This is a genomic window from Vibrio sp. PSi01 (assembly GCF_054960695.1).
In genome coordinates, this window is the sequence record NZ_JBHNYN010000007.1 from 1 (window position 1) to 209,061 (window position 209,061).

Genomic DNA, 209,061 nt, shown 5'->3' on the forward strand with positions numbered 1-209,061 from the left:
TTATCGCAGGCTTAATTATTTGTAACGCTTGGTAAAAGTAACTCTATGCTTCGGAACGAAGCTAGTTATCGCTCCACACCGCCATCTCATTACCACTCGGTTCTTTAAAATGGAAACGTCGTCCGCCAGGAAAGCTAAAAATCTCTCGGTTTATATGCCCACCAGCATCAATCACATCACGCTCGGTTTGCTCAAGATCTTGGCTATAAAAAACCATCAGCGCCGCGCCACTTTCAGCATCAGAAGCTAACTCTGCCAAATAGAACCCTCCCATCAAACCTTTACCTTCAAAAGCAGAATATTCAGGACCGTAATCTTCAAACTTCCAACCAAACACTTGGCTAAAAAATACCTTTGTTGCTGTGATGTCTCGTGCAGCAAATTCGATGTAGTTAATAGAACCATGTTCCATAGCGGATTCCTTGTGCTTTATGCCGTTGCCTTATTGATAATAAAGCGAGCCTTGGAGACCTAATCTTAGACCATCACATCAAGTCACATTACCTTTTTCGAACCACTGGATAATCAGAGCCATGAAGTTCTTGTACGAAGCCAGAACCATCACCGCTGTGCGTAATCCAAACTTTCTCTTTAGCTCGCGTCATTGCCACGTAAAACAGGCGACGCTCTTCAGCGTAAGGGAAAACATCGGACGATTCAGTCAATGCTCCATCAATGTGTAGCTGCTTCTTTTTAGCCGGGAACTGTCCTTCATCAACACAAAGGATAATCACGAAGTCGGCTTCTTTACCTTTACTCGCATGGCAGGTCATAAAATTGATATCAATCGAAGTGTAGATTTTTTTCCAATCTTCTAACAATTCAGGCTTGTGGTAATGATTACGACCAAGCAACAAGACAGATTTTTTGGTTTTACCTTTCGATTGTCGATTCAATTGATCGAGGATCTTCTCCACTTCTTTACTTGGCGCACTATAGACCGCCTTCTGCTTTTGTTGCTTAAAGCTGTTCAGCTCTTTCGGCAACTGAATCGGGTTTTCTTGTACAAAGCGATTGGCAACCGCACCTAACTGATTATTAAAGCGATAAGTTGTATCTAGATGATGAGTAGTCGAGCTCTCAAAACGATCCTTAAAGCCCGTAGTTAGATCAACATCTGCACCTGCAAACTGGTAGATAGACTGCCAGTCATCACCAACTGCAAAGATAGAAGCTTGGTGTTGAGCCTTCGACTGATTACAAAGCGCTTCAACCAGAGCAAGACGATCAGGTGAGATATCTTGGTATTCATCGATCATGATGAACTTCCAAGGCGAGACAAACTTGCCCTTCTCCACGTATTGAGTCGCACGACTAATCATGGTCGAGAAGTCGATATGATTCTCTTCTTTTAGCGCTTTCTGCCATGCGATGACACACGGCCAGCACAATGAAAGTTCACTGTTTAAGCGCGTGTAATCCCGATGATCGATTAACTGTTGCTGGACTTCTTTCTTCGATAAGCCCGACGCGTTTAACTGCTCAAGTTGTTTTTCGAGCCAACCGATTAACTTAAGGTTCGATACATGACTACCAAGTTCATCATCTCCGGTCAAATACGCGATTGGCCATTTAGACAGGTGTTTTTGCCAACGCTTGAAGTTGGTCGGCGTCATCCAGTGCTTCTTCAACCAATCAATGCACCATGCTTGGCGTTGATTATTGTCTAGCGCGAGAGGAGAAATAACAACGCGTTCGGTTTCTACTTGATTCAGTATCTTCAAACCTAATTGATGGAAAGTGCTGACTTGAACTTTTTCAGCTGATAAGCCAATTTTGCTATCGAGACGCTGTTTCATTTCGTCAGCCGCTTCTCGACCAAATGCAAGCAATAGAATCTCTTCAGCTTGAGCCTGATGGCTTTGCAATAAATAAGCAACACGAGCCGTCAGAACGCTAGTTTTACCTGACCCTGCACCAGCAAGAATGAGGTTATGGTCGTCGTTCATCAAAACCGCGTATTGCTGAGACAAATTCAACGGTGATGACTCACATTGTGCAAACAGCACTTCCCAGTTCTTCCTTTCAGTTTCTAGCCACTGTTGATTTCGTTCAGCTTGTTTAATCTCGGTTTCTAACAACCATGGCTGCATACGAGCAAATCGGTTTGGCATACGCTGAGCCGCTTCTTCTAGCGTCATCGTCATATTTTCTAAACTTGAATTGACCATTTCAACCCAAGTATTGACCTTGGAATGCGGCAAGAAAGCAGGAAGTTGCTCCAAACGAGTTAATTCAGCTTCCCATTGAGGGACGTGTTCCGCGAGTTGTTCACATTGAGTGTCATGCCATTTTTGATAAGCGGCAACGGAGGCTCGAGCAAACTGACGACACTGATCCCAAGGTAGCCCTTGCACTAACCAGCTGCGCTGTTTGCCATCTTGTTGGTTAGCAAAAAACTGCAACGATCCCCAAAACAAGCCGCGCTTTATCGCGATCTTGCCACTCCAAATAGTAAACGGGATACGTTCTTCACTACCCACTGAAGACAACAGTAGGCGTGGACCATCAAGTTCGACCTGATGATACTCATTTTGAATAAAAAACTGTGCAGTCTTGTTAGCGCTTAGCTGCATTGGAGCGTGCTCTTAATTGGGAATATTGAATTTATATCATGATGCAATCAGAATTAATAATATCTCATATCTTATCGACGCTTTCATGACCATCTAGGGACAATTATGGATAAGTATCAAATTCTTGTGCTTGATTTCTGTTAGGATTATGGTTTTAGTGTGTCAAGTGAGCGACTGTGGACTTTTCTGCCAAATTACGCCTCTATTGGGCGAATAAAACCATAAATTACAGCGTATTAATTCTCATCACCCTACTCGGTGTTGTGGTGCCTGCTTGGTATTATGGACAAAACACACTCATCACCCCACTTATTTTAGGCGTCATTGCTGCTGCTCTAGCGGAAAGTGATGACAGCTTTACTGGTCGATTGAAAGCACTCACATTGACCTTTATCTGTTTCGCTGTTGCAGCCTTCTCTATTGAGATTCTTTTCGATACACCTTGGCTGTTCGCGATAGGGCTTTTCGTTTCAACCTTCTCTTTCATCATACTCGGAGCGATTGGCCCTAAATACGCCAGCATCGCGTTTGGCTCGCTGTTGGTCGCTATCTACACCATGCTTGGCGCTCACGAAAGTACCAACCTATGGTTTCAGCCTTTGCTGCTATTAACAGGGGCAGCTTGGTACTACTTCATGTCAATGATTTGGCAAATTGTCTGGCCAATGCAACCCGTGCAACAGAACCTTGCTACCGTATTTGATCAAATTGGCACCTATATGGGATCAAAGGCGGAGCTATTCTATCCTGTGTCTGACCTTATCCCACAGCCACACCGTATAATTGAAGCTAAGTTGAATGCCAGCACCGTTAATGCACTAAACATGTGCAAAGCAACGTTGCTTAACCGTTCCAAGCGAGGGCACATTGATGGCCCAAGTGACCGGTTCCTAAACACCTATTTCATCGCGCAAGATATTCATGAACGTGTCAGTTCAAGCCACTATCGCTATCAAGAGCTAGCTAAACATTTCGAACGTTCTGATGTTCTGTTTCGCTTCAAATACCTGCTCGAAGCTCAAGCTGCGGCCTGTAAAGAAGTTGCGGCGTCATTAAAAGTTGGTGCTGAATATCAACATGGCGACAAATCTGTACTGGCACTTGATGAATTGATGTCTTCACTGAATCATTTACAGCAACAGAACAAGCCAGAATGGAAGCCACTGTTAAACCAATTGAATTATCTATTCAACAACCTAGCTACCGTTGAAAAACAGCTATCGAATATCAGTAATCCAGATGCCGAAAAACTAGAAGAAGGTGTGTTAGACGATACGAACCCACATACTTTGACAGCAATGTGGCAAAAGATCAGAGCCAATCTGCATACCGACTCCATGCTATTTCGCCACGCAATCCGCATGGCTATTACGCTCACACTCGGTTACGGAATCATCCAAGGTTTTAATATTGAACGTGGTTATTGGATTCTACTCACGACGCTGTTCGTTTGTCAGCCAAACTACAGCGCAACTCGACAAAAACTGACCGCCCGTGTCATTGGCACGGTAGCAGGTTTACTCATTGGGGTTCCGTTACTGACTTTCTTCCCTTCCCAAGAGAGCCAATTGGTTTTCATTGTCATTAGTGGCGTGATGTTCTTTGCATTCCGCATTAATAACTATGGCTTCGCAACGGGCTTCATTACCTTATTGGTATTATTCTGTTTTAATCAACTTGGAGAAGGCTTCGCCGTTGTACTTCCAAGATTAGCTGACACCTTTATAGGTTGTGCTCTCGCCGTACTCGCTGTGATCTACGTATTACCAGACTGGCAATCAAAGCGATTACATAAAGTCATGGCAGACGCCCTCGCTTCAAATAAAAACTACCTGGCTCAAATCATTGGTCAGTACCGTGTAGGTAAAAAAGACACGCTAAATTACCGTATTGCACGTCGCAGCGCACACAATAACGATGCGAACCTAACAGTGGCCATCAGCAGCATGTTGGTTGAGCCCGGCAAATATCGCACCTCAGAAGATGAGAGCTTTCGATTCCTTACGCTCAATCATGCTTTACTAAGCTATATTTCAGCACTCGGTGCCCATCGGACTCGTATCGATGACGAAGCCACACACAAACTGGTATTGGACGCACACCGTGTCATACATGAGCATCTCAACGCTCTCAATGATCAGCTCTATTCTCATCAAGAACAGTGTGAAGTGAAAAATTCTTACGACCCTGAGCTTGATCAGCGTTTAAGTGAATGGCGAGAAGAAGATGAAAGCTCTGTCAGAATGGTCTTACAACAGCTTCATTTGATTTATCGAATGCTTCCAGAACTCCATACCTTAGCGACCAAATTTGCGGTAAAAGTTAAGATTGATAAGTCGCTCGACACAGGCGCGTCTTGAGAAATAAACAAAATACTGTAAAAACAAAAAGATAGCCAAGATCGAGCAATTATTAACCACCCTTTTATTTGTACATTGTTCTATCAATAGCAAAAACTCACTCTACCCATACCGATAAGGAGGCAAGACAAACTATTACGCGACCTTATGCAATAAGGGCTGAGGAGATTTTTACATTGTGGGAATTTTCTGACATTGATTGACCAAGCCATAACTTTGCCTAACATTTCTCGGACAAAAAATGACCAAAGCAATTTATAGTTGTCTTAGTTTTGGGAACTATCAAACTTCATTTAATATTCACTTAATCTTGTTTGATTTTCCGAATCAGTAGGCTATGCTCTATAGAGCATATGGATTTGAACAAAGGTCACACTATGAATACACAACAATTTGAAGCGTTTAAGGAGCAAATACAGCTTCTCAATCCTCAACAACTTAAAGCGCTTCAAGGCGAGATCGACGGAAGTCTTGAGCTGGATAAGCCATCTCTTCTGACTGATGAAGAGCTAAACGCGCTAAATGACCTGTTCAATTAGTAGACACCCGTCACTATTTTAGCTCAAGTTCATCGTTTCATAGTAAGTTTTATCAAATCATCATTGCGCTCAATATATCGTCCACCTAGACTTAGTCCGTATGTCAATTAAAGGTTCTGCTATGTCGATATCGGGAATTCAATCTGGTTATGCCATCATTCAGCAGTCAACCAATATGGCTGAAGAAGCAGCGCTCGAACTCAACCAAGCCTCTCAACACACATCCAACCCCGACGACCAAATCCAAGGTAGCGACTTGAGCTTTAATCAAGTAGAACCTGACCAATCCATTTCTTTTAAAGAGAAAGAAGCTGATCCCATTACCTCGTCAAACGATGCAATCTTAAAACTGACACAAAGTGCAAATTACAACCGTGTGGGAGCCAGCGTGATTGACCGTCAAAATGAAGCCATCGGTAGTCTTCTCGACATCCATATTTAGAATAACGTCTCAAAGGCCATTTTTTGAGCCATCATTAGCTCCTTTTTGTCATCACAACCACACAAACTGTAACTCATTATATCAGATGCTTGTTTCTGGCTTATTACTCGGTAGAATCAGCGCAAATCAATTTTGCTGCGCAAACTTTACTTCATACTATTTATGCCAAAACTAAATCTGCATCGCCGTGACTATGTTTCTATTTTAGGGGGCGACATCTCCGCAGACGAATTAGAAAAAAAGCTTCAACCTCATTTTGAAAAGCCAGTGAATAAACTGACTCCGAGCCCGTACCTGACAGAAAAGAATCTAACGCGCCGTTGGGCTGCTCTCAATAATTCAGAATCACAACAAGAGCTACTCGACCCGCATACGCAAAGTCAATTCCAAGCCTACGAAAAAAACATCGAGCACTTTATTGGAACAGTGAAAATCCCTGTTGGTATATCTGGTCCACTAAGAGTCAATGGCTTATTCGCTGAGGGTGACTACCTGGTACCGCTAGCAACAACTGAAGCTGCACTTGTTGCATCTTATAACCGTGGCTCAAAGCTGATTACCGCTTGTGGTGGCGCAAGTGCAATGTTGTTAAACGAAGGCGTCACTCGTACCCCAGGCTTTGCATTCCAAGGGTTAGTTGAAGCCGGGCAGTTTGTGGCTTGGGCCGTGACACAATATGACCAATTTAAAACCTTGGCGGAATCGACAACCTCACACGGCAAACTTACCGACATCAATATCAACATCGAGGGTAACCATGTTTACTTGGTGTTTGAATTTCTAACTGGAGATGCCTCTGGTCAAAATATGGTGACTATCGCGACCAATGCCGTATTTGAGTACATCATAGAAAATACGCCAGTTAAGCCTGATCATGCCTTTCTCGATGGCAATTTATCAGGCGACAAGAAAGCCAATACACAAACCTTACGAAGCGTTCGTGGCAAAAAAGTCACCGCTGAGGTGAATATATCCCCAGAATTGGTTGCTAAGTACCTACATACCACGCCACAGAAGATGGTTCAGTTTGGCCAGATGACCACTGTCGGCGGTGCTTTGAGCGGCACTATCGGCATTAATGCCCATTATGCCAATGCACTAGCTGCTCTCTACATTGCTTGTGGCCAAGACGCAGCGTGTGTTGCTGAATCAGCAATAGGCATGACTCGTATGGAAATCAACAAAGAAGGCGGTTTGTACGCGAGCGTAACACTGCCTAATTTAATGTTAGGAACAGTGGGCGGCGGTACTTGCCTGCCAAGTCAAAAGGCGTGTCTCGATTTACTTGGTCTTCACGGCAATGGTAAATCACAAGCCCTCGCTGAGGTATGTGCTGCACTGTGTCTGGCGGGTGAGCTATCGATTGTCGGTGCGTTTTGCGCTGGCCACTTTTCACGAGCTCACCATAAATTAGCTCGTTAATAACCTTTATCTAATTTGGCTTGTGTGATTGTGTGGATTAAGCAAAATCACAAGCCATTCTTAATGCGTGAGTCACAAATGGATTATTTACACTTATCTAGAGTGAGCCTTAAGCACCTCACTGCGCTTCATATTATGCTAAATACCCACAGCGTCACGCAAACCTCAGAGCAACTCTGTGTAAGCCCTTCGAGTGTAAGCAAAACCTTATCTCAACTACGCGACATTCTAAATGACGAACTGTTTTACCGAGATGGCACCAAACTGATCCCGACACCATTTGCATTGCAGATAGCTCCGACTGTTCACGCGATCCTTTCAAGTATGAATGGATTGCTTCATCAAAAAAGTTTTTCACCTCAAAAATACCAAGGTAGCTTTTCGCTGTCGATGCGTGAAAGTACCTTTGAAGTTTTCGCCTCTAAGATCAGCAAAATCACCACCGAACTCGCCCCCAAGGCTAAGCTCAATATCTACTCCAAGCAACAACTCGGCTTCGATGCTCTGCTTAGTGGCAAGGTAAACTTGATCTTGTTACCTCATGATATTTCCCAGCCCCCAACAGATAACAAAGAACTGGTTTGGGAAACAATTCTTCCAGACGAAATGGTATGTTTAATGGGCGCACACCACCCTCTCGCTCAGCGGGACCTGACCGTTGAAGGTTATTTAGATTATAAGCATATTGGGATCTTAGATAATGAACTCTCCAAGCCTTACTTTGAGCAAAACCTGGTTCAATGCCATAAACCACGAGAGATGGCGATATCGGTAGCAGATTTTGGTGCTGCGGCTGTGCTGTGCCATCACACACCTTTCTTGTTCACTTGTTCTAAGCAGTGGGCTGAACAAGCTAAACAAGCTCAAGGTTTAGTGAGCAAGCCCTTGCCTTTTGATTACGGTAAGGTGGCGTATAGCTTGGTATGGAACAAACCCAACATGAATGACCAAGCGATCAAATGGTTGTGTGACTTGTTCTTAGAAGCCTAGGTATTAACTGGAAGCAACTCTAACAAGCTAACTCCTTTTGTGAAAGCGGGCTTCAAAAGAATTAGGTATATACCCCAGGGGTTTGTATCGGCCTTTGAACTATGGTGTAGAGCTTATCGTGAAAGCTCTGCATCTGTTGTTCGGTGCATGTCGGCCAATCTAACGCTTCGCCAATCACGCCATGATGTTGAAACGCATTCAGTCGAATTCCAACATCACTAGGCAGCACCTTCAAGTAACATCCCACCTGTTCAATTTCATCTTCGAGATCGCTTTTATTTGGGATATGCAACAACCTAACTTCATGCAGTTTGCCTTTCTCAGCAAGGTAGTTAATGGCTTTGAATACTCGATGGTTGCCTCTTCCGACAAGCCATTGATGCGTTTCCGATTGCCATGATTTTAAGTCAATCATCGCACCATCAAGGTATGGTAATACTCTTTCCCAACCTTGTATTGGTAACGAACCATTACTATCAATAAAGCACGTAAGGTGTGCTAATTGCTGATCACTTTTAATTGCTTGGAACAGCTCGATAATAAACGGCAGTTGCATCGTCGCCTCACCGCCAGAGACAGTGATACCGCTCAGAAAGAATGCGTTATGTTTAACGAGAGTAAGAATCTCAGAGACCGTCATTGTGGTAATTTTCGGACTCGACTTATGAGCGCAGATATCGATGCACTGATCGCAATTTGTACAGGCTGCCAGGTCCCACACAACTTTACCTTTAGTCAAAAATAGTGCGCCACTTGGGCAGCCACTAACGCAGCCTCCACAATGGTTGCAATGATTGATGGTGTGTGGATTATGACAAGTAATACAATCAAAATTACAACCTTGCAGAAACAGCACCAAGCGATTTCCCGGTCCGTCAACACAAGAAAAGGTCAGCACACGGCTGACCTTCGCTTGTTTTTCTGTCTTATTATTTTTAACCCTAGCCATTTGAGTCATTAGATCAGAAACTTTTATTATTCATAGTATTAATACGATACTTAAGCTCACTGTCATACGTACGCTTAAGTATTAAGCGTACGTCGGTGACATCTCTAAACTCGCTACTCGTGGTTTGCGCTCAAGAATGCCCGTGTTTTTAGCCGCTTCAGCACCTAAGAATGTGGTATTGGTACGTGAACCTTGCTCATCATATTTTGCAATATCAGATAGCTTGACCATATAACCTGTCACGCGAACCAGATCATTTGACGCGACGTTAGCCGTAAACTCACGGTAACCCGCTTGAATCGCCCCTTTGCACAAATTGAACATCGCTTCAGGATTAGATTTCACTGTTTCGTCGATGGTAAGAATGTCACTGATACCCGAGGTGTAGAACTTATGGTGACCCGCGGTAGCGCGAACGTAAGAGACTGGGTCAGGTTCGGTGCCATAAGGAATACGCACACCCGGAGTCACATCTTCATCTAAACTAATACCGCCTTGAGCATGCAGCAAAGCTTTACCCTCAAGCCCATACTTCACTTCAGAGCTTTCAACGATCTCAGCCAGCTTTTCAGAAATGCGGTGACCAAGTTGATTAGCTTGTTCATCGTGACCATAGCGCCCTGCTTTACCTTCTTTTTCCAACAGAATGTTTACCGCTTCAGCCATGCCATAAATGCCAAACATTGGCGCAAATCGGTCTTCTTCAATAAGGCCTTCTTTGGCCAGGAAGCCTTTAAAAAAGTGAGACTCTTCATGCAAGAAGCGGCTACGTGCGTTCATCAGTTCAACCATTTTGCCACTGTAATTCGGCAATACTTGTCGTAAGAAATCAGCACTATCCTCAGACTTCAACGCCACTTGCTTAAGGTTCACACGCACCAAGGTGTTTGAACCACCCGCTAGAGGCAAAGAGTTATAGCAGCTCACAATACCAAAACGCTTGTCGCCGTAAGCCTCGGCATGCGCTGGATAGTTTGCGATATGTGGTTTACCGCACTCGCAGATATTGCTTGCCGCATGACGAAGTAGATCGTCAGGGGTCACAGCAGGGTCGTACATAAAGGTTAGGTTTGGTGCGATCTGCTTCAGTTCAGCATCTACGCGCAAAATCGTACGGCACACAACGTTGTCTGTTGGACCGATATTAACGTGCATGAACGCATCAGGAAGCGTGCGATCCAACATGATCCAGAACAGCTTAAGTTTTTGATATACCTGTTCATCGGTTAGGTCACCAACAAAAGGCATCAATACATCATCCAGCTGTCCTAGGTAGACCGGAATCGACGTCACAGATGGAACGTGATGGTAGATAATGGTAAGCATGTTCAACGCTTCATCAAAATTGGTTGCCGCGCTAAGCTCTAAATACTCTGAGCCTTGATGTAAGTATTTAGAATAGTCTGGAAGTACATAGCGCGGCTTAAATGGAGCGTGGCCTTCAAACATGTCACATAGCACACCTTGTTGTAAGGCTTCCTCTACTTCGTTGCTTACCGGCATATACGGCAGGCTGGCTTCGGCTTCTAAAGCAAGATAGCTCGACTTCTGTTTTGGAGACAGGTTGGCATCTGAAATGATATTGCTAAAGCGTTGTTGTTGATCTGAAAGTGGTGAAGAAGTAGATGACGCAGATTGGTGGCTCATGATGAAACCCTTAAACTTATTATGGGCTTATTTTATATCTCACAGCCGCATTTCCACTAATGAAATGTAGTCAACGATACATTTCCAAAATGGAAACTACCAGTTTATTACTTGTCGGAAACTAACTTATCTATGATCAAAATGGGAAAGAGGAAATCAGTATTGCCGTTGGTAGTGGTAGTGGTAGTGAAGATATTAAAAAGCACTCACTAGCTCGCCTGTTTGGAACACAAACGACTAAAAATAGAAAACCCACATCACTGACCTTAAGTCGTTAATGTGGGTTTAGTGTTTGAAGGAGTACTCTGAATGCTAGCTCAAGATGTATTCTCTATTACAGATGAGGAAGTGCTTGTTTTCGTCCAACACCCATCAATACTTTCAAAGTACCTTGTGGCGTATCAATCGAGAACGGTGTTGATACTTCGACAACTGAAAAACCGGCTGCACTTAATACGTTTTCAGAGCGCTGTTGGCTAACGCCATAATCATCACTGTCATTGTCTAAGTACCAATCCCAGTGTACAAACGTGCCATCGTTTTCAAGCAACGTGTAAATAAGACTGACTGTGTCTTGTAAGTTAGGGATAAAACCACACACCGAAGAAGCTACCACTACGTCAAACTGGTTTCTGAATGCTGGATGCTGCGCTGCAAGTCCCCGCGATAAAAGATCAACAACAGGTTCAACGTTGGGTAACTCTTTCTTATCTAACTCTTCAATCATCCCTTCGGAGATATCAAGTGCGATGATCTCTTTTGCTAAAGGAGATATTTTCTGGCTGAGTAGTCCTGTACCACAACCAAAATCAAGGACACGGGTTCCGTTCAAATTAACGAGCTGTGTTAACTGGTCAAATACGGACTGTGCGAATACTGCGGTCGCGGGATCTTTATCCCAATCAACGGCGTATTCGTCCCATTGTTTCGCCATCATGGCCTCCATCTTTACTTCTTGTAGGTTCGGAACTTCTCCAGAGTAAACCAAATTAGTCAATTCGTCATAGAGTTATCATGCAAAGATGGACTATTTCTAAGATAGTCAGCACAATATTCAGATAATATGCACCGACACCCGCTCAATATGGAAATGAAATGAACCTTTCTCAAGTCCAAGCCTTTTGTTCTGTTGCTGATTTAGGGTCAGTATCTGAAGCAGCGCGACAGCTTGAATGCAACCGAACCAAACTCAGTATGTCGATTAAAGCCTTGGAAAAAGAGTTAGATGTCGAACTGTTCGTGCGCAGCGGAAACCACGTTGAACTCTCTGAAGCAGGTAAAGCCATCTACAAAGACTGCGAAGGCATGTTAGTAACGGCTGCGCGTATTAAACAAACCTGCCTGCATGTCTCGGGCGAATTCAACGCAGAGATTTGGATTGCACGAGATGATTCCCTACCCGATGAGATGTGGCAGGACTTATCTCATACCTTAAACAACAAGTACCCGTCGACTTCATTCAACTTCGTTCTCGCGTCGAGCGGCGACTTAGCTAACCTCGTTGAAACCCAACAAGTCGACTTCGCATTTGGTGTCGATTACGAACGTGTTGACGATCCAAGGATTATCTACAATCCACTCGGTAAAATTCGAATGATGTCTGTGTGTAAGAAAGGGCATGATCTGAGTGCGATGCGACGTGTTTCTGATGAAGTATTGAGAAATTCAATGCAAGCGACCATGGTTTACCTTAACGAAAAGGATAATCCTGAGCTTGAGCCATTCTCTCGCCGTTACATCGGCTTCTCTAGCTTTGACTTTATGCTAGATACAATCTTACGAGAAGAAGCTTGGGGCGTAATGCCTGAACCATTAATTCGTCATTTATTGCGCGAGCAGGAATTAGCGGTGATCAAGCACACTTACGGCTTGACGCAAGAGGATTACTGCATGTTTACAGCAGCAGGGATGGCTGAACATCCAGGAATGAATTGGTTAGCCGACCAGCTCAGCGACTACTTGTTTGATTTCTAACGGTTAATATCTAAACAGGTGATTTCCAAATCGATGCAAAACGATCATAGACTTCCTAGATTAGAAAACCATCACATGGTCTACCAAGTAGCGACCGTCTTCTTCTACCAGCACCATTTCAGCCACAAATTCGCCTCTAGCAATCGTGTATGCTTGCTTCCAAACAAAGGCAATTGAATCGGAACGTCTAAACAGCGCGACAGGCTCACGCTCAGCAAAAAAGCCATTGCTATGTTGATAATGATGGCACACCTTTTCTAAGTAATCTGGCGTAACAATATCTTTCATTCGCTGAGTAAAGTCCCTGCAATGCAGATCATGGTCAATTTTGGTTGAACCTTCCATCAGATTATCCATGATCGGGTTAGCAATCACCCACAACTCGTTATCACTGATATCGTCAAACTTCATATGCACCTACTCCTTGGTAATAGCAGTTCAAATTCACACATCTATAAAATGCACAACAACAGATATATTTAACTAATGATAAACCATCCTATTTCGCTTGCACACTTTACTCCAAAAACAGTCATCGTCAATTTTAGTGACACCTAAAAATAAAACTAAATATATGAATATTATAGATTTATTTATTAAAACTAAATAATGCATATAACCATCATCAGATAAAGTTTGTAAAGCCAACTCAATGTTAGAACAATGAAGTTATCAAAAACATCTGGAAAATATTATGTGTGACAGGAAAAGCCAAAACGAAAACGGAGTACTCTTGTTCTCAGCCCTTTTAGCATCAGGCTTCGCCACCGGTGGACTGGTATTAGGCCTTCTCGTCGGCTCTCTAGTCATAGTATTTGACGGTGTCTATTCTCTCATTAGCTTACTGTTAACTTTATTGTCACTAGCTGCCTCAAAATACATTAATCGCCCTTCAGACACAGAGTTCCCGTTTGGTCGAGCGATCATCGAACCGATTGTTATCGCAATTAAAGCCATTGTTATTCTGCTTGTGGTTGGTTACTCATTGTATTCAGCGATCGGTGCTTTGATGACAGGTGGTCGTGAAGTCGATGCTTCTATCGCGACTCTGTTTGGTATTTTCAACGTATTGGGTTGTGGTTACGCTTGGTGGTACATCGCCAATAAAAGTAAGCGTATTTCTTCTGGTCTGATTCAAGCTGAATCTAAGCAGTGGCAAATGGATACACTGTTGAGTGTAGCGGTAACGGCAGGTTTCGTGGCGGCTTGGTTAATTACTTTTTCTCCGCTAGCAGAGTACGCAGTATATGCTGATCCAACGATGATGTTGCTGATGTCTTTCTACTTCATCAAAGTACCTTTCGATATGCTAAGAGAAGCAATGCGTGAACTGCTTATGATGTCGGCAACCAAAGATATTTGTGACACGGTAGATAAAAACGTTATCGCTGTAGACAAAGATGCAGAGCAAGATTTAGAGCTAATCGGTGTAACAAAGGTTGGGCCGGAGCTAAGAATTAACGTTGATATCCATACCAACAACCAACAAGCCATTGCGGTCGATGATATAGAACGTACGCGCCGCCAACTTAAGCGACGCTTATCTAAAATGCCTTATGAGCTGCAACTGAACCTCAATGTCGCGAGCTAAGCTTTCACCTAGCAAATGACGCTGGGACATAAGCGCAAATTAAGACTGAGATTGAACCTTTTTAGAAGCCGACGCCTTTGCCGTCGGTTTTTCTCTTGTTACCCACCAGCAAGCTAAAGAGCCAATCGTTACCATACATACGCCCTGCCAAAACGTCATAGTCAATGACAAGCCCAAAATCACCGAGGAAAGTAGCGTCGCGAAGATTGGCGTAAAGTACGACATGGTTGCCAAAAACACCATGTTGCCACCAAGAATCGCCGTGTTCCAAAGTGCATAGCCTGCGCCCATACAAGCGCCAGCTAATGCTAAATCAATTGCAGCACTGGTTGTCATTACCATACCGGTTTCATCACTCAGTGCGTATTTAATCCACAGAGTGACCGCCGTAGCGATAAAGAACAGCACAATCGCATTCTGCCCTTTCGCAACGCGCTGGGTGTAATTACAATAAACAGCCCAAATAATCGCACCAAAGAACGCCATTGAATAAGTTTTTGGGTTGGTCGCAATGTTGGCTGCAATTTGGTCGACAGAAAGACCTTGATCACCACTGATGCTCCAAGCCACCCCAAAAAATGCCAAGAAGATACTTGGATAAACCAACCAGTTAATCTTCTTATCGCTCAGTAGCACCGCAAATAACACCGTCAGTGCTGGCCATAAATAGTTGATAACGGCCATTTCTATTGCCTGATGTCGACTGTTCGCCATTCCCAAAGCAAGAGCCAAGAAAATCTCATAGCAAACAAACAGCGCGCCACCGATCAGTAGGTAAGACTTAGAGAAGCGTGACAGTTTTGGTAACCCCATCACACACACTAACAACAGCGCACTCACAGTGTAAAGACTGGCTGCACCACCAACTGGACCAAGCTGTTCTGACACACTACGAGACAGAGCAATCAAGCAGCTCCACAATAAAATGGCGATAATACCGTAGCAGCTATAACGATGAGATTTCAGCACGCCTCTTCCTTTATCTGTTTGTGGTCATCACTCTGTAAGCTAAACCAAGTTTAAAATATTTGGCCGAGTACATTTTCGTACTCGGCCATCGGTTATTAATTTGCGAAAACTTAAGCGACTTCCGAATATTGAGCAATTTACGAAATAAACTATTTGTTATTGCGTATTCGTTGGTGCTAGTTGTTATTGCCTAAGCCAATAAAAGCGCTTGTAAGTCAGCCAGTGACTTAACTTGATAATGAGGGTTAATACCCGCAGGTATTGCCTTTTCTTGGCTGTTTAACCAACAAGTCTCGATACCAAAATCTAGCCCACCTAGAATATCTGAATGCGGGTTATCTCCAACCATCAACACTCTTTGCTTGGATGGAAATCCCACCAGCTTATGTGCATATTCAAAAATCTGGGCGTCCGGTTTGGCTACCCCAACCTCTTCAGAAATAATCACGTGATCAAAGTAATCTGTCATTCCGGTGCGCTCTAAACGGATTGACTGCAGCTCTGTAAAACCGTTAGTAATGATGCCCATATTCACTTTGCCTTTTAAAGACTCCATCAACTCTTGTGCACCCGGTAATAATGAACAGATGTCTGCCATCGCTGTTAAAAATGCACTGTTTAAAGCAGCCGTTGTTGTCTCTAGTTTCTCGGCCCAGCTTTCGAAGCGGGTGTGTTTCAGTTGGTCTGCGGTAATACGACCATCTTGGTAATCAACCCAAAGTGGTAAATTAACCTTTTGGTAAGCCGAATAATCTTGCTCGCTGAAATCCACCCCAAAACGAGAAAACATCAGCTTCATTCCTTGATAAGCATCAAAATGGAACAAGGTTTCATCTGCATCAAAGAATATCCAATCGTACTTCATTATCTGTCCTATTATTCGCGCTATCTAGCCGTGTTATTTTTGTTCTTTCTTAGCCTCAAAGGCTAAGTGTTCATTCTACTACCATTTTTGTGAGCCTGAATATAGTTCTAAGAATTTATAGAAAACAAGCAACAAGTCATGATGTATCGCAAATTTTGCCACATATTAAACCAATACCATACAATAAATACACTCAAATACCCGGAGGTATTATGAAGCACTTCTTACCGTCATCTATCATGCTTACTCCTTTTCTTGTTAAATACTATGATAAAGAGCCAGAAGAAAATGAAATTTCAGAAGCAGAACCTACACACAGTCTAACCCAGCCTGAACTTGAAATAATCCTTTCTAACGAAGATGAACCAAGACGATAATGTGTATTTTTCGCCACATTATTCATCAATATCCCTGCATATCTACCAAAATTCAGCTTTTCGATGTTGATAATAAACACACAATAAAACCATAAAACCATAAAACCATAAAAACGATTGCTATATGAGCCCTATCACACCACATAATTACAAAGTGGTAGTTCGGGCTCAAACTTATCTCAGATCAAAAGACTCCCTTCTGATTACCGACAACATAAAAGAAACCAAAAATCATAATTAACGGAGTTTTCCAATGTCTAGTGCATTCTACATCCCTACAATCAACTTCATGGGCACAGGCTGTTTGAAAGATGCTGCTGATAGCATTCAGTCTCAAGGCTTTAAAAAAGGGCTTATTGTTACCGATAAAATCCTGAACCAAATTGGTGTGGTAAAGCAGGTCCAAGATCTTCTTAACCAACGTGGTGTTGAAGCTGTTGTCTTCGATGGCACTCAACCAAACCCTACCATCACCAACGTTAATGATGGCCTTGAACTGCTTACAGACAATGATTGTGATTTTGTTGTGTCTCTTGGTGGTGGCTCTCCGCATGACTGCGCAAAAGGTATCGCACTGGTTGCTTCTAACGGTGGCAAGATTGCTGATTACGAAGGCGTTGATCAGTCTGAAAAGCCAATGATGCCGTTGATTGCGATTAATACCACGGCAGGAACAGCGTCTGAGATGACCCGCTTTTGCATCATTACCGATGAAGCTCGTCACATTAAAATGGCTATCGTTGATAAACACACAACACCGCTTATCTCCGTAAACGATCCTGAGTTGATGCTTGCTAAACCTGCATCATTAACTGCTGCAACCGGTATGGATGCGTTAACACACGCAATCGAAGCTTACGTTTCTATCGCAGCAACACCAATTACAGATGCAGTAGCAATTAAAGCGATTGAACTTGTACAAGCACACCTGAGAACAGCCGTAGCACATGGCGACGATATTGAAGCTCGTGAACAAATGGCTTATGCGCAATTCATGGCAGGTATGGCTTTCAACAATGCTTCTCTTGGTTATGTTCACGCGATGGCGCACCAACTAGGTGGTTTCTACGACCTTCCACACGGCGTATGCAACGCTATCTTGCTTCCACACGTTCAACGCTACAACGCGCAGGTTTGCCCTGAGCGTCTACGTGACGTTGCAAAAGCAATGGGTGTGAATATTGAAGGCATGACACCAGAGCAAGGTGCAGAAGCAGCGATCAACGCGATTGTTCAACTAGCAAACGACGTAAATATCCCAACAGGTATCGCAAAACTAGGTGCGAAGCTTGAAGACATCCCTACACTTTCTGACAACGCACTGAAAGATGCTTGTGGTTTCACTAATCCTAAACAAGCAACCCACGAAGAGATTTCAGCAATCTTCGAAGCGGCAATGTAATCTAGATACTAAGACATTTTGACCTTGCTCGGTCAAATATTGTTCTAGAAACAGATCAATGTAAACACAAACGGACTCACCTTCTGAGTCCGTTTTCATTTGTCGGCCTCTACCTCAAAAGTCACGATAAACCACTAAAAAGTCGCATTGTTGTAATCGCTTGGTTATAGTTAAACTATTGATATATAGAATAACAAACAGGTTCCATTGAGTCGTTGGATAGTTAGCACCTCATTATTAGCTTCACTCATGTCCTACTCTGTTAAAGCGGAGGAACAGAATGAGTGTCACAGCCAGCCATTAGAAGACGCTCCTTTAGAAAAAGCCTACCACTTCCTAAACAGTAAATTTTGTCAACCCGCCCTGTGGTTCGATAGCTTCTTTGTTGATGACCGTATTACAGAAGATGCTAGAGCTGGCACGTCCGTCCGTTGGTACAACGATTTCATCTACTCTGAAGGTGGTGACGTGGGCTACTCAACAAAACTCAATGCGCGTTTACATCTTCCTTTTGTCAGTAAGCGGTTGAAGTTGATCTATGAATCAGTCAGCGATGAAGAGTTCTTTGATTTCTTCCCTAACGACTCAGAAGAATTAGAAAGTGCATTAGGTTTACGCTACGATGCCTATGCCAAGGGTTACAGTAGTTTCAATATCAAAGCAACACTGCGCCCACGAATCGAAGCTCGCTATCGTTTTACCTACCCTTTGACTACAGATGCCGTAGTTAGGCTGACTCAACGTGTTTATCAAGATAAGCAAGAGACAGGAGAGATCACCGATATCGATTTTGATCTTTCACTAAGTGATGATTTCTTAGCTAGATGGTCGAACTTTGCGGGTTATAACGATGATTTAAAAGGATGGGAATATGGTACGGGCTTGACGTTATACCACTACCTTTCTCAAGATCAAGCTCTCCAATATAGCGCGACTATCAAGGCAACCAACGAACCTTACAACCACTATGAATATTCACAAGTGTCGGTGACTTATCGGCAAAACGTTTGGAAAGAGTGGTTATTCTATGAACTAACCCCTCGCTACCAATGGGAAAGAGAGCCTTATGATAAGCACATTGAAGAAGCCAATTTCACACTTAGGTTAGAGGTTCTATTCAACAACGTTTAGAACTTGGTTTTCTTTTTAAGCAACGAACCAGAGATAAAAAAAGCACATCATGCGATGTGCTTTTTCAGTTCAATCAAGATGATACTGTAATCTTAACCTTTGTAGTTTCTTACTCGCGCCGCTTCTGCTTCACGCTTGTCGACAACCGTTTTACCAATTGGCGCCAAAGAGATAACCGCTAACTTAAGGTGCTGAATCGCAAACGGAATACCGATAATAGTAATGAAACACGCCACGGCTGACATGATGTGACCTATTGCTAACCAGATACCTGCAAATAAGAACCAAATAATATTACCTATCACACCTAGCGGACTAGTACCGATATCCATTTCATTGGTTAGTTCATCACGCGAAATCGCTTCCTGACCGAATGGGAAGAATGAGAAGTTGCCCATAACAAAACACGCTCGCCCCCATGGGATACCAACAATAGTGAGAAATGCGAGCAGTCCGAAGAACCACCAAGCTAACCCCATAAATACGCCACCGAACAGAAACCAAATAATGTTTCCTATTGTTTTCATTCTGTATTCTCCAAATTTTTGAACGTTATTTGTTTTATATGCCGAGTAAGGCAGTGCTTGTTCTATTAGGTTCATTATTGTTGAACCTTTATGAACCGCTTATGAATCACTTACATTTTATGTGATTGATACACACCACGGTTCTCTAAATCCACATAGGGCTCAACCCATTTATTTGATACCATGCACTTAGATTTTTAGTACCACGAAGCTAGACAGCTACAAATACTACTACTGTAACTACAACTAATTGAAGGCCGAATTTATGAACAACCCTGAGCAACCTAAAAAGAAAATGAAGAACTGGGTGCCAATTGTCTTCTTCGGGCTTCTCAGCACGGTTCCAGTGTTCATGTTCTTGGTCGACGTGTACATCAACCAGTATATGTAACAGAGCTGGACATCCTAGCTATATAAATGGATACAAGAACTCTTTCCTGTATCCATTTCAGTTCCAATTAGATCAGTTCTTCTTCAGTCAGCTCTTCTGTAGTCAACTCAACTCTTCCGTGATCAAATCAGCTCTTCGCTAATAAAATCTAGAATGTCTATCAGCTCATGATCAGGCAAATTTAGTAAGTTATCCCCTACATACCATTCAATCTTACATTGGTTTGGCAACTCACTGATCGCTGGGCTTCCTATCCAAATCTTGTGTTTCTTCGCTATGTTATCTCTCACAATAATGCCGTCTTCGTAGTTCACAGGTAAATAAAGGTGAAGCATATTGACCTGCGGTTGCTGCGGATTAACGGTGAACTGAGGGTAATCTTGTAATATTTGATAAACCTGTTTGGTGCGTTCATACAGAGCTGGCATCAGTTCTAATCGCTCATCAAACTGCATCGCAGCAGATACCACATAAGGCGTTCGGTGATACACGTTACCACCTTGGCGCTTCATCCACGCCGATGCCTTCGCTACAAAAGCTTTATCGCCTAACAGTAGCGAACCACCAAGGCCATTGAGACCTTTATACAGCGAGACATAGGCGCTATCGAACCCCTTAGCAATCTCGCGGTATGGCTTTTGGTAATACGCGCCACACTCCCACAAGCGGGCACCATCCATATGAAGGTGAATCGATTGCTCTTTGCAGTACTGTTTAATCGCCTCAAGCTCTTCCCATTCGGGTAACTGCCCACCAATTTCTCGCATCGGCAGTTCATATAATGCGGCTGCGATTTCATCAGGCCATGCCTTTAAGTCATCGACATTCCAAGTGCGGAATACGTTACCGACAGGAAGAACACTAAAACGATTTTGAAGCTGATACCCTTGGCGTTCATGGCGCATAATATGACTCGATTCATGCATCGCCACTACTGGGTTTCTTCTCTCTTGGCACGCAATTTCTAGTGCAGTCGGTTGATTCATGGTGCCCGTAATAACAAACACAGCCGCTTCATAACCGAGCAGATCTGCCACTTTCTTTTCAAAACTCTCAATAAACTCGCCATCACCGTAGCTATCGTGAGTAACATTATTTGTTTCACACCAGTGAGCCATCTGAGCGAATGTTTGTGCCGGAGTTGGTTCTAAGTGACCAGAAAGCAAAAAATCACATTGTTGACGCAGATCTGTACTCATACTCTTTCCTTTATTCGTTATCATTGTATGAAAAGTTGTCGAATGGTTTCGTTCTAACGTTAAGGTGACATAAAGTAAAAATGTTAGCTTTTATTATTAACGAATATTTAGTTTTACAAGCTCATATCCTTTCGAAGTATTGAATTGTATAAACAATACAGTGCCTTAAAACAAGGTAAACTATACGAAATGAGATAATGAAAAAACAATCACTATTAGCTAATTCGTTGTTCTTCAAGCATTCTTCTATTATTGTATATCTATAATCCCAATAGGTATTATTCGTTTATATACAAAGAGGGCTATATGTCGAAAAATCGAGTTTTAGTGCTATTCGCACACCCTTCTCAACATCGTTCTGAAGCAAACAAACCGTTATTTGAGCAAGCAAAACGCGTTGACGGTGTCACGTGCGTCGACCTCTATGCCGAATATCCAACGTTCAAGATCAGCATCGATCGTGAGCAAAAACGCCTATTGGACCATGACATCATCATTTTTCAGTTCCCCTTATATTGGTACTCCACACCGGCAATTCTCAAAGAGTGGCAAGATCTCGTTCTAGAGTATGGCTTCGCCTATGGAACCGATGGCAACGAGTTACAAGGTAAGAGCTTACTGTGTTGCATCACTGCTGGCGGTAAAAAGGATGCTTACCAAAGTGATGGCTACAACCACTTCACTATTCGAGAACTGCTTCACCCAATTGAACAAACCGCGTCTTTATGTGGGATGAACTATCTTGCGCCTTTTGCGCTTTTTGGATCTCGTACCGCTTTAGAAGAAAACCGTATTCAACAACATGTCGATAGCTACAGAACTCTTTTACAGGCCTTGGTTGCAGGTGATATCAACATCAAAAGAGCCAACAAGGCAGAAAAGTTGAACCATATTGTGGAAGAATTGATGGCAGAGGTTAAATAATGACGGGATACTTTCTACAAGCATTTATCTATTTAATTGCAGCCGTGATTGCGGTCCCTATTGCCAAAAGACTTGGACTTGGATCAGTTCTCGGCTACTTAATCGCTGGCGTTGTGATTGGTCCCATCATTGGATTGGTTGGCGAAGAGACAACAACCATCCAGCACTTTGCCGAGTTCGGTGTAGTGATGATGCTGTTCTTAGTCGGGCTTGAACTTGAACCTAAGATGCTATGGGCGATGAGAAACCGATTGATGGGGCTTGGTGGCCTTCAAGTTGGTGGTACGACCGCTATCGTGATGGGAATTGCACAGTTCTTTGGTCAACCTTGGACGATTGCTTTAACTATCGGTTTGATCTTTGCGCTTTCATCGACAGCCATTGTTCTACAAACGTTCAATGAGAAAGGCCTGTCTAAAACGGAAGGCGGTAAAAACGCTTTCTCGGTACTTTTGTTCCAAGATATTGCCGTTATCCCAATGCTGGCGTTCATCCCTTTGTTGGCTCTTCCTGAATTGGTTGCTTTGGCAGAAAGTGCCGCCCAAACCGCTGCACACCATGATGAACTCAGTTTAGTTGCAGGTTTGCCAAGTTGGGCATACGGACTTGTTATTACGGCTTCAATTGCGATTGTGGTCGTCGGTGGACATTATCTAAGTCGGCCACTGTTTCGTTTTGTTGCGAGCTCTGGCTTACGCGAGATCTTCACTGCAACTGCACTGATGTTGGTGATTGGTATTGCCGCGCTAATGAGCCTTGTTGGTTTGTCGCCTGCCCTAGGTACTTTCTTAGCAGGTGTGGTACTTGCCAACAGTGAGTTCAGGCACGAACTGGAATCTAACATCGACCCGTTTAAAGGGTTATTGCTTGGATTGTTCTTTATCACGGTAGGCGCAGGTATCAACTTTGGCGTTCTATTTAACGATTTCGCACTCATCATTGGCTTAACTCTTGGCGTGATGGCGCTGAAAGCCTTGGTGTTGTTTACACTGGCTTTAATCTTCAGAATCAAAAACAGCGACCGCTGGCTATTTACATTGAGCTTGGCTCAAGCGGGGGAATTTGGTTTTGTACTACTCAGCTTCTCAGCACAGAACCATGTATTACCTGCGGATATTGTTCAAACACTATCACTGGTTGTTGCCCTCTCTATGTTCTTAACTCCTGGTCTGTTCATTCTGTTTGATAAAGTCATTCTGCCCCGTTACGAGCAAAAATCGAACGATCGAGAAGAAGACAAAATAGAAGAGAAAGGTACCGTTATCATTGCAGGCATCGGCCGATTTGGTCAGATAGTAAACCGCTTGTTGGTATCAAATGACGTCAATACCGTAGTATTGGATCATCAAGCAAACCAAGTGGACTTATTACGCTCCATCAATATTAAATCTTACTTTGGTGATGCTACTCGTCACGACTTGTTGCATACCGCGGGTATCGAAGAAGCCGCGATGCTTGTTGTTGCTATCGATAATCAAGATTCTAGCGTCGAATTAGTGAAGTACGTAAAACACACGTATCCAAAAGTTAAAATCTTGGCGCGTGCATTTGACCGTGGTCATAGCTATCGCTTAAGAGAAGCCGGCGCCGATTTTGTGGAATCAGAAACGTACCATTCAGCACTTGAGATGGGCGCACAAGCCTTGCGTTCTCTTGGGCATCATCCATTTTTTGTTGAACAGCAAAAATCAACGTATCAACGTGTCGAAAGTCGTAAATCTGAAAAGCTTTATCAAGCTTGGTCTGAAGCCGAAGAAAATCCACGCTACGACAATAACTACCGACAGATCTTCATTCACCTGGAAGAAGCGATGAAAGAAGACATGAAAAAAGACCGTTCAGACAAGCATTCTCGCTCCGAACGTGGCTGGACACCACCGCCAAAAGGTTATGCAGACGGCTTTGAGGAAGAGGAGTCCTAAGCAAGTTCTAGCTAACCATTCTCTATACCAATTCAGAAAGCGGCTCTCATGCCGCTTTTTCTTTGCCCATACCTTTACCTACAGCTCGAACAGGGCACCGGCTAACTAGGTAGAGCGTGCTAAACTCGGCGATCTTTAGGATTTATGTGATCTACCCATTATTTTTAATTTCTCATCGCTCTGTAAAAATGAATTCAATTTTTACATTGTTGAAACATTCCTCGACATATAAACCATACAAGTCGAATGGCTGTACTTGGTTACGCACTCGGTACATACGGCGCTTACATCTGTGGCCTAATCATGCAGGCTGCTGCATTGGGTTAACAACTCATTGCTGTAAAAAATGGGCAACTGAACCTTGATCATATCGCCCATTTTCTTGAGTTCCGAGATGTAAAAAAGGCGACAGTAAAAACTGTCGCCTTTCTAATATCTTGTTACTCAGCTAAAGCTTATTCCCAATCAAGAATTACTTTACCTGACATACCAGAGCGCATCATGTCGAAGCCTTTCTGGAAGTCGTCCACTTTGTAGTGGTGAGTAATGATTGGTGTTAGATCTAGGCCTGACTGGATTAGTGACGCCATCTTGTACCAAGTTTCGAACATTTCACGACCGTAGATACCTTTGATAACCAAGCCTTTAAAGATTACTTGGTTCCAGTCTACTGCCATGTCTGATGGTGGAATACCTAGTAGAGAGATCTTACCGCCATGGTTCATGTTAGTCAGCATACTGTTGAACGCAGATGGGTTACCAGACATTTCTAGGCCTACATCGAAGCCTTCAGTCATGCCAAGATCAGCCATTACGTCTTCAAGCTTCTCTTCCATCACGTTTACTGCGCGAGTTACACCCATTTTTTTAGCGAGATCTAGGCGGTATTCGTTTACATCAGTGATAACAACGTGACGAGCACCAACGTGCTTAGCAACAGCTGCAGCCATGATACCGATTGGGCCAGCACCCGTAATTAGCACATCTTCGCCTACTAGGTCGAAAGAAAGCGCTGTGTGAACTGCATTACCAAACGGGTCGAAGATTGATGCTAGGTCGTCAGAGATTCCTGCAGGGATCTTAAATGCGTTGAACGCAGGGATCACAAGGAACTCAGAGAACGCACCTGTGCGGTTTACACCAACACCTGTTGTGTTACGACAAAGGTGAGTACGGCCACCACGACAGTTACGACAGTGACCACATGTGATGTGACCTTCGCCAGATACACGGTCGCCGATTTCAAAACCACGAACTTCTTGGCCAATACCAACAACTTCACCCACGTATTCGTGACCTACTACCATAGGTACTGGGATTGTATTTTGTGACCACTCATCCCAGTTATAGATATGTACATCAGTACCACAAATTGCAGTTTTCTTAATGCGGATAAGAAGATCATTATGACCCATTTCAGGTTTTTCAACCTCGGTCATCCAGATGCCTTCTTCAGGCTTAAGCTTAGAAAGTGCTTTAATTTTCATAATGTTATCCAGTTCATCTCGCCTAACTGTAAGGCGAGAATCAAAAATCTATATGTTCTATTGGGTGTTGCTCTATCTAATTAAAGGATGCTCGTGGCACCCCTTTAAAATTAGATGATACCCATGTCTTTACCAACTTGGATGAACGCATCGATTGCGCGGTCTAGTTGCTCACGAGAGTGTGCAGCAGACATTTGCGTACGGATACGAGCTTGACCTTTTGGTACGACAGGAAAAGAGAAACCGACAACGTAGATGCCTTTCTCTAGAGCGCGCTCTGCGAATTCAGCCGCTACTTTTGCATCACCAAGCATGATTGGGATGATAGCGTGGTCAGCACCACCCATTGTGAAACCAGCGTCTTCCATGCGAGTACGGAAGTGAGCAGAATTTTCCCATAGTTGAGTACGCAGGTCGCCAGACTCCGCTAGAAGATCTAGAACGCGGATAGACGCAGATACGATTGCAGGTGCAACAGAGTTAGAGAATAGGTATGGACGAGAACGCTGACGTAGCCAGTCGATCACTTCTTTCTTACCAGAAGTGTAACCGCCTGAAGCGCCACCCATTGCTTTACCAAGCGTACCTGTGATGATGTCGATACGGTCAACAACGTTGTGGAACTCGTGAGTACCTGCGCCGTTTTCGCCCATGAAGCCAACTGCGTGAGAGTCATCAACCATCACTAGTGCGCCATACTTGTCAGCAAGGTCACAGATAGCAGGAAGGTTAGCGACTACGCCGTCCATTGAGAACACACCGTCAGTTACGATAAGCGTGTGACGAGCGCCCGCTTCTTTAGCTGCGATAAGTTGTTGCTCTAGCTCTTCCATGTTGTTGTTCGAGTAACGGAAGCGCATTGCTTTACATAGACGAACACCATCAATGATAGATGCGTGGTTTAGAGCATCAGAAATGATTGCGTCTTCTTTGCCTAGGATCGTTTCGAATAGGCCAGCGTTTGCATCAAAACAAGATGTGTAAAGGATAGTGTCTTCTTTACCAAGAAACGTAGATAGCTTTTGCTCTAGTTCTTTGTGAGAGTCTTGAGTACCACAGATGAAACGAACAGAAGCCATACCAAAACCGTGTTGATCCATACCGTCTTTAGCAGCTTCGATAAGGTCAGGGTGGTTAGCAAGGCCTAAGTAGTTGTTTGCACAGAAGTTTAGTACTTCTTCACCAGTCGAGATAGAAACCGCTGCTTTTTGAGCAGAAGTAATAATGCGCTCAGACTTGTAAAGACCTTCTTCTTTAACTTCTTCGATTTGAGTTTGAATCTGTTGGTAAAATGCAGAAGACATTGTCTATTCCTTCCTAATTATTATTCAGCAGCATCGCGCGCCGCATTATGTAGGGGATGTAAACGATTTCAATTCGATCATTTACACTGTAAAACTTATACCCCTATTCTAGTTGAACATCCCCTTCTCGATTATCCCTTTAATTGGAAAAACATTAATGAATCTCAGGCACGAATAATAGTTCATCCTAGTGACACAGGGCACATAAACGCCTCAATGTTGTTCTTTTTAACGCAAGCTCTCCATCAATTACCTTCTAATTTCGCTTTCATATCGAATATCAATTTTTCATCTCAGAACGATATAGTGATGATTCTCCGCTTACCTCAGAATGTATAGCCTCTGTGACGCTATACAGATGAGATCGAAACACATGAAACGATCAGGCCGATCAGACTACGTAATTAATGCAATTAATGAAATTGATTCACAAATAACAAGTAATCACTCACAATTGCCATAACGCTCACGCTGAAACTTGTTTAATTGGATACTTATGATCAACCCAAAACTGATTGCCCTACTCCCAGATCTCGCATCCTTCATTTTGGTGGTAAACGAAGGAAGTTTTACCGCTGCTGCAAAACAGCTGGGCGTGACGCCTTCAGCACTCAGTAAGTTGATTACTCGCTTGGAAAAGGCCTTATCAGTAAAGCTGTTTGAACGAACAACTCGTACCCTAATCATCACTCAAGCTGGGCAACTGGTTTACGATCAAAGTGTCGTTATGATAAATGCCGCCCAACAGGCTGTTGAACTGTCGACGTCCGATCATACAGATCCTGCAGGCTCAATAACGGTAGCAGCGCCGGAAGCCTTCTTGAATTCGGTATTACAACCCTTTGTCGTTCCTTTCTTAAATCAATATCCTGAGATTCAACTTAAGTTAAGAGCCGCTGATGGCGACATCGATATCTTACGTCAAGGTATCGACATCGCGTTTCGTCTTACCGATAAACCCGACGAGAGCCTGGTTTTGAAGGAGTTAGGGAAAACTAACCTCGTACTGTGTGCGAGCCCTGACTACCTTGAAGCGAAAGGAACTCCTTACCACCCGACAGAGCTTTCAGAGCACGATTGTTTGTATCTTGCCGAAACAGACAAAGACCACATTTGGGACTTTCTTAAAGATGATGAATTTCACACAGTACCCGTCAGTGGGCGTTACGCTGTAAACCACTCACAGATGCGACTTAAAGGCGTTAAAGAAGGACTTGGTGTAGGTATTTTCCATGATTTTGTAATCCAAGATGCGCTGACTGAAGGTTCTGTTGTGCAAGTGCTAGAAGATTGGACCATCAAGAGTAACTACCATGGCGCAATCGCGATGCAGTTTGCTCAAACCAAATACATGCCTGCTCGATTGCGTGTGTTCATCGATTACGCAATGGAACACTTGAGCGATAAGCTGGCCGGAGAAATAAACTAATGCTGAAAGGAATACACCACGCCGCCATTATTTGCTCAGACTACGAAGTCTCTAAACGCTTTTATACGGAAGTTTTAAAGCTTGAAGTGATTGCAGAGAATTATCGTGAAGCGCGCCAGTCGTACAAGCTTGACTTAGCTCTGCCTAATGGCGCTCAAATAGAATTATTCAGCTTCCCCGACGCACCTGAAAGACCAAGCTTTCCAGAAGCTCAAGGACTGAGACATTTGGCTTTTTGTGTTGATGACGTTCAACATGCCAAAAGCTATTTGGAAGAACAAGGCATTGAAGTCGAACCGATTCGAGTTGATGAGTTTACGGGGAGATCATTTACGTTTTTCGCAGACCCAGACGGCCTGCCGCTAGAGCTTTATCAAATCTAGAGCTGTATCAAGTCTAAAGTCTTCCTCACAAAGGAATCACCCATCTGATTAATAAAACGGACTTTCTCAAGTCGAGAAAGTCCGTTTACGTCTCAATTAACTCAATGCCGTCTTGAATTTCTCAACTCGCGAAACCAACAACCAATCCAGTAGCATTGCCGTCACAATGGTGGCACCTGCGAGTGGAAACAGTACTGAAATAACCACCACGGTCGCTAAGCCCACTTTCCAAAGTCCAACATCGCCAAACTTCGGTGGTGTTCCAAGCTTGCTTTGTCCTGAAGGCCTGCGCATCCACCACATTACTCCACCAGTCACTGACACCAAAATGAATGCCAGACAGAACAACGCGTTTAGAAGCTTGTTGATGATACTGATATCACCTTGGTGCAGAGAAATACCCACGGCTAAGGTTTTGGCGAATAAATTGTAATCTTGCCACGTCACCTCTCCTAGGATGCGCCCTGAATATTGGTCGAGGTGAGTCGTGCGATCTTGGGTTGGATCGATAATGTCACCGCCCATGGTATTCGCAGCCACGGTGTAAACACCCGTTTCTGAGCGCGGGAGATTGACTTTATATTGCGTAAAACCAAGAGATTGAGCTTTTGCTATCACATCATCAATCGAGAAATTACTCGCAGATAATACATGCTGAGAATGATCCTCACCCATCTTAGAATGATCATGAGCTTCAGACGCTTCTTCTACTTGGTGGACGTGTTCTGCTGGCTTATCTTGAGACAAAGGCAGTGGCGTTTGCTCTAGGTTCCAAGGCATTTCCTCCTCAGACCCGTGATTTAAAGAAGCATGCGTTTCGTTAGACAGAGGAATGTCGTCCCACATTTGAGCAGGAAAAGTACTCCATGCTTGCACTAGCTTACCGCCCCAAAAACCTGTCCATGACAATCCCGAAAGAATAAATAACAGAAGAATGAATGACAGTGTTCCACCGATGTTCGCATGCAGATCACGCATTAAAATACGCGTTCCTGAACCAAATCGAAGCTTAAGAAAACCAGCGCGGCTAGCGTTATCTCGAGGAAGCCATAAGTAAATGCCACTGATGAGTAACAGAATAGACAAGCTTATTGCGACTTCAATTAGGTAATCACCCCAATCACCAATCAACAAAGTGCCGTGAATGTCATTCGCCAGTTGGTACAGGCTATCGCTGCGCGGGATTTCTCCTACCACTTCACCAGTGTATTGATTCACCGTGGCGAAAACGGAAGTGCCATCTTCAAGCGATACAGAAAAGCGGTTAGCTAGCTCAGGCGATTTGCTAGGCACCAATTGTGTCACTGAGCCTTGAGGGTATTGAACTTGTACTGAGGCTAGCTGTTCAGACACCTTGATCGGATCGCCCGATGCAACAATCTCAATTGCATCGTGATGAAATGCGAGTTCGATTTCATCATCAAACAGCATCACCAAGCCTGTAATACTTAGCATTAACATAAACGGGATAACGAATAACCCAGCATAGAAGTGCCAGCGCCAAGTGAGGAAGTAGAGAGTTTTATTGCGGTCTTTCGTTTTTTCACTGCTTGTAGACTGCGAAGTCGCTTGTGCTTTCGCAGAGCTTTGAGATTCATTTCTCAACATTATTATTTCCTTTGACACATGCAAACATACCTTCTGAAAAATCAGAAAGTAATCTGAGCATGTTTAACTTTACTTAATACTTTATTTTTTAATTATTTTAGTGGGTTAGGTTTAAGAAATATCAAAGGGAGGGCCGCGCGGGGCTTGCCTCGTATAGCGTTCGCTTAGAGCCAAAAAAGCGTAGCTGTCAGAGACAATAGAACTCAGTCGAGTTGTCAGTAGTGTAGTTGGAAGTTCATCTTGGTGAAACGTGGAAAAATGGCTAAACGGACACGGTTTACCTTTATGTGTGTTTGGTTCACCTTCTTCAATTTGAACCAGTTCAAAGCCATTAACCGTACATAACGACGCCCATACTCCCGCACTATTACCATGAGCATTGATAACAGGCATTAATGTTACCAATGCCCAGCTTAGTGCTGTTGCAAGTAACATAGAGAAGTTGAACGAGGTTCGGCGCATCATTCCAAATTTTTATAAATTTCCCTTATTATGAGGCACTTGGAATATAGGTACACGTAAAGATTAACATCAGGTTAAAAAATTGAAGCTAACGCACACTCTTTTTCGTTATAAACCGGTTACAGCATCAGAGCTAAGAAAGTATTGCGTATTTCTTTGCAGTAAGCCTTCGGGAAAATAGGCAATAAAAAACGCCGCCTTACTTCGTCCTCTCAAGAAGGAGGTGTAAGTCGGCGCTATATACGTTACTTGTTTTAGTCTTGGTTTGTTTAACCGAAGATCTTGCTCCAAATACTCGGATTACGCTTCTCGTGATACTCTTCACGAAGGCCGTCAATAGTACGAAGTTCTTGCTGTGCAGATTCAAAGTCACCTTGGTCTAGCTTCTGCTCAATGCTATCAATTGATACACTAATTTTTTTGAAGCCTTCCATGAAGTGTTCTTCTTTTTCAATTGGGTAAACACCCGTTTTCAGCTCAGCAACTAACGTGTCGATACGTACTATAGGCTTTTGCATCTCTTCGATGCTTTGAGCTTCAGCCGCTTGTTTGAATGCAAGCTTCATTTCTTGCATATTTTTCTTAAGATCGACATTAGCAAATGCGTTGCCAGACAATAACGCAGCAGCGATTAAGCCAGATAAAAGGATTGAGCGAGTTTTCATTGTTTCTCCAGATGAAGCGATGTCTTTGAAGATAGCGCCATCGTTGTTGAGGCACTTCGACTTTATTATTTTCGGCTAGTGTATACAAAAATCCATCGAGCACAAAAATTGATTGTGTCGAAATGCAAACTAGCTAGCTAATTACTGACAAGTACCAGGCAAACCATCATTCAAATACCGAAAACTCGGCAATCGATTGACGACCACGCAATGCCAAAAAAGCTAAGAATTGCAGTGGTGAATGGGTAATAACCTTGCTCGAATCCACGCCCACCTCATCAAGTAGTGAAGACACGAGATCCAACCCGCCCACATCTATGCAGAAATGCGCATCGCTACCTGTCGTAATAAACGCACCTTTCGCTTTAGCAATTCTTGCGATCTCGTAACAACGATCAACACTGCCAACGCGACTATTGCCTTTAAGCGTGGTGTTATTAATTTCGATTGCGACATTATGTTCCGCCGCACATTGAATCACAGCTTCAAAATCGAAATCAAAATTTGGGTTTCCTAAATGACCAAGTGCATCAATTCGGCCGCCTTTAATCACATTCAACAATGCTTCTGTATGGGTAGTGACATCCGAGGGGCGAAATACTGGCTCATGAAAACTCGCGATCACCCAATCCAAGTTCTTATCCACACTCGGATGAATATCGATTTCACCCTGTGTGTTCATGATGTTTGACTCGACACCTCGAATAATAGCGACATCTTCAATAAAACGAGGGAGCACACGCTGGTTGCTGAAAAACCAATAGTGTGGCGCGCCTGGCATTGACTCTGAATGATCGGTAGTACAAAACATGGTTAATCCGTTTTGCTTTGCCGATTTTGCGTTTTCGATCAGCGTGCTGTATGCATGACCACTGGCGTATGTGTGGGTGTGAGTATCTACTTTGAGTTCCATGAATCAATGCCCTTTTAGCTCGGTCTTTAAACGTTTCTCAGAAAAAACACTCCTGTACCTTCTTCTGAAAATAAGTGCCTCGTGGCAACAATTTGACCAGTTTATCAGTTGAAAGTGACAATTAGCATCTAAACATCAAGGTTTATTATCACTTCATTTACGCGTCACCATAAAGCTTCGTTAGTAAAGCCTTGTTTAACGATTAGATTTATCCATCCCGCATCGAAAAAACGCAGAACCTTGGCTCAAGAACCTGTTTGATTTCGCAAATTACACCAATTTTTTGCAACCTACCCAAGTTCGTCAATACTTAAACCAGTTAACAAACCGGAGTGTTAGATGAAACGCAGACGATACCCGCTGAGTATCCACATCACGAGCCTTTTCTTAATTTTGACGACGCTGGTCGGTACCGTTTTGATATCGATAAGCTATCGCCATTCTCAAGATTTGTTATTGGGTACCGTTCGCGAAGTAAGTAACGAACATCGCGATAAGCTGGAATCGATATTTAAACAAGCCATTGCGCCTGTTGTTACCACTTTAAATGTGATGGCGGTAAGCCCGTTTGTGGATCATCAAAACGCTTCAATTGAAAAAGAGTCTTGGTTGGCGTCAGTCGATATTATCTTCAAACAGAATAACAATTTAATGGCTTTGTTTTATGGCTCTGATGATGGTGAATTCAGAATTTTTCGCCCTTTGACGTCTATTAAACAAAGAGCTGAAAACAATGCGCCATCCAAGGCTACCATGATGGTCAGCACAACCAATCTAGACGGCGAAAACGTGATTAATTTTCTAGATGGTGCACACCAAGTGATCAGCACAGTACAAGCTGAGAGCAAATTTAACCCCACGACTCGACCTTGGTTTCGCAACGCAAAGCCCGATGGTTCAATACAACTTTCTGAACCCTATCAGTTCTATTTCCTTCAAACCCATGGTATTACACTCTCTAGACGTTCTGCAGACGGCAAGCATGTGGTTGGTGCCGATTTCACGCTAAAATCTCTCTCTTCTCAAATCAGTAAGCTGGCCTACTCTCCGCAAACACGATTAGCTCTATTCGACCAACACTTTAACCTTCTTGGCGAGCATCAACTTGATCTATCAATACCTAACCTAGCCCCTCCAACCAATCAGGAAGCAAAACTAGGTGGTCACCCTGTAGGAAAACTATCGGGTAGCGAACAAGATCCAAGCTTTTTTAGTATACCTAAACGTGAGCAGATGGCAGCTCTGAAAGCATCCGTATTAGGGCCCCTTATCTCAGATGAAGAGAAGTTTAATCTCAACCTAAAAAACGTGGAGTACAATTTAAATACTTGGGCATTAACGTTAACACCTGTCGAACTCACTCAACATGTCACACTATATTTGGCAGAAGCGACACCACACAATGATCTACTGGCTGACCTCATCTCTATGCGTGATAAGCAAGTGGCTGTTGCAATTGGTATGTTGTTTATCTGTTTCGGCATCGTATGGTTTGTGGCGAATCGCTTATCTCAACCACTCAATACACTCATGCAACTCACAGACAACATTGCGCGATTTGACTTCAGACGAACCCACTATCCAAAAAGCATGATTCAAGAGGTAGCAAACCTTACACACTCTATTGAACTCATGGAGCACACTCTTCATGACTTGATCACCCTACTTCGAGATACAGCGGGTAATCAGGAATTTTCGATACTCGCTAAGAACATTGCTCATCAAAGCTATTTAATTACCAAAGCTGAAACCATCGTGCTTTTCACTCAATCAGAAGAAAAAGATGTGTTTGATACGGCTGCTAATCTCGCCATTATTCCTTTTAAAGCGGACATCAATGACTTCATCAAGCATACCCCTTGGTTACTATGCCAACTTAAAGCAGGCGAAACCATCCATCTAAACCGCGAAGACAACGTTCTTAATTATTATCAAGACTCGATCTTCAATTCAGAGCTGTATCTGTTTCCACTATTGAACCGCGAAAAACTGTTGGTCGGCATTGTTGCCATTGGTTATGAAAGACCGATCACTAAGATGCAGGCCGACAAGCATGCCTTTTTAAGAGAACTGCTCAGCTTTGCTGAAATAGCTAAAGACAATATCGACCAAATGCAACAACAAAAAAACATGCTCAATGCTTTCATCGAGCTGATTGCATCGGCAATTGATACCAAATCACCTTACACCGGTGGCCATTGCCAAAGAGTCCCAGAACTCACTAAATGGCTAACCCAAGCCACGATTGATGATGACCGTTATTACCCGCAATTTTCATTAGATAGTAAGCAGTGGGAAGAGTTGATGCTCGCTGCATGGCTTCACGATTGCGGTAAAGTCACCACGCCGGAATATGTGGTAGACAAAGCAACAAAACTCGAGACGATTTATGACCGAATCCACGAAGTTCGCATGCGTTTTGAGCTGTTAAAACAACAAGCGGAAACCGACTATTGGAAAGCCATAGCTAACGGGGCGCTTCAAGAAGATCAACTTAAAGTACTCGAACAAAACTTGTCAGAATTAGATGAAGAATTTGCCTTCGTTGCTGATTGCAACCTGGGCAGTGAATCAATGACGGAAGAGCAGCTTGCACGCTTAGATCAAATAGCAAAACGTACATGGAAGCGCACATTAGACGATCAATTAGGGTTATCTTGGTCTGAAAAAGAGAGATTTAACACTCAACAGAACATCACAGAACCAAACGAGAAGCCATCAAATAGCAAAGAGCCTATTTTACCTGTGATGGAGCCGTTACTTGCTGATAAGCCAGAACATAAAATACAGTGGGATAATGGCTTTAACCCTGCAGATATGTGGCAAGAAGAGTTCGTTCTTAAACCTGGAGAAGTAAAATATAATCAAGGTGAACTGCATAATTTGAAAGTACGTCGTGGCACCTTAAACGACGAAGAACGTTTCATGATCAACGACCATATCATTCAGACTTTCACCATGCTCAATAAGCTCCCTTATCCGTCTTATCTCAAAAACATTCCAGACATCGCGAGCGGACACCACGAGCGTATCGATGGTAAGGGATACCCAAGAGGCCTAAGCGAGGATCAATTGCCTTTACCGTCTCGAGCCATGGCGATTGCCGATGTGTTTGAAGCTCTAACCTCAAGCGACCGTCCGTACAAAAAAGGCAAACACTTAGACGAATCGCTCAATATCATGACCGACATGGCCACCAGCGGCCATATCGATCCAAAACTGTATTTGCTATTTTTGGAGAACAAAATCTACGACAAATACGCAGAGCGATTTCTTGAAGCTAACCAACAGTCCGAGATTGATCAGAAGAAGCACATAGATCGAGTAAAAGAGTACATACGCTCGTTGTTCTAGGTATTTTCCAATAGTCATGGATTCTTAACGTTTAACTTTTAACGACAGAACCTAACGCCTCAGAGTTCAAAGCATTCACTGTCGTTATTGGGAGTTGCTTGGTTTTGACTTTATATTGCCTTTTAGCCAGTAATGTATTGGTAATGCTTGCCACGACAATCAGATTAATACCAAGGATCTGCTGGGTAGAGAAGACGTCATCGAAGAACAAGCCCTGCCATAACGCACTGAATAGCATATTAGTAAAAATTAAAGGCGCGAGTTGAGAGCCGCTTTCTGCAAGTTTATAGGCTTTAGAGCGGAAGATTTGCGTATTAATGGTAAACAACGCGAGTCCAAATGCTCCAAGTCCAATCCAACCTAAACCATCAATAGACAGTAAAACTGTTAAGGCGCCATCAGCTTCAAGGACGTCAGGCATAACAGAAATGGAAGTGAATAAAACCATTGGTAACACGAGTATGGCTGCGACTAGAAACGTCCATGCATTTAGCTCTGCTGGCGTAAGGCTCGTCTTAGAGGCTCGATACAAACTCACTTGCGAACCCGAGTTAAACATTCCCGCTAACAATCCTAGCAACAGTGCAGGCCTAAAGAAATCCGAGCCGAATTCAAACTGCGACCAATCCCCTGCCATCATCACTACACCAACAAAAGTGATCGCTAGGCAAACCACCGTGGTTGTATGAACTTTTGTGCCAAATATTAATTTTTCTAACAAAGGAATAAACAAAGGGCCGGTGCTGAATAATACAATCCCCTCAATAAGGGTCAGGGTTTGTAGTGACGTTAGAAAGCACCACTGACAGGCCACCATGAAAATCGCCCGCATCACTAAAGGCTTCCACATCTTTCGTGTCGGTTTGCTAATTTTATAAAAGATCAAAAAAAGAAATAGAAAAAGGCTGGGTAATAAGAAACGCACAAAACTCAGCAACGAAGTGGGCATGGTTTCAGATAGGTACTTAGCCACTAAACCGCTTATAGACAAACTGAATGTCGACAACAACATAAAAGTCGTCGCCTTGGTAATATCAGACATAATTATCACCTCCTATGGCACCTATTTTAGAAGCGTGACGTGATGAAAAATAGCGAGTAATATTAACCATAACTGTAAGGAAAACTTACCTATGAAAAAGCTCGTTCCGCTTAAATCCGTTTATGCTTTTATTGCTGTGGCTGAAACTGGCAGTATGACCGAAGCCGCACGTGTTTTGTATGTCAGTCACTCTGCGGTAAGCCAAGCCATAAAGTCACTAGAACAACTGGTTAATAAGCCTCTATTTCAACGGGTAGGTCGTCGTGTCGTTCTTAATGCCGCGGGTAAGCGGTATTACCGAAAAGTCGCTCCTGCATTGGAGCAAGTCATAGACGCGACAGAAGAACTGGCCAAAACGCCTAACGATCACCGCATTACACTCAATATGGTGAATTCACTGGCGATGCATTGGTGGATTCCTCGAGTCCCCGACTTCCAAGCCTTTGCTCCTTCTCTTGATATCCGTATTTCCACGTTAACCGGCCCTTTTGATATCGAGCAGGAAGGGGTAGATATTGCCCTTGTCCATGGCAAACCTAACGAATGGGATCGCTATTACAGCGAGAAATTAGGCGATGATGATCTGGTATTGGTGTGTAGCCCTACCTTGTTGAAAAACCAAACGGGACTGAGCGTTGAGCAACTCGTGAAACAGAACCCAACCATTGGCGCATTTAACCCTAGGCGAAAGCACGACTGGCAAGTGTGGTGTGATCATTATCAAATCCCAATGCCCGCATTTCATAGCAACCTAACATTTGATATATCCATTCAAGCCGTGCAAGCTGCGATTCGTTCTCTTGGAGTGTTGGTTACCCATCGCTTGTTTGTGAAAGATGACATCAGCCACGGCATGTTAGTGGAACTGGGTAAACCCGTTGCTAACCCGCACCAAGATTTCTACTTTGTTTGCCCAAAAAACAAATTAAAACAAGAAAGTGTGCTAAAACTGAGATCATGGTTAAGGCATGAATTCACACACTCAGAGACAACATTGAGCGATGATACTCAAGGACAAGACCAAACTATCAATCCATGCAGCGAGTAGAAGCTCAACAAGCGGACAAGAGAGGCTATTATGATTATTACCACCACACAATCAGTCGAAGGCAAGCGCATTGTCGATTACAAAGGGGTTATCGCAGGAGAAGCTATTCTAGGCGTTAACGTTTTCAAAGATATGTTTTCAGGCATCCGTGACTTTGTTGGTGGGCGTTCTGGCACTTATGAAAAAGAGCTAGAGAAAGCACGTAACTACGCCTTCAAAGAGCTAGAACAAAAAGCCATTGAAGCGGGCGCAAACGCAGTTGTAGGCGTAGATATCGATTACGAAGTGTTGGGAACAGGCAATGGCATGCTAATGGTATCGGCGAGCGGTACAGCGGTTGTCGTTGCATAGTCAACCCATGCCACTGATAAGCCAAGAAAACGAGATACTAAGCTACTAAGCTACTAAGCTACTAAGCTACTAAGCTACTAAGAAAACAGTATCTGGCTGATGAACTAGTCAACAATTCTCCCTTCCTGTCGAACAGGAAGGGAAATCAACGACCAATAGTTATAGGTTAAATGAGTCGTGGCCACCGTAAATCAACTTGCACTGCTCTTTTGATCAGTAATCAAACCATCAAATGAAGCAATTCGGGCAAGGAACTCTTTCTTATTTTGAGGAAGAATAGAGCTTGCCATTGGTAAGTTCGCCTTCATCGCGTTGACCGCTCGACCACGTACCAAAACTTCAAAATGCAAGTGAGGACCGGTTATACGACCTGTTGCGCCAGATAGCGCAATTTTCTGGCCTCGTTTCACTTGTTGGCCTTTCTTAACTAAGAAACGGCTCAAGTGTAAGTAACGAGTTTTGTAAACACTGTTGTGCTCAATCACCAAGTATTTTCCTGCATATGGGTGATTGCGAATCGCTACAACCCGACCATCACCCGTTGAATAGACTGGCGCACCAACTGGTGTCGCAAAGTCAGTGCCATTATGAGGCGATATACGCCCTGTCACAGGATGCTTTCGGTATGGGTTAAATGATGAAGTAATCCGACGGAACTGACGAGCGACCGGATATCTATCGAAGGCTTGCTCTAAGCTGTTACCCGCTCTGTCGTAAAAGCGACCATCTGGAGCTAAAAAAGCCGCTACTTCTCGGTTTCTCAAGTTAATAGAGATACCTTGAACTTCCGTTTTGCCTGTTAAGTGATTATCGGTGTACTGCTCTTTAACCAACACATTAAAGCTATCACCTGCTCTTAGCTCCCTTGCGAAGTTGATTTTGTCTCTCAAAGTTCTGGTTATATTAGCTATCTGGGCCGTTGTTAACCCCGCTTTATATGCTGACGTCGAAAAACTGCCATGAACGGTGCCTGCATAGAGCTTTTCCTTCCATTCTCCAGGCACTTCATGGAATTGGTAGTCAAAGCTTCCATCATTATTTTTAGTAAAGACAGCCTGTTCTACGAGACTTTCATGGAAAATTAACTCAACGAGCTGTTTAGAGTCACCATCCAGAAGCAACTCTAGATGATCACCAGGTTTTATTGTGTCCAATTTCAAAGACTCAAGATCTGCTTCCATCACCTTTTGAACCGTTCCATAAGGCAGTTTCCATGACGAAAATATGTTGCTTAGCGTGTCGCCGACTTTCACAAAATAATGGACTTTAACGAGAGAGTTGGAACCCGATTGCGAATGCACCTTGGCCACATCACTCGATTGAGAATCTTGATAAGGTGTTATTTTGATAGAGACTTCTTGTACTGGTTCTGAATGAAAAGAGAGCAAAGTAGCAAGAGAAAATGCGCTGATCGCAATAATGATCAGGCCGGAGCGGAGAAACTTCATAAAATATTTAACGGTTTATAACGATGAACTCATTCAAATGTTATAACATAACAATTTAGTTTATTGAACAAGTGAAATGTAAGAAACCGTTCTGTAAATCCAATAAAAAGATGATGGGCTAATAAAGCCCATCGCCTTTCAAATATTACTCTTCGAAAAGAGCCTCAAATCGTTCTAAACCTCTTAGCATCTCAAAATCAGGCTCTTCAGCTAGTAGCTCTCTCATAGAACCACTTGTTTCAATCGAACGCTCTAAATCATCGATAGCTTGACCTTCTGCACCTAATCTAGCGTAAGCACAAGCGCGTTGGTACAGGGCATGAGCATTTTGATCATCTACCTCAAGTACGCGGTTGCACAGACTCATCGCCCAATGGTATTCCCGCATGTCCATTGCAGCATCCGCTTTGTGTGTCAACGCTTCCAAGTCACCCGGACGAACCTTCAAAATTTCATCATAAGTTTCAATTTTTTGTTCAGCAGTCTGGGCATTTTGCGCTCTCAGCCATAAATTGTGAATCTCATTGATGATCTCAATCTCTCGGTTGTTCTCCGATATGATTCTGGTCTTACGCTTAAGGTCCCTTTCAAGAAGGTTAAATTTCTTTTCATAATCTTGAGCAATCGAATTCAGCCGCTGGTCGGCCATTTCTTTGGTGGTATGTTTGAGCTCTTTAAGTGATTGCCACCCCACCAACGCAATGAGTGAAGCAACACCTGCTATAATGTAGAAGAAATACGTCACGGTGACATTCGCATAGTTGAGCGACTTGTCGGCAACAGACAGTTCACGATCGGTCATCTGTATAGTTAGGCGTCTCTCAAGATCTTGTTGTTCCATTCGCAACTGCTTCAACTCATCTAGGATGTAGCGCTCCATCAGTGGTCGGTCTACATACTCTTTGTCTGAGTATTTAACTTCCTCGCTTGCAAGGCTCATGGTTGTTACCAGTGAGAACACTGCAATCAATAGAATTCGAAGCATTTATACTTTCCTTATATGTCTTATCTTTGTGTCACTGTATCTCGTTATGGCAATACAAGCTAGGGAGTCAGATGATTTGCTGTCTCGGCATTGGAATTAACACTCTAAAACATCATTGATAATTATAAAACACTTGAAGCAACATCATTAATTTCTAACTAATAAAAATGCCCAGTATTACTGTTCTATATAATTAATTCGTGATGCAAATATACCGATGATTGATTTATAGCATCCCGTGGAATCTTATATTTATAATAATTAAACCGAGGTTAATTTGAGTAATACGCGATACGATTTAATGAGCCGTGTACTGCACTGAGTCATGGCTTTCGTCATCATCTATGCAACAACCGCAGGGTATGTGATGCACTATGTCACTAGCCATCCAGAACTGTTTTCTTTTCTGTCTGTGCTTAATATGTCATTGGCAACCATTGCAACACCGTTGCTCATTGCACGTTATATTTGGAGCCATTTTCGCTCATCACCGGAGATGCCACTCTCAATCCCAAAGCGACAACAGTGCGTTGCCAAACTGACTCACTCATTGATGTATCTAGTGATGTTCATGGTTTTTAGTTCCGGTTATTTGATGCTGAAAGAGCCTTATTCTCTATTCTGGTTAACGAACGTCAATAATCTAATTACCGAACCTTCAATCAACCACTTCTTTTTCTATTTACATAGTGCCAGTTGCATTACCTTAGCCTGTCTAATTGTTTTGCATATTAGCGCCGCACTTAAACATCACTTTGTCTCTAAAAACTATGTATTAAGAATGATGCTTTAACCAACTCCACGTTACTAACACAAGAAAAATCTGAGTACAAAAAAAAGCCATAGCAAATCGCTATGGCTTTCTTCTTTCGATTTGATTACTTAGTTTGAGTATCAATCATCACTTGCCAGTATTCGCATTTGGCCAAGAATTCTTTTAAGTAAAGCTCTGGGTTAGCAAGCTTCTCGCCGCCTTTCACATCAGCGCCAGTCACTCGCCAAAAGCCACGAGTCACGAGATTTCTGTGGTAAATAAAGTCGTTAAGTTCGTTTGTTTTTAACGGAAGCTGTTCACCAAAGGTTTGTTCGTACAAGCTCAACGTAGCAGCTTGCTCACTTGGTTTCTCTCTTAGAAAGGTATCCAAATCCAGTGACTGCTGTGCTTCTTTCGGTAACGCTTTAGCCAATTTAGAGATAACACTGAACAGAGCCAACTCAACTTTTTGAGACGCTAATAACGATGCACCTAAAAGCGCATGTTCATTGGAAATGTGTTGCTCTGTTGATGAAACGGTTGCTGTTGTCACTGTGTTAACCTCAAATAATCATAACGGGTGTTACTGAACTGGATAGAGTCTTTTAATTAAGCTGAATCTTATTCTTGTCATTAAGAAGAATCTTGCAGCTAAGCAGAATCTTTTAGTAGAACGCGATCAGCATCAATAATAGTGAAGCCTGATGCGTCTTCATTCTTTTCGACTTGTACTAAACCTTTAAAACCAATTTGCGACAATTTCTTCGCAAGCTGATCTGGTGCAGTTTCGAACACAACGTTCATAAAAGGTAAAGACTCCGCGTCAACAAAGCCATGCTCGTTAAACAACTCCATTGCATGAGATAAATAGTCTGAGTCGGTTAATTCAATAATTTCTACAACTTCTTCCAACAACATTTTCGATTCCATATTCGCCAGAAAGTGACTGACACAAGCAACATTCGTCTTGCTCGCATACATCCCGATGCCCAAAGACACCCCTTTAGTAGTAGGGAAATTATAACATATTAATAGTCGTAAAATATGTTTTATTTCCCCTAAGCTATTGGGGATATTAGAAAACTATAGAAACTAGTTAAGTATAGGTGAGGCAAATCTATCCTATTAAAGTGGTGATCAGACGTCGAGCTTTCAAGCGACTGTAGCTTAAGAGTCGTTCGTTGCTACGATTGATTCCTTCAATAAACCGGCATAAACACCATTTTGTATCACCAGCTGCTGGTGATTACCTTGCTCAACGACTTGACCCTTATCTAATACTAGAATCGTGTCAGAGTGACGAACGGTGCTCAGGCGGTGGGCAATCGCAATCACGGTTTTTTCCTTGAAAAGACGCTGCATCGCTTTTTGGATAAAGTCTTCAGTAATAGAATCTACCGAGCTGGTTGCTTCATCAAGCATCATCAGTTGTCCACCTTGGGCAACTGCTCTAGCAAACGAAATCAGTTGCGTTTGACCAACAGAAAGGTTGGAGCCATTCTTTTCCAAATGGAAGTCATAACCTTGAGGGAGTTGTTCAATAAACTTATCGGCATAAACATAGCGCGCAGCCTGTTCAACATCAGTTCTAGATAGGTGCGCTTTTCCCAGTGCAATATTGAATTGGATTGATTCTTCAAACAGGTGCACATCTTGCATCATCATTGAGAACAAATGAGCGGAGTCTTCGCTTGAGATCTGTGACAGCTCAATGCCATTCAACAAAATACTGCCTTGATAGTCTTGATAGGTTTTAGAGATCAAACGCAGAATCGTTGACTTCCCAGAGCCCGTCGAACCCACCAGCGCGATTTGGTGCCCTTTCTGCAACACAAAAGAGACATTCTTTAACACGTATGGAGAGTCGTCTTTGTAACGGAAACTCACGTTCTTAAACTCAAGACTCACAAACTGTTCGAGCTGTTTTTCAACCTTGTTAGATGGCAGCAGGTTGCGCCCTTCCTCTTCTGTCGGCTCAACAAACAACTCTTCAATATGGTCAAAAGCGGCAAATGAACTCTGAATCGAAGCTATTTGGGAGGTAAAGTCTCGAATAGGTACAAACACTTTCTCTAAGGTGTTGATGAAAGCAATCAGCACACCTAAAGTCAGAGCCCCTTCAATAACTTGCTCTGAGCCATACCAGATCATGATTGCGATAGTGACTGAAGTAATACCAGAAATAAACGAGAACAAAATTGCATCGTATTTATTAATCTTTTTCTGCGCTCTCAAGAATTCATCGGTATAGCCTTGATAGCGCTTTTCGACTTGCTCTTCCGCTCGGTACATCTGAACGGTTTTCATGCCAAACAAAACTTCTTGTAGAAAGCCAATACCGCGAGCCAATGTAGAACGGGTAACTTTATACAATGCACGAAGTCGATTTCTCACATACACCGTTAAGTACATCACTGGCGGCATGATAACCAAAACTATCAATGTTAACTGCCAATCAATGAAAAACATCATCACCAACAAAGCAATGGTGTTGATACTATCTTTCACTAAACCGACAACTGATTGAACAAAAGTCTCGCCGATGGTTTCCAAGTCACTGGTTAACCTTGAAAGCGTGACACCAATCGGAGTGTTATCAAAATAGCTGCGTGGGAGTTTAAGCACGCGAGCAAACAATACTGAGCGCATGTCAGTTATCGTGTATTGCCCCGTTTTACGCAGGTTATATGAATAAGTGGTATCCACTACATAGCTAGCAACCAGCACAACAACGAGATAGAAGACATACTCAAGCAATCCATCCATATCCCCATGACTCAGTTGTACATCGATCACTTGAATGATCAGCCACGGGAACAACAAACTCGTGATGACAGAGAGAGGAAGCATTGCGATACCCAGAATCGCAGAGCCTTTGTATTTCTTAGCAAACTTAAAAAAGTGCTTGAGGTACTTGAGATCAACACCTTTTAACATGCTGCTGCCTCCGTTTCATTCTGCTGTAGTTGCCATGTATCGTAATAGTAATCGCACGTTTTCAATAACGTGGCGTGGTCGCCCTTCGCGATCACTTTGCCTTCATTCAAGACGATGATTTCATCCATATATTCAAGGGCATTCACGCGGTGTGAAACCACAAGAACGGATTGATTTTCCAAACGCTTAAACAAGCCTTCTAAGATCCTACGTTCTGTTTCATAGTCGACAGCCGATAAAACGTTATCCATAATAATCAGGTCGGTTGGCTGCAATAAAGCACGAGCAATACTTAATCGCTGCTTCTGGCCACCAGACAACATGATCCCTTTTTCACCGACTAAGGTTTGATCGCCATGCTCAAAGCGAGTGACATCACTGGCTAACTGACTTAGCTCTAAAACCTCATTAACCTGACTCTTCGCTAATTCAGTATCTGAACTACCAAAACGAATATTGTCTTCAACAGTTGCGGAGAACAAATAAGGGTCTTGAGTCACAGTTTTCACGTAACGACGTAAGTCACTGCGTGAGAAGCTAGTGATATCTCTTTCGCCAAGGAAAATAGAACCTTGTGGTACATCCAAGTGGTGGTTCAAGCAGTTCACTAAGGTTGTTTTACCCGCTCCGATTCCGCCTAGCACACCTACTTTCTTACCTGCAGGAATGTCAAAGCTGATGTCATCGAGAATCAGACGTTCTTCACCTGAATAGCTGAAGTTGAGGTTGCGAATAGAGAACGTTTTTCCCTTCAGCGATTCAACGTCTAACTCAGTAAGCTTACCTTCATCAAGCTCTGGAACTTTGGCATTAAGAATGGTTTGTGCACTTTGAATGCCCACCATGCCACGTTGATAAATGGTCGCGATTCTGCCTAATTGCATCAATGGCATTGCCAACAAAACGGAGTAAGTCAGAAAGGCGGTAATCTCACCAAGGGTTAGCTCTTGTCTCATTAACATGTAGCCACCAAGCCCAAGAATGATGATTTTCATCAGGTCATTGGCGTAGTCGAGTACCGGCATAAAGAAGACTTGGATACGTGTAATTTTAAGGCGGCATTCAAGTAATAACTGATTAAGCTTTTCAGTTTCAGCTTTCACCCAAGGTGACATCTGCTGGCTCTTAATCAAGTCAATCCCAGATAGGTAACTCATTAGCTGAGCAGACAGGTTTTGCAGACGTTTCATGTGCTCTAAATGCAGTGCTTTCATGCGTTTAAAACCCACACGGAAAATCACAAAAGCGATTGAGATAGGAATAATCGAATAAAGCGTTAATTCTGGCGATATGCGCCACATGTAAAGAGGTGTCAGCGACAACGCCAACAGCGCATTAAAGAACTGGAGGAAACCCACACCAAACAACAAGCGTATGCCACCAAGATCATTATTGATAATGGATATTAGCCGACCAGAAGCAAAACGCTCATGAAAACTATTCGGTAAACGATTTAACTTTTTGAGCAATGTACTTTTAAGTGCAGCCTCTGTAATTCGCCCTGGATTAAGCGCGTAAATACGAGACAGAATACGTACTACTACCATAGCGACCGACATGCCAACTACCATCCACACATAACTTTGAAGTTGTTGATGGCCACTGGGAGAAGCATCATCAATCAAATCTATGGCGAGTTGAATATAGCGAGGGATCTCAACTTGCAACCAGTTGACGAGAAAAATGAATACAATCGCCAAAAAGTAAGAGGTGCGATTCATGCGCAGGTAATGGGCAATAAACTGTCTTTTATTCATAGTATTCTTTGTTTAGGGCAGGCTCACAGCGAGATTTAGCGATTTAACCGAGCAGTTTAGCTAAATAGGGTCATCGCTGAGGTAAAGGTACATCAAAAACACATAGTTGACAATATCAACCATATTTAATAATTAGTTTTCGCTATTACATTTTAGCATCGCTAGAAACAAGTTTGCCGCCAAAAGTGGCGGCAAGTAAAAAGCTTAACAGGCTTGTATTGATAAAGGCTAAAGCATCTCTTTGGCAATCAAATGCAGCAAAAAGGTTTCACGTTCAATACTCATACCCTTTTTAGGGCTCTCGGCCATGGTCTTCTCGTTGTGAGCGATCGCTTCATGGATATTCATCCAAACCGGTTTCATCCCGTTTTTCACTTCATAATCTTCGTAAGCCGTTTCACCAAGCTCACTATCGATCTTGCATGAGTAGCAGTAAGAAATCATGTGCACTATGTCCGCATCATCTTTGTACCAAGGACGAAATTCTTCAAAAATGCCGAACGGCTTGATGCTATGGATATTCTTAGCGCCAGTCTCTTCTTCCAATTCACGAACCATACCAGCAATGACATCTTCACCTTCGTCCAAGCCACCACCAGGGATGGTGTAGTCGTGATAACGCTCTGTATAAAGCATCAGAATGTCTTCGCCATCTAACACAATGGCACGGGCAGCGTTGCGCTTATAGACCGTTTTATTGTCTAGATGATCGATATCAGGATGGATGGTTGTTTTTAGGTGTCTCATGATTCTGACTGCTTTACTGAATTTGGCGGCATCATATCATAATCATCAATAGATTCGAGGCTCACATCCCCACACAAGTACACCTGCTTTCTCCATGTTGCCTTGGTGAGTTCATGGCTCTCGATTCGCAATAACCAGCGCACACCACTAACCAGCCGAAAGTAGCTCAATAGTCACTTCACTCAAGTTAGCTTGATCAAGCACTCAAAAAGTTATTAAACATAAAGAAATATCAACCTATTTCAATATCTTGACCAAATTAGGACAACCTTTTCTGAAATCTAAAATATACTCATTTCATAGAGCTTCTAAACTGGTTCTGTAGAACTTAACGTATTCACTTTTAGATTTATCACGTAGGAGATGAGCATGAAGAAAATTGGTTTGATGGCTGTATTTGCCGTTGTATTGGGCGGTTGTGCGAACGATTATGCAGAATATAGCGAAGGCCAACGTGTATCAGTGGCTAACCCTGCTGCGGTTTACTGTGTTCAACAGAATGGTGAGTTAGATACTGTTACTGAAAACGATCAACGTACAACTTACTGTGTATTCGAAGACGGTGAACGCATTGAGCAGTGGGAATACTACCGCAACCACCACGAGCAAGATTCAGAAACCCAAAGTTAATCACTGTAATACAACACATGAGCCTTTTGGCCAATGTGACGGGCGGTGATTACGTTCGCGTGATTAAAAAATCGCAGAAGAAGGCACAAAGCTTCGAGCTTACTGTCTGATTGCCTTTGCGAGTTTAAAGGCCGTTATTGGCATCACGAGAAAGAAATAATCACCTATCGCCACCAGCGATGTGTGAGATCCGATTCCGGATCTAAATAACGGTTCAATAAAGTCAGGTTAGTATCTAGCAGTGCTAGATATTCCCTGATTTTTTTTATGTCAGTATCGACAGGAGTTTGCTGGATACAGCGCTCCAATATTGGGAGTAAACTGTCCACAATTTCAAAGTGAGATGAACGCCCAACGAGTTCCTTTGCGGCTATCAGTGCTTCCAAGGACAACCTTTCAGGCTCACGCCTTACGGACTCCAAGTCTCTCTCAAATGCGCCCGCAGAGACACCTTCAAGATAGACTCGGTAGGTCGTCAGTACATCCATCAATAGAAACAATTGCCCTTGAGTACTTTGATGAGGATATGGCACCGCAACATGAGCCTCTAGCTGACGATCAATTTGCAGCTCTACCCCAAGTGCAGAACACTTCTCGACTAGAACCTTAAGCAAACCTTGCTCGTCCATCAACATCTGGATGTCAAAAATACGTTGCAAGTGATAGTCATTAGAAATGAATGTTACCCGTACACTCTGCCCACGAGTAAACAATCCACTGTCAATCATTTCTGAAGCTAGGTTTTGAATATTCTCTACTGTATTTGTCGAAAGCTGTTCTAGTAAAACTGCACTCAGCATAAACGGAACTTCACATTGACTTTCCAGATTTCGAAAATACGCGTGCATTGCATCAGCTTCGGAGATTGTCTGGCCCTTTGTCACTCCACCACAAAATGCAACCGCAGTTTGCTGATTCGACTCTTCTACCAAAAGCTCAGCAAGATATTCAACCAGAGCATCAACTCGACTGATTCCTTCATCAGTCAATTTATTCTCATTAAGTCGCTTACCCAGCACAATAAGGAGGTAATTAACGCTCATTTTATGTTCAAGTCTCGTTTTTATGATTAGATGGAGTGAATTATGTATACAATACTTATTAACAAAAGTATTTTGAAATCCTTATGGGTAGTTCGCAATCATGCTCACGATTGCAAGCATCATCATAAGTGCGCAAGAGTTAACGTGCAGCTATAAAACAAAATAGCACGATCTTGGGTTTCATCGCTCTACGCTTGTTAACACGAGCTTCAATAAAAGAGACGTTTCAAGCAAAGAACCAGTTTAATCGAAAAACTGTTTCACCCAGAGAACACGTTCACTGAAAAAAGTGAAACGAACAAAATACAAATTTTACACAGAGTTCGTTCATCGAACCGTCTTCACAGGAAGTTACTATGCTGTCTATTTTTGACATTTACAAAATCGGGGTCGGGCCTTCCAGCTCCCACACCAATGGACCAATGATCGCTGGGTTCAATTTTACCCAAAAGATTGAACCTGTACTTGGTCAAGTTACCCGTATTCAAATTGACCTATACGGCTCACTATCACTAACAGGCATCGGTCACCATACCGATCGTGCAACCCTGTTAGGTTTACTTGGTAATCGCCCTGACACCATCAAAATAACCAGCGCTAATTTAGCTATGCGTAAAGCAATTGAAGATAAATCTTTGATGGTTAGCGGTAGCCACGAAATTCATTTCGATGCAGAAAGCGATTTACTCTTCCACAAAACCAATCTTCCACTTCATGAAAATGGCATGACTATCTCTGCGTTTGACGCAAGCGGCAGTCTTCTGGAGATGGAAACATACTACTCCATTGGTGGTGGTTTCATTGCGACCGCTGATGAACTGCAACACGGAAAGCAAGAGTCGAAAACACAAGTAGAGTTCCCTTTTTCTTCTGCCGATCAGCTTCTTGAATTGTCTGACCAGAATGGACTTAGCCTCGGTGGCCTAGTCCTGAGAAATGAAATTTCTTTCCAAGGTATGGATGTGATTGATCAGAAGGCGGACCAAATTTGGAAAGTGATGTCACTGTGCATGCAACGTGGTTTTGATACAGAAGGGATACTTGATGGCGGTTTGGAAGTGACGCGCCGAGCCCCTGCTCTTTTGAAAAAGCTTGAGGCGAATGCTTCGATTGAAAACGATCCAATGGAGATCATGGATTGGATCAACCTTTTTGCGTTTGCTGTGAGTGAAGAGAATGCAGCGGGTGGGCAAGTTGTGACATCCCCTACCAATGGCGCAGCTGGGGTAATCCCAGCAGTATTGATGTATTACCACCGCTTCATTAAAGAGCTAGACACTAAACAACTCAAAGATTTCTTGGCAGTATCTGGCGCAATTGGCATCTTGTACAAAACCAATGCTTCAATTTCTGGAGCTGAAGTCGGTTGTCAAGGCGAAGTCGGCGTATCTTCATCAATGGCGGCTGCAGGTTTGACAGCTTTACGCGGCGGCAGTAACGAACAGATCTGTATTGCGGCAGAAATCGCGATGGAGCACTCACTGGGCATGACATGTGACCCTATCGGCGGGCTTGTTCAAGTACCGTGTATTGAACGTAATGCTATGGGTGCAATGAAAGCCATCAACGCTTCACGTATGGCATTGAAACGCACTAGCAAGTGTCTCATCTCGTTAGACAAGGTCATCGCAACCATGTACCAAACAGGTAAAGACATGAACAAGAAATACCGTGAGACATCTTTAGGCGGCTTAGCGGTGATCCACATGGCGCCACCTTGTGAATAGTTAATTTACGGTGAGCGATAGAATAGGGTGAATAGTGGATGTAATAAACTGTTTAATACACTACAACGATTCGTCTAGATAACCTCTCACCCAGGCCGTATTATTATATAACTTAGTTATCAATACCCCGACAAAGCCAGCCGACAAGCTGGCTTTTTTAATGGCTAGAGCCCAACGGCGAATTGAAATGGATAAGTACCTAACAACCGTTACAAGACAGTCAACGTTAATTTTCCCTTTAATAGCTGGTTATTTAACCACGAACACAAATGGCTAAACTTCACGCAACCATGCATCCACTAGCAAAATCTAATATTGCACATTTCATTCATGAAAAATATCAATGGTCTCATGAGAAAAGATATATCGAGTAAAGTTCTGTTTGGGATGCACGTTTCATTTTATGTATCGCTACTAATGATATTATAATTGGGTAATTACACTACATATAAACACAAATGTGAGAATAAAATAATGTGGAATAGATTAAACAAATCAATGATGTTCTGCCAGATGATGTTTGGACTTTCGTTCTATGGCGTCATGGTGATCTTGACTCGTTTCTTCCTTGAAGATCTTAACTACAATGAAGCCGACACCATGATGGTTGTAGGTGCTTTCTCTGCAATTGGTCCACTATTTGCGATTGCAGGTGGCTTTATTGCTGATAAGTTTTTAGGCGCATACCGATCTTTAACCATTGCCTTTCTTGGATTCGCAAGTGGTTATGCTCTACTGGTACTCGGTGCTGCAGCGACTAATGTGCCGATGGCATTATGTGGTATTGCTTTAGCGAGTTATGCGCGTGGTTTGATGTCCCCTTCTTACCCAAGTCTTTACAAACGCACGTTCAAAACTCAAGAAGATTTCGAAAACTGCTACCCAATCAACTACTCAGTCAACAATATAGGTGCTCTGTTAGGTCAATATCTGTTCCCAATGCTAGTTCTTATTGTTGGTTTCAACGGTGGCTTCCTTCTTTCAGCTATTCTAGCGGGTGCCGCGCTTCTGATGATGATCTTTGTTCGCAAAGGCCTTGTTGAAGCCAGTGCTGAAATCGATCAAACCCCTGTAAGCACTAAAAACTGGGCTGCGTTCCTTGGTCTCTCTGCCGCTATGATTGGCTTGGTATTCTTCATGTTCTCTAACATGGATATTGGCCAAAACATCGTCTACGCAATTGGCGGTGCAGCAATCATCTACTTTGTATCTTTGATGATGAAATCGAAGAAGTCAGATATGCTGAAAATGGGCACCATCTTAATCATCACATTCTTGACGACATGTTTCTTCGTATACTACGGACAAATGATGACTTCGATGACAATGGTAGCGATCAACACTATGCGTGGCGATCTATTCGGCTTCATCCCTGTTGCTCCAGAAGCTTCAATGGCAATGAACCCACTGTGGTGTATGGTTGCCGGCCCTATCATTACGGGCATCTTCTCTAAACTAGAAAAGAAAAACATTCACTTCTCTACTGCAACCAAAGTAGGTTTCTCTTTCGTTCTGACGGCAATCGCTTTTGGTATCTTAACAATGGCAGTAACGACCGTTGGTGACGATATTCTGATTCGCCCTGAAGTATTCCTAGCTATCCATTTCTTCCTAGCATTTGGTGAAGTTATTGTTGGTTCTATGGTTGTAGCCTTCATCCTGTCTGTTGCACCTAAGCACATCGAGAACTTCTCAGTAAGCTTGTTCTCTGTTGCAATTGCACTATCAGGTATTGTTGGTGCGGTATTCTCGACCTCTATCGCTCTAGAGAAAGGTCAACAAATCACGCAAGAGATCGTACAAACGGTTTACGGCGATTACTTCCAAATGCTAACTGTTTTAGCGGTAGTGATGGTGGGCATCGCAATGGCTGCATCGTTCATTATTCGTAAGATGCTAGAAGCCGCGAAAACGGCTGAAGAAACGATTGAACTAGAGCAAGCAAACAGCTAGTTCCGCTCGCTTCAACCCTCTCTAATACATCAAGCCCTTTAGTTTTCCTAAAGGGCTTTTTTGTTGAGATTGTTACTAATATAGACGAGAGCATTCAAGTCATGTGACATCTGTGTAAATAAAAGTAAATGATAACCATTAGTATTGAGTATGCTCTGATTCAGGATTATGATGTAGAAATCAAAATCTAAGAGAGCCTTATATGAGCAAGCCTAGCCCCATCACATTAACCGTTACTCAAACCTCAACAATTACACCGAATATGCAGCGTATAACGCTTAGTGGTGAGGGATTAAGTAAGTACCCAACAGAGTGTGCCGGTGGCTACATCAAGCTTTTGTTCTCGCCACTAGGCACGACTGACTTAAGCCAACTGAATGACGGTGAGCGCCCAACCATGCGCACTTACACCATTCGTCAATACAACCCTACAGAGAAGTTTATTGAGGTTGATTTCGTACGCCACATCACCACAGATCTGCAATGTGGCTTTGCTGCAAGATGGGCAATGAACGCAGAAGTAGGTGACACGGTTTCAGTGGCAGGCCCTGGATTAATTCAAGGGCTGAATCTAGAATCGGATTGGTTCTTCTTGGTAGCAGATATGACGTCGCTACCTGCGCTCTCTGCAAAAGTAAAAACGCTTCCGGAAACAGCAACTGGTCACGCTGTCATTCAAATCAATTCTGCAGCAGATAAGCAAGTACTTGAAACCCCTCGAGGCATCAATGTAACCTGGTTGATTGAAGATGAAACCTCAGAGTCACTTTCACAAACCGTGCGTAACACAGAATGGTTAGATGGTCAGGTTTCAGTATGGACAGCGTGTGAATTTGAAAGCATGCGCGAGCTAAGGCAGTACTTCCGCAACGAAAAAGAAGTCGCGAAAGAAAACATCTACATCAGCAGTTACTGGAAACGTGGCGTCACTGAAGATGGTCACAAAGTATTGAAGCAACAAGATGCTCAATCTTTAGCGGGTTGAGCCTGTTACTACATACACTTTTTGCTAGATAAATAGAAAACGCCCTTAGGAAATTCATATCGTTAAGGGCGTTTTAGTTTGAATCCGATGAAGATGAAGATCAAAGCCGAAGTGTAAAATTAAATACTCTCCCCCACTTCAATCTCATAACCGAGGTCCAACTTCGCTATCCATTCTTTATTACCTTGTAGACGCGCTACTACTTGCTCTGCAGCGACTTTACCAATCTGCTCCCTAGGTGTTACGACAGTCGCTAAACGAGGCGTCATCGCCACCGTAATGTCATGTCCGTGGAAACCTGCAATCGCCATCTGCTCGGGTACTTGAATACCACGTCTTACACACTCGTAAAAAGCACCAATCGCTAAGTCATCATTAGTACAAAAGATGCCATTCACTTGTGGGTGTTTCTCAAGTAGCTCACCAATCAGTTTTGCACCAAGAGTAAACGAGGAAGCGTCTTCCGTTTGCAGTGTTACAGGCGGTTTGTTGGCTTCCTGCATCGCATGTTCATAACCCGCCATTTTCAATCGAGTACGTTCATCCATACGTGCCGCTAAGTAAGCGATATTGGTACGCCCCCGGTCGAGCATGGTTTTGGTCATCGCTCGTGCCGCTTCGAAGTTATCAAAGCCAACCGCTTGTTCAATTCTTGGCGATACCGAATCCATAATCTCAATCACTGGAATAGAAACGGTTTGGAGCATCTTACGCGCTCTATCGGTGTGCACGTTTTCTGAAAGGATAATCGCATCAACGTTGTAAGAAAGCAGTGAAGCAATGCTCTGCTCTTCGAGTTCAGCGCTATAGCCATAGTGAGCAATCATGGTTTGGTAGCCTGCAGGTGCGGTAACTTGCTCAATACCACGAATAACCTCAGCAAAAACTTGGTTGGTTAACGAGGGAACTAGCACACCAATCGCATTGCTTTTAGCGTTGGAGAGAATATCTGGCGCACGATTAGGGATATAACCTAGCTCGTCTACTGCATAGCTGATCTTATCTCGCAGCGCTTCTGATACTTGAGAAGAGTCTCGCAGGCAGCGACTGACGGTCATTTTAGTGACACCAACGAGGTTGGCAACATCTTGTAATGTAGGACGTTTTTTCTTATTCGACATAATTAGTAATTATTATTTTTGAGTTATGTTACTGGTAACAGTGTATCCGACTGACGTGGAATTTGAAGCCTAATTTAGTAAAATATTGATACAGCCTCATAATTACAAACGCCCTCTTGTTGAGGGCGTTATTGATTGTTTAAACGTTCACTTTGACTTCAGTTCTTGGAGACTGACTCCAAGTGACATGGAATTTTTCAGCTTCATCTCTATCGACTCGCGAATAAGTATGAGAGCCAAAATAGTCACGTTGCGCTTGCAAAAGATTTGCAGGCAACACCTCACAACGTAATGAATCGAAGTAACTCAGAGCAGAGCAGATCCCCGGCATCGGCACACCGTACAGAGCTGAGTTCGCTACCGCGATGCGCCAAGCAAGCTCGCGCTCTTCCACTTGTTTGATGAAAGCCTCATCAAACAATAGATTCGCTAGCTCAGCATTTTGTTGGTAAGCCGATGTGATGCTTTGCAGGAAAGCGGCACGAATAATACAACCCGCTCGCCAAATCTTAGCAATTTGAGTGAAATCGAGATTCCATCCCTCTTTGTCTGACGCTGTTTTCAGTAAATCAAAACCTTGCGCATAAACAGACAGTTTGGCGCAATACAAAGCATTATGAAGTTCAGAGACAACCTCTGTTTTATCCAACTGACTCGCATCCGCAATATTACCTTTCAAGAGTTTGCTTCCCTGCACTCGTTGCGACTTTTGACCGCTCATTGCACGCGCATAAACCGCCTGTGCAATCGTTGGAGTCGGACACCCTTCTTGAAGGCTGTTAACTGCTGTCCACAATCCCGTGCCTTTCTGTCCCGCTTTATCAAGCACAACATCAACAAATGGCTTACCCGTTACAACATCTTCTTGTTGAAGGATGTCGGCACTAATCTCCATCAGATAGCTGTTCAGCACACCGTTGTTCCATTGCTCAAAGACTTGTCCAATCTCTTGAGCTGGCATATCAAGCACACCACGCATGAACTGGTACACTTCGCAAATAAGCTGCATATCGGCATATTCAATACCGTTGTGTACCATTTTTACATAGTGCCCAGTGCCAGAAGGACCAACATACGCCGCGCACGCTTCACCCGCTTTAAACTGAGCAACCGGTAGCCCATTAGCATCCACTTTTGCAGCAATCGCTTCCCACATCGGTTTCACATATTGCCAAGCCGATTGGTCGCCACTCGCCATTAGCGCAGGGCCAACACGAGCGCCTTCTTCACCACCAGAAACGGCGGTGCTAAAGAAACGAAGCTTGCCTTTGTAGTTCACTTCGCGTGCTTCGGTATCTGTCCAAAGGCTGTTACCCGTATCGATAACAATGTCGTCATTTTCTAGGCCAGCATCAAGCAAGCTATTCAAGACGATATCGACAGGGTTTCCAGCAGGAACCGACAACGCAATAACACGCGGTTTTGCTAAGCCCTGCAGCACATGTTCAAGGCTAGTGCCTTTTGTGAACCGCCCTTTACCTTCAAACGTCTCATTGAGTTGCTTAGCTTCCACACAAGCGCGATCAATGTTGTCGATGTTTAGATCGAAGCCCGCCACATTAAAGCCGTTATCCAATAGGTTGAGCGCAAGGCTTTTGCCCATCACTCCTAAACCAATCATCGCGATGTCATTTTTTATCTGAGTCATGGTTTAGCCTATCTGCTTAATTTGTTTGAGTGCACTTTCTACGACTTGCTCAACATCTTGCGATATATCGACAAATAACGCTTCATCTAGTTCAGGTTCAACCAAGGTTGCGAATTGGCTTTTCAACATTTCTTGACCATTAAAGTAATGGTTTTCACGAGCTTTATGGCGATTCCAAATCGTATCGAAACTGCCTTGAAGATACACAATCACTAAATCTTCATTGTTCTCTCGCAGAATTTCGCGGTATTGAGGTTTCAGTGCAGAGCATGCAATCACAGCACTCGGTTGTTCGATATATTGCTTATTCAGTGTTTCTAGCCATCCTTGACGATCTTCGTCTGTCAGTGGAATACCTTGACGCATCTTTTCTACATTGCTTTGGGGATGGAAGTCATCCCCATCAAAAAACTGAAGCGTTAATGCTTCTGCGATACGGCTACCAATCAGGCTCTTTCCGCATCCAGATACGCCCATCACGAGTATTTTTTTGCTTTTCATAAGGCAAGCCTTCCCTAGGCCCCAACCAAAACAGGGGCTGACAATCGAATCTAATAGTTAAACTTGTGTTGCCGTTGATAGGTTCCTGAACATTAAACTCGCTCAGGAACCTTCGCTGTTATTGCCACCAAAGCGCGAGCTGAGGGAAGATAATAACCAGTGCCAGAACCAATACTTGAAGTGCAATGAACGGCAGTAGTGAAGAGAAAATCTCACCTAAGCTGATGTCTTTTGGTGCTACTGATTTCAAGTAGAATGCCGCAGGACCAAACGGCGGTGACAAGAACGACACCTGCATGTTTAGACAGAACACAACGCCGAACCATACTGGGTCAAAACCAAGGCCAGTGATGATTGGAACGAAGATTGGCATAGTCAGTAGTGCCACACCTACCCAGTCAAGGAACATGCCTAGTACCAGCAAGATAGCCATCATGATTAGCAATGTTACTGTCGCGTTGCCGCCACTGAGTGCAAGGATGGTTTCTTCAACAAAATCAATACCACCCATCAGGTTGTAGATACCAACCAATGCACTTGCACCGATACCAATCCACATAATCATGCCGCAGGTACGCATGGTTGCGATGGCACTCTCTTTCAACATACTGAAGTTCAGTTCACCACGGATCAGCGCACTGATCATGATGCCGACTACACCCAATGCAGACGCTTCTGTTACTGAAGCGATGCCTGTGTAGATACTGCCCAAAACCGTTGCGACAGAAAGCAGTGGGAAGAACAGAGCTTTGAAGTAGCTTGGCTGATTGGCGATGTCTTCTTCTGTCTCATCATCGCTTGGAATTGGCGCAAGAGAAGGATTCAGCTTACAGCGAATCAATACATAACCGATGTAACAGCCCGCAAGGATAAACGCTGGTAAGAAAGACGCTTTAAACAGGTCGCCAATCGATACGCTGGCTGTCATACCGTAGATGATCAATACGATACTTGGCGGAAGCATAGTTCCAAGTGCGCCACCCGCACAGGTTGTACCGATAGCAAGCTTACGGTCGTAACCTAAACGAAGCATTTGTGGCAGTGCGAGAATACCCAGTAGTACCGTTTCACCACCTATAACGCCCGACATCGAAGCCAATAGAACCGCGACTAATAAGGTTTGTACTGCCACACCACCACGAACTTTACGACCGACAGATTTCATTGCATCAAACAGATCTCGTGCGATGCCCGAGCGGTCTAACAAAGCGGCCATCAATACGAACATTGGAACCGCGAGGAAAACATAACCAGAAGCAAAGCTGTAGGTACGGCTCGCAATCAAAGGTAAAGCATCAGGACCGAACCAACATAGAGTGAAGAAAATCGCGACAAAGCCTGTTACGAAGGCCAGCTGCATACCAGTCAGTAGCAAGCCAATCATCATAACCAACATGAGCAAACTGCCCCATGCGATACCAATAGAAGATAAATCAAACATCGTCATTCTTCCTTAGACCCATCAACTCTTGGATTAGGTGCAATACAAACTGGACAACAAGAACACACAAAACGACAAAGATCAGGCCTTTCAACAATGCAGGATAAGGCGCGTTTAACACTGAACCAGATGTCTCAAGACGGAATTCACCCCAAGGTGCAAACCACGCTTCTTCCGCAGTGAAGTAAGCGGCGTAAGCGAGCATGCCTGCAAAGGCCAAACCAACAATGTGGTGAACAAGATTAAGATATTTACGTGCTTGGTTAGACACTGAATCGTAGATAAGAACCACACGCACGTGTTTATTCGCAGCAAACGCGTAGATACCACCAATAATGAATAAAGAACCACCGATGAAAGAAGCTGTTTCATGTACCCATGTGGTCGGGGCATCGAATGCGTAACGCATCACAACTTCATAAAATGAAATCAATACAGTAAAGATAAAAAACCAGCTCACGAGATTACTGAACTTTATAACAAAACGATCGAGCGCATTTCTTGGTTGCTCGTCGTTTTCAGCTGGGGAATGGGGAGTTTTGTCTGTCATGGGGCAAATTTCCTGGGAAATAACGGGAGAGCAACGCCCTCCCCCTTCAATAAGCTAAGTTTAAATTACAGCAAGCCGTTTTCTTCTAGGAACGTAGTTACTGAAGTGTAAACTTTTTGTGCGTTGTCAGAACGCTCTGCAAATACTTTCCATTGGCCTTTTGCCATTTCACGGAACTTTTTACGCTCTTCTTGAGACCAGTCGTGGATAGTGATTTCTGGGTTCGCTTGAGCTTCTTTCAGCGCAGCTTGGTCAGCCATTTTCAGCTGAGTTGTCATGTCGTAAGAGAAGTCACGAACGGATGTTTGCAGAATCGTTTGTAGGTCAGCAGGCATCTTGTCCCATTTCTTCTGAGAAACAGAGATATCGATAAGCGGCAGTGAGTGAAAGCCCGGTTGAACTGGGTGTGTTGCAATGTCGTTCATACCCGCTTTTTGGTTGGTAGAGAATACCGTGTAGTCCGCGGCATCAATTACTCCTTTGCTCAGGCCAGTAAATACTTCAGAACCCGGCAGGTTTACTGGAGTCGCACCCGCGGCTGCAAACACTTGTTGTACTAGGCCTTCAGGTGCACGTAATTTAAGACCTTTAAGATCCGCGACACCATCAATTGGTTTTTTGGAGATGAAAGACTCAACACCCGTTGTAGATGCTCCGACGAACTGAACCCCGTAAGGCTTGTACAGTTCAGTCATTAGCTCGTTACCGCCGCCGTAGTTCATGTACTGAAGCAGTTGCGTTGTGTCCGACCATGCACCAACCATGTTACCAATTAGGCCGAATGCTGGATCTTTACCAGAGAAGTAACCTGTTGCTGTGATGTGACCATCTAGGATGCCCATTTTGATCGCGCCTAGCGTTTCTGTGTGCTTAACCACAGCGCCTACAGGCAGAAGATCGATATCAATACGTCCGTTAGACATCGTCTCTACGCGCTCAGCCCACTTCTGCTGAACTTTGAAGTTCAAGTCACCAGAAGGATCTGAAGATTGAATTTTAAGTTTAAAGTCTGCAGCCATTGCTGAAGTAGCAAATAGACCAGTGAGGGAGGCAGCAATCAGCGTTTTAGTCAGAGCTTTCATTTGGGTATCCTTATGAGTTTCACAGAGTCCGGTTTGTAATTATATGTTACCGGTAACGTTGGGGTGGATGTTACCGGTAACTTTACAGCCTTGTCTATGAGAAGGATCACATCTTTAACATTAGTAAAACGTTTGCTATCAATAAGAAAAATGCGACTGAAAAGTCACATTATAGGTTGGAGGTAGGATTTAATTTCTTTTTAAGTCAGTGAGATAACTAAACCTGCAATGATAAAAACGACGCCTACACCGCGTGTAACGTGCCACTTTTCCTTTAAAAAGTAGATCCCCATCACTACGCCGAAGATGATGCTTACTTGCCTAAGTGCCACAACCAAGCTGACGTTCTCAGTCATGGTCATCGCAAACAACACCAAACCATAAGTCGAAGCCATCATGATGCCGGCCACTGTGGCTTTCTTTCGCAGTATCCAAGCATTAGTAAACTCGATTCTTTGGTTGGTTACGAATAACCAAACACTCAGCGGAATCACAATCGCCCAAAACTGAATGCCTAGGTAGAAAATCGCAGTGTGTTTGTTAGTAACGGTAGGTGTGCTTAGAGGCTCTAATAATAGAAGCGCCTCTTTATCAATGATGGAATAGCCCGTGGTACCAATAGCGGCAATTAACGCCCACAACACGCCGAGGTTGAGATACGCTTTTAACCTAAGATCTGAAAACTGCTTAAGTGGTACAAACAAGCAGCCTAAGGTTATTAAAGTGAACCCAATCCATTGATTCGCCGACAATTCATAGCCGATCAACACCGTGCCTAAACCTACCATCAACACAGGCAGTGCTCGTGCCATTGGGTAAATCACACCGATATCAGCCTGTTTATAGGCCGCGCCTAACCCAATCAAATAGATGATTTGACAGATCCCACTCAAGAAAACCAGTTGCCAGAATGGAAGTGAGATATTTGATAGCCCTACACTGTGAACATACCAAATCAAATATGGCGTCAATATCGCTGCGGCGGCAAAGCCAGAGGCTAAGAAGAATGACGAACCCGATCCTTGATTAGATTTACCTAGAACGTTCCAACCCGCATGAAGCAAAGCCGAAATGATCACGATGACAATGGCAGAGAATTCCATTTCATTCCTAAATTATTGATGAATAAGCGCAACGGCTGACAACGGATGATAAAAAAGGCCTCCGAGTAAGAGACCTTTGATCGTTTCAATTAGGCGATCGTGCATAATTGCAGATATGCCAGCATTCTAACGTATAAACTAGCGCTCTAGCTGTGCTATCGACTCAATGCTGATCGCGTCATGACGCCAATATTCAATATCGCAGTCAATCAAATCACCGTCTTGGTTGTAGTTAACACGCTCAACCACCATCGCTGGAGACCCAGAAGTCGCACGCAGAGCTTGCGCGGTTTCGCCAAGCAAAGACGTTGTGCTCACTCGGTAACGGATCTTCTGATATACCACACCAAAGTGCTCACGGTAGATGTCAGTCAACGATTTAGACAAGTCATAATCCAGCAAGTTAGGGAACAACTCTGGTCGAATGTAGTTGGTCACATACACAACGGGCCTGTCTTCAAGATAACGAACTCTGTCTACTCGATAAACATCCGAAAAAGGTTGCAGCTCAAGAAGCCTAGTTGCTTCCTTGGTTGCTAACATGCCTTTCGCTGCCACTAATTCTGTTTTCGGCTTACGATTCTGCGACAAAGCCATATTAGTGAAGTTCAGTGTTTGTGTTGGGTCGTAACGCAGTGGAGCTGGCGATATAAACCAACCACGGCGGTCTTCTCGATAAATACGCCCCTCAGCTTCAAGTGAAGACAGCGCTTCACGTAACGTAACACGTGTGGTATCGAACGATTCAGCCAGTTTACGCTCAGCAGGCAGTTTCTGTCGCGGCGTTAACATCCCCGACTCTATCTGCTCTACGATGACATCTTTGATTTTTACGTACTGCACTTCATTTCCTTTTATTCTTGTTCTTGTCGTCAGCCACTCCTTGGCCAACTGCAATATAAAATGGTTTGCTAGCGTTTACGCCAAGCTTGGGTGCGCTTCTCGAATAACTTGTTGATTAGCATATGAATCAACTTCGCACTCGCTGCCGATATCATGATCATGACTGCCATAGCCGCTGCTGCACCGGTTTGTCCCGCATCGTCCATATTCAGAACTGAAACTGACGCAGGTATCGTATCGGTAGAATACAAGAATACTACCGCAGATGTTGTGGTAAGTGCATTAATAAACAGGTATGTCGCAATATCTAAAATCGCAGGCAGACAAACAGGCACCGTCACCTTAAAGAACAACTTGTATTGCGGTAGGTTAACTGAGGCCGCGGTTGCTTCAATCTCCTCAGGCAGCTGTTTTAATGCGGTTAATGCCGTCATGTGCCCCACCGTGTAATAGTGAACCACGGTGTTGATCACCAAGAACGCCATCGTGCCATACAAGAAGTTGAGTGGGTTGCTCAAGTCATTAAAGTAGAAGATGTACCCCAAACCTAACACCATACCCGGAACCGCCATCGGCACAACACTGAGCATCTGCATCGCCTGACGAACAGGACCGAACGCTCTGCCTTTCTCAATGCAGTACGCCCCTAAGAAAATCAACACGGTACCAATAATAGCAGTCCAAGCGCCAAGCGTTAAAGAGTTGAAGAATGGCGCCCAACCATAGGTACTCATTTCTGCGAAGTTATAGTTGTTTAGCGTCAGCGCTTTATTCCAAGGCCAGAAGGTGACCATAGATCCATAGATCGCCATGCCCAGCACGATAACCACGGCAGCAGAGATGATGGTGCAATAAAGGAAACATAAGCCATCACGTAGAGAGCTAGGTTCAGGTTGGTACGCAACAGAACGAGTATCAAACAAGCTCTTTTGTTTCTTTTGAACCCAGCGGTCAACGGTAAACGCAAGCAACGCAGGCAATAGCAGCAAGATACTGGTTACCGCTCCCATAGAGAAGTTCTGTTGACCAACCACCTGCTTAAAGATGTCAGTCGATAGAACGTTATAACTGCCACCAATCACCTTTGGCACACCAAAGTCACAAACCACCAGCGTAAATACAACGATCAGAGTGCTGATCAAACCATACTTTGCCGCGGGTAACGTCACCATAAAGAAGGTTTTGAACGATGAAGTATTGAGTGCACGTGCCGCCTCATACAGACGAGCATCAGAGGTTCTCAATGAAGTAGTTAAAATCATTAGGGCGTGTGGAAACGTCCAGAATATTAAGCCCAGCGAGATACCAATCAAGCCGTACACCGAGTTCCCCCCTAAGACTTCTTTAGCGATACCTTGGTTGCCAAATAAGAAGATCAAACTGATCGCAGGAAGCAACGACGGAGCTAGAATCGGCGCTGATCCCAACACCTGAAAAAGCCCCTTAAAAGGCATACATGAACGAGTCAATGCATAGGCATAACCAAACGCTAATAAACCCACAACAACCGTTACTAGCAGACCCAAAGTAAAAGTGTTCCCTACAGATTGCCAAAGGCTTTGAGAAGCAAAATACGTTGCGAAATTTTGTAATCCTACAAAATCACCGTCTGCGTTCTGAACACTCTTTTTCAACATTGCCCACAGTGGCATCAGAATAAATAGCGTCATGACCACAGACAAAAAAGCCAGAAGCCCGAATAGGATTACGTTGTCTTTACTTAACCGAGCAAGGAAAGGCGTTACTCGTCGTTGAATTAGCAGCTTAGATTGCATCATTTGAGTCGATTCCATGATTGTTACGCCGCCTCGTCTTTCATCACTTGCAGGCTTTCAGATGGGTAAGCTCTAAGGCCTTCTTCATCAAACGCTACGTAACGAATATCGCTGCGACGCAGTTTCAATCGATTAAACTCTTTAACTGATACATCAACGATGATCTCTTTCGCCGTTGAGTCATGTTGCAATTGACACTCAACACGATAAAACGCCCCTAAGAATTCGCTGGATACGATTCTCACGGGTAATGACTCACTAAAACGATCAACAAATTGGATTTGCTCTGGACGAACGGCAATATCAAAAACATCACCTAGATTTGGCGTGAGATTATCTAAGCGAGGTAATGGTAGCATTGACTCTGCAATGCGTATCTTGCCTTGAGCCGCAACAGAAGCTTGAATGAAGTTCATGCTGCCAACAAACTCAGCCACAAAACGACTGACAGGTTTTTGGTAGATCTCTTGTGGAGCTCCGACCTGCTCGATAACGCCATGATTCATCACGACAATACGGTCGGCCATCGTTAGGGCCTCATCTTGGTCGTGCGTCACCATAATAGTGGTGATACCCAGCTTACGTTGCAGTCGGCAGATCTCATCACGCAGGTGTGTTCTTACCTTCGCATCCAACGCAGAAAGCGGCTCATCAAGTAATAACAAACCTGGAGACAACGCCAATGCGCGAGCCAGAGCAACACGTTGCTGTTGTCCACCAGACAGTTGATTCGGATATTTTTGGCCAGACGTCGGTAAACCAATCGTTTCTAACCAAGACTCTACTGTTTCCAGAGCTTCTTTGGTCGACATCCCTTGATTCTTCAGACCAATCGCAATGTTTTCTTCCACTGTGAGATTGGGAAACAAAGCATAAGATTGAAACACGATACCAAAGTCACGCTTTTCTGGTGGCAAGAAGGTCGTATCATTACCGTTCTGCTCAATCGAGCCTGAGGTCGGTAGATCCAGTCCTGCAATCGCACGTAGTAGTGTCGTTTTACCGCAGCCAGACGGGCCAAGGAAACAGACGAACTCACCTTTATCTATCGATAGGGAGATGTCTTTTAACGCTGTAAATTGGCCAAATTGCTTTACAACGTTTTCAATATTCAAATAAGTTTGGTTGCTCATACTACAGCACTCTCTATATGGTATATACCAAATTTAAACTGAGAATATTGCAGTTGAGTGACAAATTTATAGTAGCTAAATGACAGTTATATTGCAGATATAATAAGCATTAAAGATTGCTATTTGTTCTGCATTAACAGTTCGTTCAACGTTAAAAGCCCTCAGTGACTTGCCCATAAACCACTGAGAGCCTCAATGCAAACTTCTAATTTAAACGCTAGATTAATCTATGATTCAACCTTGTCGGCTTTGCCCGCCGCACCTGCGAGTTTGGATAACTGTTTATCTAGCCACAATGGCGTGCTACCCGAATCTTCCGCGTTCTCTTTTCTTCGTACCGCATCACGCACCATCATGGCACCTACCCAGCGGAATGGCTCAGGTGGGAAATGCCCAAGCGGTCCTTTGGTTAACCCACAACACGTCCAAGCATTATCGGTTCCGAGTACCATTGCTGACAAAATCTTCCCGCCTATACGGGTTTGAGCAACACCATTACCTGAGTAACCGAGCCCATAATAAATGTTGTTTTGGCCTTTTAGGTTACCGAAAAATGGCAATCCGGTGACGGAACGATCTGAACCACCCGACCAGTTGTAATCGAATTCACTTTGCTCAAGTTTAGGGAACAATTTTTGGAAGGATTGATTGAGAATCGGCAGATAATTGGTGGTTTGGTTGAACATGCTTTCGACTTTATTCGCAAATGAGAATTTATTGCCGCCTTTGCCCAACATGAGTCGTCCATCTTGGGTGTCTCGGTAGTAATGAACAAAGATTCGAGAATCCACCACTGCAGCTCCTTTTTCGGGGCCAAACTGCTTGAGTTTTTCCGGGATTGGCTTGGTTACAACCATATCTGACGAGACAACCACAATACTGCGTTTGAACTCTTTGAAATGATCGAGCATCCACGCGTTGAGCGCCAAAATAACTTTATCGGCAAAGATAGATCCGCCCTTAGTTTGGATCCGAGCCAGAGAGCCATAATCGAGCGAAGTCATCTCTGTGTTTTCATGAATTTCGACACCTAGATCAATAGCCACTCGGCGTAAGCCTCGAGCCAATAAAGCGGGTTGCACACTGCCTGCAGCTTCTGAGTAATAACCCTCAATGTGGCGTTCAGATCCCGCTTTATCAGCCAAAGAATTATCGCACTTCTTCCAACTATTTATACCCTGCTTGATCAACTCATTAACGACAGGTTCCATTCCACCTTTTTGCGCATCATTGGTTGCCGTGTAGTAAGTTCCGCTGCGATATAGATGCGCGTCAATCTTGTGTTCGTTACAGAAGGCTTCGATCTCGTATATAACCTTTTCCGATTCCTTAACCAACCATTTCGCTTGTTCTTTTCCGTAGAGCTTTTTCAGCGTCGGATACTTAGTCGACCACGTCAACATGCAACCGCCGTTCGCTCCAGAAGCACCGCTACCACATAGGTCTTTTTCAATCACCACAACATGCTTTTCGGGTTGCTGTTGTTTGATTAAAATCGCCGTCCATAAACCCGTATAGCCACCGCCAACAATAGCGATATCACAGTTGACGTCTTTTTTCAGTGGCTTCGCGGATTCTAGCCCCGCGTTAATATTGCCAAACTCTTGTTCCAACGCTTGCTTGAACCAATATGAGTAGTGCTTTGTCATTTGTTGTACCTTACTTAAAATCTAAAGGCGTAAAACTAAAAAAGGAAGACCGAAGCCTTCCTTTACTGATTTCTAACTTCTAATGAACTCAATAGTTAATTAACTGAATAGGTCATCAGATTAAGATTTAGGCTCTGATTTAGCGTCAAACTTCTCAGACCATGTTTTCAATACGTCTGTACGCTCGCTGCCCATGCGTGCAAAGTCCATTTTTGCCATGTTCTTTTCTACGTTAGGGAAGTTTTCAATTGTTGCTGTCACATCTTGGTGACCAACAACTGGGTACATTTCGATGTAAAGCTCGTTTGCGGCTTTAGAGATAGACCAATCAACAACGCGCTGCGCCGCATCAGAAGCCTTAACAAGACCTACCGCTTCAGATTCCCAGCCGATACCTTCAGGCGTAATCACAGAAAGTGGCGCACCTTGAGTTTTCAGCTTAGCGCCACGGCTCGCCATAGAAATACCGATAGCCACTTCACCCATGCCCGCTTGAACACATGGCTTCGAACCTGAGTGCGTGTAGTGAGCAATATTTTGATCTAGCTTCTGCATGTAGTTCCAACCTTGGTCTTCACCCATGTTTTGTAGCCAAGCCGAAACCTGCATGTAACCCGTACCAGAAGAGGCTGGATTTGGCATAGCAATGTGGCCTTTGTAGATAGGTTTCGTTAGGTCATCCCAAGACTTAGGTGCCGGTAGGTTCAATTGCTTAGCAACTATTTCGTTAAAGCAAACTGCATTGAAGAATGCATCATTACCATACCAAGCTTGAGTAGATTGTGGGTCGTTAAGGTTTGCACGCAACGCTTCTACACCTTGAGGTGTGTAAGGCTTGAGAATGCCCTCTTCTTTAAGCAAAGCCATAGAAGAACCCGCAAGACCCCATACTACTTCTGCACGAGGGTTGTTTTTCTCAGCCAATAATTTCGCCGTCATGATCCCGGTAGAATCACGCACCCATTTGATGTTGATGTCTGGGTTTTCACTTTCAAATGCGTTTTTGTACTTCGCTAAAATGTCAGTTTCAAAAGCGGTGTAAACCGTCACTTCCTGTGCTGCATAAGCATTACCAGCTAATAGAGTAACTAATGCTGCAAGTGATCCTTTCATAAAACGGTTTTTCATCATTTTCTCCAGTCAGGCCCAACTCTAAAGTGAGCAGTTGCCAAAATTAAAAGTTATCGAGGTTTAAAGCTGCCTAGTTTTGGAAGCAACCAATGTTTAACGTTTCTTAAATTAGAAGCCTCATTAAGAGGCGCCTATATCCATAAATTCATTTAGGTTGTTAGTACACGCCCTTACATTGGTATGTACCAGATTGAGAGTATTAACCTAATCGACTTTTATGACGGTTAAATGAACAAAAAATGGCAATTTAAAGATCGGAAAATTTCTCAACACAAGTGACAAATTTGAATATTAAGCTTTTGTTAAAATAACGTTTGGGCTATTTACGACTGCTTAAATTGGTTGTTAAAGTAACCAGAAATACTGGTATAGTCCAAAATACAAATCACGAGAATTGAACATGAGAAACGAATACCTACTACTGACACCGGGTCCTCTATCTACTTCTGAAACCGTTCGCCAAGCGATGCTAAAAGACTGGTGTACTTGGGATGATGAATACAACAAAGACGTTGTTGAAGTGATTCGTAGCAAGCTTGTGACTTTGGCGACTAAGCAGGCGGGATATACAAGTGTATTAATGCAAGGCAGCGGCACTGCTTCAGTTGAAGCAACAATCGGTAGCGTTATCTCTAACAGCGGTAAGCTTCTTGTTGTCGATAACGGGGCGTATGGTGCTCGCATTGCTCAAATCGCAGAATATTTAAACATTCCATGCCATGTCGTTTCCCCAGGTGAAACATCACAGCCTGACTTGAACAAAATGGAAACGGCATTGGCCATGGATTCAGACATTACTCACGTGGCGATTGTGCACTGTGAGACCACCACAGGCATGCTGAATCCAATTGAAGAGATTGCCAAATTGGCAAAACAACACAACAAAACCGTCATTCTTGACGCGATGTCGAGCTTTGGCGGTATTCCTATGGATATTGCTGACTTGGGTATCGATTACATGATCAGCTCAGCAAACAAGTGTATTCAAGGTGTACCTGGATTCGGCTTTGTTATTGCCAAGCAGTCAGAACTGGAGAAGTGTAAAGGCCAAGCTCGCTCATTAAGCCTTGATTTGTTTGACCAATGGCACTGCATGGAAAGCAACCATGGTAAATGGCGCTTCACCTCTCCGACTCACACGGTACGTGCTTTCTACCAAGCCCTGCTTGAACTAGAACAGGAAGGCGGTATCGAAGCTCGTCACAATCGCTACCAAACCAACCAAACCACATTGGTTGCTGGCATGCGTTCTCTTGGCTTTGAACCTTTGCTAAATGATGACCTTCATTCGCCAATCATCACCTCTTTCTACTCTCCAACTCATAGCGATTACCAATTCAAGGAATTCTATGACCGTTTGAAAGAACAAGGTTTTGTGATTTATCCGGGCAAGGTTTCAAACGCAGACTGCTTCCGCATCGGTAACATCGGTGAAGTTTACCCGTCAGACATTGAAGCCCTCATTGGCGCAGTGAAAAACGCTATTTACTGGGACATCAAATAATGACGACGACCAATCAAGAGCCTGTTCTAAAGGCAACACACTTTCGAAGTGAAGGCGATGTGAACACCACGCCAGCGCGTGAAAAGTGGAATGAGTCGCTAAACGATGATGCGACTCAAGCGATGTTAAAGCGCGATTCTGACGTGTTTCTTCATCAAGCGATGTCAACGCCTTGCCTAGACACACTTGAAGCTGCAGAAGGCATCTACATACAAGATGCAACTGGCAAGAAGTACATGGACTTTCACGGTAACAATGTTCATCAATTGGGCTACGGCCACCCACACATCATTAATAAAGTGACTCAACAAATGGCGTCATTACCGTTTTCACCGCGTCGCTTCACCAATGAAACAGCCGTTCAGTGCGCTGAAAAACTCACGCAGATCTGTGGTGGTGAATTGAACCGTGTGTTGTTTGCTCCAGGTGGTACTTCAGTTATTGGTATGGCACTCAAACTGGCTCGACATGTCACCAACAACTTCAAAGTCGTTTCATTGTGGGACTCATTCCATGGTGCGTCACTCGATGCAATTTCAGTGGGTGGTGAAGCCTGTTTTCGTAAAGGTATGGGCCCGTTAATGGCTGGCGTAGAACGTATCCCACCAGCGGTCTCTTATCGTGGTGCTTTTTCGCTTCGCGGGCAAAACCCAGGCGATGCGAACGAGACCGCATGTGATGTGCACTACGCCGATTTCCTTGAGTATGTGATTGAAAAAGAAGGTGGCATTGGTGCCTTCATTGCCGAAGCAGTGCGTAACACCGATGTTCAAGTACCAAGCAAAGCTTACTGGAAGCGCATCCGTGAGATCTGCGATAAGCATAACGTCATGTTGATCATCGACGACATTCCAAACGGCATGGGTCGCAGTGGCGAATGGTTTACACACCAAGCTTTTGATATCGAACCTGACATTCTTTGTATCGGTAAAGGTTTTGGCGGCGGCTTGGTTCCAATTGCAGCCATGGTCACCAAAGATAAATACAACACGGCAGCGCAAGTCTCACTGGGTCATTACACCCATGAGAAAAGCCCTATTGGCTGCGCGGCAGCACTCGCAACCATGGAAGTAATTGAACAAGAAAACCTACTTGAAAAAGTACAAGCGGACAGCGAATTCGTACGTGAACAGCTGCTTCAAATGAAAGAGAAGTACCCAGTCATTGGTGACGTTCGCGGCATCGGCCTGCTCTGGGGGGTGGAATTGGTCACAGATCATATCACCAAAACCCGAGCGTTCGATGAAGCGGAAGCAGTACTTTACCAATGTCTAAACGATGGTCTGAGCTTCAAGGTGTCACAAGGTAACGTGATTCAATTGAGCCCACCATTGATCATCAGCCGCAGCGAACTAGAAGTCGCGATGTCTGTATTCGAAAAAGCGATAGCAAAAGTCTGCAAAGACTTTGAATACCTTTGAATCACCTTTTAAAGCACGTCTTGAAGCAATAATTTCAAGCAACCAATAACCTAAAGCAACCCGTAACCTCCCGACTGAACCTTTGAATTTTAAACAGGCGGGAAGTGACACACAATAGGACATTATTATGAACACTACATCACCTATCCAAGCGGTTATCTTTGACTGGGCTGGCACTATCGTTGATTTTGGATCGTTTGCTCCAACAAGCATCTTCGTTGAAGCATTCAGACAAGGTTTTGACTTTGATATAGACCTAGCAGAAGCGCGTGAACCTATGGGGATCGGCAAATGGGATCATATCCAAGCGGTCGGTCGAATTCCAGCTGTTGACGCTCGTTGGAATGCTCAGTTCGGACGCTCGATGACCAGTGAAGACGTTGATGCGATCTACGCGGCATTCATGCCTCTTCAGAAAGCAAAAGTAGCCGACCATGCCGAACCAATCTTGAATGCAATAGAGGTTGTGAATAACCTAAAGGAGAAGAACGTAAAAATCGGTTCTTGCTCAGGTTATCCGCGCGAAGTGATGGATGTTTTAATTCCTGCTGCTGCAGATTACGGTTACCAACCAGACAATGTAGTAGCAACGGATGACTTACCGCAAGGTGGCCGTCCGGCTCCATTCATGGCGCTTAAAAACGTCATTGATCTAGGTGTAACTAGCGTTGCTGCATGTGTGAAAGTAGACGACGCTGCACCGGGGATCGATGAAGGTCACAATGCAGGTATGTGGACAGTAGGCCTTGTACTATCAGGTAACGAGGCTGGATTGACGTACCAAGAATACTTAGACGCAGACGAAGCAACACTTGCATTGGCACGTGAAAAAGCGAGCTTGAAGCTAAACAAATCAAACCCTCACTACCTGATTGATACTATTACAGACTTACCTGGTGCAATTGCCGATATAGAGAAGCGTTTACTCGCCGGCGAACGCCCATAAAATTTATAAAACACGAGCAGTAAATACACACAAAAAGTAAAAATTAAACCTCGAGAACCGAACAATGGCACGAGGTTTCTTCATTTCCAACATTTGAGACAACATACTATTGACAAATAAAACAGTAAATAGCACTTTAAATATATAATTTTTAACAATTTCATTGACTACGATACGCAATCAGATTAACAATATAAGTACTAAGTAAAAAATAGATCCAGCTGGACCAACGCCTTGATTTACTTATTATAAGCAGTGTCATCAACTAATAAGTGATCGTTTTACTGGCAAGTTCAGATAACAATAATAGTTAATCCAAGGATAAGATTATGAAAAGACTGTCAAAAATCATGTGTGCTGTTGTTGCCGCTTCAGGCTTAGCTGCTGCTCCTTCAATTGCTGCAACCACTTATGTTGGTGCAAAAGTCGGCCTAGGCTGGTTAGACAGCGCGTGTGTAAGCGGTACTAAATGTGATGATGATGCAATTGGTGCTGGTATCTACTCTGGTTATAATTTCACAGAAAGACTTGGCATTGAGTTGAGTTCTGATTTCTTAGGTGATTACAAAACTAGCTTTTCGAAGAATGGCACTACATCATCGTTTAGCGATCCTTTGATCGCAATTTCCTTAACTCCAATGTACCGCCTACCGGTACAGCAAGAGTTTGACGTATTCTTCAAAGCGGGTCCTGCTTACATTTCTCACGGTGGTGAAGATGATGTTGTTTTCGCTGCTGGTATCGGCCTAGAGAAGCAGCTGTCTTCTAATTGGGCGGTGCGTGCTGAATACCAATACTTCGATGATTTCGACGACAACTATGTTCAAGATCTGAACTCAAACCTACTGTCTGTTGGTGTTAGCTACAATTTCGGTACAGGCAACACAACGGCATCAGCGGCTGCAGCAGCAGCTTCTGCCGTTGCTGTAACACAAGCACCATCTGAGCCAATCACAGAGCCTGCAGTTGTTGTGGAAGAGAAAACAACGGTAGTTGTTACTAAAGCGCAAACTGAAAGCTTCTCTCAAGGTATGTTTGAAACAAACAGCACTGAACTGTCTACCGACGGAAAAATTGCTCTAATGCCAATCGTTGAAGTACTTAAAGCTCACCCACAATCATCAGTTGATGTTGTTGGTCACACCGATTCAACAGGTTCAGCAGAATACAACATGATGATCTCTAAGAAACGTGCTGCTGCTGTAGCTGCATACATCGAAGAGCAAGGCATTGAATCAGACCGCATTTCAGCGTCTGGCCAAGGTGAAGATAATCCTATTGCATCAAACGATACTGCAGAAGGCCGCGCTCAAAACCGCCGTGTTGACGCAACTATCCCTGCTTTTGAATACCAGCAAGAAGTACAAGTAGAAGAAGTTATCGTAGAAGCTGCTGAGTAATAGCACTCTACCTTAATTGCAATAATAAGGGCAGAGTACTTGAAAGTGCTCTGCCCTTTTCTTTATCTGCCTTTGCCCATAAACCGTAAGCTGTAAGCCGTAAAAATCAGCCTCACGCCAAAACGGTACAATCAGAAGACTAGACGATTTCCCAACTGTGGGTCATTTCTACGCCCTCACCCAGCATTAGGCACACTGAACAGTACTTTTCTAACGAATCTGCACATACCTTAGCGACAAGCTCAGGAGTAAGATTATCACCAGACACTTCAAAATGAATATTAATTACGGTAAAGATTTTTGGTGCGGTTTCACGACGTGTCGTTGTTAGTTTTGCGTTACAACCTGTGATGTTCTGACCTGCAGATTTCAAACCATCAACCACATCAACAGAGCTACAACCACCTGCGGCCATTAATACCATTTCCATAGGGCTTGGCGCCGTAGCACCGCCACTTCCATCCATCACCACAGAGTGCCCTGATTGAGACTTACCCAAGAATTTAAAGTCTTCGACCCATTTAACTTCTGCTTGCATGTTGTTCCTTAGATGTACAAACGTCATCATTATCTAGTGTTTTATATCAATGCCTACACCCTACTACTGGCGGCATTTAGGAGCAAGATTTTCTCTATGGCATATTTTTTTGTAAATGATGTAATTTTTTCCATCCAAAACCTGTCTCTATACGTACATTCAAAATCGGATGAAAGAACGTCAAGATGAGGTATTTATGAATAAATTATCTAAAATATTGGTATCACTCGTGGTTGCCCTGCCACTGATTTCGCTATTTGTGAGCCAAGCTGGCACTGCCAATACAATGGATAAAACGGCCAATTCGGGAAAAAATGAAATAGCAACACTGGCCGGAGGTTGTTTTTGGTGTACAGAATCTGATCTAGAAAAACTACCAGGCGTAACTGACGTTATCTCTGGATATTCTGGTGGCGAATTAGAGAATCCAACCTACAAGCAAGTCTCATCCGGTAAGTCAGGGCACATCGAAGTGATTAATGTGACTTATAATCCTGATGTCGTTAGCTACGAGCAGGTACTTGACCAATTCTTCAGACACATAGACCCAACTGATGACAAAGGATCATTTGTCGATAGAGGTCCACAATATCGACCTGCTATTTTCTATCGTAGCCAAGAGCAAAAAGACGTAGCTCAGAATTTCATGATGGAAATCGACAAAGCTCAGATCTTTGGAGAGCCATTGAAAACCGAACTGATTAAATTTGAAAAATTTTGGCCAGCAGAAGATTATCACCAAGATTATTACAAGAAGAGCAAAGTTCGTTACAACTACTACCGCTATGCATCGGGTCGTGATCAGTATCTAGATAAGATCTTCGGTGAAGATAGAAAAGAAAACCCGAAAACTATCCGTCAGCTCATAGACAGCAAAAATACGACAACCAATACTAAGACCTACGTTAAGCCGTCTGATGCAGAGATTAAAGCAACGCTAACCTCACTGCAGTACGATGTGACACAGGATGATGCAACAGAGCGTCCGTTTGATAACAAATACTGGGATAACAAGCAGGAAGGTATTTATGTCGATATTGTAACGGGTGAGCCGCTATTCTCTTCAAAAGACAAATACAAGTCTGGTACAGGTTGGCCGAGCTTTACTCAACCAATCAGTGAAGCATATGTCGTAACCACCACTGACTACAAACTGCTTTACCCAAGAACAGAGGTTCGCAGTAAGTTTGGTGATTCTCACCTAGGACATGTATTTAAAGATGGTCCAAAGCCAACGGGTCTACGATACTGTATGAACTCAGCCGCCATGCGCTTTATCCCAGCGGACAAACTGGCAGACGAAGGCTACGAAGAATATGTAGAACTATTCGAGGGCTAATAGCTAATAGCTAATAGCTAATAAATAAAGCTAGATATTAAACATCAAAGCCAGCATATCGCTGGCTTTGTTTTAGTTACCGTAAAACCCACAAACTTAACCTGTTAACACCGTATCTTCTGGGTATTTCAACAAAGAAGGCTCTGGGCGAGCTAACATGTAGGCCAAAGTCAAAGGTCCAATCCGTCCAATCACCATCACTACAATCATAATGTATTTTCCCGGTTCAGAAAGATTAGCCGTTAACCCTGCCGTCAACCCAACCGTAGCAAAAGCAGAGATCACTTCGAACATCACTCGATCAAACGCCGCCTTTTCAGTCAGCATTAACAAAAACATCGCGGTCGTTAATAGCGCTCCGCTGACCACAATAATGGCCAAAGACTTTGTTACCACTTGCCAAGTTACCGTGCGTTTGAACATCACTACATGCTTTTTCTGACGCAGGAACGTCCACGTCGCGACAAATGCCACAGCAAAGGTCGAGACCTTAATCCCACCCCCTGTTGAGGTAGAGCCTGCACCTATCAACATCAGTACTATCATCACCAACAATGCGGGCTGAGTGTACTGAGACAAATCGACACTATTGAACCCAGCAGTACGTGCACTCGCAGACTGGAAAAACGCCGCTAACCACTGACCTTGGATAGACAAACCTTCCATCGTTGCAGGGTTACTTCTCTCCAGTAACCAAAACAACACAGTACCAACTAACAATAGGGTAGGAGTCGCCGTTAGCATTATCTTGGTATGCAAATGTAAATGCTTGAAACCCTTGCGCCAGTTACTAGATAAGTCACCAACGACCGTAAAACCTAAACCACCAAAAATAAATAGACCAGCCAGAGTGAAGATCACCAATGGATCGTCAACAAAGCTCATCATACTGTCTGAAAACAGAGCAAAACCAGCGTTATTGAATGCGGATATCGCATGGAAAAGTGCGTAAAAACTTCCCGTTGTCCAGCCCATTTCAGGAATCCAACGAAAACAGAGCAACACAAAACCAATAAACTCTGCAACCAATGCAAAAATGATGATCTTCTTCACCAATTTCCGAAGGTTTATCTTACGATCTTGCCCAAGCGCTTCTTTCGCTAACGCTTGTTGTTTCAAACTTAGCCGAACACCAAACATGTAGAGCAATACCGCAGACAGCGTCATCTGCCCCAACCCACCAACTTGCATCAAAAACATCAACAAGATCTTTCCAGATAGAGTGAAATGCTCACCAGTATCAACCACACCTAAACCTGTCACACTGATCGCTGACGTCGCTGTAAACAGTGCATCTGTAAAGCTGAGCCCTGTCACAGAGAAAACAGGTAACGTAAGTAGTATCGCCGAAGGAATAAGCACCGCGAGAAAGCTCGTCAGGATAACCTTAGGTTCAGAACCTTTCTTGCGCTTTTCATCTTGCTCTAAAGCGTAAAACAGCCCTCTTCGATTTAACGAATTCATAGACTCACCTTACGATAAGTTTTTGAGTTTATGAGCCAACAGCGTCTTAGGTCCCGCAATAATGACCACATCACCAATTTCCAAACTGATGTCTAACGATGGCGCTTTGGTTAAGTTCGGGCCACGCTTAAAGCCCAAGACTTGTACATCAGTTTCTTTACACAGACTTAAATCGCAAAGTCGTTTGCCTAAGAATTTATGACCGATTACGATTTCTGTCATCGCTAGTCCACTGCCCAGGTCGATAAACTCAAGCACGCGTTTGTCTAACATTTTTCGGGCAACACGTATTCCCATATCTCGCTCTGGCATAATGATATGATCGGCACCAATCTTAGAGAGAATCTTGCCGTGAAACTTATCATTGGCCTTAACCCAAACCGTTTTAGCCCCAGCTTCTTTGACGACCAGTGTCGCTAGAATACTAGAGTTAACATCCGCCCCGATAGAGACCATGACCATGTCATAGTCGTCCAATCTAAGCTCAACCACAGTCTCTTCATTGGCACAGTTAGCAACAATCCCCTGCGACACAAAAGCGGCCGCTTCTTTCACTTTCTCTTCATCAATATCAACAGCAAGAACTTGAGCTCCTGAATCTTGAAGCTCCTTACACACAGACAGACCAAAGCGCCCTAATCCAATAACTGCAAATTGTTTGTCACTCATTCACCGCTCCATTTAAAAAGCTACTTAACGTCGAAAACCGATGACTAAATTGTCTTCATACCGAAAAACGACTATATATGCATAGATAAATAAAAATGTCAGCTAATCGCTTGATTTATAAAGGTAGAGAACAAAAGTGATTTCTGCTAATTTCTAACCCATAATTTCTGCGGCAGTACACACAATGAATGAATTCGTAACCCAAGTTCAAACCTACATCAACCAGAGCCATAGTGATTGGGCAAATAGTGTTCTATTTATCACCATTGCGAGTTTTTTCGCTTGGGTAGCTTGGCGACTTATCCATAACCGTCTAGAACTACTGGTTCAGAAGACCCAATTTCATTGGGATGATCTATTACTTGAAGCACTAAAAGCACCTGTCAGCACGTTACTTTGGTGTTGGCCTGCAACTGTCTCTATCGGCTTAGTCCTTCAAGATCAATTTGGTAATGAGATCAACTGGTTAAAAACACTTAAGCATATATTGATTATATGTACATTTGTATGGTTTACATTACGGATGATCAGCAACTCTGAAGCGTATGTTTTAGAGCAAAAAAACAGAGATGAAACCACAGTTCAAGCTATCGCGAAGGTCGCTCGGCTGTTCTTCATGGTGATGGGTGGTCTAACTATCATGCAGGCGTTTGGGCTCAGCCTATCTGGTTTACTCACCTTTGGTGGTGTCGGTGGTTTAATTGTCGGTCTGGCTGCGAAAGATCTACTATCTAACTTCTTTGGCGGCATGATGATTTACTTCGACCGACCGTTTAAAGTCGGCGATTGGATACGCTCTCCCGACCGTCAAATTGAAGGAACCGTAGAACGCATTGGCTGGCGTATGACGATAATTCGCACTTTTGATAAGCGTCCTCTTTATGTTCCAAACTCAGTATTCAGCAGTATTGTAGTAGAGAACCCATCGAGAATGCTAAACCGCAGAATCAATGAGACCTTTGGACTTCGTTATCAAGATGCAGACAAACTCGCCCTCATTGTTGATGACGTAAAAACCATGCTTGAAAACCACAAAGATATCGATGCCAAGCAAACACTCATCGTCAACTTTGATAAATTTGGGCCATCAACGCTAAACTTCTTTATTTACACTTTTACAAAAACCATCAACTGGGTGAGGTACCACAAAGTTAAACAGGATGTGCTGTTACAGGTATTAGATATTATTCATAAGCACGATGCCGATATTGCATTCCCAACTCAGACACTTAAGATTGACCCTCAAGACATTGATCGCTCTCAAGACATTAGTCGCTCTCAAGATCTTAGTAATTCACACCCTGAGACTAATAGATAGCCAAGGTCGATAAAAAAGATGTGTAAGGCGTGATAACATGGTGGTAGTAGTCCTATATAACTCATTACCACTTTATGATTTTACCTGTCATCTTAGCTGGCGGCTCTGGTAGTCGCCTCTGGCCATTATCTCGCGAACTCTACCCCAAGCAATTTCTAAGTATTGCTGGTGAGCATTCAATGTTGCAACAAACACTGCAACGCTTACACGGTCTAGAAAAATTTGTTGTTGATACTAATTGTGATGCCCCTTTCATCATCTGCAATGAAGAACATCGTTTTATCGCTGCCGAACAAGTACGATCGGCAGAGCTTCAACACAGTGGTATTCTGTTGGAACCCGTTGGAAGAAACACGGCTCCCGCGATCGCATTAGCAGCCTTACAAGCTTTAGGTAATTCGACAGATAACAAAACAAATGATTCTGACCCGATCTTGTTAGTATTGGCTGCCGATCATCACATCGCTAAAACATTGGAGTTTCAACAAGCCGTGAGTCGTGGTGTCGAGTATGCCGAACAAGGCAAACTGGTCACATTCGGCATTACTCCTAGCTCCCCTGAGACAGGTTATGGTTATATCAAGCAGGGTCTGCCTATTTCCTCTATTAACCAGGCAAACAACAGCACTACAGCGACAGACAACAAAACTACAGAACAACCCGTCCATCATGCTTATACCATTGAGTGCTTTATTGAAAAACCAGATAAATCAACAGCAGAAAGTTACGTTAGCTCTGAGCAATACTTGTGGAACAGCGGCATGTTTATGTTCAAGGCGTCACGCTATCTTGAAGAACTAGCCGAACATCACCCAAGAATTTTAACAGCCTGCAAGCGAGCTCTTGCAAAGCAAAATACCGACCTCGACTTTATTCGTATCGATGCCGAAGCATTCAAACATAGCCCAAGCGATTCCATCGATTATGCGGTGATGGAAAAAACTTCACACGCTGCAGTGATCCCAATGGACGTCGGTTGGAATGATATCGGCTCATGGTCTGCTATTTGGGACGTAAGCGATAAAGATGAACATAACAACGTCATTGAAGGTGATGTGTTAACCGTCGACTCTCAGTACAACTACATTCATTCTGAGAATAAACTGGTGGCGACTGTGGGGGTTGATAACCTTATCATTGTAGAAACCAAAGACGCCATACTGGTTGCTGATAAGAACAAAGTCCAGGGTGTTAGATCGATAGTAAACCAACTCCACCAAGCTGGTCGAACAGAGCATCTTCAACACCGAGAGGTATTTAGGCCTTGGGGGAAATACGATGTTGTTGATTTAGGAAAGCGCGACAAAGTGAAGCGTATTACCGTGAAGCCTGGCCATAAGCTTTCGCTACAAATGCATCATCACAGAGCTGAGCATTGGGTGGTGGTGGCAGGTACTGCAAAAGTAACCAATAACGACAAAACGTATTTAATCGAAGAAGATCACTCCACTTACATCCCTTTAGGTCATATTCACAGCCTAGAGAATCCAGGGAGGCTCCCACTCGAGATGATTGAAGTACAAACAGGGAGTCACTTGAGTGAAGACGATATCATCCGATATCAAGACAGCTATGGACGAGAAGTTTTAGACGACCATCAATCTAAAAGCACCACGGAATAAAGTGACGACTGCATAATGAAACCAACATTAGATCTCAGTTGCTTTAAGAACAACGATATTCGTGGCATCATCGGATCTCAAATCAGTGAGCCGTTCGCCTATTTGCTCGGCAAGGCATTTGGCGAATACGCCCTATCCACGACACCTGAGACATCATTCGATGGCTTAGCTCAAGTGGTGATTGGTCGTGATAACCGAGAAACGTCCCCTTCATTACAAGAAGCCATGACCAAAGGCTTAATCGAGTCTGGGATAGCCGTCATAGACCTAGGTATGACTGGCACTGAAGAAGTCTACTTTGCGACTCGTCACCTAAAAGCGATTGGCGGAATACAAATCACAGCCAGCCATAACCCAATCAATTACAACGGAATGAAATTGGTAGGCGTAGGTGCCAGTCCGCTCAGTAAACATAGCGGTTTGAATGAGATAAAGCAGCGAATTCTCAATCTCGAGTCTAAGCTAGTTAACCTTTGCGATAACCCAACCGTGGCTCAGCACGCCGATGCTGAACATCTATCTACTTTACAACCTTATATCGACCACCTGCTTTCATATATAGCTCCTTCTAAACTGTTACCAATGAAAATTGTGGTGAACGCAGGAAACGGCGTTGCCGGGCATATAATAGATGCTTTAGAAGACCGCTTTACTGCACTCGATACCCCTATTACTTTTATCAAGGTTCAACATACACCTGATGGAAAATTCCCAAATGGCATTCCCAACCCATTGATTAAAGAAAATCAAACAGCGACTCGAAATGCAGTCTTAGAACATTCCGCAGATCTAGGAATTGCGTGGGATGGCGATTTCGACCGTTGTTTTTTCTTTGACGAAAAAGGCAATTACATTGAGGGTTATTATATTGTTGGTTTGTTAGCTGAAGCATTCTTAATGAAGGAGCGTAACGCAACCGTATTGCACGACATGCGTATGACATGGAACACGATTGAAGTCGCCAAGCAACTTGATGGAAACGCTATTGCAGTTAAAGCTGGACACGCACTGATAAAAGAAAAAATGCGGCAAACCAACGCTATTTATGGCGGAGAAATGAGTGCTCACCATTATTTCCGTGATTTTGGTTACTGTGATTCAGGAATGATACCTTGGCTATTAGTTATCGAACTGGTCTCGAAAACTCAACAGTCCCTTTATCAATTGACTAGTGTCAGTATTAGTAAATTCCCGTCATCTGGGGAGATAAATCGAAAAGTATCCAACCCAGATCTAGTCATAGCTTCGGTATTAGCATACTACCAAGACTGCGCCGTTTCGATCGATTACGTCGATGGTCTTAGTATGGATATGGGATCGTGGCGCTTCAATTTAAGACAATCGAATACAGAGCCATTAATACGTCTCAATGTAGAGACCAAGCAAAATCCAACTTTATTATCAGACAAAGTAAAAGAGCTACTGTCTTTTCTCGTATAAACGAGCTTAACCCCTAAACCTAGAGCCTAACCTAAGCGGTGTAACCCACATAAAAAGCCCTCATTAGTTTTCGCTAATGAGGGCTTTAAATGTCTAAGCTACCTTTCGGTGGCTATTCTATTTATTACGACGCGCTTCAACAGCGTCTGCTAGTTGACGAAGTACTGTTTCAGTATCTTCCCAGCCAATACAAGCATCGGTAATAGACTGACCGTATGTTGCCGCCTTGCCATCAACCAAATCTTGACGACCTTCAACTAGGTGAGACTCAATCATCACACCGAAAATTGCTTTGTCTCCGCCAGCAACCTGTGCACTTACATCGTCAGATACGTTCATTTGACGTTTGAACTGCTTAGAGCTGTTTGCGTGGCTAAAATCAATCATTACTTTTTGTGGTAGACCAGACGCCGCCAGTTCCGCTTTGATCTTACCTACATGCTCAGCACTGTAGTTTGGCTCTTTACCGCCACGCAGAATGATATGACAATCAGGGTTACCTGCCGTTTCAACGATAGCTGAATGACCATACTTAGTCACTGATAAAAAGTGGTGAGAAGCACCTGCCGAACGAATCGCATCTGTTGCGATCTTGATGTTGCCATCAGTACCATTCTTAAAACCAACTGGACAAGACAGACCAGAAGCTAGTTCACGGTGAACTTGAGATTCAGTCGTACGTGCGCCAATTGCGCCCCAGCTAATTAGATCAGCCACATATTGAGGCGTAATCATATCTAGGAATTCACTTGCCGTTGGCATGCCAAGATCGGTTAGATCAAGCAGTAGTTTACGCCCTAAACGAAGACCATCGTTTAGTTTGAATGTATCATCCATGTACGGGTCATTAATTAGCCCTTTCCAACCAACAGTTGTACGTGGTTTTTCAAAGTAAACACGCATTACGATTTCAAGCTTATCGCCTAGTTCATCACGCAGTACTTTCAAACGTTTACCGTATTCAAGTGCCGCTTCTGTGTCATGAATAGAACATGGGCCTACGATAACAAGTAAGCGATCATCGCTGTCTTCTAAAATATTGTGAATCGCTTTACGGCTTTCAAAGGTTGTAGAAGAAGCAATTTCTGTCGCTGGAAACTTTTCTAAAACAGCAACAGGTGGTAATAACTCTTTTACTTTGTTAATTCTTACATCATCAGTCTGGAACATTGCTTACTTCTTCCTTTTTTCTATCCTTGAGCTGAATGTACGTTGTCTCACGTAACTTTCTATCAGCACTAATCTTCTTGTTCCCTGTAACTTAACTAGTAAAAACTCTAGTTTCAATCACTAATTGAAAATAAACGCAATTTTTTTTGTGTTTTATATTTAAAACACCCTGTACAACATTATTTACACGCTATCGATTGCGTAATTTATAGGGAAGGAAGAGCATCTATTCTGCATGTATGTAATAGACCTGCATCGCTTGATAAGGAGCAGCCTAACGTCACCGAGAAAGCAGGAAAAGCGATGTATCATTCCAAAACTCAAAACCAGTATGATTTTATAGTGTCGGATCTCTAACTGTACTCAGGCAAAGACCCTCTTTTCCACGCATCGATAAAATCATTTTCTCTTAAAGGTTTGGATAGTAAAAATCCTTGTACTGCCTGACACCCTTTGCTTCGAACGTAATCCAGCTGACTTGCTGTTTCTATGCCCTCTGCAATGATATTGAGATCATAAATTTTGGCCATTTCGATGATCACTTCGATGAGCTGTTTATCTGTTGATTCAGAATCAATAGCGTTAACAAACATACGGTCGATCTTAAGCGTATCGATAGGGTAACTTATCAATTGACTAAAGGCCGTATAGCCAGTACCAAAATCGTCGAGAGAAACCTTTACTCCTAGCTCTTTCAATTCCTTAAGCCTCTCGATGTTCTGTTTATCTCCAGGTATAAAGCAGGTTTCAGTGATTTCCATTTCGACCATGTGGGCTGGAATTTCATAGCGCATTAGCATTCCAGAAAGTACATTGACAAAGTCGGAATTGGAAAGCTGCCAAGATGAGAAGTTAATCGCTAACGTACCATCGAAGTCCAGGTCTTGTATCCAAACTGATAGCCTCTGCAGAGCATTCTCTAAAACCCAATAATCAATATGTTTAATTAAGCCTGACGATTCTGCTATTGGTATAAAATCGGCTGGCCCATATGACCGTAAAGCCTCGTAGTTCGTTCGTATTAAAACTTCAGCACCTTTTATCTTGCCCTTTTCTATATCATAAACAGGCATATAGGTTAGATACATCTGATTAGTTCTAATCGCCTCTTTCAGATCTTCATTGATTTGAGCATGACGCTTTATCTCCCTATCCATCTCCTTTGAATAGAATTGATAATGATTTTTTCCCGCAATCTTTTTGCAACTATACATCGCTGAATCTGCATTGTTGACCAATTTGGTGACCGTTTTAGCATCATCAGGGTATACCGAAATACCCACACTAACACCAACATCAAATTGAATCCCATCCACTTCGAAGCCGCTCTCAAAGAGAGATAGAATTCGATCAGCAAACTCAGTAAGTATATTTAAGTCGTCCAACCCTCCCACGATGATGGCAAACTCATCACCTGATAACCTCGCAAACTCAACATCAGATATAGTTAGTGTTTCCCACTCAAAATCAACAAAGCTCTCGACGAGGCGCTCTGCAAACACGACGAGTAAGTGGTCCCCTATATGATGCCCATATTTGTCATTCACGTGTTTAAAGTTATCGATATCAAAGTAAATAACCGCGCCCTTTTTATCCGTTTTAGTGCAGTTATTCATTATGCGTGTGATATCTAGATTGAATTTTTTTCTATTTGGTAAGCCCGTCAGAGAATCTTTTTTTGCTAATCCATCGAGCTCAGTGATCAAGTTAATAAACTTATTAGTAAGGATGGAGACTTCGTCGTTACTTTTAGAACGTTCTATGTAGACCAAATCATCATAATTTACGGACTCTACTTGCTCACTAAGCCTCTCTACTGGCTTAATAACCTGTTTTACGATAAGCCATTTTAGTATTAAGAAAGTAACCACAGTGACTAACAATACAATAACGGCATAAAGAAGCTGAAAGGGTTTATACCACTCATTGAGTTGTTCTTGGGGGAGACAAATTTTAATAGACCATAAGTCATGCACTAATTGAAAACCAAATTCATAGTCTGGCTGGGTAATCTCTTTTATCTGTTCTGCGTTCGTCAGCGAATGCGAGGTAGAATTAGGTTTAAGTATTAGCTGGGCATATGGACCAACCTTACTTTTTACCGACTCTTGGAATTCGTCATAGTGTCCCGCTTTAGCGCGAATCACTGCTGTTAGTAACGTCTGGCCTTTAGAAAAAGTTGGGATAGTAAAACTTTGTTCGGGTGTAAATGTCTTTATGATAAAAAACTCAGGGCCTTCAACCCCGTCGTCTAGTTTGTAAGTAGAGGCGTTAACGCGAGCAACACCTTTCAAATCTAATGCTTGTTTAATCGTAGCAAGGTGGTCCGTCACAACCGTATCAGCAGAGTATTTTTTAAATGGATCTGACGTATTAAAGTATATAAGCTCTTCGCCATTAATATCCACCAGAGCAAAGCTTTCGATCGCACCGTGGTTGAGCTTCAACTGATTAATATACCTCGCTAACTCTTTCTCCATGTAATACTGAGTGGTGTCATCATATATTTCAAAAAGATACTTTTGAATATAGTAGCTCTCTAGACTCATTCTAATTGCGAAATCTAACTCTCTAAACGCTTCATTAAGGTCATGAGAGATATAACCAAGCTCGTTATGTAATTTTTCAGATAGCGACGAATTCAGATGCATTTTTTGACTGGTATACGAAAACACACCGGCGATGGAGAAGATAACCACCATAACGGGAAGCAAAATATAATTGATCTTTAGCGACAGTTTCATTTTCTGTCTTTTATTTTTGGTTATGAATAACAGTGAGTATTTGACTTCTCAGATCTGAAGCTTCTTTACTCAATGTTTTATAGGTAAACGATGAAGTGTTATCTAATGCCATTGGGAACAACTCTTCATCTTGCAGATACTCATCAGTTGCGAAATCCAATACGTGTCTATTCGAGCTTGCGAACCACATCTCCTCGGCATTTACTGCTGCTATCTCTGGTGAATTAATAAAGTTGAGAAACTCAATTGACGCCTTACTAACAGGCTTTTCTTTATGAACACTGAAGCATTCATGCCACATCAGAGTTCCTTCTTGAGGAATCGTGTAGGTCCAATCATCTTGCTCTGTATACGACGCAATTTGTTCTTTTTCTCCTGAGTAGATAACGGTAACTTCCATTTTAGAAGCAGATCTTTTATCTAGAGCATAGCCAGTACCGGCTCTCATTACTAATAGCTGATCACGGACCTTCATCAATAGTTTGTACGCTTGGGCTAGTTCAACTTCATTTTCGGTCATAGGATCAAACCCTAACGCCAATAATGCGATTGCTATGGTGTCCACATCATCATCGGGGATCACGACGGTCTGGGGATTCTGTAATGCGTAATCGAAAACATCCATCCAAGAGGTTATCCCTTCGGTAGCCTTTGAAGAGCGAAATGCGACCCCCATTGTACCGTTAGAATATGGAATACCGTACGACCCACATACTCCGCGAGATATATCGGTGAAATATGAATTATCTCCCTCCAGAACATTGGACAAATCCCCTAAAATACCTTCTCTGCCCAGCTCATCAATGGTTAGCCCATCAATGATAAACAAGTCGTAGGCTAGAGCTTTCCCAGAATACACCACAACATCTCGCAGCATTTCACTTTCAAAATAGACCTGAGATACGGTATGTCCATATTGCTTTTCGAACTTTTCTATCACGGTATCAGAGATATAGTCTTCCCAAGTGAAAATCTTGATCTCTTCAGCAAAACTCTGAACTGAAAAAAGAATAGAACAAGTTAAAGCAAAGCAAGTTAAAAAACGCATCAGATACCTATTACAACTTATTTCTATGGAGTCCAATTATGACGTTGACTCTAGTATTTATAATAATTACACGCGTAGTTTGCCTTCTTACATGATATGGATTCAAGATCTATATTAGATTTTGAACAAATAATTGACTTGCAATAGATTATGGTTAGGTAGAGAGTTGATAGGGTAATGTATGGGCTTGTTCAAAGGGGGGGAATAATATAATCATCCGCGTTACGTGCATAGTAGAAACGGTGATCAACACCAGATCCAATTCATTTTTAATGTGTTCTCTCCTGAATGCATATCTGCCAAGCTCCTGATAAGTTTCATTTGCTATAGGTCGTTTGTATTCGTTGAAAGAACGATTAAGGCATTTCCATTAATATGCATCTTCCCCCTTAAACCTTTCTTTTGTTTAAGAGCTTAGACGCAGCCATAATTATAGATCTTCAGGGAAGTGGTATTTTAGAGGCTTGACGACACTATCAAGCCCTTCAATTTTCAAAGCAAGGCACAGTTTTAATAAGTCGCCCAACTCGCCAGACGGGAAGCCTTTCTTATCAAACCAGAGCAAATATTCTTCAGGTAAGTCAATCAATGCGCGGCCAGCGTATTTGCCAAATGGCATTTGCATTCTAGCTAACTTAATCAGGTTCTCTTTCTCTAGCATTACGTGCTCTTTCTATGCGTCGTCGATATTCTGTAGAGTATCACCTAAACGTTCAATCCAGTAGTTGATCGCATCTTTGGCATCGTCCAAAGAGTCAATCATCGTCGAAAAATCTTTATTGCCTGCTTCACGGTCTATTGCTGCAAACAATGGTGTGCCATCTTGTGCATCGCTCACCAGGAGTTCAACACTCGCGCTTCCAACATTGGTGTGCTCACCCGTTGTCACCTTGGATATCGTAGACATAGCGAGGCCGAATGGCAAAACACTACTTGTCACAGCTAAGATAGGATTTGGGGTTTCAACGTTACTCAAGGCAATACTTAAACGTAGTGTTTTACCCGTAGGTTCACCAACAATCGCTTTATGAGGCGATATCTTAGCCTCCAAACAGCTCACCATATGATCAATGAGCTCTTCGATCTCTTCCGGATCTAGTGTCCCTTCTTCTGCAAGAACAAAAATTTGGTCGATCACCACAGAATCATAAGAGTTTAATTTGGATTTCAATCGTTGGGCGTCACGTAGTCCAATCCTTGCCCAAACTAAATCGACACCGCTATCAGGACCAGGCTGAAAGTCTTCGTAGGTGGTGAATTTGGTTTCGGTTATAATCGGACCGCCTGCACAACCAAACAAGAAAATGCTGGTTGCGACAAGCACAAGAAGTTTTAAAGGGTTCATAGCGCACTTAGGTTAAATTTAACACTCGACATAAGTATGCCATACCCTAAGAGAAAATATTGTAGAAAAAGGATTTAAAACTCAGAGCTAGATCTAAAATTAGTCTCGCTGAACAGTGTGGGCATACTCTACTATCACTTGATTACCTTCGATGTAAGCATTTTGAATCTCACCATCAACACTCATACGACTTTTCAGATAGACTACTTTAGGCCCTGAATTATTCGCTTCTTTCAACGAAGGGAACACATTTCTAGGTTCTAAATGAAGTAAGCGGCAGAAATGGCTAATGAAGGACATGGTTAGTGCCGTTTCCCCTCTTAGCACTCTTGAGAAATCAAGTTGGTTCATTCCTAGCTTCTTTGAAAACTCCATTTGCGTAATTCTCATGCGCGATTTTTGTGACATCCACGTTTGATATAACGCATCTCTATCTTGCTCAGTGAATTCCATTACCGGTTCCTTTATATAATTCATGTCAATCAATTGTCCGGTTTTTCATACATAACATGTCAGAGTTAGGTTAGTGGAAGCCAAAGGTTTGGTCTGATATAAGGAAAACCTTATGTAGTTCAGCGCAAAGCTGTCAAAGCAAATAATGATCCGCCAACAGAGCGACAAATAAGATCATTAGGTGATAAATGGAGAACTTAAAGGTCTTCATCGCCATATTGGGCTCATCACGATATTTAAGTACCCAAGCATGATAAACAAACCCACCGTTGAGCACCAATGAAGCGCTTAGATATATCCAACTACTCATGCCGACCAATACCGGCAATATACACACGATGCTAAGCAACAAGGTATAGAGAAAAATAGAAGTCTTGGTGTATTCGATTCCGTGAGTCACAGGCAGCATGGGGATATTCACTTTGGCATACTCATCACGACGATGAATCGCCAACGCCCAAAAGTGCGGAGGCGTCCAAATAAAGATGATCATCACCAACAACCAAGCATTTGAATGCAATTCATTAGTTACTGCCGTCCAACCTAATAAAGGGGGCATAGCGCCAGCGATTCCTGCTATCACGATGTTTTGCGGCGTTGCTCGTTTCAAGTACATGGTATAAATCACGGCATAACCCAATAAGCTTGCAAAGGTTAACCAAGCGGTCAGTTGATTGACCCACACCACTAACGTGGTAAAGCCAAGTAAGCCGATACCAGCAGCAAAGCTGAACACGTGCACACTGCTCAGTTCACCCGATGGCAAAGGACGTCGGTTTGTTCGAGTCATTTGCCCATCAATCTTTTTATCGATCAAGTGGTTGAATGCAGCTGCCGAACCTGCCATCAGCCCTATCCCAATCATTCCGAACAGAGTTTGTTGTAAGGGCAATCCATTGGGTACCGCTAAACACATCCCAACCAGTGCAGTAAGCAACATCAAAGCCACCACTTTTGGTTTGGTCAGCGTTAAATAGACTTTCCAAGTGGCTTTGTTTTTTGTAGCAATTTTGTTACTTAAAGCTGTGTCATTGTTGGTTGCTATCTTATGAGTTAAGGCTGCGTCTTGAGCCACCACTTCATACTGTGTTGACGTTCTACTGACCATGATTACCTCCTTGTAATACACTGTTCTTCACCAAGATCTCACTCGGTTTGCGTTGCCACACGACAAAATTGGTTACAACCATGCTGATGAGCAACATCGCTGCGACTAGGTTATGCAAAACCGCAACTAAAATTGGCAGATGAAACCATACATTACTGATCCCAAGGCCGATTTGAGTAAACAAGACTATTGCGACAATCACGCTCAGCTTTTGGTGAGGCGCTTGGCCAAATTTCCATAGCTGGAACACGATCATCAGCACCGTTAACGTCGCCACAATAGCCCCGAACCTGTGCATGACATGGATGGTAAGCCTCGCGGGATATTCCAACACACCAAACTCATAGTTATCGTGTCCATGTTGAGCAAAATCGAACGCATTTTTGAAGTCGAGGTAGCTCATCCAGTTACCTTCACAAATCGGCAATTGGGTACACACCAAAGCGGCATAGTTTGACGATGTCCAGCCACCTAGCAGTATCTGCCCGACTACAATGAGTAATCCGAATAGTGCCGAAATTTTAAGTGGTGAAGAATAGGCAACCTCTCCAAAACGGCTTTGGAATTGAGACAAACGACAGTAGAGCAAACACAACAGTGACAGCAACGTGAAGCCCCCCATCAAATGCGCCATAACCACAACGGGCATCAACTTGAGAGTCACCGTCCACATTCCAAGCAAAGCCTGAAATATCACGGTTGCAGAAATAAGTAACGGCAGACCAGCAGTTGTTATATTCTTTTTAATACACCAAGCAACAACGACAAAGATAAGCAGCCCTAATGTTCCTGCAAAGTAGCGATGGATCATCTCTATCCAAGCTTTGTCTGCTTCGAGAGCTCGTTCTGGAAATTGCAGATTCGCTTCAGTCACCGCCAATACATCAGAAGGCACCGTGATCTTTCCATAACAACCAGGCCAGTCGGGACAGCCAAGACCGGCATCAGACAAACGAGTGTAAGCACCGAGTACAATCACAGTCAAAGTTAGGAATATAGTCACTCTCATAATCAACATGAGTAACTTTGGAGCTCCTTTTTGCATTGCTTATCTCCCTATCTAGAATCATCAACGCCGACTAATTACTGGCCTTTACCCCACTCTCGACAACTTGAGTAATTTTCGTAAATCATGAATCATGCCTTTAGATTGGCTGACTAACTGCGAAGGATCAGAAACGCTTTTGTATTCCATAACCAATTGCCCGAGTGGGTCAATTATCACAATGGAAGCTGACGCAAACTCGGAACTTAACTGATCACCACCAGCTAACAAAGATAGATCAGGCTTATCAAGAGAACCCGATAACGAATTACCTTCTGAGACGAAAACAACGGCGGTCACGCGTTCTTTGTTTTTTCCTAACGCTAAGTAGCTTTGATTCAAATAATGAAGCTGTTGTTCACACAAGCTTTCGCACTCCATCGGTGCGATATAACCCACTAACCAACCCTCTCCAGCCATGGGTACCGTTACGCCAAAATCCGCTAGCGTGACTCTTGGTTCTACCAATTCGCCTGAGTTAGTGACACCTGAGGTATACCAATTCTGGTCCAACACAGTTTTGGCGATAATCGCAGGCAAAGTGAAAATTAGAACGAGTCCGATTAATACCAAACGTCCCTTAGTACGACGGCTTCTAAGCTCAGCCATGTTTGCCTCCGTACTTTCACTGTTCACTTGTGCTTGAGATTTATCCATCGTTGTTCTCCGTGATAGGTGTCGCTTTTAAGTACCGATAGCCAATTAACAACATCAAAAACAAAAGTACCGCTGCCATTACAAACCATTGAAATGAGTAACCGAAGTGCTTCTCAGATTTCATTGCCGTCGGTCGCCATAACAACTCATAAGGCCAGGAACCTAAGCTCTGAGGTTGGAAGACAAAGGGCAGCACTTCTTGCCCGGTGTATTGTGATAACGCTGCTATGTTTAGGTTTTGGATTCTATTCGGTGTCGTATTTTCTAAACCCAATTCATGACTTAAAGGATTCACTGAGCGTGTATACAAGCGCCCTGACATTTTGCTTGGTACAGTAATGCTTCCTAATTGCGGTAGTTCTCTTCTGTCATTACTTGCCGCAACAAACCCAAGATCGATCAACAACTGTTTTTCAGCCACTAATGAGTTGTTTTCATCTTCAAGACGAACCTTTCCCAACATGTAAATCACATACCCTACCGTTCCTTGGTTTATCTGGTTGTCTAACAAGAACATCAAGCCACTCGTATTTACCAAATCAACATCAGCCTTTAACCCGCTTAGGGTTTGAGGATTTAATGACTCTTGGCCAGATAAACTCTGCTCTCGCAACTCAGAAATAACGACATCTAAAGGTTGTGGCGATAGCTGTGCTCTCTCTGTCAATTGCTGTTCATAACGTAATTTATCGTTACCACGATCGAGTTGCCATAAACCTAACTTGATTAAAGCGCCGACTGAAACCACAGTTAAAACAACCGCTATCCAAAAACCTTTACTGCGGAACTTGTGTTCATCATCAATCAATCGGTTTGGAGTTATCACTATGGCGTTATCTACCTTTGTGTTGTTATTTAAAATTGTACTGGTCGCTTTGCTGTTTTTTATCGCTTTCAATTTGATGAAAGGTCTAATCCAAATCGCCTCGGGCAAACACAATGGAAAAAGGCTCAGTCACTTTTTGGGTCGTCGAGTGATGTGGTCAGTCGTTGTCGTACTACTGTTATTACTGGCTTTATGTTCAGGAATGATAACGCCCAACCCTCGCCCTTATTAAGCCCATACAAATCCAGCAGCTAAACCAGCATATTTCGTTAGAGCACATACACAAACACAAACAAACCTAACCAAACCACATCAACAAAATGCCAATACCAACTGCCCGCTTGAAACGCAAAATGATCTTTTGGAGAAAAATGGTCTTTCGCAACTCTTGCCAGTAATACAACCAAAAAAATCGTTCCTAAACAAACATGCAAGCCGTGAAATCCAGTAAGCAAAAAGAAGGTGTTACCGTAGATACCAGACTGAAGTGTCAGTCCCATATCCTGATAAGCGTGAAGGTACTCTTCAACTTGGAAGAACAGGAAGAAGCCAGCCAGAACAATGGTTATTTCCAACCACACGATTAAAGCCATACGTTTATTCTGTTCAAGACTGATATGTGCCATGTGCAGCGTCACAGATGAAAGCAGCAGTATAATAGTGTTTTTAAGCGGGATACCTTGCCAAGGCATGGCTTGTGTCGTCACACCATCAGGCGTCGTCGTTAGTGGCCATATCGACTGAAACATCGGCCACAACACTTCATGGGTCATCGCATTGTTGCCTGCGCCACCAATCCACGGCACTGAAATCATACGAGCGTAAAAAAGAGCGCCAAAGAAAGCACCGAAAAACATGATTTCAGAGAAAATGAACCAGCTCATACCTTGTCGAAAAGATCGAGAAATCTGCTCAGAATAAAGACCACTCAATGATTCCGTGATCACATTACTAAACCAACCTGCGAGCATGTAAAGCAGCGCAGCAAACCCTACTAACAACACCGCTTTTCCAAATACACCACCGGCTGAGTCGGTGCCCATATTTTGCACCGTCAAGCCAGCACCAACCGCGACCAAAAACAGTGCTACAGCACCCACCAATGGCCAGTGGCTTTGATGTGGAACGAAATAAACTTCCTTTTTAGAACTCATCGCTCAACTCCTTATGTTGATACTGGTTCTGTAAATCCCTAGTTACTTGCGAGCACGTTAGGCTCAGGCTTACTTGCCTCTCCACTCACCTGACTCGTGATATTAAACAGCGTATAAGAGAGTGTAAGCGTATGTATTAATTCAGGAATGTCAGGTTCAATGTAAAATATTAATCCCATTTCGGCACTCTTGTGCCCCTCTAATGGTTGCTGATTGAAACAAAAACATTCCATTTTGTTAAAGTAAGTGGCTCCCATGCCTGGAGAAACCGATGGTACGGCTTGGCCAACCAATGAGGCACCGGATAGGTTTTTAGCGATGTAGTTAGTCTGAATCACCTCACCAGGGTGAACCTCTAACACTTGAACTTCGGGCGAGAACTGCCACGGCATATCTGGCTTGATGTGGGACATGAATTCAACGCGTACCGTACGAGAATAGTCGGGCTGCATTCCCTGAGGTTGAACGGCAGAAACCGTATTGGTTTTGCCGTTGATCCCTAGGGCGTCACACATCACATCGTAGAGCGGCACCAAAGCAAAACCGAAACCAAACATCGCAACCACACTCAACACCAAATAACCCGTCAGCTTTTTGGATGAACGTTTAGGTTGGTTTTTATCTTGATCGCTTTGCTTATCACTCATGGCTCTGCCCTCTAATCCACTTTAGGTGGATGAGTAAAGGTATGATGAGGCGCAGGGCTTGGAACTGTCCATTCTAGCCCTTCAGCTCTATCCCAAGGCTTGCTTGGTGCGGGCTCTCCGCCTCTTACGCACTTAATAACCAACCATAAGAAGATCAGCTGAGACAACCCAAAGGCAAAACCACCAATCGACACCACTTGGTTAACGTCAGCAAATTGAATAGCGTAATCTGGAATACGACGTGGCATGCCCGCTAACCCTAAAAAGTGCATCGGGAAGAACAGCACATTCACTGAGATTACCGACGTCCAGAAATGCCACAGACTGAGCTTGTGGTCGTACATATGCCCTGTCCACTTAGGCAGCCAATAATAGGCGGCAGCCATAATCGAGAACACAGCACCTGTTACCAGAACATAATGAAAGTGAGCCACCACAAAATAGGTATCGTGGTATTGGAAATCAGCAGGCACTATTGCCAACATCAATCCAGATAACCCACCAATCGTAAACAGAACAATGAAGGCAATCGCAAACAACATTGGTGTTTCAAAGGTCAAAGCCCCCCGCCACATAGTCGCCACCCAGTTGAAGACTTTCACACCGGTCGGCACCGCTATCAACATGGTGCAATACATGAAGAACAGTTCGGCAAATACTGGCATACCCGTTGTGAACATGTGGTGTGCCCACACTAAAAAAGACAAAATGGCGATACTACAGGTCGCGTACACCATCGAATGGTAACCAAACAAGCGCTTGCCACTAAAGGCTGGGATGATAGCCGAGACGATACCAAACGACGGCAAGATCATGATGTACACTTCGGGGTGTCCAAAGAACCAGAATATGTGCTGGAACATCACCGGGTCCCCACCACCAGCGGCATCAAAGAAGCTTGTTCCAAAGTATTTGTCAGTCAGTACCATAGTCACCGCACCCGCGAGAACGGGCATCACGGCTATCAGCAAGAAAGCGGTAATTAACCATGTCCATACGAACATTGGTAACTTGAACCAAGTCATACCCGGTGCGCGCATGTTCACTATGGTTACGATGACGTTGATCGCCCCCATGATCGAACTGATCCCCATAATATGGACAGAAAATACAAACAACGCCGTACTATCAGGACCATAAGTTGTCGAGAGCGGCGCATAAAATGTCCAACCAAAGCTCGGGCCGCCTCCCTCAGTAAACAAAGAACCAATTAAGATCAAGAAAGCAAAAGGTAGAATCCAGAAACTGAGATTATTCATTCTCGGCAGCGCCATGTCTGGAGCGCCAATCATCATTGGGATCATCCAGTTAGCCAAACCTGTGAATGCAGGCATCACGGCACCAAACACCATGATTAAACCGTGAACGGTAGTCATCTGATTAAAGAAGTCTGGCTCAACGAGCTGTAACCCCGGTTGGAATAACTCCGCACGGATCACCATCGCCATGGCGCCGCCTGTTAAGAACATGGCAAAGCTAAACCAAAGGTAAAGTGTACCGATGTCTTTGTGGTTGGTTGAGTAAAGCCAACGCGCCCAACCTTTGGGAGCAGCATGTGAGTCGTGATCATCATGAGTTAAATCATGGCTGTCCAATGAACCTTCAGCTGAATGACTCAGTGCTTGACCTTCTGCGGGAGCCGATTTCACCGGCTTATTGATTGGCGAACTCATAACTGCTCCTTAGCATCGTTTTGTGCCTCATCCGTTGAGCCTTGTTCACTGTTCGTTTCACTTTGTTCGTTGTCAGATCCACCTTCTTGCTTCGCCTTATAAGCGTTCACATCTGAAGCCTGAACCACATCGCCAGTCTCATTACCCCAAGCATTTCTTTGATAAGTCACTACCGCAGCAATCTCTTTTTCGGTTAACTGATTATCGAACGCCTGCATTGCGGTACCTCCGCGACCATAAACAATGGTATCGATATGAACACCCACATCACCAAGTGCAATAGGACTTCCTTTAATGGCAGGAAATGCGCCGGGAATACCTTCCCCATTGGCTTGGTGACAAACTGCGCAACGGGTTTTGTAAACTTCTTCACCGATGACGTTCAATTCATCTAAGGAAAGTGACGCATCTAGTGCATCTTGAGCCGCTTGCTTTGCGGCTATCGCCAATTCTTTCTGTTCCGCAAGCCATCCATCAAAGTCATCCTCCTCCATTGCATGCACCACTATCGGCATGAAACCATGAGCACGACCACACAACTCTGCACACTGCCCTCGATAAACACCGGGCTCATCGATCTTTGTCCACGCTTCGTTGATGAAACCGGGAATGGTATCTTTTTTTACCGCAAAAGCTGGTACCCACCATGAGTGAATAACATCATCAGAAGTCATCAAGAAACGGACTTTACGATCGATAGGCAGTACGAGCGGATTATCCACTTCTAACAAGTAATGTGCCCCTTTAACTTCGATTCCTTCAATCTCTTTATCACTTGTCGCCAAAAGACTAAAAAACTCAACATCTTCGCCAAAATAGCTGTAATGCCATTTCCATTGCGAGCCTGTAATTTTGACAGTGAGTTCTGATTGAGAGGTGTCTTCCATCGCTATCAAGGTCTTGGTGGCTGGGATGGCCATAGCGATGAGAATAATGATTGGGATGATCGTCCAAAGAATTTCAACTTTAGTACTTTCATGGAAATGAGCCGCTACTGCACCCTTCGACTTTCGGTGTCTCACAATAGAGTAAAACATCACACCGAAGACGACGAAAGCGATCGCACAACAGATATAGAAGATCAGCATATGGAGTTCATACACTTTACCGCTAATCTCAGTAACACCTTGTGTCATGTTGTATTCAGTACTTGCATGCACTAAAGGCGATATTAAGGCCGCAACAAAAATATTCAAAAGCCACGCTAGACTGACCAATAATCTTTTCAAAAGATCTCTCCTCATCCTTCCTAATTGGATAATTGCGACTTAAATGTTGTTGCGGGCTATAAGTCATTACTAGCAGGGCAACATACATTGTTATTCCGATTACATATGAAAAGGCTGAATCTCAATCTACAACTCACGCGACGACTAAAGTGATACAGTCTCAGTGACCACTGACCCATAAACAACCTATGTACTTTCCGATTAAGAGACATTGGAAGTTTCTACGAAAGATTCAAAAACCGCGAACTTGTCAAACTTTGTTATATTTATGTAAAAGGCTAGTTAGTGATATCCAATTGTTCAAGGTAAGTGTGCTTACTAAACAGACAATTATTGAAGTAGCTTTATCCATATGCCCTTCCCTTGCTGTTGGAATTTATTTTAAATCGAGTTTTACGATTGCTTTCATGGAAATGATAATCAATATCACTTAAATTAAATCAACAGAAAGATATCCCGACATGAAAAGGTTTAGTGATTATGCAAGATGCAATGAACTGGTTAGCGAGAGACCCAGATCCAAGAACTCGTGAAGAGCTACAGTACCTCATCGATGAGGGGATGAACGACGAATTAGAAGATCGCTTTATTCAACGGTTAGAATTTGGTACAGCAGGTCTACGAGGCAAAGTTGGATGCGGTCCAAATCGAATGAACCGGTTAGTAATACAGGAAACAGCAACCGGACTTGGCCACTATTTAATCGAGCATGTCGCTAATGCCACCATTCGCGGTGTCGTTGTTGGCTATGACGGGCGCTTAGATTCAAAGCAGTTCGCCATTGATACAGCTTCCGTGCTTACGGCTTTGGGGATCAAGGTTTACCTAACCTCTAACGTGGCAGCAACACCTATTGTGGCTTTCGGTATTGAGCATTTTAATGCGGCGGCTGCTGTTGTCGTAACGGCTAGCCACAACCCACCAGAATATAATGGCTTCAAGGTGTACTGGGAAAATGGCGCGCAAATTATTCCCCCTCACGATGCAGGCATTGCAGCTGAAATCGACACTGCTGCAGCCAAACCTATTCCTTTAATGAACTTGAGTGATGCAGAACAGCAAGGCAAATTAGTGTGGCTCACCGAGGGATATTATCAAACCTATCGAGCTGCGATTAATCAGAGCCCGCATGTAAACAACAGTACCGAAGCCGCTAAAACAACCATTACCTATACCGCCATGCATGGTGTAGGTGCACAAATGGCTGAAGATCTTCTCCATGATTCTGGATTCCACAAAGTATTCAGTGTACCGGAACAAAGAGAGCCCGATGGTCACTTCCCGACCGTTAACTTCCCGAACCCCGAAGAAAAAGGGGCAATGGATCTCGTTATTAACCTCGCCAAAAGTGTTGATGCCGACATCGCTTGCGCTAATGACCCAGATGCAGACCGATTTGCCGTTGCAGTTAGAATCGATGATACAATTAGAACCGATGATGCTTCTTACAAGATGCTGACTGGGGATCAAGTAGGTGTGTTATTCGCTCACTATTTATTATCGAAGCCGCACACCAAAAACCAATTAGTTGGTAACAGTATTGTATCTTCAACCTTGCTTGAAAAAGTGGCTCAATCCCACGGCGCGACTTACTTCCAAACGCTAACGGGCTTTAAATGGTTGGCGAATATTGGGATGCAGTTGGAGGATGAGCAGAATGAGTTCTTGTTCGCCTATGAAGAAGCCCTTGGCTACACAATCGGCACTCAGGTACGAGATAAAGATGGCCTATCGGCTATCGTTGTCTTCGCTCAATTAGTTGAAGAGTTGAAATCTCAAGGTCAAACCATCTGGGATCTCCTCGCTCAAATTTCGCGTGAGCATGGCGTCCATACTAACGCTCAGAGAAGTATTGCGCTTGACCCTGACTCGCCATCTATTGGTTCTAAACTCAGAGCTGCTCAACCTAAAGCTATAAACGAGGTCGCTATCTCTGTGATTGAAGATCTGCAATCCTCTTTGCGATACATCGTTGGTGGCGATACTGAAACCATTAACTTACCAACAAGTGACGTGCTGATTTATCACCTTGAAGATGGCTCACGTATTATCGTCCGCCCTTCTGGCACAGAGCCAAAAGTGAAAGTCTACTATGAAACAGTGACAAAGTTTGAAGAAACAGAGACGTATGAAGACACTCGTTTACGTGGTGAAAAGTTCATGGAGAAACTAATTGAACAGCACCAAAAAGAGCTGAATTCTTAGTCGGTGAAGCGAGAGTTTACTCGATATTCGAATAAGACAATTCGTACTTAGCAGAACCAAAAATGGACGCATTAAGCGTCCATTTTTTATCGGCAATGAGCCGTTATCATGTGCTTTACTTAGGTAATTGAAGCAGTAAAGAAAGAAGAAAGCATCCAAACCGCTAACACAATAAACACGCTGCCCATCACTTTCTGCTGATAAGTACGAAACTTTGCGTTTTCTACGAGAGGCTTACCAATAGTACCCACCAAAGCCACAAGAAGAAAATTAAACGTCAAACCAATAACGTTCAATAATAGGCCCAAAAACAGCATCTGTTCACCAGAGGTCGCTTCAATATTTGTAGAAACGAATTGAGGCAAAAACATCACAAAAAAAACCAACGCCTTTGGATTAAGCAGATTACTAATTAACGCTCTTTGGTAATACGACTTAGCGGCAGCATTGTCACTGAGTCCGGCCGCTTCTCCCTGATCGGTTCGAAGGCAGTCCCATCCCATTTTAAGTAAGTATGCACCACCTAATAAATGCAGCGCTTTCAAAGCAATAGGGCTCATAGCGATCAATGCCGACACACCCATCGCCGCCAGCACTGTCAGAATAATTCCAGAAGTCGCGTTACCTAGGCTCGCAAACACACCGACCTTACGACCATAGCTCATACTTGAGCTCGCGATCAGTAACATATCAGGACCAGGTAAAAGGAGAAGTGCAACAACGGCTGTCAGGTAAACAGGTAAAATGGCTAAGTCGATCATGAGCTTCAGTATTGATAAAAACGGAGCCGGATTTTATATCAATCACAAACGCCATTCTAGATGCAACCCGTTGCTTGATGGTTAATTATTCGAATTAACAACCACCAACAGCCAGTAAAACCAACTTATTAACTAAAAAAACCAATGTGATTAACTCGCTACCCACTCAATCTCAATCAATGTCGTATCGCCACACTTTAGGCGACCAAGGAAAATATCGCCTCTGTGCACAGCACCAACACCTTTTGGAGTACCCGTCATCACAACATCGCCATCAAGCAACGTCGTGTAAGAAGATAACTCTTCGAGGATAGTTTGTGGAGAATAAAGCATCTGCTCTACGTGCCCTTTTTGAACGCGAACACAATTAATAAACAGCTCTAGATTTAAGTCCGCGAGGTCTAAGTTATCAGTTGGAACAAAGCGACTAAATACGGCTGAACCATCAAATGCTTTGGCGCGCTCCCAAGGTAAACCTTTCGCTTTTAAGCTACTTTGCAATTCACGTTTAGTGAGATCTAGCCCTAAACCCACAGCGGAGTACTGACCATTTTCAACGATAAAACAGATTTCTGACTCGTAGTGCAGCGCTTCTTGATGAAAAGAAGACAGAGATGACGTAACACTGGTGCTCGGTTTATTGAAAACCACCATTGAGTCTGGAATTGCGTTATTGAGTTCTTCGATGTGATCGACATAGTTACGCCCAACACACAGCACCTTAGTTGGAGTTGCTGTTCGTTTCGAATTCATCAATTGTTCCTGATCTACAACGCTGCTCATAGTTTGTCCCTGAACTATTTTTTGGAGTGCAAAGTTTACCGCAACATAAAGAGAGAATCTTCGACAAGATGGTTATCAACATCTAAATTCTGATCTTTAGCTCAATTTAATGATTTAAATACTTTTATCCGAAGATCGCGACATATAAGAACTGATGACAAGAGCATAGCTACGTAGATGAAATGAATGGCTAGGTAACATGAAGGAAAAACTAAAACAGATGCGTATAGAACGAAAGAAGCCCTCTCTAATCAAGAGATCAGAGAGGGCTTAGCATGGTGTCTAGGACAGTATCCTAAAAGGTAAACTTAAGGAGTAAACACTATGCTAAATTAGTCTGCGACTTATAGGTAGTAACGAGCACCAAGTAGCCACTGGTCGTCAGCTTTTTCTTTGTAAACGCCAGAACCTTGTAGGTCGAACTGGTAACCAGCAAAGCCTACGAACTGAGACGTGAAGTTGTATTCAGCTTGTAGAGCAGTAGTAGCAAATACTGTATCGCTTAGCTTGTCGTCTTCTACCGCTTCGTAGTTAACGCTTAGGTTAAGGCTGTTAGAAAGAGCGTAAGAAGCTAGTAATTCAATTGCAACTGACTCTTCAAGAATCTGGCCGTTACCTGAGTTCATGTAGTTGTTCATTGCGTATACACCAGCAAGGTAAAGACCTTCAGCGCCGTATGAACCGTAAGTTGCACTTAATACGTGAGAATCAGCAGTTTTTGAACCCACTACACCAAAGTAGTTAACATCACCGGTGTTGTATGCGTAATTCGCAGTAACGTCAGCAATCGCGTAATTCAAAGCAATTTGAGCACGGTTGCCGTATTCGTTCGCACCATCAGCTTTGCGACCTTGCCATGCAACAGCTGCGTTTAGAGAGCCAGCGTTGCCGAAGTCGATAGCGTTGCCGTAGCTAACCATTTCTTCGCCACGACCAGTACCTAGGTTACCGTGATCTTCGTAGATGAAGTCATTCGCGAATGCGATTGGCATATCTGCTACACCAGCAACGTTGTAGTAAGGTGCCCATTGAGTACCTACTGCTGCACGACCGTAATCGTCATGAGAAAGACCAACGTAACCAAGACGAGTTGTGAATGACTCTTCACCACCGTCAAGCATGTTTAGCGCCCATTCACCTTTAGCATCAGCAGTAAAGCCGTTACCAAGATCGTGAGTTGCACCGAAGTTGATACGTGGAGAAACAGATTCTACACCGATATCATCGCTGTTAAGACGGTCATCGCTGTTTACATCACCAACTGCAACTGAAACGTGACCGCCAACTGAGAATGTTGTGCCGTCTTCGTTGTAAAGCTCTACTGCAACTGCCTGTGTACCAAATACTGCACCAGAAATTGCTAGCGCTAAAAGTTTCTTATTCATTGTCATATCCATTATGTAACTGGGTGAGTTATTCACTAACAACCTCGTGCTTACGGAGAAGTTGTTACCTGCATTTAACAAGTGGACAAACACTAATATACGAATGACAAAAAGTTGCATTAAAATATGTAAAATAAAAAAATTCGCACTATAAAAAACAAAAAAACCTTTTTAAACAATAAATTAAACTAAAAACACAAATGCGAACTGTTACTTTTTGAGATAAAAACATCAAAATTTTTGGTTTTCTAATCACCAAATAAACATTAAAAATCAAAATTTAAAATTACTCATCAGACCATTATATGACAAACTTTTAACCTTGAAACACCTTGTAACATCTAGAATGCATTTGAAACATTTAACCCGGTAAAATAATTTCCACTGCTTTAGAGAAGAAAAAGTAACTCAGCGGAAATTCATCGAAGCCAGATACAAAAAAAGCAACCAATCAGTGATGGGTTGCCTTCAATAACTCATAGTTTTCGTTCTTATTTAAAGCAAACCTCAGCCCAACGAGCCAGACCTGCTGTTACTGAGCCGAAATAGTTACCACTCACAATCGGTACATTCGGTACAGCTTCTTCTACTGCTTGGCGAAGGATTGGAGAGCGAGCCGAACCACCGGTCATGTAGATAACATCTGGCTTTTTCTGACCTTGTTGAATGGCTTCTTTTACTAACTCAATCATCTTAGACTTTGGTGTTTCAACAGCTTCGATCATCTGTTCAACAGAGATATCAACTTCCACTAACTCAGAAGCGACATTAATCGCCGTTCGGTATTGAGCACATTCAGCTAAAGCAATTTTGGTTTCTTCAGCTCGACGCACAATGCTGTAGCCTAGAGTATCGTGATAAACCCTCATCAAGCGATCTAACTTTTGAGGATCTGAAGCTTCTTTACGAAGTAACTTCAAGGCCGCTAGGTTTTCGCGAGAATAGAAGTTCTTTTGCGCTTCAACATTATTGATCGCAATTGGATTCCAGAATTGAGTCAGCGGCATATCGATACCTGAAATGCCTTTACTACCCATACCGAAAGGTGACATCAGTTGTTTAAAAGCAAGGTAGATATCAAGGTCATTCCCTCCTACCCTTTGCCCGCTGTGGGCTAATAAACTTTGAGTACGATCCGCCTTACCCGACCAAGTTGGTCCCATTTCTAACAATGAGCAATCGGTCGTACCACCACCAATATCCACCACCAATACCGTTTGGTTTTCAGTTAGGGTACTTTCATAATCAAGCCCCGCCGCAACAGGTTCAAATTGAAAAGCAATATCAGTAAAGCCAGCACGCTTAGCTGCACGAGAAAGAATATGTTCGGCTTGTCGGTTTGCTTCTTCACCACCTCGACCATGAAAGTTAATCGGACGACCAATAACGGCTTGTTTAATCTGTTCTTGAGTCGTCAGTTCGGCTTGGTGTTTAATATTCGCCATCATTGCACAGACTAAATCTTCAAAAAAACTCACCTGAACATCATGTAGCCCACTCGCACCAAGGAAAGATTTCGGCGATTTCACATAGTAAACGTCACGAGGGTCTTCTAAGTAAAGATCCAACGCTGCCTGACCAAATGCCATATCTTCAGGCACTAAATCAATACTCTCTTCTCGGTTCAACGCAATCGCACGTCGTAACACCTGCTCGCCAACCACATCGCTCGGTTTGATATTCAAATGGCGAAATAGATGCTCAGAAACGCTTTCACGAGTCGGAGCAAACACAGTTGAGGGAATATAGTGGTTGTTACCTTCCAACGGTAATAGGCTTGGTTCTCCATTAACCATTGCTGCAACAGAACAGTTTGCCGTTCCATAATCAAATCCAATAAACATAATATCCCCCACTCGACAAAAGGGGCGAGATGCTACATGAAAAACCTTAAAATTACGAGTTGCTTTGTTAATTTTACTGAGTCAATTCTTGGTTAACAGGGCTCTGCAAAGGAAAACAAATATGCTACATTTCAGCACAAATGAATCATGGGTCAGATAAATGAAAACACCTTGCCGAGCGGCTTGTAAAAATAATGGCGGCATATGCAGTGGATGCCATCGAACAATGGATGAGATTATCGGCTGGAAAGGGTTATCTGAAAACGAAAGAGAATCAGTGATGAATAATCTGAGTGGCATTAGCTCAACTCATCAATGCCCAGAATGCAATGAGCCTGCACAATGTGATATCAGTGCGGGAAAAGAGACGTGTTGGTGCTTTGAATTAGAGAAGCGAGACACCGACAATATTCCAAAAGCAGGTGTTTGTCTGTGTCGTAAGTGCCTATCAGCCTTACCTGTTCAGTAGTTTTTGTGCCTATGAACTTGCACTAGAACGCAAAAAGAAGCGAGATACCATTATCTCGCTTCAAGACACGATTAACTAAATGAGTGATTACTTAGCTTTTGCAACCAATGCCGGCTGAGAGAACTCGACTCCCCCCCAACCATGTATCATGAAGTTTCGAATATTTTGATGGTCGGTATTCTCAGGAAAATCTAGTACGTCATTTCGGTAAAACTGACCAAAACAAGCCAACGTTTGATCTACTGAGAGGCCTAACGCTAAACCAAAGGCAAAAATCTTACACGAACCATTGTTCTGCCCTGCCGCATTAACCACATCGCCATTACGAAATTCACTCTCAGAAAAATCATAGCTAGCTTCTATCACTTGCATTGCATCTTCAAATTGAACGCTTTCCGGTGCTTGTTTCAGGTTTTCTAAGAAAGTTTCCAGTTCCATTTACTCATTCTCCATTAAGTACACAACTAACAATAGTCTATCTTGTTTTACGGCAAGAGTAAGCTGTTGTTTCCTGTTGAAAACACCTCACCTTTTTACTCGACACCTGCAATTACCTTAATGAAACTAATGACATAGTATTATCAGGACGTTATATTATTTCATCAGATGGTTAACATTGTTCAATAACGAATATGCATAAAGATAAAAACATAGAACTGTTCAGATACCTTAAACCCGGTACAAAAACAGCAGGTGTGTTGGAATTCGGCCCAGACGACTCAGTCCAAATAAGCACCCTGTATATTGGCTATAAGGAAGATCAGTACCTGATCTTAGAGCTCTCCCAAAAAGCAACCGAGGCACTCACTCTCAGAAAGCTCACTAATGTTGATATGATTGTCCGTGCTATTACCGATACTGAGCTTGGACATATCATTGCATTTAAAACCAATGTACTGGCTCATATCACTTCGCCAGCGCATCTTATTTTTCTTCGCCCGCCGTCTAATTTTGCGACTAAACCAATCCGCGAACACGAAAGATACAAAGTGCACCTGGGGTGTGAAGTGACCTTTGATACGCTGTCACTTGACGCAACGTTAGTGGATTTTTCTGTCTCTGGCTGTGGTGTTTACATTACACAGCAATCTGATATCGATATAGGTTGGAAGATCAAAGTCAATTCAGTACTGAGCGAGCATTTAGAAAGTGAGTTGGTCTACAAAGTGGTGAGTAAGAAAAAGCAAGGTCAAGGCTGGATTTTTGGTATCCAATTTCCCGAACACTTAAGCATGAGTGATGAGCTAAAAACACTACTGTTGGAACAAGCCTTTATCGCAAGTTCTTTGTAGCAGTTTATTATTGGGATGTTGTGATTATAAAATTTTAGGAATAAAAACGATATTTCACCACAATTTCATAAAGGAATCCCATACGACTATTTGCTTTTGCTAAAGATTAGTCCTGTTGCTCCCAGTAAGAGTTTTTAAAATGTACAAAAGCTTGGTGTAGAGACTCTTCCTTGATCGGTTTTACAATCACGTAATTTGCCCCGGCGGCTAGGAAGCTGTTTCTAGTCGACTTCTGAGCGTCAGCGGTACAGGCATAGATAGGTGTTGACAAAACAATCTCATCTCTCAATTTCTGAGTGGTTTCGACCCCTCCTAAATTAGGCAGTTGGTTGTCCATTAGAATGAGGTCAAACGTATTCGCCTTTGCCATTTCTATTGCTTCTAAACCGTCTTTAGCCCAAGTCACGATCATTCCATATTTTTTACAGAAAGCTTGTGCGATAAATGCATTCGTGTGATTGTCTTCTACCAACAATACTTCTAAAGGTCGACTAAAAAGCGTTTCAGGATCAATCTCTGCTTGTGGTTTGTAACCTAACAACGACTTTGAATGCAATTCAACCGGTAATTCAACAATAAACTCAGAGCCTTGACCCATGACACTGCGAACTTGAATATCTCCCTCAAGCATATCGACTAGGTTTTTTACAATCGTTAATCCGAGACCAGTGCCGCCATACTCGCGAGTTGTGGTCTCCTCTGCTTGTACAAACGGTTCAAAAACTGCATCGATCTTGTTTTCATCAATACCAATACCACTGTCTTTGACTCGCACAATTAAGCTGGCTTTGTCGGAGTTAAAAATACTTTCTAGCTCAAAGTTGACTGAAATGCTGCCTTGATGAGTAAACTTCAATGCATTACTCAATAGGTTAAACATAATTTGGTTAAGTCGAACTTGATCAGTGTATATCTCAACGTCATCAACTAAATGATTCACAATACTAAAGACAACTGATTTATCCTCGCATAACGGTCGATAAATACTATCCAACGTATTAACCAACTCCGTTAAGCGAAAGTCTTTTTTCTGTATATTAAATTGACCCTGTTCGATTTTAGAGAAGTCCAAGATGTCATTAAGTACCGCCAGTAAGTGTTCAGCACTGTTGCAAAGTACATCGACTTGGCCCCGATTATCTTCTCCCTGTAAAGAACGTTTAAGCAGCTGGGAAACACCTAGAATACCGTTTAGCGGCGTACGAATCTCATGGCTCATCTTAGCTAAAAAGTCGGCTCGTACATTCGCAAGATGCTCAGCTTCTTCTCTTGCTCGATCAGCCTGTCTCTCTGCTTCTATCAGCTTAGTGATGTCTTGCCCTTGAACCACCACTCCTGTAATACCGTGTTCAACGCGAATCGCAGACATGTTCCAACGGAACACCTTTTCACCGATTGGCACATTAATCCCCGTCAGTTTCGCGCCTTGAACCACCATTTGAATGTTCGGCAACATACGACTCTCAAACTCTTGAGCCATCGCACCATAGTTGTCATCGTCATCGAATAAAGCCATGCGAGCTGCCGGGTTCATCTGAATCAAATCGCCTTTTTCAGACCAGACCAAAATGGGTGAATGAGCAAAATTGAACAGATCTTGGAACTTTTGGTTCTGTTCAGATAAACGTTCAAAGGTATCTTCTAGCGTGCAACCAATATGATGGAACTCGAAAATATTGGAACCATCAAACTTGTTGTATTCATCATTGTCACTTGCGGAACGGGTAAAGTTCATCAGTTTATCGAGCTCAGCCGCAACTCTTCTTTGAATCCAAGCTCGCGTAAAGAAGGACATAAAGACGATCACAACGATCACGACAATAATGGCGCGCTCATAATTCTCTTCTAACTCAATAAAATTGGTGTTTTTTTGCACCGCTCGAATAGTGAGTGGTGTATCAACGGCGTTTATCTGAATCGTCGTGATAGTGACGAAGTGGAGAGGTAATTCATCATGGACTTCGTAAGCAAGAATATCCGTTATCGTATAGCTTTCGTCACCACTGAACGTTGAAGTAACTGGCGCTCCATTAGCCTCGATGACAATATTTTCGCAATTACTTCCTTGTTGGATAGATTCTGCAAGAGAGAAGTTATTGTCTAGCACAATGGCAATATATAACTGACCAAGAACCTCACCGGTCGCGTTATCAATAATGGGTGTTCTTCGTGCCAATAAATGGCGGTCGCCAATATCGGTGGCTAGCTTCAAAAAATGCCAATTACTACTGAACGATACTTCATTAGAGATACTCTCTAATGACGTATTGTCTAAACCATAAAACTGACCATTTCCATCGTCCCAAACTAGACCATTATGAGTAGAAATAAAGCGTAAATCTGGCGCGTGAGCAGGCTCCCGCTGATCAACACCAAAGAAAAAATAGCTCAACGCCTCTTCATTATGAGTATCAAAATACCCTCTTAAAGTTTGACTGTGTGAACTACTATCTTGGTGAATTTGAAGAACAGACAAACGGTAGTCGAACATGTTTTGGATCAGGCTTGATGTTTGCTGAACGGTTCGATTGGTCTCTTGTTTCACAATATTACTACTGGTCTCATAATTATGAATAAGCACGCCAAGCGCCATCACCCCTATCACTAAAATAATAATACGGGTAATTAATTTGGCTAAAGTGTTTCTTGGTGTATTGGCGTAGCTTTTCTTCATTATTGGCCTGAGTACCTAAATGCACGCTTCTTAAGTTCTGAAATACGTTCCGGAGAGTCTTCTTTGGTGACAACTTCGAACTCACCAGAATAAACGGTAGGAACTTCCAACCCAGCAAGGTCCCATTTGATAGCTTCTGCCATCGCAATACCCGTATCGTCATTCATTCGCATGACAGTAACATCTAAGTCACCTCTCTCAATCGCTTCAAGTTCAGCAGAACCGCCTCCCCAGCCATTAATTAAGATATCTTTACGCGACTCACGAATCGCTTCTACAGCACCTAGAGCGACATCAGTTGCACATGCATAGATAAAGTCTAGATCCTTATTGTTCGCAATGCTGATTTTAGCTGCCTGGTAACCACTTTCCTTATCTGATTTAGTGTAGAAAGAAGACTTGAGATCAAAATTAGTATCGGTGTTTACATCATGGATAAAGGTATCGCCACGAGCATCACTAATGTAGCCCTCTGAACGATATAGAACCGAGTACTTACTGTTAGGAGGTGTCACTTGTTTAAAATAGTCCGCCAACTTCAAGCTGCCTGTTGCATGGTCAAAACCCACATACATAAATGGCTGCCTGTCTGCCCACGCACGTACTGGAGTGGTGATGTTTTGCAGGATCAACTTGGTATCCGTAGAGCTCAATACATGCTCAATAAATTTACGGTGTCGAGTTGTATCTAGCGTAAAAATTAAGTAATCCGTCTTGTTTTCAATCGCCTCTTGCAAAGAAATACTCTGCTGAGATATATCCGCATTGACACGAGTAAACACTTGGTTTATTTGGTAATTAATTCTTAACCTGTCGAGACGTTTCTCAAAGGCTTGGATATTTCGGACCCAATAATCGGAGATCTGTTGGCCAGGGTAAACAACAGAAATTGTGATCGGTCTATCTTGAGCTCGCTTTAATGGCACGGGGTGGTTTTGTACAGCTTCGACCATCTTATCCGTCAGCGCTTTTTGTTCTGGAAATTTAGCAAGATAATCCTGGTATTCCCAATACCCATTGAGGACACGGGTACCGTGGGAGAGAGCGGACGCAGAAAATACGGCAAGTCCAAACAACATCAATAAACGTTTCATATTTTTCTCGTTTTATATGAGCTACTTTGGCTCATTTTTTAACCTAGCATGACACCATCTCTTTGTATGGCTGAAATATATTATGTAGGACAACGACGATAAATGATAGCGTCTAAAACTAATTAGAACGACATTCCAAATGAGTAATTAGTCAATCTGATATTGATATAAAAACTGATGGCCCTAATGCAAGTATCAAAAAGACAACAAAACGGTTTATATTTATTAAAAATCAATAACTTAAAAAGTATCGTACAATTCTTCATTCTTAATAATTAGTTCAATAGTGAATATTTTAGCTATGATTTATGAGACTTCGGTATATTGAATTTTATCTTCTTGCCACTCAATGATTAATTTGAGTGATACCAATTTTTCTTTACGAGATTTGGGCAATTGTTTGATCGCGTATTCGGTTTTCAATGCCTCACTTTTAGACCCGACACTAAAACTCCAAACTAGCTTAAGTGGACCTTTACCTTTTAAGGCCTTTGCACCTTTACCTTGCTGATGTTGTTCAAAACGACGCTCTAAATTGTTAGTTACTCCACAATAGAGCGCGTTGTTTTTATTGCGGATCAGATACACGACCCAATCCGCATCTTTATTAGACGTCGTCATTTAAAGCAGTGATTCAACCAACTCTTTCAACTCCGCCACTTCTGCTCTTAGGCTTGCGATTTCAGATTCAAGTTCTTCAAACTTTTCGCTCGTCGCAGATGGCGTAGCCGCGCCAACAGATGCCGTCTCAAACGCTTCAACATCAACTTCTCCACTCAACAAGTGTTGGTAACGAGATTCACGTTTACCAGCTTCGCGAGGAAGTTTGACCACTAATGCACCAGCTTCTCTTGCAGCTAATTTCTCTAACGTAGCTTCCACTTCTTTCACATCATTGAAATTCGCTAGGCGGCCCGTTCGAGTTCGAAGTTCACCGGGTGTTTGCGCACCGCGAAGTAACATACAGCAAATAATCGCACGCTCTTGCTCGGTAAACTGCAGATCACCAAATTCAGTATTGCAGAAACGATGTTGATACTTATTAACACGGCTGTTGAAGCTGCTTTCATCACTCACCATGCGACGCGCAATCAAACCATCAACCGCATCTAAAACATCTGACTCTGACAGAGAAAGAACTGGGTCACGATTGCTCTTTTGATTACAAGCCGTTGTTAAGCTATTCAGTGTCAGTGGGTAATGATCGGGAGTAGTCACTTCTTTCTCGATCAAACAACCAATGATTCTCGCTTCAATTGGGGAAAGTACTGTGTTCATCGTTTTTCCTTTTTATTATTTTTGATAATTCCACCTCAACACTTAACAATTCAGCCAGTAATAGCTAGTGCTCAGACAAAATTGGTACTCGTTTCTTTCTACCTTGCTCATCAATCAATATGATCTTAGAACGATTAAGCTCTATTTCCACGACTTCCAAATAAGTACGCTCTTGGACATATGCTTCACGAAGCTTGTTTTTCTCTACTGAAGATTCAGTCGCATGCTCCACCGAATCTACTATTTCCAATTGTTGTTCTTTCATTTAACATTTCGTATCAATGCAGTATCTATACTGGATACTAACGTGAACACTTAGATAAAAACAATCACGTATCAGCGAGACTGCCGAATAATTATACAAGCTTACTTTCGCTTTGATCTAAAGACTGTTACATCATCAATTGATGTGCTTTAATCAGAACCAGACAACGTATTTGACGAATAGGAAAAGGAATCTATGAGCAGCGTATTTGAAATTGTTAACCAAGCACGACGTAAGAACAAACTTAAGCGTGAACTTTTAGACAACGAAAAGAAAGTTCGCGACAACCGCAAGCGTGTCGACCTCCTTGATAACCTACTTGATTACATCAAGCCAGAAATGACTCACGACGAAATCTTAGGCATTATCAAAAACATGAAAGCAGACTACGAAGACCGTGTTGATGACCACATCATTAAGAGCGCAGAGATTTCTAAAGCGCGTCGCGATATCAGCCGTCGTATTCGTGAACTAACAGAAGAAGACAAGCAAACCCAAGGTAAGAAGTAATCTAACCGAGTAAATTGACTTGCAATAATGTTAGCAACCCACTCTTTGTAGTGGGTTTTTTTGTACGTAAATTCTATCGTCTATACTTAATTGAACGTAAATGATTTGGTGACAGCAAGTTATCAAGTGAAGGTAAGTTACTAAGTAAACGCAAGCAATGGAGTGACCCTATGTACGCAAGTATTCTGATTACCTTAGCGCTATCATCAACTCAGCCCTACCCCGAAGAATTTGAGAGACTTTACACTGAAGAGACAGAAATCACTTACGACGACCTCGTAGTAGATGTTCATGGTTACAAGGTTCCAACTCGATCGGCATTTCGAGGTTGGATGCTTCTTAATCATGCAGAAGATAAAGTAAAGGAAGTTGGGCAACAGCTCAAAGATGCTGGTGTGACCAAAAGTATGCCATTGCATTTAGTGCTACTTCAAGGAACAGACTGGGCAATGAGTAACACCACTTTGTTTACCCTTCCCAATAAGAAAAACGTGCCTAACATGATCAATACCTTGAAATACATACAACAATACATCGAGCCTGAAATTGGTATTGTTATCCCTGTTTCAGGCGAACGTTCTAAGATTTACAACCAGCAGGCTGGAGGGGCTCTGCAAAGCAAACATTTGGAATTCTGTGCCTTAGATCTCGTTCCTGCCAACGGCATTTCTCGAAGCGATCTGCACGTTAAACTTAAAAATATTCATGCTGAATTCGGGCAAAAAAACAACGTTGGATTGGGGCTATATTCTGGAGTTCGATTCCATATCGATACTTGCGGGTTTAGACAATGGTAATTAAGCACACGATCAAGTCATAATGACCGCAAATCCACCCGAGTCAATTTGACCCTATTGGTATTTAAATTCAATGTAAAGCATTGATAATATTAATTTAGAACAACTGGAACGCTAATTGCTATTGATAACAAGTATCATAATTATTATTGGCAATTAGGAATTCAATATGAAGACAATGACTCAACGCTTTCAAACTCTACTTTCTGTATCAAACTTCAGTTTAGCGATTACTGCCTTGCTCATGCTACTGAGCATTATCATTGCCTACCCTTTGGCCGACCATTTCTCTTTGTCCATCCAGATCGTCGCACACATCAGTACCATATTGGTAGCTGCATTACTAAAAATAAGTTACGTAGGTCGTTGCCTTACCCAGTACAACCTTGGCTTGGAAGTTCGCTAGATACTTAGCAGTCGTTTGGAGATAACCCTATTCTTCATTTAATAATGAAGCTCTATGGCGCTATAGAGAACGTTAAAGGCGCTTCACAATAACATCACTCAATGAAAACTGAGCTCGGCAACAAAACGACTAGACGATATCAAGACTACTAAAGAGATCATAAAGCTGATGAGACTTATAAGGTTTCGGTAAATAAGCGTTCATTCCTGCTTCAAAGCAATCTTTGATGTCTTCTTCTAATACACTAGCGGTTAACGCAATAATAGGCAGTGGTATAGCTTGCTGATCGAGTTCCCACTGTCGGATCGCTCGAGTCGCCGTTATACCGTCCATAACCGGCATCATACAATCCATTAAGATTGCATCAAACTGAGCTCCTTGGGTTATCACATCGACCGCTTCTTGCCCATTACTGGCAATCAAATATTCATAGCCCGCTTGCTCCAAGAAGAAACTGGCTATTTTCTGATTCATCAGGTTATCTTCAACAATTAAAATACGTCGATTCAAGGCACGAACTTCTTCATCCTTTGATACCACCTGTGGTGCTTGCTCTTCACCTATATCAAGAGACTGCAGGCTGTTTAGGAATCGTCTTCCTAAAAAAGGTAATGTATGGGTCGAGTGGACCGATTCTGGTATGAGATTGGTTTTAAATAAATGATGCTGACACACAATGACGCGTGTCAGTGGATATAACTCCTTTAACGCTGCAAGATCTTTCCTCATAGAGTGATGTAGCGTGTGACAATAAAAAACCAAGTCACTTTCTTTTAAGCTCTCATCAAGTGCCGATATAGATGAAACAACGTTAGGTTTGATGTTCAAGCGACCACACTCTTTAACCAGTTGATCGAGATAATTAAAAGAGTTCGAGATAATAGTCGCATGACTTAAAGTCTCGAAAGTTTGGACATGAGTTTCAACGACATCGACATACAGACAAAAAGTAAACGTCGAGCCCTCTCCTTTCAGCGAACGCGCGGTAATATAACCGCCCATCAAATCCACAAGTTGACGACAAATCGCAAGCCCTAACCCTGTGCCGCCAAATTGGCGTGTAATGCTGCCATCTTCTTGGGTGAAGGGTTCGAAAATGGATTCTAACTTCTCAGGCTCAATTCCAATCCCGGTATCAGATACACTACACTCGAGCTTACCTCTGCCCATAGACATCGGTGTATAAGCAATATCCGTTGTAATGATTCCCTTAGACGTAAATTTGATGGCATTAGACAACAGGTTTGTCAGCACTTGTCGAACGCGGTATTCATCGAAAAACAGTTGTCGTGGGGTTTGAGCGTCAATATTGATATCGAGTTCAATATCTTTACTTATCGCTTTCGACAAAATCACACTCACTGAGTCATAAACCGCTTCTCGCAAATCGGCATTATGTGGCGACAGCATTAGGTTGCCAGACTCTATCTTAGAAAGATCGAGAATATCATTGAGCAGCACCAACAACGAATGTGAAGACGATTCTATATCTTCGAGTACCTCTTGTTGGTTAGCACTCAGTTGGCTCTGGGATAAGATCTCGGCCATACCGATAATGCCATTGAGCGGCGTTCGTATCTCATGAGACATATTAGCTAAGAACGCACTTTTCGCTTTGTTTGCCGAAATCGCATCCTCTTTTGCTTCAATTAGCTCTTTATTGTGTTGATGATTACGCTCCATTACTCGATTCAGGGTTTGAGTAAACTCGGCTAGCTCATCGTTACCTTTCACTTCAATAACCGTAGGCTTACCGTAACTATCCGCACATTCAGAAACCCCTTTTAAAATGAGTGATAAGTTTCGGTTTAAACGTAAAGAAGTCGCGATACCCAACCATAGCAAAACACCTGAAACGACAAGAATCAATAATGTCATAATCAAAGTTTGTCTTTTCTGCAACGCAATATTTCTAGTCAAATCAGATTGAAGTTGTTGAGTGTAAGCACTCACCGCTTCTGAAATGGCCTGCTTCTTTCGTTCTAAACCTTCAACATGCTCATATATTTCAGGTGACGAGAAATCTCCTTTCAGAATTCGTGCAGTAAAACTGTCTTGAAATTCGTCTTTGGAAAACGTCTTTAATAGTGTTCTAATTTCAGGCGAGCGACTACCCGAGCGAAAAAACGTCGCTAGCAGCTGTTGCTGCCTTTCTAAAGCACCCACATAACTCAACAGATATTGATCTTTCAGTTCTGGAGAACGATATAAGCGGTAACTTAACCACGCTTCTCTCTGTGTCCAAAATACGTAATTAGTGAGATTGATAAACACCGCATCGGTTTGACTGATTTTTTCATCGACTAAATTAATGTGATATTCGGACAACTCCATTAATACATCTTTTAGCAAATCGAAAGCGCGCTCTGTTAGCTGTGTATTGTCATTGTTTGGAATTGCGCCTGTACTTTTTACAGCTCCACCTAGGCTAACTAACACACGCTTCAGTTCTAACAATTGTGGTTCGACGGTCCAAGTAATGTCGAGCGATTGAAGTCTTCTCTCGAACTGAGATAGCCTATCAAGTTCAGTTTGCAGTCTTGATAGTAATTGGCTTTTTTCGGGGGAATCATTAGACAGAACCAACCATCGATACGCATCACTTGAAATAGTATTAAAAGATTGAAGCGCTTCAACCTTAATGCGGGTTGTCTCAAGGTGACTCATTTTTTTATCGTTCTTCAACACTTCATTGACTGTAAATCCAAGCATGATGAATACAGAAACGGTGGAAAGAAAAATAAGACGCCATCTAATTGACATGTTTATCATTTTTATAACGACTCCCTTCCCGTAAGTGATTTTTTCTAGCCTAAGTTAAGAATAGGACATTAACCGGAGTTATTGATCAAATTGGATATGAACAAACGATACTCCGAGCCCAGAATGACAAATTAGCCGCCGCTGGTATCCATATCAGAGGGTAAAGGGAGAACGACTCCCAAAAACAAATGAGGTATCAGCATGAAGAGTGTATATAACTGAGCTTTAAACAATTGAAGCTTAAAGAAACGACGCATTATCGAGTTATTATCACTCATAGAACGCGTGGACCGGAAAGCTCATTGGTTTGATTCAGCAGTCAATAATAATTCTACATATTAACCAAGCCGTTAGTTGGGTTAAATTTGTGACACCTAAACGCTTGCGTTACGTACTTTCCGCACTCAACTTCAGCTTGTTCAAAGGTCGAATAGGAAAACTCGTTGATTGCCTTATTTGTCGTTTACTTTTTACGTGTAACTCGTGTTCATGATCACACCTTTAGTGTTCACCATGGCCAGGTTTTCATATCATATTTTGAGATAAGTATTTTTTGTCGAAAAATAAGTACTACAGATTGTTAAAGTCAATAGCCTTTATTAACACTAAAATGTTGATTTCTGGCTACTCTATCGGAATTTTATAGATAATTTATCTGCATTTATTTTTCCTAGCAGAATAACCCGTCGTACCTTACAATCCTGCCACATAAAAATTACAAGTTGCACACAAGGCATATCAAGCACATTTAAGTGGCAATAAAGACCACAGCCTGATGCCTCAAATCCCCTATGCTGATTGGCTTCCCTACAACCGCCATGAATGCAGAAACTTAACGTGAAAGGTCCCGAGTAAAGATGAGTCCCGAAAAGCACCTCCTAGACTGGCAAACTAGTCAAACTATTGCTGAATCCATCGCCCCAACTTTAGGTCAGTTATACCGTCAAAAAGGCGTAGAGGTTATCCTCTTCGGTAAGACCCTGGTTAACGCGACAACTATCGACATCATCAAAGCTCACCGTATCGCAAAACGTTACACTGGTTCTCCTCTTACAGCAGAACAGACTCAACCAATCATTCAACACCTTATCTCTATGGATCTATCTCCATGTCGCATCGATGTTGGTCGTCTTGCTCATGCATTCTGGCAAGATCGCGAAGACACAAACGGGTTGGATGATTTCCTACAAACTGCACTCATTGAATCGCTTAAAGGCGATGCGATGACAGAACCTCGTGACGTTGTATTATACGGTTTTGGTCGTATTGGCCGACTGCTCACTCGTCTGTTGATCGAGAAAAGTGGCCCGGGTTATCCACTGCGTTTGCGTGCAATCGTTGTACGTGGCGGCAAAGATGGCGACCTAGAAAAACGTGCTAGCCTGCTTCGTCGTGACTCTGTACACGGCCAATTCAACGGCAGCATTGTTGTAGACCAAGAACGCAAAGCGATCATCGTTAACGGTAACTTCATCCAAGTTATCTACGCAAACAAACCAGAAGACGTGGATTACACGGCTTACGGTATTGAAAACGCACTTGTGGTTGATAACACAGGCGTATGGCGTGATGCGGAAGGCCTAAGCCAACACGTTGCGTGTAATGGTGCGAAGAAAGTTCTACTGACTGCGCCAGGTAAAGGCGATATCAAGAACGTGGTATTTGGTGTGAATGAAAATGTTATTCAGCCAGAAGACACCATCATCTCTGCAGCAAGCTGTACTACTAACGCAATCACTCCAGTATTGAAAGCGGTTCACGACAAGTTTGGCGTGCTGTCTGGTCACATCGAAACGGTGCACTCATTCACCAATGATCAAAACCTAATCGATAACTTCCACTCGGGTGATCGTCGTGGTCGTGCTGCGTCACTGAACATGGTTTTGACATCGACTGGCGCTGCTAAAGCAGTATCAAAAGCGATGCCGGAAATGGAAGGTAAGCTAACAGGTAATGCGATTCGCGTACCTACGCCAAACGTTTCAATGGCAGTTGCGAACCTAAACCTTGAGAAAGGCACAAACAAAGAAGAGTTGAACGAGTACCTGCGTGAAATGGCGCTGTCTTCTGCTTTGTCTGCACAAATCGATTACACAGACTCGACTGAGATTGTATCGACGGACTTGGTTGGCTCTCGCCACCCTGGTGTGGTTGACGGTGTTGCGACTATCGCACAAGACAACCGCGCCGTGTTGTATATTTGGTACGACAACGAGTTTGGCTACAGCTGTCAGGTTGTTCACTGTATGGAACAAATGATGGGTGTGCGCTACAAGACTTACCCTGAAGTATAAAAACTGCTTAGAACCTGTAAATTGCTTAGATTCTATGACTTCCTTAGATTCTATAAACAGTTTTAGGTAACCAGCTCCACAACATAATAATTATATCTGCAGGGTCTGTAACGGGCTTTGCAACCCTTCTTGTTTTACTCCCCCGTATAAATAGGAAGGTTGCCACTTAGATCTGCTCTCTCTATCTGATCTAAGTGGCCTTTTTACATCTGGCAAGCTAACTTTTATCGCTATTACAAGAACTTTATCCTCATCACTCTTGGAAAGCTTCACTTCACGTCTGTTACAACTCAATCTCAACATCTGACTGAATCGAGCTCGAACACGCGAGTACATAACCTTGCTCAATCTGTTCTGGCGTCAAAGTCTCTTGGCTGCTTGACTCCACCGAACCTTTGGTTACTTTACACTTACACGAACCACAAATCCCACTGCGACAAGCAATAATAATCGGAACGCCTGCTTTCTCTAATGAATCAGCGAGTGGTGTGCCCGCCTCCGCTTCTACTTCTGCGCCAAAGGCAGGAACAAACACCTTAACGGCACCATTTGAATCTGCAGACGCTTCCGCTTGTGATTCTTCTGAAGCAGTATTGCTATTGGCTAGTGAATCATTAGTTTGAGTCGCTGGAGTAAAACTTTCTTGATAAAAGTTATCCATGTTGAACTCAAGTTCTTTCAGGTAGTTTTCTATGTCTTGCATGAAGCCTACAGGCCCACACAGATAAACCGTTCTATCTAAGATATCTGGGCTCAGTTTCACTAACCAATTCTTATCTAATCGGCCTTGAGGAGCCTTTGTTCCTTCACTGTCTTTCAGCAGTAATCTTAAATTGAAGTTCGCATGTGTCTCATCAAGTTGGTTAAGCTCTTCAAAGTAGATGGTCTCGCGTCGATTACGTGCCATGTGAACAAAATCGATTTCAATATCACTACCTTGAGCCAACCAATACTTTGCCATCGCCATCACAGGTGTGATACCACAACCTGCACTCACTAGCGTTACTTTCTGTGTTGCCGTTGGCATGCAATCAATACAGTTAAACGTACCTGCTGGCTTCAATACAGAAACCTCATCACCTTCATCAAGTTCATCAACAATAAAGTTCGAAACCAAACCACCTTCCACACGCTTTACCGTCAGCTTCAGGCGGTTATCTTCAGGACAAGATGCTACAGAATAGGCACGGTAATCGGTTTTCGTCGGCATATCCAAACCCAAGGTAATGAACTGCCCTGGCTTAAAGTTGAAATGTAAGTCTTGTGGAATGCGGCCAAGCTCAAAGCTGACCGTATCTGGCGTCTCGTGCCATTTCTTTAAACACACTAAATTGATTGAATCGCTATCCGACCATGCATACATAGTTCGTGTACCTTGCTAATGATTAAATGACTAAAGATTTAAATCTAAAAAACCCCGCCGTTGTCTGTTTTAGAAAAACGTCACAACAACGGGGCTTTGAGTTGGCCTAAATTAAGCCGCTAAGATTGTTTTAAGATCTTGTTCTGGCGTTGAGATAGAACGCATATCGAACTCGTCTTGAATAATCTTTAGTAGATTTTCTGTTAGGAAAGCTGGCGCTGTTGGGCCCGTGTAAATACCTTTCACACCAAGAGCGAACAGAGTAAGCAGGATAACAATCGCTTTTTGCTCGAACCAAGACAAAACCAGCGTTAACGGAAGTTCGTTAATGCCACAATCAAACTCTTTAGACAGTGCTAGAGCAAGCTGAATAGCTGAGTAAGCATCGTTACATTGACCTACATCGAGCAGACGTGGGATACCGTTAATGTCACCGAATTGATTTTTGTTGAAGCGGAATTTACCACACGCAAGCGTTAAGATGACTGAATCTTCTGGCGCTTGAGCTGTGAAGTCTGTGTAGTAGCTACGTTCAGATTTGTCACCGTCACAACCACCGACTAGGAAGAAATGTTTGATGTTGCCTTCTTTCACTTGCTCAACAACCGCAGGTGCCGCTTCCATCAATGCGTTACGACCAAAACCGACAGTGATCATTTGCTCGATCTCGTCGTGTTTAAAACCTTCTTGCGCCAGTGCACAGTCGATTACTGCGCTGAAATCGTCGCCTTCAAGGTGTGCAACACCCGGCCAGCCTACGATGCTACGCGTAAACAGACGGTCTGCGTAAGAACCTACATCTGGGTTAAGTAGGCAGTTAGATGTCATTACGATGGCACCAGGGAAGTTCGCAAACTCTTTTTGCTGGTTCTGCCAAGCGCTGCCGTAGTTACCCGCAAGGTGTGGGTACTTGTTCAGTTCAGGGTAGCCGTGTGCAGGTAACATCTCACCGTTAGTGTAAACATTGATACCCTTGCCTTCCGTTTGTTGAAGGATCTTTTCTAGATCATGCAAGTCGTGGCCAGAAACAAGAATACAGTGACCTTTCTTAGTCTTCACGTTCACGGTTGTTGGTTGAGGGTGACCAAATGTATCTGTCTCACCTTTATCCAGCATTTCCATTACTTTGTAGTTCATCAAGCCAATCTGCATAGATGTATCTAGCAGTTGTTTTAGGTCAGATGGATCAGTACCTAAGAAAGCCATGATTTCGTGGTATTCAGCAAAAATAGCATTGTCAGTTTGACCAAGAACACGCGCGTGCTCCATGTATGCTGCCGCACCTTTTAGACCGTATAGGCAAAGAAGGCGAAGACCGATCACATCTTCATGTTGAGAGTCGTGACCACGGTTTACCGCAGCTTGAGGTGCAAGTGCCAATAGCTCTGAAGAATCTGTTGGAAGATCGAATTGCGCAGCAGCCGAAAGTGCTGGGATTTCAAAGCCGATCAATGTAGCAGCCGCACGTACCTGTTGCTCTAGACGCTGCTTAAACTCGTGAGATTGTTGTGCAAACTCGATAATACGCGCAGGGTCGAAGTTAACGTTAGTCAGTGTTGCGAAGAATGCTTTTGGCGCCCACTCATCAATTTCAGTATCAATAACATCGCAAGCGCGACCTAAATTTGCCCAAAAAGAAACACCTTGAAGAGAATGCACCAACACATCTTGAAGATCGGATACTTCAGACGTTTTTCCACACATACCTTGTGCGAAAGAACAGCCTTTTAAGGTTGGGGTTTGAATGGTTTGTTCACATTGAATACAGAACATATAGGGCTCCCAGTAATTTTTATTAGCTGTAAGTACTTTGCTTACAGTGACTTATTCCAAACCCTATAGAGCATCAAGCGTGCCAACTTTTAAGTGGCTGATTTTAAACAGCTAAAGCAAATCCCATATTTTTAGTGCGTGATTATGACTACATATAAACCCTCAATTCAAACACACCTGTGTCATAGTGACTCTATGAGATTAATTAACGATGTTCATGTTTCGTTCAGAATAGAAGCGATATAGTAACAACATAGAGAAAAGAGGAATGAATATGAAAAATATATTAGTTACGATTGTTGCGCTGTTTACTGGCCTATTGGCGTTATTCACTAGCTTGCTCCTTGCTATTCCTTTAGCTATTGCAGCTTTAATTACTGGCAAGCGCATTCAGAATCAAATGAAGAAACAAGGTTTCTCAGCTCATATGAACACTCGTCAGTCATCAACCAGTGATGCTGGTGTTATTGAAGGCGAATACGAAGACCTTTCAAACAAAAAATAGTCTAAGCTTTTGCTTCAAAATAAAACACGATAGAGACAACATTAAATAATGACCAGAAAGACCATTATTACGCTCATTGCCTTAACGACTTTAGGTCTCGTTGGTTGCTCCAGCGAGACCATTGAACCCGCTTACGAAACCTCCCCAAACTTGCCTGAATATCAACAAGATACTTTTGACGCATACATCAGTGACACTCAAGATTGGTTGCTGAGAAATCGCGTGTTCATGACCGAAAATAAGCAGTTAGAGATTCAACTTAATTCTCCGGCAGAATATCAACCCGTTTCTCCTAACGGGAAAGCCGTATTGTTAGTCCATGGATTAGGCGACTCACCCTACTCATTTAAAGACATCGCCACGCATCTAGCAGAACAAGGTTACCTTGTGAGAACGGTATTACTTCCCGGTCACGGCAGTCGTGTGGGCGACTTAATGCAACCAAGCTTGGAAGATTGGCAAGGTGTCGTAGCTCACCATACTCAGTTACTTGAGCAGGAATATGATTCTGTGTGGCTTGGCGGTTATTCAACAGGTGCAAATCTAGTGACTTCACAGGCGATGAACGACCCAAAGATCTCAGGGCTATTGCTATTCTCCCCTGCATTTCAACCAAGCTCATCAGCCGTGCAATACGCAGGTCTAGCAAGTTATTTTATTACTTGGGCTGACCAAGATCCTGAAGACAATATACTGCGCTATAACTCGCTGCCAATGAATGGCGCTTCGGTTTACTATGAAACATCAGAAGTGGTTCGTGAAGATCTACAAGATAAACACTTCGACAAACCTGTTTTTATTATGATGAGCGAAGGCGATAGTGTCATTGACACCAAATTTGTCCAGCAAGCGTTTAGTCGATCGATGCCAAACCCAAACAATGTGTTGATTTGGCTAGGGGAAGCGACACTCGAAGATCCTCGCGCTATTCAATACAGTATGAAGATTCCAGATCAGCGCATTTCTAATGGTTCTCACATGGGCTTACTGTTCTCACCCAACAACCCGTACTACGGAGTCAATGGTAGTAAGAGAATTTGTTCTAACGGACAAGCAGAAGGTTATGAAGAGCAATGTATCGATAATAGTGAAGTTTGGTACTCAGCGTGGGGTTATATTGAGGATGGGAAAAACCATGCACGCCTAACCTACAACCCTTACTTTTCGGACTCAATGACGAAGCTTGATGCAGTGCTGAACTCGGAAGGCTAGTACATCCATTGATTTGAAAAGTAAAGGCTCACTGGACAACGTCTAGTGAGCCTTTTTAATAGAAACCTGTTATCGCGAGAAATGACTTACTTCTAAATCGTCCACACCACACGAACAGCCAACAAAATCAAAACTACACCAGACAGTCGATCGATCAATTGAGCTTTCGAGCGAATACGCTCAACAATCAATGGGCTAGACAACACCAATGTGATGAAGGTGTACCAAAGGCCATCAACAATCAACGGGGTTGAAACAATAATTACTTTATTAGTTAGCTCATTACCTAGTGCAACAAATTGGCTAAACAGGGCGATGAAGAACAGCGCGATCTTTGGGCTCAGAATAGAGATCAAGAAAGCCTCACGCGCAGATTGCATGTAGCTCATCTGCTCACCCGCTTCCAATTTCGCAGCTACGCCACCTTTCGAACGCAACGCATTCACACCAAGATATAGCAGATACGCAGCGCCCGCTATACTGATACCTTTAAATAACATTGGTGATTGTTCAAGTAACACCGCCAAACCAACAATCGTTGCGAACGCATAAATACCAATGCCAGCGGCGTGTGACCAAGCAGCAACAAGCCCATTCATACGGCCACCAGCCAAACTATGCTTAGCGATCATCGCTAAGCTTGGGCCTGGAGACATCGCGCCCAATAAACAAATCGCCAATAAAGAAAACCAAATTGTTACTGTCATCATTCCATTCCTAGTAAAAACATACGCTCTGACTGAACGCCTTGTACTTGCTATTTACAATAATTCGCAGAAAGTATTCTTTGAAATCAAAGATCATCATCATAGTTATGATTTGAAATCATACTTATATTGTAACTCGATTTTTGCATAGCCTGGAATGCCTTCTCTCGTGCCCATTTGTGTGCAGAGTCGTTGTCATACTTAGGGTGCCACATCAGCCAATAGGTATGCATTTCAGTATCAAACGGCAAAGAAAAATAAGTAGTCTCTAGGTGTCGTCCTAAGTTATGAGCGATATGTTCAGGCACAATCATTAGATAATCATCTTGCATCAACACCGTACCTGCCGACGAGAAAAACGGAACCTGTAAAGCAACTCTACGTTTAAGATTTTGTTTCTTTAATGCAATATCCGCGTAACTGTCTTTGTCTCCGCCACCCGTCACTTTAATATGTGAGTAATTAACGATATCCTTCGCACTCAAGGCTAATTGCTGAGCGAGCGGATGAGACTTACGCATCAAACACACCGATTTATCTTCACCAAGCTTAATGCTCGATACTTGCTCTGGTTTTTTGGGAAACATGCTGGAAGCTAAATGAATACCCGACTCGTTTAGCGCTTCAAGATAATTGGGCTGCCATAAACGGTAAGCCAAATTAATATTTGGGGCTTCTGCAGAGACTTCAGAGACAATGACAGGAAGAATATACTGAGCAACATAATCGCTGGACGATAACACCAATTCACCCTGCCAGTCTTGTGGTTCAAAGGGTTTATCATCCAATAAATGGTCGAACTCACCCAACAAATCATCCAGTTTTCCCTTGAGAAGCAGAGCTCGATTGGTAGGAACCAGCTTGTTGCCATCACGAACAAGGAGAGGGTCACCACACAAGTCTCTAAGTTGAGCCAATTGGCGACTCACCGCCGATTGCGTTATGTGCAGGCGCTGAGCTGCACGGCTTACATGGCACTCTTCAAGGAGCACATGCAGCGAGCGCAGCAAGTTTAAATTTACATTACTTAGCAAAATTTAGGCTCCTAGCAAGATTGAAGCTCCTAACCATGTTGACGCTCTTAGCGCAGTCGATCACTCCTAACATGAACGGCCTAACGAATTCTGTTTGTTAAAAAACTCGGTCAAAACCGTATGCGTCATTAGGTGGCGAAGATCTGGGTAACTTTGCAATTGATCGCGGACTTGATTCAAGTGCTTCATGCTTTCCACTTCGATGTACAACATCATATCAGTCTCACCGCTGATCGAATGGCACCATTGAACCCCGTCAATACTCTGGATACGTTTCGCGTAAGACTCACAACTGTGGTTACTACTCGCTAGATCAAACTTCAATGTAATATAAGCGCACACATTCTTAGGTTGATCAGGTTCCGCTATCTGCGCGCAATACCCTGTAATCACCTTATCGTTTTCTAATTTCTTGATTCTAGCATTGACTGCAGAGCGAGAAAGGCTCACGTCTCTAGCAATATCGCTCACTGAGCATCGAGCATTAATTTTGAGGATATCTAAAATTTGCCGATCAAATTTATCCATGATTGCGATGACTTCCATTATTGTTCTATTTATAGGGACTAATTTGACACAGTTTTCCTCGATAGAACAGCCGACACTTTCACGTTGAATTGAATCAATACCGTTAAAATGACCGCCTCTTAAGACGTTTCGCTAGCTGCATTATTGATAGCGACAATGTATGATTTCAATCACAATGCAGAATATGCACTCTGCACCTCAATTCTAACTGAAAACAACACCGCACCATCAGCAAGGACAGCGAATGACGCAACTCAAACAAGAGATCACCTTGATCTCAGGAATCGGACAACTCTCAACCACTTTGCTAGGTACTGGGTTATTTATGATTCCAGCCATCGCCGCAGGAATCGCAGGACAATTATCACTGTTAGCTTGGTTGATATTGTTTATCGCAATCTGTCCAATTGCGCTTACCTTTGCAGCGTTAGGGAAACGCTACCCGAATGCGGGTGGCACAGCTTATTTTGTCCGTCAGGCATTCAGCGAACGTTTAGAAACAAGTGTTGCATGGTTATTCGTAAGTGTCGTTCCTGTGGGTATACCTGCCGCCATTGCATTAGCCGGAGGTTTTGCTCAACAGCTATTACCTGCGCCACTAGATACGCCTCTTGGAGCGCAATTCATTACCGTTGCACTGCTTATTGTGGTTAACCTCATGGGCAGCAAGTCGTCTGGCCGACTGCAAACGATTATTGCACTTTCAATATTTGCTTTAGTCAGCGCTTTTGTCTGGAAAGCTGATATCGGGGCTACTGATGTTGTTATTCCTGCAATTACATCAGATTCAATATGGTCAATTGGTGCAGCGCTTGCGGTGATGTTTTGGTGTTTTGTTGGCATAGAAGCTTTTGCTCACATGGGTGAAGAGTTTAAAAACCCACAACGTGATTTTCCAATCGCGATCATCGCTGGGTGCTTTGTCGCGGGCATCGTCTATTGGGCTTGCTCGGTGGTCATCATCAAAGTGGGTGCTTACGGTTCGCCTGAGTTTGATGCGACTTCAATCCCATGGGTTACGGAACAACTGTTTGGTAATGGATTTAAAACGGTGATAAGCGTTCTAGGATTCTTCGCATGTTTTGCGAGCTTAAACCTTTATACTCAAAGCTTATCTAGAATGATCTGGGCTCAGGCACGCCAACACAGACCAGAAAGCCGAATGGCAAAACTTAACAGCCATGGCGTACCGCTTTACCCAACCCTAGCGATTGGCTTTATTGCGCTTATATCGTGCGTAATTGGTGAACTATCTGATTTGGATCTTGAATTCTTTCTCAAGCTTGCTAATGGTATTTTTGTTCTGGTTTATCTGCTCGCAATGTTAGCGGCTTGTCGCTTGTTAACTGGAACATCGAGATACACAGCTATGGTTGCTCTCGTTATTTGTACCTTGGTTTTTATCTGCTTAAGTTGGTCAATGCTCTACGCGGTTATCACCTTTGTGACACTGTCACTCCCTTGGCGCAAGTGGCTAGGTAAACCAACGGTTTCTATCGAAAAATTGTAAGGTAACGTTCGCAACCATTCTTGATAAAGCTTAGAAGCCGCCTATCAAATTCACAGCAATAATGTCAAAATCAGAGCACTATTGATAAAAAAGCCGAGCGATCTCTTTGATCTTCGGCTTCACATCATCTAACGAGATGTTGCCAAAACCCAATACCACCGCGCTCCAATCACGCCCAGCACTCGATCCATATTCGTAAAAATCAAACGGTCGAATCACAATATTTTCTTGCTCTGCTTTACGGCTCCACTCTTGCTCTGATATCCCATTTAACCATTTAACCATAACATGTAGTCCTGCCGCTTGACTGACCACCTCAAGATCACCATTAAATTCGCTATCAATGGCCTCGATCATCGCTTCATATTTGAGTTTGTATAAACGACGCATCTTTCTGATATGTCTTAATAAGTCACCTTCACGAACAAAATCAGCTAATGCTGCTTGCGTATGTGAGGCCGTGTCTCCACTGAGCGCGTCTTTAATCTCCAAACACTTAGTAACTAATTGTTCTGGTACCACCAAGTAACCTAAACGAAGGCCATTGAACATCACCTTACTCATCGAGCCAACATAAATGATTCGATCATCAAACCCCAGTTCCCCTGCCAAGCCTTGCATACTGGTATAAGGGCGATGAGCAAACTGAAACTCACTGTCGTAGTCGTCCTCAATGATCCAAGACTCATGTTTGTTGGCCCAATCGATAAGTTTTAAACGCTGATCTGTGTTAAGTGTTGTACCCATCGGGTATTGATTACTTGGGGTGACATACAAGGCCTTAGCATCGCTGGCGAGTATTTTTTCAATATCAAGGCCAACTTTTTCTCGGACACTCACACCATCCAATTCAAGCTTGAATAGATCAACAATTTTATGTACTTGTCGATAGCCAGGCTCTTCCATAAGAATCTTATCGCCCACCTCCAACGTCGCCATTAAACCTATTGAAATCGCTTGCTGCGCACCTGCCGTAATAATAATTCTATCGGCATGACAGCGAACTGAACGGCTACTTGCAAGGTAACCGCTCAACGCTTCTCTCAATGCCAAACTTCCCTGGACGTCTTGATTCCCCGCGATGCTCTGACGCTCAGAGTGGCGTTGTAACAGTCTTTGCCACTTAGTAAAAGGGAAAGCATTCAAGTCAGGAACTCCCGGTGCAAAACTTCGGTTGATATCATTGGGTTTCACTCGCGCACTACTTGGCATATCAACCTCTGCACTCACATCATGTGAACTCTGAATACCGTTCGATTGAGATAAACTCAAGAAATACTCTGGCTGCTCAACCGACACATAAAAGCCTGAACCTTTCTTGCTCTCGATATAGCCTTCTGTGACCAGCTGTTCATACGCGTAAATCACCGTATTTCGGCTCACAGACAACTCAATAGCCAATTTACGCGTTGAAGGTAACTTATAGCCTCTGCTCCATAAATTTTGAACGATCTTCTCTCTGATTGCATGAAACAAGGCGGTTTGACGAGTTTCATGTTGATCGTTTAACTGTAGGTCACCGACATCAATAGGCTGCATAACTGGATCCAAATAGTGTTTAAAAGTGGCTCTATTTAATAGACCAGTTAATCGATACATTGATCAAAAGGCAATGATTAAGGAGCGATTATGTTATCTAACACGAAAAGAACAACGATTAAGAAAGGGGCTCACAAGGCCGTATTTAACACAGAAAAACTGCATCAAATCATCGACGAGAGCTTAATCGCACATATCGCATTACAGGGTGATCAAGGTCCGATGATAATTCCGATGCTCGCATGGCGAGTAGATGACATGGTCTACATTCATGGCGCTAAAAACAGTCGATTATTAAAAGGCTTAAAAAAGGGAGAACCAACCTGCCTAACGTTCACTTTGTTTGATGGATGGGTGCTAGCACGCTCTGCATTTCATCACAGCGCGCATTATCGTTCTGCTGTTGTATTGGGGTCATTCTCAGTCATCGATGACAATCAAGAAAAGGATCGCTTGTTGAATATCTTTATCGAGCAAATCGCACCGGGAAGAACCAGCGAAGTCAGGCTCAGTAATGAGAAAGAGCTCAAGGCGACCGAGTTATTGGCGATACCTTTAACGGAAGCATCCGTGAAGATTGGTAAACATGGTGTAAATGATGATAAAACTGATATGGATATTCCCGTCTGGGCGGGTGTGTTGCCTTATCGCACCGTTGTAGGGCCACTGGAAACGGTTCCCGAGCAGAAAGGCCTCATCGAAAAACCAGATTATCAAGCAGCCTATGGCGAACGTTGGTATCAAAATTAACACACCAATATGGTCAACGGAACGGAGTTATATACAATCTGACTTACAGAAAATTAACATGACTCAATAATGTAATCAGATGATGACGATGAATAAGGACACTCTCCCACTTAAAGGCTTGCTCAATGGTATTGGGCAAGTCTATTTCACACCGTCCGTCATGACGTCACTTCTGCTGTTGCTTGCTATTTCTATTGAATCACTGGCACTGGCTTGCCTAACCCTGCTTGGTGCAAGTTGCAGTTATGCATTGGTCTTTTATATATTTACCTTCAGCAACACAAACAAGTCAGCTGACAACATTAGTAGCGGCATGTACGCATTAAATGGCGCTTTAATTGGTTTGTTTATCGGTAACTTTTTTGGTGTCACACCATTATTGGTCCTAGTCACTGTGTTCGGCGCGTTGCTCACCGTTCCCATAGCCAACATTGTATTCAGCTTTAAGAAGTATCGCGCTTACACCAGCGCTTTTGTCCTCACATCTTGGCTAATTTATGTTATCCAATCGACCTTAGATCTATCGGCCTTTGCTACCCCCACCTCTGTATTCGTTCCAATAATCAGTATTGAGCAAGGTTCATGGTTTAATTTGTCAGCAGTGGTGATCCCGCTCTTAAAAGGGATCAGCCAAGTCAGCTTTATCGAAAATGCATTGTCGGGGCTAGTTATCTTAATCGCCATCGCACTTAACAACCTAAAACATGCTCTGTGGGTCGTTGCTTCGGTCGTTCTCAGCACAGCTTTTAGCCATATAATTGGCGCTTCTGGCGCGCTAATTGAGCAAGGTCTTTATGGGTACAATGCCATTCTTTCGACTCTTGCGCTTGTGCTTTATACACGAATCCCATGGCCGTTAATTCTATTAGGCATTCTTTTGAGCAGCCTCATCACACTCGGTTTTCATGAATTGTCACTACTGCCGCTGACGGCTCCTTTTATCCTTAGTACTTGGGTTATCGTTTATTTAACCACTCACTTTCAAAAGCGAGTCAAAGGCTAATAAAAGTAATGATCAGCATTCACTATCAAAACGTTCAATATACTGCTTAGGTGTTAGTCCTCGGTGTTTTTTGAACATCCTATTAAAGCTCGCGACATTGGTATAACCTAATCTCGTTGCAACTTCTTCTATCGGCACTGAATACAACAACAGTTCCACGGCCACGTTGCTTAACGCGTATCCCATTATGGTAGAAAAGTTAACACCCAATTTGTGTAATCGTCGCTGGAACTGCTGTTCAGATAGACCGAGTAAACTGGAAACTTTATGTAAGGTAGGCAAACCAAAATGACGACTATAATTGATCATCTCATAAGTCACCTTATGTTCATCACCAGCATCCGGCATATTGAGATAATTGTCTAAGTCATGAAAATTCATCGCCAGATTCGTTTTACTGTTCGATGGTGATTGATTAATGGATAACCTAGACTCACTCCGTATCCAAACCTCTGTACGCGGCTGCCCCCATTGAACCGTGCAACCGAAATACTCATGGTAAAGATCAACGTTATCTCGATGGCCGGCAATTGATACCGCCACAGGTTTAAAATCATCCCCTAAATAACGGCGCAAAATCTTCATAATGAAAATTGCCACTCTTATTGAGTCGTGTACTTTGCCCGTTTCCGTGTAAGCGGGATTGTCGTAGCACCATTTAATCATGGTCCCGACTTGAGCACCGTATAAGAAAGCACCCGACTGTAAACAGTGCAGTCCGATGTTGACTCTACGAATCGTCGACGCAAGATCGTGACCAGAAAAAAACCAATTCGTTAACGGGCCTAATCTTTCAATATCGACACGATCGGCCAATTTCAATATGATATCCGGATCATTAGTTTGCTGTTCAAGCAAGTCATACCATTTATCAACTTCATTCACCGGAATGAGGTTCATCGAGTTACTAAATACCGACTTAGGAATACCTAAACGCTCCACATTAACCATGGGATTCGTCACTGCATGCTGATAAATACCCAAAATTCCTAACGCTCTTAAGAAGTTACAATGGTTCATTCGTCGCTGCCCCTAGAAGTTTAATGATAGATCAAATCATATAAACACTATTATCGAAATAATTGGTAAATTTACAACCTATAAATCCGACGTCCATCACACTCGGCGCATCATTTAGCTTAGGATTTATCAATGAGTTTATTAAGTGTCCCATTTGTCGGAACCGGTGCCGATACCGCATTGCACGTCGTAGCAGGCGTTGTATTAGTCGCAACTATCGCGGCTGCATGTTACGGATTCTGGCGTGTTCATGAATTACCAATCAATAAAGCTCACAGTAAAGAGCATCAACAACTCGGCTTAATCACCGCATTAACATGGATTGGTTTTATTTGGCATTGGGTATGGGTACTTGCCGTCATATTGGCCTTTGTTGATATGGAAAAAGCCATTATTAACCTGAGGGACACATGGAAAGCGCCAGCTAAACCTGACGTTCAACCAGAACAAAACGATAAAAATGAGGAGAACCCAGTATGTTAGAAGGTTTAGCTATTTGGGCACTGTTCATTTATTTACTGAGACTAGTGGGCATGCCGTGGAACAAAGGCACTAAGGCGTTCGCTTATCTCGGTGGTACGTCATGGTTGATGTTCGTGTGGGTTGGATTGATCAACTACACTCCGATGGATCTGTCGGGTGGTTCAGTTGTTCAGTCTCCACATATTCAGTTACGTCCGGACTCAACAGCGGTAACAGGGAAAACGACTAAAGTTCACATCAGTCCAAACCAAGATGTCATGGAAGGGCAGCTTCTTTATGAGATTGATGACACTAAATATGTAATCGCAAGAGACAAAGCAAGTGTTCAACTTGAATCAACGGAAGTCGCTTTAGACACAGCTCATCAAGAAGTTAGTATTGCTAAAATCAGTTACCAATCAGCGCTTGAAGACATCAAGGCTTCGATTGCACAAATAGAATCAGCAAAAACAGACTTAGTACTGCAATCAAAAACGCTTGATCGTTACCAGAAGCAAAACAGTGTCGTAGAACATACGATTACTGAAACTGACATCGACCAACAAACGGCAAAGGTAGACTTAGCAACTCATAATGTCACAACCCTAGAGTCTCAGCTCAGTAAAAAAGAAGTCGATGCCGAAAATGCGAAACTAAACATCCACAAAGCAGAAACCAATGTGAGTAAAAAGCAAACTGAAGTCGATTCAGCAAAGGCTACGTTGGCACAAGCACAATGGGATCTGAACAGCACCAAGGTAACCGCTCCAACCGACGGCTTTGTGACAAACTTTATCCTTCGTGAAGGACAGCGAGTTTCAATGATGCCTCGTATCCAAATGTATACCGAAGAAAAGTATGTATTGATGCGAGTGAATCACCAAGCGATTCGTAACGTAAAGGTTGGCCAACCCGCAGAGTTTTCTACCGCCGTATATCCGGGGAAAATATTCTCTGCGACCGTAGAAGGTATTGTAGAAGCGACAGGCGAAGCACAAGCTAACTTACTAGGCCTCGATGAGCAAGTTCGTGTAACGACAGGTCGAAACCTTCAGAACAAGCATCACTTTGTCCGTCTAAAAATTGATGAAGCGGAAGGTTACGATATACCAGTAGGTTCTGTTGGACTAGCATGGGTAAGCGGTGAAAAGCCAATTAGCTTTATGGGTTTCCTAGATGTGATTCGTGGAATCATCATTCGAATGAAGTCTCAACTATACTTCTTTTACTCCATCTAACACGCCTCATTAGTCAAAAAAAGAAAGCCCGTACGTTCTCAGATATTACGGGCTTTCTGTTTTTTTAACTTTCAGTTTTTTCTATTTTTTCGGCTACAAATTCTATCTAATAAAGGTCTAAAAGAACTTAAAAATGCAGAAACCTCAGCGCCTCTACCGTTTACTCTTATTGGCGACCAAACGACCAACACTTGCAAATTGCAATTGCAAAATGCGATATCGAATTCCAAAAAAGCGAACAAAACGCTCAAATACGCACCAAATTGCTATAAAACAACCGTTTCATGCTGTTTTAAAAGTTGGCACACTACCTGCAATGTATATATTGACCCTTCTTAAGCCGAGGGTCACCTAGCCAACTGACGTTGTTAGTGAACCTTTCTTGTTCACAAAATATATAAGCCAATTGCGGTTATTGCGATTGGCTATTTTTTTGCCTGTCGTTTGATTAACCCCCCTCCTAAATATACAGACACCCATTCAAAATAATAATAACCAACATTAACATCCAACACCCGACATTAGACAAGTAATGCGTTATAGAAAACGTTTTCTATTTATTTATATGGCACAATAAAAAAAATAACCCCATGTTATATAAGATAATTAATTCGTTAACCTACTCAGATGTACAACTATTGACAAAAATAGCATTGACTATGTGATTTATACCACCATAATGCGCTCGTTTGCCTGCAATACGGCAACCGTTATTTTTAATTTTGATCAATTGCGGAGGTAAAAGATGGCTGCGGATAATAACTACAGTCTTGGGCCGGTTCCAGCATCGGCTAGGAAAGGAGTTGCTTCACTCACCATGGTAATGCTTGGACTCACTTTCTTCTCTGCAAGTATGTGGACAGGTGGTTCACTCGGGACAGGCCTCTCATTCAACGATTTTTTCCTCGCCGTTCTCATCGGTAACCTAATTCTTGGTATTTACACTTCTTTTCTTGGCTACATCGGCTCATCTACTGGCCTCTCTACTCACCTCCTAGCTCGTTTCTCTTTCGGTACAAAAGGCTCATGGCTTCCTTCTGCTCTACTTGGTGGTACACAAGTCGGTTGGTTTGGCGTAGGTGTAGCGATGTTCGCAATTCCAGTACAGAAAGCGACGGGCATTGATACCAACACTTTGATTATTGTGTCAGGCCTTTTGATGACAGGTACGGTGTACTTCGGTATTAAAGCGCTAATGGTGCTTTCAGCGATTGCTGTTCCAGCGATTGCAATTCTAGGTGGTTACTCAGTGTTGACTGCGGTAGACAGCGTTGGCGGACTAGAACAGCTACAACTGATTAAACCAGAAACTCCAATGGACTTCTCAATGGCCTTAGCAATGGTTGTAGGTTCATTTGTTAGTGCAGGTACGCTAACGGCCGATTTTGTTCGCTTTGGTAAAAAGCCAGCGAGCGCAGTATTAATCACAATGGTTGCATTCTTCATCGGTAACTCACTGATGTTTATCTTCGGTGCAGCCGGTGCAGCAGCAACAGGCCAATCAGACATTTCAGATGTAATGATCGCACAAGGGCTGCTGCTTCCAGCGATCATCGTGCTTGGCTTGAACATCTGGACAACCAATGAAAACGCTCTTTATGCATCTGGCCTTGGTTTATCTAACATCACTGGTCGCTCAAGTACTACAATGTCTATCATTAACGGCATCATCGGTACGATTTTCGCGCTTTGGTTGTACAACAACTTCGTAGGTTGGCTAACCTTCCTATCGTTGGCGATTCCACCAATTGGTGGCGTAATCATCGCCGACTTCTTTGCGAATCGTAAACGTTACAAAGATTTTGCAAATGCAGAGTTCCAAACCGTTAATTGGGCTGGCATTATCGCGGTAGCAACAGGCGTAGCCGCTGGTCATTTCCTTCCTGGCGTTGTTCCTTTGAACGCAGTGTTAGGTGGTGCAATCAGTTACCTCGTGCTTAATCCTCTATTGAACAAAAAAGCTCTGAAATCTCAGGCCGCTTAAGGACACACTATGACAACCTTATTAATCAAGAACGCGAAACTTCAAGACCAAGAGGGCTTGAAACAGATTCTGATTGAAAATGGTCAATTTTCTCGCATTCTCGATAATGACGCACAAATTAATCATCAAGGTGACATTCTTGATGCTGAAGGTGGCATTGCAGTTACACCGTTCTGTGAACCGCACATCCACCTAGATACCACTCAAACCGCTGGTGAGCCTAACTGGAACATCTCTGGCACTTTGTTTGAAGGTATTGAGCGTTGGGCTGAGCGCAAAGAACTGCTATCAATTGAAGACGTTAAATCTCGTGCGAAGCAAACACTGAAATGGCAGATCGCTAACGGTGTTCAACACGTGCGTACTCACGTTGACGTATCTGACCCAACGTTAGTTGCGTTAAGAGCGATGGTTGAAGTTCGTGAAGAGATGAAAGAGTGGGTCGACATTCAGATCGTTGCATTCCCTCAGGAAGGCATTCTTTCATACCCTAACGGCAAAGAGTTGCTTGAAGAAGCAGTGAAGATCGGCGCTGACGTTATTGGCGCTATCCCTCACTTCGAATTCACTCGTGAATACGGTGTTGAATCTCTGCATTACGTGTTCGAGCTTGCACGCAAGTACGACTGTCTGATCGACGTTCACTGTGACGAAATCGATGACGAGCAATCTCGTTTTGTTGAAACACTGGCAGCCCTTGCTCATAAATTTGAGATGGGTGAAAAGGTAACAGCAAGCCACACAACGGCGATGGGTTCTTACAACGGTGCTTACGCGTCTCGTCTGTTCCGTCTATTGAAGATGTCTGGTATCAATTTCGTAGCAAACCCGTTAGTGAACATTCACTTACAAGGCCGTTTCGACGATTACCCAAAACGCCGTGGCGTGACTCGTGTGAAAGAGATGCTAGCAGCAAACATCAACGTTTGTTTTGGCCACGATGATGTGTTTGACCCATGGTACCCGCTTGGCACAGCAAATATGCTTCAAGTTTTGCATATGGGGCTGCACGTAACACAAGTTATGGGCTATGACCAAATCAATACCTCACTTGATTTGATCAGCAAGAACTCAGCTCGTACTCTAAACATTCAAAACAACTACGGTATTGAACAAGGTAAACCAGGTAGCCTTCTGATCTTGCCTGCTGACAATGGCTTTGATGCTGTTCGTCGCCAAGTACCAGTTCAATACTCAGTTCGACACGGCAAGGTAATTGCTGAAACGCAACCTGCAAAAACAAAAATTAACTTAGATCAAATCGAAGATATCAACTTCAAACGTTAAGATCGTCTATACTAATGATGAAAAGGAAGCTACAGGCTTCCTTTTTACTTTGTCACTGCAGCAAAACCCTATAAAACTATCAGCTATTGAGGGTAGTTTATGTCGGTTGGCACAACATGACAAAAAAACTCGATGATTTATCAATCAATGAGTGTACAATCGGAAAGACTGTGTTAACATGCACTCGCTCTGTTAGCCGGAGTTATTTAAGTTAGATGAATAGTAAAAAATGACATGTAAAATCGTTACCCGTTTTTGTAAGTAGTTTTTCCTTATTTCTTAGCAATATTAAATAATTCAATTATCAGCGCATTGCAGTAATGCAATCAACAATTTAGAAAATTTATGAATAAGGGACAAATTATGTCTAACACAAATACTGGCACTGTAAAATGGTTTAACGAAGAGAAAGGTTTCGGTTTCATTTCTCAAGACAACGGCGGTGCTGACGTATTCGTACACTTCCGTGCAATCGCTTCAGAAGGCTTCAAAACTCTGAAAGAAGGCCAAAAGGTTTCTTTCGAAGTTGAAAACGGTCAAAAAGGCCTACAAGCAGCAAACGTTGTTGCTCAATAATTAGCTTTTAGCTAAAAAGAATTTTAAAGCGCTGATTTTTATCGGCGCTTTTTTATGTCTGCTTATAAATCTCCCCTATCTTTGTCCTTCCTTCGATGTAAGTTTAAATCGGTATATACCTAACGAGTCAAACTTCATCAATCAAAATTTCTAGCGATGTTATCGAGTGTTTTAACAAGCTAGGATGACCCATTATTTAGTTTGATTAGTATTAGGCGTCTACTATTCGGACATAGCTTCTAAACGTCACTTAGTGAGAATCATTGAAGTATTACAACACTCATATTCACTTGTAATTTTATAAAAACCCAATCTTCGTTCAAAAAAATCAACCCAAAATATGTTTAAAGAACAATCCATTACCTGCCATTAATCAATGCGCAATCGATATTCATAATAAAAATAAGTAATTTATCCAACCCTCATCCATTAATCATATAATTTTTGAAGCAAAGACCTTCGAAATCCGCTAATCTTGTCCGAAAGTGGCTTGAGTTAGTTTGGTATCTGCAGTAAAAATAATGAAAAAAGACGAATTTCAGAAATCCACCGCTAATCTAAAAAAAGCGGTACCTCTTATGATGAAGAACAGAGTGTCCACCACACCTGCAAATTATGCACTTTGGTACACCTATGTCGATAATGCTATCCCGCAGCTGACTCAAGACATGGATGGTATTTTGGAAAGCTACGGCATTTGCCCACCAGCTATTGGTGAGCAACTTTACAACAATTATGTTGCTAGCAAATCCGAAACCAACATCAACGATCTTCGCGCAAACTTAGAATTGTTGGTTTCTGAAGTCTCGAACTCGATGAACGATACGCTCACTGACACCTCCGCTTTCTCCGATATGATCGATAAAAGCTTCGAGGATCTAGCTCGTGTTGACAATGATAGTTTGTCTATCGATGAAGTCATGTCTTTGGTTCGCCAACTTGTTTCAGAATCTCGGAATATCCGTCACTCGACCCAATTTCTCAATTCTCAGTTGAATTCTGCAACGTCAGAGATCACCAAGCTGAAGACCCAATTGGTAGAAGTACAGAAAGATGCGCTTTTTGACAGCACAACGACGCTCTATAATCGTCGGTCTTTCGACCGTGATATAGAAACCTTGTGTGAAGCGAAACAATCTCTGTGTTTAATTCTGCTCGACATCGATCATTTTAAAAACTTCAATGACACGTATGGCCACTTGTTTGGTGACATGGTTCTTAAAGGAATTGCTCGTAAATTGAAATTAAGTTGCCGAGAAGGTATTTCAGCATACCGATTTGGTGGTGAAGAGTTCGCTCTTATCGTTCCAAACAAATCACTACGCATAGCTCGCCAACTTGCTGATACCAACCGACGTTCTCTAGAAAAGCTGTCGATTAAAGATCGCCGTAGTGGAAAACAGGTTGGTAATATTACCGCTTCGTTTGGTGTTGCTGAACTTGAACCAGGCGAATCAGCCCAGTCATTAGTTGAACGCGCGGATAAATTACTTTATGAAGCGAAATCACTTGGCCGTAACCGAGTCATGCCTCTTTAAGGTTATCACTAGTAAATCTCAACTAGAGCCAGTGAAGCATTAATCAATATACGTTGAGAAGAGCATCAAAAAGCCCCAAAGACTAACTACTGCGTTAATCTTTGGGGCTTTTCTCGTTAGTAGACGTATCGATTGATTATCTACTGGCTTTAACTTTATAGTTATCTCAACCCTATTTCATGTAACTAGATTTGGTAACAATAATTTAGACAGTAATCTTCACCACTTTTTGCTCTGAACTCTTTGTCTTCACTGCATGCCTTTGGTTTACCCTTCGCATCACCTTGAATCAAACTTATCCAGTGGCGCATTGCTGCGATAGTCTCTTCACGCATTGTGGTCGTAGCTTCCATTGGCGACTGGCCAAAGGTTGTGCAAGACTCAAGTTGAATATCATTAATCTCAACCAGTTCAATACAACCCGTTCCTTTATGGCAACCAATCATCACCTCTAAGTGGCTTCCGCTACTATCGCGGAACAAGATAGAGTCTGGGTCATTCTTCTCACCCATGTACGCTACAAACTGTTTAGGGTGCTTTAAGCCACTGTGCTGGCCATCTTTAAAGTAAGCCATGATATGGCGGTAATCGACTACGTAGCTAGTCACATCTTGATGTGAGCCGTTCTCTAACGGAAAAAGTCTATCAAGCAGTTGCTTCGCTTTCACTTGCTTCTCAGTTTGCTGGTTGGCACTGATTGTCTCCACGGCAAAGACAGCTTCAGCGATAAATGGCTTTGATTGTTTTTGGATTTCTGTTTTATCGAATGTCAGCATATTCATAGTCTTTCCCTCTTGACCAGTCCGGTGGTAACCACCGATTTCTACAGCAAAAATGTGTCCTAGAGCAATTATTCCAAACTAACGTTTAATTTATTTGTCATTTTGTGAATTGCTTAGTTTGTAGATTAGCGCTTTTTTACATACAATTTCACAACAAAAATTTTACAATGTGAATTTTACAAATATGGCCTTGTCAAAAAGTTTAGTTCGTCAGTCACACTTCCTGGGTACGAAAATACGAAACCTAAGAAAACGTAACCATTTAACGATGGAAGATCTGTCTGCGCGTTGTATTAGAATCAACCCAGAATACGCACCTTCCGTTTCTTACCTCTCAATGATTGAACGTGGAAAGCGGGTTCCAAGCATTGATATGCTGGAGGTGGTAGCACAGGTCTTTCAGAAGAACCCAACCTGGTTCCTCGACGATGAATCTGAACAACAAGCCATTGCCCCTGATAAAGGGAATCGTGGTGGGATAAGTGGCATGGCACTTGAGCCTAGTTTCCTTTTCTCCAACGACATCCTACAAATTGCTATTCCTGAAATGCTGTCACAAACGGGAATCTCGGGCCGTCAGTTTGCGCATCTCTTGATTAGGGCACACCAAGAAAGCAACCAGAACCACTTCCCCGACCTTGAGCGCGCCGCAGAGGAAGTGGGCTTAAAACGCCTTAACCTCAGCGTAGAAGACCTTATAGACATCGCTAGAAACCTAGGAATCAACATCCGCTGGGTAACTCGTACACCACAAGACGTTGTTGATGAGCTAGGGATTAATGCCAAGCAGTTAGTCACCTCGTTTTTTGAGCCTCCCGGTACGATCTTCTTGAACGAGATTCTTAAAGAGTACCCTACCCGTCTGAAATACGACCTCTCGGTTTATATCGGCCATTGCATTCTGCACAGCAAAGAAGGCCTAAAGAGTGTGTTGTCGGTCGGTAACAACAACACATGGGACGACAACCAGGTATCAGGATCTTCACAGCTCAACTCTCAAGATATTCTACAAGCATGGCGAGATTTTGAATCCAGCTTCTTTGCTGGGGCATTGTTGTGCCCAAAAGTCCCGTTTAGGCAGTTACTCGACCGCACTGGTTACGAAATCGACGTTCACAAAAGAGCAGGGGTTTCCCCCTCTGTTGCGATGCGTCGAATGACGGTAGTATCGCCCTACCCTCACTGGCACTACTTTGATGCTTATGGGCCGGGGAAACTCAAGGCAGTTTACCGCGGGAACGGGATTCCACTACCTTGGGGAAATATGAGAACGGTGGCTGATCCATGTCAACATTGGGCTGTATTCCGTCGATTATCAGAACCTCGAGCGGGAAGCTCGGCTCAAATCTCCATTTTGAATGTGGGCGATGAGCCAAGGATCTACTGCTGTGAATCTATCAATATGACGGATCCTGCCGGCAACAATCGCGTGTTATGTGCTGGTATAGATCTCAACCCTGCGATTGATGCTCAAGGCGGTAATTCAAGAGACATAGCAGAGCAACTTAAAGCGTCATGCGTTAATAACGGCGGTTCTGTGGTTATCCCACGTAACATCAAGAAAGATCTCACGACAATAGCCAAGATTCTAAATATAAATTGGATTGAACGTGGGATAGAGACAGAGGCGAGGCTTATCTGCTCAAGAGGAGGAGAATGCCCGCGCCAACCAAGCTGTTACTCGAAGTGCGGGGAGTAAAAAGTAATAACAAAAAACGGGACCTAAAATTCAGGCAAAAAAAAACCAATCACAAAAGGGTGATTGGTCATATATTTTGTGTGAACAATAAGGGTTCACTAACAACGTCAGTTGGCTAGGTGACCCTCGGCTTAAGAAGGGTCACTAATACTAATGCACTATGCGTGCCAACTTTAAAAACCCGTATTTTCTACGCATCTGGACACGTATTAGACGTAAATCCTTGTTTGTTTTGCAAACTGAAATTGCAAATTGCAAAAACCAACAAAAACGCTAGTGATTATGTTGTTATTAATGAACCATTAAAGATTTATTAACCTTCCTCTACATACCTTATTTCCCTTAGATTCAATGACTTTAAACACAAATAAATCCCTGTTAGTTTGTTAAACAACACCCATAAAAAAACGCGAACATTGAAATTCAATATTCGCGTTTATTTGAGTTAAGTAGCAGAAAGTGACTAATGAACAAGAATTATCCTAAAAAGCAATTCTTGTTACAGAACCTCTACAACACTTATCTTATTAACCTATCTGCTTATCGACTTACCAAAGAAAAACTATTTCTGAGGTGCTGGCTTAGCACGGCTTCTAGATGGTTTATTCGCTGCTGGCTTATTCGCCGAAGGCTTATTTGAACCATAGCTACCACCGTAACCTGTCTTCTTAGGTTTCCCTGCGCCTGCTGGCTTGCCAGAGTTGTTCGGTTTACCAGAAGCATTAGGTTTACCTAATGTACTTTGAGAACCTGAGTTATTCACAGAAGGCTTGTTAGCCGCATTACCGCGTTTATAGTTACTGCCATTATTTCTTACTGACTGATCATCCGTTGCAACGGCTGAATTGCCATCAGTCGCCTTCTTAGCTGAATTTGGCTTACGCTTAGGAGCAGAACCTGAACCAGAGACATGACGCTTGTTTTTACCTGCTGGTTTATGTCCGCGAGCGTTCTCACCTGAACGTTGGCCATCAGAATGTTCACGAGGCTTCTTCGGTTTTTTAGGCCTAATTGGACGAGAATCGAGTCGAGACTCAGGTAACTTATTTACTGGGGAGAAACCTTCAAGTTCACGACGCTCTAGCACCTGTTGAATCAGGCGTTCAATACCGAACAGCTCACCCACTTCATCAGCACACACCAATGAAATTGCTTTACCGACTTCACCAGCACGGCCAGTACGACCAATACGGTGTACATAGTCTTCTGATACATGCGGAAGATCGAAGTTAACCACTTGAGGTAGCTGTGGGATATCGATACCACGAGCAGCTATATCGGTCGCAACAAGCACTCGCACTTTACCTGTTTTAAAGTTCTCTAAGGCTTTAGTACGCGCACCTTGGCTCTTGTTACCATGAATAGGAGCGGCTGTGATGTCTTGCTCTTCAAGGAAACGAGCAAGCTTGTTTGCACCGTGTTTTGTTTTGCTGAATACCAACACTTGTCGCCAATCGTTATCTTTGATCAGCTTAGCTAGCATGGCGCTCTTTTTCTTTTTGTCTACTGGGTAGATGCTTTGCTCAACCGTTTTCGCTGTCGAGTTTGCAGGGCTTACCGAGATCTCAACAGGACTGTTCACCAAGCCTTTTGCTAGGCTACGGATATCATCAGAGAAAGTCGCTGAGAACAGTAAGTTCTGACGCTTCTTAGGCAAAAATGCTAAGATTTTACGGATATCACGAATGAAGCCCATGTCTAGCATACGGTCAGCTTCATCTAGCACTAGAATTTCAAGTTGGTCAAAACGCACAGCATTTTGGTTATATAGGTCAAGTAGACGACCTGGTGTTGCCACCAGCACATCACTACCTTTACGCAATTTTTGCATCTGAGGGTTAATTTTCACGCCACCAAACACAACGGTAGAAGTAAGCGGTAAATTAATACCGTATTTAACTACGCTGCCGTTCACTTGCGCAGCAAGCTCACGAGTTGGTGTTAGCACTAGCGCACGAACTTGGTTCTGACGTACGCGAGGGCCTTTTGATAACATTTCAAGAATAGGTAGCGTGAAGCCTGCAGTTTTACCTGTACCTGTTTGAGCAGCGGCCATAACATCTTTGCCCGTTAGGACAGCAGGCACGGCTTTCTCTTGGATTGGTGATGGCTTATCGTAACCTTGTGCTTCAATAGCTTTAAGGATCGGTTCAGAAAGGCCAAGGGAGGTAAAACTCATAGATTATTTTCTCAGTTGAATAACATTTAGTATGAGCAACACGATAAAAATGCGTTGCTTCAGCTTTTGCTTATCAAATCATTGATACGAAGCAAAGCGCGGTATTCTGAGGCTTTTCCCCACTTTCAGCAACTAAATTCTAATCATAGACCAGATTCAACTTAGGTGACTTGGCGCTTCTGTTGGTACATTTTTTCGTCAGCAGCTTTCAATAGACCATCTATATCATTGAAGTTGTCATTATAACTCACCCAACCAACACTGATACTGAGATAAATCGAGTGCGCGTCGTAAACGACTGGAGTTTCACAAATCGCACTTTGTAGCTTACTTGTAATCGATGCCACGTGTTGATCATCGATAATACGTGGCAACAACACTAAGAACTCATCCCCACCTATTCTTGCAACAATATCAGAAGTGCGCAGTTTACTTTTTATTCGTTTAGCACATTCAATTAAAACTTTGTCGCCCGCTGCATGACCATAAGTATCGTTAATCGCTTTAAAGCCATCGAGGTCAATATTAACCACAGAAAAGGTCTGTGTTCTCTGTTTTTGAACCGTTTTGAATGCTTGCTTTAGGCTATACATGAAATAGCGTCGATTCGGCAACATTGTCAATTCATCATGCATTGATCGGCTATCCGCAACACGATAAAGCCGGTAAATCATAATATAAGCAATCGCAAGAATAAGCATCAGAGTGTAACCTACAAGCCTAACACCATGGATACGATACCAAGGCACATCCATAAGTACATGCTCATTCCCAGATAAAGCAAGGTACCATCCACCGTATGGAAAATTTACTTGCTCGGTCGTAAACGCATTATTGAACACATCTTCTTTGCCATAGAAAACAGCGCCCTCTTGGCCCATACTATTTGCACCACAAATCGCAAACTCATATTTATTTTCTATTCCATCGACCCCAACATCCTCGAGCAGTGAATCTAAATCGATCACGGCACTCAAAACTCCCCAATAGTCTTGATTAAAAGGGGGATCTCTAAAGATAGACGTGCGTGTGATCAAGGCTTGGCCGCCTTGAAACAACTCAAATGGGCCAGCAATAAATGTATTGCCGATATTACGAGCAATTTCAACCGATTCCCATTGGGTTGGGTGGTCGCGATAGTCAATGCCAAGGATTTGTTCATTGCCTTCCATTGGATAAACGAAATTTAGAACATCATCTTCAGCTAAAGCTATCAATCGAATATGGAAACCATCTCGAATAATATTTTGCGCAATTTGCTCCCAGTCTTTTTGGTCGCTATTAGGGTTTACGGATACAAGGGTTGATAAGCTATTGAGAATATACATATCGGAAACGATCGTCGCTTCTATGCGAGATCGGATAATAGAGAGCTGCCTCTTTGCCTCGGAATAGGATTCATTTTGTAGGAAGACTAACTGTTTGGTGTGAAAGAACTCTATGGCGCTCACAACCAACAAGAAAAACAACAAAGATAATAATTTGGCAGGCCACTGCTTGCTAGAACGACTTGGCATTCACGAACCTCTAACACTTTTGTTCTGTTTACTGCCTTTAACTGGCTCATTTCTGGCTTACTCTTCAAGTATGCCGTCAAGTCGTTAAAAATCCACATTTAGCGTCCGGTCTCCACTCATTATTGAGTCATTCATCACTGATAAGCCAATTAGTCACTCCGGTTGTTAAATCAAAAATCCTCAATGAACCTTATAAAGCTTACATTGTATTGACCCAAACCTTACATTAAAGGATTCATCAATGTTATTTTACTTGTACTATTAATCAGCTTGGTACCTTACGACATGAAGTTAAAAACCATAACCCTATGCACTTTGTTATCAGCCTCCTTTGCAATTGCGGTTCACGCACAGGAAACGCTTCAGGAACCAAGCGCAACAGAGACTCAATACCAAGCTGATGATCTCCAATCTCAGAAAGAATCTTTTAAGCAATCAGCTGACCTCATTCGCACTACATACGAAACTCAACTTTACACCCTGCCCGCCTTCAAAGAAGGTCACTACGGGCTGCGCATGTATCGCCAAACATTAGACGATAAATATTCGGCTGCGGTGTGGAGTGATATGGCACGTGTAGCGAGTAAACTCAGCACCCTATCGAACGACGTTCATACCATGGAGCAAATCGTACTCTACTCAGAGAAGCGCGTTGCTTCTTATGTTGGCGATAACGATGAGCGCAGTGTTCGACGCTACAACATCACCAAACACATGCCAGAATACCTTTATCTTGGCGTTGACCTTCTAGGCTCTATGGCGCGAGCCAATGAATATGGTTTAGAACACAACAATGATGCCGAGCTGCGTGAAATCATTCGTCGTTATGACTTCTCACGATACGTGACCAATGAAGACATGATTAAAGCGTGGGCTGCCCAATTAGCTAATCAGGTCTATTGGCTACGCCAACTAGGAGAGCAAGATGTTGTCGAGCAGTTCATCGATACCTTCAAAAAGGCCTACCCAGATGAGCAAGATAAGAAGCTTTCGACCCAGCAGTACGGCAATAAACTCTATGGCATGACACACGTGATCTTTGGTGACTCAGAGTACTATCAACACCAAGTGAGTGAACAAGAACATCAATGGATCTACGATTACTTCAGAGAGAACATTGATACGATTTTGCTACGTGCTAAAGAAGATGTGATTGCTGAGGTTGGGTTAACTTTCTTATTGGCAGGCTTAGAAAATGATCCCGTTGTTGAGAAAACACGTCTCGCAATACAATCCGCTATCGACAAGCAACGCGGTATGATCCCTTCGATCACTGGTGATTTTGATCTTGAATACGGTGAACACCGCAACGTGCTGGCGATCATGTTACTCGACTGGCAGCAAGTAAACGAAGCGCCAACCCTAAAAGGCAACCCTAAGGTGTTTAGTAATATCCCTTATGGGCTCGTAGAAAACAAACCACTGAGTCAATAACGACTGTTGATGAATTTACGTTTGCTAAATAACATTCGTTAAGTTAACGGTAACAGATAAATTGGTCTAAATAGCCCAAAAAGCCGCCCCCTTCTTTAGGTTTGCGGCTTTTGTCTATTTCAGGTGGTTGCTTTGGCTCATATTAAGGTCATCATACGCTTTTGTTCATCACTATCGTGAAATCCCCTTCTGCGTATCCCTCTATTAACGAGACATCATCACAAAGCGTTTTACAGAAACGATATACGCCATCAGGGTGGTAACTCATCAAGGTATTGCGAGATGGATATTGACTTGAATTGAGAAGGTTAAAAATCACAGTCTGATTCGCTAATCCAAACATACGAGTGATCATATTGGTTAGGTAATCTGTATCACGAGAGATGTAGTTCAATGAGCCACTGGCGATAACCATATCGTGTGGCTCGAGGTTCATCTTGCTCATGTCACCCGATAAAAACTCGCAGCGTTGTTCTGTGTAATTTTGCTTGGCCTTATTTAAAAAATCGGTATGTTGATCAACGCCTGTGTATGAGCAAATTCGATAGATGCTATCAAGCAGTTCAAACAACTCTCCATAGCCACAACCTAAATCTAAAACACTCTTTTTCTCAAAGTCTGCCGAACGCGCAATAACTTCAAAGCGACACAGTTGGCTCTCTTCGCTGGTCCATCCCAAAGACTTTGCCTTGTTACCTTTCCAACGATGGGTCTGTTTTCGGTGATAACGAAACACTTTAAAACGATCAAGCCAATGCATTATGAGAAATCCACCCACACTTCACGTCCACCAGCCTGTTCTTGGTTGTGGTATTGCCATTGATATTGTGCCAGAAGCTTTTCAGTTAACTCCAGACCTAGGCCAAAGCCCAAATGATTATCTTCGATTGTGCCATCGGTATTGTGGTTAACGATGGTGACTTTTGAGCCTGATTGAACAATACGCACAGTACCGCTGCCAGTGTGTTGGAATGCATTTCGGATTAAGTTAGTCAGCACAATGCGAGTAAGCCCAACAGGTAACTGGCAGTGCGTGTCGTCGCTTTCAAGGTTTACAACCACAGCTTTTCCATTTAATAGATAGGTTAAGTCGTGGTTTATCTGTCGCAGCAATTCGCCAAGATGTATGTGCTCAACTGGTAGGTCTTTATTTTGCTGTCGGGTTAGCCACAACAAGGTTTCAGTTAAATCTGTCATGGTAAAGCCTGCACGCTTGATTCGGTCTATCACTTCAAGCTGCTTTTCTTGGCTCTTGCCCTTTTTAATCAACTTCTCTAGCAGTTCGCTATTGGTTCTTGTGACTGCAATCGGCGTGCGCAGCTCGTGGCTGGCATAGCCTAAAAACTTCTGCTCTCGTTCTAAACCACTCTGAACTGAACTTAAGCTGTCGCGAATGATATTTGCCAAAGTATTCAACTCACTAAAATGAAAATCTGGTGTAGGTTCGCAGAGGTTATCTTTATCTAACAATTTAGCCCAATTTTTTAGTTGTTCAACGGGCGATGCTACCTTTCGTAGTATCAAAACTAAAATGGCAAAAAACAGAATAATCGCGGCTAACGCCGTCAGAAAAATCGTCACAAAATGAGGCAATGCTTTGTCTTCTAAAAAGTGGTCTTGTCTTTGGTCAAACACAGCCGAAACGTAACGCACTTCGTCTCCCTTCATCACCTTCATGACAAAGTAACCTTCTTTTGGCGGTGCAAATATCGACTTGCCAAGAATCTTTTTCGAGATGACGTTTAACTCAACGTTACTCTGCTCAATATGAGTTCGAATACCTTGCGGTAAATCGCTCCAGCGCGTAGCAACCGTAAACTCTTGATTGGTCATTGGCTCACCTGGCTTAACAGCCTCTTGCTGAGCTTGAGCAATCATAGAGCCACGCATAGCCACATCCATCCCAGAGATAAAGTAATTGATGCTCAACGCCGATAGCACCAGAATGGTCGTCACTCCAGTAACCAAAATCGCCAGCAGGACGTAGATTCTTAAACTTGGCCTAATCTTCATCTTTCAGGTAACTCCTTAATCGCAAACCCTTTGCCAGCAATAGTATGCAGTAATTTATTCTCTTGCTCGCTATCCACTTGTTTGCGCAGATTAAAGATATGTACTTTTAAGCTGTTGCTGTCCGGTTGTTCGTCCCCCCACACCCCTTGCATTATCGTCTCTCGTGAAACTGGGGTAGGACTAGAGCGCATCAAGATCTCTAATATTTTCAATGCGGTCGGTGAAAGCTTTAAAGGAGAATTGGCACGATAAGCTTGATGTTGTTTAAGGTCGATTTCTAAGTCGCAAACGGATAAACGACTTACCTGCCCACTGCGTCGTTTGGCCAAGACTTGCGCTCGAACAATCAGCTCTTCCATCGCAAATGGCTTCACTAAATAATCATCGGCCCCTTTGGAAAAGCCGATCAGCTTGTCGTCTAGGGTATCCCGCGCTGTGAGCATTAATACAGGCGTATCAATACCTTGCGTTCTCAGGTTTTCACAGACTTGCAATCCGTTCATTTTAGGCAGGTTAAGATCGAGGATCACCGCATCATAGCGGTTTGTTTCGATGAGATTGAGCCCAGCTAATCCATTCGCCGCGTGGTCGCATTGAATATCTTCCAAATCTAAGTAATCAATAACCGCAGTAGCCAAATCGAGGTCATCTTCAACCAAAAGCAATTGGAGCTTATCTGTGAGTTTATTGGTGACGGATTCTGCCATCGTGACGACCTCTATTATTGTTTGTAGTGTGGCTTGTTATGCGGCGATTTAATATTTTGATCTGTAACGAATCTAGACCGATATTTCTGAGACTAACTCGGCAGCCATCAGCCTAGATATCATCATTAGCTTAGCCTTTATTAAGCCGTTTGCTCGACGCCTTTAACTCGGTGAGTTGCTTTAAGTATCAGCGATTTAATTTCGCATTGAATCAGTAATAGCGCTGGCGTCAAAATCAGCGTAATGAACGTAGCAAACAAAATACCGTAACCTAGCGCAGCGGCCGCAGGAATAAGGAACTGAGCCTGTAAAGACGTTTCACTTAATAGTGGAGTCAAACCTGCGAACGTGGTGACAGATGTAAGTAACACCGCTCTTAGACGACTAGAACACGCTTCCACAATCGCATCGTGAACTGACTTGCCTTTTTCTTTGATTAACTCGTTAAAACGAGACACCAATAGCAGGCTATCATTCACCACCACACCGCTTAACGCTAAAATACCATTTAACGATAGGATACTGATTGTTAAGTCATTCCACCAGTGTCCTAAGATTGCACCGACAATACCAAATGGAATCGCGGTCATGATGATCATTGGCTGTATGTATGAACGCAACGGGATAGCGAGTAAGGTATAAATAGCGATCATCGCGAGCACAAACATACTCATCATGGAACTGGCCGTCTCTTCTTGCTCTTCGGTTTCGCCAGCAAAGTCCACCGTTAGCCCCGGGTATTGCGCTTCTAAATTGGGTACCAAAGTATCTTGCAACTGATGAACCAATTCTGCAGGTGCAACTACATCTTTATCCAATACAGCACTAATATAAACCGCTCGCTGGCTATCAATACGTGTAATCTCTGAAACTTGGTAATCTGAATGCACTTCAGCAACCGAACTTAAAGGCACCACAGTACCATCGTTGGTTCTGACACTAGACTGCTTAATATCAGCAATGGTTTGACGATCGGATTCTGGGTAACGAACTCGAACTTTCACCTCATCTTTACCACGTTGGAACTGCTGAACGATGTCGCCACCAAACGCTTGTAACACTTGTTGTGAAAGACTTGCAGTATCAAACCCTAATGCTCGGCCTTGTTGTGTTAATTCAAAGCGATACTGAGGTTCACCAAGGTCCAAGTTGTGGTCAATGCCACTCACACCGTCGATGGTTTGCAGTTTGGCTAAGAACTCATTGCCCGCAGCCGTTACTGATTCTTCATTCCACGCTTTCAGTTCAACTTTAAAGTTGTCGACCATCTCCATTTTAGACAAGACTTTCAGCTTCTTAACGCCTTCCATTTGGCCAACTGTTTCTTCCCACAAATCTGCAAATTCATTGGATGTGTAAACACTGTCACTGTCGAGCTCAATTCTTACCTGACCCGAATCATCAGCATCGGCGATAACCTGAAGGCTAAGCAATTCAGATGGTTCACCTTGAGCACCGTATTGAGATCTCAGTGTTTCATCGGTTTGTTTTGCTGCCGCTTCAAGCACCAACAAGTTCTGCTGTGTTTGACCAAAGCTGGCATCGTTTTGCATCGACATATCGGCTGTCACTGTGTCACCCGGCATATCTGGGAAGAACGCCACACGAACCGCGCCCGTCATAGGCAACCCGGACACCAAGATAAGCAGTGATAAGAAAACCATCACCACGGCGTAACGTAATTTCAGCGCCCATTCAATTACAGGGCAGTAGATACGCTTATTAAACCAACCTAATCCTGTATCGGCGGCATGTTGAACGCGAGCCCACAGCCCCTTATTTTCACTGCGCTTAGTATTAATGTGTGCAAGGTGCGAAGGCAGAATGAACTTAGACTCAACCAAAGACAGCAGTAAACATATCGTCACGACAGTGCCAAATTGAGCATAAATCTGCCCCATTTTTCCTTCAACGCTAGCAAGCGCCAGAAAAGCAACGACTGTCGTCAAAACACCAAATATGGTTGGAGATGCCACCTTCATCGTACCGCGAATAGTACTGTCTATTGAGTCCCCGTCTTCTTTACGCGTCGAGTAAATACTTTCTCCGACCACCACGGCATCATCAACCACTATCCCGAGCGCCATAATGAAACCAAAGGTGGTCATTTCATTGATGGTTAACCCCATGAAGGTGTCTGTCATGAAGAACATGGTGCCAAAGAATACAAACGGCAGACCTGCGGCTACCCAGAAAGCAACACGGACATTAAGGAATATGGCTAACACGATGAATACCAGAGCAATACCCGTTAACGCATTCTTCACCAATAGGCTCAAGCGATCTTTGATCATGGTACTTTTGTCGTACCACGTTTCAATCTCGACATCGCTAGGCAGCATGTTGCTGTTTTCCCAGCGATCTACCACTTGTTGAGCCTGTTCAACAATGCTGACTACGTCTCCGTATTCATCCATCACAATCTCAATAGCCATCGCATTCTGTTGGTTATAACGAGAAAGCACAAAAGTATCATCAGCAAACATGTCTTCAACATGGGCGATGTCACCCAAGGTAATTTGAGTGCCATCGGTAGTCGTCAGTACAGGAATCGCATCAAAATCTTGTAATTCATACGCTTGTTCAGACACCTTCAAACGAACGGTTTTTTCACCATTGCGAAGGCTGGTCGAGATAGCTGCAGAAGATTCCGCATTGATTGCTTCTGACACGTCGGTCAGTGTTAACCCATAAGCTTGAAGCTTGTTTTCATCAACCTCAACCGAGATCATAGGGTCAGCCTTGGCCTTGATTTCCAAATCACTGATTGCAGGCTGGCTCAATAAGTCTGACTTCAACTGTTCAGCTAAACTCTGCAGCGTTGCTCTGTCTGCATCACCATAAATCTGTACCCACAAGGCGTGATCTTGCATTCGAGCTTTATCAATCACTGGGTTATCAGCGTCGGCAGGCAGGTTGTTAATCGCATCAACCTTGGTCTTCACGTCAGTCAACAAAGTATCAAGATCATAAGTGCTGTTTTTTTCAATAGAAACATAGCTACCGTTCGCGTCAGAAGTTGACGTTATACGTTTAATGCCCGGCACGGTTTCTAACGCGTCTTCAATCTTAATCGCAAGGCCTTCTTCCGCTTGAATAGGGTCGCCACTGTCATAGGTGACCGATACCGACACGACATCAGGCTCAAGACTTGGGAACGCTTCTTTACGCAACGTGTTAAGCGATATCAGACCAGTAATGATCACACCCATTAACAGTAAATTCGCCGCCACAGAATTATTGGCAAACCAGGCAATCGCACCCGCATGTGGCTTGCTCGACGTCTGGTTAGCGCGTGCTTGGTTATCGTTCGACATGATTTAACCCTCCGCCTTAGCCAGAACGATCATACCTACTTTGAAGCTACTTAATGGACGTTTTACCACTTGTACACTGTCACTATTTGATACGTTTGGGTTATTCAACTTAGTTGGATCGACATAAATCAAACCACCTTTTTCAAACTCCACATTCGCGTTTGATTTCGAAAGCTGGCCATTTGCATCGACAAACCACAAGTCGCCCTGCTGAGAAATTGCGGAAGCGGGAAGCTGCCACAATTGAGTGAGTCGTTTACCAGAGATCGTTGCTTTTACAAATGTGCCCGGGTAAAGATCTTTCTGTTGTTCCAAAGGATTATCGACTTTCACGATCAAAGAACGTTGACGTGTGTCTTGCTGTAAATGCTGCTCAACTCGCTCGACATAACCTTGCCATTGGAACTGGCCATCAGAACTTGACAGAGTCACTGGCCATGGTTGCTGTTTCAGTTGCGAATTATCGCTGTTTGGTAAGCTCAACCATTGGCTTTCAGAAAGCGGCACTGATACCTCAACCTCATCAATGCTATAGAGCGTAGCGATCTGAGTACCCGTTTGTGCATAGCTTCCGGGTTGAACATCACGGCTCACGACCAACGAATCAAAAGGGGCAACCAAAGTTGTTTTTTCGAGGTCTTGTTCAGCCTTAGCTAGCTCGAGTTTGGCGTTCTCTAGAGCTGCGGTGACTTGTGCTAATTGCGGTTCACGCAATACCAAAGGTGAATCAGGCTCGCCAGATAAACCAGAACGTTTCCATTCAGATTTGGCTTGTTCACCTTCCCTTTGTTCTTCTAATAAATCCAGTTGAGCTTGAGCAACATTCGCTTTTGCTTCTGTCACAGCTTGCTGATAGCTAGTCGAATCAATATTGGCGATCACCTCACCTTTGCCGATTACTTGTCCAGTTTCAAACTGTGAACTGATCGCCTCGACTCGACCACTCACCTCTGTTGAGAACATCAGTTCATAACGTGACTTCGCTTCTCCATAGCCCACAACTTCCGCTAAATAATCGCCTAAAGTTGCAGCAACAACCGACACCTGTTGCTGTTGTGAAACAGGTAAAGTCTTTACTGCAATAGACTTACTTCCAATAGACTTAGTGGTAACAGACTCAGTTTGAGGATCTGAAACTGTCAGTTCATTCGTATTCTGAGGCGAAGGTTGCACTTGAGAACCATTGTAAGCAAGGGCTGCAAAGATGCTTGAACCAGCAACTAGAGTAATTGCAATAGTGATGGTATTTAGTTTCATGAGGATACTCCCAAGCCCAGAGCTAGGCCTAAATCAATTCGGTTTACGAGACGGTTATAAATGGTTTGTGCTAGCTGTGCTTCAAGGTCGTAGGTTTGTTGCTGAACAGAAAGTAGATCAAAAATATCGACCAAACCTTGACGGTATTTCTCTTCATAACTGGCAAAGCTACGTTGTGCGCTTACTAATGCGTTTGCTAGGTGCTGCTGTTGAAGTGTCAGTGAAGATTCTTGCCCCATTGCGTTTTCCACTTCATTCACCGCATTTAACAGTGTTTCTTGGTAAGCCCAGTAGCTTGTTTCTGTAGTCAGGTCTGCAATCTCAGCTTGGGCTTTGAGCTTTCCACCTTGAAACAATGGTGCGGATACTTGGCCAAGCGCACTCCACAAAGGCCCGGTAAGCAACGCTTCACTCGGTGACTCCGCCATATCGGTTAGGCTTGCAGATAAGCTAATAGACGGCAGCATTGCTTTATATGCGGCATCAGCACGCAGAGTTTCCGCTTCGATATTAAAGAAAGCCGCTTGCAGATCGGGACGACCTGCCAGATCTTGCGTCGGAATGTTATCTAATGGATTAATTATGGTTGGAAATGAACCGAGATCAGTGAGAGACGCTTCATCAGACTCCCCACTCCACAGCCCCGTTAACAAAACCAACCCACGTCGACTTTGTGCAAGTTGCTCTTGGTAATCGGCCAAGGTTGCCTGAGTCGATGCGCTGCTCGTTTTCGCGTTATCTAAATCTTCAAGGCTACCCAGCCCTGCGCGGTAACGTTCTAAAACTAGCTCTTCGTTGTTTTCTAGAATCACCAAGCGCTGCGTTTCAATATCGACCAGCTGTTGCTTCAAACTGATATCAAGCCAACCTCTCATCACACTCGCGACCAAAAGATCTTGAGCGCCCTGAAGGTTAGCCTGAGACGTCGCAATGTCTTTTAAAGCTGCATTGTTTGTGTCTGCTAATTTCTGCCATAGGTCCAACTCCCAACCAACGGTGACATCCGTGGTATAAGTTTCAGTGGTGCTTGAACCGTTAGTGCCCTCGTCAGCTTGACCAGAAAAGCTCGCATCGACGGTTGGTAAGCGATCACCTGAAGTTACACCTTGCTGCGCATAGGCTATTTTGAGTGCTGTGATGTTTTGTTGGAGGCTTGGGCTGTTCTTCAGAGCGCGTTCGATATAGAGATCGAGCTCCGGTGCGTTCACTAAATCGGTGAGTTGTAGGTTCTTAGCGTCTAGATCTTGTTGAGTAGACGCTTGATCACTAGAAGCCAGTTGAATCAGCTCTGCGAGTAAGCTTTGTTGTGTCTGATTAGTGCTTTGCTCAGCTAGCGAAACATAGTCAGTCTGACTGGTTGTCGTGCAACCGATCAAACCAATTAGAGCAAGTGAAATAAGGGAATGTTTTAAAGGAAGATTCAATTTCATCTTCTTGTCTCCTGTAAGAATGGAGACAAGATAATGAGTTGGGGGTTAAGAGAGGGTTAAGGCGAGTGTTAACCCCAAAAGAACGTGCAAAGAGTCGTCTGTTTGAACTTATGGTTTAAGCTTCCGGCTTGCTTGAAAAGAACCCACCGATCTTATAACCGATCGCATAGCAAACCACGGCAACTGTGACAAATACCAATGCCGAGAAAAAGTACGCTACCGATGCCGCTACGCCAGTGCCCCATACAACGCTAAACACTAAACCGAGATAAGCCTCTTGCGGCCACTGAGAAATAGGAAACTGATTACCACCGGCAATAAGATAAACCATCGCAAACAAGCCGATAAAGGCGGTGATAAGACCAATGAGAACGCGCATGTTCATGGGGAGACCTTTGATTTATTGGACTTGGTTGCCATTATTCTTCGTCGAAAACGGATGTGCTTAATCGAAACAGAATGATATTAATCGCAACCTAATGATATTCAAGTATATAGGATAAGAGAGACTTGCTCTATTACTCTTCCGAGTGAACCTTGTACACTGCAGAGCTATGAAAGTGTTAGTTTGAATCTGAATCAACTTAACGAGCAGGCACAAAAAAGCGGACACCCTTCTCACGTTGAATCCGCAAGAAAGATATTCGCTTCAACTGAATCTCGCTTAAAGCAGGATGAAGATACCCGCTAAACACGCACTCATTAGGTTTGCAAGCGTACCAGCAGCTACTGCTTTCAAGCCTAAGTTTGCCACTTCAGCACGACGCTCTGGTGCCATTACACCGATTGAACCCAGCTGAATTGCGATAGAGCCAATGTTAGCAAAGCCACATAAAGCAAACGTCACGATGACTTGGCTGTGTTCAGATAACAGCGCTTTGTTCTCAACGAAATCGATGAAAGCAACAAACTCGTTCATTACAATCTTCTGACCGATGTATGAACCCGCCATCAAAACTTCATCACTCGGGATACCAATGAGCCATGCTAAAGGCGAGAACAGGTAACCGAAGATAGCTTGCAGCGTAATACCCGCAAAACCAAACGTTTCACCCAAGCTTTCTAATCCTGTGTTTACCATCGCAATCACACTCACGAAGGCTATCAACATAGTACCGACAGCGACTGCCACTTTCATACCGTTCATTGCACCACTTGCCAGTGCATCGATCACATTGCTTTGGTCTGCTTTATCTAGCTCAATGTGCTCGTAATCACTTGGCGTACTGCGCTCAGGAACAATGATCTTCGCCATTAAAAGGCTACCAGGAGCCGCCATGAAGCTTGCTGCGATAAGGTATTTAAGCTCAACACCTAATCCGGCATAACCACCTAGCACGCTACCCGCAACCGATGCCATACCACCAGCCATGACGGCAAACAGTTCAGAACGAGTCATAGATTTTAAAAACGGTCGAATAAGAAGAGGAGACTCCCCCTGAGAAAGGAAGATGTTGCCCGTAGCGACCAAAGATTCTGCTTTACTGGTACCAAGCAGTTTCTGCACGGCACCACCAAGAATTTGAATCACTTTTTGCATTACGCCTAAGTAGTAAAGCGCGGAGATCAAAGCACTGAAGAAGATGATAATTGGGAGTACGCGAACTGCGAAAATAAAACCATCAGTGGCTAGATCACCGAAAAGAAAAGCGATACCAGCGTCCGCAAAACCAAGCAGGCTAGAAACACCGTTGCTCATGCTCGTTAGTGCCAATTGTCCCCATGGAAAATACAATACTAGGGCTGCGAAACCGATTTGAAGTAATAGTGCACGAGAGACCGTTTTCCAGTTAATCGCAGAACGACTTTCAGATAACAAGCACGCACAAGCAATCAGTGCAATCACACCGACAAGACCAAATAGAATATTCATAATGTGTCCTAGTAGCCCTTAAAGAGTGAACATGAGCCAAATAAATGACATCAAAGGAATAGGACAAAGAACCGCAAGCAAAACGCTACGCGATGAAGGAGCTAACAAAGTTAGCGAATGTAACAACGAGTTGTTCATGTAAAGATCACCTTATACAAGCAGTGGAACGTAGCTGGTCCGGTCCGTGGGGTCATTCACATATCCATGTGACGGCTTGTATTGGCTAAGCACCGGCTTAAAACCGGAAGAGAAGTATAGACAGTTAAATGAGACTTTCATCACATATTTTGACGCAAACGATCGCGCGGTTAAGGATTGCGCAAAACGGAGTGTTTATCGGTGAGATCGACCGGAGCAGTCAGATATAAGTTAACTAGATCTATTGTTAAAATAAAAAGCCACAGGACGTGGCTTTTCTAGAATATAAAAGAAAATACCAGTAACTAGTTTAGCAAAGCACTTTTTACTTCAACATCTTGAAAGATTTCTTCAAAACGCTGTTTATAGATAAGCTGCATCTCATTGATAATCGCGCCGCCATCCGGAACATCATTCTCACCTTGGAAGTTTTTACTCAGTAACTTCTTACCGGCTTCATCATAAATAATCACATTAACGTTGTACCAAGAGTTATCTGTGAACGCGTGGAAATCATACTTCCATTCATTCAAGACGAACATCATAGATTTATTGTCGAACGCTTTCATCTGCTCAACGACTTTTGTGATGTCTTCGTTTGGTGTCGTCTCGACTGAGTCCACCGTCACTTGCTGCTTCTTTAAGCCTGCAACGAGCCTATCAGTCAAAAACTGAGACATTGGTTGCTGAGTCGCCGTATTATATGAATAAGGTATCCCAAATGAACTGCGAATAATGCCCTCAAACTTTGGTTCTTTATCTTGGTCTAGAACGTATGGACGTTTATCAATGACAGCAATAGTCAGCGCTTTTTCTTGTGGGACCACACTCAATTGCGGAGCACTTTGTTCCGCAGTTAATACAGTTGCACAGCCAGAAAGCCCAAGCGATACTGCAACGAGCAGTAAACTGACGAGTTTTTTCATTATATTTACCTATCTTATTGTTTTGAATAGGATGTTCTAACAAAAACAGACGCAATCAGTAAACATTCATTAAATCAATAATTTACAAAACTACTATCAATGCAGATTTCATCACATATTTACCTGTATTTATTGACCAATTACCTAATAAAAAGCTACCTAACAGTCACTTGTAAACAAGCTTTATGAAATGAGCGCGAGATGTTTATGCCTTGTAGTGAGCAGAGTAATTGTGCAGTTAATTCTGTGTAATTATTACCCCTTTTCTGTGTTGTGCCTCATTTACCGCCACTTCAAGATTCATCTTAAGTTTAGATGCGTATATACTTTGTATTAACTCACCCATTCATTATCTATAAAAATTAGAGCTGATTAGATATAACAGCCATCAAAACGAAGAGAGGACACACGTGAAGAAAATGGAAGCTCCGCACGACATGAACAATGGAGCTAGATTCAAAACAAATAGACACGGCTATGTGACAGTAGTTGAATATTACAATACACATACTGTTATTGTTGCGTTTGAAAATACTGGAAATATTCGCGCTATTAGTGCGGCGAAATTACGTACAGGTCAACTTACCGATCGTTCAGTAGCTCCTGAGTCAATTATGATTGGTGAACAAGTTGAATCTGTAAAACACGGTATTCTTACTATCACCCAAGTCGAATCTGAAAATATTGTTGTGCTGACTAATGCGAATAATGAAGAAATTCGCATGCTCTTACCCGCAGTACAAAAAATGAAAGACAAGCTTGAAGATATAGATAATGAAAAAATTGAAAATCCAAAACCAACCTCACTTAGCCAATTAACAAAAAGAAGCAAAAAGACCAAAGACGTTAATAGCATGCTCAAGAAAATGCTTACCGATTACGGTCGATACGATTAATTGTCTATTTTCCTCAATAAAGCCGCTCGATGTTCACACCCGCACGCCTCAAATAAATAAGCCAATCTCTTTGAATAAAATACATTGCATATTCGAATAAAAAAGTTAAATTTGATCAAAGTCTCACTCTGTATCTTTGCTGAAAATTAACGAGACCCCCATCACAATCTCATTTTGACTTTGTGATGGAGATCTTATTGAATTCGTAATATTTCCATTACTATGCTCTCACACAATAAGAGAACGAAGCTTCTCAACCTTTAAAATCCAATTGAGACAAATATTATGAAAAAGATCCTTGTAGTTTGCGGTAATGGCCTTGGTACTTCACTTATGATGGAAATGGCAGTAAAAGAAGTCGCTAAAAAAATGGGTTTTGAAGCAGAAGTCGATCATGAAGATCTATCATCTGCGGCTTCAAGTAATGCTGATATTTGGGTAGCAGCAACAGATGTTGCAAACCAGTTAAAAGAAGGCGGAAAAGAGAATATCATCAGCCTTAAAAATATTTTTGACAAAGCATCCATCGAAGAACAATTAAAAACTTTCATGTAAGGTCAAATTTATGCAAAACTTTTTCGAGTTCATGCTTGGCTTATTAAAAGAGCCAGCAATCATGGTAGGTTTAATTGCTTTCATTGGCCTTGTTGCACAAAAAGCAGATATTTCCACCATTTTAAAAGGCACAATTAAAACCGTGATGGGTTTCCTAATTTTAGGTTTTGGTGCTGGCGCTCTTGTTGGCGCACTAAATAATTTTTCGGTTGTATTTACTGAAGCTTTTGGCGTAAGTGGTGTTATTCCAAATAACGAAGCAATTGTTGCATTAGCACAAGAAGCATTCGGTTATGAAATGGCTCTAATTATGTTCTTCGCATTCGTTGTGAATATTTTATTGGCTCGTATTACTCCTTTAAAATATATTTTCTTAACGGGTCACCACACAATGTTCATGTCTATGCTAGTAGCCGTAATTTTGTCTACAGCAAACATTGAAGGCACTGCTCTAGTCGCAATCGGCTCGCTCATTGTGGGCACACTGATGGTTGTGATGCCAGCACTAGGCCAAAAGTACACAGAGAAAGTGATGGGTACTGATCAACTGGCTATCGGTCACTTCTCTACCCTTTCTTACATCGTGTCTGGTTTCATTGGTAGCAAGTTTGGTGACACATCGAAAACAACGGAAGATATTCAAGTTCCTAAAAGCCTGATGTTCCTACGTGATACGCCTGTTGCTGTTGCAACAACCATGGCTATATTCTTCATGCTTGCGTCTATTATTGCTGGCGGTGAGTTTGTAGAAACGGTATCAAGTGGTCAGAACTGGGTTGTCTTCACCTTCATGCAATCTCTCATCTTTGCGGGTGGTGTTTACATCGTACTGCAAGGTGTGAAGATGCTAATTGCTGAAATCGTTCCTGCATTTAAAGGTATTTCGGACAAACTAGTACCGGGTGCAAAACCTGCTCTTGATTGCCCTATGGTATTCCCTGTAGCGCCAAACGCGGTACTTATCGGTTTCCTTTGTTCTTTCGCAGCTGGCCTACTAGCAATGGCTGTTCAAGGCGCGCTTGGCTGGACCATCATTGTAGCAGGCGTGGTTCCTCACTTCTTCGTTGGTGGCGCAGCTGGTGTTTACGGTAACGCTACTGGCGGTCTACGTGGTGCAATTCTAGGTTCATTCACGCAAGGTCTATGTATCTCTTTCCTACCGATGCTGCTACTTCCAGTACTGGGTGGCCTTGGTCTTGAAGCAACAACATTTGCTGACTTCGACTTCGGCGTTGTTGGTCTGATTCTAGGATGGATTGTTTCATGAGCCTGTTTGATTTAATTGGTAACCAAGGCGTTATCATCAACTCTGACGAGAACCTAACCGTTGACGCTGCGCTTGATGTGACCTGTTCAAGACTGCTAGCACACAACAAAATCGAGGCAGGCTATGTTGATGCTATTAAACAAAAGCATAAAGACATTGGCGCGTACTATGTGCTAGCACCAAAGATTGCGATGCCTCATGCTCGCCCTGAAGATGGTGTGAACGAGGCATCACTGCAAGTGACCGTGTTCAAGAAAGGGGTTGATTTAGAGTCGGAAGACAACGGTGACGTTTACCTTTCAATTACTCTGGCTGCAATGGATTCAGATAGCCATATCCATACCATTATGGCGCTATCAGAGTTGTTCCAGAATGATGATGACATTGATGCCATCATTGCAGCGGAAACAGAGCAAGAGATCATCGAGATCTTAAAACGATACTAATTTGCTCTATAGATCTTAATCTTTATCTCCTAACAGCCCCCATTAAAAAGCGATAGCCTCGGCCATCGCTTTTCTGTTTTTATTGTCTAGTCATTTATCTTCGAACATGACTTACAAATGCTTTACTGCTTTCAGCATCCACTAACATCAAAACGCATACATTCTTTTATCAGTCGATAATTCAAAGCAATATTGTGCGTGTTTTTCAAGGCACTCAAACACTTCTCGATCCAACTTATAGCTATCAACATAAGCTCTTAAGATAGCGAGAGCCTCTTGTAGTGTCATTCCCTTACGATAAGGTCGAGATTGCGTTAATGCTTGGAAAACATCCACCACAGCAACAATTCGACTCGGTTGGTCCAACTCTTCAGCGGTTTTTCCCATAGGGTAGCCTGATCCATCTAACCTTTCATGATGATTCGATGCCCACTGACAAACCTGAGGTGAGCTAAACAGTTCCTGCAACGCGAATCGAGTGTCCGTGGCGTGCCTCTTAATACAGCAATACTCTTCATCAGTCAGTAAGTCAGGCTTATGGAGAATATCACCTGGCGTTTGCAATTTACCAATGTCGTGAACTAACCCTGCTAAATAGAGTTTGCGTTGAGTGGTGTAGGAGTAACCAAGCTGTTTGGCTAAATATTCTGAAAGTTGCCCAACCTTCAAGGAGTGCTTAAAAGTAAACGAACTTTTGGTATCCACAACATTAGCAATAAATTCAGCAAAGGCAACCGTCTCATCCAATGACATTTGTTGAGAAAAGAAGGGGACTGGCTCAAAATTATCCCTCATATTTTCGATGTAAGGGATCTCCATCGAAAACCAGAAATCATCTAAATCAACTAACTCACACATGTGTTGAACGAGGTTAGTTTCAAACATCTCATCGGCTTGTTCAGTCAAACGTTCAATAATGCTCGCCTTGCCATCTGGTGTCAGGTTTCCGTAACGATCTGAAGAAGTGACACCGTAAAGATAATCTACTCTATCGGCTAGCATCACAATTGCAGCCAACTCTTTTTCCAGCTCGCTGATTGGCATTGTCTTTAACTCAATCCAAGGAGTATGGTGATAAAGTACAGGTTTAGAGAAGATTGAAAGGACGGGGCACTCTTTTAGAATCTGATAGCCCTTTTGACAATGGTGGTAGCTTGAGTCTGGAATAAACACTGAGGTCAAACTGAGTTGTTCGTCAATTTGTGACACACCGCAATCGTGAATTAAGCCTAGAGAAAACGCGAGTTGCGCCTGCTCTTCTTCCCACCCTACACTCAAAGCACACCGATAGGCGATATAGCCCACTCTTTGTCCATGGTTTTTGCTTTCAAAACCGACGTTATCAAGCGCCTTCGCTATACCAAATAGAGCCTTCCTTAGGTCTACGGTTACATTTTGGCAATGTAGATTCATTAATTAAGCCTAGAATTTTTATAGTTTTTATATATTTAGGTTGCTAATACTAATGCATAGTTAATGATTATATACACAATTATTGTGAGGATTAATGAGTTTCGTGATTGACCTAACGTATCACGAAAAATTCGTGCCACAATTGGTTGCATATTGAAAATCATCCGACATTATATTCTGCTGGCAAATATTCACTGAGCAAAACAACCAAAAAGGGAAAGACATGTTTAAGACTATAATAGATAACGAACTATCCATCGCATTGGTTGAAGAGAATTTCGCCTCTCATTACGCGGAAATCTCACAGAGCCAAAACGAGTACCTAAGCCAATGGCTTGCGTGGCCACCACACTGTAAAACAGCGCAAGACTTTAGAATCTTCATTCAACGTTCGTTACACGATTATGCTGAAGGTAAAAGCATGACATGTGCGATTATTTATAAAGGCAACGTCGTCGGAAACTGCAGCTTCAATACAATTGACCACAGTACAAAGAAGGTAACGGTTGGCTATTGGTTATCAGAGACTAAACAAGGCAAAGGTATTGTCACTCGTGTAGTTCAAAAACTGATTGAGATTGCTTTCGAAGAGTTAGATATGGAAAAGATTGAAATATCAGCCGCGACTGAGAACATGAGCAGCCGTAAAGTTTGTGAGCGCTTACAATTCACGTTAGAAGGTATCATCACTCGTAATGAGAACTTGAATGGCCGAATCATAGACCATGCTATTTATGGCCTACATCGTTCAAAGCGATAAACACATGTCGATTAAAAATAACAAAGCCACAATATTGAACCGTGACTTTGTTATTTTATGAACCAAAGTAGCTCTTAAATCAACCCGTTATATGCACTTAGGAATCACAATACTAAATTTAGCGCCACCATATCTACTATCGTTGACTTTGATATCCCAAGTGAGTTTTTTAGCCGCCGACATGGCAATAGCAAGCCCTAACCCCAAGCCACCTGTTGTAGAAGCTCTGCTTGAATCTAGGCGCGCAAACGGAAGAAACACATCATCACGCCTGTCCTCTGGGATTCCTGAACCATTATCTTCAATAACCACCAACCAATTTTCTGAATTCTCATCCAGTGTCATCCACACTTTATCGTGTGTGTAATTACCAGCGTTTTTTAGAATATTATCGAAAACCAAACGTGCCATCGAGCAGTCACACTTAATCTTGCAATCTTGACCTACTTTGGAATCAAAGGTCACGTCATCTAACTGCGAATAACGAGTCCGATCGAGACAGTACTCATGAAGATCAGAGGTCACTTTAACCAGTTCAAAGAATGAGTTGTCCATGACATTCAATTTTGACAGCATGATGATTTCTGAAGTGAGATCGTTGCTATCTTCAATGTAAGTATCAATATCATCGAAAAGCGCTTGATGATGATCAGGCGCGCCTCTTCTCAAAATATCAGTTGCCAATTGAATACGACTCAGCGGAGTTCGCACTTCATGTGGGATAGCTTGAGCAAAGATGTGGCTTTGTTTCACCTTGCTCTCGATCTCTTCCGCCATAAAGTTAAAGCTGCAGGCTAAATCAGACACAGGATGAATGTCGTCGAGGTCAGAGCGAGTACTGAGCTTCCCCTTGCCAAACTGTTTCTGCTTCTCAACCAACAATTCTATTCTTTCTTGAAAACGCCTCACAGGTAAGTAGACACTCGCCCCAATTGAGACAATCACGGCCAACAAAAGCCCAAGCAAAAAATTCCTTTCTGAATCTTCATACCATTCAATTTCAGGAGAGAAGAAATCCCCTACCTCACTAAATGCGAAACTAAATTTAGAATTTGGAAGTTGGAATACCGCCGAATACAGATTGTTATCACTAAGGTATATTGGCACACCGTTTAAAGTAGTAAATAACTCGCATCGTTGGCAAGGAGCCTCTCCCGACCAATTATCTAACAGACGTAAATTGAAAATATAAAATTGTTGGTAGCCTGTTCTGTCGAGTTCTTTATACAGAGAGTTTTCTTGATTATGTTGACGGGTATACTGCTCAACGAAGTAAATACCATCATTCAGGAAGGTTTCGATCTCAGTTCTTCGCATGTGGCCTTCGCCTAGGTTCACAAACAAAAAGATCGTTGCCGACATGCCCACAACAATCCCAAGATACAAGCGGGCAAACATTGAAACAGAGCGAAGTTTCGCCGCTATGAATTTACGCAACTAACATGTATCCCTTATTACGAACCGTACGGATCAACTGCTTATCTTTTGCATGAATACGTAACTTTCGTCGTAAACCAGAGACTCGCATATCAATCGAACGGTCATTGAAGGCGTAATCAATCCCTCTAAACAACTGACAACATTGATCTCGAGTAACGACTTGACTGATGTTATTAACCAGAAGGTTTAAGATTTCAAACTCAGCAGAAGTAAGTTTGAGGTTTTGTCCATACAGAGTAGCACTTTGGGCGGTCGTGTTGATCACGATATCACACTGCTTTTCAGGGGCAGATTCTATAGAAGCAGTAACAGGAGAAGCTCTGCGTAATAACGCTTCAATTCGCGCCAATAACGCATGACCACGAATCGGTTTCGCAACATAATCATCTGCACCAAATTTGAATAAGCTTACTTCGCTCATTTCATCAGCAGAAGCCGTCAAGACCAAGATCATCCCATTGTAAAACTCACGAGCTTGGCGACAAATCTGTGCACCATTCATACCTGGAAGCATTAAATCTAATAAGACCAAATCTGGTTCGATATTTCGGATTGCATCAAGAGCAAAATTACCCTCATGAACAACGCTAACATTGTAGCCTTCAGCTTCAAGATAAAGTGTAGTTAAACGAGCTATCTCTTGGTCATCTTCGACAATGAGCACTTTGGTTTTCAACATTCATATCACCCGTATTAATTAAAAGCAAAGGCAGTATATATACAGATCATATATCATCAATATTGTTATTAGAGTATCGATTTTACCGTACGCAAAACATAATAATCATTTTTGTAAATATACATTTACAAAGCATAGCAATGAGCTATCAGTTCACTCTAATTTACGTAAATTCCGTAGTTTAGAGCGGATACCTCCTCGAGTTTTTAAGTAACTTTACAGCCCTTACATTTGCTTTATTTTCTTACTCACACTTACATTTCAGATCTTTACAACAACCGTTCAAATCAACCATCCATACACCACCTATATACTAGTTAATATCACCATAAAATATGAAATTAAAAGATTATAAATCTTATCAAGAATACCAAAAACGCAATAAAAACGGTTGCGTCATTTCCATTGCAGTATTTTAGATTGTTAGAAAGAAGGCGCCGTCTGTTAAGACATATATTCTTCAAGTAACATCCAATCAAATAACAAATAGAGACAATATTTTGCAATAATGACTTTCCTCACAGGGCCACTTTTCAAATGATTAAATCACTGTCATTACTACTGACTACTGCTACTTTCGTATCAACACCACTCGCTGCTGATACCCATTCGCAAGAAATGGTCAGTAAGATTCAAGATCAAGTTAAGTCTTGGATAGACATTCAAGTCATCTCACAAAGCAGCATTATTCAAAAGATGGTCTTCACCTGTGACTTTTATAATGCAACGCCTTACATCAAATCACCGGACGGCAGTGAAAGTAATTCGGGATCCTACCGCTTTTACTCGTATAACGGTGTGTTGGGGTCAATGACAGAACCCTTTACCACTCAGCCTCTACCGGAGTTAACAATGTGCCTAAAAGAAGACTTTACGGCTACCAATAGAGATGAAGCTCAACTGTTGTTCGAAGCCATTGAAACGGTATACCCAAACCATTCTATGTTCGACGATAATTTCACTAAAGAAACCTTAGAGGTCTCTAACGGGTGGCACTTCATCGATGGTGAAATTTTTGATGATAAGAAAGGCTATGCCATCGAAACCAATCCAAACGGTAAAGTCACCAAGATCATCCGATCTCTAAACCTTTAACACGTGTTCTCATTGAAAATATTGCTTTTCCTTTCATAGATTCTTTCATTAACACACGGTTTCGCATTGGCTATTAAACGCCAGAATCCAATTGAATACGCGACCAACTGAATGAATGAGTTCGGTAGGCATCGTGCGACCAAAAAATCAGTATGTAGAGCTCAACATGATGACCAGTTATCAACCTTTCGAACATCTCAAATGTCCAATCTGGATCTATGACATTGATAATAAAAGAATAACTTGGGCAAATACCAGTGCCCTCCCTTTGTGGGAATCGGAGTCTTTATTTGAGCTAACATCTCGCGATTTTAGTGTAGAGATGTCAAAAGCGATAGAGGCAACACTGGAAGAATACCAAAGGCAATTTCTGCGCAATGAAAGCATCAAGACATGGTGGAATTTCACACCTAGATACATTTCTAAACGGGCATTATGTTTGTTTTCTGGGATTCCACTGCCCGATGACCGTACCGGTATGTTAGTTCAAGTCATAGCTGAAGAAGGCAGCCTCAAACATGATCTAGCATGCTCTGACGGTGCGAACCTATCCCTCCTATTTGATAAGTCAGGAAAAGTAGTGAGCGCTAACTCAGCATTTTACCAAAACTATGGTAGCCCATTTACTACCCTCTCTGATTTCGTTTCAAGCGAAGAGATCGCTGCACAATGGTTGTTTTACGCTCGTAAGGGGGGAGAGATTTTAGAAGAAGTCAGTTGTAAAATTGATGAAAAGACTCATCACTTTGATGTTCAAGGCAAATGGCTATTCGATAAAAGTGAATTACTGCTAAACCTGACATGCACAACAAAGCAAAAAGAGCGCCTGATAAAGGCTAAGTACAACGCTGAACACGATTGTCTAACCGAACTGTATAATCGGCGGGGCATTACTAATTTATTGGAAACCAGCATCGCCTACCGTGCGCCATTTGAACTAATGTTCGTCGATCTTGATGGCTTCAAATTAGTCAATGATACGTATGGACACAGTGCCGGTGACCAATTGCTCAAACAAGTTGGTGAGCGTCTTAAACAACTGGTAGATGAAACCTGCATGATCGGCCGATTTGGAGGCGATGAATTCATTGTAATCGCTCATAACTGCCGTAATCATAATATCCCACTACTCTGTTCTCGCATTATTGATGCATTAAACCGGAGCTTTCATATCAGTGGTATTGGAACGCTGTCAGTAGGATGCAGTATTGGTACCGCACATTTTCCAGATAACGCCGTTGATCAAGAATCACTGTTGAAGCAAGCGGGAATGGCGATGCACATAGCCAAAGCGAATGGTCGAAATCGCTTTCAGACATTCACTCCCGACTTAGCACAAACTCTTCACCGCAAAGCTGAAATCCGTCATCGCTTGGCCCAAGCCTTAGAAAATGATGAGCTCAACTTGCACTACCAAGCCATCATGAACACTAACAGTAATAAAGTGAAAGGGTTTGAAGCTCTACTCCGATGGTCTGACAAAGACTTAGGTGACATTGGCCCTGATGAATTCATTACCTTAGCGGAAGAAACTGGGCAAATTGTACCGCTTGGGAGGTGGGTTCTTAATTCTGCGCTAAAACAGCTTTCGATGTGGCATAGAGAGTTTGATAATCAGTTAATGATGAGCATCAATATCTCTAGTATCCAGATGCACGCAAGTTTCGCCCAACAACTATCTGCGATGCTCAACTTCTACAACATACAACCTCAGAATATCGCACTTGAGATCACTGAATCGTCAATGATTTTTAAACATGGTGAAGTTAGACAAGCATTAAGCGACATTTCTAAGCTAGGAGTAGAACTTCATCTAGACGACTTTGGCACCGGATACTCATCGCTCTCAATGCTCCATGACTTACCCATTAGTACCGTTAAACTCGACAAAAGCTTTGTCCACGGGTCACACAAAGGGAGTAAGGCTATTGTTCAAGCGACCTATGCTATATGTGAAAAGTTAGGGCTCAAAGTGATTGCAGAAGGAGTCGAGACAGAAACACAGAAGGCTTTCTTAGTAGAGTGTGGTTATCAGTACTTGCAAGGATTCTTGTTTAGCAAGCCTATACCATCTAGTGAAGTAGAAAATCGCTTTCTTAGTGACCACTTGTTACACACATAAGTCACGCTTACAAAGGCTTGCATAAGTAAATACAAGATTACAATGTTTCATAAGCAACTGTTTAATATAGTTAAAAAAACGATAAGAAAACAGCTCAAACATTATACCTACTAACTGTAATGATATAAGTTTTTAGATTACCCTTTGCCTATAATTGTATATTAAGAAGAAATTAAAGAAAATGAGAAAACAACGTGGCTTCACTTTATTGTAAATTATCACCTGTTTATTAATTCTAGGGTTGATTTCCGCCGCTTCGATGGTGAAGTTATTAAATATCCAAGGCAATGCACGTGCTAGAAAAATACAGCCAATACGTATTCTACGTTAAATTTAAAATTATCTACCCTTAAGATCAGCACAATACTCTCCAACCAATGAAACCCCTTCAAATCCATTTTTATAAATTACCCACACAAAATATATTTATATTTAAATCAATACCGTAAAACTAGTATGTTTAAAGTATTAGCTTAAATTTTATACATCCTAATTAGTAATGTAAATATTAATAAATTAATTTTATCCTGAAAATTTCTGATAAATCTCACATAACAATAAACCTTGATAATAGAAACAACATCTAAATTAGCAAACCCTAAATATCGACATGAAAGCGGCAAAATGTAACGCGAGAAATGGATAAATGCTAAAACAAATGGATAAATCCTCTTTATCCCTTGTAAATCATCGGCTTTTATTTATAAATTCAGGTTTTGGATGAACATCTCCATAACCTTTCATTAAAGTCAGAATTCTGCGATTAATATCAACATCTTGAGAGAGAATGGTGACATTTTAGTTATGTTATTTAGAAAGGACTCTTGGGTTGAATGAAAATCCCAGTCACTACACATCAATCACGAAAATATAACAACGATCGCCTAGGAGTTGAGCTATGCACTGTTCTTTCAATATAAACAACAATAATGAGAGCTTGCAACTTATTTATAATGAAGAAAAGATCTATATAAAAAGAAACAGTAATAAGATATCAGAGGAAAGTCTAAATAGTAAAGAGAGTTTCGTATTTAAATACTTAATTGAAAACTCATCAATATCAAACCCGCAATCCGCGAGAGATGTTGAAGAATCTTTTAAAGCACATTTTGATGAAGAGTTCAGCCTATACGCATTAAAAAACATTATCGCTTCAATAAGAAAGAAGTATCGTAATCTCTGCAAGAAAGCAAAAGTGAATAACGACAATGAACTTATCTCTAATCTTTATAAAGTGGGTTACTTTATTGATCTCGATAAAAGCTCAGCAGACCGCATAACCCCAAAGTACAATATCAACAAATTTAAGCCAAACCACATCAAAATGTTAAAGCTGATGTTCAACACTTACCACCGAGATTTCATCAGAGCTCTGGTCGTTGTATTCACAGTTTCTGCATTTTTCTTGTTCGTTGTTTACCTTTTCCAAATCCTTTACACGACAAAGATTGCAGACGAATACAGTGAAAACACTAAGCTTATAGTAGAAGAGATCATGAATTATGGCTGCGGAAGCGATGGTTCTGTACACGCGATGAGACATTCTCTCAATCTTGATTCGATTGTGATGACGACCCCCTCCGGCTCATGCTACATCTCCACCACACGCTCAAAAAGAGTGGAGCTCGATAAAATTGACGAATTTTACAATAGCTTGGACTTCGCTTATTCACGATTCGTGCTCCCTGAGCAAAATATTGATCTCACCGCTCGTATTGCTAAGCGCGCTATCGAAGCACGCTACAGAAATTCGTTAATCCCACTGCTTATTGATTCAGTAACTATCGAAAAGGATGGTTACTATATTTTGAATCTAGGTGGAAATAGTCAGTCGATTTATCAAGCCTCTTTGCCTACAGGTGCATCCATTACGTTCTACAGCGATGACATCGTCGCATTGTGGATCATACTATCACTGCTGCTAGCAGCACTTCTATATCACTCTTATATTATTGGCTTCGTCGTATACCTGCTTCGTTGGAGGCATATCTCCTGTGAAGAGGAACCCATCATTAACACTGAAGACAACAGCGTTTTATATTATGAGCTGTTGACTCGAGTCCGTAACGTTGGGGTCTTAAGCTTCATCGACACAATGAGACGTACCAATTTACTCACTTTCCATACTATTTTGATCATTGAAACGGTCAGAAATGCCAAGTTACACAATAGCCACGAAATTTATGGCGTTAATGTCTGCCCTAGCTCTTTAGTCGGTGCCAACTTTACGAAGATTAAAGAGCACTTAATGGCGATGGAAGCGAACGAATTTGTTGTCGAAATAACCGAATACTCCAATATCGGCTACGGATGTGAAGTTATAGATAACATCAAAGAGATCAAAAAGTTGGGAATTACGATCGCATTAGATGATTTTGGTACAGGAAACAATAACATCGAAATCATTAGCACTATTGACCCAACCTACTTGAAACTGGACCGTTGTTTTGTCAAAGACATTGAGTCTGGGGATCACCATCAAGGCGTGTTGCTCAACATCTCAGAAATTGGGCGCCTATCAAACATCACCATGATTTACGAAGGTGTCGAAACTCGCAGACAACAATACATCTTGTGTCAACTTGGCTACAACTTGCATCAAGGTTACTTATACAGCAGACCTCAAAGTACAATCTACTGATCGCTTTATCGATCTTAACCACCTGTGAGCTCAATTAAGGCAACTGAAATTAGTCATAAAACGATAACTATTTCAGAGCTCACAGGAAAAGTATTACATAACCTTTCATCGAACCACCAACAGCTACCAAATTAACATCCAAAGATAAACCGAAGCGAAATGACCGCGACTTCAACATCTTTCCCGCGTTCTGTATTTTACCGTTAGCACTTCTATTCGTTTCCCTCTCATACCAATAAAGAGCTTGCCAATTCTAATAAATAGTTTAGTGTTATACATATGTATATCACCATGCAGTTTTAATTATGACCGAATGGAAAGACGACCAACCGATCTTTAGGCAACTTGCCGCAAAGATCAGTGACCAAATTCTTCAAGGTGTTTGGTTAGAGCAACAAGCATTACCCTCTGTGCGTGCGGTTGCTGCCGATCTCAAGATCAACCACCTTACTGTCATGAAAAGCTATCAGTTACTGGTGGATGAAGACTTGGTAGAGAAAAAACGCGGCAAAGGCATGTATGTGGCCGAAGGGGCACTTCAAAAATTGAAAGAGTCTGCACACCAGTCATTCATCAACACACAGATCCCAGCCATCGCTGAGACGCTAGGCATCATTGATATGAGTGTCGAAGAACTCGTGAAACAGCTAGCACAACATATAAAGGACAAGTCATGAGTACTTTACTTTCCGTGAAAAACGTAACCAAAACCTATTCAAATCAAGTGGGTGTCGAGAACATCAGCTTTGAGCTAAAGCCAGGTCAAGTTCTTGGTCTGCTGGGCCACAATGGCGCGGGTAAATCGACTCTGATCAAATCACTGCTTGGTGGTCACAACTATCAAGGCGAAATAGAGGTGAATGGCTACCACCCTATCCACCAGCACGCAGCGCTCATGCAGCACTTATCGTATATTTCAGATGTGAACGTGTTGCCAGAATGGATGACAGTGAAACAACTTCTTAGATATACCCAAGGTGTGCATCCTAGCTTCAACAGGCAAAAAGCAGAGCAGGTATTAAGTAGCACCAACATAAATCTATCTTCTACTATTAAGCAGCTTTCTAAGGGAATGAAGGTACAACTTCACCTTGCGGTCATCATCGCGACCGACACTCAAGTGCTGATCTTAGATGAGCCAACGCTGGGCTTAGATTTGCTGTACCGCGATACTTTTTATCGTCATTTATTAGAGTGGTTTTATGATGGTGAACGCGCCATGATCATTGCAAGCCACGAGGTTTCAGAGATCGAACACCTATTAACTGATGTGTTGATTCTGAAACAAGGTCACTGTGTTTTGCAGAAAAGCATGGAAGACATTGAAAACGATTATTTCATTATTGAAGTCGCAAACAACTATTCAAGCGAGATTCAGAGATTCAACCCACTGACCTCACAATCAGGGCTAGGCACTACTAAGTGGTTATTGGAAGGTCAATACAAAGCGCAGGTTGAGTCACTGGGTAACACCTATAACGTTGGTCTCGCAGATCTATTCCTTGCAACACAGATGGAGAAGGCGTAATGCATCCAAGTTTTTACATGCTAGAAAAAGAACTCATCGAGCACAAAGTTAACACTCGATTGCCTCTGTTTGTCGCGTTATGTGGTTTCTTACTGTTCGTTGGTCTGTTCTTTAATGGCGCAGCGCAACATGAGTTTTTCTTTGAAATGCAAGTGAATGGTGACGTGAGCGACATCCACAGAGAGTTCGCACAAGATCTCAATTCAGTGATCTACTTTGGCGCGGGCCTTATTTCACTGATCCTGTCGACGCTATATATCCCTAAAACACTGCGTAAAGAACGCCAAGAAGGCAGTTCAATGTTTTGGAGAAGTATGCCGGTATCCAATGCAATGACTCACGGCGTGAAGCTAGGCTTCGGTTTAGTGGTTATTCCGGCTATCTGTGCATTGTTAGTGCTGTTCGCAGATTTTCTATTCTGGATATTGAACGTCTCAAGTGAGCAACAACTGGCGCTATTGGTTGAGCAGCAATCTCTGTTTTATGTGATGAGCAACTGGATTGTGTTCTTTGGACGAATGATGTTAGTTGCACTGGTTTTATTGCCATTGGCAACAGTAACTCTGGCAATTTCACAACTGGTAAACTCTCCATTGCTTGTCATTTTTATCTCAAGCTATGCGATTAAGTTCCTCTCTGTCGCTGTATTTGGCTTCTACGGCATCAACGACTTCCTATCTCTCATCGCATCACTGCCAATGAATGTGCTCATAGCAAGTAACCCATTCAGCGTGCTTGCAGAAGCACCTGTTTTATCTTTAAGTATTTACGTACTGATTGGTGTAGGTGGCTATCTTCTGAGCCTTAAATTGAATAGAACCGACGATGTTAGCTTGAAGACGCTATTCCAACGCTAGCTAGCGTCATATCCCAAGCGCGAACTTTTATCAGGCAGTCACATAAGATATCCAAACCAAAGCTTCTGAGAAATCGGGAGCTTTTATTATCAGAGCTTTAACAAGTATAGGGATGCGACCCGGTAGACAGAACCAAGAGATAAACAAGTTTTAGTTTGGGGTAACAGGTTTTACGGAGGAAGATAAACGAATAGAGGTATTAATGAGCTGACATTGGATTGCATTTTTGATGCCTGTCAGCTCTTTGGGGGATGATTTCTTTAGTCGCCGACCAGATGAAGGTCCTTGAGAGTGCTAATGAAATCAGTTTGTTGCGTTTTATATTTGTTTCAGTTTTTAAGTTTTTAAAGCTTTACGATTTAAAGCTTATTTCTTTGATGCTTCTTTTGACGTGTCTTTCCAGTATTGGATACGAACGCGATGAAGCTGTGCTCTTCTCATTTTTTTCATAAGAGATATTTCCTTTTCTATAACTGCTCTTCATGAGCTATTTTTATTACCAACTATTCGAATCTAACGGTGTTTGACGCCTAGTTCAATGATACAAATCACAAAATATATAGAGTTCTGAGTACCATTTACATCAAAGTATGACCTAGATATCAACCATGACTCAATTTAATCTAATGAGCTGCTGTTCGAAATTAAGGTTAGTTCTCGCAGATGACAAATTCATTTCAGTATCAATACAGTTCAATGATACGTATTAAGTAGACCGGACTAACACGAATTTAGTTCCCAAGATTTTCTTACCGTCACCGCCTAAAGTGACAGCGTAACCTGCAGTAAGTTTGGGTTACACGTTTTTATTCACATTAGCCTATACGTTACAAACTCAAAATGGGATTATGTTTGCAACGGATAGAGCTTTTGATAGAAAAAAGCCGTAATTGACAAAATTAAATGGACGTAATAATGAGTAAAACAATTCTACAAGGGCATATTCTAGTGCCAGACAACGATCTCGAAATAGTCATCCAAGCCTTGGTTGTACACAAAGAACTCACGTTGGCAGAACCTGGTTGTATCGTGTTTCGAATTAGTCAAAGTACCCTTCAACCTAATCGCTTTGAAGTTTATGAAGAGTTTACGAATCGAGAAGCATTTGAAGCGCACCAACAGCGAGTAAAAGCTTCTCAATGGGGTGACATATCCAAGAACGTGACACGTCACTACCAAATCACCGATGTTCCGACATCATAATGATTGACCCGCTAGCCAACAGTATCGTCACGTTGATCAAACAAGATCCCTTACGAATGCAGATTTTAGACTGTGTCGCTCAGCTGGGTTTACCGCAGTGCTATGTTGCTGCGGGCTTTGTGAGAAACCTCGTTTGGGATCACCTACATGGTCATGCCTCCCCGACTCCACTCAATGATATTGATGTGATCTACTTTGATACCATTGATACCTCATACGAATCGGATCTTCGATACGAGGCTCTGCTTAAGCAACGGTTACCTGAACTGAATTGGCAAGTTCGCAATCAAGCCTGCATGCACACCAGAAATGGGGATGAACCTTACCAAAGCTCATTAGATGCGATGAGTTACTGGCCAGAGAAAGAGACCGCAGTCGCCTTAAAACAGAGCCTAACTGGAGACATCGAGTGTATTTCGTCTTTTGGTTTAGAGAGTTTGTTTGATTTGCAAATCACACCTAACCCAAAGCGTAACCGAGATATCTTTGATCAAAGAGTACAATCTAAAAACTGGTTAACTCATTGGTCGAAGTTAACGACTAGTCACAGTGAACTAACTTTCGAATTCAAACGCTAAAACCATTGACTAAAAACCGAATCAGATCGAACATGCCCCACTTGTTAGCTTGCTAGCTGAGTAAGTTAGTAACTAACCAAATCATCAACCGCGCGTGGCGACTAGCTGCTACGCTCTCTCGTCATACTGAGTAACGACCATGAACCAACAATACATGCAGCAAGCACTCGAAGCTTCGCGCCAAGCCTTACCTGATTGCCAACCAAACCCGCCTGTAGGCTGTGTTTTGGTTAGGAACGATAAAGTGGTGTCTGTTGGATATACGCAAAAAGTCGGTGGAAACCACGCCGAGGTTGAAGCACTGAATGGCTATGACAGCGAAACGGACGGAGCAATGGAAGGCGTTACCGCTTACGTAACTTTAGAGCCATGTTCATTTGTCGGCAGAACTCCCGCTTGCGCCAATACATTAGTTAAAGCCGGTGTGAAACACGTAGTGGTGGCGATGCTAGACCCAGACCCTCGTAATAATGGTCGTGGTGTTGCGATCCTTGAATCGCACGGCGTGAAGGTGGATGTGGGGTTATGCCAAACACAAGTGAGCGCCTTTTTATCCCCTTACCTTGGTAGGTCCTAGATCTTAAACAACCAGTATTAGTTCAATTTCACTCGGTAAAGCGGGTTGACTGGCTTATCGACAAAATACGACCAGATATGATCGTAGACAGCATGTTGGTTGGGGAATGGCGCTAACGCTTTTGCCTCTTCTAAATTGCACCAACGGTACTCCGTATGCTCGTCATTCAGTTCAATCGCTTGGTTGGGTGGGCATAGCACCGCAAACACAGGGATGAGCTGAATCACATTAACGTGAGCCTCGTAAAACTGCTCCAGAAACTGCGCGTTATACAAGGCTTCCACTTTAATTTGGGTCTCTTCTTCAAACTCGCGCACGATAGCCTGCCAGCCTGTTTCACCTGCTTCAATCGAGCCTGCGACATGGCACCAAAACTCGCCCTTCACACGCTTCATAAGTAGCATTTTCATTTGTCCGTCGATCTCTGAAATAGCGACACCAGATACAATCGAAGTATTGAGTGGAATCATAACGTTACCTTAGGTTGAACAAGAAGGCGGCAAGGCTACCACCCTTCGTTTGTTAAATTGTTTTCTATGATTAAAAACGAGAAGTTACTCATCAATTAATGAAGTTCAAGCCATAGCTCATGGGTTCAATGTTAACCATCTCGCTTAGCTATCCAGTAATAGAACCATTTCTTATTTGAGGCGCTTTTCGATAAAGAGTAGAATCGCCGCCTTGTACTGTGTTTAAAGCCTTTAAACATACACAGTAGACTCACAACCATTTATCACCAAGATATAAGTAGTAAGACGACAATATGCACTCATCCAAACCAACGCACGACTCAGAAAACAGCCACACACCTGAGCATTGCTTCACTCGCTTTCAACAGCCGATCGAGTCATATTCGTTGCCTGAGCGTTTCACCTTCCCGTTCTATTATGAACCACACGCACTGTGTGAAATCGCTTCTCATCAGCTTCAACAATATCTAGAAACTCAAACCGACTGGCAGCATGACTTCGGACTGGATTCTGACGCTGGTCGCGGCAAAATGTTTGGTGTGTTGTTAGTAAGAAGTCCAGAAGGTGAATTGGGTTACTTCTCTGCTTTCTCTGGTAAAATCGCTGATCAAAACTTATTACCTCACTTTGTACCGCCAGTCTTCGACATGCTCAGCAGCGACAGTTTTTTCCATCAAGACACGGCCGACATGATGGCTGTTAATGCGAAATTTAAAGCGCTGCAAGCAAACGCTGATTACGTTGAACTGTGTGAACAATTAGCACAACAGAAAGCAAAGGCAGAGCAAGAGATTGAAGCCCAGCGTCTATTGATTATAGAAGGCCGAAAAATACGTAAAGAACAACGTGAAAAAGGCAAAGAAAACCTTGATGAGCAAGCTTTCGAAGAGCTAAATGACGAACTAAACAAAGCCAGTGTTGCCGACAAGAATCAGCAGAAGTACCTTAAACTCAACTGGGAACAAACTCTGAATGAGCTTCAAGGTAAAGTTGACGTATTTACGACTCAAATAGCGGAACTCAAAGAGCAAAGAGCACGCATCTCTCATCAGCTCCAACACAAGTTGTTTTCACAATACGCTTTCCAAAATGCGGAAGGCAATGTCGAAGACCTTAACCAGATCTTTGAAAATACACCAAACAAGATTCCACCAGCCGGTTCTGGTGAATGCGCGGCGCCAAAACTTCTGCAATATGCGTATTTGAACGGATATACACCGCTGGCACTGGCTGAGTTTTGGTGGGGCCGTTCACCGAAATCTGAAATTCGCAAACACAAGAAATACTACGCCTCTTGCCAAAGCAAATGTGTACCGATTTTAGGCCACATGATGAAAGGTCTGGAAGTCGACCCCAACCCATTGCTAGATAACCCAGCAGAAGGAAAAGACCTCGATATCCTGTTCCAAGATGAACACATCGTTGTAGTACACAAACCAGCAGGTTTTCTGTCCGTACCGGGTAAAAACATTAAAGATTCCGCCTACACACGCGTTCAAGAAATGCATCCCGATGTTGAAGGGCCATTTGTTATCCACCGCTTGGACATGGCGACCTCTGGCATTCTGATATTTGCTTTAACACGACGTGCGAACAAAAGCTTACAGAAGCAGTTCATTACTCGTGAAGTTGAGAAGCGATATGTCGCAATGATTGAAGGTGTGCTAGGCCAAGATGAAGGCTATATTCGACTGCCATTGCGTGGTGACTTGTATGACCGTCCTCGTCAGATTGTATGCTTCGAACACGGCAAGCCAGCTGAAACTAAGTGGGAAGTGATTGAGCGAAACCAAGACACCACTAAGGTTTATTTGCACCCGAAAACTGGCCGCACACACCAATTACGTGTTCACTGTTCACACCAAGAAGGGCTTAACATGCCTATCGTGGGTGATGGCCTATATGGCAATAAAGCTGACCGACTGCACCTACACGCAGAAAGGCTTGCGCTACACCACCCAGTCACCAAAGAGTGGATGGAGTTCCAGTTCGACGCTGAGTTTTAAACCTCTCATTAGTACCGAGCTTTAAAACATGAGTCATACCGCTTGTGGCTCCTAGCTCTTTTGGGTATATCTCCACGCTTATTGCACTACATCAAGATTCACTTTGTTGTGAAGAGTAGCATGCCCACCGTCTTCTCTCCTTGAGGCCTTTGATATGTCATCAGCTGCTTTGAATTTGCACCACAACACACAAACTTCTTCTTTGATAACTGCGCAAGCACCAAGCTTGAAACCACTAGCAACCAAAAAGCCTAATCTAAATTTGGCAATGCTAAGCTTAATTGAAGAAGTTAAAAACGAACTCCCACTTTACGAATCGGAGACGTTTATCTGTGGGCCAAAAGGAAACTGCTCGGGTTGCTCTAAGAAACTACTAGAGATGGTCGACAGTGAGTTAATGTATTGGGAGCACAGTATTTCCATTGGCCAAGGCCCCAACTTCGAGGAACTGCGCCGCTTTGGTAAGCTTTGCAGCAGCGTTCGACGTGGTTTAGAGCGTAACGGTTTAGTCGAAAAACGCCCAAAGGAAAGATAACAAGCCAAGTCGATAATCATTACAATGTGTCGTTGGCGATCACAAGCCACCCTGCTACTAACTGATTGAACTCGTTAGCTATAAAAGTAATAATGTTTTGTAATACAATTCAGTTCGCAGACCGACTTCGTAGATTCGAACTCATAGAAATAAGTTCATCGATACTTTCACCATATTCTTGAACGACTCTATCCTTCTTGTCTGACGTGCCTTAGCCTTCTGTATATCAATATCACATCAATTAGAAACCTACCTTGGACAACGGAGAGCCACCTTGAAGAGACCACAACCAGTACTGGGAAAGACCGGTATGCTATTTTTTCTCGTCATAATAAGTGCTTTCCCTCCATTGACTATCGACCTTTACTTACCTGCGCTTCCGCAGATGGTCGAGGTGTTTAATACTGATCGATCCATGGTCAACCTAACCCTGAGCAGCTACTTCGTTACTTACGCCATCGGTCTTTTGTTCTGGGGGCCGCTCAGCGAAAAATTTGGCCGTAAGCCGATCCTATTGATTGGATTAGCGGGCTATATGGTCGCGAGCATATTGTGCGCGATGACCAATAGCATCGAACAGTTGATTGGTGCTCGTGTATTCCAAGCCTTTGCGGGCAGTGCCATCACCGTTATCGCGACTGCCACTGTAAAAGATCTTTATGACGGCCGAGAACGTGAAAAGATCATGGCGACTATCATGTCACTGGTGATCATCGCACCAATGGTTGCGCCTGTGTTTGGAGCCTTTTTACTGAAAATTGCTTCTTGGCGAATGATGTTTGTCACGCTCGCCATTTTTGGTGCATTTGCGTCAGTATTAGCTTGCTGCTACCAAGAAACACTCGAAAACAAATACCAAGGTTCCATATTCCGCTCATGGGGAAGAATAGGCGTGGTCATGAAAAACCGCTCGTTCGTCAAGCTGCTGGTCATTTTCTCTATCATACCGATGGCGTTGATGGGCTTTCTTGCGGCGGGTTCTTATATCTACATCGATCACTTTGGATTGACCGAACAACAGTTTAGTTACGCGTTCGCATTCAATGCATTGTGCGCCTCATTTGGTCCAACAATTTACATGAAGTTGTCCTACCGAATGCTGGTTCAAAAGGTCATCTCAGGATGTTTTGCTTTATTAGCGCTTGCGGGAATCTTCACTCTAACCATTGGCGACCTATCCCCTTGGTTCTTCATGTTCATCGCGGCACCAGCGACATTAATGGCGATCATCATGCGAGTACCGGGTACCAACTTGATGTTGAATCAACAAGATCATGACACGGGTTCTGCCGTTGCACTGATTCAGTTCTTCAGCATGATTTGTGGTTCACTTGGCATGGTGTTGGTTTCAATACGCCCAGAGTCCCTGATTGAAAATCTAGGCTTTATTCAATTATCCGTCGGTACTCTAGGCGGCCTGATGTGGCTGATGGTCAGAAACAAAGAGTATGTGACTACGAAGCTCGTCTAAAGGTCTCAAGCTTAGTTGTCACTCACACTACATACAGTTAACTTGAAAACTACTTATAGAACTTAGAAACCGCCCACATGGGCGGTTTTGTCTCTGCTCAAATCAACATTAGCTTCCAAACAACTCTTTCAGGCACAAAAAAGGCTCCTATTAAGGAGCCTTCTTATCAAAGCCAGTTACGACTGAGTTTGGTCAATTACTACTAAGCGTTAGCCACTTGGCGCGCTGGATGCTTGATAAACACGGCAAACACAGCCACGATCGCAAGAGCAAAACAGTAGTAAGAGTTAGCCACAATATCCAAGGGAGACAAGTTAAATACTGAACCTAATAGCAACACCTGCGCACCATAAGGCAGTACGCCTTGAATCACACAAGAGAAGATATCCAACAAGCTTGCTGAGCGACGCGGAGACACGTTGTTCTCTTCCGCCAGTTGGCGAGCCACACTACCAGACACAATGATTGCTACTGTGTTGTTTGCCGTACACATGTTGACCATAGACACCAAGCCAGCAATACCTAGCTCACTCGCACGACCATTCGCTTGCTTAGAGTGTGAAGAACCAAACGCACGAATCACACCGCTTACAAGGTTAGTCAGGAACGCAAGTCCGCCTTGGCGACGCATCAGCTCACTCAAACCACCAATCAGCATCGACAGTAGGAAGATTTCCTGCATGTTACCGAAGCCTGCATAGATATCTTGAGCGTAATCCGTCAAACCATAGTTCTCAACAGAACCTAGGCTCACACCACCCGCCAGCAGGATACCGATTGTGAGCACAACGAACACATTCATGCCCGATACTGCAAGAATCAAAATAGTGATGTACGGCAGAACTTTAAGCCACTCGATTGGGCCTGTTTCAGGAACCTGAGTTGCAGTGCTGTTGAAAGCAAAGATAACAATCGCGATAAGAGCAGCTGGAAGTGCAATGCGGATGTTTTCTTTAAACTTATCTCTCATCTCACAGCCTTGCGAGCGTGTCGCGGCAATCGTGGTATCAGAGATGATAGAAAGGTTGTCACCAAACATCGCGCCACTTAAAACAACACCTGCTGTCAGTGGAATGCTCATGCCTGCTGAATCTGCAATGCCTAACGCCACAGGTGCAACCGCAGCGATGGTACCCATAGAAGTGCCCATTGCTGTTGCGATGAAAGCAGAAATAAGGAAGATACCCGGCAGAATCATGCTAGTTGGAATAGCAGATAGGCCAAGGTTTACAGTCGCGTCAACGCCACCAGACGCTTTAGCCACAGCCGCAAAAGCACCCGCCAATAGGTAGATCATACACATTGCAATAATGTCTTTGTGACCGACTCCACTCAGGAATTGCTCGATAGCACGGTTCAATTTATCTTTGCTTAGTAACAGCGCCAACATCACCGCAGGCAAAGCCGCAATCGGAGCTGGAAGCTGATAGAACGCAAAGTCGACGCCTTGCAACGACAAGTACGTACCTACGCCAATAAACAGCGAAAGGAAAACAATCAGAGGGATAAGTGCAACTGCAGAAGGTGCAATTACAGCATTAGAATTTTTCGAATTAGACATGGAACGACAACGCAATAGAACAGGGAGAAGAGAGACTAATGTCACACTTAGAACTTGTCAACGTCTAGACGTCTAAACGCCCAATTTAATGCAAAGTGATAGGCACACTATTGAACATCACATAATAGAAAAGGCTATTTACTCACCAGTAAATAGCCTTTTGAGAACAGAAAGCTTTTCGAGAACAAATAGCTTTTACACAGAAGCTAGCTTTTGCCTGCTTAGTGCTGTTGCTCATTTAGCTTTTTTCTTACTTAGTTTTTTTGTTGGAACGTCACTTGGTATTCACCAATGCCTTCGTAGTGGAAGGTCGTTGGCTTATCGAAGCCCATCTCCACGATACCGCAGTAAGAACCCGTGATGATTGCTTCACCCGCTTGGAAATCAACACCACGACGAGTCATGTAGTTAATCAGCCAGTAGATAGGGCTTGGTGGCAGTGTATTCGGATGCTTACCGTCGAATGCTTGAACTTGCTCGCCTTGAGTTACTTCAATACTGATCTCAGCAGAAGTGAACGCTTTTTCGCGATCAATCTCAGGGCCTATGAACAAGCCTTGGTTTACTAGGCCGTCAGCAAGTCTTTCATAGAACTCGGCACCGCTGTCATCAGCAAAGCGAGATTGCATTAACTCAAGAGCCATATGGCAAGAACCAATCGCTTCATTGATTTGCTCTTCGCTGTAACCTTCTTGGCTTGCAGGCAGGCTCTTAGCAAGCGTAAATGCAATTTCAGGCTCAACGCGCACTACGTCGTTGTCTGCAAACAGTTCGCAAACTTCGCCTTGTTGAACGCTACCCGAAAAGATAGGTGCAACAACAAACTTGTCTTCAGCCAGAGGAAGTAAACACTTCCAACCACCGACCTTGTCGCTCTTGAGATCGATCATTGATGATTGGATCTTCAGGGCATCTTCCAAGTTGTTCGGACGGTACTGTTCGTCCAATCTTGGTGCTTTAGTTCCCGCGACGCGGCGACTCAGCAGTTCTTCAGCTGCTTGCTCAAATACATTTGTCATATAATACCACCTTTATTTTTATGACCTGTATAATATCGGATTTCTTGAAGCTTGAATAGACAATTAAACAACGAAGCAACACCGCAAATTCAGCCATCAATTTCCCCATATTCTAGACGCAAACAACTGAAACTATTTTGATTTAAAGACAAAAAAAGCCAGTAATTTGATTACTGGCTTTTCGATGTATTACTGATGATTAGGCTTTACTGCCCTTTCAACGTCTTCTTCAGATTCTGCATGAAGTTTCTGAAATGAGGCATGAAATCAACAAACAGAGGGTGCTTTCTATCTTGCATCATCAATGGACCTAGCAAGCGAATGCTCACTCCTAGTCGCGCTGCTGATTGCTCGTCTAAGCCGCTGTCTTGTTTGATCTTCTCAACAATCGCGAACATGTTTTCTCTGTCTTCAATTTCAAACTGCATGGTTTGAAGTTCACGATCTTCTTCGATAGTGATACGGTAGTTATTGTGTTTGCCTGTGAATGCTGTCATGTGGATCTCCTACAATGCTTAAAAAGTATTTTGGCTAGCTCTTCATGAATCGTTCGAGCTTAGGTTTAACCGTCATCGACATCACGACCATGATCGTAAGGCCAATAGGAAGCGCAGCAATAAATCCATTAAACCATCCACTGGTAAACGCCGATGGATCCGAAAATCCAATATTATTTGCCGCTGTTACAAATGCCATGATGGACTCCATGATAAAAGCCATAATCAATCCCACGATTAGGTTGCGAGCTTTCTCGCCGTAATTGGGCAACGCCTTAGCAGTGACTTTAGTCACCAAAGTCATCATCACCATGCCGATTGGCATCATAATCACGACAGCAAGCGCTAACGATGATAGCCAATTGCTGATGAATTCCTCACCAAACCCGACATTCATGTAAGTCATAACCGCTGTTAAACTGCCGCCAATCGTCAGCATTAAACTCATCATTACCAAAGCTTTGTGCAATACAGGCGTGGCTTTTTGCTCAGGAAGAGTTGGCGTTAATGTTGCTTGAATCGTCATATCTATATTCCTGTCTTGAATTTACGAACAATTAAGTTGATAATGTCAACTATAAATAAAGTGGTTGACATTGTCAACTAGATTTCTAAGGATCGTTTATGTCTGATAACACATCGCTAGAATCCATCTTTCGTTTGGTACACTCTTTGAAACGTCAAATGAGTGAACAGATTGAGAGTTTGGACTCTGACATCGCGCCAATGAATATTCGTGTAATGAAGATCATTACCAAGAAGTCTCCATGTACTTCTATTGATATTGCACACTTCCTAAACCGCGATAAGGCGCAAGTCACTAGGCTCGTTAACGCGTTGATCAGTCAGGAACTTGTGAAGAAATCGCCTAATCCCGAAGACAAGCGCAGCCAGTTATTGGTTCTGACCGATAAGGGTCAAGAGATCATGAATAAGGTCGCGAATATTGATCGTGAAATGCTGCAGAGAATGACCAAAGGCATGGCCGACGATGAATTAGAACAGTTTCGAAAGATCGCGAGCAAGATGGCTCACAATCTAGAAAACTGATCTAGAGAATGAGTGATTAGAAATAGATCGGCTCTTTGAAACAAAGCCGATCTTTAGAAAGATGAAAAAAACGCCACCGAATCGTACGATCGGTGGCGTTTTTTGTATGAGCTGATTTGATATAGATTAGCGGTATGGCTACCTCTAACTTAGATGACCGTTTTAATTAGATGCCAGTTCTAATTAGGTAACAGCTCTAATTCGATGCTAGTTTCCACCACGCTTGAACGGGCACTGGCTCTGTGATCAGTAGGCGCTCACCCATCACAGGGCTCACCATTTGCACGTCTCGCTCTTTGCTTATCGTCAGTGCTTGCTCCATTGGGTCTTGCCAATCGTGCATAGAAAGGTCAAACGTGCTGTTGTGGATTGGCATCATCACCTTACCCTGAAGGTCAATGTGCGCTTGAACGCTTTGATCTGGGAACATATGAATATCCGCCCAAAGTGAATTATACGCGCCCGTTTCAACCATGGTTAAATCAAACGGTCCGAAACGCTCACCAATCTCTTTAAAGCCGTTGAAGTAACCAGAGTCACCGCTAAAGAAGACTTTCTTATCTGAAGCGTTAATGACCCAACTCCCCCACAATGTTTGGTCACGATCAAGTAAGCCACGCCCAGAAAAATGTTGTGTCGGCGTCAAAGTGAACTCGATATCAGCAACGGTTGCTGACTCCCACCAGTTCAACTCAATGATCTTTGCTTTATCCACGCCCCACTTTTCTAGTAGAGCACCGACTCTGAGTGGCACCAAAAATGTCCCTACTTTGTCTGCTAATACCTTTACGGCACCTTTGTCTAAATGGTCGTAATGATCGTGGCTGATCACTACCACATCAATATCAGGCAGTTCTTGTAATGAGATTGGTGTTGGGTGGAAGCGCTTTGGCCCCATCCATTGCACTGGCGATGCGCGATCACTAAACACAGGATCAGTCATCACTAGTTTTCCATCCAGTTTCATCATCACGCTAGAGTGACCCAAGCGGTAAGCAACATCGTCTTGTTCTTCGATCAGTTGCTCGGCTGTCATCGGTATCAGAGGCAATGCAGCTCGTGGCACCGGCTCATTTCTTTCCACAGTCACGTAAGCTTTCAAGATTGAAAAAATATCAGACATACCCGATTTGTATTCAAACTCACTGTTAACAAACTTCTTCGGAAGCTTATCTAGATTGTCGTTTGATTGTGAACCTGTGCTTACGATAGCGACCACGGCAAGTACTCCTAAAATCGGTAATAGATATTTTTTCATTGGTATCTCTTTAATCATTGGGTCTATCCCAACGCAAAACTACACTGATTAGTTTACATAGTAAAACTAAAAAGTAAACCGGCTAGTGTAACTTATATTTTGGCTATATGTGGACCTGCCGAGATCGGCTAGAAAAGAATAGTGAATCTATTTAGTTAGAAATATTAATCCGCAGACCATACATTCTTGAAATCTGGCCAACCCCAGTTCGTGATGGCTACATTCTTCAGAATACCTTGGAAACGCACGGTTTGTAGGTGATGGAACATAGGCACTAACCAATAATCCGAGATCAGCGTCGATGCAACGGGCTCCAACTCTGCCAAGTAATTCGGCAGTTCAACCGATGCCTTATGATGATCTAAGCGCTGCTTCAACCAATCGCTGTTCATCTCTCCTAATGCAGAGTGCAAAACAGGATCATTCATCATCCACGAAAACAGCGAAGACGGAGCATTATCATCGAGATTCAAGTTACACAGCACCAAGTCTTCTTTTAAATCGCCACTCTGAGAGAGCTGCGCCAGTTCGCGAAAGCTGTAGGTGTTCACCTCAACTTCCACGCCATATCGCTTCAATATGTCTGAAACGCAGATGGCACATCGATACAACGCATAATAGTCGTAAACCGCAATACTCATCTTTTTCGGCAGTTGTGCCTCTTTCGAAGGCGTTCGATACAATTTCTGCCAACTTGGCAGTATATTTTGAGCCAAAGAGACACTAAACAGACCTTTGTTATGTTCCAACTGAGACAAGATCGCTTGTGGGTTGGTCAGTTCTGAAAGGTATTTACGCTGCTCATTATTAAGCGGAGTTGCCCCAGAGTTTTGATTGAACAGGATAAATAAGCACCCATCCTCGACTCGGCTACGAAGGCCGTCTGTGTCTGCAGAAACAAGTTCCGCATCGCTTTTCCCTAACTGATGAAAGCAAGAAGAATCTTCATAAGGCGATACGTGCATTTGGCTGTCATCAAAACGAGCACTGCCCGACATTGATTCTTCAAATTGCCAAATGGTGACCTCATCCGTTAAAGAACGACAGCCATAATAATGTTCAAATGCCGCGAGTTTGATACGTTCATTATTGGTCTCAACCACTTTGAAGGGCCCTGTTCCAATAACAGCATGAGATACCGAATTGAATGGCGATGGCTCACGGGTCACTTGCGCAGCAGGTTGAATTGAATACTTAACGCCAGCAAGCAAGCCAGCAAAACCAGTATCGGCCTTGGTCAGTTGGAAGCTGATTCTTAACGGCTGCTCACTGTAAACTGAAGCGACATGGGCAAGTTCTGTCTGATAGAAAGGTAAGGTTTGCAACGCAGAAAACATCGAAACTAATTGCTTAGCATCCACAGGCTGTCCGTCATGGAAAGTAAGCCCTGGGCGCAGATAGAAAGTCCAAACGAGCTTTTCAGAATCATATTGCCAGTGATGCGCCAACTCAGGCTTCAACTCCCCTTTGCCATTACAAGTCACTAAACAACTGAACACTTGCCTGATCAAAAATCGCTCACTACTGCGGTGAATATGATGCGGGAATAGGTCTTCAAACTTACGTTTATAGGTTAATTGCACGTGCAGCAGCCCTTCACGCATTGTCGCGCCAGAGGTTTCTTGGAGGAGAGAGCCAAATACAGCGCGGTCATTGTCTAGAATTGAGAGTGCTTTTTCGTACTTGCCCTGCTCTATCAATTTACTGGCAACATGTTGATTTAATTCTTGATTGCTAAAGCGCAAGGTCAGATTAGAACGTTGATTCCTACCGACTTTTGGTTCCCACACCACCCACTCAGCCTGATGCATCTTACCTAACAAGGTGCGAGCATGGCGCAAGCTGGTGAACAGCTTGTCTGCGACCTCAGTTAAGGTAACCGAGTGTGAGAGGTTAGGCTCAAACGAATCTAGCCTTGTGTAGTAACGCATCATGTTTAGATCAGACAAATAATGAACCTTTTTAGAAACAACTCTTCCTGATTAAGCTCATTATAAAACACATCAGCTCAAAAGTAGCGATAAAAGACAAAAACAGGAACAACTTATTAAAAATCCATCTGTTTATTACTTCCTATTAAGTGACCATAATTAATGGGTCAACAAGGAACGACGAGTTCCTACCAAAGCCTAATACAAGAGAAGTAATCATCATGAGAAAATACTATCTTAATAAGCTAAAAAGCACCTGTAGCAAGCTCGAAAGAGAAGCACTACGAACACTTATAGAGCTATGTAACTGGCGTTATTAGTACACTTTTAAGCACCGAGTTAACGCGAGTTGAGTACAACCTAATAGGCTCCTACCCCCAATATGAGTTAGGTCTCAACTCGCTTTTCCATTCCAAACTCCCTCTCAACCTAGTTGTACCAATCGCTCACACATTCGATAAATTTCCGTTGTCGACTCGACAAATTTAATTCGTTTTCTTAGTTAAACGAAAAGCCTTAAGGTTCGCCCCGAAGCAAGCAAAGAGCCTCAGAAAAACTGAAAGCTCAGCTAACAACTCATTTATTTGCAGTTACCAATCAGGTATTAACTAAGGAAACGCCATGCGTATCGCAATTCTTTCTCGCAACGAAAATCTATACTCTACTTCTCGCTTAAAAGCGGCTGGAGAAGCACGTGGTCACCAGGTCGATGTTATCGACACGCTGCACTGTGATATAGATATCGCGAGTAACAATCCGAAGATTCGCTACATGGGTGAAGAGCTACCTCAATACGATGCTGTTATTCCACGTATTGGCGCTTCCATTACCTTTTATGGCACTGCGGTTGTTCGCCAATTCGAAATGATGGGCACTTTTTGTATCAATGAGTCAGTAGCAATCAGTCGTTCTCGCGACAAACTGCGCTCACTACAATTGTTGTCTCGCAAAGGTATTGGCTTACCAAAAACAGGTTTCGCTAGCCGCCCAGACAAGATTCAAGACTTGATCAAAAACGTAGGTGGCGCGCCACTGGTTATCAAGCTTCTTGAAGGTACTCAAGGTATCGGTGTGGTTCTAGCAGAAACAAACAAAGCAGCTGAAAGCGTTATCGAAGCATTCATGGGCCTAAAAGCGAACATATTGGTTCAAGAGTTCATTGAAGAAGCTAATGGCGCAGACATCCGTTGTTTTGTTGTAGGTAACAAGGTTATTGCAGCAATGAAGCGCCAAGCTGGTGAGGGTGAATTCCGCTCTAACCTGCACCGTGGCGGTACAGCTCAACTGGTTAAACTAACCAAAGAAGAGCGCGCAACAGCGATCAATGCAGCTAAAATCATGGGGTTAAACCTATGTGGTGTCGATATTCTACAATCTAAGAATGGCCCTGTTGTAATGGAAGTGAACTCTTCTCCAGGCTTAGAAGGTATCGAGAAAGCGACAGGCAAAGATGTAGCAGATATGATTTTCGGATTCATCGAGAAAAATGCAAAACCAAACGCTAACCGTACTCGTGGCAAAGGCTGATTAAACGCCGTTTACTCATGATTGGAAAAAACATGAACAATAAAATGATCATAGGGAATACAGAAGCACTTTGCTTACCAGAGTTAGGGATAACTGGACTACATACGCGTGTTGATACAGGGGCTCAAACCTCTTCTCTGCACGTAGACAATCTACTATGTGTAAAAACAGACGGTGAAAACTTCGTTGAGTTCGATCTTCACCCAGACGTTTACCACTTAGAAGAAACAGTGCGCTGCAAGGCGAAGCTGAAAACAAGTAAAAGAATCAAGTCATCGAACGGCGAAGTTGAACACCGTTGTGTGATTGAAACCATGCTAAAAATTGGTGGTCAGGAATGGCCTATCGATATCACACTGAGCAACCGTCAGGATATGACTTATATGATGCTGCTTGGTCGTCAAGGCATGAGTGACAAAGTGATTGTTGACCCAGCGGGCGAATTTCTAATTTCTCACTAATTGAACTGCTCCACAGCTCAAATAGTGAGTCAACAACGCGCGTTAATAAAGGCCAGTCTTTGAGACTGGCCTTTATTATTTGTGGCGATTTTTTTTATTGTTAAACCCAAATCGCCAAACAGATTTAACCAAACCTTTGAGTTTAATTTTAGTCACTCGCCAATGTGTCACGGGCCTTCTTGGCGCACTCAGCAACAAATGTTCAAATGCTTGCTCACTCAAATTCACTTGTCCCCCATGCGCCACCAGCAAGGTGTCGACCTGCATGTCATAGATACGAGACACCGACGCTCGATACTTATTGGGATGAAAAATTGGGAAAGGCGGAATCAGCTTCTTTTTGACCTCAACCATTAAGTCCGCCACATAGGCAATACTGTGTGATGGGCAATAGACGGAAAGATCTCTGTCAGTGTGACCCGGTGTTTCTAGAACTAACCAGTCATCAAACCCCGGAATGCTATCACCATCCGACAACTTGAAGTCGGGCTTTAACTTTCTTGAATACCACAAATTTGCTTTTGGCTTGCCCAATCGGTTCGCCATCCATCGTGCCAATGCCAGATCGGTCATATGCATCAAAATGCCATCAATGCCGTAATACCAATCCTTGTCTCGGTTTGCTGCAACCAAATGACAATTGGTCAGCTTTCTGAGCTTGTGCGCTGCTCCTGCGTGGTCTGGATGCATGTGCGTAACCACAACCGTATGCAAATCAGCAAAATCACGCACAAGCTCAGTTTCGATGAAATCCTTCAAATGCGGGATGTCAGCTCGACATGCACCATCAAGCAGCAGCAACCTGTCAGGGTACTCTACGAGATATATGTCTTGGATATAACCTTTAATAGTATGCAGTTGCAAACCCACTCCTTGTGATAAAACAACTGGTCGGATCTACACCATAGCAAACTCACAATCAATTGTGATCATTTTGTTAAAAACAACCTAAACCGAATAGAAAGCTCGAATCAAGATTTCCATTGGTATCCACTAAATTACTCAAATCCAACTCAACTCAGTGCAACGGGAACAGATTCCAAAGATGATCATCAATTTAATCCGATATTTTTCAGTATTACCGAATGCTCACATGACCGAAAACCTTGCTTAACAAGCCTTACGCTTTAAGCGCTCAGCACCATTTATCGTAACGACAAAACATGTTATTTGTTGACCTGAGTTATTCGGACTATATATGCGCCTCTAATTTATTGTCTGAGTGCTATACATGAACCAACTAATCGATGCTCTTTCTACCCAAGGCTATTTCGTTTGGGATGACTTCTTAACTCGCGAAGAAGTAGTGGCATTGAGGGATTCCATTCCAGAGAACTGGAAAAAGGCTAGGATCGGCCGTAACGATGACGTAGCACGAGAAGCAACGATTCGTAGTGACAAAATTCAGTGGGTACGCCGTGATATGGGCGAACCAGCATCTTTGTTCCTCGACAAAATGGAACAAATTCGTTTAGAAGCAAACCAAGCATTCTTTTTAGGTCTGTTCGAGTACGAAGCGCACTTTGCTAAATACGAAAAAGGCGACTTCTACCAGAAGCACTTAGACTGTTTCAAAGGTAATGAGAACCGCCGCCTGACTACAGTGTTCTACATGAACGACGAATGGACCGAAGACGACGCAGGTGAGCTTGTGGTTTACGATCTAAAAGACAACCACATCGCGACCATTCCACCAAAGTCAGGCCGCTTATTTGTGTTCTTATCTGAACAGTTCCCACACGAGGTACTGCCGACAAACACAGAGCGATTCAGTATTGCTGGTTGGTTCCGTATTAACGGCGTGAAAGACAACCAACTTGATATCGCACACTAGAACTGAGCCAATTTATACAAGATCTATCTTATTCAGAGCCTCTCTTTTGAGAGGCTTTTTTGTTGAACAAATATTGAGCGAGCATTGAACAACAAACCTCTTAAAAACTGCACACAATAAATATCAAAACCATCAATAACTTTTCTCTTAAATAAAATCGAAACGAATCTTTCATATCACTGAAACGGTTTAGCCACGTAAGTGAAATATGGCCTGTTCAAGATAGCTTCAAACGACACCCCTACCGTCTCGTTAATACTCTAATTCAATACCTCTACATCGATTTCATCCAAAAGGAAAAGAAGATGAATAAGCTAATTTTGGCAGGCGTTCTTTCCGCAACAGCGGCAATGCCAGCGTTCGCAACGACTCAAGTCACTTGGTGGCACGCAATGGGCGGCCAACTTGGAGAAACCGTCAATAAGATTGCGACTGACTTTAATGCGTCACAAGATGATTACAAGATCACGCCAATCTATAAAGGTTCATACACAGAGACCTTAACAGCGGGTATCGCGGCATATCGAGCAGGCGAAGCTCCTAACATTCTACAAGTATTCGATGCCGGTGCTGCAACCATCATGAACGCTAAAGGTGTCGCCAAACCCGTACAAGATATTCTGGTTGAGTCTGGCTACAACTTTGACTCGAACGATTATCTTGCGGGCGTTCGTAACTTCTATGCAGACAACCAAGGCAAGATGGTTGGTATGCCTTTCAACAGTTCGACACCAGTTCTCTACTACAACAAAGATCTTCTCGCGGAAGTAGGTGCCGACGCGCCTAAGACTTATGAAGAGTTAGAAGTTGTCGCTAAGAAACTGAAAGCGGAAGGACACATTGCGTTTTCTCAATCTCTAACGCCTTGGATCATGTTCGAGAATTTTAAGTCTCGTCATAACCTACCGATCTCTGACCAAAACAACGGTTACGACGGTTTACCTACTAAGATCATGTTCAACACCAAAGACATGATGATGCACGTTAGCAAGATGAAAGAGTGGTCAGATCTAGGTTATTACAAGTATTACGGCAGCGATTGGGATGCAAACCAAACGCCTTTCGAGCGCCAAGAAGTGGCAATGTGGATGGGCTCTTCAGGTTCATTCGGTGGTTTACGTAACCGCGTACCTTTCGAGTTAGGCACAACTTACCTTCCATACTGGAAATCGGTTAACCCGGATGCTGGCTTAACCTTCATTGGTGGTGCCGCTCTGTTTGCACTCAATGGTCATGACCAACAACAAGACAAAGGTGTGGCTGCATTCTTTGACTACCTGACTAAGCCTGAAACACAGGTTTACTGGCACAAAACCACGGGCTATGTACCTGTAACAACCGCTGCATATGAACTAGCGAAAGAGTCTGGTTACTACAAAGAACAACCAGACGCAGAAGTGGGTGTTAAGCAGCTAAGCCTTAAATCGGGCGAATGGACTAAGGGCTACCGCTTAGGTTATTACCCGCAGATCCGTGAAGTGATGCACCGTGAGTTCGACAATATCTTCGCTGACCGCTCTAGCGTTGAGAACAGCCTAGACAAAGTCGAAGATGAAAGCAGCAAGCTACTAAAACGCTTCGCTCGCACGATGAATTAGGTCGGCTCGTTAGCTAAAGCTGCTTTATTAACTCAGAAGTTTCTGTTTAGAAGCTTAACTAACCAAAGCAGTAAATTACTCCTCACGTCTTGTCAGCACCCTCGAATAAATAGAGTCATGACGAGGCGCGAGGAGATTATTCATTAGCGCCATTTCTTGCTCCAACAACGATAACTCAACTGGATGCATTCCTTGATATCGCGCTAGTGATAACTGTCACTAGCTAGTGGTCAACTTTTAATAACTTTTTGGGATTACCCTGTGGAACGACGTCAACAATTCTTTCACTCTCCGCTGCCTTACCTATTTTTAGCACCTCAGATACTCATCATTGCGGTTTTCTTTATCTACCCAGCGGCAAAGGCAGTTTATCTCTCCTTTATGCTGGAAGATCCTTGGGGCACCTCTTCTCTATTCGTTTGGTTCGAAAACTATCAAATGCTATTCGAATCGAGCGAGTATCTCAGCTCAATTGGCTTTACCCTGATGTTCGCGATTGTGGTTTCTTTCCTATCGCTTGCCTTGGCTTTGCTGCTCGCCGCAAAAGCCGACAATATCATTCACGGACAAGGGGCTTACAAGGTCACTCTCACTTGGGTGTACGCCGTTGCTCCTGCGATCGCAGGCGTAATCGGTGCTTTCTTGTTTAACCCACACATTGGCGTGTTTACCGAGTTATTTGCAGTTATTGGTTGGGACTTTAGCTTTCAGACCGATCCTATAGATGCCACGTTTGCTCTGATTTTAGTGTCGGTTTGGAAACAGGTTTCGGTGAATTTCATCTACTTTCTGGCGGGACTTCAATCGATCTCTTACGCGGTAAAAGAAGCAGCGATGCTGGATTGTACCAGTGACTCGAAACGTTTCTGGACCATCACTTTCCCACTACTGGCCCCTACTGGCTTCTTTCTGTTGGTCATCAACCTCACCTACTCCTTCTTTGAAACCTTTGGCGTGATCGACACCATGACCAATGGCGGTCCTGGTGGCGGTACAACTTCGTTAGTTTACAAGGTGTATCGAGACGGCTTTGTTGGTGCCGATTTGGGCGGTAGTTCAGCGCAATCTGTAGTGCTTTTAGTACTGGTACTCACTCTGACTTTTATCCAGTTCCGCGTTGTAGAAAAGCGTGTTCACTATTAACCCTTCAATCGCGCTACTTATCGGCAATAGAGAGCAACCACCAGTGAAAGCCAAGCGTGCAATGAATTACGCGACAGGAGTTATTTATGAAAAGTAATAAGGTCTCTGACCACCTAATTTTAATTGCTGGGATGCTGTTTATGTTGGTCCCTATCTGGCTAATCTTCGCCAGTTCGACGCATAACCCAAACACCATTGTCAGCGATGGCCTGCAATGGCTCCCAGGCGATAACTTTACCGCCATTTATAGCGAAGCTTGGAACAAGAGTATGGGCTTTAGTGGCGAAGTCACCGCCAGTAAAATGATCGCCAACTCGATGATCATGGGGCTCGGTTTTGCGATCGGTAAGATCTTAATTTCGATGATGGCCGCGTTTGCTTTGGTCTACTTTAGACTCCCTTACGCCACGGCGTGGTTTTGGCTGATCTTCGTGACGCTGTTACTGCCATTAGAGGTTCGTATTATCCCTTCCTATGAAGTTGTTGCAGGGCTCGGGCTTCTTAATAGCTACACAGGTTTAATTCTGCCTTTGATCGCGTCAGCCACCGCGACGTTCTTTTTTAGGCAGTTCTTCAAAACCATCCCCGACGAATTGCTAGAAGCCGCACAATTAGATAACGCAGGTCCATTTAGGTTTTTGATCGACATCTTACTGCCACTGTCTAAAACCATGATCGCCGCAATCTTCATCATCATGTTTGTGGTGGGTTGGAACCAATATCTGTGGCCAATCATGATGACCACCGACGAAGGCTACAACACCATCGTGATGGGTATCAAACAAGTACTCAACAACATCAATGAAACCAGTTTACCACGCTACGACTATGTTTTCGCCATGGTCATTTTAGCCATGTTACCGCCCGTTTTAGTGGTGGTTGTATTTCAGCGTTGGTTTGTAAAAGGGCTAGTAGAAAGTGAAAAATAATAACGACACAACTCAAATGAAAGATAACCATATTCAATCGCTAGATGAGTACAAAGCTTCTCAACAAACTATCCACAAAAATACAGAGGACTCGCAAATGACGACTCGTCATCAAATACTTGGTCACCACCAAACAAACAACGGACAGACGCGTAATACACCAATCATGTTGAGTATCAAGAACTTGGTCAAGACTTACGAAAATGGTCACCGTGCCGTTAAAGGAGTATCTCTTGATATCGAAAAAGGTGAATTTCTCGTGTTAGTTGGCCCTTCAGGCTGTGGTAAATCTTCTATTTTGCGCTCCATTGCTGGGTTAGAAAGCATCTCTGGCGGTGAGATTCACTTAGCCGGTCGTCGAGTCGATACCGAGAAGCCAGCAAAGCGCGATATCGCAATGGTTTTTCAGAATTATGCGCTCTACCCACACATGACAGTGTATAAAAATCTGGCTTATGGGTTAAAAAACCGAGGTGTCAGCCAACACACAATTGAAGAGAAAATTGAGAAAGTCGCCAAGACACTCAAAATCGAAGAATATCTCAATCATAAACCCGCTAAATTGTCAGGCGGTCAACGTCAACGTGTTGCCATGGGACGAGCGATCGTACGCGACCCTCAACTGTTCTTGTTTGATGAACCTTTATCTAACCTAGATGCCTCACTGCGTGCTCACATGAGGTTAGAAATCAAAAAGCTGCAACGCGAGCTTGGCGTGACCAGTGTTTACGTCACTCATGATCAAGTTGAAGCCATGACACTAGCTGACAGAATTGTGGTACTCAACAACGGTCAAATAGAGCAAGTCGGTACACCAAGAGAGGTCTACCACCAGCCAGCCAGTACCTTTGTGGCAAGCTTCATTGGCAGCCCTGCGATGAATTTCTTACCAGCAACACTCGACGACGGCTACCTTGAAATTGGCGACCAGCAAATGTACTTGCCCGAATACGCCCACGTAAAAAACACATCCATCACACTTGGTATTCGGCCAGAACACTCTGAGGTTTGTGCCGATTTAGTCATGAACGCGCTGCCGCTTGAATTACGCATCAGCGTGGTTGAGCCTTTAGGGCCAAATCAATTGGTTCATGGCCTTGTGAACGAACAACCCTTTATCGCTGTGACACCCGAAACGGCGCTGTGCCAAGCCGTCCCTCTCGGACTAAGCATCGATAAATCCAACCTGCATATTTTTGACAATCATGGCAAACGCATTCACCCAAATAACTTCACATCACAGGAGTCACACGAAGATACGACAAGCTTAACGACGGCTCTAGCTTAATCGAGTACACTGATAATTAATGCGTTTTTACGGTGCGTCTTTAAGAAGGATTAATTATGTCGTCTATCATCGTAGGTCATCGAGGTGTAGCAGGTACTCACCCAGAAAATACCAAAGCAAGCATTGAACAAGCCGCAAAACTCGGTTTGAAATGGGTGGAAGTTGATATTCAACCTACACAGGATGATCAACTTGTGGTTTGTCACGATCACACACTAGAACGTTGTAGTGATGGTAAAGGGCGTGTCGATGAGCACACGCTCGCAGAGCTGCGCCAACTTGATTTCGGAAACTGGAAATCTGAAGAGTTCTCTGGAGAAAAAATACTGACGCTCTCAGAGCTACTTGGCCTAGTTGAACAACACGGTCTTAGCGTTAACCTAGAGATCAAGGTCGATAGCAGACATCAAGCCCCGCATGTGGTTGATCTGTTACACTCAGAATTGATCCGTTCAAATCTGGATACAGATAGGATTTTATTATCTAGCTTCAGTCATCAAGTGATCGTTGAAATCGCTCACCATTTACCGAGATACCGCGTTGGCGTGATTACCGAACAACTGACTCAAGCCGATCTGATGCTCATTGATAAGGTCAAAGCGTTCAGCTGCCATATGAATTATGAACACGTGAATCAGAGCGATCTTGATACGCTTAACGAAGCAAAAATTCAAACATGGTGCTATACCGTGAATGACCCCTCTCGCTTCAAATTCCTTTCAAAAGTGGACGCGGTATTCACTGATTTTCCAGATAAATTCAGCGCTATAAATTGACCTAGTAAATACCAGAAAATAACCTTTAACGTCTTTGAAATTAACCCCGAGAAACCTGCAAATTAAGTAGTAAACACAAGTGAGTAGGAGTACATTCCGCTACTCACTTGGTTTCATTAGCTCGCTTTTCTTAAGCAGCTTCATTGGTTACTTCATTTATGGATCTCATTTTTAGTCCAACTTTCCCAATTTTGGGTGCAATCTTCATTTTCGCTGCCATAGTTCGTGGCTTCTCAGGTTTCGGTTTCACCCTAGTGGCATTGCCATTAAGTGCGTTATTCGTGCCTGTTATCGAACTCGTTCCCGTTTTCATGCTGATCGACCTGTTAGGCAATATCCAATTATTACCGAAGGTTAAACATCACGTAAATTGGCGCTGGGTTTCGAAGGTGTTTATTCCTTGCTTAGCCTTCACCCCTGTCGGCTTAATCCTGCTCAAATCCGTGAACCAAGATGCGATAATCTTGATCATAAGTGCATTTATCTTCGCTTCTGCACTTATGATCTACAAAGGGTTCCAGTATCAAAGTGAGCCTAGATTTGCTCCTTATCTTCTGGGAAGCCTTGCTGGCGTAATGAATGGTGCAGCATCAATGTCAGGGCCTCCTGTTGGCACACATGCATTAGCTAGCCCAGTAGAGCCTCACATTGCAAGAGCGGGTTTAATCGCTTTCTTTGTTTTGGCCGATTCGAGTGCATTTGTTTCTGCTTCGATAGCAGGCTTAGTAAACCGAGATGTGATCTGGCATACCGCAGTTCTTTTACCAAGCAGTATGTTGGGTGGCTATGTGGGTTCTAAGTTGTTTGAGAGATTTGGCGGAGAGAAATTCAAGCCCGTCACGATTGCACTGCTCATTGTAATTGCTATCTTCAGTGCAGGTCGAGTCTTACTGTAACTGGCTCTAGCGCTGATTTCGGCAATTGTTTTTGAGAGTTGTTCAGGGAAATGGGTGCCGATATCCTACCATTCAATATGGATAGGGGTACCCATTCCAACTAATTCGATAAACTGATCCATATCTTGATTGGTCAATGCAATACAGCCATCAGTCCAATCGAAGCTTTGGATAAAACTAGGTGAACGCCATTCACCATTTTTAATACCGTGGACTTTGATATTGCCACCTGGGTCGACCTTGTTTTTTTTGGCCCATTGCTTATCGGAAGAACGCGGGTAATTAATGTGCACCGAACGATAGAAATCAGAGTCTTCCATGATGTAATCCAGTTGATACTGACCTTCTGGCGTGCGGTTATCCCCTTCAAAACGTTTATGCCCTTTTGGTTCCTTGCCCAACGCTATTCGAAACTCCTGAATGACCTCATTCCCTTTCAGCAGATACATTCGACGTTTAGATTTATCAACCTTCACCAAAGTCACAACTTGTAACAACGGATCGATTGAAGAATCGGTATTTTGTTTTGTGTAAATTCGGCGGGATGTCCCTTGAGATAGTTGGGCGAACTGCTCGCTATTAGTATTTTGAATAACGCCATTTTTATGCGAGTCTTGGTTAAGGATAGGCTTTGGAGGCACTGATACTGATGACGTTGGAGTGCGACTAGATTGAGAAGGTGCGGACTCAAACACAATAGTTTCAATAGCTGTTGCATCTGAAACGATTTTTTCTACGACTAACTTGTTACCATAGACGGGGACATCCACGATTGGAGATGTTTCAGCATAAACAATCTGCATCGACACAACTAAATAAGCGAATAAAGGAGCAAACAGACGCACGCTTAAATCTCCTCAAATCGCATAGACATGGTTCGTGATTGCGTCTCCATACCCAAGGATTCATAAAAACTCTGAGCTTGTTGGTTGAATTCCATCACTTCCAAACGGAGTTCAATGGCTCCTCTCGCTTGAGCCCACTGATTAAATGACTTCATTAATGACTTACCAACACCTTGGCTCTGAACTTCATCGTTAACTACAATCGTATTCACTCTCGCGATCTTGTGAGGTTGGATAAAACTCACCCCGCGATTCTGCGTAACTTTCCCAGCCAAAAATCCGATAACTTGACCACCCTTAACAGCGACTAAGAAAGCACCAATGGGATCGAGCATCAGCCCCAACCAGTACTCTTCACTATCTGAAAAAGATTGAGACGCGGGAGCAAACACCATTGGAGCGCCATGATGATGTTGGCGATTTATCTGGTCAGAAAGCTCTAAGATCGAGCGAATATCAGTTACCTTGGCTGTCCGAACTTGCATATCATTACCTTATTTAAATTCCATAATACTTTAGCAAAAATGCCTTCGTTATGCACCGTTGTAACTGAATCCCAACGTGTCCCATGATTCCGTATTTTTGATATAAGGCAACATTTGGGAACTAATTGTTCCTCAATTCTCAGACACATTCGATGACGTGGAATGCTACTATCTCTGCAGAATCAATACACTAACGACTGGATACCTATATGATTAAGTTTGCTGTAATTGGAACCAATTGGATCACTCAGAAGTTTGTTCAAGCTGCCCACGAAACTCAATCGATGAAACTTGCTGCAGTTTATTCAAGAAACATAGAGAGCGCCTCTCAATTCGCTCAAGAGTTCAATGTTAATACAACCTACGACTCGCTTGATGCTTTGGCGAGTGATAGCACTATCGAAGCGGTCTACATTGCTTCACCAAATTCATTGCACTGCACACAATCCATCTTAATGATGAAACATGGCAAGCATGTCATATGTGAAAAGCCTGTCGCATCCAATATCGATGAAGCAACTCAAATGTTTGAAGTCGCAGAGCAAAACGGTGTGGTGCTTTTTGAAGCATATAAATCTCAATTTCTGCCAAACTTTAAACAAGTGCAACTCGGATTAGAAAAAATCGGCAAGGTACATAAGGCACACATCAATTACTGCCAATATTCATCGCGTTATCAGAAATATCTAAACGGAGGTAATCCTAATACCTTCAATCCAGCCTTCTCTAACGGCTCTTTGGTCGATATCGGCTTTTACTGCGTAGCCGCAACAGTTGCTCTGTTTGGCAAGCCAGAAAGTGCACATGCTTCAGCAAAACTGCTTGATTCTGGCGTTGATGCGCATGGCTGTGCGGTCTTCCAATACCCAGAGTTTGACGTAACCCTTGCGCACTCCAAAGTCAGTGACTCTTACGCACCAAGTGAGATCCAAGGTGAGTGCGGCGCGATCATCATCGATCACATCGCCGAATGTACCGATGTTAAGATCCGATACCGAGATGGCCGCATTGAAAATCTCACTCAAACACAGAGCGAGAACTCAATGAGTTACGAAGCGCAAGCTTTTGCAAACTGTATCGGTGGGGATAAAACAACACAAGCTGAAGCGGAAAAACGCGCTTTAACAGTTGCTAAGTTAATTACAGAGATGCGTCAGCAAGTTGGTGTCGTTTATCCTGCGGACAAATAAACTCGCTTAGTCAGTTAACAATATGACTTTTAAGATATCTTAATTTATACATAATCAAATTTAATCTTTACGACAAATAACCGGATTAGTCGATTAACGTACCATCTGTTTAAATCCGCGTTCGATATCTATCGTATTAATTTAATTTATTGAAGGTGTGTAAAGTGTTTTCAGTTGATGATCGTGTTGTTGCAACAAAAGGTGTTGAGCTTGGTGAGATGGTAGTTACAGGCCTAAGTGCTGGTGGTTACTACGTTCACGTTAAAACTGTAGAAAGCGCACTGCCGCTTACTTACCCAATGCAAGATCTTAAAAAAGCATAGTTTGATTGCTGTGTTCCTTTAGTAGTCACTCTTCTAAAGATAACAATATTGAGGCTTTGGTTGACTTCACTCTTCTGCATTAGAGTGGACAATCAGAGCCTTTTTTATGCCTGCAATTCCCTCAATCTACTGATTATCTTATACATAGAGTAGAAGCCTCAGGCTAAACTTGGGCCATACAGTTAGACGGTAGCCATTTAAACCAAACACTTATTGTCCGCCTAGACTTCTGTTACATTAGCGTCATCTGATACTTGTATTGACTATGAACTAAGGGAAGCTATGAAGCTTTACATTTACGACCACTGCCCTTTCTGTGCAAGAGTTGCCTACATCGCTCAATCTCTAGAATTGAACATCGAGCTTGTCTCTGTGGATTATGACGATGCTCAAACCCTTATCGATTTGATCGGTAAAAAAATGGTACCGGTCTTACAAAAAGATGACGGTTCTATCATGGCGGAGAGCTTAGATATCATCGCTTACTTTATGAATTTGAAATCAAGCGATGAACAGCGAGAACCTTCAGAGCAGGTGATTCTGTTTCAAAGCCGCGCATTCCCGTTGAGTCAGCGTATTGGTTTGCCACGTTGGTGGAAACTGGACCTTGCCGAATACCAATCACCAGCAAGCAAAGAAGCATGGCGTGCAGCCAAAGAAACCGAAGAACTCAACTTCGATAAGCTGATTGAGCAAACACCACAGTTTGTTGATCAGATTAACCCGTTATTAAAAGATACTGAGCTTCTACTGAACCTAGAAAATGGTCAGTCGTCTCTGCCGCTTATTGACCAAGCTGTGTATTTTTCTATGTTGCGCGGTTTCTGCGTTGAGCCAAGCATCACGTGGCCACCAGCACTTGAGCGTTGGTTAGAACACCAGAGCCAAACACTTAAGCTTTCGCTGCTTCGTTAACTCGTTAAAAACAAAAAGAGAAGATCACCGATGAACTTCTCTTTTTAAACACCCTATACCCCTAATTAGAGCAAGCGTCTCCTCAACCCTGTACGCTCCAAGATCCGTGTAGAAATTTCTTCAACTGATAGCGAAGAAGTGTTGATATAAGGTATCGCTTCTCGGCGGAACATCGCCTCTACAGTCTGTAACTCATACAAACATTGCGAATCACTGGCATACTCACTGCCTGCCAATCGGTTCTCACGGATTTCAGTCAATCGTTCTGCATCTATGGTCAAACCAAACAGCTTATGTCGGTAAATCTCAAACTCTGGCAAAAGCTTCAAACGCGCTAAATCGTCATGGATAAATGGGTAGTTCGCAACGCGCAAACCAAATTGCATTGCCATGTATAAGCTTGTCGGTGTCTTACCGCTTCGAGAAACACCCAGTAAGATGATGTCCGCCTCTTCCAGGCCTTTTAAAGTAATGCCGTCATCATGCGCGAGCGTATATTCAATTGCTGCAATACGGTCGAAATACTTAACCGAATCCTTATTTACACTGCGTGAGCGCTGTAATTTAGGAACCGGTGCCATTTGAATATCATCCTGAACCTTTTGAACAATACTTTCCAATACGTCATAACAGTGAGCTTGCGCTGTAAGTAATTTCGCTTTGATATCTGGGATCACAATAGAAAAGAACACTAACGGCTCTAACCCGGTATCACGATACGAAATATCAATCTCTTTTAATAAATCAGAAAGTTTGTCCTCACTTTCCACAAACGGAAAGGTTTTTTCATTGGCTTTGAATGGGAATTGACCTAGAACAACATGCCCTAAAGTCTCACATGTTATGGCCGTTCCATCAGAAACATAGAATACATCACGACTTTGAATATCAATTTGCATTTTTTATTTAATGTTTAAAATTATTTTGAGTAGGATGGTAACCATAATATAGATAATAAAACCCTGCTGACTATTACGTCCCCCACAGCTTTAGAAAATAATTTACATTTTTTTAAACTGATACGTAATCGTTTGCCTTTAAATCCCTACAATGCTTGCTATGTTTCTGGAGAAATAAATGCAAAATAATACCCTATGGTTCAATGGCCTATCCATGGAAGATGTCGACAAAGTCGGCGGTAAGAACGCCTCACTGGGCGAGATGGTTTCTAACCTATCCAATGCTGGTGTTTCTGTACCTAATGGTTTTGCTACCACTTCGTATGCGTTTAACGACTTTCTTGACTACAAAGGTCTTGATGAGCGCATTCACCAACTACTTGATGAACTTGATGTTGAAGACGTTGACGCACTGCGTAAGACAGGTGCAACGATTCGACAATGGGTTCTAGACGCCCCCTTCCCTGAATCACTAGAGCAAGACATCCGCGATAACTACCGCGAGCTGATCGAAGACAACGAAGAATTGTCTGTTGCGGTTCGTTCATCTGCAACCGCAGAAGACCTTCCAGATGCTTCTTTCGCCGGCCAACAAGAAACCTTCCTTAACGTGAAAGGTATCGACGCGGTACTCGAAGCAACCAAGCACGTTTATGCTTCACTGTTTAACGACCGTGCCATCTCTTACCGTGTACACCAAGGCTTTGATCACCGTGGAATTTCATTGTCTGCAGGTATCCAGCGTATGGTTCGCTCAGACAAAGCCTCTTCAGGTGTAATGTTTACGCTTGATACTGAGTCTGGCTTCGACCAAGTGGTGTTCATTACCTCTTCTTGGGGTCTAGGTGAAATGGTTGTACAAGGCGCGGTGAACCCAGATGAGTTCTACGTTCATAAGCCAATGTTAGAAGCGGGTCACTATCCAATCGTTAAAAAGACATTTGGTTCTAAGTTGATCAAGATGATCTACTCAACCAACCAAGAGATCGGCAAGCAAGTTGATATCATCGACACCGATACACAAGAGCGTAACGAGTTCTCACTGAACGATGAAGAGATCAAAGAACTAGCGAAACAAGCGATGATCATCGAGAAGCACTACCAACGTCCGATGGACATTGAGTGGGCAAAAGATGGCATCGACGGTAAGCTTTACATCGTCCAAGCTCGTCCTGAAACCGTATGTTCTCAAAGTGACCAAAACGTTATCGAGCGTTACGAACTAAACAACAAGGCGGATGTCTTGGTTGAAGGCCGTGCTATCGGTCAACGCATCGGTTCAGGCCCTGTTCGCTTAGTTGATTCTCTAGACCAAATGTCATTGGTTCAAGAAGGCGACGTACTGGTAACAGACATGACAGACCCAGACTGGGAACCTGTGATGAAGAAAGCGTCCGCGATTGTGACTAACCGTGGTGGCCGTACTTGTCACGCAGCAATCATAGCTCGTGAGCTAGGTATTCCTGCAATTGTTGGTTGTGGTACAGCGACAAGCAGCCTGAATGACGGCGACACAGTAACAGTGTCATGTTCAGAAGGCGAAACCGGCTACGTTTACAACGGCGAACTCGACTTTGAAATCAAACGTTCTGAAGTTGATGAGCTGCCAATGCTGCCAACCAAAGTCATGATGAACGTGGGTAACCCAGATCGCGCATTCGACTTTGCACAGATTCCAAACGAAGGTGTTGGCCTTGCTCGTTTAGAGTTCATCATCAACAAGATGATCGGCATTCACCCGAAAGCTCTATTGAACTTCGATGCTCAAACTGACGAGCTAAAAGCAGAAATCAGTGAGCGTATTCGCGGCTACAAAGATCCAATCGATTTCTACGTAAGCAAGCTGACAGAAGGCATCGCGACTATCGCATCTGCATTCTGGCCTAAGCGTGTAATCGTACGTATGTCTGACTTTAAGTCGAACGAGTACAGCAACCTAGTCGGTGGTAAAACGTTTGAACCACATGAAGAGAACCCAATGCTGGGCTTCCGTGGCGCATCTCGTTATATCTCACCAGTATTCGAAGACTGTTTCGAGCTAGAGACTCAAGCGATCAAGCGTGTTCGCAACGAAATGGGTCTGAAAAACGTTGAAATCATGATTCCATTCGTTCGTACTCCAAGCGAAGCAGCATCGGTTATCGACATTCTGGCTAAGTTCGACCTTCGCCGTGGCGACCAAGGTCTGAAAGTCATCATGATGTGTGAACTACCATCGAATGCAATTTTGGCTGAAGAGTTCTTGAAATACTTCGATGGCTTCTCTATCGGTTCAAACGACATGACACAGCTGACGCTTGGTCTTGACCGTGACTCTGGCGATGTTGCACACCTATTCGATGAGCGTAACCCTGCTGTAAAAGCGATGCTGAAAATGGCTATCGACGCGGCAACCAAAGCGGGTAAATACGTGGGCATTTGTGGTCAAGGCCCATCTGACCATGATGACCTAGCGGAGTGGTTAATGGAACAAGGCATCAGCTCTGTATCCCTAAACCCAGACACGGTTATCGATACATGGTTGAAGCTTGGTAACGTAGCAAATAAATAACGCTTCGTGCGAGACCTAAACGACAAAAGCCAGTCACGATGACTGGCTTTTCTAGGTTCTTTGCATGTTAGCAAACTAGGGGTTAGAAGTAGTATCTCACACCAATCCAAGCCTCGGTTTGCCAATCATTCGGCATTGACACACCTTTCACATCAACATCTGCTTTGGTAATGTCATAACGCGTATTCAACCACCAAGTTCTTGCACTGTTCATCGGTACATTTAATGATGTTTTGAAAGAGAAGTTCTGCATATCGATGTCATCGCCAGAAAGATCCTGCCACTCTGGTACTAAAGACACATAGGCGCCAAAGTCACCGAGATGCTTCGCGGTAATCAAACCAAGAGAGTATCCCGTTAAATCATCTTTAGATGAAGTAACACCAGGGATCTCCATGCTACCTGTCATCAACCCTGCTCTTGGAAATACAAGAAATCCACCGGTATAAGCAGGATTAATCGCAACAACCCCGCCAACCGACAACAAATCGTTTTTGATGTTAGTACGCGTATTAATGTAATCTAATGACAGACCCACTTTAGGTGTCGCCTTAGTACCCGTCTCAAATACATGGAAATACTGGACTCTAGAGTTACTGTACTCAGTGCCAAACTTGTCTGGATCGCGAAGCGCTGTGTTACTTTCATCGACAAACGTCGCTTCAGCAAGTAGGGCAAACTGTTGACCGTTTTCTAAACCGCCAGAAACTTGTCCCTGAAATTGGATATCTGAGCTACCGTTCAACATCAATGCAGCTTGAGTATAAACTTTGGTGACATCAGCCGGGTCGATAACACGTTCGGACTCTGCATGTGCAGGCAGCGCTAAACCTAAACTCAAAGGGATCAATAGAGCAAACTTTTTCATTATATATCTCGAAAGTCGTTTGCTTCCTCCTTGAAGCCTGGAACATCCTGTTGGATTATAAGTAGATTATTTGCCGGCAAGTAGTTTCGCTGCAGAGCGCATCAGTGCCGGGCCTTTATTCTCACCAAAACCTGAGTGGTATGGGTTGGTTGAAAACATCACGCCTACAAAATCACGCTCTGGGTCGATATAGATAAACTGGCCAAGGTTGCCACTTTTCGACATCGCACCGTCATTGAAGATATAATCGAATTGATAAGAGTTGTAGTCGGCCTTTTCGTTAAAAGCATGCACTGAACTACTATCTTTGCTGGTGCCTTCGAAGGTTTTCGGATCGCCACCATTATGAATGCGGTCAATCACCGCTTGTGAGATCACAGGCTCATCAGCAACGGCTTTCCAGCTCGGTGTAAATAACGTTCCCCAACGTGCCATATCTTCTAAGGTCGTCGAAACCAAACCTACCGCGATACCCATTCCATCAGGTGTTAGGTTGATCTGCATAGGCTGACGAGCATGTACCTTAGACCAAACACGGTCTTCAAATACCTCAGTCCAAGTCTTGTTTTCAATGTTTTCGACTAGTTTGGTCAAAACCATGGTATTGATTGAGGCATAGCGGAAATGATCACCTGCTTTCTCACCCTCTAGTTTTTGTGCTCCTTTCGCAACATTCATCCACGTTTCCATCTCACCGGTTTTAGCTCTTGGTGAATTAAACGATGCAGCAAAGAAACGCACTACGTCAGAATCAGGGTTAAGTATCGATTCAAGCGTTTCTTCGTTGTCTAGCGCAGTCGACATATTGAGAATCTGATGAACAGTGATGCCTTCCCAATTAGTTGCTTTGAGTTCGGGAACAAAGTGAGTAATGTCTTGTTCAGGATCGACTTTTCCCTCTTCAACCAACATTGCGACTACTGCGCCTACTGTCGTTTTCGCTGTTGACGCCCAAACGTGGGTGTCTGTTGGGCTCATGCCAGGGTAAGCCTGATAAACAATTTCACCCTTGTGAATTAACATGAAGCCTTGAGTTCTGAACTGCTCATCCGCTAGGTATTGCTCCATCGTCAGTTCACCTTTGGTTTCGGTGTTTACGGTTAATTTAGCAAGGCGTGAATCGATGTTTTTAACCAATGGCTTATATTCAGCATTAGGAGCGGCAAGAGCAGTCGGCATAAATTCACTCATGTGCATGTTGTAATAAACACTATGATCACCACCCATTTGCCAATGGAAATTATTGAAATTTTCGCGAGCTGAATCAACGAAACTAGGAGTAAAAGATTGGTGAGCATCTTTTACAGGTAGAGTAACCTGCGCGCCTTCAATCTTAAGCGCAGCTTCTACTGGGTTTTCTGCAAATACAGTCGATGACACAGCAAGCGATGAAATCGTGAGTGATGAAAGAATTAGGGCAATAGGTGTAAGTTTCATGTTCTTCTCCTCTTTGGGTTAGAAGAAGTATATGAAGTTGCGCTACACTTAATTAGGTCATTTGGTGACATTTATAGGTAATACTAACAATAATGAAAGCATCATCGAACATAACTAACATACTATTGAGCTCTACCAGTAATATTGCCCCGTACATTGCATATTGTGACAAGAGATCGCTTGACTGGCGCAGTGTCGCTATCGAGTGCGGTTTACCAATTGAGCTAACACAGTCTAACCAATGGCTCCCTACCCAAGATTTAATTCTTTTTATTCATCGACTTGAACGTAAGTTTGGTTATTCGATTGGTATTGAAGTTGGGCGAAAAACCTCTCTCGAACAACTTTCACCACAGCTACACCATGAGATAGAGAAATGCATATCGTTAGAACAAGCCATTCGTTGTTTGATCGCTGAAATGCCTAGTTTGAACAACCACGTCACGATATGGACCGAGAAAAAAGATGGCTTGTGGTGGTTATGTCATCGCAGTTGCTATCATCCATCAACCTCTGGATTTGAACAATCCGAATGGTTTAGATCTCTTACAGTGATTACCCTATGCCGTAAGTTTATAGACGACCAGTGGCAACCATCACGCGCTAAACTTGTCTCTACCAACAACGGTGCGCGTCAGTTACCTAAACACTTTTTTAATTCTGATATTCAGTTTGAGCAACAATATGGTGCGATTGCGATCCCACTGCCCGACGACTATCGCGCTATCTCAGAACAAAATAGTACCCAAGATTGGGATCAAGCAGTAAAGACACTGATAAACACTTACTCGACTTTACCTTGGTTCAATATTGAGTGGTTTGCGACCATGCTCGGCATGACAAAACGAACACTACAGAGAAATCTAAAGAGTAAAGGCATTCTTTTTAAAGAAGCCAAAGAACAAGTTCGTGAAACCAAGGCAAAACGGCTACTCGAAGAGACCGACCTTTCAGTTCAAGAGATCAGTTGGCAAGTTGGTTACAGTGATTTGAGCAACTTTAACCGTGCTTTCAAAGGTTGGGTTGGTATCACAGCACCAAGTTATCGGCACAAAGCGAAACATTAGAAATAGTCGACTTAAAAACCTTTAGACCCAATCCGCCAATATAAAACTCAGAAACAAGATACGACACCGTAAATTTCAATAAGCGAACGCATAAAGTTGCATCGCACAATGCTCACATACCGATGAAGCTGTGCAAAGGTAATATCGATAGATCTAATAACAATTATTGGTATCGAGCTGACCTTACGTTATCCTTTACGCAATTCTTCATTGAGAGGTTTGTCACCACAACAAGCCTAACTTCAAGACCGATAAGAGTGTTATGAATTCTACTACCGCAACTCCCTTGCCTTCTCTTGGCCGACAACTCTATACAATGACATGGCCAATGCTATTTGGGGTACTTTCCCTGATGAGCTTCCAACTTGTAGACAGTGCTTTCATTGGCCAACTGGGCGTGCTACCGCTCGCTGTTCAAGGTTTTACACTTCCGATACAGATGATCATCATTGGTATACAGGTCGGGCTAGGAATCGCAACGACCGCGGTAATTGCAAGAGCCATTGGCGCGAATGAAACGCGCTACGCTAAGCAGCTTGGTGGATTAGTGATTGCGATGGGCAGCGTGAGTGTCGCGCTTTTCTCTGTCATCATCTATCTGCTTCGTGGGCCAATTTTACAATTGTTGGATGCGCCACCGACGGTATTACCGATCATTGATTCTTATTGGATCTATTGGCTAGCCAGCTCTTGGACAGGAGCCCTACTCTACTTCTTTTACAGTGTTTGTCGTGCCAACGGTAATACCATGCTGCCCGGTTCAATGATGATCGCGACCAGTATCATCAACTTGATATTGGATCCGATTTTCATCTTTACTTTCGACATGGGCATCAATGGAGCAGCCATTGCGACCATTTTAGCGTTCGGTGCGGGCATCTTTATCGTTGCTCCTAAGGTAACTAAGAAACATTGGATGACATTTGACTGGCACGATCTCAACATTGGTAAGAGTGTTCGCTCCATTGGCAACATCATGGGACCAGCGATGATCAGTCAGCTGCTGCCACCCGTTTCATCAATGTTTGCCACTAAGCTACTTGCTAGCTATGGCACCGCTGCCGTTGCTGCTTGGGCGTTGGGTTCACGTTTTGAATTCTTCTCGATTGTCGCCGTGCTTGCACTAACGATGTCGATGCCACCAATGATTGGACGCATGTTAGGAGAGAACAACCTGATAAACATACGTAAGCTCGTTAAGATTGCAGTCATGTTCGTATTGGGTTTCCAGCTGGTGATAGCATTAGTGACTTGGTTATTTTCGAGCGGACTGGCCAACCTAATGACCAGTGAAAGCGAAGTATCAACGATTTTGAACTATCACCTACTGATCGTGCCTATTAGCTTAGGGCCATTGGGAATCTGTATGCTGATGGTTTCTGTGTCTAACGCTCTAGGCAAGTCTTACACCGCCTTGACGATTTCAGCGCTGCGCCTGTTCGCCTTCTTCTTGCCTTGCTTGTGGGTTGGTTCGCAGCTTGCTGGTATTGAAGGCCTGTTCTGGGGTGCCATGGTGGGTAATGTGCTTGCCGGTACATGTGCTTGGTTTATGTACCAACGCGCACTTGGGCAAGTCGAGGCTAAGCTTTCTAATTAATCAGTTAGCGAACTAAACGGCTTGCCAGCTAAACCGCTATAAAGTTATTAAACGAAAAAGCAGCCACCTAGGCTGCTTTTTTAGTTTCAGACTTAAAATATATTGGGGTTAGACTTGCTCAAAGTAAGCCAAAAACTCACCGCAATCTTTTTGGAATGGTGGCAATATTTCTGCTAGTGTTTCATCATCCCAATGCCACCATTCAAAGCTTTCTAATCGCTCGGCATAGCTAGGAGCATCAAACCGAGGACGTAGTTGCCAAACGCAATCGAGTATGGCGGTACGCCTTAAGCAGCGGTTGCCAACGAAAACAATCAAGCAGTTCAGGCCCTGCATCAACATAAATGAGTTAATCATTCCATTGTGTCAAAGTACTTCGCCAGCCTAAAACTGCAGTACTTCAGTTTCATTCGGGACCATTTTAAAAGGAAGTTATTTTAAATACCCGAATTCCCTATGCTAATACATGCATTGAAAGATAAACACTTGTTTTCATATGATTTTCAGACA

Annotated in this window: 186 protein-coding genes; 85 read left to right on the top strand and 101 right to left on the bottom strand. The window is 43.1% G+C overall.

Translation table 11 applies throughout. The annotated features are described in order from the left end of the window. Positions 1 to 61 precede the first annotated feature (61 nt). Positions 62 to 412, bottom strand: coding sequence for a VOC family protein (locus ACFI6G_RS11765; protein WP_010428944.1), 351 nt, complete (start codon positions 410 to 412; stop codon positions 62 to 64). Between the two features lie 88 nt (positions 413 to 500). Then, positions 501 to 2,576, bottom strand: a complete 2,076-nt coding sequence (gene helD / locus ACFI6G_RS11770) for a DNA helicase IV (RefSeq protein ID WP_462710275.1) — start codon at positions 2,574 to 2,576, stop codon at positions 501 to 503. 176 nt (positions 2,577 to 2,752) lie between these two features. Between helD and yccS the strand changes: the two genes are divergently transcribed. The 5 genes from yccS (at position 2,753) to ACFI6G_RS11795 (ending at position 8,329) form a co-directional block, all read left to right on the top strand. After that, positions 2,753 to 4,936, top strand: a complete 2,184-nt coding sequence (gene yccS / locus ACFI6G_RS11775) for a YccS family putative transporter (protein ID WP_010428937.1) — start codon at positions 2,753 to 2,755, stop codon at positions 4,934 to 4,936. Between the two features lie 353 nt (positions 4,937 to 5,289). Beyond that, positions 5,290 to 5,475, top strand: coding sequence for a hypothetical protein (locus tag ACFI6G_RS11780; RefSeq protein ID WP_010428935.1), 186 nt, complete (start codon positions 5,290 to 5,292; stop codon positions 5,473 to 5,475). A gap of 121 nt (positions 5,476 to 5,596) precedes the next feature. Then, complete coding sequence (locus ACFI6G_RS11785; RefSeq protein ID WP_010428933.1) at positions 5,597 to 5,917, top strand: hypothetical protein; 321 nt, start codon at positions 5,597 to 5,599, stop codon at positions 5,915 to 5,917. 162 nt (positions 5,918 to 6,079) lie between these two features. Then, positions 6,080 to 7,339, top strand: a complete 1,260-nt coding sequence (locus ACFI6G_RS11790) for a hydroxymethylglutaryl-CoA reductase (protein ID WP_215945702.1) — start codon at positions 6,080 to 6,082, stop codon at positions 7,337 to 7,339. A 78-nt stretch (positions 7,340 to 7,417) separates the two neighbouring features. Beyond that, positions 7,418 to 8,329 carry a LysR family transcriptional regulator gene (locus ACFI6G_RS11795; protein ID WP_016788176.1) on the top strand — a complete coding sequence of 304 codons (912 nt, stop codon included), beginning with the start codon at positions 7,418 to 7,420 and terminating at the stop codon, positions 8,327 to 8,329. A 61-nt stretch (positions 8,330 to 8,390) separates the two neighbouring features. Here ACFI6G_RS11795 and ACFI6G_RS11800 read toward each other — a convergent pair whose 3' ends face one another. The 3 genes from ACFI6G_RS11800 to ACFI6G_RS11810 form a co-directional block, all read right to left on the bottom strand. Next, entirely contained in the window at positions 8,391 to 9,287 is an 897-nt protein-coding gene (locus tag ACFI6G_RS11800) for a YjjW family glycine radical enzyme activase (protein ID WP_016769177.1), read from the bottom strand. A 72-nt stretch (positions 9,288 to 9,359) separates the two neighbouring features. Beyond that, the gene (locus tag ACFI6G_RS11805) at positions 9,360 to 10,925 is read right to left on the bottom strand and encodes a YjjI family glycine radical enzyme (protein ID WP_016769176.1); all 1,566 of its coding nucleotides are present in this window, start codon (positions 10,923 to 10,925) and stop codon (positions 9,360 to 9,362) included. A 334-nt stretch (positions 10,926 to 11,259) separates the two neighbouring features. Next, positions 11,260 to 11,859 carry a class I SAM-dependent DNA methyltransferase gene (locus tag ACFI6G_RS11810; protein WP_462710276.1) on the bottom strand — a complete coding sequence of 200 codons (600 nt, stop codon included), beginning with the start codon at positions 11,857 to 11,859 and terminating at the stop codon, positions 11,260 to 11,262. Positions 11,860 to 12,020: 161 nt separating this feature from the next. Here ACFI6G_RS11810 and ACFI6G_RS11815 point away from each other — a divergent pair, with 161 nt between their 5' ends. After that, positions 12,021 to 12,899, top strand: coding sequence for a LysR family transcriptional regulator (locus ACFI6G_RS11815; protein ID WP_010428915.1), 879 nt, complete (start codon positions 12,021 to 12,023; stop codon positions 12,897 to 12,899). A 60-nt stretch (positions 12,900 to 12,959) separates the two neighbouring features. Here ACFI6G_RS11815 and ACFI6G_RS11820 read toward each other — a convergent pair whose 3' ends face one another. Further along, a complete protein-coding gene (locus ACFI6G_RS11820) occupies positions 12,960 to 13,310 on the bottom strand; it encodes a hypothetical protein (RefSeq protein WP_016769174.1) in 351 nt (116 codons plus the stop codon). 283 nt (positions 13,311 to 13,593) lie between these two features. Here ACFI6G_RS11820 and ACFI6G_RS11825 point away from each other — a divergent pair, with 283 nt between their 5' ends. Continuing rightward, the gene (locus ACFI6G_RS11825) at positions 13,594 to 14,490 is read left to right on the top strand and encodes a cation diffusion facilitator family transporter (RefSeq protein ID WP_010428909.1); all 897 of its coding nucleotides are present in this window, start codon (positions 13,594 to 13,596) and stop codon (positions 14,488 to 14,490) included. 39 nt (positions 14,491 to 14,529) lie between these two features. Here the strand turns inward: ACFI6G_RS11825 and yddG are convergent, their stop codons facing one another. Beyond that, the gene (gene yddG, locus ACFI6G_RS11830; protein ID WP_010428906.1) at positions 14,530 to 15,459 is read right to left on the bottom strand and encodes an aromatic amino acid DMT transporter YddG; all 930 of its coding nucleotides are present in this window, start codon (positions 15,457 to 15,459) and stop codon (positions 14,530 to 14,532) included. Between the two features lie 190 nt (positions 15,460 to 15,649). After that, the gene (yjjG, locus tag ACFI6G_RS11835; RefSeq protein WP_010428904.1) at positions 15,650 to 16,324 is read right to left on the bottom strand and encodes a pyrimidine 5'-nucleotidase; all 675 of its coding nucleotides are present in this window, start codon (positions 16,322 to 16,324) and stop codon (positions 15,650 to 15,652) included. Positions 16,325 to 16,536: 212 nt separating this feature from the next. Here yjjG and ACFI6G_RS11840 point away from each other — a divergent pair, with 212 nt between their 5' ends. The 3 genes from ACFI6G_RS11840 to ACFI6G_RS11850 all read left to right on the top strand — a co-directional run bounded on the left by ACFI6G_RS11840 (position 16,537) and on the right by ACFI6G_RS11850 (position 19,234). After that, positions 16,537 to 16,701, top strand: a complete 165-nt coding sequence (locus ACFI6G_RS11840) for a hypothetical protein (protein ID WP_010428901.1) — start codon at positions 16,537 to 16,539, stop codon at positions 16,699 to 16,701. A 253-nt stretch (positions 16,702 to 16,954) separates the two neighbouring features. Next, complete coding sequence (gene yiaY, locus ACFI6G_RS11845) at positions 16,955 to 18,103, top strand: L-threonine dehydrogenase (RefSeq protein ID WP_016794488.1); 1,149 nt, start codon at positions 16,955 to 16,957, stop codon at positions 18,101 to 18,103. Between the two features lie 249 nt (positions 18,104 to 18,352). Further along, a complete protein-coding gene (locus ACFI6G_RS11850) occupies positions 18,353 to 19,234 on the top strand; it encodes a hypothetical protein (RefSeq protein ID WP_010428896.1) in 882 nt (293 codons plus the stop codon). Between the two features lie 92 nt (positions 19,235 to 19,326). On the opposite strand, the gene ACFI6G_RS11855 is transcribed toward ACFI6G_RS11850, so the two are convergent. Then, positions 19,327 to 19,761: a YccF domain-containing protein gene (locus ACFI6G_RS11855; protein ID WP_032544929.1), complete on the bottom strand. Its 435-nt coding sequence runs from the start codon at positions 19,759 to 19,761 to the stop codon at positions 19,327 to 19,329. 265 nt (positions 19,762 to 20,026) lie between these two features. Between ACFI6G_RS11855 and ACFI6G_RS11860 the strand changes: the two genes are divergently transcribed. Next, positions 20,027 to 20,152 carry a hypothetical protein gene (locus ACFI6G_RS11860; RefSeq protein ID WP_016769172.1) on the top strand — a complete coding sequence of 42 codons (126 nt, stop codon included), beginning with the start codon at positions 20,027 to 20,029 and terminating at the stop codon, positions 20,150 to 20,152. A gap of 122 nt (positions 20,153 to 20,274) precedes the next feature. Here the strand turns inward: ACFI6G_RS11860 and ACFI6G_RS11865 are convergent, their stop codons facing one another. Continuing rightward, entirely contained in the window at positions 20,275 to 21,351 is a 1,077-nt protein-coding gene (locus ACFI6G_RS11865; protein WP_016769171.1) for a threonine aldolase family protein, read from the bottom strand. Positions 21,352 to 21,657: 306 nt separating this feature from the next. On the opposite strand from ACFI6G_RS11865, the gene ACFI6G_RS11870 reads away from it, so the two are divergent. Both ACFI6G_RS11870 and ACFI6G_RS11875 read left to right on the top strand, forming a co-directional pair. Further along, positions 21,658 to 22,275: an NAD(P)H-dependent oxidoreductase gene (locus ACFI6G_RS11870; protein WP_010428887.1), complete on the top strand. Its 618-nt coding sequence runs from the start codon at positions 21,658 to 21,660 to the stop codon at positions 22,273 to 22,275. Continuing rightward, the gene (locus tag ACFI6G_RS11875; RefSeq protein ID WP_016769169.1) at positions 22,275 to 24,197 is read left to right on the top strand and encodes a monovalent cation:proton antiporter-2 (CPA2) family protein; all 1,923 of its coding nucleotides are present in this window, start codon (positions 22,275 to 22,277) and stop codon (positions 24,195 to 24,197) included. Before ACFI6G_RS11870 ends, ACFI6G_RS11875 begins: the two co-directional genes overlap by 1 nt. A 455-nt stretch (positions 24,198 to 24,652) precedes the next feature. Here ACFI6G_RS11875 and tdh read toward each other — a convergent pair whose 3' ends face one another. Both tdh and ACFI6G_RS11885 read right to left on the bottom strand, forming a co-directional pair. After that, on the bottom strand, positions 24,653 to 25,684 hold the full coding sequence (gene tdh / locus ACFI6G_RS11880; RefSeq protein WP_010428880.1) for an L-threonine 3-dehydrogenase: 1,032 nt from the start codon (positions 25,682 to 25,684) through the stop codon (positions 24,653 to 24,655). Between the two features lie 110 nt (positions 25,685 to 25,794). After that, entirely contained in the window at positions 25,795 to 26,988 is a 1,194-nt protein-coding gene (locus ACFI6G_RS11885) for a glycine C-acetyltransferase (RefSeq protein ID WP_462710277.1), read from the bottom strand. 496 nt (positions 26,989 to 27,484) lie between these two features. Between ACFI6G_RS11885 and ACFI6G_RS11890 the strand changes: the two genes are divergently transcribed. Both ACFI6G_RS11890 and gloA2 read left to right on the top strand, forming a co-directional pair. After that, the gene (locus tag ACFI6G_RS11890; protein ID WP_010428874.1) at positions 27,485 to 28,417 is read left to right on the top strand and encodes a LysR family transcriptional regulator; all 933 of its coding nucleotides are present in this window, start codon (positions 27,485 to 27,487) and stop codon (positions 28,415 to 28,417) included. Further along, the gene (gloA2, locus tag ACFI6G_RS11895; protein ID WP_010428871.1) at positions 28,417 to 28,800 is read left to right on the top strand and encodes an SMU1112c/YaeR family gloxylase I-like metalloprotein; all 384 of its coding nucleotides are present in this window, start codon (positions 28,417 to 28,419) and stop codon (positions 28,798 to 28,800) included. Before ACFI6G_RS11890 ends, gloA2 begins: the two co-directional genes overlap by 1 nt. Before the next feature lie 96 nt (positions 28,801 to 28,896). Here the strand turns inward: gloA2 and ACFI6G_RS11900 are convergent, their stop codons facing one another. From ACFI6G_RS11900 to ACFI6G_RS11915, 4 genes are all read right to left on the bottom strand, one after another. Further along, entirely contained in the window at positions 28,897 to 30,408 is a 1,512-nt protein-coding gene (locus ACFI6G_RS11900; protein ID WP_462710278.1) for a PepSY-associated TM helix domain-containing protein, read from the bottom strand. 111 nt (positions 30,409 to 30,519) lie between these two features. Continuing rightward, a complete protein-coding gene (locus tag ACFI6G_RS11905; protein WP_016769165.1) occupies positions 30,520 to 30,870 on the bottom strand; it encodes a hypothetical protein in 351 nt (116 codons plus the stop codon). Between the two features lie 269 nt (positions 30,871 to 31,139). Further along, positions 31,140 to 31,535 carry a cytochrome b562 gene (locus ACFI6G_RS11910; RefSeq protein ID WP_010428861.1) on the bottom strand — a complete coding sequence of 132 codons (396 nt, stop codon included), beginning with the start codon at positions 31,533 to 31,535 and terminating at the stop codon, positions 31,140 to 31,142. 166 nt (positions 31,536 to 31,701) lie between these two features. Continuing rightward, complete coding sequence (locus ACFI6G_RS11915) at positions 31,702 to 32,448, bottom strand: phosphatase (protein ID WP_016797102.1); 747 nt, start codon at positions 32,446 to 32,448, stop codon at positions 31,702 to 31,704. A 339-nt stretch (positions 32,449 to 32,787) separates the two neighbouring features. On the opposite strand from ACFI6G_RS11915, the gene ACFI6G_RS11920 reads away from it, so the two are divergent. Next, entirely contained in the window at positions 32,788 to 35,802 is a 3,015-nt protein-coding gene (locus ACFI6G_RS11920) for an HD domain-containing phosphohydrolase (protein ID WP_462710279.1), read from the top strand. Positions 35,803 to 35,833: 31 nt separating this feature from the next. Here ACFI6G_RS11920 and ACFI6G_RS11925 read toward each other — a convergent pair whose 3' ends face one another. Beyond that, entirely contained in the window at positions 35,834 to 36,844 is a 1,011-nt protein-coding gene (locus tag ACFI6G_RS11925) for a DMT family transporter (RefSeq protein WP_016785109.1), read from the bottom strand. A gap of 91 nt (positions 36,845 to 36,935) precedes the next feature. Here ACFI6G_RS11925 and ACFI6G_RS11930 point away from each other — a divergent pair, with 91 nt between their 5' ends. Together ACFI6G_RS11930 and ACFI6G_RS11935 are read left to right on the top strand one after the other, a co-directional pair. Beyond that, on the top strand, positions 36,936 to 37,892 hold the full coding sequence (locus ACFI6G_RS11930; RefSeq protein WP_016785108.1) for a LysR substrate-binding domain-containing protein: 957 nt from the start codon (positions 36,936 to 36,938) through the stop codon (positions 37,890 to 37,892). 30 nt (positions 37,893 to 37,922) lie between these two features. Beyond that, entirely contained in the window at positions 37,923 to 38,243 is a 321-nt protein-coding gene (locus ACFI6G_RS11935) for a heavy metal-binding domain-containing protein (RefSeq protein WP_004730185.1), read from the top strand. 191 nt (positions 38,244 to 38,434) lie between these two features. Here ACFI6G_RS11935 and ACFI6G_RS11940 read toward each other — a convergent pair whose 3' ends face one another. Both ACFI6G_RS11940 and ACFI6G_RS11945 read right to left on the bottom strand, forming a co-directional pair. Further along, positions 38,435 to 39,691: a peptidoglycan DD-metalloendopeptidase family protein gene (locus ACFI6G_RS11940; RefSeq protein ID WP_016769162.1), complete on the bottom strand. Its 1,257-nt coding sequence runs from the start codon at positions 39,689 to 39,691 to the stop codon at positions 38,435 to 38,437. Between the two features lie 145 nt (positions 39,692 to 39,836). Then, complete coding sequence (locus tag ACFI6G_RS11945) at positions 39,837 to 40,676, bottom strand: tetratricopeptide repeat protein (protein WP_010428829.1); 840 nt, start codon at positions 40,674 to 40,676, stop codon at positions 39,837 to 39,839. Positions 40,677 to 41,001: 325 nt separating this feature from the next. Here ACFI6G_RS11945 and ACFI6G_RS11950 point away from each other — a divergent pair, with 325 nt between their 5' ends. Then, positions 41,002 to 41,469, top strand: a complete 468-nt coding sequence (locus ACFI6G_RS11950; protein WP_010428826.1) for a cytochrome b — start codon at positions 41,002 to 41,004, stop codon at positions 41,467 to 41,469. 85 nt (positions 41,470 to 41,554) lie between these two features. Here ACFI6G_RS11950 and ACFI6G_RS11955 read toward each other — a convergent pair whose 3' ends face one another. The 5 genes from ACFI6G_RS11955 to ACFI6G_RS11975 form a co-directional block, all read right to left on the bottom strand. After that, complete coding sequence (locus ACFI6G_RS11955) at positions 41,555 to 41,983, bottom strand: hypothetical protein (protein ID WP_016788110.1); 429 nt, start codon at positions 41,981 to 41,983, stop codon at positions 41,555 to 41,557. 98 nt (positions 41,984 to 42,081) lie between these two features. Further along, positions 42,082 to 42,348: a hypothetical protein gene (locus ACFI6G_RS11960; RefSeq protein WP_010428820.1), complete on the bottom strand. Its 267-nt coding sequence runs from the start codon at positions 42,346 to 42,348 to the stop codon at positions 42,082 to 42,084. 249 nt (positions 42,349 to 42,597) lie between these two features. Further along, positions 42,598 to 44,367 carry an ABC transporter ATP-binding protein gene (locus ACFI6G_RS11965; RefSeq protein ID WP_016795853.1) on the bottom strand — a complete coding sequence of 590 codons (1,770 nt, stop codon included), beginning with the start codon at positions 44,365 to 44,367 and terminating at the stop codon, positions 42,598 to 42,600. Further along, the gene (locus ACFI6G_RS11970; RefSeq protein ID WP_010428815.1) at positions 44,361 to 46,124 is read right to left on the bottom strand and encodes an ABC transporter ATP-binding protein; all 1,764 of its coding nucleotides are present in this window, start codon (positions 46,122 to 46,124) and stop codon (positions 44,361 to 44,363) included. Before ACFI6G_RS11970 ends, ACFI6G_RS11965 begins: the two co-directional genes overlap by 7 nt. A 228-nt stretch (positions 46,125 to 46,352) precedes the next feature. Beyond that, positions 46,353 to 46,871 carry an NUDIX hydrolase gene (locus ACFI6G_RS11975; RefSeq protein WP_010428812.1) on the bottom strand — a complete coding sequence of 173 codons (519 nt, stop codon included), beginning with the start codon at positions 46,869 to 46,871 and terminating at the stop codon, positions 46,353 to 46,355. Between the two features lie 369 nt (positions 46,872 to 47,240). On the opposite strand from ACFI6G_RS11975, the gene ACFI6G_RS11980 reads away from it, so the two are divergent. Further along, a complete protein-coding gene (locus tag ACFI6G_RS11980) occupies positions 47,241 to 47,501 on the top strand; it encodes a putative hemolysin (RefSeq protein WP_016769158.1) in 261 nt (86 codons plus the stop codon). A gap of 164 nt (positions 47,502 to 47,665) precedes the next feature. Here the strand turns inward: ACFI6G_RS11980 and ACFI6G_RS11985 are convergent, their stop codons facing one another. Continuing rightward, positions 47,666 to 48,544, bottom strand: a complete 879-nt coding sequence (locus ACFI6G_RS11985; RefSeq protein WP_016789437.1) for a YdcF family protein — start codon at positions 48,542 to 48,544, stop codon at positions 47,666 to 47,668. Positions 48,545 to 48,900: 356 nt separating this feature from the next. Here ACFI6G_RS11985 and ACFI6G_RS11990 point away from each other — a divergent pair, with 356 nt between their 5' ends. The 3 genes from ACFI6G_RS11990 to ACFI6G_RS12000 all read left to right on the top strand — a co-directional run bounded on the left by ACFI6G_RS11990 (position 48,901) and on the right by ACFI6G_RS12000 (position 53,209). After that, a complete protein-coding gene (locus ACFI6G_RS11990) occupies positions 48,901 to 50,271 on the top strand; it encodes an L-serine ammonia-lyase (RefSeq protein WP_016769156.1) in 1,371 nt (456 codons plus the stop codon). Positions 50,272 to 50,745: 474 nt separating this feature from the next. Further along, positions 50,746 to 52,224 carry a peptide MFS transporter gene (locus ACFI6G_RS11995; RefSeq protein ID WP_032550319.1) on the top strand — a complete coding sequence of 493 codons (1,479 nt, stop codon included), beginning with the start codon at positions 50,746 to 50,748 and terminating at the stop codon, positions 52,222 to 52,224. Between the two features lie 202 nt (positions 52,225 to 52,426). Beyond that, positions 52,427 to 53,209, top strand: a complete 783-nt coding sequence (locus tag ACFI6G_RS12000) for a siderophore-interacting protein (RefSeq protein ID WP_010428798.1) — start codon at positions 52,427 to 52,429, stop codon at positions 53,207 to 53,209. A gap of 119 nt (positions 53,210 to 53,328) precedes the next feature. On the opposite strand, the gene gntR is transcribed toward ACFI6G_RS12000, so the two are convergent. The 12 genes from gntR to ACFI6G_RS12060 all read right to left on the bottom strand — a co-directional run bounded on the left by gntR (position 53,329) and on the right by ACFI6G_RS12060 (position 67,186). After that, positions 53,329 to 54,330, bottom strand: a complete 1,002-nt coding sequence (gene gntR, locus ACFI6G_RS12005) for a gluconate operon transcriptional repressor GntR (RefSeq protein ID WP_081324854.1) — start codon at positions 54,328 to 54,330, stop codon at positions 53,329 to 53,331. A 139-nt stretch (positions 54,331 to 54,469) separates the two neighbouring features. Next, entirely contained in the window at positions 54,470 to 55,978 is a 1,509-nt protein-coding gene (gndA, locus tag ACFI6G_RS12010; RefSeq protein ID WP_462710280.1) for an NADP-dependent phosphogluconate dehydrogenase, read from the bottom strand. A gap of 3 nt (positions 55,979 to 55,981) precedes the next feature. Then, complete coding sequence (locus tag ACFI6G_RS12015; protein WP_010428789.1) at positions 55,982 to 56,479, bottom strand: gluconokinase; 498 nt, start codon at positions 56,477 to 56,479, stop codon at positions 55,982 to 55,984. A 118-nt stretch (positions 56,480 to 56,597) separates the two neighbouring features. Continuing rightward, positions 56,598 to 57,920: a TRAP transporter large permease gene (locus tag ACFI6G_RS12020; protein WP_010428786.1), complete on the bottom strand. Its 1,323-nt coding sequence runs from the start codon at positions 57,918 to 57,920 to the stop codon at positions 56,598 to 56,600. After that, complete coding sequence (locus tag ACFI6G_RS12025) at positions 57,913 to 58,470, bottom strand: TRAP transporter small permease subunit (protein ID WP_016792333.1); 558 nt, start codon at positions 58,468 to 58,470, stop codon at positions 57,913 to 57,915. Before ACFI6G_RS12025 ends, ACFI6G_RS12020 begins: the two co-directional genes overlap by 8 nt. 65 nt (positions 58,471 to 58,535) lie before the next feature. Continuing rightward, the gene (locus ACFI6G_RS12030; protein ID WP_462710281.1) at positions 58,536 to 59,552 is read right to left on the bottom strand and encodes a TRAP transporter substrate-binding protein; all 1,017 of its coding nucleotides are present in this window, start codon (positions 59,550 to 59,552) and stop codon (positions 58,536 to 58,538) included. 200 nt (positions 59,553 to 59,752) lie between these two features. Next, a complete protein-coding gene (locus tag ACFI6G_RS12035; protein WP_010428773.1) occupies positions 59,753 to 60,655 on the bottom strand; it encodes an EamA family transporter in 903 nt (300 codons plus the stop codon). Between the two features lie 138 nt (positions 60,656 to 60,793). Beyond that, positions 60,794 to 61,498 (bottom strand): phosphonate utilization transcriptional regulator PhnR, encoded by a 705-nt coding sequence (phnR, locus tag ACFI6G_RS12040; protein WP_010428770.1) that lies wholly within the window; start codon positions 61,496 to 61,498, stop codon positions 60,794 to 60,796. Between the two features lie 68 nt (positions 61,499 to 61,566). Then, on the bottom strand, positions 61,567 to 63,276 hold the full coding sequence (locus ACFI6G_RS12045; protein ID WP_462710292.1) for a putative 2-aminoethylphosphonate ABC transporter permease subunit: 1,710 nt from the start codon (positions 63,274 to 63,276) through the stop codon (positions 61,567 to 61,569). A 20-nt stretch (positions 63,277 to 63,296) separates the two neighbouring features. Next, positions 63,297 to 64,406 (bottom strand): putative 2-aminoethylphosphonate ABC transporter ATP-binding protein, encoded by a 1,110-nt coding sequence (locus ACFI6G_RS12050; RefSeq protein WP_016792330.1) that lies wholly within the window; start codon positions 64,404 to 64,406, stop codon positions 63,297 to 63,299. A gap of 227 nt (positions 64,407 to 64,633) precedes the next feature. Continuing rightward, positions 64,634 to 66,055, bottom strand: coding sequence for an FAD-dependent oxidoreductase (locus ACFI6G_RS12055; protein ID WP_462710282.1), 1,422 nt, complete (start codon positions 66,053 to 66,055; stop codon positions 64,634 to 64,636). Between the two features lie 120 nt (positions 66,056 to 66,175). Next, entirely contained in the window at positions 66,176 to 67,186 is a 1,011-nt protein-coding gene (locus ACFI6G_RS12060) for a putative 2-aminoethylphosphonate ABC transporter substrate-binding protein (RefSeq protein ID WP_022570983.1), read from the bottom strand. Between the two features lie 400 nt (positions 67,187 to 67,586). On the opposite strand from ACFI6G_RS12060, the gene phnW reads away from it, so the two are divergent. The 4 genes from phnW (at position 67,587) to ACFI6G_RS12080 (ending at position 72,457) form a co-directional block, all read left to right on the top strand. After that, a complete protein-coding gene (phnW, locus tag ACFI6G_RS12065; protein ID WP_010428755.1) occupies positions 67,587 to 68,690 on the top strand; it encodes a 2-aminoethylphosphonate--pyruvate transaminase in 1,104 nt (367 codons plus the stop codon). Beyond that, positions 68,690 to 70,111 carry an aspartate aminotransferase family protein gene (locus tag ACFI6G_RS12070; protein WP_010428752.1) on the top strand — a complete coding sequence of 474 codons (1,422 nt, stop codon included), beginning with the start codon at positions 68,690 to 68,692 and terminating at the stop codon, positions 70,109 to 70,111. The genes phnW and ACFI6G_RS12070 overlap by 1 nt, the downstream gene beginning before the upstream one ends. A gap of 127 nt (positions 70,112 to 70,238) precedes the next feature. Beyond that, complete coding sequence (phnX, locus tag ACFI6G_RS12075; protein ID WP_010428750.1) at positions 70,239 to 71,057, top strand: phosphonoacetaldehyde hydrolase; 819 nt, start codon at positions 70,239 to 70,241, stop codon at positions 71,055 to 71,057. Positions 71,058 to 71,386: 329 nt separating this feature from the next. Then, positions 71,387 to 72,457 (top strand): OmpA family protein, encoded by a 1,071-nt coding sequence (locus tag ACFI6G_RS12080; RefSeq protein WP_016785093.1) that lies wholly within the window; start codon positions 71,387 to 71,389, stop codon positions 72,455 to 72,457. Positions 72,458 to 72,596: 139 nt separating this feature from the next. Here ACFI6G_RS12080 and ACFI6G_RS12085 read toward each other — a convergent pair whose 3' ends face one another. Beyond that, positions 72,597 to 72,995, bottom strand: coding sequence for an OsmC family protein (locus ACFI6G_RS12085; protein WP_010428733.1), 399 nt, complete (start codon positions 72,993 to 72,995; stop codon positions 72,597 to 72,599). 196 nt (positions 72,996 to 73,191) lie between these two features. Between ACFI6G_RS12085 and msrB the strand changes: the two genes are divergently transcribed. After that, positions 73,192 to 74,334, top strand: coding sequence for a peptide-methionine (R)-S-oxide reductase MsrB (msrB, locus tag ACFI6G_RS12090; RefSeq protein WP_022570982.1), 1,143 nt, complete (start codon positions 73,192 to 73,194; stop codon positions 74,332 to 74,334). A gap of 96 nt (positions 74,335 to 74,430) precedes the next feature. Here the strand turns inward: msrB and ACFI6G_RS12095 are convergent, their stop codons facing one another. Further along, entirely contained in the window at positions 74,431 to 75,798 is a 1,368-nt protein-coding gene (locus tag ACFI6G_RS12095; protein WP_010428729.1) for a TrkH family potassium uptake protein, read from the bottom strand. A 9-nt stretch (positions 75,799 to 75,807) separates the two neighbouring features. Next, positions 75,808 to 76,467: a potassium channel family protein gene (locus ACFI6G_RS12100; protein ID WP_010428726.1), complete on the bottom strand. Its 660-nt coding sequence runs from the start codon at positions 76,465 to 76,467 to the stop codon at positions 75,808 to 75,810. 184 nt (positions 76,468 to 76,651) lie between these two features. Between ACFI6G_RS12100 and ACFI6G_RS12105 the strand changes: the two genes are divergently transcribed. The 3 genes from ACFI6G_RS12105 (at position 76,652) to ACFI6G_RS12115 (ending at position 80,847) form a co-directional block, all read left to right on the top strand. Then, positions 76,652 to 77,785, top strand: a complete 1,134-nt coding sequence (locus tag ACFI6G_RS12105; RefSeq protein WP_102461278.1) for a mechanosensitive ion channel family protein — start codon at positions 76,652 to 76,654, stop codon at positions 77,783 to 77,785. A gap of 74 nt (positions 77,786 to 77,859) precedes the next feature. Next, positions 77,860 to 79,407: a mannose-1-phosphate guanylyltransferase/mannose-6-phosphate isomerase gene (locus ACFI6G_RS12110; RefSeq protein WP_016792295.1), complete on the top strand. Its 1,548-nt coding sequence runs from the start codon at positions 77,860 to 77,862 to the stop codon at positions 79,405 to 79,407. Between the two features lie 15 nt (positions 79,408 to 79,422). Continuing rightward, positions 79,423 to 80,847, top strand: a complete 1,425-nt coding sequence (locus tag ACFI6G_RS12115; protein WP_016767691.1) for a phosphohexomutase domain-containing protein — start codon at positions 79,423 to 79,425, stop codon at positions 80,845 to 80,847. A 117-nt stretch (positions 80,848 to 80,964) separates the two neighbouring features. Here the strand turns inward: ACFI6G_RS12115 and aroG are convergent, their stop codons facing one another. The 10 genes from aroG to ACFI6G_RS12165 all read right to left on the bottom strand — a co-directional run bounded on the left by aroG (position 80,965) and on the right by ACFI6G_RS12165 (position 91,357). Next, on the bottom strand, positions 80,965 to 82,017 hold the full coding sequence (gene aroG / locus ACFI6G_RS12120; protein ID WP_016767690.1) for a 3-deoxy-7-phosphoheptulonate synthase AroG: 1,053 nt from the start codon (positions 82,015 to 82,017) through the stop codon (positions 80,965 to 80,967). A 353-nt stretch (positions 82,018 to 82,370) separates the two neighbouring features. Then, a complete protein-coding gene (locus ACFI6G_RS12125; RefSeq protein ID WP_016789427.1) occupies positions 82,371 to 84,761 on the bottom strand; it encodes a putative bifunctional diguanylate cyclase/phosphodiesterase in 2,391 nt (796 codons plus the stop codon). A 10-nt stretch (positions 84,762 to 84,771) separates the two neighbouring features. After that, a complete protein-coding gene (locus ACFI6G_RS12130) occupies positions 84,772 to 85,809 on the bottom strand; it encodes a polyamine ABC transporter substrate-binding protein (protein ID WP_010428706.1) in 1,038 nt (345 codons plus the stop codon). Between the two features lie 430 nt (positions 85,810 to 86,239). After that, entirely contained in the window at positions 86,240 to 86,470 is a 231-nt protein-coding gene (locus ACFI6G_RS12135) for a DUF3820 family protein (protein WP_010428703.1), read from the bottom strand. A 12-nt stretch (positions 86,471 to 86,482) separates the two neighbouring features. Continuing rightward, positions 86,483 to 87,154 carry a DUF3313 domain-containing protein gene (locus tag ACFI6G_RS12140; protein ID WP_010428701.1) on the bottom strand — a complete coding sequence of 224 codons (672 nt, stop codon included), beginning with the start codon at positions 87,152 to 87,154 and terminating at the stop codon, positions 86,483 to 86,485. A gap of 99 nt (positions 87,155 to 87,253) precedes the next feature. After that, entirely contained in the window at positions 87,254 to 87,607 is a 354-nt protein-coding gene (locus ACFI6G_RS12145) for a hypothetical protein (protein ID WP_010428699.1), read from the bottom strand. A gap of 133 nt (positions 87,608 to 87,740) precedes the next feature. Continuing rightward, entirely contained in the window at positions 87,741 to 88,715 is a 975-nt protein-coding gene (gene cyoE, locus ACFI6G_RS12150) for a heme o synthase (RefSeq protein ID WP_016792293.1), read from the bottom strand. Then, positions 88,705 to 89,760, bottom strand: coding sequence for a COX15/CtaA family protein (locus ACFI6G_RS12155; protein WP_010428695.1), 1,056 nt, complete (start codon positions 89,758 to 89,760; stop codon positions 88,705 to 88,707). The genes cyoE and ACFI6G_RS12155 overlap by 11 nt, the downstream gene beginning before the upstream one ends. Before the next feature lie 48 nt (positions 89,761 to 89,808). After that, complete coding sequence (locus ACFI6G_RS12160) at positions 89,809 to 90,417, bottom strand: hypothetical protein (RefSeq protein ID WP_010428693.1); 609 nt, start codon at positions 90,415 to 90,417, stop codon at positions 89,809 to 89,811. Next, positions 90,410 to 91,357: an SURF1 family protein gene (locus ACFI6G_RS12165; RefSeq protein WP_081324797.1), complete on the bottom strand. Its 948-nt coding sequence runs from the start codon at positions 91,355 to 91,357 to the stop codon at positions 90,410 to 90,412. The genes ACFI6G_RS12160 and ACFI6G_RS12165 overlap by 8 nt, the downstream gene beginning before the upstream one ends. On the opposite strand from ACFI6G_RS12165, the gene ACFI6G_RS12170 reads away from it, so the two are divergent. Continuing rightward, on the top strand, positions 91,245 to 91,475 hold the full coding sequence (locus ACFI6G_RS12170; RefSeq protein ID WP_016792292.1) for a DUF2909 family protein: 231 nt from the start codon (positions 91,245 to 91,247) through the stop codon (positions 91,473 to 91,475). The genes ACFI6G_RS12165 and ACFI6G_RS12170 overlap by 113 nt on opposite strands. A 37-nt stretch (positions 91,476 to 91,512) precedes the next feature. On the opposite strand, the gene ACFI6G_RS12175 is transcribed toward ACFI6G_RS12170, so the two are convergent. From ACFI6G_RS12175 to coxB, 4 genes are read right to left on the bottom strand one after another with little or no spacing between them, the layout of a single operon-like run. Beyond that, positions 91,513 to 92,397, bottom strand: a complete 885-nt coding sequence (locus ACFI6G_RS12175) for a cytochrome c oxidase subunit 3 (protein WP_016792291.1) — start codon at positions 92,395 to 92,397, stop codon at positions 91,513 to 91,515. Between the two features lie 38 nt (positions 92,398 to 92,435). Continuing rightward, positions 92,436 to 93,044, bottom strand: a complete 609-nt coding sequence (locus ACFI6G_RS12180; protein ID WP_016788888.1) for a cytochrome c oxidase assembly protein — start codon at positions 93,042 to 93,044, stop codon at positions 92,436 to 92,438. A gap of 11 nt (positions 93,045 to 93,055) precedes the next feature. Next, positions 93,056 to 94,717: a cytochrome c oxidase subunit I gene (ctaD, locus tag ACFI6G_RS12185; protein ID WP_010428684.1), complete on the bottom strand. Its 1,662-nt coding sequence runs from the start codon at positions 94,715 to 94,717 to the stop codon at positions 93,056 to 93,058. Further along, positions 94,714 to 95,946 (bottom strand): cytochrome c oxidase subunit II, encoded by a 1,233-nt coding sequence (coxB, locus tag ACFI6G_RS12190; protein WP_032546592.1) that lies wholly within the window; start codon positions 95,944 to 95,946, stop codon positions 94,714 to 94,716. The genes ctaD and coxB overlap by 4 nt, the downstream gene beginning before the upstream one ends. A 480-nt stretch (positions 95,947 to 96,426) precedes the next feature. Here coxB and ACFI6G_RS12195 point away from each other — a divergent pair, with 480 nt between their 5' ends. Then, positions 96,427 to 98,151, top strand: coding sequence for a phospho-sugar mutase (locus tag ACFI6G_RS12195; RefSeq protein WP_016785086.1), 1,725 nt, complete (start codon positions 96,427 to 96,429; stop codon positions 98,149 to 98,151). A gap of 119 nt (positions 98,152 to 98,270) precedes the next feature. Here the strand turns inward: ACFI6G_RS12195 and ACFI6G_RS12200 are convergent, their stop codons facing one another. The 4 genes from ACFI6G_RS12200 to yegD all read right to left on the bottom strand — a co-directional run bounded on the left by ACFI6G_RS12200 (position 98,271) and on the right by yegD (position 102,924). Next, entirely contained in the window at positions 98,271 to 98,912 is a 642-nt protein-coding gene (locus tag ACFI6G_RS12200; RefSeq protein ID WP_016792289.1) for a LysE family translocator, read from the bottom strand. A gap of 150 nt (positions 98,913 to 99,062) precedes the next feature. Next, complete coding sequence (locus ACFI6G_RS12205) at positions 99,063 to 99,695, bottom strand: fumarylacetoacetate hydrolase family protein (RefSeq protein WP_010428657.1); 633 nt, start codon at positions 99,693 to 99,695, stop codon at positions 99,063 to 99,065. A 344-nt stretch (positions 99,696 to 100,039) separates the two neighbouring features. Next, positions 100,040 to 101,080, bottom strand: coding sequence for a porin (locus ACFI6G_RS12210; RefSeq protein ID WP_010428655.1), 1,041 nt, complete (start codon positions 101,078 to 101,080; stop codon positions 100,040 to 100,042). Positions 101,081 to 101,571: 491 nt separating this feature from the next. Next, the gene (gene yegD, locus ACFI6G_RS12215; protein ID WP_016792287.1) at positions 101,572 to 102,924 is read right to left on the bottom strand and encodes a molecular chaperone; all 1,353 of its coding nucleotides are present in this window, start codon (positions 102,922 to 102,924) and stop codon (positions 101,572 to 101,574) included. Positions 102,925 to 103,084: 160 nt separating this feature from the next. Between yegD and ACFI6G_RS12220 the strand changes: the two genes are divergently transcribed. Continuing rightward, positions 103,085 to 103,393, top strand: coding sequence for a DUF1289 domain-containing protein (locus ACFI6G_RS12220; RefSeq protein ID WP_080573667.1), 309 nt, complete (start codon positions 103,085 to 103,087; stop codon positions 103,391 to 103,393). Between the two features lie 87 nt (positions 103,394 to 103,480). Here the strand turns inward: ACFI6G_RS12220 and ACFI6G_RS12225 are convergent, their stop codons facing one another. Further along, the gene (locus ACFI6G_RS12225; RefSeq protein WP_016792286.1) at positions 103,481 to 103,831 is read right to left on the bottom strand and encodes a HopJ type III effector protein; all 351 of its coding nucleotides are present in this window, start codon (positions 103,829 to 103,831) and stop codon (positions 103,481 to 103,483) included. Positions 103,832 to 104,025: 194 nt separating this feature from the next. Between ACFI6G_RS12225 and ACFI6G_RS12230 the strand changes: the two genes are divergently transcribed. Further along, positions 104,026 to 104,685 carry a PilZ domain-containing protein gene (locus tag ACFI6G_RS12230; RefSeq protein WP_010428648.1) on the top strand — a complete coding sequence of 220 codons (660 nt, stop codon included), beginning with the start codon at positions 104,026 to 104,028 and terminating at the stop codon, positions 104,683 to 104,685. Between the two features lie 106 nt (positions 104,686 to 104,791). On the opposite strand, the gene luxQ is transcribed toward ACFI6G_RS12230, so the two are convergent. The 5 genes from luxQ to ACFI6G_RS12255 all read right to left on the bottom strand — a co-directional run bounded on the left by luxQ (position 104,792) and on the right by ACFI6G_RS12255 (position 109,996). Beyond that, the gene (gene luxQ / locus ACFI6G_RS12235; RefSeq protein WP_016769136.1) at positions 104,792 to 107,359 is read right to left on the bottom strand and encodes a quorum-sensing autoinducer 2 sensor kinase/phosphatase LuxQ; all 2,568 of its coding nucleotides are present in this window, start codon (positions 107,357 to 107,359) and stop codon (positions 104,792 to 104,794) included. Then, on the bottom strand, positions 107,359 to 108,453 hold the full coding sequence (locus ACFI6G_RS12240) for an autoinducer 2-binding periplasmic protein LuxP (RefSeq protein WP_010428642.1): 1,095 nt from the start codon (positions 108,451 to 108,453) through the stop codon (positions 107,359 to 107,361). The genes luxQ and ACFI6G_RS12240 overlap by 1 nt, the downstream gene beginning before the upstream one ends. Before the next feature lie 306 nt (positions 108,454 to 108,759). Then, complete coding sequence (locus ACFI6G_RS12245) at positions 108,760 to 109,074, bottom strand: GIY-YIG nuclease family protein (RefSeq protein ID WP_010428640.1); 315 nt, start codon at positions 109,072 to 109,074, stop codon at positions 108,760 to 108,762. Then, the gene (locus ACFI6G_RS12250; RefSeq protein ID WP_010428637.1) at positions 109,075 to 109,731 is read right to left on the bottom strand and encodes a YceH family protein; all 657 of its coding nucleotides are present in this window, start codon (positions 109,729 to 109,731) and stop codon (positions 109,075 to 109,077) included. A 64-nt stretch (positions 109,732 to 109,795) separates the two neighbouring features. Next, positions 109,796 to 109,996 (bottom strand): hypothetical protein, encoded by a 201-nt coding sequence (locus ACFI6G_RS12255; RefSeq protein WP_016769134.1) that lies wholly within the window; start codon positions 109,994 to 109,996, stop codon positions 109,796 to 109,798. Between the two features lie 195 nt (positions 109,997 to 110,191). On the opposite strand from ACFI6G_RS12255, the gene ACFI6G_RS12260 reads away from it, so the two are divergent. From ACFI6G_RS12260 to ACFI6G_RS12270, 3 genes are all read left to right on the top strand, one after another. Further along, positions 110,192 to 110,506, top strand: coding sequence for a DUF496 family protein (locus tag ACFI6G_RS12260; RefSeq protein WP_004730049.1), 315 nt, complete (start codon positions 110,192 to 110,194; stop codon positions 110,504 to 110,506). Between the two features lie 170 nt (positions 110,507 to 110,676). Next, on the top strand, positions 110,677 to 111,303 hold the full coding sequence (locus tag ACFI6G_RS12265) for a D-Ala-D-Ala carboxypeptidase family metallohydrolase (protein WP_016769133.1): 627 nt from the start codon (positions 110,677 to 110,679) through the stop codon (positions 111,301 to 111,303). Positions 111,304 to 111,472: 169 nt separating this feature from the next. Further along, positions 111,473 to 111,709 carry a hypothetical protein gene (locus ACFI6G_RS12270; protein WP_462710283.1) on the top strand — a complete coding sequence of 79 codons (237 nt, stop codon included), beginning with the start codon at positions 111,473 to 111,475 and terminating at the stop codon, positions 111,707 to 111,709. A gap of 129 nt (positions 111,710 to 111,838) precedes the next feature. On the opposite strand, the gene ACFI6G_RS12275 is transcribed toward ACFI6G_RS12270, so the two are convergent. Then, positions 111,839 to 114,421 carry an ATP-binding protein gene (locus ACFI6G_RS12275; RefSeq protein WP_016790780.1) on the bottom strand — a complete coding sequence of 861 codons (2,583 nt, stop codon included), beginning with the start codon at positions 114,419 to 114,421 and terminating at the stop codon, positions 111,839 to 111,841. A gap of 908 nt (positions 114,422 to 115,329) precedes the next feature. On the opposite strand from ACFI6G_RS12275, the gene ACFI6G_RS12280 reads away from it, so the two are divergent. Next, positions 115,330 to 116,766 (top strand): glyceraldehyde-3-phosphate dehydrogenase, encoded by a 1,437-nt coding sequence (locus ACFI6G_RS12280; RefSeq protein WP_016769130.1) that lies wholly within the window; start codon positions 115,330 to 115,332, stop codon positions 116,764 to 116,766. Between the two features lie 283 nt (positions 116,767 to 117,049). On the opposite strand, the gene ACFI6G_RS12285 is transcribed toward ACFI6G_RS12280, so the two are convergent. Both ACFI6G_RS12285 and hcp read right to left on the bottom strand, forming a co-directional pair. Beyond that, positions 117,050 to 118,129 (bottom strand): FAD-binding oxidoreductase, encoded by a 1,080-nt coding sequence (locus ACFI6G_RS12285; protein ID WP_016769129.1) that lies wholly within the window; start codon positions 118,127 to 118,129, stop codon positions 117,050 to 117,052. A 111-nt stretch (positions 118,130 to 118,240) separates the two neighbouring features. Beyond that, positions 118,241 to 119,902: a hydroxylamine reductase gene (gene hcp, locus ACFI6G_RS12290; protein WP_010428613.1), complete on the bottom strand. Its 1,662-nt coding sequence runs from the start codon at positions 119,900 to 119,902 to the stop codon at positions 118,241 to 118,243. 274 nt (positions 119,903 to 120,176) lie between these two features. Here hcp and ACFI6G_RS12295 point away from each other — a divergent pair, with 274 nt between their 5' ends. Together ACFI6G_RS12295 and ACFI6G_RS12300 are read left to right on the top strand one after the other, a co-directional pair. Then, positions 120,177 to 120,407 carry a hypothetical protein gene (locus tag ACFI6G_RS12295; RefSeq protein ID WP_010428611.1) on the top strand — a complete coding sequence of 77 codons (231 nt, stop codon included), beginning with the start codon at positions 120,177 to 120,179 and terminating at the stop codon, positions 120,405 to 120,407. Positions 120,408 to 120,455: 48 nt separating this feature from the next. Next, positions 120,456 to 121,619 (top strand): alpha/beta hydrolase, encoded by a 1,164-nt coding sequence (locus ACFI6G_RS12300; protein ID WP_016769127.1) that lies wholly within the window; start codon positions 120,456 to 120,458, stop codon positions 121,617 to 121,619. A gap of 92 nt (positions 121,620 to 121,711) precedes the next feature. Here ACFI6G_RS12300 and ACFI6G_RS12305 read toward each other — a convergent pair whose 3' ends face one another. The 3 genes from ACFI6G_RS12305 to ACFI6G_RS12315 form a co-directional block, all read right to left on the bottom strand. Continuing rightward, positions 121,712 to 122,326, bottom strand: a complete 615-nt coding sequence (locus tag ACFI6G_RS12305) for a LysE family translocator (protein WP_010428606.1) — start codon at positions 122,324 to 122,326, stop codon at positions 121,712 to 121,714. A gap of 86 nt (positions 122,327 to 122,412) precedes the next feature. Further along, positions 122,413 to 123,360 carry a LysR family transcriptional regulator gene (locus tag ACFI6G_RS12310; protein ID WP_016788883.1) on the bottom strand — a complete coding sequence of 316 codons (948 nt, stop codon included), beginning with the start codon at positions 123,358 to 123,360 and terminating at the stop codon, positions 122,413 to 122,415. A gap of 66 nt (positions 123,361 to 123,426) precedes the next feature. Continuing rightward, complete coding sequence (locus ACFI6G_RS12315; RefSeq protein ID WP_029189134.1) at positions 123,427 to 123,888, bottom strand: Lrp/AsnC family transcriptional regulator; 462 nt, start codon at positions 123,886 to 123,888, stop codon at positions 123,427 to 123,429. A gap of 244 nt (positions 123,889 to 124,132) precedes the next feature. Here ACFI6G_RS12315 and yjeH point away from each other — a divergent pair, with 244 nt between their 5' ends. Beyond that, on the top strand, positions 124,133 to 125,398 hold the full coding sequence (gene yjeH, locus ACFI6G_RS12320; protein WP_016789418.1) for an L-methionine/branched-chain amino acid transporter: 1,266 nt from the start codon (positions 124,133 to 124,135) through the stop codon (positions 125,396 to 125,398). Positions 125,399 to 125,476: 78 nt separating this feature from the next. Here the strand turns inward: yjeH and pdxR are convergent, their stop codons facing one another. Continuing rightward, on the bottom strand, positions 125,477 to 126,937 hold the full coding sequence (gene pdxR, locus ACFI6G_RS12325) for a MocR-like pyridoxine biosynthesis transcription factor PdxR (protein ID WP_462710284.1): 1,461 nt from the start codon (positions 126,935 to 126,937) through the stop codon (positions 125,477 to 125,479). 90 nt (positions 126,938 to 127,027) lie between these two features. Between pdxR and ACFI6G_RS12330 the strand changes: the two genes are divergently transcribed. Both ACFI6G_RS12330 and ACFI6G_RS12335 read left to right on the top strand, forming a co-directional pair. Further along, entirely contained in the window at positions 127,028 to 127,687 is a 660-nt protein-coding gene (locus tag ACFI6G_RS12330) for a pyridoxamine 5'-phosphate oxidase family protein (protein WP_010428593.1), read from the top strand. A gap of 79 nt (positions 127,688 to 127,766) precedes the next feature. Beyond that, complete coding sequence (locus tag ACFI6G_RS12335; protein WP_016789417.1) at positions 127,767 to 128,690, top strand: urea transporter; 924 nt, start codon at positions 127,767 to 127,769, stop codon at positions 128,688 to 128,690. Between the two features lie 12 nt (positions 128,691 to 128,702). On the opposite strand, the gene ACFI6G_RS12340 is transcribed toward ACFI6G_RS12335, so the two are convergent. Continuing rightward, positions 128,703 to 129,710 carry an AraC family transcriptional regulator gene (locus ACFI6G_RS12340; protein WP_010428587.1) on the bottom strand — a complete coding sequence of 336 codons (1,008 nt, stop codon included), beginning with the start codon at positions 129,708 to 129,710 and terminating at the stop codon, positions 128,703 to 128,705. Positions 129,711 to 129,842: 132 nt separating this feature from the next. Here ACFI6G_RS12340 and ACFI6G_RS12345 point away from each other — a divergent pair, with 132 nt between their 5' ends. The 6 genes from ACFI6G_RS12345 to ACFI6G_RS12370 all read left to right on the top strand — a co-directional run bounded on the left by ACFI6G_RS12345 (position 129,843) and on the right by ACFI6G_RS12370 (position 136,795). Continuing rightward, complete coding sequence (locus tag ACFI6G_RS12345; RefSeq protein WP_010428586.1) at positions 129,843 to 130,193, top strand: MFS transporter; 351 nt, start codon at positions 129,843 to 129,845, stop codon at positions 130,191 to 130,193. Continuing rightward, positions 130,187 to 131,410 carry an HlyD family secretion protein gene (locus ACFI6G_RS12350; protein WP_016788882.1) on the top strand — a complete coding sequence of 408 codons (1,224 nt, stop codon included), beginning with the start codon at positions 130,187 to 130,189 and terminating at the stop codon, positions 131,408 to 131,410. Before ACFI6G_RS12345 ends, ACFI6G_RS12350 begins: the two co-directional genes overlap by 7 nt. A 745-nt stretch (positions 131,411 to 132,155) precedes the next feature. Then, positions 132,156 to 133,394, top strand: coding sequence for a cytosine permease (gene codB / locus ACFI6G_RS12355; RefSeq protein WP_010428581.1), 1,239 nt, complete (start codon positions 132,156 to 132,158; stop codon positions 133,392 to 133,394). Positions 133,395 to 133,403: 9 nt separating this feature from the next. Then, positions 133,404 to 134,681 carry a cytosine deaminase gene (locus tag ACFI6G_RS12360; RefSeq protein ID WP_010428579.1) on the top strand — a complete coding sequence of 426 codons (1,278 nt, stop codon included), beginning with the start codon at positions 133,404 to 133,406 and terminating at the stop codon, positions 134,679 to 134,681. Between the two features lie 363 nt (positions 134,682 to 135,044). After that, positions 135,045 to 135,257 carry a transcription antiterminator/RNA stability regulator CspE gene (cspE, locus tag ACFI6G_RS12365; protein ID WP_004730009.1) on the top strand — a complete coding sequence of 71 codons (213 nt, stop codon included), beginning with the start codon at positions 135,045 to 135,047 and terminating at the stop codon, positions 135,255 to 135,257. A gap of 521 nt (positions 135,258 to 135,778) precedes the next feature. Beyond that, positions 135,779 to 136,795 (top strand): GGDEF domain-containing protein, encoded by a 1,017-nt coding sequence (locus ACFI6G_RS12370; RefSeq protein WP_010428574.1) that lies wholly within the window; start codon positions 135,779 to 135,781, stop codon positions 136,793 to 136,795. A gap of 185 nt (positions 136,796 to 136,980) precedes the next feature. On the opposite strand, the gene ACFI6G_RS12375 is transcribed toward ACFI6G_RS12370, so the two are convergent. Beyond that, positions 136,981 to 137,577, bottom strand: a complete 597-nt coding sequence (locus tag ACFI6G_RS12375; protein WP_010428571.1) for an aldolase/citrate lyase/malate synthase family protein — start codon at positions 137,575 to 137,577, stop codon at positions 136,981 to 136,983. Between the two features lie 169 nt (positions 137,578 to 137,746). Here ACFI6G_RS12375 and ACFI6G_RS12380 point away from each other — a divergent pair, with 169 nt between their 5' ends. Continuing rightward, positions 137,747 to 139,276, top strand: a complete 1,530-nt coding sequence (locus tag ACFI6G_RS12380; RefSeq protein WP_080572690.1) for a DUF3612 domain-containing protein — start codon at positions 137,747 to 137,749, stop codon at positions 139,274 to 139,276. Between the two features lie 562 nt (positions 139,277 to 139,838). Here ACFI6G_RS12380 and ACFI6G_RS12385 read toward each other — a convergent pair. Then, positions 139,839 to 141,455: a DEAD/DEAH box helicase gene (locus ACFI6G_RS12385; protein ID WP_016792279.1), complete on the bottom strand. Its 1,617-nt coding sequence runs from the start codon at positions 141,453 to 141,455 to the stop codon at positions 139,839 to 139,841. 161 nt (positions 141,456 to 141,616) lie between these two features. Beyond that, complete coding sequence (locus ACFI6G_RS12390) at positions 141,617 to 142,972, bottom strand: diguanylate cyclase (protein ID WP_016792278.1); 1,356 nt, start codon at positions 142,970 to 142,972, stop codon at positions 141,617 to 141,619. A gap of 285 nt (positions 142,973 to 143,257) precedes the next feature. Here ACFI6G_RS12390 and ACFI6G_RS12395 point away from each other — a divergent pair, with 285 nt between their 5' ends. Beyond that, positions 143,258 to 144,406 carry a DUF3541 domain-containing protein gene (locus tag ACFI6G_RS12395; RefSeq protein ID WP_010428558.1) on the top strand — a complete coding sequence of 383 codons (1,149 nt, stop codon included), beginning with the start codon at positions 143,258 to 143,260 and terminating at the stop codon, positions 144,404 to 144,406. Positions 144,407 to 144,557: 151 nt separating this feature from the next. On the opposite strand, the gene ACFI6G_RS12400 is transcribed toward ACFI6G_RS12395, so the two are convergent. From ACFI6G_RS12400 to ACFI6G_RS12440, 9 genes are all read right to left on the bottom strand, one after another. Further along, positions 144,558 to 145,166: a class I SAM-dependent methyltransferase gene (locus ACFI6G_RS12400; protein ID WP_010428555.1), complete on the bottom strand. Its 609-nt coding sequence runs from the start codon at positions 145,164 to 145,166 to the stop codon at positions 144,558 to 144,560. After that, positions 145,166 to 146,419 carry a sensor histidine kinase gene (locus ACFI6G_RS12405; protein WP_010428553.1) on the bottom strand — a complete coding sequence of 418 codons (1,254 nt, stop codon included), beginning with the start codon at positions 146,417 to 146,419 and terminating at the stop codon, positions 145,166 to 145,168. The genes ACFI6G_RS12400 and ACFI6G_RS12405 overlap by 1 nt, the downstream gene beginning before the upstream one ends. Next, complete coding sequence (locus ACFI6G_RS12410; RefSeq protein ID WP_010428552.1) at positions 146,416 to 147,126, bottom strand: response regulator transcription factor; 711 nt, start codon at positions 147,124 to 147,126, stop codon at positions 146,416 to 146,418. Before ACFI6G_RS12410 ends, ACFI6G_RS12405 begins: the two co-directional genes overlap by 4 nt. A gap of 140 nt (positions 147,127 to 147,266) precedes the next feature. Next, positions 147,267 to 150,443: an efflux RND transporter permease subunit gene (locus ACFI6G_RS12415; RefSeq protein WP_010428551.1), complete on the bottom strand. Its 3,177-nt coding sequence runs from the start codon at positions 150,441 to 150,443 to the stop codon at positions 147,267 to 147,269. A gap of 3 nt (positions 150,444 to 150,446) precedes the next feature. Next, the gene (locus ACFI6G_RS12420; protein WP_010428550.1) at positions 150,447 to 151,700 is read right to left on the bottom strand and encodes an efflux RND transporter periplasmic adaptor subunit; all 1,254 of its coding nucleotides are present in this window, start codon (positions 151,698 to 151,700) and stop codon (positions 150,447 to 150,449) included. Continuing rightward, the gene (locus ACFI6G_RS12425) at positions 151,697 to 153,130 is read right to left on the bottom strand and encodes a TolC family protein (RefSeq protein WP_010428549.1); all 1,434 of its coding nucleotides are present in this window, start codon (positions 153,128 to 153,130) and stop codon (positions 151,697 to 151,699) included. The genes ACFI6G_RS12420 and ACFI6G_RS12425 overlap by 4 nt, the downstream gene beginning before the upstream one ends. Before the next feature lie 115 nt (positions 153,131 to 153,245). Beyond that, positions 153,246 to 153,515 carry a hypothetical protein gene (locus ACFI6G_RS12430; protein ID WP_010428548.1) on the bottom strand — a complete coding sequence of 90 codons (270 nt, stop codon included), beginning with the start codon at positions 153,513 to 153,515 and terminating at the stop codon, positions 153,246 to 153,248. A gap of 279 nt (positions 153,516 to 153,794) precedes the next feature. Next, entirely contained in the window at positions 153,795 to 155,003 is a 1,209-nt protein-coding gene (locus tag ACFI6G_RS12435) for a NupC/NupG family nucleoside CNT transporter (protein WP_010428547.1), read from the bottom strand. A gap of 443 nt (positions 155,004 to 155,446) precedes the next feature. After that, positions 155,447 to 156,067, bottom strand: coding sequence for a YajG family lipoprotein (locus tag ACFI6G_RS12440; RefSeq protein WP_010428546.1), 621 nt, complete (start codon positions 156,065 to 156,067; stop codon positions 155,447 to 155,449). 419 nt (positions 156,068 to 156,486) lie between these two features. On the opposite strand from ACFI6G_RS12440, the gene ACFI6G_RS12445 reads away from it, so the two are divergent. The 4 genes from ACFI6G_RS12445 to ACFI6G_RS12460 all read left to right on the top strand — a co-directional run bounded on the left by ACFI6G_RS12445 (position 156,487) and on the right by ACFI6G_RS12460 (position 159,231). Continuing rightward, positions 156,487 to 156,963: a hypothetical protein gene (locus ACFI6G_RS12445; RefSeq protein WP_016769108.1), complete on the top strand. Its 477-nt coding sequence runs from the start codon at positions 156,487 to 156,489 to the stop codon at positions 156,961 to 156,963. Positions 156,964 to 157,248: 285 nt separating this feature from the next. Next, a complete protein-coding gene (locus ACFI6G_RS12450; RefSeq protein ID WP_010428543.1) occupies positions 157,249 to 157,518 on the top strand; it encodes a PTS sugar transporter subunit IIB in 270 nt (89 codons plus the stop codon). Positions 157,519 to 157,528: 10 nt separating this feature from the next. Next, entirely contained in the window at positions 157,529 to 158,785 is a 1,257-nt protein-coding gene (locus tag ACFI6G_RS12455; protein ID WP_010428541.1) for a PTS ascorbate transporter subunit IIC, read from the top strand. Continuing rightward, positions 158,782 to 159,231: a PTS sugar transporter subunit IIA gene (locus ACFI6G_RS12460; protein ID WP_010428538.1), complete on the top strand. Its 450-nt coding sequence runs from the start codon at positions 158,782 to 158,784 to the stop codon at positions 159,229 to 159,231. The genes ACFI6G_RS12455 and ACFI6G_RS12460 overlap by 4 nt, the downstream gene beginning before the upstream one ends. Positions 159,232 to 159,378: 147 nt before the next feature. Here ACFI6G_RS12460 and ACFI6G_RS12465 read toward each other — a convergent pair whose 3' ends face one another. Continuing rightward, positions 159,379 to 160,644, bottom strand: coding sequence for an HD-GYP domain-containing protein (locus ACFI6G_RS12465; protein WP_010428535.1), 1,266 nt, complete (start codon positions 160,642 to 160,644; stop codon positions 159,379 to 159,381). A gap of 223 nt (positions 160,645 to 160,867) precedes the next feature. Between ACFI6G_RS12465 and ACFI6G_RS12470 the strand changes: the two genes are divergently transcribed. Beyond that, positions 160,868 to 161,404, top strand: coding sequence for a GNAT family N-acetyltransferase (locus tag ACFI6G_RS12470; protein WP_016769107.1), 537 nt, complete (start codon positions 160,868 to 160,870; stop codon positions 161,402 to 161,404). Between the two features lie 87 nt (positions 161,405 to 161,491). On the opposite strand, the gene ACFI6G_RS12475 is transcribed toward ACFI6G_RS12470, so the two are convergent. Both ACFI6G_RS12475 and ACFI6G_RS12480 read right to left on the bottom strand, forming a co-directional pair. Then, complete coding sequence (locus ACFI6G_RS12475; RefSeq protein WP_462710285.1) at positions 161,492 to 162,841, bottom strand: sensor histidine kinase; 1,350 nt, start codon at positions 162,839 to 162,841, stop codon at positions 161,492 to 161,494. After that, complete coding sequence (locus ACFI6G_RS12480) at positions 162,834 to 163,523, bottom strand: response regulator transcription factor (protein ID WP_010428531.1); 690 nt, start codon at positions 163,521 to 163,523, stop codon at positions 162,834 to 162,836. The genes ACFI6G_RS12475 and ACFI6G_RS12480 overlap by 8 nt, the downstream gene beginning before the upstream one ends. Positions 163,524 to 164,060: 537 nt before the next feature. On the opposite strand from ACFI6G_RS12480, the gene ACFI6G_RS12485 reads away from it, so the two are divergent. The 9 genes from ACFI6G_RS12485 (at position 164,061) to ACFI6G_RS12525 (ending at position 174,124) form a co-directional block, all read left to right on the top strand. After that, on the top strand, positions 164,061 to 164,618 hold the full coding sequence (locus ACFI6G_RS12485; protein ID WP_010428529.1) for a hypothetical protein: 558 nt from the start codon (positions 164,061 to 164,063) through the stop codon (positions 164,616 to 164,618). Positions 164,619 to 164,733: 115 nt separating this feature from the next. Continuing rightward, a complete protein-coding gene (locus ACFI6G_RS12490) occupies positions 164,734 to 166,740 on the top strand; it encodes a putative bifunctional diguanylate cyclase/phosphodiesterase (protein WP_010428526.1) in 2,007 nt (668 codons plus the stop codon). 898 nt (positions 166,741 to 167,638) lie between these two features. After that, positions 167,639 to 169,381: an EAL domain-containing protein gene (locus ACFI6G_RS12495; protein WP_010428524.1), complete on the top strand. Its 1,743-nt coding sequence runs from the start codon at positions 167,639 to 167,641 to the stop codon at positions 169,379 to 169,381. Positions 169,382 to 169,686: 305 nt separating this feature from the next. Next, positions 169,687 to 170,058 carry a GntR family transcriptional regulator gene (locus tag ACFI6G_RS12500; RefSeq protein ID WP_016769105.1) on the top strand — a complete coding sequence of 124 codons (372 nt, stop codon included), beginning with the start codon at positions 169,687 to 169,689 and terminating at the stop codon, positions 170,056 to 170,058. After that, entirely contained in the window at positions 170,055 to 170,909 is an 855-nt protein-coding gene (locus tag ACFI6G_RS12505; protein ID WP_010428515.1) for an ABC transporter ATP-binding protein, read from the top strand. The genes ACFI6G_RS12500 and ACFI6G_RS12505 overlap by 4 nt, the downstream gene beginning before the upstream one ends. Further along, positions 170,909 to 171,766: a hypothetical protein gene (locus tag ACFI6G_RS12510; RefSeq protein ID WP_010428513.1), complete on the top strand. Its 858-nt coding sequence runs from the start codon at positions 170,909 to 170,911 to the stop codon at positions 171,764 to 171,766. Before ACFI6G_RS12505 ends, ACFI6G_RS12510 begins: the two co-directional genes overlap by 1 nt. 915 nt (positions 171,767 to 172,681) lie before the next feature. After that, positions 172,682 to 172,969, top strand: a complete 288-nt coding sequence (locus ACFI6G_RS12515; protein WP_010428510.1) for a putative quinol monooxygenase — start codon at positions 172,682 to 172,684, stop codon at positions 172,967 to 172,969. Continuing rightward, on the top strand, positions 172,969 to 173,547 hold the full coding sequence (locus ACFI6G_RS12520) for a nucleotidyltransferase family protein (RefSeq protein WP_010428507.1): 579 nt from the start codon (positions 172,969 to 172,971) through the stop codon (positions 173,545 to 173,547). The genes ACFI6G_RS12515 and ACFI6G_RS12520 overlap by 1 nt, the downstream gene beginning before the upstream one ends. Before the next feature lie 139 nt (positions 173,548 to 173,686). Then, positions 173,687 to 174,124 (top strand): bifunctional diaminohydroxyphosphoribosylaminopyrimidine deaminase/5-amino-6-(5-phosphoribosylamino)uracil reductase RibD, encoded by a 438-nt coding sequence (locus tag ACFI6G_RS12525; RefSeq protein WP_010428504.1) that lies wholly within the window; start codon positions 173,687 to 173,689, stop codon positions 174,122 to 174,124. Between the two features lie 17 nt (positions 174,125 to 174,141). On the opposite strand, the gene ACFI6G_RS12530 is transcribed toward ACFI6G_RS12525, so the two are convergent. After that, positions 174,142 to 174,594, bottom strand: coding sequence for an NUDIX hydrolase (locus tag ACFI6G_RS12530; RefSeq protein WP_016769103.1), 453 nt, complete (start codon positions 174,592 to 174,594; stop codon positions 174,142 to 174,144). 293 nt (positions 174,595 to 174,887) lie between these two features. Between ACFI6G_RS12530 and ACFI6G_RS12535 the strand changes: the two genes are divergently transcribed. The 3 genes from ACFI6G_RS12535 (at position 174,888) to ACFI6G_RS12545 (ending at position 178,606) form a co-directional block, all read left to right on the top strand. Continuing rightward, positions 174,888 to 176,600, top strand: a complete 1,713-nt coding sequence (locus ACFI6G_RS12535; protein WP_016769102.1) for an RluA family pseudouridine synthase — start codon at positions 174,888 to 174,890, stop codon at positions 176,598 to 176,600. A 154-nt stretch (positions 176,601 to 176,754) separates the two neighbouring features. Beyond that, on the top strand, positions 176,755 to 177,135 hold the full coding sequence (locus ACFI6G_RS12540; protein ID WP_016769101.1) for a hypothetical protein: 381 nt from the start codon (positions 176,755 to 176,757) through the stop codon (positions 177,133 to 177,135). 274 nt (positions 177,136 to 177,409) lie between these two features. Next, the gene (locus ACFI6G_RS12545; RefSeq protein WP_457684306.1) at positions 177,410 to 178,606 is read left to right on the top strand and encodes a multidrug effflux MFS transporter; all 1,197 of its coding nucleotides are present in this window, start codon (positions 177,410 to 177,412) and stop codon (positions 178,604 to 178,606) included. Positions 178,607 to 178,808: 202 nt separating this feature from the next. On the opposite strand, the gene ACFI6G_RS12550 is transcribed toward ACFI6G_RS12545, so the two are convergent. From ACFI6G_RS12550 to ACFI6G_RS12565, 4 genes are all read right to left on the bottom strand, one after another. Continuing rightward, complete coding sequence (locus ACFI6G_RS12550) at positions 178,809 to 180,167, bottom strand: Na+/H+ antiporter NhaC family protein (RefSeq protein ID WP_462710286.1); 1,359 nt, start codon at positions 180,165 to 180,167, stop codon at positions 178,809 to 178,811. A 254-nt stretch (positions 180,168 to 180,421) separates the two neighbouring features. Continuing rightward, a complete protein-coding gene (locus ACFI6G_RS12555; protein ID WP_016794444.1) occupies positions 180,422 to 181,186 on the bottom strand; it encodes a hydratase in 765 nt (254 codons plus the stop codon). Between the two features lie 206 nt (positions 181,187 to 181,392). Then, positions 181,393 to 181,683, bottom strand: coding sequence for a DUF3861 domain-containing protein (locus ACFI6G_RS12560; RefSeq protein WP_462710287.1), 291 nt, complete (start codon positions 181,681 to 181,683; stop codon positions 181,393 to 181,395). A gap of 34 nt (positions 181,684 to 181,717) precedes the next feature. Then, positions 181,718 to 182,209 carry a DUF2798 domain-containing protein gene (locus ACFI6G_RS12565; RefSeq protein WP_016788874.1) on the bottom strand — a complete coding sequence of 164 codons (492 nt, stop codon included), beginning with the start codon at positions 182,207 to 182,209 and terminating at the stop codon, positions 181,718 to 181,720. A gap of 98 nt (positions 182,210 to 182,307) precedes the next feature. On the opposite strand from ACFI6G_RS12565, the gene ACFI6G_RS12570 reads away from it, so the two are divergent. Then, entirely contained in the window at positions 182,308 to 182,733 is a 426-nt protein-coding gene (locus ACFI6G_RS12570; RefSeq protein ID WP_016784163.1) for a MarR family winged helix-turn-helix transcriptional regulator, read from the top strand. 196 nt (positions 182,734 to 182,929) lie between these two features. On the opposite strand, the gene ACFI6G_RS12575 is transcribed toward ACFI6G_RS12570, so the two are convergent. Next, on the bottom strand, positions 182,930 to 183,991 hold the full coding sequence (locus ACFI6G_RS12575; RefSeq protein WP_016788873.1) for an MBL fold metallo-hydrolase: 1,062 nt from the start codon (positions 183,989 to 183,991) through the stop codon (positions 182,930 to 182,932). Between the two features lie 164 nt (positions 183,992 to 184,155). Then, positions 184,156 to 185,940 carry an SgrR family transcriptional regulator gene (locus ACFI6G_RS12580; RefSeq protein WP_462710288.1) on the bottom strand — a complete coding sequence of 595 codons (1,785 nt, stop codon included), beginning with the start codon at positions 185,938 to 185,940 and terminating at the stop codon, positions 184,156 to 184,158. Between the two features lie 603 nt (positions 185,941 to 186,543). Here ACFI6G_RS12580 and rimK point away from each other — a divergent pair. Beyond that, the gene (rimK, locus tag ACFI6G_RS12585; RefSeq protein ID WP_010428457.1) at positions 186,544 to 187,449 is read left to right on the top strand and encodes a 30S ribosomal protein S6--L-glutamate ligase; all 906 of its coding nucleotides are present in this window, start codon (positions 186,544 to 186,546) and stop codon (positions 187,447 to 187,449) included. Positions 187,450 to 187,481: 32 nt separating this feature from the next. After that, the gene (locus ACFI6G_RS12590; protein WP_004733090.1) at positions 187,482 to 187,910 is read left to right on the top strand and encodes an ATP-dependent zinc protease family protein; all 429 of its coding nucleotides are present in this window, start codon (positions 187,482 to 187,484) and stop codon (positions 187,908 to 187,910) included. A 75-nt stretch (positions 187,911 to 187,985) separates the two neighbouring features. Here the strand turns inward: ACFI6G_RS12590 and ACFI6G_RS12595 are convergent, their stop codons facing one another. Beyond that, positions 187,986 to 188,774, bottom strand: coding sequence for an MBL fold metallo-hydrolase (locus ACFI6G_RS12595; protein WP_462710289.1), 789 nt, complete (start codon positions 188,772 to 188,774; stop codon positions 187,986 to 187,988). Positions 188,775 to 189,141: 367 nt separating this feature from the next. On the opposite strand from ACFI6G_RS12595, the gene ACFI6G_RS12600 reads away from it, so the two are divergent. From ACFI6G_RS12600 to ACFI6G_RS12630, 7 genes are all read left to right on the top strand, one after another. Next, positions 189,142 to 189,744, top strand: a complete 603-nt coding sequence (locus ACFI6G_RS12600) for a 2OG-Fe(II) oxygenase (RefSeq protein WP_462710290.1) — start codon at positions 189,142 to 189,144, stop codon at positions 189,742 to 189,744. 305 nt (positions 189,745 to 190,049) lie between these two features. Further along, on the top strand, positions 190,050 to 191,342 hold the full coding sequence (locus ACFI6G_RS12605) for an extracellular solute-binding protein (RefSeq protein ID WP_462710291.1): 1,293 nt from the start codon (positions 190,050 to 190,052) through the stop codon (positions 191,340 to 191,342). 261 nt (positions 191,343 to 191,603) lie between these two features. Beyond that, positions 191,604 to 192,485 carry an ABC transporter permease subunit gene (locus ACFI6G_RS12610; protein ID WP_010428443.1) on the top strand — a complete coding sequence of 294 codons (882 nt, stop codon included), beginning with the start codon at positions 191,604 to 191,606 and terminating at the stop codon, positions 192,483 to 192,485. A gap of 86 nt (positions 192,486 to 192,571) precedes the next feature. After that, on the top strand, positions 192,572 to 193,414 hold the full coding sequence (gene ugpE / locus ACFI6G_RS12615; RefSeq protein ID WP_010428440.1) for a sn-glycerol-3-phosphate ABC transporter permease UgpE: 843 nt from the start codon (positions 192,572 to 192,574) through the stop codon (positions 193,412 to 193,414). Further along, positions 193,404 to 194,702 carry a sn-glycerol-3-phosphate ABC transporter ATP-binding protein UgpC gene (gene ugpC, locus ACFI6G_RS12620; RefSeq protein ID WP_016789384.1) on the top strand — a complete coding sequence of 433 codons (1,299 nt, stop codon included), beginning with the start codon at positions 193,404 to 193,406 and terminating at the stop codon, positions 194,700 to 194,702. Before ugpE ends, ugpC begins: the two co-directional genes overlap by 11 nt. 56 nt (positions 194,703 to 194,758) lie before the next feature. Next, a complete protein-coding gene (locus tag ACFI6G_RS12625; RefSeq protein WP_016769091.1) occupies positions 194,759 to 195,478 on the top strand; it encodes a glycerophosphodiester phosphodiesterase family protein in 720 nt (239 codons plus the stop codon). A 158-nt stretch (positions 195,479 to 195,636) separates the two neighbouring features. After that, positions 195,637 to 196,374 carry a sulfite exporter TauE/SafE family protein gene (locus ACFI6G_RS12630; RefSeq protein WP_010428431.1) on the top strand — a complete coding sequence of 246 codons (738 nt, stop codon included), beginning with the start codon at positions 195,637 to 195,639 and terminating at the stop codon, positions 196,372 to 196,374. A 65-nt stretch (positions 196,375 to 196,439) separates the two neighbouring features. Here the strand turns inward: ACFI6G_RS12630 and ACFI6G_RS12635 are convergent, their stop codons facing one another. Further along, complete coding sequence (locus tag ACFI6G_RS12635) at positions 196,440 to 197,219, bottom strand: L,D-transpeptidase family protein (RefSeq protein WP_010428428.1); 780 nt, start codon at positions 197,217 to 197,219, stop codon at positions 196,440 to 196,442. 2 nt (positions 197,220 to 197,221) lie between these two features. Next, positions 197,222 to 197,704: a GNAT family N-acetyltransferase gene (locus tag ACFI6G_RS12640; RefSeq protein ID WP_010428424.1), complete on the bottom strand. Its 483-nt coding sequence runs from the start codon at positions 197,702 to 197,704 to the stop codon at positions 197,222 to 197,224. A 209-nt stretch (positions 197,705 to 197,913) separates the two neighbouring features. On the opposite strand from ACFI6G_RS12640, the gene ACFI6G_RS12645 reads away from it, so the two are divergent. From ACFI6G_RS12645 to grxB, 3 genes are all read left to right on the top strand, one after another. Beyond that, complete coding sequence (locus tag ACFI6G_RS12645; protein WP_016769089.1) at positions 197,914 to 198,894, top strand: Gfo/Idh/MocA family protein; 981 nt, start codon at positions 197,914 to 197,916, stop codon at positions 198,892 to 198,894. 164 nt (positions 198,895 to 199,058) lie between these two features. Beyond that, on the top strand, positions 199,059 to 199,217 hold the full coding sequence (locus tag ACFI6G_RS12650; RefSeq protein ID WP_010428418.1) for a hypothetical protein: 159 nt from the start codon (positions 199,059 to 199,061) through the stop codon (positions 199,215 to 199,217). 282 nt (positions 199,218 to 199,499) lie between these two features. Continuing rightward, positions 199,500 to 200,132 (top strand): glutaredoxin 2, encoded by a 633-nt coding sequence (gene grxB, locus ACFI6G_RS12655; RefSeq protein ID WP_010428415.1) that lies wholly within the window; start codon positions 199,500 to 199,502, stop codon positions 200,130 to 200,132. A 65-nt stretch (positions 200,133 to 200,197) separates the two neighbouring features. On the opposite strand, the gene ppsR is transcribed toward grxB, so the two are convergent. Next, entirely contained in the window at positions 200,198 to 201,031 is an 834-nt protein-coding gene (ppsR, locus tag ACFI6G_RS12660) for a posphoenolpyruvate synthetase regulatory kinase/phosphorylase PpsR (protein WP_010428412.1), read from the bottom strand. A 178-nt stretch (positions 201,032 to 201,209) separates the two neighbouring features. On the opposite strand from ppsR, the gene ppsA reads away from it, so the two are divergent. Next, positions 201,210 to 203,582: a phosphoenolpyruvate synthase gene (gene ppsA, locus ACFI6G_RS12665; RefSeq protein ID WP_016769087.1), complete on the top strand. Its 2,373-nt coding sequence runs from the start codon at positions 201,210 to 201,212 to the stop codon at positions 203,580 to 203,582. An 82-nt stretch (positions 203,583 to 203,664) separates the two neighbouring features. Here the strand turns inward: ppsA and ACFI6G_RS12670 are convergent, their stop codons facing one another. Then, positions 203,665 to 204,450, bottom strand: a complete 786-nt coding sequence (locus ACFI6G_RS12670) for a hypothetical protein (protein WP_010428407.1) — start codon at positions 204,448 to 204,450, stop codon at positions 203,665 to 203,667. A 66-nt stretch (positions 204,451 to 204,516) separates the two neighbouring features. Beyond that, the gene (locus ACFI6G_RS12675) at positions 204,517 to 205,887 is read right to left on the bottom strand and encodes a serine hydrolase domain-containing protein (RefSeq protein ID WP_016789382.1); all 1,371 of its coding nucleotides are present in this window, start codon (positions 205,885 to 205,887) and stop codon (positions 204,517 to 204,519) included. 92 nt (positions 205,888 to 205,979) lie between these two features. Here ACFI6G_RS12675 and ACFI6G_RS12680 point away from each other — a divergent pair, with 92 nt between their 5' ends. Both ACFI6G_RS12680 and ACFI6G_RS12685 read left to right on the top strand, forming a co-directional pair. Next, positions 205,980 to 206,954 carry a helix-turn-helix domain-containing protein gene (locus ACFI6G_RS12680; protein ID WP_010428403.1) on the top strand — a complete coding sequence of 325 codons (975 nt, stop codon included), beginning with the start codon at positions 205,980 to 205,982 and terminating at the stop codon, positions 206,952 to 206,954. Positions 206,955 to 207,216: 262 nt separating this feature from the next. Continuing rightward, a complete protein-coding gene (locus tag ACFI6G_RS12685) occupies positions 207,217 to 208,551 on the top strand; it encodes an MATE family efflux transporter (protein ID WP_016789377.1) in 1,335 nt (444 codons plus the stop codon). A 108-nt stretch (positions 208,552 to 208,659) separates the two neighbouring features. On the opposite strand, the gene ACFI6G_RS12690 is transcribed toward ACFI6G_RS12685, so the two are convergent. Continuing rightward, on the bottom strand, positions 208,660 to 208,893 hold the full coding sequence (locus tag ACFI6G_RS12690) for an LbetaH domain-containing protein (RefSeq protein WP_010428389.1): 234 nt from the start codon (positions 208,891 to 208,893) through the stop codon (positions 208,660 to 208,662). Between the last annotated feature and the right edge of the window lie 168 nt (positions 208,894 to 209,061).

What these genes read in the sequence shown, in the direction of transcription:
- ACFI6G_RS11915 (WP_016797102.1), bottom strand. Translation starts at nt 32,448, where the DNA reads ATGGAACTCAAAGTAGATACTCACACCCACACATACGCCAGTGGTCAT.
- ACFI6G_RS12180 (WP_016788888.1), bottom strand. Translation starts at nt 93,044, where the DNA reads ATGAGTGATAAGCAAAGCGATCAAGATAAAAACCAACCTAAACGTTCA.
- ACFI6G_RS11795 (WP_016788176.1), top strand. Translation starts at nt 7,418, where the DNA reads ATGGATTATTTACACTTATCTAGAGTGAGCCTTAAGCACCTCACTGCG.
- ACFI6G_RS12155 (WP_010428695.1), bottom strand. Translation starts at nt 89,760, where the DNA reads ATGCAAAAAGGAGCTCCAAAGTTACTCATGTTGATTATGAGAGTGACT.
- ACFI6G_RS12560 (WP_462710287.1), bottom strand. Translation starts at nt 181,683, where the DNA reads ATGACAGCATTCACAGGCAAACACAATAACTACCGTATCACTATCGAA.
- ACFI6G_RS12025 (WP_016792333.1), bottom strand. Translation starts at nt 58,470, where the DNA reads ATGACAGACAAAACTCCCCATTCCCCAGCTGAAAACGACGAGCAACCA.
- ACFI6G_RS12630 (WP_010428431.1), top strand. Translation starts at nt 195,637, where the DNA reads ATGGATCTCATTTTTAGTCCAACTTTCCCAATTTTGGGTGCAATCTTC.
- ACFI6G_RS12390 (WP_016792278.1), bottom strand. Translation starts at nt 142,972, where the DNA reads ATGCCAAGTCGTTCTAGCAAGCAGTGGCCTGCCAAATTATTATCTTTG.
- msrB (WP_022570982.1), top strand. Translation starts at nt 73,192, where the DNA reads ATGAATAAATTATCTAAAATATTGGTATCACTCGTGGTTGCCCTGCCA.
- ACFI6G_RS12625 (WP_016769091.1), top strand. Translation starts at nt 194,759, where the DNA reads ATGTCGTCTATCATCGTAGGTCATCGAGGTGTAGCAGGTACTCACCCA.
- ACFI6G_RS12465 (WP_010428535.1), bottom strand. Translation starts at nt 160,644, where the DNA reads ATGAATCTACATTGCCAAAATGTAACCGTAGACCTAAGGAAGGCTCTA.
- ACFI6G_RS12265 (WP_016769133.1), top strand. Translation starts at nt 110,677, where the DNA reads ATGTACGCAAGTATTCTGATTACCTTAGCGCTATCATCAACTCAGCCC.
- ACFI6G_RS12135 (WP_010428703.1), bottom strand. Translation starts at nt 86,470, where the DNA reads ATGCTAGAGAAAGAGAACCTGATTAAGTTAGCTAGAATGCAAATGCCA.
- ACFI6G_RS12450 (WP_010428543.1), top strand. Translation starts at nt 157,249, where the DNA reads ATGAAAAAGATCCTTGTAGTTTGCGGTAATGGCCTTGGTACTTCACTT.
- ACFI6G_RS11970 (WP_010428815.1), bottom strand. Translation starts at nt 46,124, where the DNA reads ATGAATAAAAGACAGTTTATTGCCCATTACCTGCGCATGAATCGCACC.
- ACFI6G_RS12330 (WP_010428593.1), top strand. Translation starts at nt 127,028, where the DNA reads ATGTTATCTAACACGAAAAGAACAACGATTAAGAAAGGGGCTCACAAG.
- yegD (WP_016792287.1), bottom strand. Translation starts at nt 102,924, where the DNA reads ATGTTTATTGGATTTGATTATGGAACGGCAAACTGTTCTGTTGCAGCA.
- ACFI6G_RS12045 (WP_462710292.1), bottom strand. Translation starts at nt 63,276, where the DNA reads ATGATGCAATCTAAGCTGCTAATTCAACGACGAGTAACGCCTTTCCTT.
- ACFI6G_RS12370 (WP_010428574.1), top strand. Translation starts at nt 135,779, where the DNA reads ATGAAAAAAGACGAATTTCAGAAATCCACCGCTAATCTAAAAAAAGCG.
- ACFI6G_RS12385 (WP_016792279.1), bottom strand. Translation starts at nt 141,455, where the DNA reads ATGAGTTTTACCTCCCTTGGCCTTTCTGAACCGATCCTTAAAGCTATT.
- ACFI6G_RS12455 (WP_010428541.1), top strand. Translation starts at nt 157,529, where the DNA reads ATGCAAAACTTTTTCGAGTTCATGCTTGGCTTATTAAAAGAGCCAGCA.
- ACFI6G_RS12395 (WP_010428558.1), top strand. Translation starts at nt 143,258, where the DNA reads ATGAAGTTAAAAACCATAACCCTATGCACTTTGTTATCAGCCTCCTTT.
- ACFI6G_RS12405 (WP_010428553.1), bottom strand. Translation starts at nt 146,419, where the DNA reads ATGAAGATTAGGCCAAGTTTAAGAATCTACGTCCTGCTGGCGATTTTG.
- ACFI6G_RS11985 (WP_016789437.1), bottom strand. Translation starts at nt 48,544, where the DNA reads ATGAGCGTTAATTACCTCCTTATTGTGCTGGGTAAGCGACTTAATGAG.
- ACFI6G_RS12305 (WP_010428606.1), bottom strand. Translation starts at nt 122,326, where the DNA reads ATGACAGTAACAATTTGGTTTTCTTTATTGGCGATTTGTTTATTGGGC.
- ACFI6G_RS12515 (WP_010428510.1), top strand. Translation starts at nt 172,682, where the DNA reads ATGAGTAAAACAATTCTACAAGGGCATATTCTAGTGCCAGACAACGAT.
- ugpE (WP_010428440.1), top strand. Translation starts at nt 192,572, where the DNA reads ATGAAAAGTAATAAGGTCTCTGACCACCTAATTTTAATTGCTGGGATG.
- ACFI6G_RS12550 (WP_462710286.1), bottom strand. Translation starts at nt 180,167, where the DNA reads ATGTCTAATTCGAAAAATTCTAATGCTGTAATTGCACCTTCTGCAGTT.
- luxQ (WP_016769136.1), bottom strand. Translation starts at nt 107,359, where the DNA reads ATGAAGAAAAGCTACGCCAATACACCAAGAAACACTTTAGCCAAATTA.
- ACFI6G_RS12520 (WP_010428507.1), top strand. Translation starts at nt 172,969, where the DNA reads ATGATTGACCCGCTAGCCAACAGTATCGTCACGTTGATCAAACAAGAT.
- ACFI6G_RS11785 (WP_010428933.1), top strand. Translation starts at nt 5,597, where the DNA reads ATGTCGATATCGGGAATTCAATCTGGTTATGCCATCATTCAGCAGTCA.
- ACFI6G_RS11980 (WP_016769158.1), top strand. Translation starts at nt 47,241, where the DNA reads ATGAAGAAAATTGGTTTGATGGCTGTATTTGCCGTTGTATTGGGCGGT.
- ACFI6G_RS11800 (WP_016769177.1), bottom strand. Translation starts at nt 9,287, where the DNA reads ATGACTCAAATGGCTAGGGTTAAAAATAATAAGACAGAAAAACAAGCG.
- ACFI6G_RS11925 (WP_016785109.1), bottom strand. Translation starts at nt 36,844, where the DNA reads ATGTCTGATATTACCAAGGCGACGACTTTTATGTTGTTGTCGACATTC.
- ACFI6G_RS12360 (WP_010428579.1), top strand. Translation starts at nt 133,404, where the DNA reads ATGACAACCTTATTAATCAAGAACGCGAAACTTCAAGACCAAGAGGGC.
- cyoE (WP_016792293.1), bottom strand. Translation starts at nt 88,715, where the DNA reads ATGGTCAGTAGAACGTCAACACAGTATGAAGTGGTGGCTCAAGACGCA.
- ACFI6G_RS12105 (WP_102461278.1), top strand. Translation starts at nt 76,652, where the DNA reads ATGAATGAATTCGTAACCCAAGTTCAAACCTACATCAACCAGAGCCAT.
- ACFI6G_RS11905 (WP_016769165.1), bottom strand. Translation starts at nt 30,870, where the DNA reads ATGCGCCGAACCTCGTTCAACTTCTCTATGTTACTTGCAACAGCACTA.
- ACFI6G_RS11865 (WP_016769171.1), bottom strand. Translation starts at nt 21,351, where the DNA reads ATGAGTACAGATCTGCGTCAACAATGTGATTTTTTGCTTTCTGGTCAC.
- aroG (WP_016767690.1), bottom strand. Translation starts at nt 82,017, where the DNA reads ATGTTCCAGACTGATGATGTAAGAATTAACAAAGTAAAAGAGTTATTA.
- ctaD (WP_010428684.1), bottom strand. Translation starts at nt 94,717, where the DNA reads ATGAGTTCGCCAATCAATAAGCCGGTGAAATCGGCTCCCGCAGAAGGT.
- ACFI6G_RS12015 (WP_010428789.1), bottom strand. Translation starts at nt 56,479, where the DNA reads ATGAAAAGCAAAAAAATACTCGTGATGGGCGTATCTGGATGCGGAAAG.
- ACFI6G_RS12425 (WP_010428549.1), bottom strand. Translation starts at nt 153,130, where the DNA reads ATGAAATTGAATCTTCCTTTAAAACATTCCCTTATTTCACTTGCTCTA.
- ACFI6G_RS12540 (WP_016769101.1), top strand. Translation starts at nt 176,755, where the DNA reads ATGTCATCAGCTGCTTTGAATTTGCACCACAACACACAAACTTCTTCT.
- ACFI6G_RS12460 (WP_010428538.1), top strand. Translation starts at nt 158,782, where the DNA reads ATGAGCCTGTTTGATTTAATTGGTAACCAAGGCGTTATCATCAACTCT.
- ACFI6G_RS11850 (WP_010428896.1), top strand. Translation starts at nt 18,353, where the DNA reads ATGTCCTACTCTGTTAAAGCGGAGGAACAGAATGAGTGTCACAGCCAG.
- ACFI6G_RS11930 (WP_016785108.1), top strand. Translation starts at nt 36,936, where the DNA reads ATGAAAAAGCTCGTTCCGCTTAAATCCGTTTATGCTTTTATTGCTGTG.
- ACFI6G_RS11935 (WP_004730185.1), top strand. Translation starts at nt 37,923, where the DNA reads ATGATTATTACCACCACACAATCAGTCGAAGGCAAGCGCATTGTCGAT.
- ACFI6G_RS12240 (WP_010428642.1), bottom strand. Translation starts at nt 108,453, where the DNA reads ATGAAACGTTTATTGATGTTGTTTGGACTTGCCGTATTTTCTGCGTCC.
- ACFI6G_RS11950 (WP_010428826.1), top strand. Translation starts at nt 41,002, where the DNA reads ATGGCTTTCGTCATCATCTATGCAACAACCGCAGGGTATGTGATGCAC.
- ACFI6G_RS12170 (WP_016792292.1), top strand. Translation starts at nt 91,245, where the DNA reads ATGGCGTTATCTACCTTTGTGTTGTTATTTAAAATTGTACTGGTCGCT.
- ACFI6G_RS12675 (WP_016789382.1), bottom strand. Translation starts at nt 205,887, where the DNA reads ATGAAACTTACACCTATTGCCCTAATTCTTTCATCACTCACGATTTCA.
- ACFI6G_RS12430 (WP_010428548.1), bottom strand. Translation starts at nt 153,515, where the DNA reads ATGAACATGCGCGTTCTCATTGGTCTTATCACCGCCTTTATCGGCTTG.
- ACFI6G_RS11890 (WP_010428874.1), top strand. Translation starts at nt 27,485, where the DNA reads ATGATCAACCCAAAACTGATTGCCCTACTCCCAGATCTCGCATCCTTC.
- cspE (WP_004730009.1), top strand. Translation starts at nt 135,045, where the DNA reads ATGTCTAACACAAATACTGGCACTGTAAAATGGTTTAACGAAGAGAAA.
- ACFI6G_RS12480 (WP_010428531.1), bottom strand. Translation starts at nt 163,523, where the DNA reads ATGTTGAAAACCAAAGTGCTCATTGTCGAAGATGACCAAGAGATAGCT.
- ACFI6G_RS11910 (WP_010428861.1), bottom strand. Translation starts at nt 31,535, where the DNA reads ATGAAAACTCGCTCAATCCTTTTATCTGGCTTAATCGCTGCTGCGTTA.
- ACFI6G_RS12525 (WP_010428504.1), top strand. Translation starts at nt 173,687, where the DNA reads ATGAACCAACAATACATGCAGCAAGCACTCGAAGCTTCGCGCCAAGCC.
- ACFI6G_RS12590 (WP_004733090.1), top strand. Translation starts at nt 187,482, where the DNA reads ATGAACAATAAAATGATCATAGGGAATACAGAAGCACTTTGCTTACCA.
- ACFI6G_RS12690 (WP_010428389.1), bottom strand. Translation starts at nt 208,893, where the DNA reads ATGTTGATGCAGGGCCTGAACTGCTTGATTGTTTTCGTTGGCAACCGC.
- ACFI6G_RS12375 (WP_010428571.1), bottom strand. Translation starts at nt 137,577, where the DNA reads ATGAATATGCTGACATTCGATAAAACAGAAATCCAAAAACAATCAAAG.
- ACFI6G_RS12645 (WP_016769089.1), top strand. Translation starts at nt 197,914, where the DNA reads ATGATTAAGTTTGCTGTAATTGGAACCAATTGGATCACTCAGAAGTTT.
- ACFI6G_RS12535 (WP_016769102.1), top strand. Translation starts at nt 174,888, where the DNA reads ATGCACTCATCCAAACCAACGCACGACTCAGAAAACAGCCACACACCT.
- ACFI6G_RS11875 (WP_016769169.1), top strand. Translation starts at nt 22,275, where the DNA reads ATGACGGGATACTTTCTACAAGCATTTATCTATTTAATTGCAGCCGTG.
- ACFI6G_RS12000 (WP_010428798.1), top strand. Translation starts at nt 52,427, where the DNA reads ATGAGCAAGCCTAGCCCCATCACATTAACCGTTACTCAAACCTCAACA.
- ACFI6G_RS11805 (WP_016769176.1), bottom strand. Translation starts at nt 10,925, where the DNA reads ATGAGCCACCAATCTGCGTCATCTACTTCTTCACCACTTTCAGATCAA.
- ACFI6G_RS11815 (WP_010428915.1), top strand. Translation starts at nt 12,021, where the DNA reads ATGAACCTTTCTCAAGTCCAAGCCTTTTGTTCTGTTGCTGATTTAGGG.
- ACFI6G_RS12495 (WP_010428524.1), top strand. Translation starts at nt 167,639, where the DNA reads ATGCACTGTTCTTTCAATATAAACAACAATAATGAGAGCTTGCAACTT.
- ACFI6G_RS12230 (WP_010428648.1), top strand. Translation starts at nt 104,026, where the DNA reads ATGCATAAAGATAAAAACATAGAACTGTTCAGATACCTTAAACCCGGT.
- ACFI6G_RS12255 (WP_016769134.1), bottom strand. Translation starts at nt 109,996, where the DNA reads ATGAAAGAACAACAATTGGAAATAGTAGATTCGGTGGAGCATGCGACT.
- ACFI6G_RS12570 (WP_016784163.1), top strand. Translation starts at nt 182,308, where the DNA reads ATGTCTGATAACACATCGCTAGAATCCATCTTTCGTTTGGTACACTCT.
- yjeH (WP_016789418.1), top strand. Translation starts at nt 124,133, where the DNA reads ATGACGCAACTCAAACAAGAGATCACCTTGATCTCAGGAATCGGACAA.
- ACFI6G_RS11885 (WP_462710277.1), bottom strand. Translation starts at nt 26,988, where the DNA reads ATGTCTTCTGCATTTTACCAACAGATTCAAACTCAAATCGAAGAAGTT.
- ACFI6G_RS12510 (WP_010428513.1), top strand. Translation starts at nt 170,909, where the DNA reads ATGCATCCAAGTTTTTACATGCTAGAAAAAGAACTCATCGAGCACAAA.
- ACFI6G_RS12490 (WP_010428526.1), top strand. Translation starts at nt 164,734, where the DNA reads ATGAGTTCGGTAGGCATCGTGCGACCAAAAAATCAGTATGTAGAGCTC.
- ACFI6G_RS12555 (WP_016794444.1), bottom strand. Translation starts at nt 181,186, where the DNA reads ATGACAAATGTATTTGAGCAAGCAGCTGAAGAACTGCTGAGTCGCCGC.
- ACFI6G_RS12670 (WP_010428407.1), bottom strand. Translation starts at nt 204,450, where the DNA reads ATGAAAAAGTTTGCTCTATTGATCCCTTTGAGTTTAGGTTTAGCGCTG.
- ACFI6G_RS11790 (WP_215945702.1), top strand. Translation starts at nt 6,080, where the DNA reads ATGCCAAAACTAAATCTGCATCGCCGTGACTATGTTTCTATTTTAGGG.
- ACFI6G_RS12095 (WP_010428729.1), bottom strand. Translation starts at nt 75,798, where the DNA reads ATGAATTCGTTAAATCGAAGAGGGCTGTTTTACGCTTTAGAGCAAGAT.
- ACFI6G_RS12295 (WP_010428611.1), top strand. Translation starts at nt 120,177, where the DNA reads ATGAAAAATATATTAGTTACGATTGTTGCGCTGTTTACTGGCCTATTG.
- ACFI6G_RS12400 (WP_010428555.1), bottom strand. Translation starts at nt 145,166, where the DNA reads ATGCATTGGCTTGATCGTTTTAAAGTGTTTCGTTATCACCGAAAACAG.
- ACFI6G_RS11765 (WP_010428944.1), bottom strand. Translation starts at nt 412, where the DNA reads ATGGAACATGGTTCTATTAACTACATCGAATTTGCTGCACGAGACATC.
- ACFI6G_RS12640 (WP_010428424.1), bottom strand. Translation starts at nt 197,704, where the DNA reads ATGCAAGTTCGGACAGCCAAGGTAACTGATATTCGCTCGATCTTAGAG.
- ACFI6G_RS12685 (WP_016789377.1), top strand. Translation starts at nt 207,217, where the DNA reads ATGAATTCTACTACCGCAACTCCCTTGCCTTCTCTTGGCCGACAACTC.
- ACFI6G_RS11860 (WP_016769172.1), top strand. Translation starts at nt 20,027, where the DNA reads ATGAACAACCCTGAGCAACCTAAAAAGAAAATGAAGAACTGGGTGCCA.
- ACFI6G_RS12160 (WP_010428693.1), bottom strand. Translation starts at nt 90,417, where the DNA reads ATGGATAAATCTCAAGCACAAGTGAACAGTGAAAGTACGGAGGCAAAC.
- ACFI6G_RS12250 (WP_010428637.1), bottom strand. Translation starts at nt 109,731, where the DNA reads ATGAACACAGTACTTTCCCCAATTGAAGCGAGAATCATTGGTTGTTTG.
- ACFI6G_RS12195 (WP_016785086.1), top strand. Translation starts at nt 96,427, where the DNA reads ATGCAAGATGCAATGAACTGGTTAGCGAGAGACCCAGATCCAAGAACT.
- ACFI6G_RS11820 (WP_016769174.1), bottom strand. Translation starts at nt 13,310, where the DNA reads ATGAAGTTTGACGATATCAGTGATAACGAGTTGTGGGTGATTGCTAAC.
- codB (WP_010428581.1), top strand. Translation starts at nt 132,156, where the DNA reads ATGGCTGCGGATAATAACTACAGTCTTGGGCCGGTTCCAGCATCGGCT.
- ACFI6G_RS11995 (WP_032550319.1), top strand. Translation starts at nt 50,746, where the DNA reads ATGTGGAATAGATTAAACAAATCAATGATGTTCTGCCAGATGATGTTT.
- ACFI6G_RS11840 (WP_010428901.1), top strand. Translation starts at nt 16,537, where the DNA reads ATGAAGCACTTCTTACCGTCATCTATCATGCTTACTCCTTTTCTTGTT.
- ACFI6G_RS12110 (WP_016792295.1), top strand. Translation starts at nt 77,860, where the DNA reads ATGATTTTACCTGTCATCTTAGCTGGCGGCTCTGGTAGTCGCCTCTGG.
- ACFI6G_RS12115 (WP_016767691.1), top strand. Translation starts at nt 79,423, where the DNA reads ATGAAACCAACATTAGATCTCAGTTGCTTTAAGAACAACGATATTCGT.
- ACFI6G_RS12500 (WP_016769105.1), top strand. Translation starts at nt 169,687, where the DNA reads ATGACCGAATGGAAAGACGACCAACCGATCTTTAGGCAACTTGCCGCA.
- ACFI6G_RS11870 (WP_010428887.1), top strand. Translation starts at nt 21,658, where the DNA reads ATGTCGAAAAATCGAGTTTTAGTGCTATTCGCACACCCTTCTCAACAT.
- ACFI6G_RS12225 (WP_016792286.1), bottom strand. Translation starts at nt 103,831, where the DNA reads ATGGAACTGGAAACTTTCTTAGAAAACCTGAAACAAGCACCGGAAAGC.
- ACFI6G_RS12280 (WP_016769130.1), top strand. Translation starts at nt 115,330, where the DNA reads ATGAGTCCCGAAAAGCACCTCCTAGACTGGCAAACTAGTCAAACTATT.
- helD (WP_462710275.1), bottom strand. Translation starts at nt 2,576, where the DNA reads ATGCAGCTAAGCGCTAACAAGACTGCACAGTTTTTTATTCAAAATGAG.
- ppsA (WP_016769087.1), top strand. Translation starts at nt 201,210, where the DNA reads ATGCAAAATAATACCCTATGGTTCAATGGCCTATCCATGGAAGATGTC.
- ACFI6G_RS11945 (WP_010428829.1), bottom strand. Translation starts at nt 40,676, where the DNA reads ATGCTTCGAATTCTATTGATTGCAGTGTTCTCACTGGTAACAACCATG.
- ACFI6G_RS12420 (WP_010428550.1), bottom strand. Translation starts at nt 151,700, where the DNA reads ATGAAACTAAATACCATCACTATTGCAATTACTCTAGTTGCTGGTTCA.
- ACFI6G_RS12270 (WP_462710283.1), top strand. Translation starts at nt 111,473, where the DNA reads ATGAAGACAATGACTCAACGCTTTCAAACTCTACTTTCTGTATCAAAC.
- ACFI6G_RS11940 (WP_016769162.1), bottom strand. Translation starts at nt 39,691, where the DNA reads ATGAAGTTTCTCCGCTCCGGCCTGATCATTATTGCGATCAGCGCATTT.
- ACFI6G_RS12300 (WP_016769127.1), top strand. Translation starts at nt 120,456, where the DNA reads ATGACCAGAAAGACCATTATTACGCTCATTGCCTTAACGACTTTAGGT.
- ACFI6G_RS12445 (WP_016769108.1), top strand. Translation starts at nt 156,487, where the DNA reads ATGGAAGCTCCGCACGACATGAACAATGGAGCTAGATTCAAAACAAAT.
- ACFI6G_RS12260 (WP_004730049.1), top strand. Translation starts at nt 110,192, where the DNA reads ATGAGCAGCGTATTTGAAATTGTTAACCAAGCACGACGTAAGAACAAA.
- ACFI6G_RS12335 (WP_016789417.1), top strand. Translation starts at nt 127,767, where the DNA reads ATGATGACGATGAATAAGGACACTCTCCCACTTAAAGGCTTGCTCAAT.
- gndA (WP_462710280.1), bottom strand. Translation starts at nt 55,978, where the DNA reads ATGACTCAGATAAAAAATGACATCGCGATGATTGGTTTAGGAGTGATG.
- phnW (WP_010428755.1), top strand. Translation starts at nt 67,587, where the DNA reads ATGAGAAACGAATACCTACTACTGACACCGGGTCCTCTATCTACTTCT.
- gloA2 (WP_010428871.1), top strand. Translation starts at nt 28,417, where the DNA reads ATGCTGAAAGGAATACACCACGCCGCCATTATTTGCTCAGACTACGAA.
- ACFI6G_RS12530 (WP_016769103.1), bottom strand. Translation starts at nt 174,594, where the DNA reads ATGATTCCACTCAATACTTCGATTGTATCTGGTGTCGCTATTTCAGAG.
- grxB (WP_010428415.1), top strand. Translation starts at nt 199,500, where the DNA reads ATGAAGCTTTACATTTACGACCACTGCCCTTTCTGTGCAAGAGTTGCC.
- ACFI6G_RS11900 (WP_462710278.1), bottom strand. Translation starts at nt 30,408, where the DNA reads ATGTTGAGAAATGAATCTCAAAGCTCTGCGAAAGCACAAGCGACTTCG.
- ACFI6G_RS12410 (WP_010428552.1), bottom strand. Translation starts at nt 147,126, where the DNA reads ATGGCAGAATCCGTCACCAATAAACTCACAGATAAGCTCCAATTGCTT.
- ACFI6G_RS12060 (WP_022570983.1), bottom strand. Translation starts at nt 67,186, where the DNA reads ATGATGAAAAACCGTTTTATGAAAGGATCACTTGCAGCATTAGTTACT.
- ACFI6G_RS12345 (WP_010428586.1), top strand. Translation starts at nt 129,843, where the DNA reads ATGAGTTTATTAAGTGTCCCATTTGTCGGAACCGGTGCCGATACCGCA.
- ACFI6G_RS12470 (WP_016769107.1), top strand. Translation starts at nt 160,868, where the DNA reads ATGTTTAAGACTATAATAGATAACGAACTATCCATCGCATTGGTTGAA.
- yiaY (WP_016794488.1), top strand. Translation starts at nt 16,955, where the DNA reads ATGTCTAGTGCATTCTACATCCCTACAATCAACTTCATGGGCACAGGC.
- ACFI6G_RS11780 (WP_010428935.1), top strand. Translation starts at nt 5,290, where the DNA reads ATGGATTTGAACAAAGGTCACACTATGAATACACAACAATTTGAAGCG.
- ACFI6G_RS11960 (WP_010428820.1), bottom strand. Translation starts at nt 42,348, where the DNA reads ATGTTGTTGGAAGAAGTTGTAGAAATTATTGAATTAACCGACTCAGAC.
- ACFI6G_RS12130 (WP_010428706.1), bottom strand. Translation starts at nt 85,809, where the DNA reads ATGCGTTTTTTAACTTGCTTTGCTTTAACTTGTTCTATTCTTTTTTCA.
- ACFI6G_RS12565 (WP_016788874.1), bottom strand. Translation starts at nt 182,209, where the DNA reads ATGACGATTCAAGCAACATTAACGCCAACTCTTCCTGAGCAAAAAGCC.
- ACFI6G_RS12440 (WP_010428546.1), bottom strand. Translation starts at nt 156,067, where the DNA reads ATGAAAAAACTCGTCAGTTTACTGCTCGTTGCAGTATCGCTTGGGCTT.
- ACFI6G_RS12600 (WP_462710290.1), top strand. Translation starts at nt 189,142, where the DNA reads ATGAACCAACTAATCGATGCTCTTTCTACCCAAGGCTATTTCGTTTGG.
- ACFI6G_RS12140 (WP_010428701.1), bottom strand. Translation starts at nt 87,154, where the DNA reads ATGAACCCTTTAAAACTTCTTGTGCTTGTCGCAACCAGCATTTTCTTG.
- ACFI6G_RS11810 (WP_462710276.1), bottom strand. Translation starts at nt 11,859, where the DNA reads ATGGCGAAACAATGGGACGAATACGCCGTTGATTGGGATAAAGATCCC.
- ACFI6G_RS12245 (WP_010428640.1), bottom strand. Translation starts at nt 109,074, where the DNA reads ATGACGACGTCTAATAAAGATGCGGATTGGGTCGTGTATCTGATCCGC.
- hcp (WP_010428613.1), bottom strand. Translation starts at nt 119,902, where the DNA reads ATGTTCTGTATTCAATGTGAACAAACCATTCAAACCCCAACCTTAAAA.
- yjjG (WP_010428904.1), bottom strand. Translation starts at nt 16,324, where the DNA reads ATGAAGTACGATTGGATATTCTTTGATGCAGATGAAACCTTGTTCCAT.
- gntR (WP_081324854.1), bottom strand. Translation starts at nt 54,330, where the DNA reads ATGTCGAATAAGAAAAAACGTCCTACATTACAAGATGTTGCCAACCTC.
- ACFI6G_RS12680 (WP_010428403.1), top strand. Translation starts at nt 205,980, where the DNA reads ATGAAAGCATCATCGAACATAACTAACATACTATTGAGCTCTACCAGT.
- ACFI6G_RS12315 (WP_029189134.1), bottom strand. Translation starts at nt 123,888, where the DNA reads ATGGATAAATTTGATCGGCAAATTTTAGATATCCTCAAAATTAATGCT.
- rimK (WP_010428457.1), top strand. Translation starts at nt 186,544, where the DNA reads ATGCGTATCGCAATTCTTTCTCGCAACGAAAATCTATACTCTACTTCT.
- ACFI6G_RS12435 (WP_010428547.1), bottom strand. Translation starts at nt 155,003, where the DNA reads ATGAATATTCTATTTGGTCTTGTCGGTGTGATTGCACTGATTGCTTGT.
- ACFI6G_RS12070 (WP_010428752.1), top strand. Translation starts at nt 68,690, where the DNA reads ATGACGACGACCAATCAAGAGCCTGTTCTAAAGGCAACACACTTTCGA.
- ppsR (WP_010428412.1), bottom strand. Translation starts at nt 201,031, where the DNA reads ATGCAAATTGATATTCAAAGTCGTGATGTATTCTATGTTTCTGATGGA.
- ACFI6G_RS12275 (WP_016790780.1), bottom strand. Translation starts at nt 114,421, where the DNA reads ATGCTTGGATTTACAGTCAATGAAGTGTTGAAGAACGATAAAAAAATG.
- ACFI6G_RS12100 (WP_010428726.1), bottom strand. Translation starts at nt 76,467, where the DNA reads ATGAGTGACAAACAATTTGCAGTTATTGGATTAGGGCGCTTTGGTCTG.
- ACFI6G_RS12055 (WP_462710282.1), bottom strand. Translation starts at nt 66,055, where the DNA reads ATGACAAAGCACTACTCATATTGGTTCAAGCAAGCGTTGGAACAAGAG.
- ACFI6G_RS12220 (WP_080573667.1), top strand. Translation starts at nt 103,085, where the DNA reads ATGAAAACACCTTGCCGAGCGGCTTGTAAAAATAATGGCGGCATATGC.
- ACFI6G_RS11920 (WP_462710279.1), top strand. Translation starts at nt 32,788, where the DNA reads ATGAAACGCAGACGATACCCGCTGAGTATCCACATCACGAGCCTTTTC.
- ACFI6G_RS12085 (WP_010428733.1), bottom strand. Translation starts at nt 72,995, where the DNA reads ATGCAAGCAGAAGTTAAATGGGTCGAAGACTTTAAATTCTTGGGTAAG.
- ACFI6G_RS12350 (WP_016788882.1), top strand. Translation starts at nt 130,187, where the DNA reads ATGTTAGAAGGTTTAGCTATTTGGGCACTGTTCATTTATTTACTGAGA.
- ACFI6G_RS12020 (WP_010428786.1), bottom strand. Translation starts at nt 57,920, where the DNA reads ATGTTTGATTTATCTTCTATTGGTATCGCATGGGGCAGTTTGCTCATG.
- ACFI6G_RS12285 (WP_016769129.1), bottom strand. Translation starts at nt 118,129, where the DNA reads ATGTATGCATGGTCGGATAGCGATTCAATCAATTTAGTGTGTTTAAAG.
- ACFI6G_RS11975 (WP_010428812.1), bottom strand. Translation starts at nt 46,871, where the DNA reads ATGAGACACCTAAAAACAACCATCCATCCTGATATCGATCATCTAGAC.
- ACFI6G_RS12340 (WP_010428587.1), bottom strand. Translation starts at nt 129,710, where the DNA reads ATGAACCATTGTAACTTCTTAAGAGCGTTAGGAATTTTGGGTATTTAT.
- ACFI6G_RS11855 (WP_032544929.1), bottom strand. Translation starts at nt 19,761, where the DNA reads ATGAAAACAATAGGAAACATTATTTGGTTTCTGTTCGGTGGCGTATTT.
- ACFI6G_RS11965 (WP_016795853.1), bottom strand. Translation starts at nt 44,367, where the DNA reads ATGTTAAAAGGTGTTGATCTCAAGTACCTCAAGCACTTTTTTAAGTTT.
- ACFI6G_RS12505 (WP_010428515.1), top strand. Translation starts at nt 170,055, where the DNA reads ATGAGTACTTTACTTTCCGTGAAAAACGTAACCAAAACCTATTCAAAT.
- ACFI6G_RS12035 (WP_010428773.1), bottom strand. Translation starts at nt 60,655, where the DNA reads ATGGAATTCTCTGCCATTGTCATCGTGATCATTTCGGCTTTGCTTCAT.
- tdh (WP_010428880.1), bottom strand. Translation starts at nt 25,684, where the DNA reads ATGAAAATTAAAGCACTTTCTAAGCTTAAGCCTGAAGAAGGCATCTGG.
- ACFI6G_RS12575 (WP_016788873.1), bottom strand. Translation starts at nt 183,991, where the DNA reads ATGAAAAAATATCTATTACCGATTTTAGGAGTACTTGCCGTGGTCGCT.
- ACFI6G_RS12125 (WP_016789427.1), bottom strand. Translation starts at nt 84,761, where the DNA reads ATGAAACTGTCGCTAAAGATCAATTATATTTTGCTTCCCGTTATGGTG.
- phnX (WP_010428750.1), top strand. Translation starts at nt 70,239, where the DNA reads ATGAACACTACATCACCTATCCAAGCGGTTATCTTTGACTGGGCTGGC.
- ACFI6G_RS12030 (WP_462710281.1), bottom strand. Translation starts at nt 59,552, where the DNA reads ATGAAAGCTCTGACTAAAACGCTGATTGCTGCCTCCCTCACTGGTCTA.
- ACFI6G_RS11825 (WP_010428909.1), top strand. Translation starts at nt 13,594, where the DNA reads ATGTGTGACAGGAAAAGCCAAAACGAAAACGGAGTACTCTTGTTCTCA.
- ACFI6G_RS12605 (WP_462710291.1), top strand. Translation starts at nt 190,050, where the DNA reads ATGAATAAGCTAATTTTGGCAGGCGTTCTTTCCGCAACAGCGGCAATG.
- ACFI6G_RS12205 (WP_010428657.1), bottom strand. Translation starts at nt 99,695, where the DNA reads ATGAGCAGCGTTGTAGATCAGGAACAATTGATGAATTCGAAACGAACA.
- ACFI6G_RS12200 (WP_016792289.1), bottom strand. Translation starts at nt 98,912, where the DNA reads ATGATCGACTTAGCCATTTTACCTGTTTACCTGACAGCCGTTGTTGCA.
- ACFI6G_RS12145 (WP_010428699.1), bottom strand. Translation starts at nt 87,607, where the DNA reads ATGGAATTCACTGAGCAAGATAGAGATGCGTTATATCAAACGTGGATG.
- pdxR (WP_462710284.1), bottom strand. Translation starts at nt 126,937, where the DNA reads ATGCAGCCTATTGATGTCGGTGACCTACAGTTAAACGATCAACATGAA.
- ACFI6G_RS11990 (WP_016769156.1), top strand. Translation starts at nt 48,901, where the DNA reads ATGCTGTCTATTTTTGACATTTACAAAATCGGGGTCGGGCCTTCCAGC.
- ACFI6G_RS12485 (WP_010428529.1), top strand. Translation starts at nt 164,061, where the DNA reads ATGATTAAATCACTGTCATTACTACTGACTACTGCTACTTTCGTATCA.
- ACFI6G_RS12210 (WP_010428655.1), bottom strand. Translation starts at nt 101,080, where the DNA reads ATGAATAAGAAACTTTTAGCGCTAGCAATTTCTGGTGCAGTATTTGGT.
- ACFI6G_RS12415 (WP_010428551.1), bottom strand. Translation starts at nt 150,443, where the DNA reads ATGTCGAACGATAACCAAGCACGCGCTAACCAGACGTCGAGCAAGCCA.
- ACFI6G_RS12050 (WP_016792330.1), bottom strand. Translation starts at nt 64,406, where the DNA reads ATGAGCAACCAAACTTATTTGAATATTGAAAACGTTGTAAAGCAATTT.
- ACFI6G_RS12175 (WP_016792291.1), bottom strand. Translation starts at nt 92,397, where the DNA reads ATGAGTTCTAAAAAGGAAGTTTATTTCGTTCCACATCAAAGCCACTGG.
- ACFI6G_RS12080 (WP_016785093.1), top strand. Translation starts at nt 71,387, where the DNA reads ATGAAAAGACTGTCAAAAATCATGTGTGCTGTTGTTGCCGCTTCAGGC.